Below are 230686 nucleotides of genomic sequence, written 5' to 3' on the forward strand. Positions count from 1 at the left end.
TGCTGTACCAGAAGCTTTTTCCCTACTTTCGCATCCTGCGCATCTTCCGGTACCTCACCTTCCGGACGGTCTTCGCCTCGCTGACCGCGCTTCTGATCGGCCTGCTGATCGGCCCCTTCGTCATCCAACGCCTGCGCGAGTTCCAGATCGGCCAGTACATCCGCGAAGAGGGTCCCGAGTCTCACCAGAAGAAGGGTGGCACGCCGACCATGGGTGGCGTCCTCATCTGCATCTCGATCATCATTCCGACCCTGCTCTGGTCCGATCTCTCGAATCCCATGGTCTGGATCGTCGTTCTCTCCACCCTCGCCTTTGCCGCGATCGGCTTCATCGACGATTACACCAAGGTCGTCCACAAACATAACCAGGGCCTTACCGGGCGACAGAAGCTCGCGCTGCAGTTCACGACGAGCGGCCTGGTCGCCGTCACCCTGTCGATCATGCAATCGAAGGGGATGTATTCGACGCGACTCGTCGTTCCGTTCCTCAAGAACTTCCGCCCAAACCTTATCATCGACAGCCTGAGGCACGTCCCTCATCTTGGCTGGCTGGCATTTGTGCCATTTGTGATCTTCGTGATGCTGGTTCTTACAGGGGCGAGCAACGCCGTCAACCTCACTGACGGCCTGGATGGCCTCGCCATCGGCTGCACCATCATCGCCGCTGGAGCCCTGACGGTCCTCACCTACGTGAGCGGGCACGCCGTCTTTTCCGACTATCTCGAGATCCCCCGCATGCCGATGGTGAGCGAACTGACCGTCTTCTGCGGAGCGATGGTTGGTGGAAGCATCGGCTTCCTCTGGTACAACGCTCATCCGGCCGAAATCTTCATGGGCGACGTTGGCAGCCTGGCGCTCGGCGGCGCGATCGGAACGGTGGCCGTCATCATCAAGCAGGAACTTCTTCTGCCGTTCATTGGCGGCGTCTTCATCCTGGAGGCGTTGAGCGTCATCCTGCAGGTGGGAAGCTACAAGCTGCGGAACGGTAAACGCATCTTCCGCATGGCTCCGCTGCACCACCACTTCGAGCTCATGGGCTGGTCGGAGTCGAAAGTGATTGCGCGCTTCTGGATCATGGCGCTCGTCTTCGCGCTCTTTGCTCTGACAACACTGAAGCTCCGCTAGAACTCCGGTGGGGAACCTGCGCCTGCTTCTCCCGTAACTCACCACATGCGTATCCTCGGCCTCGCCCTCTTCGCCGTCCTGGCTCTGCCAGCCTCCGCTCAGGATTTCCCGCCTCTCAAGGTCGAAACGCACCTGATCGACAGCACGGTGAGCATCCGCGATGCTGGTGGCGGCCTTGTTCACGACGTCACGATGACCGACCTTTCGGTCGTCGAGGACGGCATCCCGCAGACCATCCGCTACTTCGCCCCCGCCGAGCATCTCCCCCTCAGCATCGGGCTCATCATCGACGCCAGCGGAAGCCAGGAGAAGTTCATCAAGGATCATGAACGCGACATCGCTGAGTTTCTCCGGCAGGTTCTCACGCCCGAGGACCGTGCGTTCGCGCTCTGCTTCGGCAATCATCTCCGTCTCGTCAGCGACTGGACCAGTGACGGTCCCGCGATCACCTCCGCACTGCGCCGCTACGACAAGAGCAAGGGAGACTTCCCCGAACTCGGACCGAAGGAGGACCGCGAACAGGGGACGGCTCTCAACGACGCCGTTTACTTCTCGACGACCGAGCGCATGGCAGGCATTCACCAGCGCCGCAAGGTCCTGCTTGTCTTCTCGGACGGCCAGGAGAATTCGAGTGAGCACGACCTGATCGACACGATCGAAGCTGCCCAGAATGCCGACGTGCTCGTGTATGCCATCCGCTACACAGAGCTCGAGCATGGGAAGATGAACGCCCGCGACCTCTACGGCATGCGCGAACTCGACCACCTTACCGCCCAGAGCGGCGGCAAATCCTATGACTCGCACGCCATGAAGGTGAGTCAGGCGTTCGCTGAAATCTCCGGCGAGCTCCGCTCCCTGTACGCTGTTGGGTACTACTCCACCAACCGCGAGCACGATGGCTCCTTCCGCAAGGTCGTCCTTCAGTCCAAACGGCCGGGCCTTGTTCTCAGAGCGCGAGCCGGCTACTACGCCCGGTAGCAAAACCGTCCATCTCCTTGAGGTACCCTTGATGTGCCGTACAGCAGAACACCAGGGAAAAGGAAAAAGATGGACCTGAAGAACAAGAAGGTACTGGTCGTAGGCCTGGGCCGCTCCGGCCTCTCAGCAGCGCGTTTTCTCCGCGAGCAGGGCGCACGCGTCACGGTGAGCGATTCGCGCAGCGCGGCAGCCCTCGCCAAGGACATCCCCGCTCTCCTCGACTCTGGCATCATGGTCGAAGCGGGCGGCCACGGTTTGCTGACGTTCCGCCGACAGGACCTGATCGTCGTTTCGCCGGGGGTGCCGCTCGACACGCCGGAGGTCAAGCAGGTTCGCGCGCTGAGCTTGCCCGTCATCGGCGAGCTTGAACTTGCCAGCCGCTTTCTTTCGGGCCACGTGATCGCCATCACCGGCTCGAACGGCAAGACCACCACAACCACGCTCGTCGGCCAGATCGTCGAAGCTGCCGGCCTTCCGACGCAGGTCGGCGGAAACATCGGCCTGCCTGTCATCGAGCTCATCAAGTTCGATACGCCAGAGACGTGGGATGTCCTCGAAGTATCGAGCTTCCAGCTTGAGACGGTGGACACCTTCCGGCCGCATATCGCCGCCGTGTTGAACCTCACGCCGGACCATCTCGACCGCCACCACACGTTCGCCGCGTATGCCGCCGCCAAGAAACGCATCACCGAGAACCAGACCTCCGAAGACTTCCTCGTCCTGAACGCAGAGGACAAGGAGACGCAGATGTTCGCCGCCAGGACAAAGGCGCAGATCTTCTGGTTCAGCAGCCGCCGGCCAGTCAAGCAAGGCGCTTTCGCCCACGGCGAGTCGATCGTCTGGCTGCCACAGGAAGGCGGCAAGGCGGAGCCGGTGCTGCCGATCTCCGAGATTCCGCTGAAGGGACTGCATAACCTGGAAAACGTTCTTGCCGCGGTGACGATCGCGAAGCTAGCGGGCGTCTCGTCCGAGGTGATCCGGGCGACCGTTGCGACGTTCAAAGCAGTCGAGCATCGGCTTGAGCATGTGGCTACGCTATCGGGCGTCGAATATTACAACGACTCCAAGGCCACCAACGTTGACGCCACCATGAAAGCCCTCGCTTCGTTCCCGAAGGGGATCCACCTTATCCTTGGCGGCAAGGACAAGGAGTCCGACTACAGCCAGCTCGCGCCGCTCCTGCTGGAACGAGTCAAAGTTGTTTACACCATTGGTTCCGCCGCCGAAAAGATTGAGCATCAACTCGCCGAATCCGCGAAAACAGTGATGATAGAGTCATCCGGAACAATGGACGTCGCCGTTGCAAGTGCTCGCGAACACGCCGTCTCTGGGGATGTTGTGCTTCTTGCACCAGCCTGCTCCAGCTTCGACCAGTTTGAGAACTATGAGCATAGGGGCCGCGTCTTCCGGCAGCTCGTGTTGAAGACTTAGATCATCCGGGTATAGACCAAGGGAGCAGGGAACAGCGATGGCGAAGAGGGTCGGAGTCGATAAGTGGCTCTTCGGAGTCATCCTTCTGCTGGTTCTCTTCGGCCTCGTGATGGTCTTTTCGACCTCTGCCGTCATGGCGAAGGCGACCGTTGGCTCACCGTATGCGTTCGTCTCGCACCAGGCGCTCTGGGCTCTGCTCGGAATGATCGCGCTGACGATCCTGATGCGGGTCGACTACCGCCTTTACAACAACCCCAAGGTCGTCTTCCCGGCTGTAACGATCACCATGCTGATGCTTGTCGTCGTGTTCGCCTTCCACGACTCGCATCACACGCATCGCTGGTTCCGCCTTGGCGCGCTTTCACTGCAGCCGTCGGAGCTTGCGAAGCCGGTGCTCGTGCTATTTCTCGCCTACTTTCTCCAGACGCGCATGCACCAGATGGACGACTGGAAGGGAACCATTCTTCGGGCTGCTATTCCTCCGCTACTCTTCATCGGGCTTATTTTGAAGGAGCCGGACCTTGGCACCGCACTCGTCTGTGCTGGCGTGACGATGTTGATCCTGTATCTCGCGGGCATGCAGATCAAGTATCTTGCTCTCGCTGTGCTGGCGGCTTCGCCAGTTCTTTATTACATGCTGTTTCACGTGGCCTGGCGTCGCGCCCGCATGCTCGCTTTTGTGAATCCCGAACTCGATCCCAGGGGTTCCGGTTTCCACATTCTGCAGTCGCTGATCGCCGTTGGTACCGGTGGCATACGAGGCCTCGGCCTCATGGAAGGCCGCCAGAAGCTTTTCTACCTGCCCGAGCCGCACACGGACTTTATCTTTGCCACGGTCTGCGAAGAGCTTGGCTGGATCGGTGCGATTGCGATCATTGGGCTCTTCTGTGTGCTCGGCTATCGTGGTCTCCGCGCGGCGATCCTCTCGACCGACCCGTTCGCCCGGTTCCTTGCCTTCGGCATCACGACGGCGATCCTTATTCAGGCGTTTTTCAACATCTCCGTGGTTCTCGCGCTGGTGCCCACCAAGGGGATTACCCTGCCCCTGATCTCGAACGGTGGAACTTCCGTCTTCATCACGTTGGCAGGGCTTGGCGTGCTGTTAAATATCACCCGTGAAATCGACTGACGCGAGGCCGATGCGTGCCCTGATGGCCGGCGGCGGTTCGGGCGGCCATGTCATCCCGGCTCTGGCCATCGCCCGCGAACTCCTCGACGCACGCCATGCCGAAGTCCGCTTCGTCGGGACGGCGCGGGGGCTCGAGACCCGTCTTGTTCCGGAAGCGGGATTCCCGCTCGACCTCATCCATGTCGGTCAGCTCAAAGGCGTCAGTCTGGCCACTCGGCTCCGGACCATGGCAGACCTCCCGCTTGGCGTCCTCCGCTGTATTTCGCTCCTTCGCAGCTTCAGGCCGAACGTCGTCATCGGTGTAGGAGGATATGCCAGCGGCCCTGCGATGATGGCAGCCATCCTCCTTCGGATTCCGACCCTGGCCTTTGAGCCGAATGCCGTTCCCGGCCTCGCGAACCGCCTCGTCGGCAAACGCGTCTCCGCCGCTGCCGTCAACTTTGAGCAGACTAAAGCCTATTTTCGCAACGCCGAGGTCGCCGGGATCCCCGTGCGGGCCGAGTTCTTCGCGATCCCGCAAAGGCTCCCGACGGACCGCCAACATCTCCTGATCTTCGGCGGAAGCCAGGGCGCCCGTATCCTGAACAACGCAGTCCCGGCGGTTGTCGCCCGCCTTCTTGCTCGCCTGCCGAATCTGACTGTTCTCCATCAAACCGGACCGGCTGCGGAGGCGAGGACACGCGAGCTTTACCAGCAGGCCAACGCTGACCCCGCCCGCTATCAGGTCAGCGCCTATCTGGACGACATGCCTGCCCGGTTCGCGGAAGCCGACCTCATCCTCTGCCGCAGCGGTGCGAGCACGATGGCCGAGCTTGGCGCGGCAGGGAAGGCGTCTGTGCTTATCCCGCTGCCTACGGCAGCGGACGACCACCAGCGTAAGAATGCCGAAGTCTTTTCTTCCGTCGGAGCCGCGACGCTTCTACTCGAAGCCGACCTGACACCTAATGTTCTCCAGAACACGCTCGTGGATCTGCTCGAAAATCCCGAACAGATCCAGGCCATGGGAGCACAGGCTCGCACCTTCGCCCGACCCGAGGCGGTTCGCGCCATCGCCGCGATGGCCGTCCAGCTCACCAAAGAATGAGCTTCACCTCCTCGCGGGAGCGTTATACGATGGGCTCGTCGTCGGGCTCTATAACCCCCTGTATCGAGGTCGTTCGCTTGCTGAAACCGGTCCTGCTCAAGTTCTTGCCACTGATTCTTCTCTGTGCTTCCGGCACGTTTGGCTTTACGCAGTCTCTTAAGATCGACGAACCTGCCCCCATGCGCGCGGGCTCAAACTCCGCTACGATCGACAGCTTCGGCGGCAACCAGTATTGGGTCCTCACGGTCGGCCCCGGCGCGTTCAAGGTCACCTTCAATTACGGCAACCGGCAGGAAGGCTTCAACACCGGCGGCCGCCCGCAGATGTTCGTCGGGTTCAAACCCAAGGTTCCCGACACGACCGTCACTCACGCCGACTTCCCTGGAGGCACTACCTGGAGCGGCACCGCTGCCAAGCCCTCCCGTCTTGAAGTAGCCGTCGTCCCCGCCCCCGGTGCCCTCGTCCGCCAGACCACCGCTTACACGCTTGAAGCTACCGGGAGCGTCTCTTTCGCCCCCGGAGCCGAAGCGGGCCCATCCGTCGCCGGAATCTATCAGATCTCGATCGGGGGCCACGAGGGCACCGCAAAGTTCGCTTCTAACGGCGAGATCACCACCACGAATAACGAAACCGGCACATGGAAGCTCTTCGACGCCGACTCCAAGACCTACGTCGTCACCTTCGCCGGCCAGCGTTATTCCGTCACCTACCAGCCCGGTCGCGGCATGGTTGATAACCATGGGTTCCTTATCTTCGTTCAAAAGCACTAGCATGACCGCCTGATGACTCCTGAAGACCTCCGCCGCGTGGCCCTTACCCTCGCTGGAGCCGAGGAGAGCTCTCACATGGGTTCCGCTGACTTCCGCGTTGGCGGCCACATCTTTGCCACGCTCGCCCACGAGAAGCAGGGCTACGGTAACCTCATGCTTGCGCCCGAGCAGCAAGCCCTCTTTCTCGCCGACCGACCGGATCTTTTCCTTCCGATCGCCGGAGGCTGGGGCCGGATGGGCGCCACCCACATCCGTCTCGCCGCCGCGACCGAAGACGAACTTCTCGGAGCCCTTGCGACCGCCTACAACCTGCGCCTCGCCAAGAACGCCAAGGCCAAGCCGAAGGCAAAGAAGCACTGAGCGAATCGCCTGCGTCTTCGAGGCCCGTCCCGGCATCCGACAGAGGAGCCAACCCTCTACTATGGAGAAGCAGGGAGTACCCCGAACGAAATGATCGCTGAAATTATCGCCGCCGGTTCCGAGATGCTCACGCCCTACCGGCAGGACACCAACTCCCTCTACCTCACCGAGGGCCTCAACGACCTCGGCGTCACCGTCGCCTTCAAGACCATCGTTGGCGATAACCTCGAGCACCTCACCAACGCCGCCCGCATCGCCATTGCCCGCGCTGACATCGTTCTCTTCTCCGGCGGGCTCGGCCCAACAGAAGACGACCTCACGCGCGAAGCCGCCGCCGCCGCTCTCGGCCGGAGCCTGCGCCGGGACAACGCGCTCCTCGTCGACCTCGCCAAACGCTTCGCCGCCCGCCGCATGACGATGCCGTCCAACAACCTGCGGCAGACCGACATCATCGACGGCGCCACTATCCTGAACAACGCTAACGGCAGCGCCCCCGGCCAGTATCTCGACGTCACCATCGACGGCGAGCGCAAGATCGTCATCCTTCTCCCCGGGCCGCCAAAAGAGCTGAAGCCGCTCTTTACCGACGTCGTCGTTCCGATGCTGGCGAAATCACTTCCACCGCGATACCTGGCGAAGCGTATGCTGCGCATGGCCCTCATCCCGGAGTCGCAGGTCGACGCGCGCACCGCGCCCATCTACCAGCAGTATCCCGATGTCGAAACGACCATCCTCGCTGGCAGCGCCGAGATCCAGCTCCACTTCTTCTGCGCCAAGCCTACAGCCGAAGAGGCCCAGGACCGCATCGACGAGCTCTCCGGACGCATCGAGCAGGAGATGGGCGACTCCATCTTTTCGTCCAACGGCGAATCGTTGGAGGAGATTGTCCTCCTGCATCTCGGCATGCGCCATCTTTCACTGGCTGTCGCTGAAAGCTGCACGGGTGGCTTGCTCTCGGAGCGTCTTACTTCCGTCCCGAACAGCTCCACTGCCTTTTCCGGAGGCGTCGTTGTCTATAACGAGCAGATGAAGAGTGCCTTCGCCGATGTCCCACCGGAGCTATTCGAGCGCCACGGAGCAGTCAGTCCGCAAGTTGCCCGCGCCCTCGCCGAAGGCATTCGCGCACGTGCCAACACCTCGCTCGGCATCGGCATTACCGGTCTCGCCGGACCTGCGGGAGGCACAGGAGCCGATGCTTTAAAGCCCATCGGCCTCGTCTACATCGCACTCTCCGAAGGGGAGGACACTCAGGTGAAGGAGTTCCAGATCAACGGAGACCGCGACCGCGTACGATTCTGGGCCACCCAGCATGCTCTTGAATTTATTCGGCAGACGCTGCTCTAAGCAGGCTCGCTTGCCGGACTGTCCGCGTCATGCCAAACTGCAGGCACATCTCATCCTCCCCAACCCCACCCGCCGCATCCGCAACTGGCACAACTTGGTAAACTCTAGGGCAACTGCATGAACCCGTGGCTCCTCTCCATTCCGATTGCCTACCTGCTCGGCTCCATTCCTTTCGGATATCTCCTGGTACGCGTCTTCCGCAACGAAGACATCCGGACCACCGGCAGCGGCAATATTGGAGCCACGAACGTCGCACGTTCGGGAGCCAAGGGGCTAGGTTTCGCCACTCTGCTCCTCGACCTTCTCAAAGCCTTTGCCGCCGTCGCCCTTGCCCAATATCTCGCACCGGATAACCATGACCTCGCCGTCGCCGCAGCCGTTGCCGCCATCGTGGGCCACGTGTACCCGGTATGGCTTGGCTTTCGCGGAGGCAAAGGCGTCGCCAGCGCTCTGGGCGTCATGCTTGCGCTCGATTGGCGCGCAGCGCTCTGCGTCCTGGGCGTCTTCCTCGTCGTCGTCGCCTTCACCCGCTACGTCTCCCTTGGTTCGATCCTGGGCGCGGCGTCCTACCCCTTCTTCAGCCTCTACTTCCTCCCGATCCGAACGCCCATCTTCGTCGGAGGCATTGTCTTCATCGCCCTCCTCGTCATCGTCAAGCACCACGCCAACGTCGGCCGTCTCATCGCCGGAACCGAAAGCCGCTTCGGGTCGAAAAAGGTGACCGCATGAGCCGTATCGCCATACTTGGAGCCGGGGCCTACGGAACCGCCCTCGCCATCTCGCTCGCCCGCCGTGGAGGCCACGATCTCTGCCTCTGGGCGCACTCCCCGACTCTCGCCGCGACCCTTAGAGAAAGCGGCGAAAACCTGCCCTATCTCCCCGGCTTCACTCTCCCCTTCGATATCGACATCACCGACAACCTCGAGTCCGCCATCGACGAGATGGATGTCCTCCTCTGCGTCATGCCTTCGCAGTTCCTCCGCGAGACCATCGCCAGGATCGCCCCGAAGCTCACCCGCGACCAGGTTATTCTCAGCGCTGCCAAGGGTATCGAGGACATCAGCTTTCTCCGCATGTCGCAGGTCGTCGCCTCGCTTGTCGATAACCAGTTCGCTGTGCTCAGCGGTCCGTCGTTTGCCCAGGAGGTAGCCTCGGGGGCCCCGTCCGCCGTCGTCATCGCGACCGCCGAGTCGAGCCTTGCCCACTCCCTCCAGCGCGACTTTACCTCGCCCACCTTCCGCATCTACACCAACGACGACGTCGCCGGAGTAGAACTCGGTGGCTCACTCAAGAATGTTATTGCCTTGGCTGCCGGCGTCGTCCACGGTCTCAACCTTGGCAGCAACTCCGCAGCCGCCCTCATGACGCGTGGCATCGCCGAAATTACGCGTCTCGCGGTGGCCTGCGGGGGCCGTCGCCAGACTCTTGCCGGCCTCGCGGGGATTGGCGACCTGATCCTCACCTGTACCGGAAGCCTCTCGCGTAACCGCACCGTGGGGGTCGAACTCGGCAAGGGACGGCAGCTTCCTGAGATCATCGCCGGTCTCAACGGCAAAGTCGCCGAAGGTGTTCGCAGCACCACCGCCGCGCTGGGTCTCGCGAAACGGTATGGCGTGGAAATGCCAATCACCGAGCAGATGCACGCGATTCTTTATGAGAACAAGCCCGCGAAAGACGCTATACGGGATCTGATGAGCCGACCTGGGCGGGACGAGTAGTCAGGCGAGACCTACCAGCTTGTTGAGCTGTTTGAAAAGCGTTTCTGCGTCCAGACGAATCGGTGTACCCGCAATCTCCAACGCGTGCTGAACCGACGAAACCGAGCCCGCAACATCTGTGGCATAAAGCTGGCGAAGGCGAGGATCGATGACCCATATGTTCTCCACACCCATGGCCAGGTAGTCGTCGATCCGCTCCTGCATGTCGTTCATGCGATCGTCCCGCGAAAGGATCTCGATGCACAGCAGAGGAGGCGTCGTAACGATCGCTTCAAACGGCTCACTGCCTTGGGTCACGCAAACGTCAGGAATGCGGAACTGTGTCGTCGAGGTTTGCACCCTCTGCTCGGTTCGGACGAGGATATCCCATTCCTCTTCGTGCGAGCCGAGATACATCGCAAGGAACTTCTGAATGACAGCGTGCGGTCCCTCACCGACGTTCCTCTCCTTCGTCTCGCCGTCAATCCAATCCCGATCAGGCCGATACGTCGTCCGGAGATAAACCTCAAGCGGAACCAGCGCAGCATTCACCGTCGCCACAGCCAACACCTCGCTCACCGCTATCCTAAACCTCTCGCCGCGCCAACTCCGCTAAACTAAATCCAGCATGGCCTTCAACCTCTTCGGCAAACGCGACAAGACTCCCGAACCAGAACCCGAAAAAACTCCCGAGCAGCCCACGCCGTCCGAGAAGCGCTCTCCCTTTGGCGGCCTCGGTCTGGGACTGAATTTCGGTCAGCGCGACACGGCCCCCTCCGAGCCGACCGACGAGGCTCCAGAAAGACGCGGCCTCTTCGACCGCATGCGTCAGGCGGTCGCCCGCACCCGGACCACGCTCAACGACCGTATGGGCGCTGTCCTCGCCCTCACCCGCGCTGTCGACGAGTCGTCGCTCGAAGACCTTGAAGCCATTCTGCTCGCTTCTGACATCGGCAGCACGACGACCGCCGAGATCCTTGAGAACCTGCGCCAGCGCGGCATGCGCCAGGGCATCGAAGGCGGAGCCGAACTCAAGCGGCTCCTGCGCATCGAACTCAAGCAAGTCCTCGACCGTGTCGCCGTTCCGGTTCGCCATCCGGCTTCGCCGCCGGAAGTGATCATGATGGTTGGCGTCAACGGCACCGGCAAGACCACGACCACGGGCAAATTGGCTGCTCACTATCGCGCCCAGGGCCGCACGGTACTCCTCTGCGCCGCCGACACCTTCCGCGCAGCCGCCATCGAACAACTCGAAGTCTGGGCTCAGCGCTCCGACGTCCCCCTCATCAAGACCCGCCAGGGCGGCGACCCATCCGCGGCGCTCTACGACGCCTGCGCCGCCGCCAAAGCGCGTGGCTCGCAGGTTCTCATCGTCGACACCGCCGGTCGCCTCCACACCAAGACCGACCTGATGAAGGAGCTCGACAAGATGCGCCGCACCGCCGAGAAGCTCATCCCCGGCGCGCCGCACCAGACCCTGCTCGTTATGGATGCGACCACAGGTCAGAACGGTCTCACCCAGGCCCGCCTCTTCACCGAAGCGGCCCGCGTTACCGGCATCGTGCTGACGAAACTGGACGGCACCGCCAAGGGTGGCATCGTGCTGGCCATCGCCACCGAACTGAAGCTCCCGGTCGTCTTCGCCGGGGTCGGCGAAAAGATGGAAGATCTGCTGCCGTTCGACAGCGAAGCCTTCGTCGACTCCCTCCTCGACTAAACAGCTAAGGTAAAACTTTCCCTGCCTCAGTCGGCGTTCGCAGGTATTCTTTCTGCAAATGCCAACGCAAGCATTGCTTCAGCTCCGACCGAAGGCCTTCACCGCGTTTCTCCTTGCCTGTGCCGCAGCCCTGTTTTGCGTATTGCCTATCTCTGCCGCATCGGATCTCCCATCGGAATCCGCAAAGCCCGCTCTCCTCGTCGTCCAGGGTATCGGCAAAGCCTCAGCTCCCCTCGACGGGCAGTGGCAATTTCACCTTGGCGACAACCCCGCCTGGGCATCCCCGACTCTTGATGACACCGCCGGACGCGACGGCTGGGAGCAGATCGCGGTCGACAAGCCCTGGGGATCTCAAGGCCACTTCGCCTACTATGGTTACGCCTGGTATCGCCTTAGGATCGACGTCACTCCCGTCCCCGGCGCCGCTCCCGACTTCAGCCTCCTCTTGCGCAATGTCACCGACGTCTACGAGGTGTACTGGAACGGCGTCGCCGTCGGCCACCTCGGGAGCTTCCCGCCTCATCTCGATGGAGGAAGCACTTTCAATGTACGCATCTTCGACATGGGGCCTGTCCGCTCCGGCGTGCTCGCGGTGCGAGTATGGAGAAGTCCACCTGCATCCAATGAAGCCGGCCTCACCGGCGGCTTTGAACAGCCCCCACTCGTCGGCAGCCATGACGCGCTTACAGCGGCACGGGACGCTGGAGGCTACCGCTTTCTTGCCGCGCAAAGGGTCCGCGACGCTCTGATCTGGCTCTATGGTCTTGCTGGTTTTTTGAGCATGATCGGTTGGATTCGCGACCGAAGTCAGCGGACGCTTCTCTGGATCGCGATCTACACGGCAATGCTCGTCATCGAGTCGGCGGTCGGTAGCCTCACGACCCCCCTTCCGATCGTATGGCTGATGTTCTTCGTCCAGATCGTTATCCAGCTCCGCGAGGCTTCACAGTGGTTCGTACTGCTCTGGCTTTTACAACTTGTTGATGTGCCGCGCCTCTCCCGCACGCTCCGCGTGGCAGCGGCGATCACGATCATCGCCGGCAGCCTCGACGGCTTTTTATTTTTTCTTTATCCCAATATTCTGACGGGCAGACAGTTTCAGATGGCGGATGCTTTCTTCACGTCCATCATCGTGCCGCTCGAAGTGATTCCCGTTTTCCTGGTCGGTCTTGCTCTGGTCCGGCGACAGCAACTCGACTCAGCGCGCTGGTTCGTCGCCATCTGCGCCCTGCTGAACGCGGTCAGCTATGGCATCTCGAATGCAACTGCTCAAGGAGCTCGGTACACGCACTGGACGATTGCCGCGCGGCTCAGTACTGTCGGGCTGACGATTTTTGGCGCGTGGTTCCCGTTCTTGTTGGTTCTTCGCATCCTTCTGTTCGTTTCCATCATCTACGCCGCGGTTCGGTACTCCCTCGAAAACAGCCGCCGCCAGGCCGTGCTCGAGCGGGAGTTCCAGAGCGCGCGCGAGATCCAGCAGATCCTCGTGCCTGAGGCGCTGCCCACCGTTCCCGGCTTCTCTCTCACCAGCGCCTACAAGCCTGCGCAGGAGGTCGGCGGCGACTTCTTCCAGGTGATCCCGCTCTCTGACCAGTCCACGGTGATCGTGCTCGGAGATGTCAGCGGAAAAGGCCTGAAGGCAGCAATGACGGTTTCTCTTATCGTCGGAGCCATTCGTACCCTCGTCGAGATCAACACCAGTCCAGCCGAGATCCTTGCCGGTCTCAACCGCCGCCTTTACGGCCGTCTTCAGGGAGGGTTTACCACTTGCATCGCCCTGCATATCAATCCGCAAGGCGTCTGCACCCTATCAAGCGCAGGCCATCCTTCGCCTATCCTCAACAGGAACGAGGTAGATCTTCCGGGTGCTCTCCCCCTCGGGCTCGACTTGGCCACGACTTACGAAGAGGTCGAACTCCGCTTGCGCGAGGGCGACCATCTCGCTCTCTACACCGACGGTCTTCTCGAAGCACGCAACGCTGAAGGAGAACTCTACGGCTTCGAGCGGCTGAACCTGCTCTTCGGCGAGTCGCCCACCGCCTCCCGAGCCTCAGATGAGGCCGTAGCCTTCGGCCAGGATGACGACATCACCGTGCTCACGCTCACTCGACTCCTGCCTGGAGACCAGGCCACCACGCTCATGTCCCCGGATTTAGTGTTGGCCTAAGGATGTAGGGTGGAAGAGATGGACGACGAACACTTCATGCAGCGGGCACTCGCGCTCGCCTCCGAGACGATCGGCCTGGCCTCACCAAACCCCTACGTTGGCTGCGTTCTCGTTCGCGACGGAGAGATTTTCGCCGAAGGCGCGCACCTCTACGATCAGTACGACCACGCTGAAATTGTCGCCCTCAAACAGGCTGCCGCGCACGGCATCGATCCCACTGGAAGTACAGCCTACGTCACCCTCGAGCCCTGCTCCCACCACGGGCGCACCGGCCCCTGCGCTGACGCTCTGATTACCGCAAAGGTCTCCCGCATCGTTGTCGCGACGCAGGATCCAAATCCGCAGGTCAGTGGCCAGGGCATAGCCCGCCTCCGTGCCGCCGGCATCGACGCGACTGTGGGCGTCCTTCAGCAGGCCGCCCGTGATCTCAACGACGCCTTCGCCCATTTCATCTTAAGGCGGCGTCCCCTCGTGACGCTCAAAGCCGCCCTCTCCGTCGACGGCAAACTCGCCCCGCCACCAAGGCACCGCGCCGTCACCGCGCCCCACTGGTTGACCGGCCCAGCGGCCCGAGCGAACGTGCAGCGACTCCGCCATGCCTCGGACGCGATCCTCACCGGCATCGGAACGATCCTCGCGGACAATCCAAGCCTTGGCGACCGCGCCCACCTTCCTCGGCGGCGTCCTTTGCTTCGCGTCATCCTCGACTCCGCGCTTCGTATCCCGATGTCTTCTGAAATCGTCCGGTCAACCGCCAACGACGTTCTCCTCCTTTGCAGTGAAGAGGCCCCGGGAGAACGGATAGAAGCGCTGCAATCCATGGGTGTCGAAGTCGAAACCATTCCGTCCCACTCCGGCCATCTCAGTCTTGAAGCCGTCCTGGACGCCCTCGCCCGTCGCACTATTCTCAGCCTTCTCGTCGAAGCAGGCTCCGCACTGAATGGCAGTTTTATCTCGCAAAATCTTGTCGATAAAGCTGTGCTTTTCTACTCCGAGACCGAGCTTGGCGCGGATGCCATTCCGTTCGCTGCAGGCGTTGGCTCACCCTACCTGTTCGAGCAAAGATTCAAGCGGATCACCCGTACCACATTCGAACACGGTTCAGGAGAGGACGCCCGCGTCACCGGTTACCTGCGGGATTCTTGGAATCCTTCCCCCGCATAGACCCGCCGACTACCTCTCTTGTCGGAGTGCATTCGCTCCGACTGTCTGCTACCCTTCCGGGATGCGCCAGCGTGACATCACGAAGGGGGTTATCGAGCGTTTTACCATCATTGCCCTCCTTAGCCTGGCGGTCGCCGCGGCCGTTCTTTATCTTGGGGACTGGGCCGTATGGCGGGCGAAGTTCAGGCATGGGGAAGGGATGAGCACCGTCCAGGTCACACGGACCGTAGTCGCTCCACTCAAGGGAAACAAGGAAGAGTATTACGCCGACGGCACAGCCGACGTGCGCTGCAGCCGCTCCCTCTTTCCCCAGGACGGATCCGACGCCTGCTGGTGGCTGCGTCGCCATCGAGAGGTCGTCGAACGCTAGCATCCGAGCAGCCCTGCGGCTAAGTGCGCTAGGCTTGATTCATGTTCACCGGACTCGTCGAAGCCACAGGATCGCTCCTCGCCGTCACGCCCACCCAGGGTGCAACTCGCATCACCATCGCCGCGCCTGAGCTGGCATCGAGGCTCCGCACCGGCGATTCCATCTCGGTCAGCGGCGTGTGCCTCACTGCGCTCGACATAACGCCGACGGCCTTCTCCGCCGACCTCGCCGCGGAGACCATCGCCCGCACCACGCTCTCGTTACTTCAGCAGGGATCCACGGTCAATCTCGAGCTGCCCACGCCTGCTGGATCGCCCCTCGGTGGCCATGTCGTTCAGGGCCATGTCGATGGCACCGCAACCCTTCTCGCGCTCGACCCCATCACCCCCGCCGCTCCGGCCACGGACTGGCGCCTGCGCCTCCAACTCCCCCCGGAACTCACGCGCTACGTCGTGCCGCAGGGCTCCATCACCGTCGAGGGGATCTCCCTTACGGTAGCTTCGCTCAAGGGGCACGAGGTCGAGATCGCCATCATTCCCCACACCTACGCCGCTACCAGTTTGCGCACCCTCGCCCCCGGATCTCTCCTCAACATCGAGGTCGACGTCCTGTCGAAGTATGCCGAGCGCGCCGAGAAGCCCGCGCAGGTTGAACTGACCGAAGCCTTTCTGCTCGCAAACGGCTACTAGCGGCAACCGGTGTGGGGCCGGGGAGGTGCTTCACTCCTTTGCCTGGCCCCGGACACGTCCAGCCAATCCTCACTTCTTATTCCACGGTCAGCGTAAGCGTCACCGCATGCGTGACGCCGCCCGAAGTCGCCGTCACCGTGAGGGTCTGTGTGCCCGCAGGTGTTCCGCCGGTACTGACGGGTGTTCCCGAACTGCATCCCGTCACGAAGCCAGCAACCGCGATGACACCGAGTAGCGCCAGCATCCGTCCATACCGTCGCACCGATCCGAGCCGGAGCAGCCCACCGAACCCGAGCAGACCCAGCCCACCGAGCAGGAACCCGGCAACCTGTACTCCTCCGTCCGTCCGTCGGCCCATGGGCGACGACATCTTCGACGCCACCTGCGATGTCGTCTTCACCACGACGCTTGCGGTCGCTGACCCGTCGGCGTCCAACGTCACCGGGGCCGCCGTGCATGTCTCCCCGGCAGCCGATGCACCCGAGCAGGCCAATGTGATGGTCCCGCTGAAGCCGCTGACAGAGGTGAACGTCAGCGGGAAAGTCGCCGTGCCTCCGCTTGCGACGCCTACGCTGGTCGTCGTTGCGGCAAACGTGAAGTCCGCCCCGGTTCCCGAAAGCGAGACCGTCGCGGGGCTTCCCGGAGCATTCGTCGCGATGCTGACGGCTCCCGTCACCGTGCCGCCCACGGCTGGGGCGAAGAGGACGCTGATCTGGCAAGTTCCGCCAACAGCCACACTCGTTCCGCACGTATTCGTCTGCGTAAAACCAGCCCCGGAGATTGTGATCCCCGAAACCGTCAGCACTGCCTGCCCGCTGTTCGTCAGCGTTACGGTCATCGGCGAGGACATCGTCGTCACCATCTGCGTGCTGAACGCGAGGGAAGGCGTCGACAGCGTCACCGCCGGCTGTAGTGCCGGAATCACAAAGTAGGCCACCGCCGGATCGTGATCGCTCACCCGCTCTGGCCGCGTCGCATCGTTCTGGTACACCAGCGGATAGTCCGAGTCCAGGTGCGCGTAGACGAGCCGCGTCTCGGTCGGCACCAGGTCAGCCGTCACGACGACATGGTCAAGCACCTGGGCGCTTCCGCTCTCGACGTAGCTCTGCCTCTGCTCGGCAGGAAGCAGCGTCACCAGGTCCACCAGTGTCGGGCTAGCGAGCCCTGCCTTTGGAGCCGTCAATACCTGTGCCGCCGGAACGGGATCGCCCTTCGTCACGCCAAGCGAATCCACGAACCCATCTGAGAACTCGAACGCATTGTAGTCACCAACAGTGATCACATGCTCGCCCGCGGCCTGGTAGGTCTGGATTAGGGAAGCCAGGTACTCCGCCTGCGCCTCGCGCTTCAGCCGGACCGTCTGTCCGGTCGACGTAGGATCGTCGACATTGATCAGCGACCTCTGATGCACCACGATCACCGTGACCGGATAGTCCGTCCCTCCGGCCCGCTTGATCCCCGCATGGAGAACAAGCGGAGTCCGGTCGTTCAACACCGCCTGTGCGCCGGTCGAGTTCGTGAACGTCGTCGCCAGCCCGAACTGCTCTACATTGAGAGTATTCACACGGGTGCTCTTCACCAGGACAGCGGTGTTGATCGCCGTGCCATCCGTTGCGAGGAATGTGTACGGCTTGTAGACCGGATCGGTCTGCCCTGCGGCCACCGCATCCGCGCTGATCTTGTTCGCGAGATCGGTCAGCACATTGATGTTCTCGATCTCCTGCGCGCCGACGATATCCGGGAAGTTCAATACGTTCCGGATCGCCATGGAAGCCTTTGCCAGTCGTCTCTGGTAGGCCGCTGTCGTTACCGTCACGGCCGTGCTTCCGGGGTTATCGGCGTCTACGACATCGTTGTAGAAGCGCTCCATGTTGAAGCTCGCAACCGTGAACTCGGTAGCCGCCTGCGCTGGAACCGGCGTCGCCGTCATCAAGCCGGTCACCGTTGGGCGGTTCGCCTGGTCAAGAATCAACTCCGGCGAGCCGAACGAGAAGTCCATCACGCCCGAGAGTCCGGTCACCGTCGCGTTGCTCGTCAGGTCGATCGCCGGTCCGCCCGTCGCGAGGCTATCCACGTAGATCAACTCCGGATTCGAGTCCCACACCGGAATGGTTGATGGAACCGTCCCGATCGCCGTATCTGTCACCGCGATCCCAGGCTCCCGGAAGGGCCGCGCCACTCCTGTCACGACCCCGTAGAAGCGTCCGTTGGACGTGTTCGTCTCGGTCGTCTCGTTCAGCGATGCATCCGTTCCCGAAGTCGTTGTCATCGAGGCGATCGCAACCCGCATGCCTTCATACTTGGCGAACTGCCTGATCCCGCCGCTCGGCGAATCCAGTGCCGCAGTAATCGTCACCGCAGCGGGAAGGGCATTTCCGGTCGAAAGCAGAGAGAACGTCTGCGGCCCATCGATCTCCGTTCCCGGTGTCAGGCTCGTGGTGGGATAGGTGTTGACGGTCCCGGCGACCTGTACCTCGGCCCCGAGCGCGACATAAGAAGGCAGGGTCGTCGAACCGGTGTAGACCAGGATTCCCTCTGGAGTCACCGGAGTCGTGTCGGCGTCCTTTGCCTCGATGTAGAAGCCATTCGACTTCACCCCGACGACGATGCCGCTCGTCGTCACCTTCTGGGTTGCATAAGTTGAGGGCTTGTTCGCCTGAATAGTCCGGATCGTTACGAACGCAGGAGGAGTCGTTGCCGTCAGCGCGATTGTCGTGCTCGCGGTGCGCGCCTGGGTATCGGTTACGGTTACCGGCAGGCTGAAGGTTCCGGCGGTCGTCGCTGTCGTGCTGTAGCTGAAGATGTTATCGCCCGCTGTGGCGTCGCCGTTCGTGCCGTCATCGAAGAAGGGCTGTGTCGTCGATCCACCGATGGTGCTGAGGTTCGCCGAGACGGTGATGCCCGTGCTCGTCGGTATCGATCCGGGTGTCACTTGAACCGTCAGCAGCGTCGAGCCTCCAGTGTTGATTGCGGCAGGAGTCGCAAGTCCCGTAGCCACCGGCGGCGTCGGGCCCGTAGCGGAGCAAGCGAGCGGCGTCGAGGCCGAATTATGCGGAGCGGGCGTTCCCGCCACAAATTCCACGCTTGAGTTACCAAGAACCACGCATGGGTTTGTGCGGATATCCGCAAGCGTCGTGCTGATCAGCGGAGCAGCCGTGCCGTAGGCGCAATTTGTTCCCGTACCGTATGCAACGAAGTCCACAATCGTCGGATCTGTAGCCGGGCAAACTGATGCCAGCTTCGTCGTCGTCGAGACGAGCGCGATTTTTCCCGATCCCGCCGCCAGGGCAAGATTGCTCGTCGCCGTTCCCGTCGGATAGTCCGGAGTCACCGGGAGCGCCGCGCCGTTCGTGCCCGCGTTCGCGGAGACGAGATAGTACTGTCCCGGTGAAAGTGTAATCGCCGCGGGAAGCGTCGTGACGGTCGAGATCGTCGTGCCACCCGCACTCGAGTACTGCAGCGAGTAGTTATTCAACGTCAGCGTCGTCGCCGTCGGGTTGAATAACTCGACATAGTCCGCGTTCAGCAAGGCGCCGCTGTTCCCTCCCGCTCCGTATATCTGCGAGATCACGACATTCGTCGGCGTGGCAGCCCGGCTCACACCGGTGAGGATCAGGAGGGTAACAAACAGGGTGGCGAGAGCTCGGCGGAAACGGGAGGTCGTTTGCATTCGGCCATGCTAGCGCAATGCTTCGAGATGCAAACTTAAAAAATCGTCAATCCTTTGAACAGACTCCTTCACCCGCCCGGGTTACTCCTCGTCGCGTGGGAGTACAATTCCCGCCATCTTTCGAGGCAGGTTCGAAGGCGCTATGAAGCGAACTAAGGAGGCCGTTATGAACATTGCCGTAAAGCCAATCATCGCAGCGTGTTTGGGGATTGCATGTCTGAGTGTGAGCGGCTGTATGTACCACTCCAAGCACGACACCTATTACCTCATTTCCAATAACCTCAAGCTTCCTTACTGGAAGACCATGTACACCGGCTTCACCAAGGCTGCGACCGACTACGGCGTAACCGCCCAGTTAGCCGGTCCGAACGACTTCGATCCCGCCGCTGAACTTACCGCGTTCAAACAAACAGTAGCTGCCAAGCCAGCCGGAATCCTTATCTCCATCGCCGACGCCAACCTGCTGCGCGAGGAGATAGGCACAGCTATCGACGCCAACATACCCGTCATCACCGTCGACTCGGATGCACCTCTCAGCGCACGACTATTCTTCATCGGTACGAATAACCTCGCCGCCGGTCACCTCGGAGGCCAAAGGCTCGTCGAGAAGCTCAAGGACAAAGGCAACGTCGTCTTCTACACGATCGCCGGTCAGCCAAATCTGCAGGAGCGCTTGAAGGGTTACCAGGATATCCTCGCCACGCATCCCCAGATCACCATCGTCGACGTCTTCGACACCAAGGGCGACCCTGGCGCAGCTTTTGACCAGACGGAGAAGTATCTCGGGAAAACCGGCGCCGACAAAATAGACGCCTTCGTCTCACTTGAATCCAGCGCAGGTAAGTCCATCGCGGACGTGCTGAAGAACAAGTCGGTCACCGACCGTGAGGTGATTGCGATGGACGTCAATCCCGACACACTGAATCTCATCAAGGATGGCAGCATTGACTGCACCGTCTCCCAGAAGCCCTTCACCATGGGATATTACGGACTGAAGATGCTCGACGAGGTGCATCACAATCTCCCGAAGCCCTTCCAGACAAACTACGGCGTCGATTCCTTCGCCCGCTATCCCATGTTCGTTGATACCGGCACCGCGATCGTGGATAAGAAAAACGTAAGCGTCTATCTCGAAGGAGCAACCGCAGCCGAGGCGCAGCAATAAGCCGGCTTGGTTAGAACAAAGGCCGCCCGTGAATCCCTAACTCGAGGTGATAGACCGCTTCCCGCGTAGCCAGCGCGCACGCGCCATGCTCCAGAAAGCAGAGCCCGACAAGGTTGTTCCCCGCCACGGCAAGGGAAGCCTCGCCGTCAGGAGTTATCCGAACGATGCCCCGATACCCGTGAAGCGAAGCCGCGACGTACAGGTTGTCCTCGATATCGAAGGCCATCCCCTGCGCGCGCCCTAGGCCGCTATAGAACACCGTGGCATTTCCGTCGCGGTCGATCGCATGCACCACCTGGTTCGACGAGGTCGTCGGTCCGGTCACAAACAGCGTCCCCGCATCGTTGAACGCCAGGTGGTAAGCCGCCATCGATGGCTCGAGCGTAGCAAAGACGAAGATCTCCCGTTCGGAGCTCTCCCCCGGTCCTGTGCCTCTCGCGATCTTGAAGATCGTCCCCGATCGGTCGCCGACAAATAAATTCCCATCCCGATCGAACGCAATCCCCGTCGCGATCCCCATGCCTTCTGCGTACGTCGTAACGGCCCCATTCGGTGAGATACGGTAGATGGTTCCATCCGCCCGTGAGCTTGCATAGAGAAAGCCGTCGGCGTCGATGGCAAGTCCTGTCGGATTGATCAGGTCGCGGGTAAAGGGGCGCATCGTGAAGTCTCCCGAAGCCGACCGTGTCTCGATCCGGAAGATCGAAACCGGAACCTCCTGCCCCCGTGAGCCCGATAGCGTCACAAACAAATTGCCCTTGGCATCGACCGCCGGATTGGCTACGGGGTGCAGGTTCTCAGCCATGATCGTCGCTACGCGAACCGGATGCCCATTTGAGGAAGAGGCCGCGCGATGCACGATCAGATCGCCAGGAAACGCTCCGTCGGGAATTCGCACGATCGCCCGGCTCTCCCGCGCCAGCGTCAGCGGCGTGGTCACATCGTTCAGTGTGATGTGGGGCATCTCCCCTAGCGAACCATAGGGTCCGAGATGGGTTCCATAGACTTCGATCTCCCCGCCCGGCATCGCCGCCGAAGGATGAATGTGGGTGATATGCGGCGTATTGGGGTCAATCAGGGGTCTTCCGAAGGTAAAGAGCGGTGTCATAGGCCTGCTTCAGGGTATGACGCTGTAAGTTTTGGCGCAAATCAAGGGATCTGCTCTTTGTACGTAGGCCAGTGCGCGAGCAGGTCCGTCACCACGACGTTCCCGACTTTGTAGTTAGCCTCGAGCGACGGCAGGTATCCTGGCGACCCCGCCAGGTCGTCAAAAAGGCTCTTCTCCGGAGCCATCCCCGGCGGTGGCACCGTGAAGTTGCTCGCCGTCCGCAGCACAAGCAGACGTCCCATATCCACACGACGAAGCTGTCCGAGCTTCGTCATCGCCAGCAGGATCCCCTGGTCTTCGCAGTCCGCGATTGCCAACGATCCCGCCCCACGGGTATACAGCCGCACCCAGTCCTCGGCCCACTTATTCAGGATCGCCCCATGCCAGAAGTGGTCCGTCACCAGGCTATCCCCAATGATCACCGAAGGAGCTTTGAGCGCATTCGGGAACGCCGTAAACCGCGCCCGGCTTGCCGCCATCTCCGCGGTGTCGCCAAGCGCCGTTGCTTTGGTCAGCCCATAAGCCCAGTCGACGAGCTTCGGGTTCAGGTTGTAGACGATCTTTCCCACGCCACCCGACCCGTTATCCGACACCCCCGCCGCCGGGGCGGAGTCGACATTCTCAGGAACCTTACCCGCCTCCGTCGCTCCAAGCGCGATCGTCCCATAGGGCCAAGCAGCAGGAATCTCGCGGCTATCGATCTCGAACGCAGGGTCACCGTCCAATACCTGGCGCACCCATACCGCGCCGCCCACCGTCATCTGCGCCGGGTCCGCCCCCCCGATGCCGCTCAGCAGAAGATAGGTATGCGTGAGGTCGAAGCGAGGATCCATCGCCAGCGTCATCATTTGCACCGCCGACCGCGACGTCGTCCCGCTCACCATCGCATACAGCCCATGCCCATCCGTCAGCAGGGGGTGATCGAGCCCCGGAACCGCGATCGCCTGATCGAGCTTCCGTCGTTCCACCCAGAACTGCAGCTCTCCCGGCGTATCGCCGTGATCCTTCCCCGTCTCATACGTCGCGATGATCAGCACATGCGGCTCGATATGATCCTGCGCATACGCTCGCGAAGAGCCCGTCCAAAGCAGAAAAGCCGCAAGCGAGAGCCGGCACAGCGGAACGCGAAGACGAAGCCGTTGGGTCAACAGGGGACTCGCTTTCACACAGAAGATGAAGGGGACAACAGAAGTCTAACAAGCCTCTGCGCGCAGCGGTCAGAAGCGGAGGAGAACAAGCTGCGTACATGCCAGCGCCAACAGGCCGGCCGCAACATCGTCAAGCATGATGCCTGTACCTTCCGGAAGCCGCTCGAGCTGCCGCACCGGCGGCGGCTTCAGAATGTCGAACAGCCGAAACAACAAGAGCGACAGGATCGCATGCGGCCAGTCCGCCGGAACCGCGATCAGCGCGATCAACTGCCCTGCAACCTCGTCGATCACCACGTGCCCTGGATCTTCCCGCCCCGACTCGCGCGCCACGATTGTCGCCGCCGGGATGCCGATCAGCGTCGCCAGGATCGCCGCAACTGTAGTGCCGATCGCCAGGTGAGCCGGATGGAATACATGTGCCGCCGCATACCAGAGCGCTACCGCCGCAGCTGACCCGTACGTGCCGGGTCCCGGCTTCAGCAGGCCCGCCCCGAAGAACGTGCCGACCAGCCACGCCCAGGTAGTTCGCTGCGCGGGAAAAGTTGTAAGAGCTTCCTGCTTCTGGTGGGCCATGGACCTCAATACATGACAGGCGTGGCCTGACCGGATGGTTAGTCTTCGTCGTCGCTATGCCGCCGATGCGGCATGTTCTCGCCGAGTCCTTCCAGGACCTCGGGATCGAGAATCGGCGAACTGATCTTGTAGTCGCCCGAAGCCCACTTCCCAAGATCGAGAATGCGGCAGCGGTCCGAACAGAACGGGAAGTCCCCATCGGTCGCGAGAACAACCTTCCGGCAGGTGGGGCAGAACAGCGCTTTGGGTACGGATGCCATAACCTCTCCATTCTAGAAGATTCGCGCGGCAAGCATCTGCCTGCTTCGCCGATCCCTGCAAAGCCCTCACATCCACACAATCAAACAATCCGAGACGAAAGAAAGCGGTTCTTGCTCATTTACTCGAAGTAAACGCTTTGCAACACGCCGAATGTATGATGGATAACAATGTCCGACGGATAAATCCGGTCGGCGATCGTGTCCTGACGCAGCTCGCCCACGATCAACAACACAAGATGCTCTGTGAACCTACCGTACTCGTACGTTGGAAGGATTCGATGAGCGTTCATCTTGTGAACCCCAGCGATAATTCGTTTGGAACTGCCGTTATTACTCCCCGTTGGTTGTTCGTCCTCGCCGCAGCCACACCCGCTATCGCCGGCGACCCCATCCTGATCGACGAGTCCCTCGAGCAGATCGTCCCCGAAAGCATCACCCCCGGCGATATTGTCGGCATCAGCGTCCACACCGGCAACGCCCTTCGCGGCTACGAGGTTGGTCGCATGGCCCGCAAGCGCGGAGCCTGGGTCGTCTACGGCGGCATCCACGCCACGCTCTTCCCCGAAGAATGCTTCAAGCTCGGCAACGCCCACTCCGTCGTCACCGGCGACGGGGACATCGCCTGGGGCAAGGCCGTCGTCGACTGCATGAATGGAGCCCCTGAACACATCTACGACGGCGGACGCATCGGCGGAACCGACTTCCTCGCCGCCCGCTGGGACCTCATGCCGAAGGACAAGTACATGTGGGCCTCCGTCCAGACCATCCGGGGCTGCCCAAAGCACTGCTCCTTCTGCAGCGTCTGGCGCACCGATGGCCAGAAGCCCCGCCAGCGCCAGTTCCAGTCCGTCATCGACGAGATCATCGACCTCCGCCGCATCGGCTTCCGCTTCATCGCCCTCGCCGACGACAACTTCTACCCTGTCACCCTCACCGACCTCCGCCTCGCCCGCGAGCAGGGAAACACCGCCAAGGTCGAAGAACTCACCGCCATCCGCGACGAGCGCTTCGCGCTCATGGCCGAGCTCGCCAAGCTCCCCAAGGACATGGTCTTCTTCACCCAGATCACCATGGAAGCCGGAGAAGACGGCGAGTACCTCGACGCCATGCGCAAGGCCAACATCAAGGGAGCCCTCGTCGGCGTCGAAGCCGTCACCCCCGAAGGCCTCAAGGCCGTCTTCAAGGACTTCAACTACTCCGGCGAAGCCCTCGCCCGCCAGCTCCAGACGTTCAAGAAGCACGGCGTCCACGTCCTCGGCTCCTTCATCTTCGGCCTGCCCACCGACAAGCCCGCCACCTTCGACGCCACCGTCGACATGGCCCTCAAGGCCGGCGTCACCTTCGCCCAGTTCGTCATGATGACCCCTTTTCCCGGCACCGTCGACTTCGCCCGCTGGGAAAAAGAGCAGGCCCTAGCCCCCGAGATGGTCGGCGACACGCCCATCACACGCTACTGGCTGATCCCCACCGCCATCCGTCCCAAGATGTTTACCCCGCACCCGTCGATGAGTTCGTCCGAGATTAGCCAGCGCACCCAGAAAGTCTGGGACCGCTTCTACGACTGGCCCTCCATCTGGGAGCGCTCCGCCTGTACCCCGAACCTGAAGGCCCGCATCGCCTTCATGTTCCTCTCCAAGCTCTACCGACAGATGTACGCCGGAACCGGCATCTCGACCGACAGCGCCCGCCGCAAGAAGTCGAAAACCTGGGCCCGCTGGACCGCGAAGCAATGCCGTAAGCTCTTCAGCTCCCCCCCGATGCCCGAACTCCAGTCGCCGGTCTGGGATCTTTCGTTCGTCAGGAAAGCCCCCGTCTTCCTCCAGCCCGCGCTCCCTGTCGCCAATGGGCCATTCACCGTCCTCTCCGGGGATTAGCGGAAGCGAAGACAAACCTCTTGCAACAGGTCTAAAATCCGGGGCGTGCGGGAGCGGCATCCAGCCTCTCCCGCAAGCCCGGAATCTCTGGGCGGAAAGCGAGCATCTCCGTGGCGACATTGACCGCAGTGCATCCGGGAGTCTTCGGCTACCCCGTCTCCATCCGCAAGCAGTATCAGAACTTCATCGGCGGCGAGTGGGTCGCCCCCGCCTCCGGCCAGTACTTCGAGAACGTCACCCCCGTTACCGGCGAAGTCCTCTGCGAGATCCCCCGCTCGAACGCCGCCGACGTCGACCGCGCCCTCGATGCCGCCCACAAGTCCAAGACCGCCTGGGGTAAAACATCCCCCGCCCAGCGCGCCCGCATGCTCGAGCAGATCGCCCAGCGCATGGAAGACAACCTCGAGATGCTCGCCACCGTCGAGACCTGGGACAACGGCAAAGCCATCCGCGAGACCATGGCCGCCGACCTTCCCCTCGCCATCGACCACTTCCGCTACTTCGCCGGCTGCATCCGCGCCCAGGAAGGCGGCATCTCCGAGATCGACCACAACACCGTCGCCTACCACTACCACGAGCCTCTCGGCGTCATCGGCCTCATCATCCCGTGGAACTTCCCCATCCTCATGGCCGTCTGGAAGCTCGCCCCCGCCCTCGCCGCCGGCAACGCCGTCGTCCTCAAGCCCGCCGAACAGACTCCGCTCTCCATCCTTGTCCTCGCCGAACTCATCGCCGACATCCTGCCCCCCGGCGTCCTCAACATCGTCAACGGCTTCGGCCTCGAAGCAGGGAAGCCCCTCGCCTCGAGCCCCCGCATCCAGAAGGTAGCCTTCACCGGCGAGACCACCACCGGCCGCCTCATCATGCAGTACGCCTCGCAGAACATCATCCCGGTCACCCTCGAACTCGGAGGCAAGTCCCCCAACATCTTCTTCGCCGACGTCGCCCAGTCAGACGACGCCTTCTTCAACAAGGCCCTCGAAGGCTTCACCATGTTCGCCCTCAATCAGGGCGAGGTCTGCACCTGTCCCTCCCGTGCTCTCATCCAGGACACCCTCTATGACCAGTTCATGGAGAAGGCCATCAAGCGCGTTCAGGCCATCAAGCAGGCCAACCCGCTCGACAAGACCACCATGATGGGAGCCCAGGCCTCGAACGAGCAACTCGAGAAGATCCTCTCCTACATCGACATCGGCAAGCAGGAAGGAGCTGAAGTCCTCACCGGAGGCAAGCGCGCCGCCCTCGAAGGCGACCTCGCCAACGGCTTCTACGTCGAACCGACCATCTTCAAGGGACACAACAAGATGCGCATCTTCCAGGAGGAGATCTTCGGCCCCGTCGTCTCCGTCACGACGTTCCACGATCAGGACGAAGCCCTGGCCCTCGCCAACGACACCCTCTACGGTCTCGGCGCCGGCGTCTGGACCCGCGACATGAACCGCGCCTACGCCATGGGCCGAGGCATCCAGGCCGGACGCGTCTGGACCAACTGCTACCATCTCTATCCCGCCCACGCCGCCTTCGGAGGGTACAAGCAGTCCGGCATCGGCCGCGAAAACCACAAGATGATGCTCGACCACTACCAGCAGACCAAGAACGTCCTCGTCAGCTACAGTCCCGACGCAATGGGCTTCTTCTAAATGACCATCACAACCACCGCACCCGCTCAAGTCCTCCGAACCGAAGCAGCAGCGGCTCTCATGCAATCGCTCGAAGCGAAGCATGGGCCGCTGATGTTTCACCAGTCCGGCGGCTGCTGCGACGGAAGCTCCCCCATGTGCTTCCCCTTGGGAGACTTCTTAGTAGGCGACAACGACATACTCCTCGCCACCCTCGACGGAGCCCCTTTTTACATGAGCCGCCCCCAGTTCGAATACTGGAAGCACACCCAACTCATCCTCGACGTAGTCCCAGGCCGCGGAGGCATGTTCTCACTGGAAGGCAGCGAAGGCGTCCGCTTTCTCATTCGCTCAAGGGTCTTCACCGGCGAAGAGATCGCTGCTCTCCGCTCTGGAGGCCGTATCTAGGGAATCCTTGGAGCTCTTTTGAAGACTCCGCAGTCGACCGCCGTAAAAGATCCAACCTCCGCGTGATCGACGGCCGCTCGAATCAAGTCAAGGTTTGGCTCGAGCAGCGGCCAACTGATCGCCGAAAGCGATACGATGGCAATCTTCCGAGCCGTCACATTCTGCTCGTAGTGCAGCGTCCTGTCGCCAGTCAGCAGCACGTCAAAGCCGGCCTTTTCAGCCGCCTCAAGAAGCTGTCCGTTCTTCATGCCAGCGAACCAGCGAACGCCGCAGTGACAGCCTCGTGATTCGGCAAATGATGCCGGAGAGTGTGCGGCAGATTTTCATCGAGCAGAACGCGGAGCTTCAAGGAACTAATTGCTGCTGCTTTGCCGCAAACGCCTGAATCGCACGGATCGTCTCGATCTGCAAAGTCGGAAAATCAGCCAGCGTTTCTTCCGGTGTCCGGCCATACTCCGCCTCAACAACCAGAACTTCCGGCTCAATCCGAGTCCCCTTGATCACAGGGCGGCCACCAACCTTGCCCGGCACCGCTTCAATCTGATCGCAGTCCAGCCAGTTCATAGCCACGCCTCCTCGTCCTTAGACCCTACTCCAGAATCCGCGCCACCACATCATAATCGTGCGACTCCGTAATCTCCGCCCGATAGAACGTCCCCGGCACCAGAACTTCATGCGGCCCGAAGTCGTTGATGAATACCTTCCCATCGATCTCCGGAGCGTGGAGCGAAGTCCGTCCCTCCCAAAGAAGATCCGTCTCCTCGCTAGGCCCTTCCACGAGCAGATCGATCTCCCGCCCAACCCATTCCGCCTTGGCCTTCGTGCTGATTTTCTGCTGCAACTTCATCAGCTTCCGCCGCCGAGCCTCAATCGTCCGCGTCGGAACCTTCAGCGAATCATGCAGCTCGAACGCCTTCGCCCCCTCTTCATCCGAATAGGTGAACACCCCAAGCCAATCGATCTTGGCGGCGGCCACAAACGCCTCAAGCTCCTTGTAATCCGCCTCCGTCTCCCCCGGAAACCCAACGATAAACGAAGTCCGAATCACCACTCCCGGCACGATCAACCGAGCCTTCGCAATCAAATCCAGAAAGATCCCGGCGTTCCCCCCACGTTTCATCGTCTTCAAAACAGACGCGCTCGCATGCTGCAGCGGCACATCGAGATACTTCGAGATCGTGTCATGCTTCGCCATCGTCTCGAGCAGCCGCGTAGTGACCTTGTTCGGATACGTATAAAGAAACCGCAGCCACCGCAACCCCGGCAGAACCGCCAGCGCATCCAGCAACTGTGCCAGCCCTTCCTTCAAACCAAGATCCTCGCCGTAGCAGGTCGTATCCTGCCCAATCAGCGTGATCTCCCGAACTCCCTGCGCGATCAGATTCTGAGCCTCGGCAATGATCGACCCCATCCGCCGCGACCGGAACTTCCCCCGAAGCTGCGGAATGATGCAGAAGCTGCATGGGTGATCGCAACCCTCGGCAATCTTGATATACGCCGAAGCCCGTGGCGTCGTCAGGATCCTGGGTGTAGCGTCCGAGTAAAGATAATCCGGAAGCGCCGCCGTAGCCCCATCCCACGCCTCCCGGGAAAACCGCCCCGTCTGCTCCCGCGCATCTCCCTCAGGCCGGCTCGTTGTTGATACAGGAGCATTTGCCCCCGTATTTCCCGAAGGCTTATCTGCATGGGAAACATGCCCAACATGCTGCCCCGGATGATTCAGCGCCCCGTTTCCGGCGGTAGTACCCGTCTCTGCCAGCGATTGCGCAATCTGCGTCTGCGCCGTAATCCGAAGCTGCGGAGCCGTCTCCACATCGTTCTCCGGATCAGCCAGCGGCCTCGAATGCTGCGAAACCGCACTGGGAGCCCGATCAATCAACCCCTGATGCACCGTCGTATCGTCCACGAGCGCAGGCGAAGCCACACTCAAATGCGGCTCAATCGCCGCAGCAATACTCGGCTGCTGGAACCCCTGCGGCAGAATCTGAAACGGTGAATGGTTCGGCGCAGGCATAGCCGAAAGCCCCGCAGCCGTCAGAATCGCCTCCAACTCCCCCGTCCCCACAACCGCATCGACCTCGGGAATATTCTTCCGAATCTCATCCCGGTACCGCTCCACCAGGCACCCAGCTACAACAATCCGCTTAGCCCGCCCGCCGTTCTCCTGCTTGTGCTGCACCATCTCCAGGATCGTATTCACCGACTCCTGCTTGGCCGAATCAATAAACGAGCAAGTGTTGATCACAATGATCTCGGCGTCTTCGGCGTTTGGAGTCAGTTCCGCCCCATTGTGATGGAGCAGGCCCATCATCACTTCCGAATCAACAAGGTTCTTGGGACAGCCGAGAGAGACGAAGCCTACCTTCGGTCGGGCTGGGACAGAGGTGGCGTTTTCGTCGAGGAGCGCTGGAGAAGTCATCACCCTCCATTCTACCAAGATAACCCGAACTACCCCGCCGAAACCGCGCTAGGAAGCGTGTTCCAGCACCGTCCGCCAGACTCCCGGGTGACTCGCCGACGTCTCGATCCAACCGCTCCGCATCGCCTCGGCCGGATCGTCATGGATTGCCCGCACCGACACTGCAGGCTCCTTATGCGTCCCCCAGACTCCCGCCCAAGCATTGCGCCCGGCGTCCTTGACCGAGTAAAGCGCCCGGTCCGCAAGGTAGAACGCATCTCGCCAGCTCTCATCCTGCGCGGACGGGAAGAACGGATACATCGCGAAACCAACCGACACCGTCACCGTGAGATCCACCCCACCCGGCAACCGTATCGGACGCGATTCCATCGTCGCCCGAAGCCGTTCCGCGAGCGCAGTCGCCTCGACCGGCGTCACGTTCCAAGCCGCGATCAGAAACTCCTCGCCACCCCAACGCGCCGCAAGATCGTCCGGCCGGCACACGGCCCGGAGCCTCGAAGAAAGCTCCACCAGCACCCGATCTCCCGCATCATGCCCGTACCGGTCGTTCACCGATTTGAAGAAGTCGGCATCCACGAGAAACACTCCTGTCCGCTTCCCCGTGGCGAGGTCGAAGGTCTGGTGCCTCTCCCCAAGCTGCCTCACGGCCTCGCGGCGGTTCAACAGCCCCGAGAGCGGATCCGTGGTGCTCAGGCGCTCAAACCGGCGGCTGATCCTCCGCTGATAGAAAAAAAACGCCCCCGCCAGACACACCACGGCGACGAGCACCGAAATCAGCGCATTCCTTAGCATCGCGGCTCGCCGGATGCTCAGCGCCTGGATTCCCATCTGCTCCTGCAGATACTGGTTCTGGTACTGGATCGCCTGGTCCTTCAACTGCGCGTCCAGATCCGACGGACTTCGCGTCAGCCCCGGCTTCTGTACCTTCGCCTCCAGTGCCTTCGCGTCCCGCGAAAGCGCGAGTGCGGTCCCGGCATCGCCTTGGCTTGCGTAAATCGCAGCCTGCAGCCGCATCGCGTCAATCTGGATCGCAGGCGAATCGATATCCTTCCCCATGTTCATGGCGCGTTCTGCGTCGTTGACTGCTGCCTGCTCTTCGCCCTCCGCACGCCGCAGGGAACTGCGCGTCAAAAGCGATTGTGCTTCCGACTGCTTATCTCCGAGCCGCTGTTGCCCAGCGATCGCATGGTCCAGCAGCTCGCGGGCCTTCGAAAGATTCTTCTGCGCTACGAAGATCTGCGCCTCGGTAGCCTCCGCCCGAAATCTCGCTCTCGCGTAGTTCTCCTGGCTACCGGCGAGACTCACCACATGGTCCAATATTTGCAACGCCTCGTCGTAGCGCTCCAGTTTCACAAGATTGTTCCCAAAGTTGAAGTACGCGTAGATATAAACCTGGTCGCGGCCCATTGACTTGCTCAAGTCGAGTGCTTGGCGAAAATAGGGATTCGCGGCGAGCGGATCCTCCAGGCCATCGGCGTACAGATCCGCGATGGCAATCAGCGCCGCGATCCGCTGATCCGGAAGATCCTTGCTTGTCGCCAGCCTCAGGGACTGCGCCAGCAGCTTGCCCGCCTGCTTCGCATCTCCCGCCATCTGGAAGACGCCACCCGCATTCGAAAGGACGTTAGCCCTCTCGGCGTCGGGCATCACCGTCTTCTCCAAAAGGTTGAGTGCTCGGGTCTCCGCATCGATTGCGCCTGCGGAATCCCCGGCGATCGCTTGCGCGTGGCCAAGGCAGTCCAGCGCTCCAATCATGGTGACCGCCCCAAGGTGGTCGGCGTGGATCAAGGCCTGAGCCATGGAAACGGCCTTCGCCGGATCCTCCATCGCAACCGCCCGGCACTCCTGCACGACTGTTTTCTGAGGGACTGAAGAAGCTCCGCCTGCTCCACCCTGAGCAAAACCGGGAACGGTACCAAGGAACACAAACGGGCACACAAGCGGAGCGAGCACTCCCGCGAGGCATAAAACGGCTCTGATCTGCTCTCTGGAACGGCGGAAGAACATACCTCAACGCCCCTGTCCCCGTTGTGACTGGTTGGCCGCAGGTTACCACATGGCTCTGCGGGAGAAAGGAGCACAAAAGGCCTTCCAGCCGGACGGGATTCTGATTTGGTCGCGCACCTGCGAATAAAGAGTGTGGAGTCGAACGCTGCGTACATTTTTTGGGAGTGCGGTGGGTCGGTCGGAGCTACCTCGGAACGGCTCGACCCTGGAGGGAGCTTTCTACGGCTGGGGCTTTGCTGCCTTCTCTGCTGCGCTGTTCGCCTTATCCTGATCTTTATCGGCCTTCTTCTGCTTGCTTGTGTTCAAAGCCTTTTGCTCGGACTTGTCGGCTTTTGCCTGCGCCTTGTCGGCCTTCTTCTGCTGCTTCAACTGCTTCTGGGTCTGCTTGTTGTCCGCGGTATTGGACTGGGCAGTGCCTGCTCCCGTGAGCACGAGCGCAAGAACTGCGAACGCGGTGGCTTTCATCGACAATCTCCTCGTCATGCCTTATTTTGATGAGAAAACGTCTGGGACGGTGGCTTACGCTTGCACATCTATCCTGTCGGCAAAGCACTCTTCTGACGCCGGAGCGAATCCACGTGGAACGCCAGCGCGATCAGGCCTCCGGCGATCGTGCAGGCCGCCCTCCGGTGCGCGATCACCGGTCCAGGAAGCTGGTTCAGGGAGAGCAAAAACACGATATACGTCGTAAGAAAAACGCTGAAAATCCCGTAATTGACGTTTACCGTGCAGAAGCCGACCGTGGCGAAGAACGTAGCGCCGATCGCGAGGTAAAGCGGCTGTGGATGCATATGCGCCAAGGCAAAGGTGGCAAGTCCTGCTCCCGCAAGCGTCCCTGCAATGCGCATCAGCGCCCGATTGAACGTCTCGGCGAAGGCTGGTTTCTGCACTAGGAGCGCGGTCATCGGGACCCAATAGCCGGACTGCATCCCAAGACGGCGATACGTCTCCGCCGCCGCCAGTACGGTCAGCGCAAGCCGAACCGCGTAGGTAAATGTGGGTATGCCACGCAGGTGAGGAAGGCGATGGTGCCAAAGATGGTAGCGAGCTCGAATCCCACGGAAGGTCGGGAATTGCATGGGATCCGGCGGTGGTTGAGGATGGGGAGCCGCGCGGTACAGATAGGCGATGCTTTCCTGCGTGGCTTTCGGCAGCCCGAGAAGGTCGGTCTGTAGCTCCGGCAGCAGATGGAGAAAGACGCTTGTGACCAGGATTTGCACAGCTCCGCCCAACAACGTAAGCAGCGATCGGAGCAGCGCGTCGTGCGGATTGGCCGGGAATGCGGAGCACACGAACAAAGTCACAGCCGCCTGCTGCCCGACCCACGAGATTCCGGGAGCGAGCGAGGTCAGAAGACCGTAGTTGAGCCCCCAGAGCGTCGCCGTAAACAGCAGGGCATAGCCATTGTGGCCGGCAATCATGCCCACGAAGGTCGACACGCACATGACAAGCGTCGCCCCAATCATCGGCCACAGGCGCGAGTCGCCAATGCGCTGGTTCACCCCGAACCCGACCGTCATCGCGCCACCACCCGCGATGAGACCAGCCGATGGGTGGCCGATCAGAACCCCGCCAATCAGGAAGAACGCGACGGACGCTACGCTGATGAGCGGTTCCCGCAGCGACAGCTTCGACCAGTCGAACGTATACAGATCGGCGAAGTACGCGTGCGGCGGCGGGGGTGAGGTGGTTGCCATTGCTGATGGGTTTGGATGCTCGAGCGAGGTCAATCGCCCGGGACGTGAGCGTACGTGGTGTCCCAGTGGGAGAGGATATCGCGAAGCACCGTGCTCCCGCACAGCCACGCCGACTCCAGCGCCAGCTTCGAGCCGATGTAAGGTGCCGTGACCGACTCAACCGCCGTATGCCCCGGACGAGGCATCGAGTAGTTGCTCCCCGTCCGCAGAACCATTACCCGGGCCGGATCGACCTTATGCATCGGCGCTAGGCGTCCAATTGCATTCATAAAGCCCGAGTCTTCCATCTCCGTCATCACGAAGTTGCCCTTCTTCTCCGTGTACAGCGACACCCAGTCGTTGGCGTACTCCGTCATGATCTTGCCGTGCCAGTAGTAGTCCGAGGCGAACGTATCTCCAAGCAGAACGAACGGCGGCTTCTGCGCGTTCGGAAACCCCGTAAAGCCCTCACGAAACTTGGCGACGACCGGATCATCCCCCAGCTTCAGGCTCTTTGTCTTCGCGTAGGCCCACTCAGCGAGCTTCGCGTTTAGCGGATACGAGTTCCCCTGGAACCACTGCGCACGCTTGATGCTCTCCGGTCGCGGTTCATGGGCCTCCACCGGGAAGATCCCGTATGGCCAGGTCGCCGGAGCCTCACGCGGATCGATCTCCCGCGCCACGTCACCCACAACGTATCTCGCCCACGCAGCCGATCCAATCGAAGCATCGTTCGGATCCACACCCGCAATTCCGTTGATCAGGATGTAGGCGTGCGTGAGATCGAACCGGGGATCGAGCCCAAGCGCCATCATCGACGCCGTCGAGTTCACCAGCGTCGTCCCGGAGACCATCCCCAGAATGGTGTGATCGGCATTGGTGCGAAGCGGGTGGATTCCGCCGGGAAACTCGATCACCTCGTCCAGATGCTCGCGCTCCGCCCAAAGCTGAAACTCTCCGGGTATATCACCGGTATCGGCGCCAATCTCGAACGTTGCGATGATCACCGCGCGAATGGGCCACGGCTTCTGCTGGGCGAGCGTGAACGGTGCAAGAAGGAGCAAAAGCAGGGTGGCGAGGACTGCAGAGGGACGACGGGTCATGCCTGGCTCCGGGCGCTGTAGGTTTTCGGTAGATCTTTTCGGTAGATTTCAGGGTAACGCATGAACATGCGATGACTAAAACCAGGCCCCAGTCGGCAAACCGCCGCGCTACACTCCAATTTGTGCGTTATACGGCGAAACAGAGGGTCATGCTTGCGGCAGTGCCACCCTTGGCGGCTCTCCTCATCCGCCTGCTCGGAATGACCCTTCGCTACCGCGACATCATCAAACCCGGCGCCGTTCTCGGGCATATCGAGCCGGGACCATGCGTCTTCGCCTTCTGGCACCGCTGCCTTATTACCTGTGCCTACCGCTTTCGCAATAAGGACATCGCCATCCTCATCAGCTCCTCGTTTGACGGCGAATTGATCGCCCGTACGGTCGAATGGCTCGGCTTCTACCCGGTCCGAGGCTCATCGTCCCGCGGCGGTGTCGCCGGTCTGCGCAACATGGAGAAGGCCTACCGCGACGGACACCGCTGCGCCATCACAGCCGACGGCCCACGTGGCCCCAACATGGTCGCCAAACCAGGCACCGCCCAGCTAGCCCAACTCGTCGACGCCCCTATCGGCACGTTCTACGCGATCCCCGAGCGCGCCTGGATACTGAAAACCTGGGACGGCTTCCTCATCCCTAAACCTTTCTCCCGCGTGGTCTTCACCTGGCCCGTCGAGATTCATAAAGACACTCCCGACCCGCAAGCCGCAACCCAGCGGGCCCTCGACGAGGCCGTAGCCATGGCGAAACCGTTCTAATGCTGACCTCTGACTTCCAATTCCAGCTGCCCGAGCGCCTCATCGCCCAGACGCCCCCCGCAATCCGCGGAACGAGCCGGATGCTCGCCCTCGACCGCCGCTCCGGCGCATACGAGGACACCTCCTTCTCCGATCTCCCGAATCGCCTGCAACCCGGCGACCTTCTCGTCCTCAACGACTCCCGCGTTCTTCCTGCCCGGCTCTTCGCCACCCGCGCCCGCAGCCGTATGACCCAGGCAACCTCCCCCGATCCAAGCGGCCGAATTGAAGTTCTGCTTACTCAGAAAGTAGCCGACGATCAGGTCTGGATGGCCCTCGTAAAACCCGCCCGAAAGGTCGTGCCCGGTGAAACCCTCCACTTCGCCGATCCCGATGGGGCGACCGCCCTGGAGGCCGAAGTCATCGCCGCCGGCGAGTACGGCGAACGCACCCTTCGGTTCTCCGCGAAGGAAGACTTCCTCGAAACCATCATGCGCATCGGCCACATGCCCCTGCCGCCCTACATCCACCGCGACCGGGACACCCCCGACACCGCCGAAGACAAGGACCGCTACCAGACCGTCTACTCCCACGAAATAGGCTCCGCCGCCGCCCCCACCGCCGGCCTACACTTCACCCCAGAGGTCCTTGAAGCCCTTCGCGCCAAGGGTGTCGAAATCGCCTACCTCACCCTCCACGTAGGCCTCGGAACCTTCCAGCCCGTCCGCGCCGAAAAGGTCGAAGACATCCGCCTCCACGCCGAGCGCTACACCCTGTCGGAAGCCACTGCTGAAGCCGTCAACCGCGCGCGCCGCGGGGGCCGCCGCATCATCGCCGCCGGAACCACCACCACCCGCACCCTCGAGCACTGCGCAACCCTCGCCCCCGAACTCTTCCCTCACACCGGCGAGACCAGCATCTTTATCTCCCCCGGCCACACCTTCCAGATCATTCAGGGCCTCCTGACCAACTTCCACCTTCCCCAGTCCACTCTCCTCATGCTCGTCAGCGCCTTTGCCGGCAGGAAAGCGGTCCTCGCCGCCTACGCCCACGCCGTCGAGGCGCAGTACCGCTTCTTCAGCTACGGCGACTGCATGCTGATCCTCTAGCGAATCCGATACCATCAAAGGCCTATGGCCAAGACCCAAGAATCAACCAGCAAGCCCCCGATTTACCTGCTCGACAGCATGGCCTTCATCTTCCGCGCCTACCACGCTATGCAGCGCCAGAGGCCCATGAGCACGCGCACCGGCATCCCCACCGCCGCGACCTACGTCTTCGTCAACATGATCAACAAGCTTCGCAAGGACTTCCAGCCCCAGTACCTCGCCGCCGTCTACGACCTTGCCGGGCCCGTCTTCCGCGACGCCCAGGCCAAGGGCATGAAAGATGTCAAGAAGTTCAACATCAAGACTCAGCAGTTCGACACCATCGAATACGCCGGCTACAAAGCCACCCGCACCGAAACGCCACCCGACCTCATCCAGCAGCAGCCCTACATCCGCCGAGCCCTCGAAGCCTTCCGCATCCCCATCCTCTCGTTTGAGGGCTTCGAGGCTGACGACGTCATCGGGACACTCTCCTGCCAGCTCTCCGCCCTCGGCCACAAGGTCTTCGTCGTCTCCTCCGACAAGGACATGATGCAACTCGTCAATGCCGACGTAAGCATTCTCAACCCCACGAAAGACAACCTCATCCTCGACTCCAGGGGCGTCGAAGAGATCCTCGGTGTCCCCCCCGAGCGCGTGATCGATGTCATGGCCCTCCGCGGGGACTCAGTCGACAACATCCCCGGAGCCCCCGGCATCGGCGACAAGGGCTCCATCGAACTCATCCAGCAGTTTGGCACCGTGGAAGCCGCCCTCGACCGCGCCGAAGAGGTCAAAAAGAAAACGTATCGGGAGTCGTTACAAAATAATCGCGACAACATCCTCCTCTCGAAAGAGCTCGTCACCATTCACACCGGCGTCCCCATCGAGTTCTCCCTCGACGACATGAAGACCCAGGCACCCGACAACGCCGCCTGCCGCGAACTCTTCGCCGAACTCGAATTCACGACGTTGTTGAAAGAACTAGCCCCGTCGGTCGACAACACCGAGATCGTCTATAACACCAAACCCACCGACGCCGAACTATCCTCCCTCCTGGCCGAAGCCCGCAAAACTGGCGGCCTCGCTATCTCCATCCCACCCGACGCCCGCGCCCTTTCGGAAGAAGTAGCCGACACCACCACCGACCCCGAATCCCCAGAAGTGGAACCCGAACCCGCCGCTCCGCAGACGATGTCCCTCTTCGGCATTCCCGACGCCCCTACGACAGCCGTGGCCGCACCCATCCAGGACCTTGCCTGCAAGCTGGGTCTCTCCGCCTCGCCCTTCCTCGCCCTCGAAGCCGCACTAGACCGCGAAGGAGTCCGTGAAGCCCTCGAAGACGAAACGCTACCAAAGCAGTTACATGATCTGAAAGCCGTCCTGAGAGCCCTCGAACCGCATAACGTCACCCTCCGTGGACCCGTCACCGACGTCATGCTCGAGAGCTATCTCGTCAACCCGACCCATGGCTCCCACACCCTCATCGACATCGCCGCGCGGACCACATCCCGAGCCCTCACCCACCAGATCACGAAGGCCAACCCCTCCGACCCAAATCGCCTCCCTGAAGCCGCCGCCGCCGTCCAGCGCCTCGCTACGGCCCTGACGTCTCAACTCACGGAAGCAAACCCCGAACCAGCCGAACCTATCGCCCCGCCCCCGGGCAAGACGCCCCTCAATCCCGCGTCCACCCTGCACGACGTCTACCGCCACATGGATCTCCCCCTCGTCCCAGTCCTTCTCCACATGGAGCAGGCCGGCGTCCGCATCGACCCCGCAGTCCTCCGCGACATGAGCGCCCGCCTCGCCGTCGACATCGATACCCTCGCCGAAAAGATCTATACCGACTCCGGCCACCGCTTCAACATCAACTCACCCAAGCAGCTCGGCGAGGTCCTCTTTAACCAGATGGGCCTCCCCAAGCCCATGAAGTACGGCAAGGGCAAAGTAGTCTCCACCGCCCAGGATGTCTTGGAGGAGTTAGCCCAGAACCACCCCATCGCCGCCCTGGTTATAGAACATCGCCAGTTACAAAAACTCAAGTCCACCTATCTCGACTCACTCCCAACCCTGGTCGATGCAGAGGGCCGCATCCACACCACCTTCAACCAGGTAGGCACCGCAACCGGCCGTCTCTCCAGCACCAACCCCAACCTGCAGAACATCCCCACCCGCACCGCGCTGGGCCGCGAGATCCGCGCCGCCTTCATCGCGGCTCCCGGCAACGTCCTCATGTCCGCCGACTACAGCCAGATCGAGCTTCGTCTCATGGCCCACTTCTCGCAGGACCCGCTCCTCCTCAACGCCTACCGCACCAACCAGGACATCCACACCCTCACCGCCGCCGAGGTCTTCGGAGTGGACGCCGGAACCATGGATAAAGAAACCCGCGCCCGCGCCAAGGCCGTCAACTTCGGCATCGTCTACGGCATCAGCCCCTTCGGCCTTGCCGCCCAACTCAACATCGATCAGAAGATAGCCAAGACCTACATCGAAACCTACTTCGATCGCTATAAAGGCGTCCGCACCTTCATTGATAAGACCCTCGAGACCGTCCGCACCGACCAGGCCGTACGAACCGCCTTCGGCCGAGTAAGACCCATCCCCGACATAGGCTCCCGCAACCCCAACATGCGTGGCTTCGCCGAGCGAACCGCCGTCAACACGCCCCTGCAGGGCACAGCCGCCGACCTTATCAAGCTGGCCATGATCGCCCTCGACCGCGAGATCACCCGCCGTGAGTTGAAATCGAAGATGACCTTGCAGGTCCACGACGAGCTCCTCTTCGACGTAGTCCCCGAAGAGGTCGAAGAGATGCAAGCCCTCGTGAAGGACGAGATGGAGAACGTAGCCGAGTTCTCTATCCCAATCGTGGCTGATGTAGGCGTCGGCGATAATTGGCGCGACATCAAGGGCTAAGTCAAAGCAAGTAGTTCGAAAAGGAGAAGCCGCCCAGCTGGGGCGGCTTCTCCTCTTTATAACTTCTGTAACTAACTCTGTTGCAAGGCATTCTTTACTGAGGAGCCTGTTCCTGCACGCCAATCGCATCGCCCGAAACAACAAGCTGCACGCGGCGATTCTGAGCGCGCCCGGAAGCAGTCCCATTATCAGCAACCGGCTTGGCCTCGCCATAACCAGCAGCGGTGATGTTGTTGATCTGCACACCCTGCGTCACGAGAAAGTCCTTCACAGCGCCCGCACGATTCTCCGAGAGCTTCTGGTTGAACTCAGGCGAACCGGTGCTATCGGTGTAGCCTTCTACCTGCAACTTCAACCCGGGATAGGCCTGGAGAATTCCCGCAACCTTCGCCAGTGAAACCTGCGTCGGCGTCTTCAGCGTGTACTTACCCGTGTCGAACAGCACATCCGACATGTTGACGATCAAACCACGGGCTGACTCGCTCGTCTGCAGCACGCTGTTCAGCTGTTCCTTCAGCTTCTCACGCACGGCATTCGCGCTTTCTACGCTCTTGTTGGCTTCAGCGGCCTGAGCGCGTGCATTGGCCGCATCGGCCTCGGCGCGAGCGCGTTCCGCATCAGCCTGCGCCTTCGCGGCTGCCGACTTCTCGGCCTCCGCTTGTGCCTTCTGCGCGTCAAGCTGAGACTGCATCGCCTGTTCCTGCGCCTGGTTCTTCGCGATCTCCGTATTACGCTGACGCTCCGCGGCCTGCTTCCTCAGGGTTGCGATGCGCGCATCCTCGGCGCGCTGCACGGCTTGCCGAGCATACGTGATCTCCATCTTGCGATCACCCTTCTTGTTCGCATCGATGTCATCCGCGTTGCGCAGGTCCTGCATCGCCTGCTGGATTATGTCCGCCGCGTACTTATCCGCGCCCGTGTTCATCGCGATGCGAATAGCGTTATGCGCCTCGTAGAGTTCAAGAGGCGAACGCTCATTGCGCGTGATCGGGTCGGCGATGCTCTTCGATCCTTCAGTATCCGCATAAGCACCACGCGGTAACAACGAGAAGTGCGCGTTCACCTTCTCAAGCACGCCCTGCGTTTTATCCTGAAGGACGACGTTCTGCAATACAACAACATCGCTCGGCTGGCTCACCGAGAAGTAGGGCTCAGCCGTCACAATCAGTCCGAAGGACTGTAGCGCCGTCGTTACATTGATATTGTTCTTCGTGCCTGCTGGCAGCACCTCACCAAGGTTCTGCGGACGCCCATCCGGCGAGATCGCCCAGAGAACATAGGTGAGATACTCGCGGCCGAATCCGTTCGCCGGGGTCAAGCCCTCGAACCGCGCGTCGATTGTAATGCCGCCACGCTCACTCTGCACCTTAGCTTCGCCCTTGGCGCCGGGAAGAAGCGTGGTCCCCTGGAAGCCGATCTTCGTCGAACCGCTGCGATGGAAATAGTTGACCGCGTCGAGGTCGCGCTGCACCACCTGCACGCGATAGAGATAGATACCGTTGGGGCCTTCCTCGACAGCGCCTGCGGGACGCGAGGTCGGGTTTGGTTCCTGGGCTTTCAGGGTGAGCGGTGCCGTGGCAAACATGCCGCAAAGCAAAAGGGTCGAGACCGTACGTCCCGGGGTGATTCGCTGGATGTTCATCGTTCTCCTCTGACCGGCAACGCGGCGCATAGGCGCCCTCGCTCGGCTTTCAAAGGATCGGATGCCTTGGTTGTGGCAAAGGTAGTCCGCGCAAGCACCAGACTGACAGCACTTTGGTGCAATACGTCACCCCTGACAGGAACCAAAAGGTAGGTGTCAGGGGTAGATGCACGAGGGCTGCAATCGATGCTTTTTAAGCGCTTTGCTGAACGCTATGACTCGTGCGATGCACGAAGTGATACGGGGGCCAGGGGCCCGAGAGTTGCATGCTGCATTCCTTCATCTGCTGCGTCGCGGAAGAGTACTTGTTCTGGTACCGCTCGATCGTCTTGTTATCGATCAGGTGAGCGATATCGAGAAGCATCTTGCCCGATTCCATGCGCTTGCAGGTTATCTCTTCGGCAAGGGGAAGAAACATCCGGTGCATCTGCACCGAAAGCGCACGTGCCCGGGACTGCCGTTCCCGCTGCCGGCTCGCGCTCTCACGCAGGCTGGTCAGGTACTGCTGCCCGACGGTCATATCGCGGGCTGAGTTGCCGGGACAGGTGTCGTCGACGAGCACCTTCAGGTGCATCTCGGCCTTGCCGCGAAGCCGTTCCACGTTAGCGGTGAAGTGCCTTTGGTTCGAGCGGACGGAGCGGCGAAGCGAATCGTCATCCGCGAAGGTCGTGCCGAAGCGGAAGGGAAGTACAGTCGAGTGTTTGAAGCAGTCTGCAACGACGCGTGCGTGATCTCGTGCGAACTTGCTATCCATCGCGGCAATCTCTTCGTCATTATGTTCAGACACGATGACGGCGAGGTCGCTTGCTGGGAAGAGAAAGGTCTGGTTGCCAAACAGACCGGAAACCCCGGTGAGGGGCATTGGACGACGGTGCCGGGCAAGTTCTGGAAATGCCTGACGTTCCGCAATGCAATACGCGTACCATGCCATGATTCACTCCAACGAAATGGCGAGGGTTGAGGCTCGCGGGTAAGTGTTAACTACAATCGAACCCAGGGAAAGAGGGGCAGGTGCCCTGGCATGTTCGCCATCAAAAAAGTTGAACTTTGCCGAGCGCGAAACGGATACTATGCCACGCGAATAACAATTGGCAACATAATCTTGCACATAAAACCGGAATTCGCCTCGCACCCCCGTTTACCAAGCAAAACCCCATAGGTGACAGGCAGATAGCGTCTCGATTGGTCCTTCGTAAGAGGTCAGTGAGAGGACATTTTATGTCGCGGGGCGACATGTTTCAGGGTCAAAGCGGGTCGCCGGAGTCTGCCGTTCGAACTTCGATTCAACCAAAATGCTGTCTCGCAAAGGTGGTCCTACCGCTCCCGCTGCGGTACTTTAAGAGCATGAAGAGACCCTGGACGAAAGCACTTCTCGCCGCCGCGTCATGCCTTGCCACGATGATCGGTCACGCGCAGGATAAGCCCGCCAAGCCCGAGCCGGATGTCATCGTCTTTACCAACGGCGACCAACTCAAAGGAACGTTCGTGCGCGGCGTTGGCCAGAGCATCACCTTCCACAGCGATATGGCCGGGGACATCAGCGTCACGCTCGATAAGGTGAAGGAGCTCCACGTCCACGGCCAGTTCGCTGTCCTGCGTAAGGACGCCCCCATCACCAAGCAGCCCGTGCAGCCCAGCAGCATCGACGTCGAAGCAGGCAAGCTGACGGTCGCCGCCGCTCCGCCCGCCCCCGAGAAGACCATGCCGGTCGCCGACATCGGCTTTGTCGTCGATAAGGCCACCTACCAGCACGACGTCACCGCCAAGGCGAAGATCTACCAGGGCTGGAACGGCTCCATCGGCGCAGGCGCGACCATCATCCGTTCCACTCAGAACGGTTCGACGTACAACGCCGCCGTCGCGCTCGTCCGCACAATCCCGCAGGCCGCCTTCCTGCCGCCGAACAACCGCACCACCCTTGACTTTACCGAGAGCTACGGCAAGATCACCCAGCCGAACATCCCGCAGACCGATCCCCCCAGCTCCGTCGAAACGAAGACCAGCATCATGCACGCCGATCTCGAGCGCGACCGCTACTTCTCCCCACGCTTTTACGCCCTCGGAGAACTCGCTTTCGACCACAACTATTCTTCCGGCCTCGACCTCCAGCAGATTTACGGCGGCGGCTTTGGCTGGACGCCCATTCAGAAGCCCAACCAGCAACTCGATCTAAAGGCCGACGTCCACTACGAAAAGCAGCAGTTCCAAACTCCCGACAGCAACCAGAACCTCATCGGTTCCACCTTCGCCGAGAACTACCGCCGTAACCTCCCGCGTAAGCTCGTCCTCACCGAAACCGCAAGCATCATCCCTGCCTGGAATAACACAAACGCCTACTCGGCCAACGCTCAGGTCGTCCTCGCCGCTCCCGTCTTCAACCGCTTCAACCTGACCGTCACCACCTCCGACAACTTCATCAACAACCCCGCCTTCGGTTTCAAGAAAAACACCTACCAGTTCATCACCGGCATCAGCTATACCCTGCACTAGAGCGCGTGGGGCGGCGGGGTAACCTGTCGCCTCGCCGCACGTCGAACACACGGCCCCGGCTAGGTCCTCCAGAACAAGCGTTCTCCCACGTGGTACGGGATGTTCTAATAGGAGATGGCCCTCTACGGCCTGGTTCAGGCACCCCGTCTTCCCGAGCGGATGCCGCACGACCAAAGAAGGATGAAGCAGAGGAAACGCTTGATGTCTGGTTTAGGACGAAGGATGCAGTGGTTGACGGCGGGCGTGCTCGCCGTACTGATTGGCGCCGGCGCAATGCCGGCTGAGGCGCAGAAGCGCAGATCCAAGCGCGAGTCGAGCGCGAACCGGAAGGCTCGCATCCTCCGGCAGACCGAAGAGACCTACATGCACCGCTACGAGGTCTTCGGCGGTGGCGGCTACCTCCGCTTCCGCAGCGGGGAATTCCTTCAGAAGAACAACGAGATTACCTGGGCCACCAGCGCCACGTATTTCCTCAACCCGAAGCTCGGCATCATCGCCGACGTGCGCGGCGGCTACGGAAACGCCAAGGTTGGCAACAACATCTACAGCGTCTACAACCCGCTCATCACCGAGTACACCTTCATGGGCGGCCCGACCTATCGCATCTACGCCCGGCAGAAGACTGCCCTCAGCGTCCACGCCATGGGAGGCTACTCTCTCGGAAACTTCGACGGCGGCTCCAAGGCCATCCCCGCCACGCTCCTCGGCATGTGGCCCACATCCAACCGGCCCGTCTTCTCCGTAGGCGTCAACTACGACGTCAACTTCTACCCGAACCTCGCTTTACGCTTCACCCCCACCTACGTTGGAACCACCTTCGGCGATCACCTCCAGAACAATCTCGGCATCAACGCCGGCATCGTCTACCGGTTCGGGCACATAAAATAAGCCGATCGAAACCAGAGCCTTCCCTCCGGGCCCGCGCACAAAGCGTGGGCCCGAACTCTTTGCATTAAACTCGATCCAGAGGCCCAAGATGGCGACCATCCAGCAGGACGACCTGATCCAAAGCGTAGCCGACGCGCTCCAGTACATCAGCTTCTACCACCCGGTCGACTACATCAACAACCTCGCCCGCGCCTACGATCTCGAGCAGTCCCACGCCGCCAAGGACGCCATCGCCCAGATCCTCATCAACTCCCGCATGTGCGCCGAGGGCCACCGCCCCATCTGCCAGGACACCGGCATCGTCACCGCCTTCGTCAAGGTCGGCATGGAAGTCCAGTGGGAAGCCTCGAAGGTCTTCGGCATGATGACCATGCAGCAGATGGTCGACGAAGGCGTCCGCGAAGCCTGGCGCAACGCCGACAACGTCCTCCGCCCCAGCCTCCTCGCCGACCCTGCCTTCACCCGCCGCAACACCGGCGACAACACCCCCGCCATGGTCGTCGTCGAACTAGTTCAAGGCACTGCGGTAGACATAACGGTAGCCTCGAAGGGCGGCGGCAGCGAGGCCAAGAGCAAGTTCGCCATGCTCAACCCCTCCGACTCCATCGTCGACTGGGTCCTGAAAACCGTTCCCACCATGGGAGCCGGCTGGTGCCCCCCGGGCATGCTCGGCATCGGCATCGGAGGCACCGCCGAAAAGGCCATGGTCATGGCGAAAGAGTCCCTCATGGACCCTATCGATATGCAGGAACTCATCGCCCGGGGCCCCAAAACCTCCATCGAATCCCTCCGCATCGAGCTCTACGAAAAAGTGAACCGCCTCGGCATCGGAGCCCAGGGACTCGGCGGCCTTACCACCGTCCTCGACATCAAGATCATGGATTACCCCACCCACGCCGCCAACCTCCCCGTGGCCATGATCCCCAACTGCGCCGCCACCCGCCACCTCCACATTCGCCTCGATGGCTCCGGCCCCGTCATGACCGCCCCCCCCTCCCTCGAGTCCTGGCCAAAACTCACCTACGACGTCCACACCGCCCGCCGCGTCAACCTCGACACCGTCACCCGCGAAGACGTCAAAACCTGGAACCCCGGCGAAGTCATCCTCCTCTCCGGCAAACTCCTCACCGGCCGCGACGCCGCCCACAAGCGCCTCACCGATATGCTCAACCGGGGCGAAAAGCTCCCCGTCGACTTCACCGGCCGCTTCATCTACTACGTCGGCCCCGTCGAAGCCGTCCGCGACGAAGCTGTCGGCCCCGCCGGCCCCACCACCGCCACCCGCATGGACAAGTTCACCCGCCAGATGCTCGAAGAGACCGGCCTCCTCGGCATGATCGGCAAAGCCGAACGAGGCCCCGCCGCCATCGAAGCCATCCGCGACAACGAAGCCGTGTACCTCATGGCCGTCGGAGGCGCAGCCTACCTCGTCTCGAAAGCCATCAAGAGCTCCAAAGTCCTGGCCTTCGCTGACTTGGGCATGGAAGCCATCTACGAGTTCGAAGTCCAGGACATGCCCGTAACGGTAGCCGTAGACGCCAAGGGCACCAGCGTCCACATCACCGGCCCCGCCGAGTGGTCCGCCAAAATAGCCCAGGGCATCGGAGGCCTACCCATCTTGGGCCAGTAAATCGGGTCCCGCATTACCGTTTCCATTGTCATAGGAACGAGAGCCCAAATGGCCTTCCAACGGCTGCACTTCGAATTCGACCCGGGGAAGGCAGCCCGCAATCTGAAGAAACACGGCGTATCGTTCCGCGAGGCAATGACCGTCTTCGACGATCCCCTCGCCGCAACATTTCCGGATGATCTGCATTCTGAAGAAGAAAGCCGCTTCATCACGATTGGTCTATCATCGAGCCAGCGAATTCTCTTCATCTCGCACCGCGATCTCGATGACACCATACGGATCATCGGAGCCCGAACCGCGACTGCAACGGAAAAGAAGACCTATGAAGAAGTCTAGCGACGCACTCACACCCCGCCCGCTCGATGCCGCTAAAGCCGTGCGCGGCAAGTATTACGACCGCATGCAGCAGGGAACGAACATCATCCTGCTCGCACCCGACCTCGTTGAGACCTTCCCGGACTCCGAGTCGGTCAACGAAGCGCTGCGTGGGCTTAAGAAGATCGCGGTTCGCTCGACAAAGCCCGTTCCAGCAACGCGGTAGCACCCTGCCGTTGCTTTTTGGTTGTCATTCCCGAGGGAATCTGCGTTTGCCTTCGCCCTGTCCCACCCAGCGCCAGCCATTAACAATCAAACGCATCTCACCGCCGAGGAGAACGAATGACGACCCTTCACCTCAAGCACGGCTGGTTCCTCGCCATCTTCCTCTTCTGCACCGCCATCGTCCTTGCCAACGTCGCCCACTACATCCTCTTCCGCCTCATCAAGCGGAAAGAAGCCGAAGGCACCTCCCAGTTCGCCCCCGGCTGGGGAGTCCAGCGCCACCTCGCGCATCCTGCACGCGCCATCTTTCTCATCACCTGCCTTCTCCTCATCCTCCCCAGCATCCCCCTCCTCTCCGATCGCTGGGAGGATATCGTCCAACAGGGCCTGCTCATGGCCCTCATCATCTCTCTCGGCTGGATGGCCATCGGCGGCGTCTACGTCGCCCAGACCCTCCTCCTCCGCAAGTACGATCTATCCGCCGAAAACAACATCCGTGCCCGCCGCGTTCACACCCAGTTCCAGCTCTTCCGCCGGATGCTCATCAGCTTCCTCATCATCATCACCATCGGAGCCCTCCTCTGGAGCTTCCACGACCCCCGCATCTGGCACTACGGCACCGGCCTCCTCGCCTCCGCCGGCGTCGCCTCCCTCGTCCTCGCCACCGCCGCCAAGTCGACAGCCTCGAACATCCTCGCCGGCCTCCAGATCGCCCTCACCGAACCCATCCGCCTCGACGACGTCGTCATCGTCCAGGGCGAGTGGGGACGCATCGAGGAGATCACCTCCGCCTACGTCGTCATCCGCATCTGGGATCTCCGCCGCCTCATCGTCCCCCTCAGCTACTTCATCGAGAACTCCTTCCAGAACTGGACCCGCGAGTCCTCCGACATCCTCGGCACCGCCTTCCTCTACGTCGACTACTCCATCCCCGTCGAATCCCTCCGCGCCCGCCTCAACGAAATCGTCCACCCCTCCAAACTCTGGGACGGCAAGGTCTGCGGTCTCCAGGTCACGAACCTGAGTGAAAAGACCATGGAACTCCGCTGCCTCATGAGCTCCCGCAACGCCAGCGAAAGCTTCGACCTACGCTGCCTCGTTCGCGAAGAGATGACCGCCTGGATCCAGCAGAACTACCCCAACGCTTTTCCCACTGTCCGGCTCTCAAGCCACTCTGACGCTGTTTCTACCGCGTCATAGTCTCCTGGCGCCTGCAGTATCTCGCGTTTGACCGTCGAGACTCATGACATTGCTCTACAAGCGATTCTGAGTGTGGGGAATTCGGCTTGGCGGCCAGGTCAGGCCGTGGCGGCCAGCATGGCTCCGGCGGTGCGGAGCAGTTCGCGGGGGTTGCAGGGCTTGGTGAGGACGCGGGCGGGATGGGGCATCTTACGGACGTGGTCGTGGACCGGGCTCAGGTTCGAGTAGTAGCCGGTGAGGACGAGAATCTGGCAGGCGGGGAATGCCTTGCCGATTTCGACCATGAGTTCTATACCGTCTTTGCCGGGCATGGTGATATCGCAGAGTAGAAGCTCGGGTTGGAAGTCGCGGGCGCAGGCGATCGCTTCTTCGCTGGAATAAGCGGTTCTGACTTCAAAGCCGTTCTTGTGAAAGATGAGGCCGAGAGTGTCTGCAGTGAGGTGTTCGTCGTCAACGACAAGGATGCGTTGCACTGGGAACCTCCGTTCTGGGAGCCTGGGGCGAAAGGCAAGCTAGGATGCGGTTGGGGAGGACTGCGTTGGTCGTGTTCCGTACATTGATGATGCACTCGAGGGAAGGATTTGTATGTTCGCTGTAAAACATAGGCCGCTCAGAATCGGTACGAAAGTGTGCTGTGCGGATCCTAAGGGGCTGGTAGTGTTGGAGAATGCTCCGGGTGGCCTGCTTCCGGACAGGAGTTGACTTCTGCGTATCATCGCTTTTTTACTGGGTTTTCTTTGTTGTTCGGGTGTGTTTCTGGATGCGTTCCAGACGATCATCCTGCCGCGTCGTCCGGCGGGGCGATGGCGGATCACTTCGCTGTTTTATGTTCTGACGTGGACTCCTTGGTCGATGGTGGGGAAGCGGATCCAGGCCAAGAGCTTTCGGGAGCAGTTTTACAGCATTTATGGGCCATTATCGCTGCTGATGCTGCTCGCGGTATGGGCGGTTCTGCTCGTTGTTGGCTTTGCGGGCTTCTTCTATTCGATGGCGACGCCGTTTACGGACGCGATGGCGCTGGGAACGGATCTGGCTCATTTCCGGACGGATCTCTATGTGAGTGGGACGACGCTGTTCACGCTTGGGCTTGGGGATGTGGTGCCGCGGTCACTGACGGCGAGGGCACTGGTGATCTCGGAGGCTGGGACTGGGCTCGGGCTGGTGGCTCTGGTGATTGGATACGTGCCGGTGCTGTACCAGGCGTTTTCGCGGCGTGAGGTAGATGTGGCCCTGCTGGATGCGCGGGCGGGGTCGCCACCGACTGCGGCGGAGCTGCTCCGACGGCACCGGTTCGAGGGTGGGGATGAGGCGTTGATTCAGCTTCTGGCGCAGTGGGAGCGGTGGTCGGCGGAGATTCTGGAATCGCACATCTCGTACCCGATTCTTTGCTATTACCGGTCGCAGCATGACAACCAGAGCTGGCTGTCGGCGATGACGGCGGTGCTGGATGCGTGCGCGCTGCTGATTGCTGTGGTGGAGGGTCCGGCTTCGCGGCAGGCACAGTTGACGTTTGCGATGTGCCGGCATGCGCTGATCGATCTTGGGCACGTGTTTCACCTGGAGGAGAAGGAGAAGCAGTGGCCGCTGAACGAGGATGCGGAGAGGCTTCCGCCGCATGGGTTCGATCGGCTGTGCGATTCGCTGGGGGATGTGGGAATACGGTTCTGCGGGGACCAGAATTCGGTTGTGCGGCTGCATGCGATGCGCGGCTTGTATGAGCCGCATGCGCGGGCGATCGGGGATTACCTGGGGATGTCGCTTCCGGGATGGGTGGCGGCTCCGAATGCGAAGGACCAATGGGTGATCATCAATCGGCTACGGGAGCAGGCGGAGGCGGTGTTGACGGGGAGGGCGGTGCCGATTGATCGGAGGCCGCCGGGGTTATTGCCGGGGCGGGATTTGCACGATCACTAGTCGTTGCGTGGGAAGGCGGCGCGCCGGGCGGTATGGGTCTCCCACCGTAGGCTGCGCCGAAGGTGGGGCACCCGGGAACATTGATCATCAAAAGGAAGCCCCTCCAGGAGAAGCCATGGAGGGGCTCTTCGGGACTTGATTTTACTGCTGAGGTTGGGCAGCGGTGGGGTTGAGCTTCTGGGCGGCGATGGTGCCGGCGGGGCCCTTGGCGTCCTTGTCCTTGAGGGTGGCGTAGATCTTGCGGGCCTGGTCGGGCTTGTTCTCGTTGGTGTAGAGCTCGGCGAGCTGGAGCTGGGCGATGCCGCCGGGGACAGTCGTCGTGGGCTTGGCGGTGAGCTCGTTGTAGAGATCGACTGCCTGAGCGTCGCGGTTGGTCTGGCGGTAGAGCTGGGCGAGCGAAAGCTTGGCGAGGGCGGCGAGATCCTTGTTCCAGCCGCTGGCGACCTTCTTAAGCGTGTCTTCGGCAGACTGGTTCTGGCCCTCTTCGAGGTAGGTAAGGCCGGCGAAGTAGCGGGCGACCTTGCCGTCGGGGGTCATGCTGTACTTGTCGGCGACCTGATTAAAGAGGTCGTTGGCGGCCTTGGCGCGTTCGTTGACGCTGGCGTAGGTCTTGGTGCCGGGGGGCACCTGCTGGCCGGGAGCGGCGAGGGGCGTCTGGTAGGCCTGCATGGCGGCCCCGAAGGCGGTGGAAGCGGACTCGGAACGGCTGTGGTAGATGGCGCCGCAGGCGATCACGATGAGGATGGCGGCGAGAATGGCGGAGCCGGTAATGATGACTTGGCGGCGGTTCTGGTTCGCCCACTCGATGCCGTGCTCGGTGGTGTTGATGAACTGGTCGTTCTTGAGGGCTGCTTTGGTCTGCTGATCCACTTTGAGTTGAGTCCTTTAGGGTGCGCTTCGAGTGCGGTTGGACCGCAGGTCTATCAGTTTATCAGGGTGCGCGTGGATGGGTGGGGGAAAGGGCGCGGCATTTCGGTTGAGTTGGCGGAGGGCGGTATAGTGAAAGCCTCGGCTTAGCTTGAGACCACTTTGGAAAAGGACAGGGCGACGATGGCTTCTTTGCGGGATCGGATTGTGTTTGTGACGGGGGCGAGTTCCGGGATCGGCAAGGCGACGGCTACGGCGTTTGCGGCCGAGGGTGCGAAGATGCTGCTCTGCGCGCGGCGAGCGGATCGGTTGGTCGACCTGGCCAAGGAGCTGACGGCGGCGCACGGAGTCGCGGTGCATACGTTTTCGCTCGACGTGCAGGACAGGGCGGCTGTAGACACGACGCTTGCGGGGCTGCCGCAGGAGTGGAAGGCCGTGGATGTGCTCGTGAACAATGCGGGTTTGAGCCGTGGGCTGGATAAGGTGTATCTCGATGATCCGAAGAACTGGGACGAGATGATCGATACGAATATCCGGGGGCTGCTCGCCGTCACGAAGGCGATTGTGCCGGGAATGATCGAGCGCGGGCGCGGGCATGTAATCAACCTGGGGTCGACTGCCGGGCATGTGACGTATGCGAACGGGACGGTTTATTGCGCGACCAAGGCGGCGGAGCGGGTGCTGAGCCAGGGGTTGAAGCTGGATCTGATGGGGACGCCGGTGAGGGTGACTTCTGTCGATCCGGGGATGGTAGAGACGGAGTTCAGCGAGGTTCGGTTTCGCGGGGACAAGGACAAGGCGAAGAAGGTGTATGAGAACATCACGCCGCTGGAGCCCGAGGATGTGGCGGATGCGATCGTCTGGGCGGCTTCACGGCCGCCGCGGGTGAATATCCACGAGATCCTGATGACGACGATTGATCAGGCCAATTCGCTTGTGCTGCATCGGCGCGGGTAACGGCTGGGCTGGTTTTAGAACCACTACAGACGCAGATTCCCTTTGGGAATGACAACCAGAAGGGCAACGGCGGCTGTCGGGCCGACCCGGTTATAAGTGGACGGTCCAGCCTAGCTCGGCCAGTTTTTCTTCGACGTCGGCAAGGGCATTGGTGAGGGCAGAGCGGCGATGCGGGCTGGAGGTTCGCTCCGACAGAATGCGCTCGCGCTGGAGTTCCAGGGCCTGGCGTTTGCGTTTTTGTTCCGCTTCGAGGAGTGCGGCGTTGGCTTTCGTGGTGGCTGCGCTGACCGGCTTTGCTTCACCGGCCAAGGACTGCTGTTCCTCTACGGCCTTACTTTCCCATCCACGCGACATACCTCCATGGTACGCCCACCTGGCTTTTGCCGGGTACGAGACTTTCTGGATGCAAGCTACGTCCACGGTAACGTAACCGCAATGTTCCGATCCTGGGAATGCTTAAGCTGGTAAGCTACTCTCGCGAATTGGTCCTGCCTCTCGGCGTGCTGAACTCTTCGCGACTGATGTCGAATTTGATTTTGCTTCTTGCTGTTACGTCCGCGTGTCGTGCGGGAGGAGACATAGGCCATGTGGATTGTCAGTCTTGCGCTTCGCCGGCCCTACACGTTCGTGGTGATGAGCCTGCTCATTTTCATTCTGGGCGTCATCAGCATCGAGACGATGAGCACGGATATCTTCCCGACGATCGATATTCCCGTGGTGAGCGTGATCTGGACTTACCCGGGGACGAGTCCGGATGAGATGGAGAAGCGGTTCACGACGATCAGCGAACGCGCGATGACGACGGCGGTGAACGATATCGAGCACATCGAGTCGCAGTCGATCAACGGAATCTCGGTCATCAAGGTGTTCTTCCAGCCGGGAGCGAAGATCGAGGCGGCGGTGGCGCAGGTGACGGCGGTGAGCCAGACGATTCTGCGTACAATGCCGCCGGGGACGACTCCGCCGTTTGTGCTGCAGTTCAGCGCTTCGAATGTGCCGATTCTGCAGGCGGTTTTGTCGAGCGATACGTTGTCGGAGTCGGACCTGTATGACCTTGGGGTGAACTTCGTCCGGACGCAGTTGGCGACAGTGCAGGGAGCCCAGGTGCCTTCGCCGTATGGAGGCAAGCTGCGGCAGGTGATCGTCGATCTTGACCTTGGACAGCTTTATGGCAAGGGGCTTTCGCCGGCGGACGTGGTGAATGCGTTGACGGCGCAGAACCTGATTTTGCCGGCGGGCGATGCCAAGGTGGGGACGACGGACTATATCGTGCGGACGAATGCTAGTCCGACGGTGCTGGCACAGTTGAACGATCTGCCGATCAAGAGTTCTTCGGGCGCCGTCGTGTACATGCGGGATATCGGGCAGGTGCATGAAGGCTTCCAGGTGCAGCAGAATATCGTACGCATCAACGGGAAGCGGGCTGCGCTGCTGACGATCTTGAAAGCCGCTTCGGCATCAACGCTGGACATTGTGAAGAGGGTGCGGATTGCGCTGCCAAAGATCGCGGCGGGTCTGCCTTCGGCGCTGAAGATTACCCTGCTGTTCGACCAATCGGTGTTTGTGAAGGCGGCGTTGCAGGGAGTGGTGAAGGAGGCGGCGATCGCGGCGGGGCTCACTGCGCTGATGATCCTGCTGTTCCTGGGAAGTTGGCGGAGTACGGTCATCGTCGCCATTTCGATTCCGCTTTCGATCCTGGCCTCCATCATCATTTTGAAGCTGTTGGGGCAGACGCTCAACACGATGACGCTTGGCGGGCTGGGGCTGGCGGTTGGAATTCTGGTCGATGACGCTACCGTTGAGATTGAGAATATCCATCGGAACCTGGCGCAGGGGAAGGAGATAGAACCGGCGATTCTGGATGGGGCGCAGCAGATCGCGGTTCCGGCGTTCGTGTCTACGCTGGCGATTTGTATCGTCTTCGTGCCGGTTGTATTTCTGTCGGGCGCGGCGAAGAGTCTGTTTACACCTCTTGGGATGTCAGTCGTGTTCGCGATGCTTGCGTCGTACCTGCTCTCTCGGACGCTGGTGCCGACGATGGTGAAGTTCCTGCTGGCGAGCGAAGTCGCGATGTACCAGGAGCACGCGCCGTTCGAAGACGGAATGCCGGACGAGGGGCATGGGGCGAGCGCGCAGAAGGCGAGCATCATCTGGCGGGTTCACTTCCGGTTCAATGCAGGGTTTGAGCGGATGCGGGCGGCATACCAGAGGGTGCTGTTCTGGGTGCTGCGGCATGCCGGGTTCGCGCTCGGATGCTTTGCGCTGTTCGCGGCGATCTCGGTTTGCTTGATTCCGTTTATCGGGCAGGACTTCTTTCCGCAGGTGGATGCGGGAACGTTTCGTCTGCATGTGAGGACGCCACCGGGGACGAGGATCGAGGAGGTCGAACAGATCTTCGTGCGGGTTGAAGCGGTGATCCGGCAGGAGATTCCGGCGAACGAGATGGCGATGATGCTGGATGACATCGGGATCCCGAGCGGAAGCTTCAACCTGGCATTTGGCGACGGAAGTTTGACCGACGTGCAGGATGGAGAGATTTTGCTGTCGCTGAATGAGAAGCATCGCCCGACGGAGGAGTATCGGCAGAGACTGCGAAAGGTGTTGCACGAGAAGTTTCCGGACATGGTGTTCTACTTCCAGTCTTCGGACATCGTGAACCAGATTCTGAACTTTGGGCTACCCGCTCCGATCGATATCCAGATCAGCGGGCGGCAGTTCGACAAGAACTATGCGCTGGCGCAGCAGATCAAGCGGGACGCGACGGCGGTCCCGGGAGCGGTCGATGTGCATATCAACCAGGTAGTGTATGCGCCGGAGCTGCATGTGAATGTGGATCGGTCGCGGGCGCAGATTGCGGGGCTGACGGAGGGCAATGTCGCGAACAGCATGCTGTATGCGCTTTCCGGTAGCGGGCAGGCTACGCCGAACTATTGGCTGAACCCGCAGAATGGCGTGAGTTACAGCGTGGTGGTGCAGGCTCCGCAGTACACCATGAACTCGGTGGCGGCGCTCAGGGGAATTCCGATTACGGCGAGTGGTGGCGGGGCCGCGAATACGGGAGATACCACCACGGTGAGGGCTCCACAGGTGATCGGGGATGTGGCCGAGGTGCAGCATACGACCAGCCCGGGGATTACGAACCACTACAACGTGCAGCCGGTGTTCGACGTGTTCGTGAATACGCAGGGGAGGGATCTTGGCGGAGTCGGCACGGATATCGACAGGATTGTCGAGCACTACAAGCAGCATCTGACGCCAGGGACTTCGCTAACAGTGAGGGGGCAGGTAACCAGCATGCATGACTCGTTTACCGGGTTAGGCCTGGGGATGATCTTTGCGGTGTTGCTTGTGTATCTGCTGATGGTGGTGAACTTCCAGAGCTGGCTGGATCCCTTCATTATTCTGACGGCGCTGCCGGGTGCGGCTTGCGGGATCCTGTGGATGCTGTTTTTGTCAGGGACTACGTTCAGCGTGCCTTCGTTGATGGGCGCGATCATGACGGTTGGCGTGGCTACGGCGAACTCGATCCTGATGGTGACGTTTGCCAACGACCAGAGGGAGGCCGGGATGAACTCCCTGGACGCGGCGCTTTCGGCAGGGGCGACGCGTCTGCGACCGGTGACGATGACGGCGCTGGCGATGATCATCGGTATGCTGCCAATGTCGCTCGGGATGGGCGAGGGCGGTGAGCAGAATGCTCCGCTTGGACGAGCTGTGATTGGTGGGCTGTTGGTGGCTACGGTGTCGACGCTGTTGATTGTGCCGGTGATTTATAGCCGGTTGCGGAAGGCTGACCGTGGGACTGCGGCGATGGCTCCGCAGGATGGCGTTGAGGCCGGCAAAGCGGCAGCGGTTTAAGTTTTAGTACTTGATTGGGAGAGACATGACGCAGAGTGCATCGACCGTTGTCGCAGGACCGGATCGTCCGAACCGCTCGCCGTATGTGGCCGCGGCTGGTTTCTTTCTTCTTCTCGTAGTGGTTGGTGGGGTGGCGCTGGTTCCGAAGTTGCGGCATCGGGATACGTTGAAGGATGAGGCGGTGGTAGCGGCGGGGCCGCCGATCGTGCTGGCGACGAAGCTTGTGGGTGGGGATAAGAGCTCGCGGATCGAGATGCCCGCGAATATCCAGGCGTTCGAGGAGACGACGATCTTCGCGAGGACTTCCGGATACATCAAGGAACGGTATGTCGATATCGGCGACCATGTGAGGAAGGGGCAACTGCTCGCAGTGATCGAAGACCCGCAGACGGCACAGAGCCTGTTGCAGGCGGAGGCTACGCTGGCGCAGACGAAGGCGCAGTTGCTGCAGGCGGAGGCCAATGCGGAGTTATCGGCTACGACGAATAAGCGATGGCAGGCGCTGGTGGGAGCGGGAGTCGTCGCACAGCAGGATGCGGATCAGAAGAGGGCGCAGGCGGGGGCGGACGCGGCGCTGGTGACGGCGGATAAGGCGAACATCACGGCCAGCCAGGCGAATGTGAACAGCCTGTCGGAGCAGGCTTCGTTCTCGAAGGTGACGGCTCCGTTCGATGGGATTATTTTGACCCGTTCGATCGATCGCGGCTCTTTGATTACGGTGGGGAGTCAGACGGGCGTGCCGCAGATGTTTACGATTGCGCAGTCGGGCGTGGTGAGGGTGTTTGCGAATGTGCCGCAGGCGAATGCCGTGGGGTTGAAGGCAGGACAGCCGGCGCAGGTGGTGGTGCGGGAGCTGGGTGGCGAGGTGTTTCCAGGCACGATCACGCGGACGAGCCAGAGTCTCGATCCGGGGACGAGGACGCTGCTGGTCGAGGTGGATCTGAAGAACGACGGGCGGATTCTGCCGGGGATGTACGCGACGGTGCGGTACGACCTTGCGCCGACGGCCACGGCTCCGGTGATGCTGCCGGCGAATGCGCTTGTGATCCGGACGGCTGGGCCGCAGGCGGTTGTGGTGGATAGCGATAACGTGGCGCACTTCAAGAGCGTGGTGCTTGGGCGGGATGTGGGGTCGGGGACCGAGATTATTTCCGGGGTGAAGGCGGGGGATACGGTGATTCTGAGCCCGGATGACCAGGTTGTTGATGGGGGAAAGGTGAAGCCGCAGATGCAGGCGCTCGCGAAACCTTAGGGGAGGGGTGGCGTCCCTATAATCGATTGCGGGGGCTAGTGTCTTGATCGTTGCGTTGTCGGGCCTGCGGAAGGTTTATGAAGGGAAGCAGACGGTCACGGCGGTTGACGGGATCGATCTGGACGTCGAAGAGGGAGCGCTGTTCGGGCTGCTTGGCCCGAACGGGGCGGGGAAGACGACGACGATCAGTATCTGCACGACGCGCGCCTTGCCCACGGCGGGGCGCGTGCTGATCGCGGGGATTGATGTGGTGGCGCAGCCGGCGGTGGCGCGGCGGTCGATTGGAGTGGTGCCGCAGTACAACACGCTCGACCGGGCGTGCACGATCTTCGAGAATATTCACTTTCATTGCGTTTATTTCGGATTCTCCCGGGCGGCGGCCAAGGCTCGGACTGAGCAGTTGCTGGAACAGTTTCATCTGACGGAGCGGGCGGGAGCTTATCCGCAGCAGCTTTCGGGTGGGCTGGCGCAGAGGGTGCAAATTGCGCGGGCGATTGCGCACCGGCCAAAGGTGCTGTTTCTGGATGAACCTTCGGCAGGCTTGGATCCGCAGAGCCGGATTGCGATGTGGGAGGCGGTAAAGGGGCTGCGGCAGGAGGGAATTACCGTCGTCCTGACGACGCACTACATGGAAGAGGCGGATGAGCTTTGCGACCGGGTCGCGATCATCGACCACGGGAAGATCCTGGTGCAGGATACTCCGGCTGCGCTGAAGGCTTCGGTTGGGGTGCAGAAGATCTATCAGTTGGATCTACATGACCGGGAGCAGAAAGAAAAGCTGATCGGCGAGTTGTCTAGCCTGGACGGTGTGGCTTCGGCTGAGAAGACCTCCAGCGGTGTGCGCGTCATGGCACATGGGGTGGATGGGCTGCTGTCGGAGGTGGTGCGGGTGGCGAATCCGTATGGGTTGAGGGATCTTTCGATCACAGAGACTTCGCTGGAGACGGTTTTTATCCGGCTGACTGGCCGTGAGTTGCGGGAGTAAGTGATGACGACGAGTGCGGTGGTGAAGGTGGAGGCGGCTCCGGTGGGAGGACAGATGACGCAGTATGCGCGGGCGTTCGCGGGGCTGTTTCTGCGCGATGCGTATGTGCTGCGGCGAGAGCTTTTTCCGTTTGTGATCCGGGTGGGGATGAATCCGCTGCTGTTTCTGTTTGTGTTCACGTACGTCATGCCGCACATGACGGGTGGGGCTTCGATGAATCCTACGGCGGCTATGTCGGGCGCGGGTGGTGGGTTCTCGACGGTGCTGCTGCCTGGGTTGATGGCGGTTGGTATCATGTTTTCGGGGATCGCGGCTGTGGCCCTGCCGCTGGCGCAGGAGTTCGGGATTACGCGCGAGATCGATGACCGGGTGATGTGTCCGTTGCCGGTTGCGGCTGTGGCAATTGAGAAGATTTGCTTCTCGGCTGTGCAGTCGATGATTGCGGCGTGCGTGGTCTTTCCGCTTGCGATCTGGGTGCCTACAGTCAAGCCTGTCGTGCATGTGGAGAGTTGGCCGTTTTTGATTCTTGTTGTGGCGCTGGCCAGTCTGGTGGCGGGGGCTCTGGGGTTGGTGATTGGGACGAGCGTAAAGCCGCAGCAGATCGGGTTGATCTTTGGCGTGGTGGTGATCCCGATTACGTTTCTGGGGTGTGTTTATTATCCGTGGGCGGCGCTTCGGCCGATTCCGGTGCTCCAGATCGGGGTGCTGGCGAACCCGATCGTCTATATGAGTGAGGGCCTCAGAGCGGCACTCACGCCGACTCTGCCGCATATGCATCCAGTGGCGATTCTCGGGATGCTGGTGGTATTTCTGTGCCTTCTGACTGTGGTGGGAATCAAGGGTTTCTTGCGGCGCGTGATCGGGTAGGAGTTCGGGCTGGGCAGGACGTGGGTCGCGCATGTCCCGCACCCGGCCCTCCGCCGCCCGTATTACGGGGTCGTTGCAACCGCAGCATCCTGCATGGCCTTCACATAGTTTCCATAGCCGATGATCAGCGTGGAAGCAATCAGGAGGGCGAGACCGCTGGCTACCAGGATTCGTGTCCGCCGGCTGGTTCCGCGCCACTCCTTGAGCGCCAACCCCCAGAGCGTGGCGAAGATGATGATGCTGGCCATGTGGAGAGCCCAGCTCGAAAAGTCATATTTGCCCATCTTGGTCTGGCCCATCGAGTAGAAGAAAAACTGGAAGTACCAGATGACCCCGGCCATGGCGGCGAAGATGTAGTTGAAGACAAGGGTCTTGGGAGCGAGACGCTCGAATGCGGAATCCCGGGGATCGTAGTCCGCCAGCGTGTCGCCCGACGTTCCCGAAGCGCGCAGGGGATTTTGTCCCGGCGTGCCAGTGAACTGATGGGCCGAATGGTTCTTGAGGATGAGGATGGCGGACCAGACGAAGTTGGTGAGGAAGCCTCCCCAGAGGACGACGACGAGAACGGGGAGATTCTGCCAGAGGTCGAGCCTGTGGTTCGCGATCAACTCCGCTTTCGCGAGCTTCGCGATGGGAGCTCCTGCATCGAGTCCGTAGGCGAAGAAGCTGCTCATGAACCCGGCGAAGATCGCGACGGCGATGCCTTTGCCGAAGGAGAAGTCGCGCTCTCCGGCCTCGGCCTTTTCCTCTTCGGTGACTTCTTTTTCTTTCGAATACCCCGCAGCGCCGTTGACCGCGACGGCGATGACGCAGACGAAGACGCCAACAAGGATGATCTGACCGGAAGACTCACGCGCGATCGCCCCGATCTGTCCGTGAAAGATGGGAGGGACGAGCGTTCCGAAGGCGGTGCACAGGCCGAGGGCGATGGCGTATCCGAGGGCGATCCCGAGATAGCGGATGGCGAGTCCGAAGGTGAGGCCGCCCACTCCCCAAAGCACGCCGAACAGAAGTGCATATTCCAGGCTCTCGTGGGGAGCCGCGCGCAGAATGCCAAACAGGTTCGGAACCAGGAGCGACGCGAAGAACATCGGAGCAATCAGCCATGCCGCTACCCCTTGGATCAGCCAGTACACCTCCCACGACCACCGCTTGATGCCGCGAAACGGGATGAAGTTGGTGGCCGACGCGAAGCCGCCGATCCAGTGGTAGATGACGCCGATAAACGGATTTGCTCCCAAGAGACGTGCCTCGATGACCAACTGGAATTCGCTAAGAACGCGTCCCATCGTAACCGATGGCGTATACCACTTGGAAATAAACTCCCTATTGGACTATTGTGAATGGGTGATCTGGACCGGAGCGTGTCTCCGTCAGCCAGCCAAGGGGATCATCCTGCAAGTTGCACTCTTCATCACCTGCTATAACGACACGCTCTTCCCGGAGACGGGAAAGGCAGTCGTTCGCGTCCTCGAGCGGCTTGGCCACACGGTGGTGTTTCCCGCAGGCCAGACGTGCTGCGGGCAGATGCACTACAACACCGGCTATCAAGCGGAGGCGATGCCCCTGCTGGAACGCTTTGTAGCGCAGTTCAAAGGTTCGGAGGCGGTCGTTGTTCCATCTTCTTCGTGCGTGGCGATGATGCGGGATCACTATCCGAAGATGGCGGCGCACATCGGCAATGCTGACCTGACGCGCGAGGTTGAAGCGCTGTTGCCGAACGTTTACGAGTTTTCGGAGTTTCTGACGAAGCGGCTTGGGCTCGAGGACGTTGGAGCCTTCTACCCGCACCGGGTGACGTACCACGCAAGCTGCCATGGTCTGCGCAACCTCGGGCTTGGCGACGGGCCTCTGAAGCTGTTGAAGGCGGTGCGGGGAATCGACCTCGTCGAGTTGCAGGGACTGGAAGAGTGCTGCGGCTTTGGCGGAACGTTCGCCGTGAAGAACGCAGAAGTCTCGAGCGCGATGCTTGCGGACAAGACGCGGGCTGTTCTGAACACACGGGCCGAGGCCTGCACGGCGTGCGATAACAGTTGCCTGATGCATATCCAGGGGTCGCTGCACCGGCAGAGGACTGGCGTGCATACGGTTCACCTGGCGGAGATCCTGGCGAGCGAAGCGGGAGGCGCGGCATGAGCGGCGTCGCGCTCGATCCGAAGACGGCTCCGACTTTCCCGATGGCGGCGAAGGTGCTCGTCGGGGACACGCAGATGCGGAAGAACGTGCGTCACGCGACGGACATCATCCAGGCGAAGCGGGCTCGCGTTGTGGGCGAAATGCCGGACTGGCAGGAGCTTCGGGAGACCGGGCGCAGGGTTCGCGAGCACACGATGAAGTTCCTGGATGTGTATCTCGAGGAGTTCGAACGGAAATGCACGGCCGCGGGTGGCGTGGTGCACTGGGCGAAGGACGCGGACGAGGCGCGGCAGATCGTCATCGGGCTCGTGAAGGCTTCGGGGTCGCACGAGGTCATCAAGATCAAGTCGATGACGACGGAGGAGATTCAGCTCAACAAGGCTCTGGAAGGCGCGGGGATTACACCGTACGAGACGGACCTGGCCGAGCTGATCATTCAGCTTGGGGGCGACCAGCCGTCGCACATCGTCGTTCCGGCGCTGCATAAGAACAGGCAGCAGATTCGCGAGATCTTCAAGCGGGAGATGAATCTGCCGAACCTTGGCGATACGCCGCAGGATCTTGCGGACGCAGCGCGTCTGTTTCTGCGGAAGAAGTTTCTGACGGTGAAGACAGGCGTGAGCGGGGCGAACTTCCTGATCGCGGAGACGGGTGGGGTGTGCGTCGTCGAGAGCGAAGGGAACGGGCGGATGTGCCTGACGCTGCCGGAGACGCTGATTACAATTGCCGGCATCGATAAGGTCGTGCCGCGGTTGGCGGATCTCGAGGTGCTGCTGCAGTTGCTTCCACGGTCGGCTACGGGGGAGCGGATGAACCCGTATAACTCGATCTGGAATGGGGTGGATCCGCGCGGGGTGGATGGTCCGAAGGCGTTCCATATAGTGCTGATGGACAATGCGCGGACGAAGGTTCTCGAGGATAGCGAGGGACGGCAGACGCTGAACTGCATACGCTGCGGTGCCTGCCAGAACGCGTGCCCAGTGTATCGGCAGACGGGTGGCCATGCGTATGGGTCGGTGTATGCGGGGCCGATTGGGGCGATCCTGACGCCGCAGTTGCAGGAGATGCACTATGCGCAGACGCTGCCGTATGCGTCGTCGCTGTGTGGGGCGTGCTACGAGGTGTGCCCGGTGAAGATCAATATTCCGGAGGTACTGGTGCATCTGCGGAACAGGGTCGTCGAGCAGAAGGGGTTCTTCGATCCCGAAGCTGCGGCGATGAAGACGGTGGGGATGATCTTTCGCAGCGAGAGGCGGTTTCGCGCGGCGCAGCGGTTCGGGCGGATGGCAGAGACGCCGCTGGTGGACAAGGATGGATGGATTGGCTGGCTGCCCGGGCTGCTCGGCGGATGGACGCAGGTGAGGGATCTGCGGGAGATGCCGAAGGAGACGTTTCGCGACTGGTGGGAGAAGCGTGGGGGTGCGTCGTGAATGCTTCGACCGCAAGTAGAGAGTTGATGCTTGGGCGGATTCGCACGGCGAATGCTGCTGCGGGGGCGGGCGCGGGGAATGCTGCGGAGGAGTGGGCAGCCATTCCGCGGGAGTATCGGCGGACTTCGACCCTGGGGCGGGAAGCGGTGCTGGAGTTGCTGGAGGATCGGCTGCGGGACTATGACGCGCATGTTTTGCGCGTGGCTTCGGAGGGCGTGGCAGCTGCGGTGCTGGGGATGCTCGGGGAACGGGGGCGGACGCGGATGCTGGCGGCGCCGGGCGTTACCGCGGCATGGCTGCCGGAGGGGTTTGCATTTGCGGTGGACGATGGGCTATCGGTTGAGTCGATCGATCGGTTTGAAGGGGTGATGACGGAGTCGACTTTGGCGATCGCGGAGACGGGGACGATTGTGTTGCAGACGGTGCCCGGGCAGGGCCGGCGGGCGGTGTCGCTTGTGCCGGACTATCACCTTTGCCTGGTGAGGGCATCGGCGGTGGTTGCGACTGTGCCGGAGGCGATGGATGTGTTGGCAACGCGGCCGGCGTTTGCGACGACGTTTATCTCGGGGCCGTCGGCGACGGCGGACATCGAAATGACACGCATCAAGGGTGTGCATGGGCCACGGTTTCTGGATGTGCTGCTTGTGATGGATGACGTTGCGCGTTCGGCGTAGGACGTTTTGCGGTTGACGGATTTCTGATGGATGACGGTTCAGGAGAGGGTGCGATGAGTACAAATAATGGAGTGCGGTCGGCGGGGACGGAACGGGTGTGGGCGGCGCTGGATAGCTTCAAGATCGAGGTGCCGTCCTGGGGATTCGCGAACACGGGAACGCGGTTCGGGAAGTTCATGCAGCCGGCGGCGGCGAGCACGATCGCGCAGAAGTTTGCCGACGCGGCCGAGGTAAATCGGTTGACGGGAGCGGTGCCGACGGTTGCGCTGCATGTCCTGTGGGATTTGCCGAAGGGGCTTGGCAGCGTGGACGAGATCAAGGGGCTTGAGGCCAAGCATGGGATCAAGTCGGGGTCGATCAACCCGAACCTCTTCCAGGAGCAGGAGTATAAGTACGGGTCGATCTGTAACCCGAACCCGGAGGTGCGGGCGAAGGCACTGGCGCACCTGATCGAATCGGTGGAGATTGGCAAGGCGCTTGGCTCGAAGGACGTTTCGATGTGGGTGTCGGATGGGTCGAACTACCCGGGGACGCAGAGCATGCGGCGTCGGGTGGAGTGGATGGAGGAGATCCTGGGCAAGACGCATGCCGCGCTTGGTGACGAGCAAAGGATGCTCGTGGAGTACAAGCCGTTCGAGCCGGCTTTCTATCACACGGATATCGCGGACTGGGGGATGGCGCTCGAACTGGCTCGGCGGGCAGGGCCGAAGGCTAAGGTGCTCGTCGACACGGGGCATCATTACCAGGGGACGAACATCGAGCAGATCGTTGCGTGGCTTCTGCACCTGAATGCTTTGGGTGGGTTTCACTTCAACGATCGGAAGTATGCGGATGACGATCTGACGCTTGGGTCCATCGATCCGTACCAGGTGTTTCGGATCTTCCACGAGATGCTTTCGGCGAAGAAGGACGAGACGGCCGGGGTGGCGTTCATGATCGACCAGAGCCACAATATGAAAGGGAAGATGGAGGCGATGGTGCAGACGGTGGTCGCGGCGCAGGAGATGTATGCGAAGGCTGCGCTTGTCGACCAGGAGATGCTCGCCGGGCTTCAGGACGAGTGCCGTCTGGTGGAAGCGGAAGAGTGCTTCCGGTCAGCGTTCTGGACGGATGTTCGGCCGCTGGTGCGGGAGTGGAGAACGGCGCGTGGGCTTCCGGCTGATCCACTGGACAGTCTGCGAACGGGCCGGTATCTCGAGTCGATTACCCGCGAGCGGGAGGCTGCGAATGCGGGGGCGGGATCGAGCTACGCCTGAGGAAATTCAATCGGGAATCACAGCGGAACAGTTTCGTGATTGAATGAGGGGCGTAAGCGCTGTAGTTGCGGCATTCCCAGTTCATTGCGGAGCAAGAACGTTGCAGAAGACGACGAAACGACTTTACCTGATTCCCGTGCTGTCGAAGGCGCTCGATATTCTCGAGCTTCTCCAGGCTGAGAACCAGCCGATGACGCTCGAGGCGGTTCACCGGCAGACGCGTATCTCGAAGACGACGGTCTATCGCGTGCTGAAGACTTTCGTTCATCGCGGGTACATCGCGCAGGCCCAGGATGGAACATACCGGCAGGTGACGCGGCCGACCAAGATGCGGTTCGGCTTCGGCAGCCAGAGCGCGGACATGCCGTTCTCGGTCGAGGTGACGGAGAGCCTGAAAGAGGCGGCGGCGAACGTCGGAGTCGATCTCGTGATCCTGGATAACTGCTACGACGCCGCTACCGCGATCCGGAACGCCGAGGAGTTCGTGCGGAGCCGCGTGGACCTCGTGATCGAGTTCCAGGTCGAGCAGGAGGTCGCGCCGGTGATCGCGGACAAGATTGCGGCGGCGAAGATTCCCATGATCGCGATCGATATTCCGCATCCGCACGCGACGTACTTTGGCGTGGACAACTACCGCGTAGGGTTTGAGGCGGGCGAGGCGCTGGCGGCGCACTCGGTGAAGAACTGGGGCGGGAAGGTCGATTGGGTGATTGGCCTCGATCTTCCGGAGGCTGGTCAGTTGGTGCAGAGCCGCATCACGGGCGCGTTTGAGGGGGTGCGGGGAACGATCCCGGATATCCCGGTGGAGTGCTTCGTGCGCATCGATTGCAGGGGGATGCGGGACAAGAGCAAGAAGCTAGTCTCGGACTTTCTGCAGAGGCATCCAAAGGACCGGCACATCCTGATCGCGGCGAGCAACGATACGAGCGCTCTTGGGGCGGTGGACGCAGTGCGGCAGGCAGGACGCGAGAAGCACGTGGCGATTCTCGGGCAGGATTGTATCGCCGAGGCGGTTGCCGAGATGCACAGCGAGCGCTCTCCGCTCATCGGTTCCGTATCGCATGAGACGAGTTCGTACGGGCCGAGTCTGATTCATCTTGGCTTGTCGCTTTTGCGCGGGCAGCACGTTCCGCCGTACAACTACGTCGACCACAAGATGGTCCTGCGGGATACGGCGAAGGTCTAAATTCTTGATCGTTGCGCACGGCAAAGTTCGCGAGATATTCTCATTCGGAATAGTTGCTGTATTGGTCTTTGCTGTGGAATGATGGACGGGCTGGAATTGGCTTTATCAGGAGTGATTCATGTCGGACGTAAGCAAGCAGGGTAAGCTTCAGTTTCTCGAAGATCGTTGGGATGATGCGGTAGCCGCAAAGCTGGATGAGCCGGAGTTGCTGCGGTACCGGTCGAACCTCCTCGGCTCGGACCTGAGGATTACAAACTTCGGCGGGGGCAATACGAGCTCGAAGCTGGTGCAGGCCGACCCGATTACGGGCGACCCGGTGAAGGTGCTGTGGGTAAAGGGAAGCGGTGGGGACCTCGGAAGTATCAAGCGCGCCGGTTTTGCGACGCTGTATCTCGATCGCTTGCTCTCGCTCGAGAAAGCTTACAAGGGCGTCGAACTCGAAGATGAGATGGTCGACCTGTACCCGATGTGTACGTTTAACAACAACCCCGTCGCCGCGTCGATCGATACCCCGCTGCATGGTTTTTTGCCCTTTCCGCACGTCGACCACCTTCATCCCGACTGGGGCATCGCGCTTGCGGCTTCCGCGAATGGCAAGCTGAAGATGGAGGAGTTCAATAAGGAATTCGGCCACACGCTGGCCTGGCTGCCTTGGCAGCGCCCGGGGTTCGAGCTTGGCATGATGCTGCGGAAGATCGTTGAAGAGACGCCGGGGTGCGATGGCGTCGTGCTCGGCGGGCACGGTCTGTTTACGTGGGGTGAGACGCAGCGCGAGAGCTACCTGAACACCATCACGATCATCGACCAGCTTGGCCAGTTCATCCAGCGGCACGGCGCGACGGCGGGTCATGTGCATTTCGGCGGCGGCAAGGTGAAGACGCGCGAGGATCGTTCGGAGATCGCGCTTGAGATCTTCCCGTACCTGCGCGGGCTCGTGTCGCGGAAGCAGAGGTGGATCGGCAGCTTTTCGGATATCCCGCAGGTGCTGGACTTCGTGAACTCCACTCATGCGAAGGACCTGGCGCACCTGGGTACGAGCTGCCCGGATCACTTTATCCGTACCAAGATCCGCCCGATGTACATCGACTGGAGTCCGGAGAGCGATCCGGGCGAGCTGAAGGGGATCATCGAGACCGCGCTTGAGACCTATCGGGCGGAGTACGCGCAGTATTACAAGAACCACGCCGTGGCGGATTCTCCGGCGCTGCGCGATGCGAGCCCCACGGTGGTTCTGATTCCGGGTGTCGGGATGTTTACCTTCGGCAAGAACAAGACCGAGGCCCGGCTTACCGGCGAGTTCTACATCAACGCCATCGGCGTGATGCAGGGGGCGGGCGCGCTCGGTGCGGGCGTGACGTGCACGGACATTCCGCAGGCTGGTCCGGCAGCGACAGCCGATCAGTTCAAGATGTTCTCGAACTATGTCGCGCTGCCCGCGAGCGAGGCGTTCCGTATCGAGTACTGGAAGCTTGAAGAGGCGAAGATCCGCCGGCAGCCGCCTGAGAAGGAACTGAGCCGCAGGGTGGCGCTTATCGTCGGCGGAGGAAGCGGCATTGGCCGCGAAGTCGCGCTGCTGGCTTCGGCGCGCGGGGCGCATGTGGTTGTTGCGGACCGCGATACCGCTGGTGCGGAGGCGGTCGCGGCTGAGGTTGCGGCGCTCTCGGGCAAGGAGACGGTCTCCTGGACGAGCATCGATATCCGTGACCGCAAGACGATCAAGGCTGCCCTCAATGCGACGCTGCAGCAGTTTGGCGGGATCGACATCCTGATCAATACGGCGGCGCTGTTTCCTTCGTCGCCGGACGGCATCATCAACGATGCGATGTGGGCTTTGACGCTCGAGGTCAACGTCACGGCGAACTACCTGCTCACCGATGAATCCACCTCGATCTTCAAGGACCAGGGAATCGATGGAAGCATCGTCCTGACCAGTTCGGCCAACGCGGTTGTCGCGAAGAAGGGCAGCGAGGCATACGACGTCAGCAAGGCGGCCTTGAGCCACCTTGTGCGCGAGTTGGCTGTCAGCATGTCTCCGCTTGTGAGGGTGAACGGCATCAGCCCGGCGACGGTGGTGAAGGGCTCGACGATGTTCCCGCGCGACCGTGTGATCGCTTCCCTCAAGAAGTACAACCTGCCGTTCGTCGAGACGGATACCGATGACGGGCTGCGGAATGTGCTCGCAGGCTTCTATGCGAAGAGGACGCTGACGCATCAGCCGATCGATCCGAAGGACTGCGCGGCGGCCATTATGTTCCTCGCGGGCCCTGCCGCGCGTTGCACGACGGGCCACCTGATTCCCGTGGATGGAGGCCTCGTCGAGGCCTACCTGCGGTGAAGCCGGATTGGGCAGCTCTCGCCCCAAGAGACCGGCGGGCGCTCATCGCCGTCGATCTCGGAGCTGAGAGCTGCCGCGTCTCGATGCTGCGCTGGACGGACGGCAAGGCGCGCGTTGAGCTTGTGCATCGGTTTGCCAATAACCCGCGTGAGAGCGATGGCGGACTGCGCTGGGATCTGAACATGATCGCGGCAGGGCTTGAGGATGGCCTCCGGAAGTGTGCGCGGATCGCCACGGAGGGGATTCGCTCCATCGCGGTCGATGGGTGGGCGGTGGACTATGTCCGGATCGACGCGGATGGGGCTCCGCTCGAAGATCCTTTCTGCTATCGCGATGAGAGGACGTTGGCCGCCGAAGTCTCGGCGCACAAGAAGATCTCTCCGGAACGGCTGCGCGAGATTACCGGGATTCAGCTCCTGCGGATCAACACGCTCTACCAGCTTCATGCGGATACGCTCGCGGAGCGGCCATCGGGCGTGCAGTGGATGAACCTGCCGGAGTACTTCCTGGCCCGCTGGGGCGGGTCGCGTGTGGCGGAGTATACGAATGCGACGCACACGCAGATGGTGGACCTGTACCGGAAGGTCTGGTCGGAGGAGATCTTCGACGCGATGGGCTTCGCGCCGGGACGGGCGCTGACCATCGTTCCGCCGGGAACTGTGGTTGGGAGGCTTTCAGGGCCGCTCGCCGGACTGGAGGCGTTTCGGGATACGGTGCTGATCGCGCCGGGATGCCACGATACGGCTTCGGCGATTGCGGGGATTCCGGCGGTGGGGAACGATTGGGCCTATATCAGCTCGGGGACCTGGTCGCTGGTGGGGACGCTGCTGGAACAGCCTCGGAGCGGGGATGCGGTGAAGGCGGAGAACTTTACGAATCTCGGGGCGGTTGGGGATCGGGTTTGCTTCCACAAGAATGTGAATGGCATGTGGCTGGTGCGGCAGTGCATGGATGCGTGGGCGGCTGAGGGGAAGGCGTGGAAGATTGAAGATCTGGTGAAGGCGGCTGAAGCGGTGGAAAAACCGACGGGGATGCTGGATGTGGATGATCCGGATCTGCTTCTGGCAGGGGATATGCCGCAGAGGATCAATCGGCAGAGGCAGGCGAAGGGGCGGAGGCCGATGGACGAGTCGTCAGCTGGGGCTCCGGCGATGGCTTCGTTGATCTTTCACAGCCTGGCGGCCCGATATGCACAGGTGCTCAAGCGGATCGCTCTTCATTCAGGTAAGGAGCTGGAGCGGCTGTTTGTTGTGGGTGGGGCCAGCCAGAACGAGTTTTTGAACCGGCTTACGGCTGAGGCTACGGGGTTGAAGGTCTTCCGTGGTTCGGCGGAGAGTTCGACTGTCGGAAACTTTGCGGTGCAGTTGGCGGTGCTCGATGGAGACCGTGACCGGGTGACGGGGGTGTTCGCCGAGAACGTGTCGCACTGGGCCGAACTACTGGTCGGGGTTATGGCTTAGGCGTGACGGGCTCGCGGTCGCCGAAGGCGGTTGCTTCTTTCGGTGGGGTGGCTCCGGGTGGGAGGACGGCCAGCTTCGAGCCGTCGGCGGTCTGGATGTTGACGTCGGTGAGAGTCCAGTCTTTGGAGTCGGCGATGGTTCCGGCGGTCTGGGCGGCGATGTCGATGTGGTCGAGGCGGAAGCTATCGAGGGTGGCGTTGGGGTAGGCGGCGACCTGGACGGCGGTTTTGGCGCCGGTGGCCTTGATGTTCCAGATGTGGACGTTGCGGAAGTGCGGGAGGCCCTGGGCTTCGGGGACCTTGGTGGTGAGGACCTTCCAGTAGGGGGGAACGTCCTTTGCGCCCTCGGGGAGGGTGGCGTAGCTGTAGCTTGGGTTCCAGTTCATGGTGACGTGGATGGGGATGGGGACACCGGTGAAGGTCATGTCGTGGAAGCGGATATCGTCAGCCCAGCCGCCGCGAGTGTGCGCCGACTTGATGAGGACGCCGGAACCAACGCCTGCAAGCGCGGTGAGGTTGTAGGCCTCGATGTTGCGGAAGCCCCCGGAGGTCTCGCTGCCGATGGTGACGGCGGCTGCGCCGTGGCGGATGATGGAGTCGCGGAGAACCACGTTCTCGGTGGGCCGGTTGACGCGGAGTCCGTCGGAGTCGCGGCCGTCCTTGAGGCAGAGTGCGTCGTCGTTGACGTCGATGTCAGCGTGGGCGACAAGGATGTTCTTCGAGGAGTCGATGTCGATCCCGTCGGTGGAGGGGCCTTTACCGCCTTCGTTGTTGCGGATGGTGACGTCTTCGATGGCGATGTCGTGGGAGTAGAGGACCTGGATGGTCCAGAAGCCGGAGCGCCGGAGGGTGATGCCGCCGCCGAGGTGGACGTTCGAGGCGTTTTGCAGGAGGACGAGGCGGGGGCGGCGGGCATCGTAGTCGGACGCCCAGCGGAGGCCGCGGGGCTCGTAGGTCTTGCGGAGGTCCCAGTAGGACTTCCACCAGATGGGGCCGTCTCCGTCGATGGTGCCGTGGCCGGTGAGGGTGACGTTCTGCTGGTCGCGGACGTTGATAAGGGCGGCGGGCCAGGTCATCTCGATTCCGGCGATGCGGGTGGGAAGCTGCGGGTAGTCTTCGAGGTGTTCGGAGCCGATGAGGGTGACGCCTGCCGGGACGTCCAAGGTGATGCCCGATTTTAGGAAGAGGGATCCAGTGAGGTAGGTTCCAGGGGCGAAGGTGACCGTGCCGTGAGTTTTGGCGGCTTCGTCGATGGCGCGCTGGATGGCGGCGGTGTCGAGGATGGTGCCGTCGCCCCTGGCGCCGAAGTCGTTGGCTTTGACCGTGGCTCCTTTCGCCTGGTGAAGGCTGGCTGCGAGAAGAGCGAGAGCGAGGAAGCGGGTCATTGTTCTTCTCCGGTGACGAGGTAGATCTTGCCCAGGATGCCGGAGGGGATGGGCTGGACCTTGTCGAGATCCTGCATCTGGAAGCGGTCGCCGTACTTCTGGATCAGCGGCTTATAGTCGTGGGGTGGCAGGGCCGACCAGGCGTTGAGGGCGGTGTTGTAGACGTGGAGTTCGATTTTGTTTTCGCCGGATTTGAGGAACTTCGAGATGTCGAGGCGGTAGGGCGGGTGCCAGAGGGCTCCGGCGGGTTGGCCATTCACGGTGACGAGGGCGGCTTCGCGAATGGGCGGGTCGTAGTAGGCGTGCATGCCTGGGCCAGTACGGGTGACTTTTGGATCGGGAAGCCCGTTCGGGAGCAGGGCCGGATGCTCGGATGTGGAGGAGGGTGAGCCGGGGAGGGCGGTGCCGCCATCGATCTTTAGATAGACCGTGGCTAGGGTGGCGGGCAGGCGGAAGGTGCGGGCGTAGACCGCTTCGCCGGAGTAGTTCCTCGTGGCGGGATCGGAGGTCCAGTCGGTTAGAGCCGGTTCGGGGGTGGACTTGCCCAAGGCGGAAAAGCTGACGTTCCAGCCGGAGGAGAGGTCAGAGAGCTGATGGGATGGGGTGAAAGGTGGCGCGGGGGCCGGCGCGCTCTGGCTGAAGACGAAGATGCGTGACTCATAAGGGGCGAGCGTAACGCGGGTTCCAGCTGGCGTGGCGGGTCGGGCTGCTCCGGTGTCGGTATCCCATTGTTCGCCGCCCGTGAAGTGGGTTCCGAAGGCGGCTGTAGCGGAAACCGGAAGGTTGGATGTATTCGTGACGAAGTAGAGATCTGCATCAGGTAACTTCCTACGAATGAACCCAATAGCTCCCGTCACAGACGCTTCGCTTTCAGAAAATTTAAGGTCAGGCGATGCAAGATCACCGAGGGCTTTGCCGAGTCGAGCGTCGTCAGGGATGACTGGGATGGTGTTCGCGAGAGCCGTAAGCTCCGGCGATGATCTGCCATCGGGGTCGAGTGTGGGAAGGTGGCCAACGGCGACGACCTTGCCTCCAGCCTTGGCGAAGGCGTTGATTTTGGCGAGGGTGTCGAGGGGGATGCGGGTTGTGGGGGGGAGGACGAGGATCTGGTGATGGATCCCGAGTCGGTTGATGGCTTCGGCATCGGCAAAGTCGAAGTTGTAACCGGAGGACAGGATGGCCGACAGGAGCGATGGCTGGATGAAGTCCTTCATCGCCCCCGTCACGGTCACCTTCGGGGGCGCGAAGCTCGCCCAGGCGTCATCGGTGGGGACGAGAACGGCGACCTGGTTCGCTGGCTCGCCTTCGCGGAGGAGGGCGCTGATGCGGGCGATGTACTGGTCGACGGCTGGTAGAACAGGGTGCCAGGGGTTGTGGTGGTTGAAGCTGGCGGCCGCATAGAGGCTCCAGCCGGGTTCGGGGACGCCCGGGGCGGAGTAGGGCCAGCCGTGGAAGATGAGCTGGTTCTCGCCCATGATGAAATCGATGTCGGCTTCGGCCTTCATGTCGAGTGGAGTGGCGCGGAAGACCGGAGAGTGGAGCCAGGTGAAGGTCTCGCCAGAGGTGATGTTATTGCCGAAGACGTGGTTCGCGGAGGAAGCCCAGCGCAGGGTGGAGAAGGCGCGCCACTGCGGGCCCTCTCCCTCGGGAAGTCCGGCTAAGTTCTGACTGGAGAAGCTAACTGCTGGTTCGCCATAGGTTTGCGAGCGGAACTTCGTGTTGCGAGCGATGGCCCACTTGTTGATCTGGGTCAGGTAATTCTCGTTGACGAGTTCAGTGAGAGTGCGCCCGTAGTCGTGACGGACCTTCTCGGCGGCTGGGGTGCCACCGGCGACGAGTTCCGGAAGGTGGGGGATCAGGTTATAGCCTCGGCGGCGGTTGAACTCCCAGGGGAGGGTTGGGGTCCAATCGGCACCGTAGGCTTCGAGCGAGTCGGAGAAAATGGCGTAGGGCGGGGTGTCACCGAAGGCTTTGACGAGAGGCTCGCCTACCTTCTCGAGGTGCGTGGCGACGGCCTGGTGGCTGAAGGGGTCGAGGACGAAGCCTTCGGCGCCCACGGCGGCGCGCTTGACCTGCTGGCGGGTGTGTCCGGCGATGAAGAAGAGGGCGACGCGGGGGGAAGTGGACGGGGGGATGGGCTCGATGAGCGGGCGGGCGGTGGAGGCGTCCCAGTGCTTTGGTGATCCGTCGACAATGACCTCGGAGACGATCTCGTCCGCGTCGAGGAGTTTCGGCAGGGGAGCCCTGGTCGCGCTAGCCGGCAGGGGGATTTCCAAGGTACGGAGGGTTCCGGCGGCCTCCCCGATTGGGGTGTCGGCACCACCGTAGGGCCAGCCGCTGCAGAGGGTGACGTCGATGCGCAGGCCAAGTTTGCGGGCCTCCTGCTGCGCGTAGGTGACGGCGTCTAGCATCTCGGGCGAGAGGAACGGGAGGTTTTTGAGGCCGTGGGCAGGGTCGTCGAGTACCTCCGGGTAGACGAAGGCGAGCTCGGCTCCGCCGATTCCGTCGGCTTTCATCTGCTGGAGTTCGAGGAGGATCTCTGGCTTTTCCACCGCTGTGCCAAACCACCACCAGCGGACCATTGGTTTGGCGGAGTCCGGTGGAGACTGAAATGTTTTTCTCAGGTTATCGATCGATGTTGCTGCATATAAGGGACTTGCCGATGATGGAAATGATGTCGCGACGCACGCGGCTGCGAGTGGCAGGACGGTTCTTTTCCACAAGGATACGGTTCGGCTGCGCGGCGAATTCACGGGCTACTCCTGCTTGCTGTGCGTGTTCGCGGCTGTCGGGCCGTCGAGGATGGGATGGTCTAGGCCGGTCACGGACGGATGAGGCTGCGGAAGCAGATCGACCGCGACGATAGTGTTCGTTCCTGCTTTGAGCCAGGGGGCGGGGACATAGAGGGTCTGCTGCGGGCCTGCATTCCAGAAGCGGCCGAGCGGATGGCCGTTGAGCCATATGGCTCCCTTGCCGAGGAAGTGGATGTCGAGAAAGGTGTCCCCAGGGTGCTGCAACTCGAAGGTGGCTGTCAGAATCTGGGGGGCGTCCGGATCTTTGCCGGGCGCATGGCGGGCAGGGGCTTCCGGCATGGGAAGGGGAAAGACCTGCCAGTCTGTCAGCGGAGCGCCGGCGAGGGTGACGGATTTGGTGATGCCCTTTAGCTCCGTGCGCATAGTGTGGGTGGAGTTTACCCGGCCGTCGTTGGCGACGAGGATGTCGAGCCGGGCGGGGGCGGTGGTGGTGATGGGCAGGCTGGTCTGCTTGTCGCGGCGGTCGAGGGTGCCGGCCAGCTTGCCTTCGAGGTAGATCCTGGCGTAGTCGTGAACCTCGTTCAGGACGAGGTCGCCGGAGACGGGTGCGGTGAGCTGATGGCGATAGAGGATGTAGCCGTAGGACTGGCCGAAGTGCTCCATCGACTGCGGCTGTTCGCTTTGGATGGGATTGGGCAGATGGTCCCAGAGGGTTCCGGCGCTGGCCAGGATCACGGTGGGGATGGCGATGGGCTCGAGGGGCGTTGGAACGGCGGGAAGGCAGGACTCGGTCTGGTCAGGGCAGGCGAACTTGGCGAAGACTTTGCGGTAGGCGAAGTACTTGGGGGTGGGGCGGCCGGATTCGTCGAGGGGCGCGTCGTAGTCGTAGCTTGTGACGTCAGGGAGGAAGTTTCCGCCGATGTACGAGGATCCGGCCATGAAGCCGAAGCTCGTGCCGCCGTGAAACATGTAGAGGTTGATCCCGGAGCCGTGGGTGAGGATGTAGTCGATGTCTTCGAGCTGGGGTGCGGTGGGGCGGGTCTCGTGAGGGTGGCCCCAGTGATCGAACCAGCCGGGCCAGTATTCGGAGACGAAGATGGGGTCGTTGGGGCGGAGCTTGTGGATGGCGTCGGTGCCGCCCTGGGCGTTGGAGATGCCGAAGTTGGTGGCTGCGAAGAGCCCATCGAGGTAGCCCTTGGGGATGTTGCGCCAGTTGTCGCCGGAGAAGAGCAGGGAATCGGTGAAGCCGGCGGAGAGGAAGATTTCCTTCAGGTGCGCCATGTAGGCGTGCGGGTCATCGGTGGGGACGGGGCCGAAGTTGCCATACTCGTTTTCGATCTGCGTCATCAGGATGGGGCCACCACGGCCTACCTGTAGTGGCGTGAGCTCCTGGGCTAGGCGGCGGAGCCAGCGTTCGGCAGGGACCATGAAGGCGGGGTCGTTGGATCGGATGGCGGCAGCGGATTGAGGGTCGGCGAGGAGCCACGGCGGAAGTCCGCCAAGATCCCACTCGGCGCAGGAGTAGGGGCCGGTGCGGAGGATGACGTGGAGGCCTTCCTCCTGGGCGGTGCGGATGAAGGCGGCGACGTCATTCTGGCCGGAGAAGTCGTAGTGGCCGGGAGTGGGCTCGTGGACGTTCCAGAAGACGTAGGTGGCGACGGTGTTGAGGCCCATGGCGCGAGCCATCTTGAGGCGGGCATGCCAGTACTCGCGGGGGATGCGGGCGTAGTGGAGTTCGCCGGAGAGGACTTTGTAGGGTTTGCCGTCGAGGGTGAAGTGGTCGGCTTCGATGGCGAAGCGATGCGTCTGGGCTGGCGCGTGGAGGGCCAGGGCTGCGGCGCAGAGGAGAAGGAGTCTCTTCATGGTTCGATAGGGGAACTATTTCCAGACACGGTGACGATAGCCTACCGCGGATTGGGCAGTCAAGGTGGTCTGTTGGCACATAGGCTGAGATACTGTTGCGAATGAGTTCTGGGCACGACACTGGATTGGGATGGGTTCCGCGGCATAATCCGTGGGCGGTGGCACTGACGGTCACCCTGGCGACGTTCATGGAGGTGCTGGACACCTCGATCGCGAACGTCGCGCTGCCGCATATCGCCGGGTCGCTGGGCGCGAGCCAGGAGGAGGCGACGTGGGTGCTCACGAGCTACCTGGTTTCGAGCGCGGTGGTGCTGCCGATCTCTGGGTGGCTCTCGAACCGGTTTGGCCGGAAGAAGTTCTACATGACCTGCGTGGCGGTGTTCACCGTCTGCTCGCTGCTGTGCGGGATAGCGCCTTCGCTTCCGATCCTGATCCTCGCTCGGATCCTGCAAGGCGCGGGCGGCGGTGGCCTTGCGCCGAGCGAGCAGGCGATTCTGGCGGACACGTTTTCGGTTGAGAAGCGTGGTCAGGCGTTCGCCGTCTACGGGATGGCGGTGGTCGTGGCCCCGGCGATCGGGCCGACGCTCGGCGGATGGATCACGGACAATTTCAACTGGCACTGGATCTTCTTTATCAACCTGCCCATCGGTCTGCTTTCTCTCTGGTTGAGCAACAGGATGGTTGAGGACCCACCGCATCTCAAGGTTCGCAAGGAGCAGGCGAAGAAGGCGAAGATTGACTTTCTTGGGCTTGGCCTGGTGGCTGTTGGCGTCGGATGCCTGGAGTACACGCTCGATAAGGGGCAGGAAAAAGACTGGTTCAGCGATCCGTGGATCCGTTTCTTCGCGATTTCGGCGACGGTGCTGCTCGTGTTCTTTGCCTGGTGGGAGTGGCATCATCCCGAGCCGATCGTCGATCTCAAACTTCTGAAAAACCGGAATTTTGGCACGGCGGTCTTCCTGCAATTGATTCTTGGGATGGTGTTGTTCGGGAGTACGGTGCTGATCCCTCAGTATCTGCAGAGCCTGCTTGGGTACACGGCCGAGAGGGCCGGGCTTGTGCTTTCGCCCGCCGGCTTCGTCATGATGGTGATGATGATGGTGGCGGGGCGCTCGCTTGGCAAGATCGACCCGAGGCTCATGGTGGCGCTCGGATATCTAGCGACAGCGGCGGGCATCTATAACCTGACGCGGCTCGACCTCTACACGGCCTATGGAACGGTGACGTGGTGGCGCATGCTCCAGGTTGTGGGGCTGCCGTTCATCTTCATACCAATTTCGACGCTGAACTATGTGGGTGTGCCGCCGAGCAAGTCCAACCAGATCTCGTCGCTTTCGAACTTTGCCCGCAACCTGGGTGGCAGCGCGGGAACGGCCTTGTTGACGACCTTCCTGGCTCGCACGGCGCAGACGCACCAGGTGGCGCTGGCGGCGAACGTGATCCCGGGCAGCCCGTCGTATCGAATCTATATGGATAAGGTGACGTCGATCCTGCAGGCAGGTGGGATGGGAGCGGCGCAGGCTTCGTCTACGGCCGTTGGACAGGCTTACCAGCAGATGCTGCGACAGGCCTCGATGCTGAGCTATCAGAATGCGTTTCTGATTCTGTCGCTGGTGATTGTCTGCCTGGTGCCGCTGCCGTTCATCATGCGACTTCCGCCCAGGCGGGCGAAGGTCGACCCGGAGGCCCTGGGAGGGCACTAGTGGGTCGTGGGAACGGACGCAAGTGTTGCCAGGTTCGCCTGAACCTGTGCCCACTGGTTCTTGTTCCGGCGCGTTGAGATGGGGGCGTTCGGGTCGGCGTAGTAGGCGATAAGGTCGTGCTTCAAAATGGGCGGGACAGGACGCGTGGGGTCCGCGGTCACGTCCCTGAGAAGAGTGGCGTAGGTCTGGTCCGTGAGGCGGTACGAGCCGGGCCGGACATCGAGGCCGGTGTCGAGGTCGCGGTTCGGCACATCGTGGGAGAGTGCATCGAAATCCTGGAGGTGGCCCCGAAGCTTCGTGACGGTATCGTTGACGCTCGCCACGTAGAGCTCTTCGGTGGAAGGCACCGGACCACGGATGGCGAGAAGGTTGAGCGGGCCTACCTTGGGAAGAAGGAAGATCAACCCGGCGAGTGAGTAGGTGCCGATCCCAGGCCTGTGGCGATACTCCTCCCAATGGTTGTCGATGGAGGCTTGAGCGAGGTCAGCCGCGAGCGTGGAGTATTGCGGGTTTGGGTCGTCGGGAGGGAAGCTGTGCCTGTGGAGGATGGACTCGGCATAAGCGATGCGCGGAAGGAACGATCGGACGGCGAACCGATAACTGCGCAGGACAGGGCGGCGATGCCCGACGACGCTCACGGCGTCGAGGCCATAGGTTTCAAAGAAGGCACGGTTCAGCAGGCGAGTTGGAATCTCGAGGCCGACGTGGCGCAGGTAGGCTAACGGCGCGAAGTGCCGTTTCGAGATCTCATTGATGTCGAAGGCGAACTCCGTCCGTACGTGCGCGTGTTCATTCTCCTCGTACGTCACCATCGGACCGTATTTCTTTGCGAGGCTCGGAAAGACGGTGGCGACCGATGGGTTGACGCATTCGGAGTGGCCATATGTGTCGCCAAGGTAGTGGGAGAGCGCGCCGACGGCGAAGGCGAGTTCGTTCGCGTTGCGCGCATCGCGGATCAGCGCGAGGACAAAATCACCGGAGCGGACATAGTGCGTCAGGTTGGAAAAGAAGGCGTTGCCGAAGGGGTAGTAGCCGAGGTCCTGAATGGCCGACCCACCGTACGCGTAGGCGTGCGCCTCCTGTAACTGCTTTGGAGTGAGGCCAGGGTACTGGGAGAGAAGAAGAGGCTGAATCGACTGCAGCCAGACGAGATCAATGATCTGTTGGTGGGTCTGAACAGAGTAAGGTCGCGCCGGAATCGCCAGGACGGCGAACGCAATCACGGACGCCAGGAATGCGCGGAGGGGCATGTTTCATCTTAACGGTTCGGTGTCTTGACATACAGGCGAGGTGCCGGAGTACGTCAGGCCCGCCGCCATCCTGCACCAGCGCGGATCTCTGGGCAGCAATGGCGTTGGGCCCTGACGAGATAGAAGAGAGTGCGTGCGCGTTCAGCCCTTCGGAGGCGCGTCACTCAATAGGACGAGCGATCGGCCTCCGATAATGATCTTTTCCGTCACGGGCTGATCGGCAAATGGATCGTCCACATTCTGCGTGTCCAGAAGGACGTGCCACTTGTTTCCGTTCGGCGGCGGAGGAAAGGTGAAGTCGACGCCTTCCGCGGCCGCGTTCACGAGAATCAGGAAGCTGTCGTCGGTCATTTCGGAGCCGTCATCGTTCGCGGCGTAGAGCGTCTTGCCGTTGAGCATGAGGCCGAGCGTTCGCGCGTATGGCTGGTCCCACGCTTCGCCCGGGATCTCGTTGCCGTCCGGGTTGTACCAGGCGATGTCGCGAACGGTTGAACCCTTCACCTGGCGATCCTGGAAGAACTTGCGGCGGTGCAGATTCGGGTGCTTGAGCCGAAACTGGATCAGCTTGGACGTGTAGTCCATGAGTCTGCGGCGCGGCGCGTCGAGGTTCCAGTCGTACCAGCTCAGCTCGTTATCCTGGCAAAAGGTGTTGTTGTTGCCGCGCTGTGACCGGGCGACCTCGTCTCCGCCCGTGAGCATCGGGACACCCTGCGACAGCATGAGCGTGGCGAGAAAGTTTCGGGTCTGACGCTCTCGCATGAGATTGATCTCTTCGTCGTCGGTCGGACCCTCGGCTCCCATGTTCCAGGAGTCGTTGTCGGTGGTGCCGTCCTTGTTGTCTTCGCCGTTCGCTTCGTTGTGTTTTTCGTTGTAGCTGACGAGGTCGCAGAGCGTAAAGCCGTCATGTGCGGTGACGAAGTTGATGCTCGCGTATGGCTTGCGTCCGTCGTACTGATAGAGGTCGGAGGAGCCGGTGAGCCGGTAGGCGAAGTCCGAGAGCTGGCCTTCGTCTCCCTTCCAGAAGCGGCGAACGGTGTCGCGATACTTGCCGTTCCACTCCGCCCACAGGATAGGGAACTGGCCGACCTGGTAGCCGCCCTCGCCCACGTCCCAGGGCTCGGCGATCAGCTTGACGTCCGCCAGGACAGGATCCTGGTGAATGGTGTCGAAGAAGCTGGAGAGCTTATTCACATCATGCAGCTCGCGGGCCAGGGTAGCGGCAAGATCGAAGCGGAAGCCATCCACGTGGAACTCGGTGACCCAGTGCCGGAGAGAATCCATGAGGAGCTTGAGCACCTGGGGGTTGTAAACGTTGAGCGTGTTGCCGGTTCCGGTGTAGTCCATGTAGAAGCGCGGATTACCGTCTACCGTGCGGTAGTAGGTGGTGTTGTCGACGCCCTTCATCGAGAGTGTAGGACCAAGTTGGTTGCCCTCGCAGGTGTGGTTGTAGACCACATCGAGGATGACCTCGATACCTGCCTTGTGGAGCGCCTTCACCATCTCCTTGAACTCATACACCTGGCCGCCTCGGTCTCCGCATGCGCTGTAGCGGGAAGCAGGAGAGAAGTAGGCCAGGGTGTTGTAGCCCCAATAGTTGGAAAGACCGATATCGACGAGGTGGCCGTCGTCGATGAAGTGGTGGATGGGAAGAAGCTCGACCGCTGTAATCCCGAGAAGCTTGAGGTAGTTGATGCTGGACTCGTGGGCGAGCCCTGCGTAGGTCCCGCGAAGGTTCTCGGGAACCATCGGGTTCTTGATGGAGTAGCCCTTGACGTGGACCTCGTAGATGACCGAGTCAGCAAGCGGGATGTCAGGCGGACAGTCGTCCTCCCACGGAAAGGTGTGATCGACCACAACGCCCTTGGGCATGCCGTCCGCCGAGTCCTTGTCGCATTTCTGGAGATCATCGCCGGTCTCGACCTTGTAGGCGAAGACCGGGGCCTTCCAGTCCACGTCGCCAGTCACGGCCTCGGCGTAGGGATCGAGGAGAAGCTTCGAAGAGTTGAAGCGAAAGCCCTTCTCCGGCTCCCACGGGCCGTCTACCCGATAGCCATAAAGCTGTCCGGGCTTAACACCGAGGAGCATTCCATGCCAGACGAAGGCCGTGCGTTCCTTGAGAGGAATGCAATCGGTCTGCTTGCCTTGCTCGTCGAAGAGGCAGAGCGAGACTGAGGTGGCATGCTCGGAGTAGAGGGCGAAGTTTGTCCCTCTGGACGACGATTTCGCGCCGAGCGGGTACGGGCGGCCGGGTAGCAACGTGGGGGGCATGGGTCCTCGTGATCGTGCGGAAGTCAAAATGTGGCGACTTCAACGTAGATGCGCGGGACAGCCGGGATGGTGTCTGGAATGGTCAAGCCAATTGCGGCGAAATGTCGGAGCTCAGCCGCTAGGCGAGCGCCTGGTTGAGGTTCTGGATGGCTTCGTCAACCTCGGCAGGGCTCTTGTAGCCAACCGTTACGGCGTCGACGCCCGCATTGCGGAAGGCGAACTTCATCGCCAGTTGGCGATCCTCATGGTTGAAGACACCCTCGCCCACCAGCTTCATGCTGATGACGCCCATGCCTTCCTTCCGGACCTGGTGGACGTGCTTGACGACCTCGCCGACGTTGCCGAGGCCTTCCGTGTTGTAGTCCTCGGCGTCCATGCGCGTGCCCTTGTGGTTCACGCGGATCATCGCGACCTGCAGCCACGGATCGGACGGCATCTGGCGCAGGGCGGGGAGGCCGTGGACCGACGCGCCGCGTCCGATGACGATCTTCTTCTGCTGGGCTTCGGCAATGCCGTCGGCGTAGCGGCTGCTCTCGGCCGGCCAGTTGCCGGTGTGCTGCCAATGGAGGAGCATGACGTCGAAGTACTCCGTCTTCGCGAGGGTGCGGAGTTCGTCGATCTTGGCCTGCGGATTCCCGTTCGCATGGGTCGTGATCTTCGACATCAACTGGTAGTTCTCACGCGGAATCCCTTGAAGCGCGATGCCGAGCATCTTGTGCATCTCGCCGTAGGATTCGGCCGTCTCGAAGAATCGGATACCGCGGTCGTAGGCATAACGGACGAGCTTCGTGAACTGCTCCTGGCCGAGATCGCGCTGCACCTGCCCGCCGAAACTCCCGGTGCCGAAGGCGAGGCGCGTCACTTTTACGCCGGAGTTGCCGAGCGGGACCATGTCGGTCGCGGTCATCGGTTGAGCGAAGAGAGGAAGGTGGGCGCTTGCCAGGGCACCGGCGGCGATGCCGGTTTTCAGGAAATTCCGTCGCGACGTGAGAGTCATGGCGTCCCTCCGATGTTGCACAGAATGCTACCACGCTCAGGGGTGCTCTAGTTTCCGTTAGCCGGGCCCGGCGAGGCTTTGTCGACCTCGACGCCAAAGACATAGCTCGGACCGAACATGTTGCTCGTGAAGATAACAAGCTTGTGGTCCGGGGAGAATCGTACGTTCGGCTCCAGGCGATAGTTGTGTTTGGACATGGTCACCAGGTGTTCCGCATGAAACACTCCGGGCTGGATAAAGCCCGGCTGGTTGATGCCGTCGACCTTCTTCATCTCTGGATGGAAGAGCTCGATGAACTCTCCGTCGGGAGCCTTGGCGACCTGACCCGGATCGCCGCCATCGCCCGTGAACAAGCCTTCGTCGGCGGTGACGTTGAAATGAATCGACCACTCATTCCGATCCATGTGGAAGGCTCGGCGGCGATGCGTCGCGACATCGTATCCGGCGAGATAGAAGTCCTCGCCTTTGATCGGCTGCCAGTCGTACCAGATGGTTTTGCCGTCGATCCCCCAGAACTCATGTCCGGCGATCTCCTGGGCGAAGGTGCGTTTGTGGATGAGCGTGTTCTGGCTTCCGTCGGTGCGAATCGTCCAGATACGATCGACCTTCTGCCACGGACCTTCGTGGCAGTACATCAGAAGCGTTGGGTCGGCGGGCGAGAAGAGCAGGTGGTTGACCCAGTCAGTCGAGTGGAGCAGCGTCGTGAGCTTGCCGGTCTTGAGGTTGATCGTGAAGAGAATCAAGGGCTGCCGCGAAGCGAGGCGGCGCTCCATCATCTCGCCCTTGCCGTCAGGTTGGACGAGCGTGCCCGATTGCGCCCCGGTTACCTGGCGAACGGCCGGGGTTCCCGTGGGCGACGTGAGGTTCGCTCCGTACTCCGGCGCGACGGGAGATCCGTCATTCATCGTGCCGGCAGCGAGCGTCTCGTCCGCGTTGATCGTGGCGACGCTGTTCGCCCCCTCCGGAAGCGTGACGAGTTCTGTCACGACGCCTGTGTCGACGTCGGCCTTGTACAGCGTGCTGAGCTTGGTGGTGAGGTCCATCTTCGAAAAGAAGATGCTCGGCGTCTGATGCCCGGCGACGATGGCGTGGACGCCGCCCCGGTAGCGGGCAACAGGATCTTCGGTCTCCGGACGCGGAGGGTTCGGCACCAGCAAGCGGGTCTTGCGCGTGGCGAGATCGAGGACGTGAATGCCGTCCGGCGCGGTGTAGATCATCTTCCGCCCGTCCGGCGTGTAGGCGTTGTTATTGAAGTAGAAGCCGGTGGAGTTCGGCTCGTTGGTCAGGCGGATCACGCGATGGCCCGTGGTCTTATCGACCCAGCTTTGCGGTGGCGGGCTCGCAGGAGCAACCGCCTGGGAGACGGCAAGCGCGGGGAAACACGAGAAGGTCAGGGCAGCGAGAAGAAACCGGGGAGTAGTGCTCGTCATACGTGTGCTCCAGATGCGGTAGCGCGAATCATTCGTCGCCGGACCACGGAAAGATGGCGCGTTGGGTTATACAGATTTACGAGAATCATTGAGAAATAGTTTCCGTAGGGAACAGCTAAGGCCCGATGCGAGCCGATGTAGCCCCTGCAGGTAGATGGGTACGGGTTTGACTGTCTCCGCTCCAGTGCGTGTGCGACGGGCGAAAGTTCAAGAAATCAGGGCGATTCCCTCTCCGCGACAGCCGGTTTCGCGTCCGATCGGCAGAGCTCCACATGCTATCCTGACGTTGATTTCACAGGGAAATCAGGACTGCGCGGGGATCGGGTGAATGGCTGTATCGACACAGCGGCAGCAGTTCACGTTGGGCGAACGGCTCCGGGCGCATGTGCAGATTGCCAGGCTCGACCACTCCATCAAGAACCTCTTTGTCCTCCCCGGGATCATCGTCCCGCTAAGCGTCGATCCGTCGCTTTTGACCGGTGCGCTCGTCGTCAAGGTCGCGATCGCATTCCTTGCCATCACCCTGGTTGCCTGCAGCAATTACGTCATTAACGAAGTGCTCGATGCGCCATTCGATCGGCTCCACCCGACGAAATTCATGCGTCCCGCGGCGCGCGGCGTCGTCCATACTGGGGCGGCGTATGTGCAGTGGCTTGTGATGATGATCGCCGGTGTTGGGATCGGGTTCATCTTCCTTGGGAAGATGTTCGCGCTGGCGGCTATCGCGCTGTGGGTGATGGGGTGCTTCTATAACTTCCCCCCCATCCGCACAAAAGACGTGCCGTACCTCGATGTGTTGACGGAGTCGATCAATAATCCGTTGCGCATGCTTCTCGGCTGGTACACGGTCACGTCAGTGATCGTCCCTCCGGTCTCTCTCCTCTTCTCGTATTGGATGATCGGGTGTTATTTCATGGCGTTGAAGCGGTTCAGCGAGTTGTCGGAGATCGGGGACAAGGCGGTGGCGGGTGCCTATCGTGCTTCGTTCAAGCACTACACGCCGGAGTCGCTCCTGGTGTCGGTGGTCTTCTACGCTTCGGCTGCGATGCTGTTCTTTGGGGCATTTTCAGTGCGATACCGGCTCGAGTTGATTCTTGGCTTTCCGCTGGTCGCGCTGACCATGGCGATCTACTTCAGGCTTTCGTTCCAGAAGGGCAGCTCGGTACAGAACCCGGAGAAACTTTACCGCGAGCCGATGTTGATGGCCGCCTTCGTCGCGACGGCGCTCACGATCGGTATCCTCCTCTTCGTCCATATGCCAAGGCTCGAGCAGTTCTTCACGCCGACCCTTCCGGTGACCCCTGTGACGGCAATCCCAGTGAGGCCCTCCTAGTGGACCTGGCGCACGAGGGTCGCGACGGAAAGCTGGTAGAACGGCTCGTTCTTCTGGTGAGCCTTATTGTGTTGCTGATGCAGTCCTCTGTCCGGCCCATGGAGGCGGACGAGATGTACGGCTACTTCACGGCAGCGGAACCGTCGGCGTGGGCCGTGTTGCGCACGCAGATGAGTGCGCCTATCTCGCTCGACCCACCGACGTATCAGTTGCTCTCGCACGGGACGATGGACGTGGTCGGCGCGAATTCCCTCGGTGCGCGGCTTCCGTCGATCCTTGGCTTTCTCCTCATGCAGTGGTGCCTGTTCGTCTTCGTGCGTCGACTCGCGGGCGTGTGGGCCGGGTGGTTCGCCATGATCTTCCCGCTTGCGACCTATACCCTGCACTACGCCGCGCAGGGACGTCCCTATGGATGGCTGCTCGGTATGTACGGAGCGGCTCTGGTCTGCTGGCAGGCTGCCGCACGCCGGGAAGACGAAGGCATAGACGAAGACCGGTTCTGGATCCTCGTCGGCCTGGGAGCCGCTCTCGTCGGAGCCATTACCAGCCACTTCTTCGGCCTGCTCATTCTCATCCCCATATGCGCTGCGGAACTGGCTCGCACATTCACACGGAGAAAGCTCGACCCAGGTGTCCTCACCGCGATAGCCGTGGGCATCGCTTCGGTCGCGACGCTTCTTCCGTTCAAGGCTGCCGTCACGATTTATCGCGAGCACTATTACACGAAGATGCCGGGAGTCCGCACCGTCTCGCTGGCCTACCGGAGGCTCTTTCTGGAGTATCCTTCGAGTTGGGGGCTTGGAGCGCAGAGGAATGCACTCATCGTTCTGACGGCGTTCGTCCTCGGAGTCTTCGCCTTAGCCTGGCTGCGCTTCAGAAAGAGACCTGCAGGCGAGCCCATGGCGGACTGGGTTGCCGTCGCCGTGCTCGCCGCGCTCCCCTTCTTCGGTTATGCCTTCGCGCTCGTCGTGACGAAGACAATCGAGGTGCGCTACGTCATGCCCGCGCTGCTTGGCTTGACGATTCTGCTTGCGCTTGGCCTTCAGCCCATCTTCCAAAAACCTGCAGGCGCAAAGATCGCGCTCGGAACCGTCGTGGTGGCGGCTATGGTTTCCATCGGGGGCATCGGCCTCATGGACCTCGCGGCCCGGACGGCTCTCCGCCAGGAAATGGCCCACATCTCGGACTCTGGCAATGGCGAAACCCTCTACACCGTTGACATGGGCAAGTTCGTCACCCACTGGTTCTACGCCGACGACGCTCTCCGTGGCCGCCTGACCTACGTCTACTCGCAGGAGCGCGAGATCGCTCTCATGGACCATGACGTCAACTACCTTACGGCGATCTTCATGTCGAAGATGGCCCCGACGGTACGGGTCGCCTCGTATGAGCAGTTCCTCGAGGATTCAAGTGACGGAACCGCCTCGCTCGTCGTCGTCTACCCCGACTCCGGTTGGGACTGGATGCCGCGCGAACTCCGCGAAAGCAGCGCCAGCGTCACGCCGCTGGGAACAGCGCTCGGCGGCTCGCTGGAGCGTGTCGTCGTCCGCTGAAAGCGCCCGATTCAGCACGCAGGAAGTCGGCCGTTTCCTAATCCCTTTCGCGTTCCGTATCATAGGGTTCACGTATGCCTAGCTTTCAGGACAGCGCAGTCATCTTTATCATCGCCCTCCTGCTCTTCGGGCCGCGCAAGCTCCCCGAGCTTGCACGGCAGTTGGGCAAGCTGATGGGTGAGTTTCGCCGGGCCTCGAACGATTTTCGGATGCAGATGGAAGACGAGCTGCGCATGACCGAGCAGGCCGAGCGCCAGAAAGAGATCGCCGCCATCGAAGCCGCCGCACCCAGGCCCGCCATCGCCGCTCCCGCGCAGGAGGAACCCGTCGCGGAGAGTTCGTACACTTCGTCGCCGGTCGCTGAGGAAGCCACGACATCCGAGCCGCTGCCTATCGCCAGCTCGGGGGAATTGAAGATGATGCCACCGAGCACGGGGCTGCCCACCGCCCGCGGAGCGGTGAGCGATGAGAGCGAGTCGGCGTTGACGCCTTTGCTGGAGTCGATTCCGGAAGCGCCGCCGAACCGGACAGAGTTCGCCGACCACACCATCCACACGCCGGACGCGGCAGGCAGCGACGCACATCAGGCGGACCATCATGGATGATCCGATCGACCCGATTGACCGCGCACGAGCAGCCGTAAAGGACCGGGCAGACCTTCCAGGCATGAGCCTGATGGAGCACCTCGAAGAGCTCCGCAAGCGGCTCATCCATGCGGTCGCCTACCTCCTGATCGGCTTCGCGGTCGCTTACGCCTTCCACGAGAAGCTGTACGGCTACATTCAGAAGCCGCTCGACGATCAGGGCATCCTGCTGAACTACACGCACCCGACCGACCCGCTGAATCTCTACCTCAAGACGGCGTTCGTGGGCGGCTTCATCCTCGCGAGCCCGTTCATCCTCTACCAGGTATGGCTCTTCATCTCGCCCGGCATGTACGCGAACGAGAAGAAGTACGTCTTCCCGTTCATGGGCGCGACGGTCGCGCTGTTTCTCAGCGGAGCATGGTTCGGCTATCACTGGGTACTGCCTGGAGCTCTCAAATTCCTCATCGGGGACTTCGGCAAGAAGTTCCACCCCATCATCACGATCGAGGACTATACCGGCTTCTTCCTCGCCGTAATCCTTGGTCTCGGCATTACGTTTGAGCTGCCCATCCTCATCTTCTTCCTCGCGCTCTTCGGCATTGTCGACGGCAAGTTCCTGATCAAGCACATCCGCTACGCCATCCTCGCGATCTTCATCATCGCGGCGATCATCTGCCCCACGCCCGACCCGGTAGGCATGTGCATCTTCGCCTCGCCGATGCTCGTGCTGTACCTCATCGGCGTTGGAGTCGCGTTTCTTGTCCATCCGGACCGGCGCCGGGCGCGGGAGAATAAAGCTGGATGATCTTCTCTAGGTTGAAAAAGCTGGCAGCCTGCCTGGCTCTGGTCTCCTGTGCCGCACTCACCAACGCCCAGCCCTCTGCAAAGGCCACGGCCGGTGCGGGGCATGTGAGTGGCGCTGCTGTGTTTGCGCTCACCCAGCAGCTTCTCGCCGTGGCTCCGAAGCGCTTCAATGCGTCACCCGGCCACGCCAGGGCGGAGGAGTTCATCCAGCAGCACTTCGCACCCGAGCGGGCCAAGGGGAACTTCGAGCAGGACAGCTTCTCCGCGAACACCCCTGCCGGACGCCAGTCGATGAACAACTACATCGTGCGCTTTCCGGGCAAGAAGGATGGCATCATCGTCCTCGCCACGCACTATGAGACCAACTGGCCGCTCCGCGACATCAACTTCTACGGCGCGAACGACGGAGCCGCGACCACCGCGCTCCTGATCGGCATCGGCGAGTACCTCCGCGCACACCCGCCGCAGGGCTACTCCGTGTGGCTCGTCTTCTTCGACGGGGAAGAGGCCGTGAAGGAGTGGTCCGACTCGGACTCCCTCTACGGCTCGCGCCACCTCGCCGCCAAGTGGAGCCAGAACGGCACGCTCGCAAAGATCAAGGCCTACTTGCTCGCCGACATGTGCGGCGACAAGGACCTGAACATCGATCGCGACTCAAACTCCACCCCGTGGCTCCTCTCGATGCTGAGCGTGGCCGCCAAAAACACCGGGCACTCCGCTTCGATCTTCAAGAACGATACCGAGGTGCTGGACGACCACCTTCCCTTCAAGCAGCGCGGCGTGCCCGTCCTCGACATCATCGATCTCGACTACGGCCCTCACACCCGCGAGCACCCCGAGGGATACCACCATACCGATATGGACACCATCGACAAGATCAGCGCCCACTCGCTCCAGATCTCGGCTGACCTGTTCCTCGAAATGATCAAGCTGCTGGATCAGAAGTAAAGAAAAATAAGCAAAGAGCCTGGTCTTACAGCCCCGGCGGCGGGTGCCCCGGTCCCCCCGGTCCACCGAATCCACCCACCGGTTTCGGCGTCGCCGTCGGGTCGACCATGATCGTGATCTCCGCGATCCACGGCACATTCGGAATCGGGTTCGTGTTGATCAGGTGCGCCACGGTCGTCCGCCCACCCTGCGACTGAAAGATCCCATCCTCCGCTGCAGTCGTTCGATGAATCTTGTGGCTGCTATAAGGCTCCGTCGCCATTACCGGGAGAAGCAAATCCTCTGGAAAGAAGATCTGCCCCACGTGAGCGGTGTGCCCGGCCTTGTAGGTGTCGTCGGCAGGATGTCCACCGAACCTCACCTTCATATGAATGTGGTTCGTCCGCCCTTCGTAGAAGCCCGGCACGATCGTTTCGAACCGTGCCGTCCCGTCAGCTGCGGTCATCTGCAACCCGCGGCAGAAGGTGAGCTTATCGGTCGGCTGCATCGCCGGTGGCGGCCCTCCCGGTCCTCCCGGCCCATGATCCGGATCCCCCGGCATACGGTCCGGCGGCGGTCCCGGCGGACGACCACCCGGCCCACCCTCCGGCGGTCCCATGTGCTGCGACGCTTTCGTATAGCCCGAGTAGATCCCCGAAGCATCGCAGTGCCACAGGTCGATCGCGGCTGACGGGATCGGCTTGCAGGTTCGCGTGTCCAGAAACTTCAGGTGAAGATGCAGCGGCGTGCCCGGACGTCCCTCGTGAATAGCCGGCCGGATGAGTTCATCGGCGACATAGAACGGCCCAACCTCCTGCTCCGGCGTCAGGACACAAGGCACCGCGTCATAGGAGAACCCGGCAAAGGCGAAGCGGCTGAGCGGAAGTGCAGCGGCGGTGGTCGCGAGAAATCTGCGGCGTGTAAGTTGGGGCATGTTGCTGAATCTCCTGGCCCGGCGAGGGAACTTCACCCTGTAGGACGGGGATTTCCCGGGGGAGTTTCAGTCGCCCAGGCCTCTAAGTGCGACAGAGTTCGGCCGAGATCACCTCGCGCCGGTCCAGTGCGATCTGCGCGATGTGATTCAGGTTCATCCGGTAGAAAGCTAAGGCGCCAACGGTCAGCACGGCGAACACCGGCACAGGGACCCACGGCTCGTCGACATGATGCGCCAGATAAACGGTCGCGGCCCCAAGCGCAAGGCTCAGCAGCAGAAGCAGCAGCCCGATCAGCGCATTGAGCTGCCCCGGTCGCCCTTGCCGAAATTTGCCCAGGTCAACCAGCCGCGGCGCGTAGACCGACCGGATATTTCCCGCGGTCGTATTGAGGGTAAGCGTGAACGCAAGCCAAAGATAGATAGCAAGCAGCGTTGGTAGAGGAGGCATGGGCGCTGTCGACAGGACAATAGCCGACGCAAGCACCACTTCAACCAGGATGATGCTGACACTGACGATGTTTTTCGCGATCACCACGTCGCGAAGCTGGATAGGCGCAAGGAAGTAGAGATTCACCCCCGGCCCCTCGGTGCCAAGGATGTTGTACATACTCACCGTAAACCCAAGCAGGATGTAAGCGAGCGCCGAGGGAAGAAGCCAGTCCTGCGAGCGGTGCATGATGCCCGACCGCGTCACCAGGATAAAGACCATGAAGATCGGGCTGATCATCGAGAGCAGCAGAGGCCCCGACCGCATCAGGTAGCGAAGATCCTTCACAACACAGGCGGCCACAATCGGCGAGAGCCAGCCAGCCTCGATCGATCGAGGCGTACCGACGAGCGCGGGAGCCTCAAACATCTCCGCCGTCGGCGCCGTCGTGGGCTCCGCGAAAGTTGCCATCGCCGGCGCCTCGCTGAAGCTCTCTCCCCGGAACTCCCCGCGAAGCCGCCTCGCGTACATGCCAAGGAAGCCAAGCCCGTATGCCAGGAGAGCGATAACCGGCGCGGCAGCCTGAGCCGCTGCGCCACGGCTGAACTGCGTGATTGCGGTAGCCGCAAGTCCAGGCGGAAGAGCATTGAGCATCGGTTCAGCCACATGCCCGTAGTGCTTCATCGCCGCAACCTGCTGCGCATGCTTCGCCCGTGCAACCGCGTCATGCCGCTCACTGAACCCGGGGTTGAACGTGACGTTCAATACCTGGAAGCCAAGCATCGCGATCACGAAGATCCCGATCAGCACCTCGCGCGTCTTCCGCTCCGCAAAGAAGCGATCGAACCATAGGAAGATCATCCGGAAGAAGAAGAGGATGGTGAGGTCGAGCAGAAGAAAGATCAACGCCGCAGGCAGAAAGAGCGACGGCCGCGCGATCCCCGCACCGATCGAGGCCGAAAGTAGCGCAAGCGTGCAGATCACCGTCGGCGTATCGAGCAGGCTGAACACCAAGCGGATCAGCAGGTACGTCGAAAACCTCAGCGGGAACCGCAGAAGCATCGTCAGATCGAAGGTCGGAGCCGCTGCCTTCGCGCTGATGGTGAATGTCTGCCACACGCCATAGACGATCCACAGAAGCAGGGCGAAGTACTTGTAGTCGTTCTGGCTGACGATGTAGAAAGCCCCCGCCCCAGCCCCTACGATCGGTCCAATCGCGAGAACCGCCATGAATGGCAGCAGGAATAACCGGGCGACAAGCTCGCCCTTTCCGCCCTTGGTCCGGAACGAGCTGAGAAACAGGCGTCCCCGAAGCCACGCAATGGCAATAAGCTGCTCGCGCTGCGTTGGGAGGCGGGGAGCGCCTTCGCTTAGCCCAGCCACGTCAACTCCCGCGCCGGCGCGTCGGCTGCATGGCGCGAGCCGACGACGCGGATAAAGATCTCCTCCAGCGTCAGGTGCTCGGGAGCCTCACCCGGTGCAGCCGCCGTCTGCACGCCCGCTCGAAGCTCTTCGAGCGACCCATGCGTGATCAGCCGGCCATGATCGATGATCGCAATATGCGAGCACAGCCGCTCGACGATCTCGAGCACATGCGAGGTCAGAAAGATCGTCGCACCCCGAGCGATCATGCCTTGCAGCATGGCCTTGAGCGTTCCCGAAGCAATCGCGTCGACCCCTTCAAATGGCTCGTCGAGGAAGAGGATTCTGGGCCCATGAATCACGGCGGCGGCCAAAGCGATCTTCTTCTGCATTCCATGCGAGTAGTCGGTGATGAGCTTCTTCGGCTCGTTCGCCAGCCCCATGAACTCGAGCAACTCGGTCGTCCTGCGAACGGTCAGCGCCCGGTCCAGCCCATACATCTGCCCGACAAACCGGAGATACTCCGCCCCGGTAAGTCGGCCAAAGAGCGCAAGCCCCTCAGGAACCACGCCAATCTGGCGTTTTACCTCTAACGGATGCGCGGTCGCATCAAGCCCAAGGATCTCGATCGTCCCGGAGGTAGGGGCGAGAAGCCCGGTCAGCATCTTGATGGTGGTGGACTTCCCCGCGCCATTCGGTCCGAGGAAGCCGAAGAACTGCCCCGCGGCCACGGTCAGATTCACATCCTGAACGGCGGTGAAGTCTCCGAAACGGCGGGTCAAGCCGACGGTGCTGACGGCTGGTGTCATGGATGAGACTAAGAATACGTCAGCTGGCAGGTTTCGTGGACTGCCCGCCAGCTACGCCTTACATCGGTGGAGGATGATGCGGGTCTACGGAACCGGAGACTGAACCGGCACCATTGGACCTCGTCTTCGCTTCGATGTTCACCATGTCCCGCAGTTCCTTCGCTGGTTTGAAGAAGGGAACGCGCTTTGCGGGAACATCCACCCGCGCCCCGGTCTTTGGGTTGCGTCCGATGCGCGGATTTCGTTTGCGCGTACGGAAACTTCCGAAGCCCCGGATCTCAACCTTGTCGTCAGCCTTGAGAGCGCCGATGACAGCTTCAAACATGGTGTCGACGATCACTTCTCCGTCTCGCCGGGTGAGATCGCCGAGTGAGGTTACCTTGTCGACGAGGTCAGCTTTAGTCATAAGCGGCTCCAGTTTCTGTGGCGCATGAGTGTCTCTCAGATCTTAGGCGTAAACCCATGATCAGGATGGAAGTTGCGGTATGTAAAGGAGTTGGCAAAATAAAAATGCGCACGGCGGGATCCCGCCGATTCGCTCAAAGGGGGTAGACGCACCGCCCGCGGATTTTGTCGCAGGCGCGGCCGTCGCCAATCGAAATTAGTTGTGGACGTGGAGATTCTGACCGGCTGGACGCGTTCCGGGAGGCGTTTGCGCCTCTACTTCCACATGAAGTAGAAGCCGGGAGCCTGGTTCAGGATCTTCCCCGGAGTCGGGAACAGATCATCGGCGTCGCCATTCAGAAAGGCCGAGAGCCCCTTCTTGGTCGATGGCTTCACGATATCCGGCTCGCCCGAGATGCCGACATCCTTCGCCGTATCCATCAGCGCGATCCGATACCCGCCGACCTTATCGATCAGCCCGAGTGGCAGCGACTGCTGCCCCGTCCAGACCTGCCCGGTCGCAAGCGGACGAATCTTGTCATCGGTCGTGTGACGCCCCTCTGCGACGTCGTGGATGAACTGGCCATACATATTGTCGACGAGCGATTGGAAGTAAGCCTGCTCCTTCGGCGTCAGATCGCGGCTCGGATCGCCCGCATCCTTCAACTCGCCCGCATGGATGATCACGTTCTTCAGCTTGGCCCAGCGCATCAGGTCGCCGTAGTTGGTCCACTCCATGATGACGCCGATCGACCCGACCACCGATGCGTCGTTCGCATAGATCTTGTCGCAGGCACTGGCGATGTAATAAGCGCCCGACGCTCCCACCGACTCGACCGACGCAACGATCTTCTTATGCTTCTCCTGCCGTATGCGAAGAACCTCGTGATAGATCTCCTGCGAAGCAGCCGCCCCGCCACCAGGCGAATTGATGTGCAGCAGAATCGCCTTCACCGAGCTATCGTCGCCGAACTTACGAAGCTGCGTGTCTACCTTGTCGGCATCGAGAATCACGCCATCGACATCGATGACAGCGATCGAGCTACCGGTATTGAAGGTCGTGGTGGAGGTTCCAGTGAACGCACGGACGGTCGACCAGAGCATCGCGGTAATCAGCAGGGCGATCACAGCCAGCGATCCACCAATCACCGCAACCCAGAACCATCCCGAACGCCGAGGGGCCAGCGCCGCCGGATAACCCGGATAAGCCGGCCGTCCATACGCACCCGGGTAGCCGCCGCCGTACACCGGGCCGTAATTCGGAGGAAAAGTCGAGCCGGAAGGCGCATTGCCCTGGGGATTCGCGGGAGGCGGAGGCGGCGGTGGTGGAGGCGAAGCGAAGTCTTCCGGCATGATGGGTAAGTTTATCAGTACCGGAGGAGTGTCCTTTGCGGTCCTCGGAAGTCCGTACCCATGGCGCAGTGGTGAGTCATGGCTTATTTACAGTATGATCAACCACTGTGCTTGCGCCCGATCGATCCTTCGGTCAGGCGCCGCGTTTCCCGACAAACGAAGAAGGCCCGACGTGACGCATCCCCATCTCAGCATCGTAATCCCGGCGTATAACGAATGTGCCCGCATTGAGGCGACGCTGGAACGCGTGCTGGAGTGCGTTCAGCAGCGCGGATGGGACGCCGAAGTCCTCGTGATCGACGACGGTTCGACCGACGAGACCCCGCAGATCGTTGAGCGCTGGATGAAGCTTCACCCGCGCCTTCACCTTCTCAAGAATCCCGGAAACCGTGGCAAAGGCTATAGCGTCCGCAGCGGCCTCCTTCAGGCGGCCGGTGACATCGTCATGTTCACCGACGCCGATCTCTCCGCGCCCATGGAAGAAGCGGAACTCCTCTTCGCCGCCCTCGATCGCGGCGCGGACGTCGCGATCGGCTCGCGCTGGCTCGATAAGGCCCGTCAGACCGCCCACCAGCCGCTCTACCGCCGCTTTTTTGGCCGCTGTTTCAACGGCGTCGTGCGCCTCGCCATGGGTCTCCCGTTCAAGGACACCCAGTGTGGCTTCAAGGCGTTCAAGCGCCCCGTTGCCCAGATGATCTTCCGTCTCCAGCGTATTGAGCGCTGGGGCTTCGATCCCGAGATCCTGTACCTCGCCCGCAAACTGAAGTTCCGCGTCGAAGAGGTTCCCGTCACCTGGGGCCACGACGAGCGCAGCCGCATCAGCTACCTCAAAGACGGCATGAAGATGCTCGAAGAGGTCGGCGTCATCCGCTGGAACAGCCTCGCCGGACGCTACGACGCGGCCATCGCTCTCAAGGACCTCCAGCGAGCCGGAGAAGCCGCTCCCCAGGGCCGTGCCCAGGTGGATGCGCGTGGTAAGGTCGGCTGAAAGCGGCTTTGCCGTCAGCTTCCACTTCCAGCCCCGGGGGATCGTTGACCATTCAGGATGCGCCGCGCACGCATGACAGGCGTCTGCTGATCTTCGTTCTGTGCAGCCTGCTCTCGGTGAACGTCGGCATCTGGGCCGTCTACCACCTGCTCCACCACGGCAGTCCCGAAAACATCAAGGGCGACCTCATCTCTTTCGCCCACATCGGCCAGTGGACCGACTCCTGGGAGCCGATGCTCCGCTCCCTCGACTACTTCAAGGCTCACCCCAACGAGCCGCTTTACTTCGCCAGGCTCTACGACACCCTCATCTACCCGCTCCCATCGCTCTTCCCCCTCGTCTTCCTCCGCAGGCTAGGCCTCGGCGAGACCGCCGTCCTCCGCGTCCTCGCCATCTGCTCCTGGGCCGCCGTCTGGCTCGTCGGGATGGTCTCGCTCGCCCTGGCGAAGATGCTCCTCGCCCGCAAAGGCGCAAAGCTTTCCGCCAGCTCCATAGCCGCCGTCATGCTGGCCTGCCTCGGCTTTTACCCTTTGCTAAAGGGATACGCCGTCGGCAACGCCCAGACCTTCCTCACCTTAGGCTTCGCGGCCCTTATCTTCGCCTGGTCCGCCGGCTGGGAGAAGACCTCCGGAGTCCTCGTCGCCGGCCTCACAATGGTGAAGCCCCAGTACGTCCTCCTCCTAGTTTGGCTGGCCCTCCGCCGTAAGTGGAGCGCCCTGGCAAGCGGCCTCCTCTTCGCCGCGATCATGTTCACCATCTCCATCGCCGTCTTCGGCCTGCAGAACAACCTCGACTACATCAACGTCCTCGCCAGTCTCAGCCACAAGGCCCAATCGCACTTCGGCAACCAGTCCATGTTCGGCACGCTCAACCGCATGGTCTTCAACGGCGAAAACCTCGAGTACCACCCCTTCGTCTACTCCCCCTACATCCCCTGGATCTATTACACGACGGTCGCCACCTCCCTCATCCTCGTCGCCTCCGCCCTGTTCTTCCCCTGGGGCGGCCTCAAGGGCTCCACCGCCGACCTAGCCGCCATGGGCATCATCTCCGTCGCAGCCTCGCCCATGGCGTGGGAGCACCACTACGGCATCGTCTTCCCGATCTTCGCCTGGGTCTGGTTCTCTTACGGCTGTTGGCAGGACCGCAAGCCCTGGCTGCTCGCCCTCTCCTTCTTCCTCTGCGGAAACTTCCTCAGCCCCTTCAACCTCCTCTGGGACACACCCGTCCTCAACATCCTGCAGTCGTACATGTACATGGGAGCCCTTCTTCTCGTCTTTCTGCTCATGCGCCTGAGCCGCACCCATCCCGGCACACCATCGCCCGTCATTTAGTCATCTGAAACCCTGAGGTCTTTCATGCTGCGTTCCTTCTTCATCGCGCTTTCGACCAACAAATCCATGCGCGCCTTCTCCGAGCGCTCCACCATCGGCCGAACCATGTCGAGCCGCTTCGTCGCCGGCATGTCCGTCGAAGAAGCCTTGAGCGCCTGCGAGCAGCTCAACCGCGAAGGCATCGCCGCCTCCCTCGATTCGCTCGGCGAGAGCGTAGCCACCGAGGCCGAAGCCCAGAAGAGCGCCGCCATCTACTTCCAGCTACTCGACGCCATCGAGTCCCGCAAGCTCAACGCCAACGTCAGCGTGAAGCTCACCCAGATGGGCATGGACTTCGACCCCGCCCTCGCCGAACGCATCGTCGCCGGTATGGTCGAGCGCGCCGACCGCGCCAACTCCTTCGTCCGCATCGACATGGAAGGCTCCGGCTTCACCGAGGCCACCGTCGCCATGACCGAGCGCCTCAATGCCCGCTGGCCCGGCCGCGTCGGCACCGTCCTCCAGGCCTATCTCTTCCGCACCGAGTCCGACGCCGAACGCCTCATCGCAAAGGGCATTCGCATCCGCCTCTGCAAAGGCGCCTACAAGGAGCCGCCCGAGATCGCCTTTCCCGAAAAGTCCGACGTCGACAAGAACTACGTCAAGCTCATGGAGCGGATGGTCACCTCGCCCGTCTTCTGCGGCATCGCCACCCACGACGAGGCCATCATCAACGCTCTCCGCCGCTTCGTCTCCGCCCACAACGTGCCGAAGTCAGCCTTCGAGTTCCAGATGCTCTACGGCATTCGTCGCGACCTGCAGCGGAAACTCGTCGCCGAGGGCTTCGGTGTCCGCGTCTACATTCCGTTCGGCACCGAGTGGTACCCCTACTTCATGCGCCGTCTTGCCGAGCGCCCCGCGAACGTCCTCTTCCTCGCCAAAAACTTCTTCAAGAGCTAGGGCACGTCTGATCTAGGCATAAAAAATCCCACCCAGGCTCTGGAGACGCCCGGGTGGGGAAGTGGATTCGAGATCGTTATCGCGCGACCAGCTTCGTCAGATCGTTGAAGATCACAAACGCCGCGAAGCAAAGCAGCCCAACGAAAGCCACTTGGTAGATCCTCTCCTTGGCCACCTGGTTGATGTCACGCCGGAACAGGCTCTCAATGGCAAGGAAAAGAATCATGCCGCCGTCGAGGATCGGGATTGGCAGCAGATTGAAAATGCCAAGGTTGATCGAGATCCCCGCCATCAGTTCAATCAGGCGGCTCCAGCCCGGCGTCTGAAATGCCTCGTGAACCTGCTGCCCAATGCCGATCGGCCCGCTAAGCTGCTTCACCGACACGTGGTGCGTAAACATGCCCTTCAGCACATCGCGGATCAGCAGGGAGTTTTTGGTGAAGAAGTTCCATGACTCGCCAAGTGCGCGCCCGAACGGAAGCTTCTCGATCACCACCGGAGGCTGCGTAATGCTGATGCCGATCCGATAGGCCTTCAGCCCCTGGACCTCGGTCATCTCGGGCGTAAGCGTCTTCTGGATCGTCTGCCCATCGCGCACGATGCTCAACTCGGCCGGTTTTCCTGCCTGGTCCTGCAGGTAGTCCAGCAGCGAAGCGAGCGAGTGAAGACTCACCCCATCGACCGCCGCGATAATATCCTTCGACTGCAGCCCGGCACGCTGTGCGGGCGTACCCGCCGTTACCTCGTTGATCTGAACCGGCGCATTCTGAATCCGTGGATCCAGCCCAAGCGTATCGAGCGTAAAGCGCTCGGCGGGTTCCTTCGAGTCGATGGTGATCGTCTTGTCGAGGCGCTGCCCGTCATGCAGGTACGAGAAGGGAACCGTCTGGTTCAGGTTCAGCAGCGAACGCAGCCCGATGTCTTCCCAGGTCGGCTTCTCGACGGTATCGAACCGGACAATCGTGTCTCCGGCCTGGATCCCCGTCTTCGCCGCAGGTGTGCTCGCCGAGATGTAATCGACGATCGCCGGTCCTTCCAGATAAAGCGGCCGCTCGTAGTGAGCCATGTACAGCCCCGTCATAATGACGAGCGCGAGGATGAAGTTGGCGAACGGACCGGCCAGCGCGACCAGGATTCTCTGCCAGCGCGGATGCGCATTGAACTCGCCCGGATCGCCCGAAGGCTCCTCACCCGGGGTGTCGCCCGACATCTTCACATAGCCGCCCAGCGGAAGAAGCGAGAGACGGTAGTCCGTATCGCCCCGGCGAAAGCCGAAAAGGCGCTTGCCAAAGCCGATTGAAAACGTCTCGACCCGGATGCCGCACAGCTTCGCGACCGCGAAGTGGCCGAACTCGTGGACCAGAACCATGATGCCGAGGACGATGAGCAACTCGACGACGGCGGATGCGGAGAGATGGGAGAGCAGGGACAAAAGCTTACCTCGTTGACCTAGGAGACGATAGCACCGCCCGCGACGACCTGGCGGGCGGTGGCTCGGGCCCGCTGATCGGCCTCGAGCACCTGTTGGATAGACGATGGAGCTACGGCAACGGTTTTCGCCAGCACAGCTTCAATCGTACGGGGAATCCCAAGAAATGGAATGCGACCTTCGAGGAACGCAGCCACCGCGATCTCGTCGGCGGCATTCAGCGCAATGCAGGCACTTGGACCCGCCTCGGCAGCCTCGTACGCCAGTCGCAGGCAGGGGAATCGGTCAAAGTCCGGCGGAGAGAAGTCTAGCTGATTCAAGGACTTGAGGTCAAACGTAAGATCAGAAACCGGCCGCTCCGGATAAGCCAGCGCGTAGAGAATCGGCAGCCGCATATCCGTTACCGAAATCTGGGCCAGGATCGACCCGTCCACGAACTCGACCAGAGAATGCACCGTCGACTGCGGATGAACCGTAACCCGCACCTTCGCCGGAGGCAGATCGAACAGGCGGCAGGCCTCGATCACCTCGAAGCCCTTGTTCATCATCGTGGCCGAGTCGATCGTGATCCTCTGCCCCATCGTCCACGTCGGATGCTTGAGCGCCTGCGCCGGCGTAATCCGCGCGAAGTCTGCCGCCGGGGTATTGCGAAACGGTCCGCCGGACGCCGTGAGCCAGATCTGCTTCACCTCTGCAGGCGTTCCACCGCGCATCGCCTGGTGAATGGCGTTGTGCTCGGAGTCGATCGGCAGAAGCGCCACCCGGTTCGCCCGCGCTGCGGCAATGATCAGGTCGCCCGCGGCAACGAGGCATTCTTTGTTGGCCAGCCCGATCGTCTTTCCTGCGCAGATCGCCGCGTACGTCGCCTCCAGCCCCGCCACGCCGACAATGGCCGACACAACGAAGTTCACGTCCGGATGCGTCGCGACCCTCGTCGCCCCCGCCGACCCGTGCAGCACCTCGATATCGTAGATATCCGCCTGGTGCAGAAGCTTCAGCAGGGCATTGGCGCACTTCTCCGTCGCCATCGAAATGATCTTCGGACACCACTGGATGCACTGCTCGAGCGCGACATCGACGTTGGTTCCAGCCGCCAGCGTGACGACCTTATAGCGATCCGGATAGCTCTCGCAGATCGAGAGCGTGCTGTGGCCGATCGAGCCGGTTGAGCCGAGGATCGCGAGCTTCTTGATGGGAACGTGAATGGACAAAACTAAAAGCCGCCTAACTTGAAGGTGTCTTTGATGAGCAGAGCGTACCAGAGCACGGGTGCGCCCAGCAGCAGGGCATCGATACGGTCGAGAATGCCTCCGTGACCCGGAAGCATGGTGCCGGAATCCTTGACCTTGGCCCCACGCTTGATCGCCGATTCCAGCAGATCGCCGACCTGTGCAGCAATATTGATCACGATGGCCAGGACAAGCGACTGCCACACCGGTTCGCTGATGTGAAGAAATGTGCTCCCCCGCGCCGCCAGCCGATCGCTCACCAGAACGACCGCCATCCCGGCAAGCACGGACCCAACCACCGACGCAATCGAACCCTCCCACGTCTTGCCCGGGCTGAGCCGCGGCGCGAGCTTGCGCTTTCCGAAGTTCCGCCCGATATAAAGTGCGGCGATGTCGCCAGCCCACACGCAGACCATCAGGAACAGAAGAAGTGCCGGACCATCCTCCTGCTTCCACAGCAGGGGAATCAAGGTCAACGGAAATCCTACGTAAAGCAGTCCAAAGAGCCCCTGCGCCGTATCCGGAAGCACATGGTCGAGCGGCGCGCGGAACCCATTCCAGGCCAGCAGGCTCAGCGCGAGCGCACTCAACAGGGGAAGCTGCGCGTCCAATGGCCAGTTCGGAACAATGGGAAGAAAAAGGCAAGCCGTCCCAACGATCATCCACACGAGAGGGATATCCGCCCCGCCCGCTTTGGCAAGCTGAATGTACTCATACGCGGCAAGCTCGGCAACGAGAGCGGCGAACAGGGTAATCATCCAAAGCTGACCGAAGAAGATGAGTCCAAAGACGGCAGCGATGAGGACGACGGCGGTTAGAATTCGTTGCATAGGCCGTCTCTAAGGATACAGGCTCAGCCCGTTCGCCGTGCGCTATGCCGCAGCTTCACGAGGGCGTTACCGGCGAGTCAGTACAGGAGAAGCCTGCCCCGAAAGCTCGGTCGAAATCTCCTCGGCAACCTCGCTGGCAGGCTCAAGTCCGGCAAGATGCTCGTCCGTTCCCTCGCCCAGCCCGCCAAACCGCCGTTCGCGTTGCTGGTACGCCGCGATCGCCTCAAGCAGGTGCAGCCCGCGAAAGTCCGGCCACAGCCTGTCCGTGACGAAGATCTCGGCATACGCAATCTGCCACAGCAGGAAATTCGAAATCCTCTGCTCGCCCGACGTCCGGATCACCAGGTCCGGGTCAGGCATATTCGCCGTATAGAGATGCCCCGTAATATGCTGCTCATCGAGATGCGTCTCCAGCCCATCCACCTGCAGCAGATCCTCGAGCGAGCATCCCCGCTTGTGCGCTTCCGCGATCAGGTTCGTCAGGATCGACCGTGTCGCATCCACGATCTCCGACCGCGCTCCATAGTTCAGCGCCAGCGTCAGCGTCGTACCCGTGTTCCGCGCCGTCTCTTCCGACGCCCACTGCATCGTGTCCCGCACCTCGGCTGGAAGCTCATGCGTCCGCCCGATGTACGCCATCCGGACGTTGTTGTCGTTCATTCGCTTCACGTTGCCGACGAGGTAATTCTTCAGCAGCGTCATCAGGAAACTGACTTCGGACTTCGGCCGGCGCAGGTTGTTCTCAAGCGAAAACGCGTATAGCGTGAGCCACGGCAGGTTGATCCGCGAGGCGGTCTCGACCACAAACTGCACGCTCTCCGCGCCCTGTTTATGTCCCAGAAATCTCTTCAGAAGCCGTTTCCCGGCCCATCGGCCGTTGCCGTCCATGATGATCGCAACGTGCTGCGGCACACGTTCCGGGTCGAGCGTCGCATAGACGCTCTGCTCCTCGGGGGAAAGCTCATGGATCCGGGGCGGCGGCAGGGGAGAACGGTTCGCTGGTGTGGATGCGCGCACAACGACCTCGCAGGCTTAGACGCTAGCACACGGCCTTGCGGTGTGCAATGCAATGGCTTTGGTGTATCGGGGAGGCCATGCAAGGACGCCCCCGGGCAATAGAGTTAGTGTACCGCTCGCCACGGAGAATGACGAGAAGCACATGCCCTATTGGCCCGGGGGGCTCGGTACGTTAAGCGCTGCGGCGATGCCCGGCCGCCAACTCGCGGACGTGGTTCAGGAAGATCGAACGCTGCAGCGTATCGAGCTTCGAGGTGAAGGCCGCGATCTCCGCCAGGAATGGATCGTTCATGAGCACAGCCGCCTCGTCGCGGTGCCGCGTCTTGGCATCGCGGAGAAGCGCGCTCATATCCACCTCGAGAGCCCGCGCCAGGCGGTCGAGCGAGGACAGCGTCGGCATCGCCTTGCCGTTCTCGATCTTCGAGATGTACGTGCGCGGCACGTTCATGCGTGCAGCAAGCTGACGCTGCGAAAGATTACGGACGTGCCGGAGGTCGCGAACTGCGGCGGCGACCTGCAGGCCGTTGTCCGGAACCGGCTGAGCTGGAACAAGAGCGATAGGAGCGGGGGCCGGTTCAGGGGTTTGAACGACGACGCTCTTGTGGCACCGGCGGCACAAGGCATTCGCGGTGCGGAATTGCACCAGGCTGCAGTGGTCACAACGGAGCACCTCCCGCTGTTCGACAGACGCCATCATGGTTGCCATAAGTTGTGTAGTGCGGGTGGACCCAGAGCAAGGAACCACAGCACACGTCCGATAACGGAGCCGTGCGATGTGCCTAGACTGACACTGGGTAACGGAAGAGTCAAGAGGAAACGGGTTGATCTTCCGGCAAAAACCTGAAATAACCGAAAAGGGAATCAAGGTAGTAACTTGTGCCGGAGGGCTTTCATGACAAATGCATTCACCCGCGAACACGCTCGAGACCTTCTCGAGGAGTGGACCGCCTCACCCTCGCTCGTGAAGCACGGCCTCAGTGTGAGCTTTTCGACCGAAGCCTACGGCGTCCGCGAAGCCGCCCGCCTCGGCCTCACCGGCCCCGAAGCCGAAGCCTTCGTCGAAACCTACGCCTGTGCCGGCCTCCTCCACGACTTCGACTACGACCGTCATCCCTCGCTCACCGAGCATCCCTTCGTCGGCGTCGCCTACCTCCGCGAGCACGGCTGGCCCGAGCCCATCCTCCACGCCATCCTCGCCCACGCCGACTACTCCGGAACCCCCCGCGAATCGCACCTCGACAAGGCCCTCTTCGCCTGCGACGAGCTCTCCGGCTTCCTCACCGCCTGCGCCCTCGTCAAGCCGTCGAAGTCCATCCACGACGTCGAGGTCGCCGGCGTCCGAAAGAAAATGAAGGACAAGGCCTTCGCCCGCGCCGTCCTCCGCGAAGACATCACCGCCGGGGCCGAGCTCCTCGCCATCCCCGTCGAAGAGCACATCGGCAACTGTTTAGCCGCGATGCAGGCCCACGCCGAAGAACTGGGCCTCGCCGGAACCCCGTCCACCTAGCCACGCACGCAAAGGCTCTATCATCGACCCAGGAGATTCGCCTTTGCGTGCTCGTCTGTTCCTGCTCGTCTGCCTCTGCCTGACCGTCGCCGGCTGCCACCCATCCACGCCCAGCGCCCCGGCCCTCTCCGCCCAGAAGTCCTTCCCCGTCCGTGGCCGCGTCGTCTCCTCCGACACCGCCACGGGAAAGATCATGCTCGACCATGAAGCCATTCCCGGCTACATGGAAGCCATGACCATGCAGTACAAGCTCGCCGCCCCTAACACCGCCTCCGAGCTCCACCCCAACGACCGCATCACCGCCCAGCTCATCGTCGACGCCACCCGCGGCGACGACCCCTCCGGCTACCGCAACCCGCGCCTCGACCAGGTTGTCGTCGTGGGCCAGGCCCGCCCCGACTACAAGCCCATTGTCCAGTACCACGTCCCCGAGGCCGGCCAGGATATCCCCGACTTCAAGCTCCTCAACCAGAGCGCCAGGACAATCCACCTCGCGCAGTTCAAGGGCAAGGTCGTCCTCATGACCTTTATCTACACCCGCTGCCCACTCGCCGACTTCTGCCCGCGCATGTCCCGCAACTTCGCCGACATCGACCACGCCCTCCAAGCCGACCCCAGGCTCTACGCTGCCACCCATCTCCTCAGCGTCAGCTTCGACCCCACCTACGACACCCCGGCAGTCCTCAGGAGCTACGGCGGAGCCTACACCGGTCGCTACACGAAAGAAGACTTCAACCACTGGGACTTCGCCGCCCCACCAGTCAAGGAACTCCCCGACATGACCCAGTTCTTCGATGTCGGCCTCGCCCCCGGCGACGACCCCAAGGTCCTCACCCACTCCCTCTCCACCATCCTCATCGGCAAGGATGGCAAGGTCCTCGGCTGGTATCCCTCCAACGACTGGAAGGTCGAAGACATGATGACGCAGATCCGCCAGGCCGCCGCCTGAGCCGTGCATTATCCTGATCCAAACAGCGAACGATCGAATTTGTAACCGAGAGAGGCTCTCCCCATGCACAAGCTGACCATCGCCTTTGGCGTTCTGCTCATCATCCTTGGCGTCGGCTGCTATGTCGCGACCGGCAGCGCGCACCCAACCTCGCTCATCCCCGCCAGCTTCGGCATCGTTCTCGCTATCCTTGGCTTCCTGGCCAACAGTGACGAGCCGAAAAAGCGCATGCTCTGGATGCACATTGCCGTTACCGTCGCCCTTCTCGGCTTCCTCGGCACCATCCCAGCCGTCTTCCAGACCATCCAGATCTCCCGCGGCGTCACCTACCCGCACCCCGTCGCTGTTGAAGAGAAAGCAGCCATGTCCCTCCTGTGCCTGCTCTTCGTCGCCTTCTGCGTCCGTTCATTTATCAACGCCCGTCGCGCCCGCCTCGTCTGACCGCCCGCTCATTTCGTCCGTAACAAGTGTCCAAAGGCGTACACTTTGAGTCATATGTCCTTTGGCCCATCGAGCTTCGGTACGGGTATGAAGGCGGTCGACCGGCCGTCACGTGGAGCAGGACGAGCGGCCACGGCGAAACTCACCGCCGAACGCCCCAAGCCCAGCATCAAGAAGATGCTTCCCGAGGTCTGGAAGCTCATCCGGCCGCGCCGCTACCTCCTCGCCGGCAGCTTCCTCCTCATGATCGTCAACCGCGCCAGCGGTCTCGTCCTCCCCGCGTCGACCAAGTACCTCATCGATCGCGTCATGGGCAAGCACGATCTCGGCGTCCTGCCCATCATCGTTGGAGTCGTCGTCGCCGCGACCATCACCCAGGGCATTACCAGCTTCGTCCTCACCCAGCTTCTTTCCAAGGCCGGCCAGCGCCTCATCGCCGAGCTCCGCACCCAGGTCCAGGCCCACATCGGCCGCCTCCCCGTCGCCTTCTACGACGAGAATCGCACCGGAACCCTCGTCGCCCGCATCATGACCGACGTCGAAGGCGTCCGCAACCTCATGGGCACAGGCGTCATCGATTTCTGCGGCGGCGTGCTCACCGCCATCTTTGCCTTCGGCTATCTCGTCCATCTCAGCGTCAAGATGACCGGCCTCACCTTCGTCATCCTCCTCGCCTTCGGCATCATCCTGCAGCGCGCCTTCTCGACCATCCGCCCCATCTTCCGCGAGCGCGCCAAGATCAACGCCGAGGTCACCGGCCGCCTCACCGAGTCGCTCGGCGGCGTCCGCGTCGTCAAGGGCTATCACGCCGAAGAGGCCGAGTCGCGCGTCTTCGCCGCCGGAGCCAACCGCCTCCTCGCCAACGTCATCTCGTCCCTCACCGCGCAGTCCATGATGTCGCTCGCCTCGACCGCCGTACTCGGCGTCGTCGGCGCGCTCATCATGTACCTCGGCGCGCACCAGGTCGTCGCAGGCCAGCTCACCACCGGCGGCTATGTCACCTACGTCATGTTCCTCGCGTTCATGATCGCGCCCATCGCCCAGCTCGTCTCCATCGGCACCCAACTCACCGAGGCCCTCGCCGGCCTCGACCGCACCACCGAGATCCTCAGCGAGCGCGAAGAGGACTCCGAGCCCACCCGCAGCAAGGTCCTCGACACCATCGTCGGCGACATCGAGTTCCAGGACGTCCGCTTCGCCTACGAAGAGGATAAGGAAGTCCTCCACGGCATCAGCTTCGCCTCCCGCCCCGGCACCGTCACTGCCCTCGTCGGCTCCTCCGGCTCCGGCAAATCGACCATTATTTCCCTCATCTGCGGCTTCCACGTCGCCACTGGCGGACGCATCCTCGTCGACGGGGATGACCTCGCCTCCATCCGCCTCTCCAGCTACCGCGAGCAGCTAGGCGTCGTCCTCCAGGAGACATTCCTCTTCGACGGCACCGTCCGCGAGAACGTCCAGTTCAGCCGTCCGAACGCGACAGAAGAGCAGGTGATGGAAGCCTGCCGCATCGCCCGCGTCGACGAGTTCGCCGCCCGCTTCCCCGAGGGCTACGACACCATCGTCGGCGAACGCGGCGTCAAGCTCTCCGGAGGCCAGCGCCAGCGCATCTCGATCGCCCGCGCCATCCTCGCCGACCCGCGCATCCTCATCCTCGACGAAGCCACAAGCTCCCTCGATTCAGAGTCGGAGGCCATGATCCAGTCTGGCCTACAGCACCTCATGGCGGGCCGAACCACCTTCGTCATCGCCCACCGCCTCTCGACGATTCGCCGCGCCAACCAGATCCTGGTCATCGAGCAGGGCGTTATCCTCGAACGCGGAACCCACGAAGAGCTCTACGCCCTCCACGGCCGCTACTACGACCTCTACACCCGCCAGCACGGCCTCGAAGCCAACCTATTCCTGGCCCCCGGCGAAGGCGACAAGATCGCAGAGCTGGAACCCTCCAAGGCCTGACCGCCTTTCCGCCGTCTTCGCATTTGCTGTCGTCGCCGTTGCCGTTGCCGTTGCAGTTGCAGTTGCAGTTGCCATTGCTCTTGCCGTTGCGTTTGCAGTTGCCCCTCTGGTTGTCATTCCCGAAGGGAATCTGCGTTTGCAGTTGCAGTTGCAGTTGCAGTTGCAGTTGCAGTTGCAGTTGCCGTTGCGTTTGCCGTTGCCGTTGCACTTGCCGTTGTCGTTCTGGTTGTCATTCCCGAAGGGAATCTGCGTCTTCCTTTGCCGTTGTTCGTTCCAGTCCTCAACCCAAACCAAATCGCCCCTTAGAAAATCCTGTCAAGCCCCCAACCCCCTAACTCCCACATAGCAAAGAGAAAAATCGGTGTCCTTTTAGTTTCGGTCGATGCTCTACAATGAATGGAGAAGGAAAAACAAAGTGCCGCCCAGATCTCGGGCGGCACTTTTCGTTCCTGAGTTCTTTGATATCTGATATTTAGCCGTAACCCTTTTGTTTAGAGGAATTTGCAAGGATCATCGTGCCGTATCTCGCTCAATCCAAAAGACTTGGACGCGGGCAATGGGGAGGGGGGTACCCCGGCTTTGCCCATAAATTGGGCTCAAGTCCGTCTTTTTTGTGCAGATCCGGTTTATGCCCAAAAAGAACAATAGGGGGTACCTTGATACGGAGAGAAACTTTCAGTCAGTCATCGACTGTGGTCCATTGTGGACACAGTAACAGGGCAGTGCTGTTTCTGGCTGTGACGATTGGATGTCTAGGGATTCAGGGGTGTTCGCCTACTGCAATGATGATGACGTCGGATGGAGGGGCAAATGCATACTTTCGTCTTCTTGGAAGTTCGAGCGCTCTGTCCTCGTATTCGGGAAGGACGTGGGCAACTTTTAGACCTTCGATCAAAGCTCGCGCCGCTCTCTTTGTGCGGTCGTTAGCATCGGACATGACATACACTCCGGTCCTAATACCTTTAGGAACCGGTGGCCCAGGGGATGCGCTACTCCCCGGATCGTCGATGCAACTTTCGATCCATTTGGGGTCCGTGAGGACTAAAGCAGCAGATATTGATAACGCCATGAAACCGACTGCATGTGTTGGATCTTCTTCTTGGTCAAGAGCCCGAAGACAGAATCGTTGGTTTGGAAACTCCGCCGCTACTGCCTTCAACTTGTCTATGCCAACCCTATTTGCCATAAGGGATTTTGATCCCATCTCAAGCATCGCTACTTCTAGCTCAGTGGGCCTTCGGGAATCCTTTTCGGCCAAATTCAGTGCATTCTTGGCGCGCGCGGCGACCTTATCGACTGTTTCCCCTAAGGTCTTGGCCTTTGCGATTGCATCGGTCGATAACGACGTCGCTTGCCCGGCTTGTGCAAGGGCGGTTCCGGAATCAGTAACAGCTTTAGTTGCTTTGGTTTCTGCATCTTTGGTCAATTCGTTTAGTGATACGATCTTTCTCTCAGAAAGGGTATCGTTTCTTTCGCCATACGGATATGCCGCCAACTCGCAGAGTACAGCGATGACGAAACATGCGATTCCAATTTCAGCCCATTTCCTCTCTTTGTTTTTGTCTTTAGACCAATGGGACAAGGCATCAAAGAACGCAAGCAACACAAAAAAGATAACCGAAGCCAAAGATAGGCCACTATGGATACGCCGAACGTCGTCAAGCGAGTTCCAGAATGGCATCCAACTTGCGAAATACGCGATGATAATCATCGGGCTCCCAGCCGCGTGCGTGATGCGGATTCTTAGACACAGGAAAAAATGGGCAAAGGTGTAGGCTTCAAAGTATAGGGGCTTTATGGCGAAATCATCTAAGCTAACGGACGAAGAAAAGCAAAACGGTAAAAGAAAAGTCCTGATCCCCTCTCGGGAGATTCAGGACTTGATGGACCCTATCATGTATCAGATTCACGGTTTTTTTGAAGTGGCATCTCCGGCTTCGGCCCACAATCAAGCCGCCAAAGAGCCACCTGTTCTCAAGCCGCCCAGAAAATGGGCTCTAACTCTAGTTCGTAAATGGAATGAACAAGGCAGCAGAGGTTGTGGCAGAGCACTTTGCACAACACCTCGTTCATCTGGGCGGTGGGTGTCTTTGACCGGACAGATGCCCCAAACTTCGCTTTAATCATTGAGAACGTGGATTCGACGTTCGAGCGCTTGTGGTACTTGGCTAGAAATTCAGGGCGGCTGAATTCGTAGTAGTGCCACATCTTCCTCCAGAGTTCGGATCCCTTTCCGGTCGCATTGCTCTTGAACGGAATGTACGGAACGGCCCCGACCGAGACGATCTTCTCAAGATTGGTTCTGCCGATGTACCCCTTATCAGCGGACACCTCTTGAACACTGAAGTTCTTAATGGTCGCGTCGAGGAGAGGAGCAAGAACTGGGTAGTCGTTGGCTTCAGGGCCGGTGACCTCAACGCTGGAGACGATGTTGGTCTTCACGCCGATGATTAGGTGGGCTTTTACCCAGTAGCGGTCAACATGGAGCCTGCCGTACTTCGCGTCGAACCAGCGGGCGTATGTGGACGTCGAAAAGCCAGAACTGTCGACGGCGAAGTCAGTCTCAACAGCCTTGAGCGGTGTGGCGCTCTCTTCAATCAGCGCTTTCAGGATCGGAGTAATCGCGGCGTTGTCGAGGGCGTTGAAGACGGAGTTGTAATGCGGGGCATTTGCGACGAGTCCCCTTGCTTCGCAGTCGCGGAGATCGCTGCTGGTACGACGCCCGGACATCGTGCAGTAGACCTTGGTCACCGCGCAGAAGATCATGTCTGAAAGCGGTAGGCGAGGACGACCGCGACCCTGAGGCGGCTGAGAAATCCCGTCGCAGAGGCCGCGGAGCAACTCGAATACGCGATCTTTCTCGTTGGATTGAGCTGCGTTGTACGCTGGCCAGTTCTGTTTATACGTTGGTTTTGCCGTCTTGCCTTCAGCGACGATCCCTTCAGGGAGGGTCTCGCGCTGCTTGATGAACTCGGCTGCAAAGATGTGCTTGCACTTCACTTTCTGCATCTCGTGGTCGGCGCAGGTGCAGGTCGAGCCATCTTTGTTCAGTTCAACGTTGTAGGAATGTCCCTTGCCGCTTTGACTTGGGATAATCCAGACTTTGCCCTTTCGGCGAATCTTAGTAGTAGCGGCGAGTTCCAGCCCGCGCTGTCTTCTGGGATCCATGGGGATTCTCCGATTGCGGTAGGACGGAGTACCCAGTAACATAAGGATAGGGTTCAATGTGTGGGTCACTCCGCTCGTTGAATTAGGCCCCGCCGACGGTTCCAGCCGAGAGCGGGGCGCTGTTTTGGTAAGTGTAGGGGGGACGCCCCTATGGCGGTTCGACGGTAATCTTCACCGTCAAACTCTTGCGGCTGTAGCTGATCTCAATCGTTATGCGCATGCAAGTAGTCCTCCTTCTGCTCTAAGCCGGGTGTTCCTAAGGCACCCGGTAATGAGCGTACTTAACCCCAAACTTACTTCTTTTTTGCGCCGGCTGGCGGCGGCAAAACTCTCGAAACTGACCGTTCGAAAGACTGATTTGCAGCGTGTTCTGCCGATGTATCTGAAGGACGAATCCGTCGCGTCTGTGGGAATATCTCTTTCGCGTGTAGCCGTTCAAAACTGCTTTCGGCACCAGGCGAAAGGGCCACCTCCTTATCAGTCGCTGGAGGCGGTGTCATCCGGAAAATCCATTGGTATACAGAATCATCTTTGTCATCAACCGCTTTCCTCGCCTCTCCCCCAGCAACTAGCCTCCGCAGCACCGAATGTATAGAGGCTAGGGGATTAACCCTCTCCTGGAGGGGTAATCCGCGACGCACTAATTCATCTCGGACCTCCGTGGCCTGAAGGCCTTTCATTCCCGCCTCACGCAGAACACTCCGGATGGTGTCGGTGAAGCCTTCTCTTCCGAGCGCAGCGGAAGCACTTTCCAGCAATTCTCCGGTCTCTCCCGGGTCAACCATGTTCATTAGGGCACGCATTCCGGTTTTTAGGTGTTCGATCCGCTGATCAAGTAACCGTCTCTGCGCTTCAAGTTCAACAAGTTCCTTCTGAGAATCGAGGAGTGCCCTCACGTAAGAATTCATACATCAACCTCTACAATGATTTATACATTATGTCTAAAAATAAGGCAAGAAAATCGACAAAGGATAATTAGAAATCCCCTGCAGGCGACGAGTGGCCTGGAAACAAAGAGGGGCTGACAATGATCACTTCTGAGTCTCGACGAAATATTTCGGTACTATCCCTTTGGCAAACCCAGAGCGAATTGAGTTGAGCGTTCGCGCGCACGGAACAAGGGCGAACGCTTGTTCGCGCAATGCAATTTGAATGACAGCGCAGTTGGCGTGGAATACACTTTCGCACGTAAATGGTTATGAACGTTTGTTCGTGCTGTCTGCGGCGTAGAAAAGTTGCATCTTTAGTAGTACGCCGTTAGCATTGCGCTTAACGGCGCGTAATGATAGGCCAATCGTTGTTCGGGCTTGATCGTGAGTCCTGAGACTCTCTATTGCGTCTAATAATTAGCTTCTGGAATGGCAACAAACGTGCTTTGGTCGCTTGGTAGGGTGCCAAAGATGAGTGACAACCACAGCCTAGGCAAGCTAGCCAAAGGCGAACATCGTTTTGGAAGAGAGAAATTCGTCATGGAGAACATCGCAGCATCGCTTGTCGGAACCGACATGTGGAATGCGGAGGTATACGGAGGACTCTCCGTCGCATCGCGAATGTCAGCAACGATCAGGCAGGGGCGGAACACGCTCAAAATCAGGTGGGCTTTCATGCGCCTGAATGGCATCATGACTGGATTCCTTGAGCACTTTTATTTGGTGTTAGAGGGGAAAGTCCCAGCCAGTGACACTTCGGCAGCCACCGAAATGCCCTCCGCAGACAGGGTTGAGCGGGCGATGGAGGGACTATGGAACCTTCATCATGCCATTGAGGGGCTGTACGATACCGGCGTCCGAAAGGGTTTCCGGCAGAGGACGTTGCTGCGGGATCAGATGGCCACACTGGAGAAAAACAAGGAACTTTTGGTGGATATGATTCAGTGGCTCAGCCAAATGACGGACTCAGAAGAAATGACCAGAATTAACGAGCTGTTTGATCTGGCCGAGGCAGAGATTGAGCGAGGGGAGACAGTCGCTCTTCCCTAACAGATGCCTCTTCAGGTCGAGTATCACAAATCCGCTGAGAAATACCTCGAAAAGTTGGATCAGCCGCTTCAGAACCGCATCAAAAAGAAAATAGAAGAAATTGCCGCTGAACCAGATAATCCGCGTCTGTCGCTTCCGCTAGCCGCAACGACGAAAAGGGGTTCTCGGGTCGGCAAATACCGTATCTTGCTTCTGGTGAAAGAGCCCCTCCTTTACGTTGTAGAGGTTGACTCGCGTGGGCAAATCTACAGGACCCTTTGAGTAAGGCATCAAGCTAAATATCCCTCAGCAAGGCGGATATGGTCATCTCAAAGCAAGTCGCCAGCGCTTCTAGCGTTCCCAGTCGAGCCTCAACGGCACCGTTTTCCAGTTGCGAGATGTGCGCTCTCCCGATCCCCGACAACTCCGCAAGAAACGCCTGATTCCATCCGCGAGCCTCCCTGAGTTCTTTCAGGCGGCGGCCCAACCGGACGGAAATGGAGATTGCCATCTCCCCAGATTCGTTCTACCGTGGGTTGACGATGTTCGGTAAACCGAACAATCCATCGAGTTCGCGGGAGAGTCAACATGCTGTGCAGAGTGGTGGGGTTTGCGGGTTTGATTTGTCTTACGGGATGCCAAAACCCGGGGATACCGCCGAAAGTATCCGCAGTCCCGAGAGCAGAAAAGAACACCCTTGACATCCGCGAGGCCAACACGCCCAGCCCGGCAGGAAGATTCCAAGCCTTGACGCCGACGTGGGGATTGGCGTTAGACACAAAGACGGGCATTCTTTGCGCTACGTTCGATTCCTATGAAGGAAAACAGCGGAAGCCTAGTGATCGCCTGCAGAATCTACCTGCATGCCTTGACCTCTTCATGGATGAGAGCCGCGCCACATCTGAAGAGCAGGAGACATTACAGATGAATCGGGCCACCGAAGGCGGTGACCGATACTAGGGGCGTGAGCAAAAATAAATATCTTGACAGCTTTCACCCAGTTGATATACTGCCTTAGTCTTTAGTTCCATCCGGGGCCGCCCAGCCAGCGGGGCGAGAGTTCAACCACAGCCCCCTTATTTTCGCCCCGCTGGCTGGGCGGCCCCGGATGGAACAGCGAGCGGTGATAAAGTGGTAGGAGAGACCTAGAAGGAGGAGCAATGGGAAATAAAGACCTTAAGGAATCGCTCGAATCAATGGCTAGCCTAAGGAAGGAACTATCGTCCTCCCCTGAAAAGACTTTGGCCTTCTTAGTTGAAGCCGGGATTGTCACTCCAGAAGGTCAGTTGACTGAGCAATATACCCAGACCGCGTAGTGCATAGCCTCACCGCATCCTTCGTCCTCGGATACCATGGCTGCGACGAAGAGACCGCTGAAAAGCTCCTAAATAGACAGCCTTTTATCGAAAGCAAGAATGCATACGACTGGCTTGGGGCAGGCATATACTTTTGGGAAGCAAATCCTGATCGTGCATTGGTTTGGGCAGAGGGTTTAGCTGCAAAAAAAGCTAAAAATGGACTGATCGTAGCCCCGGCGGTTGTCGGTGCTGCAATCGATCTTGGATTTTGCCTTGATCTGATTACGGCTAACGGTATAACCGCTCTGAAGAAGTCGTATGAAGACCTTGTCTTGGCATTTGCAGATATCGGAGCAGTACCGCCAGTAAATTCGGGCGGAAATGACCTTGGCGCGCGCAATCTGGATTGTGCGGTGATTAACTATCACCACGCAACGCGTAGACGTGAAGGACTCTCCGAGTTCGATTCAGTTCGGGGAGTCTTCACTGAAGGTGACCCGATCTACCCAGGTGCCGGATTCAGGCAGAAGACCCATATCCAAATATGCATCAAAAATCATGCAATGATTAAGGGCGTCTTCAGAGTTCCGAAGGGACACTTTTCGAATCTCTAAAGAGGCTACGTGAGAGCATCGCCCCGATGTTGTGGAAATCCTGCACCCCTACTACTCCGCCGCATGATGCACCCGCAGGCTCAACCTTCCGAACTCAAAGTCGGGGTGTTGCATCGGATGCATGTCGAATAAGCCACTCGTCAACTCGGTCGAACTCTATTCGCTGAAGGCCATATCTTTTTTTGTGCACCGGCGGCATTATTTGGGCATAGGGCAATTCTTGGGCAAAGCCGGGGTACCCCTATCCCTCCACCCCAAGCTCACGCAGCAGAAAGGCATAATCGAACGCGATCTCCTTGAGGTAGTCATACCGCCCCGAAGCCCCGCCGTGACCAGCATCCATGTTGATGTGCAGCAGAAGCGGAGTCTCGTTGCTCTTGAGCGTGCGAAGTTTGGCGACATACTTCGCCGGCTCCCAGTACATCACCTGCGAGTCGTTCAAACTCGTCTTCACCAGCATCGCAGGATATTTGCCGGCAACAAGGTTGTCGTAAGGAGAGTAAGACCGCATATATCCAAACGCCTCAGCCTCGTTCGGATTGCCCCATTCTTCATACTCGGCAACCGTCAGAGGCAGAGAAGCGTCGAGCATCGTGTTCATCACGTCGACGAACGGAACATGGGATAAAACCACGGAAAAGAGCTCTGGCCGAAGGTTTACGACAGCACCCATGAGCAAACCACCCGCGCTCCCGCCTTCAATGGCAACGCGGTCTTTCGCTCCATAACCCTCGCGAACGAGATGTTCGGTCGCCGCGATGAAGTCCGTAAACGTAGTCCTCTTCACCATCATCTTGCCCGCATCGTGCCACGCATCGCCCATCTCGCCGCCACCGCGAATGTGCGCATAGGCCAGCACGATTCCACGGTCGAGCAGAGACAAGCGCGACCCGCTGAAGCCAACCGGAAGCGCATAGCCGTAAGAGCCGTAGCCGTAGACATACAGCGGATTCGTCCCATCCCGCTGAAACGTCTCCCGCTTGTACACAACCGAGATCGGAATCCGAACCCCGTCTTCAGCCGTAACCCAGACTCGCTCGGAAGCATAAAGCTCCCGATCGAATCCGCCCGGAACCTCCTGCTGCTTCAAGAGCAGCGAGGCGCCGGTAGCAACCGTGTACTCATACACAGAAGCAGGTGCCACCAGCGATTGATAGCTGTAACGAAACACGCTGGTAGCAAACTCCGGATTCGCATGCGCTCCAGCCGTGTACGTCGGCTCCGGAAATGCGATCGGCTGAGGAACACCTTTGCTCCCATCCGCGAGAAACGGATAGACCTCGAGCACCGGCAGCCCTTGACGCCGAGTCGAAGTCACAAAGAAGTCCTTGAAAAGATCGAAGTCTTCAAGAGGAACTTCCTTGTCCTCCGGAAGAAATTCAGTCCAGTGTTCCCGATCGGGCGTGGCAACAGGAGCAGTCACAATCCGGAAGTTCTCTCCCGCATCGTTCACGTGGATATAGAACAAACCATCGCGATGATCGACCGAGTACTCCTGGTCATCGACGCGCGGCGCAATCAGCGTGAACTCGCCAAACGGCTCGCTCGCAGGCAGAAAACGCGCCTCGCTGGTCGTGTGGCTTCCCGCTTCCATCAGCAGATAGCGCTCATCCCTCGTCCGCCCAACGCCGAGGTTGAAGCGCTCATCCGGCTCGTGATGCACCTGAACGTCAGTAGCAGTATCCGTAGCAACGATGTGCCGAAACAGCCGATCATGCCGCTTCGTCACCTCGTCCTCCGTCGTATAGAACAGAGTGGCTGAATCCGCCGCCCAGGCAAAAGATCCAACCCGAACCGCCTGGTCCGCCAGATCCTCACCCGTCCGCAGATCGCGGATATGCAGCGTGTATTGCCGAAAGCCCGTGTTGTCCGTCGAGTAAGCCAGCAGGTTGCCATCAGGACTCACCGAGAGCCCACCAAGCGACATGAACGCCTGACCTTCCGCCAGCTTGTTCACATCCAGAAACGTAATCTCAGCCCCGGCGCCATCAAGCGTCCCATCCGGTCCGGCAGCCCGGCGGCAGTGTAGCGAATACTGCAAACCTTCCACAGTCCGCGTGAGGTAAAACCATCCTCCTCGCCGGTAGGGAACCGACTCGTCGGTCTCCTTGATGTGCGAGAGCATCTCGGCATAGAGCTTCGCCTGCATCTCTTTCGTCGAGCCCATCTCCTGTTCGGTGAAAGCATTCTCGAGGTTCAAATACTCAATCGTCTCGGGAGAAGTCTTCTCCCGCAGCCAGCCGTAATCGTCCGGCAGAGTAGTTCCGTGAATCTCAAGTGTCTTCGGCTCGCGGCGCGCGGTCGGCGCCTTCAGGACAGTCTGCATTGCGTCTATCTCCAATGGACAGAATACGCCGCGGCAGGGCGAAGCGCAGGCAACCTCGGTCATGTGCGAGACACCAAACGAACGTGATAGTCTTGCCGCCTGTTCGGCGCACGACAAGGAGTTCCCATGCAGTCGATGTGCGTACCTCGAATACTTTTCGGTGCAGTCCTTGTTCTGAGTCCTGGGCTTGCGCTCGCCCAGAATGACCCGAGCGAAGCCCCGATCCAGCAGTCCCAGCGCGAACAGCAGCAACCCGGAGCCCACGCCAACGCACAGCCGCAACTGCTTCCACAGGACTCCTCCGGAGTTCCCGGAATGACCGGTCAGCAGATGAAGGACAAGATCTTCCTGCGCAAATCGGCCGAGGGCGGAATCGCCGAGGTGAAGTTCGGACAGCTTGCAGCGGAGAAGGCCGGCAGCGAGGATGTCAAGACATTTGGCAGCAGGATGGTGACGGATCACACGCTCCTGAACGACGAGATGAAGCCGATCGCCGACTCGATCGGAGTTCGCCTGCCGAAGACGATGAACAAGATGGATCAGGCGGAATACGAGAAGCTAAGCGCGCTGACCGGGGATGATTTCGACAAGGAATACCTTGCCGACATGGTGAAGGACCACCGCAAAGATCTTCGCGAGTTCCACGAAGAGGCCACTTCGACCAACGATCCGACCCTGAAAGCGGCCGTGGAGAAGGGCGAAGGCATCATTCGGGAGCACACCCACATGGTCATGAAGATTGCCCGTGAGAAGGGCATCGCGGTTCCGCCGCCTGGCAAACCGAACGCGCCAACTCCTTAGAAAAAACTCGAACAGCCTGTGCAAATCGGGACGCGGGCAGGATTGAGGTCCTCTGGGCGGCTTACCCACATCGGCGCTTGAGATAATGGGTGGTATGAAGCGCCGAGTCATTGGGCACTACGAGTTCATCCGCAAAATCGGAGCCGGCGGAAGCGGGGTCGTTTACCTCGCGAACGACATGCTCCTCCAGCGGCCCGTCGTGCTGAAGCTGTTGAAGCGCGGCGCTCTGACGCCGGAGCAGATGCGGACAACGCAGCTTCGCGAGGCGCGACTGGCTTCTGCGATCGACCACCTCAATGTCTGCGCCATCTACGACGTAGGGGAAGAAGACGACGAAGCGTACATCGTCATGCAGTACATTCCGGGCAAGAGCCTGGATAAGGTGATCGCTGCGGGACCCGCAAGCCTTCAGGTGCTTCTTTCGATCGGCATTCAAGTCTCCGATGGCCTTTCGGCCGCGCACCAGATCGGCATCTTTCACCGGGATCTCAAGCCGGCGAACGTGATGCTGACCGAGGGCGGACTGGTTAAGATCCTTGACTTCGGCCTCGCTCGCCGGCTGAACAACGTTGAGGAAGCAGAATTCGATCCCTCCGCTCCGGCGACGCCTGCTCCGCTGACGCCAAGCGCGACCTACACGGCTCGCGGCGGGACTGTCGCGTACATGGCTCCGGAGCAATTCGTGACCGGGCAGTCGAGCGTCCAGTCCGATATCTTTGCGCTTGGTTTAATTTTGTACGAGCTTGCGAGCGGGCGGCATCCGTTTCACCGGCCCGACGCGCCTGAATTTCAGAGCATCCGCGCGGTGCAATTCGCCGATCCACCGTCGCTGCGGCAGATCGTTCCGACGCTCCCGGTGGAGTTGGAGTCCGTTATCCTGCGGTGTCTGGAGAAGCAGCCTTCGGCGCGGTATTCCTCCGCCGCCGACGTTCGTGAGGCCTTGCGGACCCTGATGAAGACGCTGCAGTTGGACTCGGTGGTGATGCCCGGCGATACCGTCGCGCATCACGGCTCTCCGCAAGGGCGCTTGCAGCTTGAAAGCCCGGAAGAGGAGAAGAGGACGACAGGCATTCTGTCGATGCTCGCGGAGCGATTCCGCGAGTCGAGCGCGGCGGCAGTGGGGAAGCAGAACACGATCGTCGTGCTCCCGTTCGTCAACTTCGGGACGCCCGGCGCTCCGGGAGATGTGGCGCCGTTGTACGGCTATGCGCTGGCGGATGCGATCGCGGCGCGGCTGGCGAGGATGCCCTCGCTTGTGGTGAGACCGTCAAGCTCGCTGATGACGGTGCCGACGCAGCAGCTTGATCCGTTGAGTATCGGGAAGAAGCTGCTTGTCCACTTTGTGCTTGCAGGGAACTTCCTCCGGTCGAACGATGGCTTCGATCTTAACTGGCAGTTGCTCGATGTTCCGGGGCAGAGCGTTCGTGCGGGTGGCTCGATCAATGTGGCCTCGTTCGACCTGATCTCAGTGCAGACGGAAATCTGTAACGAGGTATTCGCCACGCTGCAGGGCTTTGGCGATCTGCAGAACGATGGATCGAGAGTCTCGACGACTTCGCTGAGCGAGGATCTTTCCGAGGAGTATCTGCAGGCCCGAGCGGTGCTTTCTTCGTTCATGTCGCGAACCGGGAGCCGCGATGATCTCAATCGCGCGCGAGAGCTGTTCGAGTCCGTCGTGAAGCAGGATGATGACTATGCTCCAGGATGGTCCGGGCTCGGCATTACGCATCTGCAGTATGCGCGGCATGGGCTTGGCGGGCAGATGCATGTGCTCGAGGCGCGGAGGGCGTTCGAGAAAGCGCTGAAGCTTGATCCGGGGTCTGTCGAGGCGAATCTTTACCGGGTTTACATGCTGCTGTCGCGCGGCGAGAAGGAGTCGGCGAGGCATGGCATCGAGAACCTTCTGCAGACGGCAGGGAACGACTGGAACGTCCACATGGTCGCCGGAATGACGCTGCGGATCGATGGAATGTACGAGGAGGCTCTCGATCAGTTCAATACATCGCTGCATATGAATCCATCGAATGCGGCTTTGATCTATAACCATCGCGCACGGGTGTATCAGTATCAGAATCAGCTTGAGCTTGCCGGCGATGAGATCGACAAAGGGCTGACGCTGGAACCGCGGCAGCCGCTCTTGCGGATATCCAAGGGGTATCAGGAGATGCGGCTCGGCGATCTCTCGAAGGCGGTCGCGACGCTTGAAGCCGTGGTGCGCGAAGATGACACGATGCGCATCGTGTATCCGACGATTGCGCTCTGCTATGTGCAGCTCGGCGAACGGAATAAGGCCGCGAGTTTCATCGTGGATGAGACGCTATCGGCTGCCGAGGCCGATAGTGAGATGGCTTATCGGCTCGCGACCTACTTTGCTGTCGATGGAGATGAGTCGGAGGCGTTGCATTGGCTGCGTCGGGCGATTTATCTAGGCAACGAAAACTATCCGTGGTTCTCCATCAATCCCGCCTGGAAGAAGCTCTCGGGGCACGGTGATTTCGAGAGGATTCTCGAGGATTTGAAGAAGAGCTACCGGCGCAACCAGAAGAACTGGCGGCGTCTTCTGGCTCAGATTCGGAAGTAAGGCATCCGCGCAACCTCTACGTTCGCGATTGCCGTTCATGACATGTGTCACCCGCCATACGTGATACCGCGCACTATCTCTTTCACCTCATCGGTCTGAAGATAATCCTGTCATCCGCGTGAAGTGCGGCATGAAGGAGAATCATGGCCAAACCCATTACCCGCCCCGATTATGGCATCGACGCCCCCGCCGTCATGCGCAACCTCTTCCTCGCCGGAGTAGTCTTCCTTCTCCTCGCGATCTTCCTGCCACGCACCGTGCATCTCGCGCCAAACGTAGCGCTGAACTCCCCATCCCTCTTCTGGCCCGCAGGCTTCCTCATCGGCGAGGGCCTGTTGTTCCTCCTCTACGTCAAGGTAGGCAAGTTCCGCCACCGCGACTTCATGCTCTCGCTCCATAACTGGCGCGGCGACGAGCAGGTCCTCGACGTAGGCTGTGGCCGTGGCCTTCTTCTCGCCGGAGCCGCCAAACGTATCCCCGACGGCCACGCCACCGGCATCGACGTCTGGTCGAACGTCGACATGGGCGGCAACTCCCCCGAAGCCACCACCCACAATCTGCAACTCGAAGGCGTCACCTCTCGAGCCACGCTCATCAGCATCCCGGCCCAACAGATGCCGTTCCCCGATGCCACCTTCGACGTCGTCGTCTCGAACCTCTGCCTTCACAACATCTACGATCGGGCTACCCGCACCGTGGCTCTCCGGCAAATCGTCCGCGTCCTCAAACCCGGCGGAACGGCCCTCATCTCCGACTACAAACGCACCGGCGAGTACGCCGAGGCATTCCGCCTGCTTGGTCTCGAAGTAACGACAAAACACGGCAGCCTCGTCACCACATTCCCACCCCTCACGGTAGTCATAGCCCGCAAACCCCGCTGATGTTTGTTTTTGCCGTTGATTCTCTGGTTGTCATTCCCGAAGGGAATCTGCGTGTGTCCTTGTGTCCTCCCTTGAACCCAAATAGCACTCCAAAGAACCCAAGCCCCTCCACCCGCATCCAAAGCCAAGGAAGGGAACACATGCCAACCGAACCGCACAACGAAGAAATCCGCAAGCAGCTCAAAGCCCTCCTCGATGGCGGCCAGGCTCACGCCACCTTCGACGCCGCCGTCAAAGACTTCCCCGTCGAACTCCGCGCCACCGTCCCCGAAAACCTCCCCTACTCCGCCTGGCAGTTGCTCGAGCACATGCGCATCACCCTCCGCGACATCCTCGACTTCTCCGCGCCACCCACCGGCGGCTACCAGCCCATCGAGTGGCCCAAGGCCTACTGGCCTGAGTCTCCCGAGCCCCCATACCCCGGCTCCTGGGATAACGCCGCCATCGCCGCGATCCACAACGACCTCGAGAAGTTCCAGTCCCTCGTCGCATCCGGCGACCTCTACAAGCCCTTCCGCTGGGGCGAAGGCCAGAACCTCCTGCGTGAAGCCCTCCTCGTTGCCGATCACAACGCCTACCATCTAGGCGAACTCGTCCTCCTGCGCCGTCTCCTCGGCATCTGGAAAAAATAATGAACGAGCCGGAAGCCATCCGCGCAATGCTCGGCACCCCGCCCCGTAGCATCGCCGTCATCGGCCTCTCCGCCGACCCGCAGAAGCCGAGCCACTACGTCTCCGCCTACATGCAGCAGCACGGCTACACGATCTACCCCATCAACCCATCCATCGACGAGGTGTTGGGCGAAAAATCCTGGCCCTCGCTGACGGAACTCGTCTCCTCCGGCATCAGGCCCGCCATCGTCGACGTCTTCCGCCTTCCCAAAGCCATCCCCGCCATCGTGGACGAGATGCTCACCCTCGGCCTCCCCAACATCTGGATCCAGCAGGGCATCGTCAACCACGAAGCCGCCGCCCACGCCGAAGCCGGAGGCATCCGCGTCGTCATGGACCACTGCATCATGGTCGAGCACCGCCACCTGTAACTAACCGGGTTCTCGCGCATCTACAATCAGGTGTGATGACGTGCGCCCGTTCCAACTCGATCCTGCTGGCACTCCTGATCCTCCTCAGCGGCACTCTCCCCGCTCCCGCTCAGCTCAACGTGGTGGGCGACGGCGGCCCCGGCCCCGTCAAGGCGCAGCACCTCACGGCTGAGCTCACAACCCTCTCGCCGAGCATCAACCCCGGCGGAACCCTCCAGGCGGGCCTCGTCCTCACGCTCGAAGAGCACTGGCACGTCTACTGGCGCAACGCCGGCGACTCCGGCCAGCCGCCCCACATCACCTGGACCCTCCCCCCCGGCATCACCGCCAGCCCCCTGCAATTCCCCGCGCCCTCGCGCCTCCCGCTCGGCCCGCTCATGGACTTCGGCTACGAAGATACCGCCGCATTCCCCATCACCCTCACCGCTGATAAGACCGTCAAGCCCGGTCCCATCCATCTCGATGCCAAGGTCGACTGGCTCGTCTGCTCCCAGACCTGCATCCCCGGCCGCGCGCATCTCGGCCTGAACCTCACCGCCGTCACCACCCCCATCCCCACGCCAGCCCCCGTAGGAGCCCTCGGCACCGCACTGACGCTCCTGCCCTCCGTCCTCCCGCCGACCATGCAGTACTCCATCCTCGGCGGCAAGAAAGACTTCGTCCTCACCCTCATCACCAACAAGAAGGTCGACGACGCCGAGTTCTACCCCTACGAGGCCGACCAGATCGACAACGCCGCCGACCAGGACCTCACCCTGATCCCCGGTGGCTTCCAGCTCCGCATCCCCCGCTCCACCGACACCCAGACCCACCAGCTAACAACCCCCGCCCTGCCCAAAGAGATGCGCGGCGTCATCAAGCTCTCCGACAAGGAGTCCTACGACGTCACCGCTCCCGTAGTCCCCGGCGAAGTGCCCATCGCCCCCGGCAAAGGAACCCAGGCCAGCGGCGTCACCATCCCCGTAGCCATCGGCCTCGCCTTCCTCGGCGGCATCATCCTCAACCTGATGCCCTGTGTCTTCCCGGTCCTGTTCTTGAAGGGGCTCGCCTTAGTCCAGTCCTCGAGCGAAGAGCGCTCCCGCCTCCGCGCCCACGGCCTCGTCTACACCCTCGGCATCCTCGTCTCCTTCTGGATCATCGTCGCCGCCCTCCTCATCCTGCGCGCCGGCGGCAGCCAGGCCGGATGGGGCTTCCAGCTCCAGTCCCCGACCTTCATCGCCATCCTCGCGCTCGGCCTCTTCTTCTTCGCCTTATCGCTCGCCGGCCAGTTCGACCTCGGCCTGTCCCTCACCAGCGTCGGCGGCGACCTCGCCAAAAAGCAGGGCTACACCGGCAGCTTCTTCACCGGAGTCCTCGCCACCATCGTCGCCACCCCATGCACCGCGCCGCTCATGGGAGCAGCCATCGGCTTCGCCCTCGCCCAACCGGCCGGAATCACCTTCGCCGTCTTCACCGCGTTAGGCCTCGGCCTCGCCGTCCCCTATCTCGCCCTGAGCTTCCAACCCGCCTGGATCAAGATCCTCCCCAAGCCCGGCGCCTGGATGGAGACCCTCAAGCAACTCACCTCCGTCCCCCTCTTCGCGACCGTCGCCTGGCTCCTCTGGGTCTACGGCAACCTCTACGCCTCGCCCACCAACCCCAGCCTCGGCGTCAACCGCGAGTCGGATCTTCTCCTGAGCCTCCTGCTCCTGGCCATCGCCGGCTGGGCTCTCGCCCGCTGGCCCGCCCAGCTCAAGAGCACCATCACCGCCGTCGTCCTCGGTGCTCTGGCGATCGCCTTCCCGCTGTATCAACCCAAGGACACAAGCCTCACCTGGCTCCCCTACACCACGCAGACCGTCGCCGACGCTCGCGCCGCCGGCAAGCCCGTGTTCATCGACTTCACCGCCGCCTGGTGCCTCTCCTGCCAGGTCAACGAGCGCGTCGTCCTCCGCTCCGCCGAGGTCCAGAAGCAACTAGCCGACCGCAAGGTCACCCTCATCCGCGCCGACTGGACCCAGTACGACCCCGCCATCACCAAAGAGCTCGCCGCACTCAACCGCTCCGGCGTCCCCACGTACGTGATCTACCCCACGGCCAATGAAGCCGCCGCCGACGTCCTCCCCGAGGTCCTCACCAAGGGTGTTGTACTCGATGCCATCGACAAGGACACGAAGTAAGCGTCCGCTCGCGGAGAATCAGGCAAGCTTCCGGAACGTACCCGTGTTCTTCAGCACGATAAAGAAATAAACCGCCACGCCCACCAGCGCCAGCCCAAACCCCGACACCGCTTTCGACACGCCCCACCAGGGAATCATCTTCCCCATCACCAGCGCCCCCAGCGGAATCCCCGCCCGGAACGCAAGGTTGTACACGCTCATCACGCGCCCGCGCATCGAGTCCGCGACGATCAACTGCACCAGCGAAATCATCAGCGAAGCCGAAGCCATCACCATCATCCCGCTCAGAAAGATCAGCACGCACGAGAGCGGCAGCCACCGCGAGAACGCGAACCCGGCCGTCGCCAGCCCAAGCCCCGACAACGTCATCAGCGCGATCCGCCCCTGTCCCTTAAGCCGTTCCATAGCTGCCACAATCAGCGCCCCACAGATCGATCCAGCTCCCGAGCACACCAGCAGAAGCTCATACGTCTCCGGCCCCTTGTGAAAGATCGTCCGCACGATCACCGGCAGAAACCCCGACAGCGAAAACCCAAACAGAGTCGTGCAGAACGCCAGAACCACCAGCGCAGTCAGTCCCTCGCGCTCCCGGATGAACCGTATCCCTTCATGCATGCTCTTCATCACGGAGTTCTGCGTCTTCGCCGGAACGAACTTCACCTTGATCACGACCAGCGACACAATCACCGCAAGATAAGAGATCCCGTTCAGCGTAAAGCACCACGTCGCCCCGAGCGCCGTATACGCCAGCCCGCCAATCGTCGGCCCGATAATCCGCGCCAGGTTGAACTGGATCGAGTTCATCGAGATCGCGTTCGCCAGATCCTCAGGCCCAACCAGCGTAGGCAACAGCGCCGAGTAAGCCGGTCCGCCAAACGACTGCCCCACCCCAACCAGGAACGAAAGCGTGAGGATGTGCCACACCTTCACCACGTGCAGGAAGAAGAGCAGCGCCAGCGCGAACGCGCAGACCATCTGGATGACCTGCGAACAGAGCAGCATCTTCTTCCTGTCGAGGCGGTCGGCAAACACGCCCCCGACAAGCGAAAACAACATAAAGGGAAGCTGTCCGAGAAAGAGATCGAGCCCGAGGTAAAACGGGTCTTTCGTCAGGTCATAGACCAGCCAGCTCTGCGCGAACTGCTGCACAAAGGTGCCGATCGTGGAGACACACGCTCCCAGCCACATGATGCGGAAGTCACGATACTGGAATGCACGAAAGATCCGGCGTAAGAAAACCACGGTCTTAGCCACTATATCCCATCGATCCGTCCATTCCAGTCAATCCGAATCACTGCCCATACCCATCCGTAAGCGTCTGCAGAAACGCCATCACATCATCGATATTCCGCTCAGACCACACCGGCGTCTCGCCCCGATGCTTCGTCAGCGGAAGATCGACAATATCCACATTCGCCCGATACTTCGCCGGCAGATCGTCGAACCTGTCGACCGCCCCGCCCTTCCCGCGTGGGTAAAACTTCTCCGGATTCGTATCCCGCTCCACATAAAACTCCAACGCCTCCCGCAGCGTATGGAACCGGCCATTGTGAAAGAAGGCCCCCCGCGTAGCCACGTTGCGAAGCGTAGGCGTCTTGAACATCCCGCAGTACGCCTCGGTCGCCGACTGATCCTTGCGCAGTGGCCCACAAAGTCCCAAATCATAAAAGGTGGAGTCCTTATTCGCCCCAAGCGTCCCATTCCGAGGCACGCCAAGCGCCTCGAACTGAAAGTTGGTGAAGAGCGGATGCGACCCGTCCGCGCCTCTTGCGCTCGTGTGGCACGAAGCGCAGTTCCCCCGCGCCGGATCGTTGAACAGCCGCTCCCCACGCGCCTCCGCCTCCGAGAACGCCGCTTTCCCATCGAGCACCGCATCGAACTTGCTCGAGTAGGGATGAAAGCTCGCATCTGTCAGCTCGAAGCGCTCCAAAGCCTTCCCAACCGCTGCCATCGCCGCATCCGGATCGCGCAACGCCTCATCCCCAAACGTCTTCCGAATCCGCGCAGCGTAGTCCGTGCCTTTCAGCTTTTCCAGAACGGCCGAAGCCCCCGCGTTCGCCATCTCCTCCGGCGAAAGCAGCGGAAACGCCGCCTGCTCTCCCAGGGTCTTGAACCGCCCATCCCACCCAAACCCGCCGAAAGGCGGATTATCGTTCTCCTCCAGCCGTTCCACGAACGAACTCGCCCGCTCCTGGTGCCAGTTCGGCGTGCGCCCAAGCACATAGCTCAACGAAGGAACCGCACGAAAGATGGCGCTCTTCATCTCGGCTCCACCACGCTGCACCGACAGCGTGTTAGCCGGAGCATAAGCATGTCCCGGATCATGGCACGAAGCGCATGAGAGCTTTCCCGAAGCCGACAGAGAAGGGTCGAAGAAAAGAGAACGCCCAAGCAAAGCAACAGGATCAGCCGTCGCAGCCGACACCGCCGACACTGGAACAGCCGCGCCCCGCTCGCGCCCAGGCCCGTTGCAGCCGACAGCCACAAGAGAAAACGTAAGAATCGCCGAGAGAAATGTAATTCGAGACATCGAAACCATGGCTGGAGAAAAAGCGAAAGTCCCCTGACCGCAAAGCGATCAAGGGACCACAAAACGTTCGTTGGTTCTTACTGCACGTTGTTGAAGATATCCGTTCCCATGCTCACCAGCCCGGTCTGTCCCGCGTAGCCAAGGTGCGTCGTGATCCCGAAGATATCCTCGATCGAACGCAGCAGCGAATAGTGGTTATACGGCGTATTCGATACCGTTCCACCCTTGATGAACGGAGATAGAAGCACCGCGCCGGTCACATCGCCGCCATAGTTCTGGTAGGTCAGGTTGTAACCCGCGCCCTTGTACGGAAAGGTCTGGCTCATCGGGTAAGCGGCAAGGTTCGGACCGGGCTGCTGGTTGCAGCACACCGCACCCGTCTCCACCACGTTGATATTGCCCGAAGCGTCCACGCTTGTACTCGCCGCGCCGCTCTCATCGAAGTTGATGATGATCAGCCCATCGGCATACGCCGGCGAAGCCTGGATAATCGGAATCCACTTCTGCAGGAAGGCATCCGCCGACGTCAACCCGCCCGGCCGCCCATCGACGCAAGGCGCATCGTGGCCGTCGTCGCACAGGCTCGGCGTGATGAACGTAAAGTTCGCCGTGGTAGACAGCGACCCCAGGTCCGTCTGCAGGTTGTTGTTCAGGTTCACAACGTGCGTCGCGCAGTCGCTCGAATCGATGATCGAGTGGAAGTACATGAACGGATTATGCCGCGTCGCATACTGGTCGCCCGCGGGCACCGTGGCGCTCGGAGCCTCGGCAATCTGGGTCAGATCGGTCGCGTTCAGTGCCGGGTGACCGCACGTCGCGCTCTCACGCGATGGATCGTTGCCCATATCGCCCATGTATCCCTTCCAGGTAAACCCGGCAGCCTTCACCTGGTCGGCCAGCGTCAGCACGGTCGCCGGATAAACGCAGCCCGTGCCCATCGACTGTCCATCCGCCGTCGTCCCGGTGAGCTTATAGTCCGCGAACGTATTGCAGTCCGAGATCGTCTGAGGAGTTCCCGCCTGCCCGCTCATCATCGAAATATAGTTATCCAGGCTCACATGCCCCGTGCCGAAGTACTGCGTCAGCAGCGCACCCTTCGCCGTCAGCGTCGTAGCCAGGTAGGGCGACTTCGTAGTCGCACCGAAGGTGGTGGAGTAGTTCTCATTCTCAAGCGTGATCACGAATACATGCTTGATCTTCCCGCCGGCAATCGCGGTGCTCGAAGCCGTCGTCGTTGTCGCGACCGGCGTAATGCTACCCGCGCATGCCACCATGGCCACCACAAGCGCGACAGCGCCCCCAAGCGAAAGCATCAGCTTTAGCTTCTTCTGTTTCCCAAGTTGTCCAGGCATCGAGTTCTCCTCGAGTAGAGTCGCGCAGGCGACGTTCCACAATTTGAAGGAGATTTGAATCTTCGTTGAATTCTCGGGCGGCTTGTAACCTGACAACTCTGTGGCCCCCAGGCCGATGAAGCGAAGGGCGCTAGCAGGCAAAAACCTGTCAAGGGGTAGGAAACGATAAGTCGCTCATTTAAAAGGAAATATAAATAATAAATCGTGTCCTTTTAGTTATGGTCGTCTCGGTACAATTAAAGCAGAGGAAGAAACAATCAGGACCGCCCCAGGGTAGCGTCCTTTCCTAATGTCACTTCCCCCGCCGCAGGTGCTTCGCTCACTTCGAAGCCAGGAGCTCGGGGGCATCAGCGGGAAACTAGCGCTAAGTCCTTTATCTACTAATATTTAGGGCGTAAGTCCTTTGAAATCTGATATTTGCAGCGGATGTGCAACCGTAAGCCCTTGATAACAAAATACTTGCGCCCCGACAGTGGGGAGGGGGGTACACCCCCCAGCGCGGCTAAACGTTGAACTTGAAGAAGAGAATATCGCCATCCTTCACGATGTATTCCTTGCCTTCCGACCGAAGGAGACCCTTCTCTTTCACTGCCTGCTCGCTCCCAAGCCGGAACAGATCCTCGCAGTGATAGCAGTCGGCCTTGATGAACCCCTTCTCGAAGTCCGAGTGAATCACGCCCGCAGCGCCAGGAGCCTTCGTCCCACGACGAATCGTCCACGCCCGAACCTCCTGAACGCCAGCCGTGAAGTAGGTGATCAGGTCGAGCAGTTTGTACGACTGGTGAATCAGCCGGTTCAATCCTGGCTCCTCGAGTCCCATGCCTTCAAGAAACTCGGCCCGCTCGCTCACTTCAAGCTGCGCGATCTCCGATTCCATCGAACCGCAGATGCGAACGATCTCGCTTCCATCTTCCTTTGCGCGGCCTTCAACTGCGGCAACCCACGGATTCTCGCCAAGAAGCCCGTCCTCATCCACATTGGCGACATAGAGCATAGGCTTCGCGGTGATCAAATGCAGATCGCGCGTCCAGGGCTTCTCTTCCTCGGAAAGCTCGACAGTCCTCGCCGCCCGCCCATCCCGAAGCGCTTCCAGCAGCTTCTCGAGCGCCGCGCCTTCGGTCTTGATCTTGTTGTCCGAAGTGGACTTCAGCACCCGCTCGATCTTTCCATAGCGCTTCTCAACCGTATCTAAATCCGCGAGCAGCAACTCGGTATTGATGATGTCGATGTCATGCAGCGGATTCACGCCACCCGCAACGTGAATCACCTCCGGATCGGCAAAGCACCGCACGACATGCAGCACAGCATCGGTCGAACGGATATGCCCCAGAAACTGGTTGCCAAGTCCTTCACCCTTGCTCGCGCCCTCGACCAGACCAGCAATGTCGATGAACTCCATCGTCGTCGGAACCGTCCGATCCGGCTTCACCATCGACGAGATCTTATCCAGCCGCGCATCCGGCACCGTCACAACGCCAGTATTCGGATCGATCGTGCAAAACGGGTAATTCGCCGCCTGCGCTTTGGCTGATGTCAGCGCATTGAAAATAGTGCTCTTCCCAACGTTGGGAAGCCCAACGATTCCGCAATTCAAAGGCATTCTGTTCTTTTCCTATCCTGAAGCTTCCGCAAACGGTCCTCTTCCATTATGCCCGCTATCATCACACCCATGGAGAACCTCCGCTTCGACCTCACCCAGATCGCCGCTTCCTTCCCCGACCAAGCCGACACGATGCTCCTCGACACCTACCTGACCGATTCGCCCTCAGCCAGCGCCCGCGTCTTCCGCGTCTATCGCGGAGCTCCAGCGCATTACCACCAGAACTGCGACGAGCATCTCTACGTCCTCTCCGGCCGAGGAACCTTCTGGATGGGCGATCCGGCGAACGAAGCACCCTTCGCTCCCGGTCATCTCCTGGTCTTCCAGCGCAACACCATCCACGCGATGCCGCAGATCCTCGAGCAGCCCGTAGTCTTCCTGGCCCTCGACACGCCGAGACGCGACCCGAAGGACGTCATCTTCGTCAACCCGGACGAAGGCTCACCCGAGACCTTCATCCGGAAGAAGACCTGAACTTAAAGGTGATGGTAGTGATCCGCGGCCAGCACAAGCACAAGCGTGATCGCGGCAATCGCAATCTCACCAATCGCTCCCACTACAAACGGCTTGAAGCCCTGCTTCTTCAGATCGGCAAAGCTCGTCCTCAGACCAACGCCAGCGAAGGTCAGTAGAAACGCCCATCGGCTCAGGTTCCCAAGCGCCACGATCTGAGCCTTGGTAAACCCATACGGAATCAGTCCAGCGAGTGATGGAAACACCTTCGGATCAAGTGTGCCGATTGTAGCCACGAACGAGATGAACAGGAATCCAAGCACGAACTTCGGGAACTTCTTCCAGAGGAACGCACCTTTGTTCTCGATCTCCTTCGCCTGCCCCTTGCGCGCCCAGTAGAGCGCATAGCCAAGCACCACAAAGCCGATGCACGCATTCCTGCAAGTCTTCGCGAGCACCGCGAACTTGCCCGCCGCATCCGAGTACAGCGCACCCGCGGCCGTAGCCTCAGCCGTATTATCGACCGCAAGCCCCGTCCAAAGTCCATACGCATGATCCGACATATGCAGCGTGTGGCCGACAAGAGGGAAGAACACCAGTGAGATCGCTCCAAGCGCAAGGATCGCCGCAATCGCCACAGACGAATCCTCTTCATCCGCCTCGATCGCACCCTGCGTCGCGATGATTGCCGAGACGCCGCAGACGCTCGATCCAACCGCAAGCAGCGAGATTAGCTTCGGCGACAGCTTAAATCCACGTCCAAGGAAGGTCATGAACGTCAGCGCCATCGCAAGCTCAAGGAAGATCAGCACAAACGAGATCCCGCTCAGGTGCAGGATGTCGCCGAGGATGAACCGAGCCCCAAGCAGGATGATCCCAGCCTTCAGCCAGAACTCGTACGTGGCGACGCCCGCGCGAAAGATCTTCGGCAGCCCAACCGTATTCGCAATGACGACGCCAATCAGGATCGCCCAAAGCACGTACTCGACATTCGGCAGCACAAGGTGATGTGCCTTGCCATACTGTGCAATCGACTGCTCGATGAACTTGCCCGCGTAGCCGACAACGGCGAGAAGCGCGATACCGGGAATCAACCCGAGAATGCCGTTTTCGTTGACGTCATCGCGGTCTTTCCTAACCGGAAGCGGAAGCGCGGAACTTGTAGCCATAACGATCTCCAGGGAATCCGAACTACCAACTCACGAACTTGATCACGCCCACACGCACAAGCAGAGCAAGCGCAAGCGAGAACACAACAGCCCAGACGTCGGACGATAGAGCGAACCTCTTGGCGACAGAAGACGAGGGAGACGACGTGGCAGGCATAAGTCACTCCGGAACATGCAATGTGAAGGTAGACCAGACCCAAGTTGGGCCGCAGGTCAGAGAGAAGGAAGAAGGAGGGAAGTAATCAGAGGGATTTAACAACAACAGAAGAGGAACATGCGGCGACAGGAGACGAGTTCGCGGGCGCTCTGCATGTATCCGTTAGGTGTACCACGAGCTGGCAAAGTCGCACGTTAAATTACGGGGGGCGGACAAGCCATCGGTCTTGCCCGCCCAGCGTATGCGGCCACCCCCTGGCTCTACGCTTCGGGCTCCCCCGCGTGCAGCACCATCTCCGCGATCTCGACCACGCGTTCCATCGTGATCCCGTCCCTCTGTTCGATAGCCAGCGGATGCTGTTCATTCGCAATGGCAAAGTGCGGTCGATGCCCAACGATCTGCGTCTGCACCCAGACCTCGAGGTTCATCGTATTCCCGAACAGGAAGACATTCGTATCGAGGTATCCCCGAAACGGCGCCTCCGATTCGCGCCCAGGCGTATTCCAAAGCTCGTTCGCCCGCAGGAAATCCTTCGGTCCGACCTCAGCCCAAACGCCCCAGATAAACGGCTCCTCGAGCCCGATCACTGGCACCGGAATCCTCCCCCGCAGGTAGAACGTATTCCCATCAATCACGCATTGATCCGGCGTCATCATCACCCGTTCGTTCCAGTCCGTGTCCGGAATTGCCAGCATCGCTGCAGGAGCCTTCACACTGTAGCTCAGAGGCAATACCTCATGATGCTGTCCGCACACGTCACAATCGAATCCCGTCGCTAACTCACTGCCCATCATCTCTCCCTGCGTTCTCTGCTTTGATCCTGCGAATCTCATCCATACGTGCGCCGAGCGCCTTCTCCCGCCCCTGGTCAGTCGGCACGAAGTATCTCCGGCCGGCGAGCGAGGCCGGAAGACACTCCATCGCCGCTACTTTCCCTTCGACATCATGCGCGTACTGGTAGTCACGCCCATAGTCGAGTTCCTTCATCAGCTTCGTCGGCGCATTCCGCAGATGCAGTGGTACCGGGTCTGCCGCCGTCTTCTCGATATCCGCCTGCACCGCCCCGTATGCCGTGTAAACCGCATTCGATTTCGGAGCCAGCGCGAGATAGACCACAGCCTGTGCCAACGCCAACCCGCCCTCGGGCTGCCCGAGAAAGTGCATCGCATCCCGCGCGCTCAGGCACAGGTTCAACGCCTCCGGAGCGGCCAGTCCAATATCCTCGACCGCCATCCGCACGACCCGCCGCGCCACATACATCGGATCTTCGCCAGCCTCGAGCATTCTTCCAAGCCAGTACAGCGCCGCATCCGCATCCGAGTTACGCACGCTCTTATGCAGCGCCGAGATGACATCGTAGTGCTGCTCGCCCTTCTTATCGTAGAGCAGAACCCGCCGCTGCATCGCCTCGCTGGCAAGCGCCTTCGTCAGCACACGCTCCCCTCGTCCCGTGGCAAGCGACGCCGCCACGTCCAGCGCATTCAGCGCGTTTCGCGCATCGCCGCTCGCATACGAGGCGATAGTCGCCAAGGCTTCGTCGTCAGCCTCGATCCCCATGTCCCCAAGTCCGCGTTCGGAGTCCGCCAAAGCCCGTTCGAGCAGGGCAATCACCTGGGCCTCACTCAACCCACGAAGCGTATACACACGGCACCGCGACAGAAGCGCAGCATTGATCTCGAATGAGGGATTTTCCGTCGTCGCGCCGATCAGCCGGATCGTTCCCCGTTCGACGTACGGCAGAAACGCATCCTGCTGGGCTTTATTGAACCGGTGAATCTCATCGACGAAGAGGATCGTCCGCGATCCAAACCCCGCGGCCTTCTCCGCCTCGACCATCACTTGCTTGATCTCTTTGATCCCGCTCAGCACTGCGGAAAACTCGATAAAGCTGGCCTCGGTCCGCTGCGCGATGATCTCCGCAAGCGTCGTCTTCCCCGTTCCCGGTGGACCCCAGAAGATCATCGAAGAGGGATCATCCCGCTCGATAGCCAGACGCAGAGGCTTGCCCGGCCCAAGCAGATGCTCCTGCCCGACGTACTCCTCGAGGGTCCGCGGACGCATCCTCTCGGCCAGGGGAGCCCGACGCGAGGCTGGCCCCCTACCAGACGAAGCCACAGGCGATACATCGAAGAGGCTCATGCCGCACTCCGTTGACGGCTCGCCTCATAGAGCAACACCGATCCGGCCACCGCAGCATTCAGGCTCTCGACGGCTCCGGGGCAGGGAATCGTCACCAGTGCATCCGCCATTGCCACCCAACTCGCCCCGAGTCCGGCTCCTTCGTTTCCAATCATCACCCCGCAGGTGCCTTTGAACGACGCCGTCGCAGCCGGAAGCGCTCCAATTCCCGACGCGACCGCCGCCAGAAGCTTCACGCCGCGTTCCCGGAGGCCGACAACCTCAGCCTCCGTCACCTGTACCACGGGCACGCGAAAAACCGACCCGGCCGAAGCTCGCAGAACCTTCTGGTTCCACGCCCCTACGGTCCCAGTCGCCACCAGCACTCCCGCAGCACCAAACGCTTCTGCCGACCGGATCAGAGTCCCCAGGTTTCCCGGATCCTGCAAACCGACGGCGATCAGCAGCAGCGGCTCTGTCACCTTGAACACATCCGCCATCTCCCACACCTTCGGCAGCACAAGTGCCGCTATCCCCTGCGGCGATTGCGTCTCGACCGCGCTCTGAAGCACTTCGTTCGAGCACCGCAGCACCTCGACCCCCGCCGGAAGCCCTCGCGGAACCTCCCGTCGTTCGCTCACGAATACGGTCTTCAGCATCAACCCGCTGCGCAGTGCCTCGCCGACCAGCGTCTCTCCCTCAATCGCAACCAGTCCCCCGCTCAATCGCGTATTTCCCGCCGTGGCCGCGCGCAACTGCTTCACTCGCGCGTTCGCCCGGCTCGTCACGACGAACCCCGGCATCTCGGCCATTCCGTTCCGCTCACCCATCTCAAAAGTTTACGCTTCGGCTGCCCTGCGTTGAGCCACACCCCCCGCGATGCTATTCTGCGAACTTGCGGATCTCCCCGCGGCAGGCACTACCGAATCACCCGGAACCAGCACCCAGGAGCAGGATTTGACGGCCGAGACTCTCCGTATACACCCCGACGAGCCCGAACCAGAGCACATAGACGCCGTCGTCCGCGCCCTCAACGCCGGGCATCTGGTTGCACTGCCCACGGACACCTTCTACGGGCTCGCTGTCGATCCAGTCAATCTCCGCGCCGTCGACCGCATCTACGATCTCAAGTCCCGCGCCCGCAACAAGCCTCTCTCTCTCCTCATCGCCGAAGTCGCCCAGGCCTACGAACTCGCCCGCGAGATCGACTTCGCCTTCGATCGGCTCGCCGAGAAATTCTGGCCTGGTCCGCTCACGCTCATCGTCAGGGCAGGCGGGAAGCTCCCCCTTCGCGTCACGGCCCATACCGGCAACGTCGCCCTTCGCGTCCCGGAAGCCCCGATCTGCCGCGCTGTTGTCGCCCGCTTCGGCCTGCCCATCACCGCCACATCCGCCAATCTCTCGGGTCACCCCGAATGCACCCACGCCGCCTCCGTTCGCGACCAGATCGGGGAGCATCTTGACCTCATCGTTGATGGAGGGCCGACAGCGCGCGCCGTCCCCACAACGATCGTCGACCTCTCAGGCGGAGGTAATTCGTGGATGATCCTTCGTGAGGGCGCTATTCCTACACACGAGATCGCTCTCGCCCTCCAGCGTTGATCAGGCGGATCACTTTCAGAACAGGCGTCGACGTTCAGGCGCCGAACATCAGAAATACAGATCAAGAACGCTCATGAGACCCGTTCCCTACCGCCAGAGCCGTCCCCAGCCTGAGTCCACTGCTCGCTTCTTCTTGCGGCGTGTTCTTGGATTGTGTCTCCTGGCGGCTCTTGCCTGGAGCCAATGGCTTTTCTACGAGATCCGCGCCACGTCGCGGACAGATCACGCCCAGCCCGCAGACGCCATCGTCGTCTTCGGAGCTGCCGAGTACGCCGGACGACCGTCACCCGTCCTGCACGCCCGACTCGACCACGCCGTCAGTCTCTATAACAAGCAGATTGCCCCACTCCTCATCACTCTCGGCGGGGGCGGCGACAAAGACTCCGGCCTCTCGGAAGGTGGAGTCGCTCGGGACTTCCTCCTCGCCAACGGCGTTCCGTTCGACAAGATCATCGCCGAGACCCGCTCCATCGATACCGAGCAGCAGGTTGATCGTCTCGCCGACATCGCCCGCGCCAATCATCTCCAACGCCTGGTTGTTGTTTCGGACGGAACCCACCTCTTCCGCATCCAGTATCTCTGCCGGCAGCAGGGCCTCGAGGTTTACACCTCACCCCGCCCTCCCTATGGCAACATCTCCGACCTCGATCTCACGGAGCGCTACCTTCACGAGATGCTCAGCTACACGAGCGCTCGCTTCCACCTGAACGCAAGCTGGATGCATCGCCGGATCGAAGATCAGTCGAGCCTCTAAGCCCTACCAGGCCGGAACAGGAGGCGCCAGGACTTTTGCCGCCTCGAAGGCCAGCCACGCCGCGAGTGCAGTCGAGGCGAAGTTCACGAGATCATTCCCCAGCCAACCGCGGCGTTCCAGCGTCGCTCCAAGCAGGCTGTCGAACAGAAGGCCTGCGGATCCTGCAAGAAATACGATCAGGCCGCTCGAGACATCGACCGCGCCAAGCGCAATCGCAACAAGCGCAATCACCCCGGCGGCCACTGCTCCAAGCAACGTTCCCTGTACGCTCATCCCGCCATCCGTCCCAGCCTCGACTCGTTCGCCAGTCGTGATCAGGAATGTCCGGCCCCCAAGTACCTGCCCGAGTTCCGATGACACCGTGTCCGCCGTTGCTTCCGCGAGCGCAGCCAACGAGGTTACAAGGTACGGATGTCCCCGATACGCAGCCCAAATGCCAGCCACACCAAGATTCGCCGCGACCTGTGCCGCTCGTCTGCCCCGCTTCTCTTCTGCCGTCCCCATCGCCTCTTTACGTTTTCGCCCGAACCGCGTCGCCAGGAACGTCAGTACAAACAGCGTAATCAGCTCCGGCAGGGCAGTCATCGTCCAGGGTTCGCCGATCTGTAACCGGATCAGCAGGCTCAGGCAGAGCACGCCACCCAGCGCCGCCGCTCCCGCCGTACCGGCCCTCATCGCCCAGACCAGCAGTGCGAAGCCGACGCTGAAACCGCTCGACCACAAAAACCACGGCGGCGGCCCCTGCATGCCAACGACGTCAAATATCCGGAGTCCAAGAGTCATCGAAAGACCAGCGATCACCCCGATGACCAGCCATTCCGACTGCAACCCGTCTTGCGTCTCAGAAATCGACTTTCGCCAAATCCTCGGCGCGTCCTGCAAGCCCGCCGATTCCTCAACCATCCCCCGGCCCCCATCCCCATGCTGATTTACAATCGAGCTTTGAGCATACCGAAGCGCAGACCGAAGAGCATCTCGCACGCCGTACGGAACCAGAACCCCAAAACAAGCAGCATCGTGGGAGCAGTTTTGCAGCCAGCCGAAAGATCGAACGTCCCGACCCCTGTCAGCATCCAGGCAGACCCCTCCGCACCGACACCGGCCATCGCGTCCCGCCGTAAGCACTCGGGTTACTTCCGCGACGCCGCCTCCGCCCTTGTTCTCGCCGCCCTCATCGGGTGCGGCAACACCTACCGGCCCGTCGTCACGGCGATCAACCCCGTAGGACCGGCCTCCCAGCCGCAAAAGTACGCGGTCGCCATCTCCTCGACAGGGGCTACGACCCCCGGCCTGGTGACGATCGTCGACTTCTCTGGCGATACCGTCCTCGTCACCGCCAACATCGGCCCTGATCCTAAGTATTTCGTCATGGACTCCGCCGGAAGCAACGGCTATACCCTTAACGGTGACGGTACGCTGACCTCCTTCGACGTCTCCAATCAACTTATATCGAGTGCTGTTCTGCAAAGCACGCTGCTCGCAGGCTCGAATCCGATCAGCGTCTTCCCGCAGGGGACCTACGTGTACGTCAGCGAACCCGGTCGCGGCGTCGTCGGCCAGTTCAGTGGAACGCCTCCCGCTCTGCGCCAGGAGCTCACAGTCGGCGATAACGTTGTGTACGTCGTCGGAGCAAACGCCGCCCAGCGCCTCTACGCCCTTGTGCAGGGCTCCGGTACAGCCATAGGCCAGGCCGCAGCCATCGACGTCGCTTCGAATGCCGTCACCACGACCGTCCCGGTCGGCATCACCCCCGTTTACGGCGTCATGACCGCTGATTTCAAGCGCGCCTACATCATGAACAAGGGCAGCAACACGGTCTCGGTCATCAACGCCCAGACGAACGCCCTCGACTCCTTCACCGGAAGTAGCGCGCCAGGAACTATTTCCGTCGGCACCGCGCCCGTCTGGGCCGATTTCGCGACCACGCGATCCGAACTCGTCGTCGCCAACGCCGGCACTGGATCGAACCAAGGATCGCTTTCCGTTGTCAGCATCCCTCTCTGCAACGCCGCAGCCGCTGTCACCAATCCGAACTGCGACCCCACCAACCCGGTCGATGCCGCGGGATTCGGCACCGTGCTCGCCAGCGTGCCGGTCGGCGTCAACCCTGTTAATGTCGCGGTCCTAGCTGACGGAACGCGCGCCTACGTAGCTAACGGTGGTGATCCAAGCCTTCCTTGCGCAACCGTTCCCGTCGCAGGCGTCTCCACTGGATGCAGCGTCTCGGTCGTTAATCTGACCAGCAACGTCGTCACCGCGACCATCCCCGTCAGCGGCCATCCCAACTTCCTGGCCGTCTCGAACGCTACCCCCACCGGCAAGGTTTACGTTACCTCTGCGGACAACAGCACTATGACCATCATCCGCACCGATACCGACACCCTCCAAACCACGGTCGATCTGCAGGGCAAAGGTGTCATGGTCCGCGTCACCGCCCCCTAAGTAACCAGCTCCATCCAGAAGCCCTGTCCATGCTCAGTCGTCGACAGGGCCTTCGTCTTTTGCGAACGCCAAGTCTCCTCCGAGCCGTTACGTCCTCCGTGGCATCAAAAGGTCGGGAGTCACAAGCATGGCTGAAAAGAGAACCGCACTCGTCGTCGGCTCAACCGGTATCACCGGAGGCAATCTCGCGACACACCTCGCAGCAAACGCCTGGAAGGTCTACGGCCTTGCCCGTAATCCGAAGCCATCACCTGGAGTAGATCCAGTGGCGGCCGACCTGCTCGACCCCACCGCGCTCAAAGCTGCCCTCGCCCCGCTGAGTATCACTGACGTCTTCTACACCACGTGGCTCCGCCAGCCCACCGAGGCCGAAAACATTCGCGTCAACGGCACGATGATGGAGAACCTCTTCGCCGCGCTTACTGATCACAAGATCCGCCACGCTGCCCTGACTACCGGCACCAAGCACTACCTCGGACCTTTCGAGTCCTACGGCCAGAGCGCCGCCGAAACTCCCTTCCGCGAAGACAACCCACGTCTCCCCGGCGAGAATTTTTACTACACCCAGGAAGATATCCTCTACGCCGCCTCCGCCCGCCAGGGCTTCACCTGGAGCGTCCACCGTCCGCACACCATCATCGGCTACGCTCACGGCAATGCGATGAACATGGGCGTTACGCTCGCTGTGTACGCGAGCATCTGCCGCGAGACAGGCCAGCCCTTCGTCTTCCCCGGCTCTGACTTCCAGTGGAACGCCCTCACGGACGTGGTCGATGCCCGTCTTCTCGCCACCCATCTTGAATGGGCTGCCATCACGCCCGCCGCCCATAACGTGGCCTTCAACGTGGTCAACGGAGACGTCTTCCGCTGGCGTTGGCTCTGGCCCCAACTCGCCGCAAGGTTCGGCGTTGAAGCCGCAGGGCCGCCTAACCCCATCGCTCCCCTAGAGACGCGCATGCAGAACGCCGCACTCGTATGGGCGGACATCGCCGCCAAATATGACCTCGCCGAGCCCGATATCGATCGCCTCGTATCCTGGTGGCACACCGACGCCGATCTTGGCCGCGAACTCGCCTGCATCAACGACATGAGCAACAGCCGCAGCCTCGGCTTCACCGCCTACCAGGAGACCCCTGCAAGCTTCTTCGACCTCTTCACGCTCCTGCGCAAACTCCGCCTGATTCCATAGCCTTTCCGGCGCCCACAACCAAAAGCAGACCTCGAACGCTCACAGTCGTGTAACCATGTCCGTAGCGTTGCTCAGACTCTTCCAGCCTTCGAGGTTTGCTTGTTCCAGCCGTTGCAAAACAGGCTCCGCGCCTATGAGCGATACTCCGGCATCACCTTCTTCCGATCGCAGCTTCTACTGCTCGCGGTTGCCCTCAGCGTCTCTGCCATCCAGTGGTTCCTGATCGACCGTGCCAGTCTTCCCAGCACGCTCATCTACAGCTTCGTTGCGGGAAATGTCCTCAACGTCCTCCTCTCCCTCGCTGTGCCGTTCTTCAGTTTCGCCTTCCCGCAGGACTGGATCGCCTTCCTCGCGATCCTGCTCCCGGTCTCCTTCATCGCCAGCGCGGCCGGAGGTGTAATCGACCGGCTCATCCTGCGGATTCCGATGGCGCCTCTGGCCGACCTGCGAAAGGGCGACATCCCCTACGGAGCGCTCATCTGCTTTGTCATCGGCGTCAGCATGCGGGTGTTCGCCTCCGTTCGCGCCCGCCTGCAGGCCGCAAACAACCAGCTCGCGCAACAGGTCCAGTACGGACGCCAGGAGCTCGAAACCCAGGCCTCTGATCTCCGCGACGCCTTTGAGATCCAGTCCAGCCTCCTTCCCCGCACCATCCCGCAGATCGCCGGTGTCGAGATCAGTTGCGCCTGGCAGCCCGCCCGAACCGTCAGCGGGGACTACTTCGACGTACTCGTCCTCAGCGACTCCCGCATTGCCTTCTGCCTCGCCGACGTCTCCGGCAAGGGCATGAGCGCCGCTCTCATCACAGCCAACCTCCAGGCCACCCTCCGCGCCTTCGCACCTGACGAGTCCAGCCCCGCCCGCCTCTGCCATCGCCTCAACCAGGCCCTCTGCGCCAGCCTCCCGACGGGCCGTTTCGTCACCCTCGTCTACGGCATCCTCGACCGCAAGCGCATGACCCTCACCTACGAACTCGCCGGCCACAACGCACCCCTTCTCCTGCGTGGTTCGGAAGTCATCCCGCTCCCCGGCTCTGGACCCGTCCTCGGCATCCTTCCGGGCGCCGTCTTCTCCGATCAGGCGTTCGCGCTGCGGCCCGGCGACCGCATCCTCATCTCAACCGACGGTGTTACCGAAGCATTCAACCCCACCGGTGAGGAGTTCGGTGACGACCGCCTCGTAGCCGCGGCGCTCAATGGTGGCGACACCGCGCACAGCATCCGCGCCGAGGTGATGCGCGCTGTTAGCCTCTTCGCCGAGGATCACTTCCACGATGACGCGTCGCTACTTGTCGTCCGTCTCGATCAGTAAGGTCAGCGCCGAAACGTTACCGTCGCGCATCGTCTTCCACAGCCTCCGCTGAACACGTCCTGCCGCATCGCCGATAGGGGAGAAAGTTCCCGCAATCATTCCAGAGGCGATAGGCAAGCTCATGCGCGCGTTCACGTCGAAGACCCTGCACCTTCTCGCAGCAGTAAAGCGGACGAGCCTCACCCTTGTGTTTCTCGGAGCAGGATTCACCAGCCACCTCACTCCGTTGTACGCGCAGGATGACACCGTCAAGGCACTCGAACCCGCCAACTTCTACAAGGTCTTTAACTACGAAACCCCCGAGCGCGGCTCTTTTGAACCGTCTTTCTGGTCGACCTACGTCCCGCGCAGCAGCGCACTCTACGACCACTTCAACGCCAATCCAGCCGGTTCCGACACCCAGCGTTCCGGACTCACGGCGCGTTCCGCCGAACTCGAATACGGCGTCACTAACAAGCTGAGTTCCTCCGTCTACTTCGACGTCATGAGCACGGACCGCACCGGCACCCAGTTCACGCAGGGGGCGCCTCGAAGCGAAGTATCGTTTCGCCAGCGAAAACGAGCACAGCGCAAAGTTCGCGATGCTTCTCGAATACACGATTCCGCGCAAGAGTTACGCCGCCGCGCAGGAGGTCGAGGTTCGCGGCATCGTCGAGAAGGAGATGGGCAACTTTCTTGTCGACTTCAATCCCAAGGTCAACATCCCCACCACCGGCGAAGAGCGCGGAACGCCTCCGACGCCCGGTGTCGACATCAGCGCACTGTACAAGAAATACCGCTTCCAGCCCGGCATCGAATATTACTCGCAGTACCGCCAACTCTCGCAACCGATCTCGATCCTGCAGAAGCAGCAGGTCCTCTTCGCAACCTTCGAGGCGCATCCCATCCATGCCATCAACTGGCAGCTTGGCGTCGGTTTCGGGCTCGCCAACGGATCGGACTCCATCGTTCTCCGCAGCCTGACCACCTTCGACTTCAAGACACACCACGGGGAAGAAGAAGCAGCAGCAGTCCAGGAGAAGCAAGTCCAGGAGAAGCAGGAACGCTAACGCGCAGGGCAATCCGTGTGGCTGTTGTAGGCTATCGTCGCAATCTGCCAAGTTCCGTTCGTGCGGACGAGGTTGAAGAGATCCGTTCCACAGTGATCGACTTTGCCCTCCAGCAGAAAGTCGAACGGTGCCCATACCACCGCAAGATCGCCATCGATGTGTACGACGGGGCCGTGAATCCGCTCCTCGATCTTTGGCCCCGGTCTCCCGACACGTTCGGCGAAGGCGGAGAAGGTCACCTGCGTCGTCTTGCCGTCCCGAATAACGAAGATCATCCCACCGGGTAGCAGAGGTTGTTGAATCGCGCCCGCGTCGCGTTTCGCCATGCCGTCGAAGACCGCCTGCACCGGTGCAAGCACCGCTTGTTCTTCCGGAGTAGCAGCCTTGAGCGGCGCGGCGAAGCTGCCGGCTAGAAGCATCGCAGGAAGAGCGCAAAGGAAGAATCGCATGGCAGTGATTCTAGCGCGATACCTCGCAAGGTACGCCCAGCTAAAGCGGAAGAGTCATCCGCGAGGATGACTCTCTTCCAACATAAAAAGATACATCGGACTAGACCGCTAAGCTCCGCTCATCAAGATTGGCAGCGTAGGCGTCTTCGAGCCACCACTATCCTCCACCGTGATCCCGAACGCCTTCGCTTCGACGCCCTTCGCCAGCTTCGTCGAGATCAGGTTCGCGTACCCCTTCGCATCCGGCTGGAACGTCCCCACCGGAACCGGCGCCTTGCCGTCCGCCGGGATCAGCCACAACTCGTAGACTTTGTAGGTGTTTAGAGGAGCCATATTCGTCGCGGCGAAGATCAGCACGCCCTTTTCCGCCGAGTACGTCGTTCGTCCGACCGGAACAACCGGTGCTCCAGTCTTCGCCAGCGTGACGCGCTTCGCAGTCTGATCGGTCATCGCACTCAGCACATCACGCGCTGTGCCCACTTCCGAAGCCTCGGCGGTCGCCGTAGCCAGATCGCCCGCTTGGCTTGTCAGGGTGGCTTTCATCGCGTTGCGCTGCTGGTAAAGATCGATCGTCGTCACGGCGAGTCCGGCGGCAACAGCCCAGCCAACCCACGGAAGCGCGCGTTCGCGGAACGGTTTCGCCGCTGGGAACTGAAGCACTTGCGGAGCCACTACAGATGCCGCCTTGGCGCTCGTATCCTCTGCAGCTTCAGGCGCCTTCCCGGACGAGTTGTACGTATCCGTTCCCAAGGCCTGTTCCTTGCCAAGCTGCACGCTCTGCAACGCAGCGGTTGCCGCCGCTACCGCCGCGAACGAGGGCGCGGGAGGCTTTAGCAGATCAACGGGCTTTTCTTTACGCTCCTGCTCGACTGCCTTTAAGAAGCGCGCACGTGCCTTCGCTGGTGGAGCCTGCATCTCGGTCGACATCGCGAGCCCCGCGAGGTCTCCCTGGATCCTGGCAAGTTCTTTCTGGGCCGCGAAGTTATTTTCAAGAAACCGTGCCACTGCCTGGGTCTCTTCGGGAGACAACAACTGCATTGCAAAGAGGGTGAGGTCTTCCGCATCGATTTGTTCTGGCGTGTTCATGATTGGAAGGCCTTTCTCAGTGTCAACAGCGCACTGCGTATTCTGGTTTTTACTGTTCCAAGGGGATCGCCGGTCATTTCAGCGATCTCCGAATGCGTCAACCCATCAAAGAATGCCATTTCCAACATCTTTCTCTGTTCTTTTGGCAGAAGCTGTATCGCTCCTCGTGCCTTTTCCATCATGTTGTTCCGCTCCGCCTCGTCCGCAAGGTTGTACGGGGAGGCAAGCGCTATATCGTCCACATTGTCCGTCGGTTTCTTTCGACGCAATTGATCGATCGATCGATTGCGCGAAACCACCGCAAGCCACCCGCCAAGGCTCCCTCGAGTTGCCATGAAGCTGTCCGGATTGCGCCAGACCTGCATGAAAATTTCCTGCAATACATCCTCGGCGGATGCGGGATCTCGCAGGACCCGCAGCGCGACCGAGTAAACCACTTTCGAATAGCGATCAAACAAGGCAGCCATCGCCTGTTCATCGCCGAGTTGAACCAAGGCCAAGAGGGAAGTGTCGTCCTGCGTACTTCCCGCCGGTATGCCTTGCAATCCCGTTTCTCTATACATGGAGACGCACCCGAACCCGTTACAGATTGCGAATCAAACAAATCTTTTCACACCAGGCACACCGAACGCCGGGCAAAAGTAGAGGATCGCGTAGACAACGCGGCGTTCGCGACCGTCGAGGAGAACGCCAGTGTACGTTATCCTGCCGACCAACGCCTCCTGTAACCTGATACTGAGCGCCACTCGTCCAACATTCTTTTGAGGCTGTGAAGAAATCAAGACCATGAAAATCCGCCTCGACAAGCTACTCGTCGACCAGTCGTTGGCCGCCTCTCGCGAGCGGGCCCAGGCCCTCATCCTCGCTGGACGCGTCCTCGTCGATGAGCAGAAAGTCGAGAAGCCTGGCACCCCGGTCGACCCAGCCGCAACCCTTCGCCTCCTCGGCTCCGACCTCCGTTACGTCAGCCGCGGCGGCCTCAAGCTCGAAGCGGCCCTGAAGCACTGGAAGATCGACCTAACCGGCCAGCCGTGCCTCGACATCGGAGCCTCTACCGGAGGCTTCACCGACTGCATGCTGCAGCACGGAGCTTCGCACGTCCTTGCAGTCGACACCGGATACGGCCAGATCGCCGCAACGCTCCGCGACGATCCCCGCGTCAGCCTGCGCGAACGCTGCAACGCCCGACTCCTGAACCCCGGCGAACTCCTCCCCGATGGCCCCGTCCCCATCTTCCTCGCCATGGACGTCTCTTTCATCTCCGCAACCCTCGTTCTCGGTCCTGTCCTTGCCGCCATCGCCCCACTAGGCGAGTCCTGGAAGGGAAGCGCCGTCCTCCTCGTCAAGCCCCAGTTCGAGGCCGGCCGCGAAGCCATCGGCAAAGGGGGCATCGTGCGCGATCCCGCCGCCCGCCAGTTCGCTATCGACCGGGTCCACGATGCCGTCCTCGCCCTTCATGGGCATCACACCGACATCATCGACTCCCCCATCCACGGCATGGAAGGCAATCACGAGTATCTCCTGCGCGCTGTTTTTGGCTGAGAGAACCGCAAAAACACGTCCCTATGACATCGCACCCCACGTAAGCCGTTACACTGGAGCCAAATGCACCTGGCAGCGATCATCTCGAAGCCCCAGAAGCCCGAACTGGCCACGATCATCCCGGAGCTCGTCGCATGGCTCAAAACCCACGACTACGACGCCATTCTGGATTCAGAAAGTGCCCCATACGCAGGGCAGAAATTCAAGAGCTGCCCCCGTACCGAACTGCCGAAGCACAAGCCTACGCTGGTCATCGTCCTCGGGGGCGACGGCACCCTCCTCTCTGCCGCCCGCGCGTTCGCCAAAGAAGAGCCGCCCATTCTCTCCATCAACCTGGGCTCTCTCGGCTTCCTAACCGAGATTCCCTTGGCCGATCTCTACTCCGCTCTCGAATCCTGGATGGCCGGCACCGCACCGATCGACGTCCGCAACATGATGTGCGGACGCCTCGTGCGCAACGGAGAGATCATCCGCCAGTGGGAGATCCTCAACGACGTCGTGGTTTCCAAGGGAACTATCGCCCGCATGGCTGATTTCACCGTCGAGATCGACGGCCAACTCGTCGCCACCTTCCGCGCAGACGGCGTCATTGTTTCCACCCCGACCGGTTCCACCGCCTACAATCTCGCGGCCAACGGCCCCATCATGATGCCCATGGTGAACGCGATGGTGATCAACCCCATCTGCCCTCACCTTCTCACCCTTCGTCCGATCGTCGTCTCCGGTGACGTCAACGTGACCATCCACATCGAGGGCGTCCCAAACCAGACGATACTCACCGCCGACGGCCAGGAGGCCGTGGAGCTGGCCCTGGGTGACGAGGTTCATTGTTGCCGCTCCAAGTACAGCGTTCGCCTGCTCCGCCTCCACCAGAACGGCCTCTTCAACGTCCTCCGCTCCAAACTAAAGTGGGGGGAGCGCTAAGACGCCTCAGCAGGCGACCCATCGCCGATCAGCTTCGGACGCGCTCTCTCGATGAGGAACTCCGGAAACGACGGCGGCGCCTTCTGAAAATACACGTGATACCTCCGAACAAAGGCCGGGGGCGGTGTTTCCGAGGAATCTCCGATGAGTTTTGTTAGTACTCCGTTGGCGAAGTACATGTCATATTCTCTCTTCTCTTTCGTAAGGACCTTTCCTCTATAACTGCAATCGAAGAAGTCCTTCACTCGCGAGTACGTCCGCTCCGAGATATTGATGCGATTCGCCTGACCTGACGACTCCATGCGGGAGCTGAAGTTCACTGTGTCGCCCCAGATATCGAAGGCGAACTTATTGATTCCTACCACGCCTGCCACCACCGGCCCCGTGTGAATCCCGATCCGAATCTTCCACTCGATCCCGTGTTTAGACTTCGCCCGCTCCTCTACGACGCGCAGCATTTCGAACGCCGCCATCACCATGTCCACGGGATGAGCCGGGTTGCGCACTGGAAGCCCACTGATGCACATGTAGCTGTCGCCGATCGTCTTCATCTTTTCCAGCCGGTAGCGAGTCACGATCTGGTCGAAGGCCGTAAAGTAGTCGTCCAACACCGCCACTAGTTCCTCCGCCGCCATCGACTCGGTCGAAACCGTGAATCCCACGAAGTCTGTAAACAGGATCGTCACATCTTCAAAATACTTAGGAGAGACCATCCCTTTCGTACGCAACTCATCGGCGACCTCGCCCGGAAGAATGTTCAGTAGCAGCGATTCCGACATCCTTTGTTGCACGACTAGCTTGTCGCTCACCAGCACACGAGATAGCACAACCGAAAGTAAGTTTCCGATGGAATTTAACACCGTTCTTGAAAGGCACGAGCCGCACAGACCGAAAGCTCCCGTGGTATCTTCGCCCATGTCGATGGGGACGATCGACACTCCGCTGCTTCCGTTGTCGTAAACTGCTTTGCTCTTACTCGTTGCGAGTAAAAGGTCCTCGGTGATCGCGGCGGATTCGCCTCCCCGATAGGTCATCTGTCCCGGGACGTAAAATGCGGAACCTGTCATCCCGAAGATCGGCATGCTTCGATTCGTCGCAATCCACACTGTTGCCTGAAGATTGTCAGTCACGAGCATGGCTTCTCCAAGCTCATTGAGCTGCTCGGTCTGACGTTTTCGCTCCAGCGCTATCTCTGTCTGCTGCCTTGCTCTTAACTCCGTCGCGCTGACTACAAGCGCCGTTATCAGGAACGAGATGACCGCCACAAAAGCTTCCGGATCACGTACCTTGAAGCTTCGCCTCGGCTGCTCGAAGTAATACAGAAACATCACTGCTCCCACAACCGAAGCCGTCACGGCGGGCATGCGATCCCATCGCGTAGCGAAGAAGAGAATCAGGAGAAGCACGGAGTACGTAACGGTCGTGTTTCGGAGGTGAGGAAAGTGGGACTCAACCCTAAGCGTGAGTGCCACCGCACCAACCGCCACGACTGTCCGAGCGATACGCGTCCACCACGGTCCCGTCAAATTCATGACAACAGCGTATACGCACTGGGCTCTATCAGGTAGACACGTACCCATGTCTCGGCGGTCGAAGACATCACGTCTTTCGTTTCACTTTGCCCTTCTTCGGAAGGGCACCAGCTGGACAATCCCTCCCAAGCTCTTCGCCGGGACACCGCGTATTCATCGAGAACAGCGAAACTCTCCGCGCCAACGTGTCTTCCTCCAGTGCCGTTGGCATTATTGGAGCGATCCCTTTCCAGGCGTTCGCTTCGGCATCTCCGCTCGTTCGTCCCGATGCTATGACTGTCTCCGGAACCAACACGTTCCCCAGGTTATCGATTGCACTGATATGCGCTTCATCCAGCCTGTAGTTCAGCCACTCCGAACCAAGATTCGCTTCCTGCATGAGGCTGCTCAACTCCGCGGAAATTTGCGTGTTCCCACCTGCTCCCCCCTGACTTACCGACGGAGCCGAACCCCAGGGATCGCGGCAGCCGACCACCCGGCAACGCATGGGATTGCTCGCCATATCCTGAACTTCAAAGGTTGCCGAGATCCAGCGGTTGAAAAGTGCCGAGACCACATGGATCCCGCCAAGTTCGTAACATGCCGGGCCAATCCGTTCGACATGTGCGCCTTGAGGTAAGTCCGCGCAGCTTGCCAGCCTGATCCAGTCCGCCTTGAACTCGACCAGTGGCGGCAGCATCTCGCTACCGGGATAAATTGTAAGATTTGCCGCAGACGATGAAGTCTTCGTGGCTGAAAGCCAATCCTTCATCGCAGGATTGACCCGAACCTCCTCGCAGATGGTTCTGCCGGAATATCGTGTCCTGCAATCCCACGAAGCCTCTCGAGAAGCAGACGTTGACCCCGCTTGTGCGGGAGCTGGATGGACGGCATCGCTGCCCAAGTCTTCCCGTATGACTCTCGCGCCAGTAGGGCGAGCATCCGGTTGCTCAGTCCACTCCTCCCACGTAATTGCAGGAGTGCCGCTTACATTATCGGAACATGTCGCTGCGACAAAGATCTGCCATGCCATTTGTTCGCCCGAAATCTCCGGATCCACAGGGAACCGACACGGGGCGGACAGCGGAACCCTGTTGGAATCCGCATAGACGATATGTTCTTGCACAACGGGTTGAAAACCCGCCACGCTCTTCGAGAGCAGCACGGCGGCAAACGCAATAAGGACAACGACGGCGTACATGGGGCAAAGCCGCATAGGACAAAAGATCTCCGCGTGTTGATTTGTCCAAACGTGACCTGACCGATCGGGATTCATTCGGATGCAGCGTGCGAATTCTCGGAAGGGCTTGTTACCAGAACAGGAAATGCATGCTGAATCGGGAAGCCAGCGAACTTTTCAAAGAACCTGTATCCCGGCCAAAACCTGGTAAGCCTACTGTGCCGGATGCCTCTGTGTACTCCGCGAGGTGGGGGCTGTCAAAAGAATTCGACCGGAGCGACACTAGAAGCGGCCGAACTTTCCCACGCGTTCTGCCGGAATCTAACGCAGCGTCACGATGCCTCGAGCAGGGTGGCAGAAGACCTTGCCATGACTCAACGCGATCCGTCGTCCAGCCAACCCGGCCATCTCCGGATCATGCGTCACCATTACGATCGTGTGCCCGTTCCGATGCAGATCCCCAAGCAATCCCGCCACGATCTTCTGATTCGCTGCATCGAGATTTCCCGTCGGCTCGTCCGCCAGCAGAATTGGCGGATGGTTGATCAGCGCCCGCGCGATGCACACTCTTTGCTGCTCCCCGCCTGACAACTCACTCGGCAGATGCTCCGCCCGCTTGCCTAGTCCCACCCGCTCCAGAGCCTCGCGTGCCTGCCCTTCATCCGTCATCGAGTGAAAGTACTGCGCCAGCATGACGTTCTCAAGGGCCGACAAATAGGGAATCAGATGAAACTGCTGAAAGATAAAACCGATCTTGTCCGCGCGAAAGCGATCCAGTTCCCCCGCCGTCATGGAGGCCACGTTCGTTCCGTCGATCGACAACTGCCCTGCCGTTGGTCGGTCCAGGCACCCAAGCATATTTACCAGCGTGCTCTTGCCCGAGCCGGAAGGCCCCGTGATCGCAACCCACTCCCCAGCCACAATCGAGAAGGTCGCGTCGTCGAGCGCCCGCACGGTTCCGCTCCGCCCCGCGTAGTCCCGCGTCACACTTTCGAGTGCAATCACCGCGCACTCAGGACGCGTGGTCTCCGTCACAAAATCCCGCTTCTGCGTCGCCATCATCAATCCCTCGCCTATTCGCCCTTCAATAGTGCCGCCGGCTCCAAACCGCGCAGCACCCTCGCAGGAAACAAAGCTGCAACCACAGCAATGAACCCGTTCAGCAGAATCACCGCCGGAAGTACCTGCAGTCGGGGCAGCGTGGCCGTATGAAAGTTCAGTTCGCTGATCAGCAGAGCCATCCCTGACCCAATCACGAACCCCACTACGACTCCCGCAAGCGCGATTACCAACGCCTCCAGCAGAAACATCCCGACGAGCTGCCCCTGTGACCCTCCGAGCGCCTTCATCAGTGCGAAGTCTCTCCGCCTCTCCAGCACGCTCGCGGACATCGTCGCCAAAACCGACACCCCAACCGTCATCGCGATCAGAAGCACCGCCCCATACATCAGCGCATGCGTCCTCTCAACGATCCGCGATTCTCCCTCCACCAACTGCCGCACTGGCTGGACCTGCATGCCCTTCAGCTCGCTGCGCATTCGATCGATCGACGCCTGCACCTTCGCTGCACCCCCAGGGACCTGCACTTCGATAACGCCCGCCCCCGCACCCGTCCATTTCGTAAACGCCGCCATCGGCATGTAGATCCGGCTGTCCTCATCCCCGCCAGTCTTAACCGTTCCGACTCCGCGCAGCACGATCTCTTTCCCTGCAAACATCAGCTTAACGTCTTGCGTATCCGCGACGAAGTTAGCCGCCCTCACCCCTAGTAGCGCATCCTCCGTACCGATCGGCCAAGCGCTCACCTGCCACCACGCATCCAGCTTCCGCGCGTCATTGAAATCCGTCCCCACAACGACCACCGGCGATCCCCGATCCGTCGTCGCCACCGCGTACCCGAACTCGGCCCCAATCGCGTCCGGCCCCGCCTCCTGCAACACCCTCGTCGTCGCATTTGCGGGCAAACTCTCCGAGGTAACCGTATCGATCGGCGCCGGCGCACCCGCAGCGCCATCGACCTCGCCCGTAGGAGCCGCCGTCACTACGACGTTCGCTCCGAAGCTCCGGAACTCGTGATGCAGCTTCGCATCCAGATCCGCATACAAGGTCAGCAGAGCCGTAGCCACCGCCGCCGATACCGTAAGCGCCACCAGCGCGCTCATCGTTCGCGCCTTCCGGTGAATCAACGAACGCCGCAACATCCGCGACAGGCTCAACTCAAGCCCACGCCTCTGAAGAGGTCGCTCGCCGGGAGGAGCCGAAGCAGCCGAACCCTCCGTCGCCACCGCCATCACCCCTCCTCCCGCAGAATCGCCGAAGGACTCCGCGAAAGGGCGGCACGGATCGAAGGCGTACTCCCCGCCATCGCCACAATCAGCCCAAGCCCAACCACAACCGGAAGCAGCACAGGAATAAACACTGCGGAAAAGCCAGGCCAGTGCGCCCCGCCACTGTCCTCAAAGATTCTCGCCCCAAGCCACGCCGCCAGCCCGCACCCCGCCATGTACCCCACCGTGCCCGCCGCCACCGCCAGCAACCCCGTCTCGGCATAGAACAGCAGCGCAATCGCACCCTTACCCGCGCCCAGCGACCGCATCAACCCAATCTCCCGCCGCCGTTCGAGCACCGCCGTTGCCATAGCCGCGCTCACAGCAAACCCAGCCGCCAGCAGCGCCGCCCCGCTCACCAGCCACATCAAGCCGCCAATCTTATCCAGCACCGAGCCTTCGCTCTGCTCCACCTGCCGCACCTGCTCCGCCCGGGCCCCCGGAATCGCCTCGCGAATCTGGTACGCAATCGAGTTCGCATACGGACGGCAGTACCAGATCTCCTTCATCTTCGGCGTCAGCGTATCCGGATCCTTCCGCGCAAAGCTATCCTCCGGCTTCGTCCGCGCACTGATCTCCACCCGCGAGACCGCACCCGGCAGACCTGCCATCGCCTGCGCCTCAAGCAGCGGCATCAGGATCTCGTCATCGGTAGCATCCCCCGCCGAAACAATCCCGCTCACCACAACCGAAAGAGCGCCTGTCGCGCCAGGGGAGGGAAGCGAAGCCTCGAAAGCATCCCCGACCTTCAGGCCCATCCGCGAAGCCAGCCCCTGCCCCACCACAACCTCGGTCTTACCCGAACCGTCTTCAGCAGGCCAAGCTCCCTGCATCTTCCACACCGGGTGAAGGCCCACAGCCCCCGTCTTCAACGAAGACGCTCCATTCGTCAGCGTATGCGCGAACCAAAGTCCAACAGCCGGAGCGTTGAACGCCACCCCACCCGCCGTCGTCCCACGGACCTTGAACGCAAGCTCCGGGCTCACCCCGGTGATGTTGTTCCCCCAGAAGATCCCCTCCAGCTTCGGCAGGTCCGATTCCTTCAGATAGGACCCGCCACTCGCCGGCTTCAGGCTCACCCCACCCACCTTCACCTCGAGCTGATCCGCCGAAGGAGTCACGACGATGTTTGCCCCATACACCGCCAGCTCTTTGTGAATCCTGTCCCCAATGGTCGTAGCCAACGCCAGCATCGCCGTCACCGCCGTCGTCCCAAGCAGAATCGCCACCCCGGCAAGCGCCTTCCTCCGCCGCTGACGGACGAAGCTCTCCATCAGCAGCCGGAAGAACATCACTTCTCGAACACTCCCGCCATCGCCCGCAACTCAGAAGCCGCGATCGTCACCATTCCACCCGCAACCGTCGACTTCAACGGAATGGGATTACACCCACCGGCCTGTCCCATCGAAGCCGCGTTCAAAGGCGAGGCGCACATCTTGCACGTAATCCCCTGGCTCCCGATATAGAACCCCACCGGACCGCAGATCGAACAGGCATCGGCGACGGAAACGATGTTCCCATCCGGCTTCTTGAATAGCAGGAACCTCACCTCAGGTGAACCACCCTTGCCGTCGTCCACATGCACGCCAAACCGGTGCAGCTTGTCGTCGTTGATCTCACTCGCCGGAACCGTCACCTGCTCGCCCACCAGCGTCACCGAAGCCGTCGGCGAAAGTGCTGTCGAGCTCTTCGCATAGATAAACTCCGCCGTCGACAGGAAGATGAACACGAAGCTCGTCCCCACCACTGCGTTCATCCACATCTTCTCGCGCCTCTGGCTCCAGAGCGCCCGTCGCCGGTCTGCATCGGTAGCCGTAGCCGCAAGCACCACCGGGGCTCGCCGCTTGTACTCGAGTAGCATCATCAGCCCGGCCAGCGCCAGCATCGTCACAAAGAAGAAAAGATCATTCCGCACGATCGGCCCAATCAGCTTCATCTCCGCCTGGCTCGAAGGCAGCACGCCGTTCTCGCTCAACTCATGCAGTCCGCTCACCACAAGCTGGAACGTGACGAAGTAGAGGATTACAGTCGTCACCCGGAAGAATCGCTGCAGGTTGATCTTCACGCTGCCGCGAATGAACAAAACTCCAAACACGACCGACACCGCGATCCCAAGCAGCGTCCCCGTAAAGCTCAGCAATTCGGTCGAGTTGAGGCTGACAGCCGAGAGGATGGCGACCGTCTCCACCCCCTCACGCAGCACGAGCAAAAAAACAAAAAAGAAAAGCCCAACCCGCGAAGTCCCCTCCGGTCCACCGGTCAGTTTCGCGATCTTGCCTTCAATCTCACCCTTCAGCGACTTCGCCGTAGCATGCATGAACCAGATCATGCTCACGACGAACCCCGCCGCCACCAACATCACCCAGCCTTCGAAGATGTCCTGGTTGAATTGCAGGTGGTTCAACACGACCGCCACGCCGACGCTCGCCGCAACCGCCGCGCCCAGCGCCCAGAAGACGGTCTTCTTCAGTTCATTGCGCCCGATCTTCGTCAGGTACGCGAACACAATCCCAACGATCAGCGAAGCTTCCACACCCTCGCGGAGCGTGATGATAAACGCCTGCAGCATAAGTCCGTCTTCCCGCCCCGGCCCTCCCTCGGACAAACCGAAAGACGCTCCCGCGAACTTGCGCCGGATGCTGGGAGAGCAACACGGACGCCAGTCACTAGTCTATTGCGGACCAAATTGGTCGTCAATCAAACGAGTGAAAACAAACACGCGGAAGCGCATCTGCTCAAAATCAGGAATTGTAAGGGGTAGGAATGGTGCGCCCGGAAGGATTCGAACCTCCGGCCTACTGGTTCGTAGCCAGCCGCTCTATCCAACTGAGCTACGGGCGCACGTCGCAACAGCAACTTCCTTAAGATACTTGATTCAATCGCATAAAACAACCTCGACTAGCTCGCCGCAGCGGCCTCAACCACAGGCTCAGCCGCGCGATTGATCAGGACCTTCTCGATAATGTCCAGCCCGGCCCGGCGCAGAAACTGATGCACTAGCGGCTCCGTAAGGCGCGTCGCGTCATACTCCACCCGAACGGTCTTCTCGGCCTCGCGTAGATCGAGCTTACGAATCCCGTACACATCCCTTACCTTCGCCATCGCCAGCACTGCCGCGTGCGTCGGAGGCACGCCATACCGGTACACCACATCAAGCTGCGTCATACGCTCATCCTATCAGCCGTCAAATCGACCGCAAAAACTTCTCAATCTCGGGGCTAGTCCAGTTCTGTGCCGAAACAAACTTCCTCCGCAGCACGCCATCCCGATCGATCACATACGTCTCCGGAATCTGTGCCGTCCCATAAAGCGCGTTGATCCGCCCACTTTCATCCCGCACCGTCTCCAGGTCCACATGCCGCTGCACCAGAAACTTCCGGTAGATGTCCTCATCCTGATCCAGGCTGACCGCGACAATCACCACATCCGGCAGATCATGATGCATCTCAAGCAGACTCGGAAGCTCCTGAATGCACGGCGCGCACCAGGTGGCCCAAAGGTTGAGCACAACCACCTTCCCCCGCAGCTTGCTCAGATCGACCGACCGCGTCCCGTCGCTGACGACGAACTGCGGCGCAGCCTTCCCGATGTTTGACGGATGATCCCCCCGCTCGCATCCTGTCACTGCCGCCACCATGAGCACACCCAACATCCAAAGTCGCCGCACGCCGCACCCCTTGCTTCCTATAATACGAACTCAATGCCCGACACCACGCAGCCCGCACCCGAACTTGTAGTCATCCTCCCCGCCCGCAACGAACAGGAGTCCCTCCCCTCCTGCCTTGCCTCTCTCGTCTCGCAGTCCGAGCCCGGCTTCGAGCTAGGCGTCCACTGGCATCTCCTCGTCATCGACGACGCCTCCACCGACAACACCCGCGCCCTCGCCTCCCAACACCCCGGCGTCCTCGTCCTCGAAGCTCCCGCCGTCGACTATACCCGCCCTCACAGCGGCTTCAACGGCAAAACCAACGCCTGCTGGTTCGGAGCCCAGTACGCCTTCGAGCACTTCCCCCCGAAGTGGCTTCTCTTCACCGACGCTGACACCGTCCACGCCGCCAACAGCCTCTCCCGCTCCATGCGCGAGGCCGAAAAGCACCACGCCGCCATGCTCTCCTACTCTCCCCGCCAAATCGTCACCGGCTTCGCCCAGCGCACGGTCATGCCGCTCATCTTCTCGGAACTCGCCAGCGTCTACCCACCGCACAAAGTCTCCAGCCCGACGGACAAACTCGCCGCCGCAAACGGCCAGTTTATCCTCATCGACCGCGAAGCCTACACCGCCATCGGCGGGCACCGCGCCGTAGGCTCCGAGATCCTCGAAGACGTGGCCCTCGCCCGCACCCTCAAGCGCTCCGACCGCACCCTCCGCTTCCGCTATGCCCCTGAGATGGTCTCGACACGCATGTACCGCGACACGCCAAGCCTCATTGAAGGTTGGAGCAAAAACCTCACTCTTCTTTTTCCGTCACCTCTGGCACTGATCTTCTGGCGCATCCTCGACCTGCTTCTCTTCTTCGGCCTTCCTGCGATCGCTCTTGGCCTCCCGTTCCTGATCCTCTGGCAGAGAGAGGTCATTGGAGTCCTCTGGATCCGCACCGTCTTTCGCTTCTACAACCGGATCGCCCGCGCCCACGCCGCGTTCCCCGACTCCGTCCTATCGATCCTCGGCATCCCGCTCTTCGTCTACCTGCTGCTCCGCAGCTACACCCTGCACAAGCACCGCAAGCAAGTCCCCTGGAAGGGCCGCACCTACCCCATGCGCTAAGCTCCTGCCTACTCCTCCCGCAAGACCTCGAGCGGCTTCTGCCCCAGAATCCGGTGGCTAGCCACCCACCCCGTAGCCACCGTCAGACACCCAATCAGCAGCACCGCTGAAAGGGAAGTCCCGATCAACGGCCGGTAAATAATGTTCAAGCTATGCAACACCCGATTTGCGATTAGGTTGGCAAACGTAACCCCGACCAACCCAGCCACCAGCCCCAACACTGCGAACTCGATCGAAAAGATAGCCGCGATCCGCCCCCGAGTAGCTCCGAGCGTCTTCAGCACCACGACCTCACGAATTCGCCGATAGCGCGTCCCCGCAATCGAACTTGCCAGAATAATGATCCCCGCAAAGATCGAGAATGCCGCCAGAAACTGAATCACGTACGTGATCTGGATCACCACCGCCCTTACCGTTTCGAGTGCCGCCGCCACATTGATCACGGTCACTGTCGGATAAGCCGTATACAACGTTCTCTGCAACTGCCCCACCAGCGCCGGGTCCACATGCACCCCGCCGTACCAGACCGTCGGCAGCGCAGCCAAGGAAGCTTGCGGCAACAAGAACTCCGCGCGCCCGAAGGCATGCTGACCATCCGACCGGACCACCGCTGCCACCTTCGCCGTGAACTTGCTATCCTGCGCGGCGAACGTGATCGTCGATCCGACCTTCAGCCCAAGCCTCTGCGCCTGCCTTTCCCCGATCGCCACCAGCGGAGCTTTATCCGCCCCCTTCGCTTGCTCCTCGGTCCACCAGGCCCCGCTCACCACCTTCGTCCCCTCAGGCAGCGCGCCGGTGACCGACCAGCTCAGCGACACGCTCTGCAGCATTCTCTTCGGAAAGTTCGTCAGCTTCGCCTCGGCCGCCGGTCTCCCATCCAGTTCCACCACCCGCGACGACACCACCGGCAGTAACTCCGGCTCCCGCGTTACCCCCGGCTGCGCCTTCAGGATCCCTCGAATCCCCCCAATCTCCTCGTTCGTCATGTCCACGAGAAACACATTCGGCAGGTTCGGCGCCGAAGCAACATGCAACTCCGTCACGACCGCTTGCTGCACAAGGTAGACGGTCGTAATCTGCATCACGCCCATCCCAAGTGCCGCAAGCAGTGCTGCGGAAGGATTACCCGGCCGGTACAGATTCGCGAGCCCATGCCGCAGCGATGACGGCAGATTGAGCCGCGTCCGGTTCAAGAACCACCGCAGCCCCGCCAACACACCAGCCGACGCAGCCAGCAGAACCACAAGCACAACCACAAGCCCAATGGTGAACCATTTGCCGACCGTCGCCGAATCCGAAAGCGTAGCCGCGATTGCCGCCAGCCCGCCAAGGATCAAAACCGCCGCGCCGATCTGCGCGTAGTTTGTCGTAATCTTCTTCAGGATCGCCGTCACAAACGGATCATCCGACCCCTCATCCATCGCCCGCCGCAGAATCAGAATCGGCCGCACATTCCGAATATCCAGCAGAGGTGGCAGCGTAAACAGAAGCGTGGTCAGCACTCCCGCCCCAAGCCCCGTCAACACCGACCGCGCATCGATATGCAGATCCGGCACCACATTGATCAGCTTCGCCAGCAGCAGAGGCAGAACAAGCTGCACTGCCACCCCTAACGCCACGCCCAGCAGCCCGCCCAGCACTCCAAGCAGAAGCGTCTGCATCAGGTAGATCTTGATCACCTGCCCCGACCGCGCCCCCAGCGACTTCATGATCGCGATCGTATCCAGCCTCTGCTGCAGGTGTGCCCGCATCGCCATCGCCACGCCGATTGCCCCGAGCACAAGCGCTACCAGGCTCATCAGCGAAAGCAGACTCGTCGCCCGGTCCAGGCCCTCCGTCAGCGCCGGATTCGTTTCCCGGTAGTCCGTTACCTGTGCCTCGGGCAGAAGCTTCTCGAGCTTCTCCTTCAGATCCGCCACCCCCGCATCGTTCACCGTCCCCCGCAGCCCTGTCTGCGGCATCCGAAACAAGAACCGCTGCCCCGCATGCGACCCTGGTGCCAGCAGACCTGAGGCATCCAGCGCCTCCCGCGACATCAGCACCCGCGGCCCAGCCGAAAAGTTCGACGACAACCGGTCCGGCTCGTTCAGCACCGTGCCGGCAATCTTGTAAACGGCGTTTCCAACCTTTAGTCCATCCCCCCGCTTTAGGTGAAGCCGGAGCAGAAGATCCTCGCCCACCACCACCGTATCCGGCTTCAGTACATCCGACAGAGAGTCTGCCGGATCCAGATCCACCGTCCCATAAAAAGGGAACCGCGCCGGATCGACCGCCTTCAGAGACACCAGTAGCGGATCCATCGCCGCCGGAGACGAAGCCATCGACATCATCTCCGTGACGGGCGTCACCTGGACGCCCGATGCCTCAATCTGCGCCAATCCCGCCAACTCCCCTGGCGTAGGTTGCCGTGTTGCCCGCGCCGAAAGGTCTGCGGCCAAAATCGACCTTGCCCGCGTCAGCAGAGTCGCTCGAAACGAACTTGAGAACCCACGCACACCCGTCAGCGCCGCTACTCCAATTGCGACCGACATGATGACGAAGAAAAACTTCCCCCGCGAGGCATGCATCTCGCGCCAGGCGATCTTGGCTGCGGATTGATAGGAAAGACTAGCCATAGAAGAGAAGTCCTCGTTTCGAACTACGTTCCATAGCTGATGTGCTTCTTCAGCTTCAGGAAGTGAACCTCGTAAAGGTGATAACTAAGCAGTGCGACAAGCACCGAAGCAACACCGGCAATTAAAGCCCCGGCAAGTACTCCAAGCGCCTTGCTGTGAAACTCGGCGTCCACAAACGCCCGCACAGGAACGGTCAGATAACGCGCGATCGTTGGATGAAAGACATAGAGTCCATAGCTGTACTTCCCAAAGAACCGCAACGCCGGATTGCGAAACACTGCCTGCGTAGGAGAACCCTTCCGGAGCGTCATCGCGATGAGTGCCGCGCTCAGCACCCCAAGCAGCGAGAAGCCAAACGTAGGAATGGAAAAGCTTTTCTGCCATCGCAGTCCATCGTTTCCTAAAGCCATCCCAAGCAGCACGGCTACACACGACCCTGCCACCCAGGGTGAAATCCGAAGCACTTTCTCTCTCAGCCCAGTCCGCAGAACCGCACACAAGCAGCACCCGAACAGCAGGTTATCCGCGCACGCGTAGGTCGGCGAGTACATAACGTACGGGTCTACGAGATGGGGCCTCGCCAGCACCAGCCCGATTCTCAGCGCCAACACACCCGCGCACGCCATCAGCGATAACCGGATCAGCCACGTCAGGCTTCGAACCCGGTACACGACAAACGGCCAGATCAGGTAAAACTGCTCCTCCACCTGGAGCGACCAGAAGTGGTTGATGTTGATCGCACCAAGGCCAAGCCCACCATGCCAGAGCCCAAGGTTCGCAGTGTAGGTCAAATAGAAGTACTGCCAGCCGTTCCATTCGAAGTGCATTGGCCGTGTCAGGGCCAGAAGCAAAATCAGCACGCCGTAGTACAGCGGAAAGATCCTCAGCGAACGCCGTGCATAAAACGTTCGAAGGAAGTGAGGCGTCGCCAGCGTATCGAGGAGGATGCCGGTAATGAGAAATCCCGATAGAGCAAAGAACAAATTGACGCCGATGTACGACGACTCCCGCACATCGCTCATTACATCGAGCAGCCGATTCCCCGTGACGTTGTTAGCCCAGAACAGGTGGTCGAACAGCACAAGTAGAATCGCCAGTCCACGCACTCCATCCAAGGCCGGAACGTGCGCAAATCCACCCGGATTCTCCGCATCCTCAGGCACCGCCACCGCTGGAGCCGGAGGCAAAAAGTCGGTGGCGGAAGACATCGTCTGCATCTCCGGCAGCTCCTAAACTCGCGAAGCCAGATTCATCTCGTCTGAGAGAATCAGCCCATCCCGCAGCGTAATCCGCCGATCTGCATACGTCGCCAGCACCGGATCATGCGTCACCAGCACAAGCGTCGTCCCCTCCGTCTTGTTCAGGTCGAGCAGAAGATTCAGCACTGCCGTACCGTTCACCGTGTCTAGGTTACCTGTAGGCTCATCCGCCAGCACGATCGGCGGACGCAGCACGAACGCCCTCGCCAGCGCCACCCTCTGTTGCTCCCCACCTGAAAGCTGCACCGGGTAGTGATCCATCCGGTCCTCAAGCCCAACGCTTGTCAGCAGCTGCCGCGCCCGCGCCAGCCCATCCTTCTGCGACCCACCCGAAGCTTTCGCATCCGCGTTCAGCTCATGCGGCAGAAGAACGTTCTCCAGAGCCGTCAGCGTAGGAATCAATTGATACGACTGAAAGACGAACCCAATGGTCCGACCCCGCACCTGCGCCAGATGATCCTCCGGCAGGTATGAGATCGCCGTCCCATTCAGGTTCACCACGCCCGCCGTAGGCGTATCCAGCCCCGCCAGCAGCCCAAGCAGCGTCGACTTCCCGCTCCCGGACGATCCCATGATCGCGGCAAACTGCCCACGCGGAATCTTGAAGTTCAGCCCCTTTAGAATGTCGACAGTGCGCGTCCCGTTGCGAATCGACTTGCGTATGCCTTCAACCGAGATCATTGGAGCTTCATTCACCAGCGGCCATCTCCTCGTCCGATCCGTCCAGGACCCGGTCCATCACATCCATTTGATAACGTGGATCACATGCGCGTCTTCGGTGTTTTGATTCTAGCGGGTGCTTTTGTTGGAGTGGTCGGATGCAAAACGAATAAGCCCGTCCCCGAAGCCACACCCACGACCGCAACTACTGCTCCCGCGCCCGAAGCCTCTCAGGACACCCGGCCTCTCCTCGTCTGCTTCGGTGACAGCCTCACTGCCGGCTACGGAGCCGATCCCGGCTCCAGCTACCCCGACTTTCTCCAGAAAGACCTCGACACCGCCGGCTATCTCTACCGCGTCGTCAACGAGGGCGTCAGCGGCAACACAACCAAGGACGGCGTTGAGCGCCTCCCTGGCGTCATCGCCATGCATCCCGCCGCCGTCATCGTTGAGTTCGGCGGCAACGATGGCCTCCGCGGCCTCAAGGTCCAGATCACCCGCGAAAATCTCGCCACCATCATTAGCGGCATCAAGGCGTCAGGAGCCAAGGTCCTCATCGCCGGCATCTCCCTCCCGCCCGACTTTGGCCCCGACTACGTCAGCACCTTCACGGCCAACTACGCCTCGCTCGCCAAACAGTTCAACGTCCCGCTCTACCCCTTCATGTTGAAAGATGTTTACGGCATCGACGGCATGATGCAGGCCGACCGCACCCACGCCACCAACGCCGGCAACGAAATCGTCGCGCGCAACGTCATGGCCGCCGTCACTCCTCTTCTGCACAAGTAGCTTTGGCCGCCCAGCGGGTGCCCAACATCTCGCTTATGAAACGTTGGGTTTACCTCACCCCATGACCACATTCGGCTGCATCAGCGTCCCGGCAATGCGTCTCGCGACGCAAAGCATCTCCGTAGGCGTTGTAAACACCTTCACCAGCGGAGCTTGCGAAAAGTCAGGCAGATTCACTTGCATTCCATTCCGCAGCCGACCCGCAAGCTGTTCGTCCACCGTCACCGATGGCATTTCCGGAAGCAGCGTCCTCGGATGCGGGAGCCTCGCCTCGATCTCCATCGGCGACAGCGTCTTCAGTTGCTCCACCGTCAAAGCATGCGCCAGCGTAAACACTCCCGCCTGCGTCCTGCGCAGCGAAGAAAGATGCGCTCCCGTCCCTGCCATCTGCCCAAGTTCATGCGCGACCGACCTCACATACCCGCCGGCTGAAATACTCATCGCGAACGTCGCCGTATCTTCTGCGAGCCCAGTCAGCACAAACTCATGGATTGTAATTCGCGCCGCCTTCACCGGGGCTTCGAGCCCAGCCCGCGCGAGCTTGTGTGCCGGAACCCCGTTGATCTTCTTCGCCGAGTACACTGGGGGAACCTGGTCCATCGTTCCATGAAAATGCGCCCCAAGGCTCTTGAGCTCGTCGAGCGTCTTGGTCAATACGACCGGCTCCCCGACAGCTTCTCCGTCTGCGTCAAACGTGTCCGTAGCAAACCCGAAGCGGATCGCTCCCGTATACGTCTTCTCCGCCTGCCCAAAGAACTGCGCCAGTCGCGTGTACTTCCCAAGCAGCAGGGGCAGAACTCCCGTAGCCATCGGATCGAGCGTCCCAAGATGCCCGATCGACTTTTCGCCCGTCGCCCGCCGCACGATCGCGACCACGTCATGCGACGTCATGCCCGAAGGCTTGTCCAACACCAGAAGACCATTCATCAGAGGTTGCTGCCCCGTCCCGTCCGTACCAGCGACAAAAACTCGTTCCGCGTCTGCATCTGCGTCTTGAACACACCAAGCATCGCGCTCGTTACCGTATTCGACTGCTGTTTTTCGACCCCACGCATCATCATGCAAAGATGCTCGGCCTCCAGAATCACCGCCACACCCTGCGGATGAATCGCGTCCGTGATGGCCTCCGCGATCTGCCGCGTCAACCTCTCCTGCACCTGTAGCCTGCGCGCAAACACATCGATGATCCGCGGAATCTTCGACAGCCCGATCACCTTGCCGTTCGGCACATACGCCACATGCGCCTTGCCGAAGAAGGGAAGCAGGTGATGCTCGCACTGCGAGTAGAACTCAACATCCCGCACGATCACCATCTCGTCGTAGTCCACGTCGAACAGCGCGTTATGCAGCACCTCATCGACGCTCTGCGTATACCCCTTCGTCAGGAACGCGGTCGACTTCTCCACCCGCTCCGGCGTCCGCAGCAGCCCGTCACGGTCGGGGTCTTCCCCCATCCGGCGCAGCAGTTCACGATAAATCTCCTGCGTACTCGCATCGGCGAGGGCAGGGGACGCAGTCTTCTGGTCTTTGGTCAGGGTGGCAAGCATTTGGATTCGTACCTTTCAGGACGAGAGAGTGTTACCCGGCGTACTCGAAGGAGTTGTTCGCCGTCTCCTCAATCCGCACACCCTCGAGTCGAGCATGCGAAAAGCTCTCGAAGATGCGATGAACCTCGATCGAGAGATTCTCGGTCGAGGGGACAAGCGTTCGAAACGCCGGAAGCATGTTGAGGTTCTGATGATCGAAGACATCCAGCAGGTGCGCCTTCGCAAACCCATCCAGCTCACCCAGGTCGCACACCATGCCCGTTACGGGGTCGACCGGCCCGCTCACGGTAATCTGCACCACGTAGTTATGCCCATGCCCGTGGGGGTTATTGCACTTCCCGAACACGGCACGGTTCTTCTCGTCCGAGTACGCCTCCGCATGCAGCCGATGGCTCGCGGAGAAGTGATACCGCCGGTTGAGATGAGCGATCAAGCCCCTTCTCCATAGAAGTCCGCGAACAGGTCCGCCATCTCGTACACCCGCACCCGGTGCAGACGCGAGTTCGGAATCTTCCCTTCCAGCCGCCGCCAGATCGCAATCGCGATGTTCTCCGTCGTCGGCACTTTCGTCGCGAACTCCGGAACCTCGAGGTTGAGGTGGCGATGGTCATACACATGCACCACCTCCCGCTCGAGAATCTCCTTCAACTCCTTCAGATCGACCACAAACCCGCTCACCGGATCGACCTCACCCGCGACCGTCACCTCGAGCGTGTAGTTGTGCCCATGACCGTTCCGGTTGGCGCACTTCCCAAACACCCGCCGGTTCTCCTCCTCGGTCCAACCCTCCACCCAGTAGAAGTGCGCGGACGAAAACTCGGCTTTGCGTGTCAGAAAAGTCATGCTCTTCCCAGTCTACTTGGATGTCCCTCCAGCCACAGCGGATGCAGCCTCACCCTTCGCCGCGCTCGCCGCGATCTTCTTCACTTTGGGAAGAATCTCCCCAAGCGAAACCGCCTCCGCCCCCGGCGTCCCGAACGCAAAGTAAACCTTCCGGTAGAGCTGATAAAGCTCCTCGTACACCGCCACCGCACCCGGATCCGGATACACCGTCCGATGCCCAAGGCAAAGCGCCGACTGCGCCGCCTCCACGCTCGGATAAGCCCCAATCGCCAGCATCGCGAAGATCCCCGACCCGATACTCGTCGGCACCCCATCCGGCACCAGCACCGGCTTGTTCAGTACATTCGCATACACCTGGTTCAGCACCGGGCTGTTCTGCGGAATTCCACCGGCGTTGATCACCCGCTCGATCGGCACCCCATTCTCCGCCAGTCGTTCCAAAATGATCCTCGTATGAAAAGCCGTCCCCTCGATCGCCGCGAACAGCTCATCCTTCGCCGTATGAATGAGGTTCCACCCCAGCGTGATCCCCCCCAGCTCCGCATTCACCAGCACGGTCCGGTCGCCGTTATCCCAGCTCAACCGCAGCAAACCCGTCTGTCCCGGCCTGTAAGCCTCGAGCCCAGCCGCCAACTCCCGAACCGTAGTCCCCGCACGCTTCGCAATCGCCTCAAAGATATCCCCGGTCGCCGAAAGCCCCGCCTCCACTCCCGCATACGAAGGATGCACACTCCCCGGCACTACCCCGCACACCCCCGGAATCAGCGAAGCCTCCTTCTGCATGGCGATAATGCACGTCGACGTCCCCACGACATTGACGACGTCCCCCTCCCGGCATCCCGCCCCGATCGCATCCCAGTGCGCATCGAACGCCCCCACCGGAATCGGAATCCCCGCCCGCAAGCCCATCTCCCCCGCCCAATGCGCCGAAAGATGTCCCGCCAGGTGGTCCGACGTCAGATACTCCCCATCGAACTTCGCCCGGATCCCGTCAAACAGCGGATCCAGCATCGACAGAAACCCTTGCCCCGGCAACCCGCCCCACTTCGGGTTCCACATCCACTTATGCCCCATCGCGCAAGCACTTCTCTTGACGAGCTTCGGATCCGTAATCCCGCAAAGCGTAGCCGCCACCATGTCGCAGTGCTCGAACGCCGAAGCAAACCTCTCGCGCTTCTCCGGGTTGTGCCGCAGCCAGTGCAGCAGCTTCGCGAACCCCCACTCATGCGAATACACCCCCCCGCACCAGTCGATCGCCTCGAGTTTCGTTGCATGCGCCATCGCCGTAATCTGCTGCGCCTCGAGCTTCGCCCTGTGATCGCACCACAGGTAGTAGTCGTCGATCGGCTTCATCGCCCCATCGACCATCACCACGCTCGACCCAGTCGTATCGAGCGCCATCGCATCGATCGCTGACCCCTCCACCCCACACTCCGCCACAACCTTCTTCGTCGCCTCCACCAGCGCCGCCATCTGCGCGTCATGCGATTGCGTCGCCTGGTCCGGATCCTCGCGCGACCGCATCAGCGGATACCCGGCCACCGCCGTCCCCATCCTGCCCTTCTCCCCCACCAGCGTCACCCGAACACTCAACGTCCCAAAATCCACGCCCGCCACAATGGCCATCTGTTTTCTCTCCCGGACGAAAGCATACGGTCTACACGCCCCGCTCACAAGCGGATAACGTTTACCGAGCGCTCACCATCATCACATTGACGGTCCCTCCAGCACACTCGTACAGTGCAGGAAACATGACATTTTGTTTTCCCTTCCGTCTCGCCTGCCTGGCGCTCACCACGTCCATGTCCTTCCCCGCGCAAGCCCCCATTCAGGTCAGCTACCAGCACGCCACTCCCGCTCAGCTCGCCATCATTGCCAAGGACAATGCCCGCCACTTTGGTGACGACCCCGAGATCGCCGGACACCCAGCCGCCGATCTAACCCCTGCCATTAACCCCGCCGCCACCGAGCGTGCCATGCGCCTTGTCGCTGACTGGGAACTGGCCCGTTCCGAACCATACTTCGATCGCACCTGGGCTTGGGGTGTTTTCTACAGCGGCCTCATTGCCGCCTCCGACGAACTGAACGAGCCCAAATACCGCGCCGACATGGAAAAAATGGGCCAGAAGTTCGACTGGGATCTCCGTGCCGATTCTCCCACCGCAGGCGACCAGGGCATCGCCCAGACCTATGCGGAGATCTACCTCCGCAAGAAGAACCCGGACTTCATCCAGCCCACCCGTGACGATCTTGACGACGCGCTCGACACCCCCTACGTCGCGAAAGAACCCACCCACAGCATCCCCTGGTGGTGGTGCGAAGCCCTCTTCATGGCCCCACCGGCCTGGGCTCGCCTCTACGCATCTACTGGCGACCACAAGTACATCACCTACCTTGATCAGGAGTGGGCCAAGACCTCCGCCCTGCTCTACGACCGGCAGGAGCATCTTTACTTCCGCGACGCGACCTACCTCAACAAGACCGAGGCCAACGGAAAGAAGCTCTTCTGGTCGCGCGCCAATGGCATGGTCATGGCCGGTATCGTCCGCACCCTCCAGTTCCTCCCGCCAGACGACCCCGCGAAGCAGGTCTACCTTGCCGAACTCCGCGACATGGCCACCCGCATAGCCCAACTCCAGGGCGCAGACGGCCTCTGGCGCGCCGGTCTCCTCGATCAGGACCACTACGACCTCCCCGAGATCTCCGGCTCCGCTCTCTTCACCTACGCTCTCGCCTGGGGGATCAACGAGGGCATCCTCGACAGCCGCACCTACCGCCCCGTCGTCGAACGTGCATGGCACGGCATGCTCCAGCGCATCTACGCCGACGGCCGCCTCGGTTGCATCCAGCAGACTGGAGCCGAACCCGCCCCGTTCCGCCCAACCGCCAGCTACAACTACGGCGTCGGCGCTTTTCTGCTGGCCGGCAGCGAAGTTCACCGCATAGCCCGCCTCGAGGCCTCCGGGGCCACCCACCGTCGCCACTAGCCTTCCGCCTCCGCAAAATCACCATATGTAACCGTTTGCCTCGAGTGCGTTACGATATCTGGGGATCGAGGATAGCTACGGATGGCGGACACAACGAACAAAGCGGGAGCACGCGAATACGCGGCCCCGGCACGGGTCAATCTCATCGGGGAACACACGGACTACACCGGCGGCCTTGTCATGCCCATGGCGATCGGCTTCCACACCGTAGGCACCATCGAGCCGCGCCCCGACGGCATCGCCTCCTTCTACTCCGCGAACTTCAACGAAACCATCGAAGTTCCCATCGTCACTCTCGGGCGAAACCCGCGCGGCCATTGGAGCGACTACCCCGTAGGCGTCCTCTGGAGCCTGATGCAGGCTGGTTACACCTTCTCCGGCTTCAATCTCCGTCTCCACGGCGACGTTCCTGTCGGAGCCGGTCTCAGTTCTTCCGCCTCGATCGAGGTAGCCACCGCAATCGCGCTCCTCGGCTTCGCGGGCCAGACCATGCCCCTCAAGGAGATCGCGGTCGCCGCGCGTCGCGCCGAAAACGAGTTCGTCGGAGCCAAGAGCGGAATCATGGACCAGTTCGTCGTCGCGGGAGGCGTAGCCGATCGCGCCATGCTGCTCGACTGCCGTTCGCTCGAGTACGAACTTCTCCCGCTGCCGCAAGGCGTTCGCGTCGTCATCTGCAACTCCATGGTCAAGCATCAGGTCGCTACTGGCGAGTACGGAGGACGACGGGACGAGGTCGAGGCTGGTCAGGCAATTCTCCGCAAACTTCGTGGTATCGACAGCCTTCGCGACGCCACCGTCGAAGATCTCGATGCCTGCGCCACCGAGATGGGTCAGGCGGTCTTCAAGCGATGTCGTCACGTCGTCACCGAAAACGCCCGCGTCCTCGCCGCGCGCAAGGCTCTCAACGACGGTGACATCAAGGGCTTCGGCAATCTCATGATCGAGGCCCACAAGAGCTTCCGCGACGACTTCGAGGCAAGCTGCTCCGAGGTCGACACTCTCGTCGAAATCGCGATCAAGCAAGCTGGTTGTTTCGGAGCCCGCATCACCGGCGGAGGCTTCGGCGGATGCACCGTCAATGTCGTCGAGATCGAACATGCCGACACATTCGTCGAAACCCTCAAGCGCGAGTACAAGCTTGCGACCGGGATCGAAGCTGACTGTTTCGTCTGCGAAGCCTCCGACGGCGCCCTCGCGCTGGAAGCCAAGGCGGTGGCCAAGTGAATCCGATCTTCGCTACCACTCCGCATCGCCGTTACAATCCGCTCAAGCGCGAGTGGGTCCTCGTCTCCCCCCAGCGCACCCAGCGACCATGGCAGGGGCAGACCGAGACCACCGCCGCCCCCGCCACTCTCCAGTACGACCCCGCCTGCTACCTCTGCCCAGGAAACCCACGCGCCGGAGGCGAGCACACCCCCGTCTACACCAGCACCTACGTCTTCACCAACGACTACGCCGCACTCAAGCCCGACGTCCCCTCCACGCTCCACGACGAGGACGGCAAAGGCCTCCTCGTCATGCAGGGCGAGAGCGGCATCTGCCGCGTCATCTGCTTCTCTCCGCGTCATGACCTTACGCTCGCGAAGATGGAGCTTGCTGACATCCGCGCTGTCGTCGATGTCTGGAATGAGCAGACTCTTGAGCTTGGGGCTCGCGAAGACATCAGCTATGTGCAGGTCTTCGAGAACCGAGGAGCCATGATGGGTGCCAGCAATCCCCATCCGCACGGCCAGATCTGGGCAACCCGCTCGATCCCGAACGAGATCGTCGCCGAACTCGGAGCCCAAAAGGCCTATCTCGCCGAGCACGGCGTCTCCCTCCTCGACGCCTACCGCGACATGGAACTGGCCGTCGACGAGCGCATCATCGCAAAGAACGCCTCCTTCGTAGCCCTCGTGCCTTTCTGGGCCGTTTGGCCGTTCGAGACGATGATTCTTCCGATGCGGCACGCTGCCTCGCTCGAGGAGCTCACGCCCGCCGAGCGCGACGACCTCGCCGAGATGCTCAAGATCGTCACCGCGACCTACGACCAGGTCTTCGACACATCGTTCCCTTACTCCATGGGCCTCCACCCCAAGCCTACCGACGGAGAAGAGCACCCTGAGTGGCTCTTCCACATGCACTTCTATCCGCCACTTCTACGCTCCGCCACGATCCGCAAGTTCATGGTGGGCTACGAACTCTTGGGATCTCCGCAGCGCGACATCACCCCGGAATCCGCGGCAAACGCACTCCGCGATGCGCGATCCAAAGCAGGGATATGATGCCCGGCGTGTGCCGGACTTCTGATCTGGCTATTGCACCCCGTTTCTGCCTAATCGTGAGTGGTTCCGAAGCTCGATCCGCTGCAGTTCATTCAGAGAGTCTGGGTGGAGTAGCTTGCGGGGGCGGTAGGCTAGGTTGTGACGGGCTCGCGTAGCTTGGCGGACAGGTCATCGGCGATTTGTTTGCCGTGGAAGCGGCCGTTTTCGATGAAGATCTCGTTGGTGCGCTCGCCGGCTACGATGACGCCTGCTAAATAGATACCGGGGACGTTGCTTTCTAAACTGACGGGGTCGCAGACGGGGCAGCGGTCATTGGTGGCGTCGAGTTGGACGCCGAGGCGCTCGATGAAGGTGAAGTCGGGGTGATAGCCGGTGAGGGCGAAGACGAAGTCGTTGGGGATGGTGACGGGGCCTTCGGGGGTGTCCAGGGAGACGGCATCTTCACTGATCTCAGCTACTGTGCTCCGGTAGTAGGCTTTGACTTCGCCATTCTTGACGCGGTTGTTGATGTCGGGGAGGATCCAGTACTTGACGTGGCGGTGCATGGCTTCGCCGCGATGCACGAGGGTTACTTTCGCGCCGTGGCGCCAGAGGTCCAGGGCGGCGATAGCGGCGGAGTTCTTGCCTCCGATCACTAATACATTGAGGCCGTAGTAGGGGTGAGGCTCGTTGTAGTAGTGGTGTACCTTGTTGAGGTCTTCGCCGGGGATGTCGAGGTAGTTCGGCAGATCGTAGTAGCCGGTGGCGATCACTAACTTGCGGGCGCGATGGTGGACGGAGCGTCCGAAGCGGTCGGTGGTGTGGGCGGTGAAGTCGCCGTCGGAGCCAGTGACCTTGTCGACGGTTTCGTACTGGCGGATGTCGAGGGCGTAGTGCTCGGCTACCTTGCGGTAGTACTCGAGGGCTTCGGAGCGGGTGGGCTTCTGGTTCGGGCTCGAGAAAGGCATGTCGCCGATCTCGAGGAGCTCCGGGGTGGTGAAGAAGGTCATGTGGGCGGGGTAATGGAAGAGGGAGTTGCAGAGACATCCCTTGTCGACGAGGACCGCCTTGAGACCGGCGCGCTGGGCCTCGATGGCGCAGGCGAGGCCGGTGGGGCCAGCGCCGATTACGAGGACGTCAAAGACCTGTGGTTCAGAGACACGGGAACGCGCAAAATCCGTCATACCCCAATGATAACGCCGCTGCCGGATGAGTCTGCGGCAGCGGCGTTATCGAGGGAAGCGAGGTTACGCGTCGGGATCGACGAGTTTGTGGGAGATGGCGAAGAGCGCGAGTTCGAGACGGGTGGAGACGCCAGTCTTATCAAAGACGTTCGAGAGATGGCGCTTCACGGTCTCTTCCGAGATGGTGTACTGCTTTGCGATGTCCTTATTGCTGCAGCCTTCGACGATGCAGGTAACGACCTCGAGCTCGCGCGGGGTGAGGCCGTAGGTCTTGCGCTCGGGGACGGCGGCTGCCTTCTTCATAAGCTCGTGCAGGGCTGTGAGAAGGTTGGCGACGCGCTCGCCACCGATCCAATAATCACCTTGGAGGACGGCGCGAAGAGCCTGTGAGAGATCTCCGGCCACGGAGTCCTTGAGGACGATGCCGCGGGCTCCGATCTGGAGCGCCTCGATGATCTGCTGGGTGGTAATGGTACTGGTGAGCAGGATGATCTTGACACGCGGCGAGCGGTTCATGATGGCGCGCATGGCTTCGAGGCCGGGGAGGCGCGGCATCTGGAGGTCGAGCAGGAGGATGTCCGGCTCGAGATCGAGAACTTGAGTGATGGCTACGTCGCCGTCCTCGGCTTCACCAACGACTTCGAAGCCGGGTTCGTTGAGGAGCATGTTTTTGACGCCGAAGCGGACGACAGGGTGATCGTCCGCGACGACGATGCGAATGGTGCCGGCTGTCGCGACCGGCGCGGTGGACCTCTTGATGACTTCTCTCATGGCCTTCCGTCTCCAAAGGTTCCCGAACTATACACTACGCAATCGAGGGGCTGCCTGCACGAGCCTTCAGGATACGCTCAAGGCGTTCGCTCGCGGCTAGAAATTGCTCTCGAAGGGAGTTCTTTTCGGTGGTACCATCTGCGATACCCAGGGTTTCCATTGTGCCGGCGATCTCTCGCAACTCGGTTGCGCCAAGCATGCCGCAACCTCCTTTGATGTTGTGAGCTTCGCGCCGGTAGAGGGTCTCATTGTGATCGCGCTCGTATGTCCTCATGCGTTCGAGGCGGCTGTACGCGTCCTGCAGACAGAAGGTGTACATCTGCAGAACCTCGGATGTTGACATGAAGTCGTGAAGTTTGGAGAAGATCTCCTCGTTGAGTGCAGGAGAAGAACTCTCTTCGTTGGTGTTTGCGGAGGAAGGGTCACTCTTCAACTTGCCGGACTGCAGCGTTTCCTCCAATTCTTCGGGCGAGAAGGGCTTGAGGATAAAGCCGTCGTAGGCGTCGATCTCCGCAGGGGATGGGCGGGTGGCGCTCATGGCATACAAACGCGGAGTTACTCCATATGCTCCGCGGAGGCGCGCGGCGAGCGGATTGCCAGCAAGTCCGGGCATCTGGAAGTCGGTGAGGATGAGGTCAGGAGCCGGGAGGACCGCGTGCTCGATGGCATGATCGCCGCTGATGGCAGAGTCGACGAGGTATCCCTGCGCTTCAAGCAGAAGGGTGAGCACGTCGCGGCTCAGTTCATCGTCGTCGATGATGAGAATGCGCTTTGGGGTCTCTGGTGCGCTCATCTCTGTTCCCATCTGTAACTCCCAGATTACCAGCAGGCGGCGATTGTGCCGGCGGGGTAGCAAAGACGGTAAAGTAGTCGGCATGAGGACCGGTGGCGAGCGATGAGGGAGCGGGAATGACGGCTGGCTCTTTGCTGCTCGCGCTGGTACTCCTGCAGACAGGCAGCGTGTCGGGCGCGGGTGGCGTATCGGATTCGAGGTTCATGCGTTGGGAGCGGGCTGTGGCGGTGACTGGCGCGGGGCCGGTGTGTGCCGAGCTGGATGCTGCTGTGTTCGCGCATGCCGCGCCCTCCTTGAAAGATCTTCGTGTGTATATCGGCAGGCAGGAACTTCCGTACACAATCACCCTGAGCCAAGCTGCGCAGCCAGAGGGGGATGAAGCGAAAGTCTTTGATGAGATCGAACGGCCCGGGGAGGTCTCATTCGACCTTGAGATGCGGGACAGGGCCTATACGGATGTCGTACTCAACCTCGACGGAAAAGACTTTCGAGCGACCGCTTCCGTTTCGGGAATGGATGATCCTAAGTCACTGGAGCGAACAGCGCTGGGGAGTTTCGTCCTTTTCGATATGTCGTCCAAGAGACTCTCGAGAGATACGACGCTTGCGCTGCAGGAGAGCCGGTTTCGATATCTGCGCGTGGTGTTGCGTGGGCAGGGAGAGATGCCAAAAGTTCGGGGGGCGGAGGTTCCACCGAGTAGAGAGGCACAGACGGTATATGCGCCGGTGGCGACGGAGTCGGCGGCGCGGGGGACGGAGTCTGTGGCGGTGTTTCGAGTGCCGGCGCGGGTTCCGGTGGAGAGAGTGGTGGTGCGAGTCAAGGATGCTTTCAAGGAGAACTTCAGCCGGAGAATCAAGGTCACGGCGCGGGGAGATGATTCGGGGGGGCTGGCGGAGACGATTGAGGGCACCGTGATGCGGGTGAGGCTGGGGGCGATGCGGAAGGAGGAGATGGGGATTCCGGCGAGCCTGGGGGCGAATCTGCAGGGGGACGCGACCGTCGAGGTGGCGATTGATAACGCAGATCAAGCGCCGCTGCCGGTTTCGTCGGTGGCGCTGGAGATGCGGGAGAGACGAGTTTGTTTCGAGGTTCCCCCAGGAGCGAACGAGGCGATCCTGATGTACGGCGATGAGGGACTGTCGGCCCCTGTGTATGGCATGGGGCCTTCATTATCCGGGACCAGGGTGGCGACGCTCGGCCCGGAGAAGCTGAATTCCGGATTTAGAGCCAGGATAGACAGCAGAGGATTCCTGGAGCGACATCCGGAGGTGATCTGGGTGGTTTTGCTCGTGGGTCTCGGGGTATTTGGAACAGTTGGTCTGCGAAGCTGGCGGCGTGTGGGCACTTAGACAGCTGACCGTTTCGAGGGATTCACGAAACGTTCAATTCGTGTTCACAGACGCGGCGTAGGAATAGCGAGGTCCGACCATCTATTCCCTGAGGCTTCGAAGATGCGCAAGTACATCGCCCTGTCCCTGTCAGCGGCACTCGTATTGAGTGGTTGCAGTTCCGGAACATCCACGACCACCACCACAACGACGACGCCACCGGCCGCTACACTTACCCCGGTGACGAGCAGCCAGGTGATCAAGCATGTTGTGGTGATCTTCGGCGAAAACATCTCGTTCGATCACTACTTCGCGACTTACCCGACGGCGACGAATCCGGCTGGCGAGAATGCGTTCACAGCGGCTTCGGGCACACCGACCCCGGCGGGACTCAGCGGGACTCTGCTGACGGCAAACCCGAACAGCACGCAGACGGCAAATGGGGCGGCGGCAACCAACCCATTCCGGCTCGATGTGAGCCAGGCAGCTACGGCCGATCAGGATCACAACTACGGTCCGGAGCAGGCGGCGTTCAACAACGGCGCGATGGATAAGTTTCCGCTTTCCGTTGGAACGCCAGATAGCGCGGCGCTTGCCAAGGCCACGGGCGCTTCGGCGATCGCGGCGACCAACGGGCTGACGATGGGCTACTACGACGGCAACACGGTAACGGGGCTCTGGAACTATGCACAGCACTATGCGTTGAACGATCATTCGTTCTCGACGACCTTCGGGCCTTCGACGCCTGGCGCGATCAACCTAGTTTCGGGGCAGACGAACGGCGTGATCAATGACATAGGGTCGGCTGCTGACGTGGTTTCAGACGGTACGGCGACCGGGCTCACGCTGGTCAGCGACTCGGATCCTACAGGTGACGTCTGCTCGAGCGCGAGTGCGAGCGTGCACATGACGGGGCGGAACGTCGGCGACCTGCTGAGCGCGGCCAATGTCTCGTGGGGCTTCTTTGAGGGTGGGTTTGACCTGACGGTGACCAATGCGGATGGTTCGACAGGATGTGGTCGGACCACCACTTCTGCCGTGACTACCACGAAGAAAGCGGATTACATTCCGCACCATGAGCCTTTCCAGTACTACGCGAGCACGGCGAATCTAACTCATGTTCGGCCGACTTCGGCTGCGGCGATTGGCACGAACGCGGATGCTGCGAACCACCAGTACGATACGCATGACTTCACGGACGCGCTCGCGGCGGGTAACCTTCCAGCGGTGAGCTTCCTGAAGGCTCCTGGATTCCAGGATGCGCATGCGGGCTACTCGGATCCGATCGATGAGCAGGCGTTCGTTGTGACTATGGTGAACGCGATCGAGAAGTCGTCGTTCTGGCCTAATACCGCGATTATTCTTGCGTACGACGATTCTGACGGGTGGTATGACCACATGATCAACATTGTCAACGGTTCGCAGTCGGCGCAGGACGCGCTGGTGAGCGCTGGAGTCTGCAGCAGCGCGACGGCGAGTTCGACGACGGCTCTGCCGGGCGTCGACGGCGTGGTGCTGCATGCGCAGGGACGCTGCGGCTACGGAACGAGAATGCCGCTGATGGTGCTCTCGCCGTGGGCGAAGAAGAACTCGGTTGACTCGACGGTGACGGATCAGAGTTCGATCACGCGGTTTATCGAGGACACGTTCGTATCCAGCCAGAGGCTTGGCGGCGGGTCGTTCGATAGCATCGCCGGGCCGCTGACGGGGATGTTCGACTTCACCAACAATGTGGCGCCGAACCCGAATGTCGTTGTGCTCGATCCAAAGACGGGACTTGTGACGAGCGGCAACTAGCTCTTTACAGGATAGTCACATCACCGCTTTACCCTTGATGCACGCACCCTTCGCGGGGTGCGTGCTTTGTTTTATGGAGGTTTCCGGTTGTCCAAGTCACGACGTGCGTTTCTTCAGCAGGCTTCGGCCTTTGGGTTGATGGCAAGGCCGGGAGCGGCTCTTTTTGGAGAGAGGCCGCATGCCATGCAGGAGCCGATGATGAAGCCGGTGTGGGCTACTCCCGCGAAGCCGATGCTGCATGTGCTGGAGTTGCCACCGTTTGTGGACGCGCTGCCTCTACCGGAAAAGGCGCCGCTGGTGCACTCGGCGAAGGGGACGAAGAAGCTCCAGATACGGATGCGGGAGATCCACGTGCCGGTGCATCGGGACCTGCCGCCGACGCGGATGTGGAGCTATGGGGATACGGCGCTGGCTCCGCTGATCGAGGCGCGGGCGCATCAGCCGATCGAGATTGAGTGGGTGAACGATCTGCCGGCGACGCATTTTCTACCGGTAGACCACTCGCTGCATGGGTGCGGGCGGGAGTTGCCGGAGGTGAGGGCGATTGCGCATGTGCATGGGGCGCGGGTTCCGAGGAAGGATGACGGGTATCCCGACGACTGGTTTGCGCCGGGGAAGAGTTTGACGTGTCACTATCCGCTGAAGCAGGATGCGACGGCGCTTTGGTATCACGATCATGCGATGGGGTTGAGCCGGTTGAATGTGTATGCGGGCTTGTTTGGGATGTTTCTGATCCGGGATGAGGCGGAGGATCGGCTTGGGCTGCCTTCGGGGAAGTATGAGGTTCCGCTGATTTTCTATGATCGGGACTTCTCGAACGATGGGCAATTCTTTTATCCGACTTCGGGGGATCCGGAGCATCCGTGGGTGTCGGAGTTCGCCGGGGACGCGATCCTGATCAATGGGAAGATCCGACCCTACTTCGAGATTGAGCCGCGGCTGTACCGGTTTCGGATGGTGAATGTGGCGAACAGCCGGTTTTTTCGGTTGTCGGTGGCGGAGACGGGCCGGGGAACGGTGGCGATGCCGCTAAGAGTGATTGGCGGGGACCAAGGCATGCTCGAGGCTCCGGCGGAGATGAAGGTGGTGACGTTTGCGCCGGGGGAACGAGTGGATGTGCTGGTGGACTTCTCCGGGGCGGCGGGGAAAAAGGTCTACCTGCGGAATGGGGCGCTGGAGGTGATGGAGTTTCGGGTGGGTGGTCCGACCACGGAGGCGGGGAGTGTTCCGGCGGTGCTGCGGAAGATGGATCGGCTGCAGGAGTCGTCGGCGGTGAAGACGCGGACGGTGACGCTGAACGAGTATCGCGACAAGGTGGGGAACTCGATGGTGATGCTGCTGAATCGGATGCACTGGCATGAGCCTGTGACGGAGACGCCGCGGCTGAATACGACGGAGATCTGGGAGTTCGTGAACCTGACGGAGGATGTGCACCCGATGCATCTGCACCTTGTCCGCTTCCAGATCCTCGATCGGCGGACGTTCGATACGTTCGAGTACATCATGCACAAGGAGCTGAAGTTTACCGCGCCTGCGGTGAAGCCGGAGGCCTGGGAAGCGGGGTGGAAAGATGTCGTGCAGTGCAGCGCGGGGGTGATTACGCGAGTGCTGATCCGATTCGAGGGGTATACGGGGAAGTACCTTTACCACTGCCACATTCTGGAGCATGAGGCGAACGACATGATGCGGCCGTTTGAGGTGGTGAGCTAAGGGACTGCCCTACTTCTCAGCTCATTGCGCGGCAGGTGCACTGGATGCAGGCGTGCCTTGCACAGGCGCCGCAAGTCTTGATGAGTTGGCGGCGGAGGGCGGCGCGGGCGCGGTGGGCGCGGACGGCGGCGTTCGAGGCGGAGATGTTCTGGGTGTGGGCGAAGGCCTGGAGCGGCTGGCCGGCGAGGTCTACGGCGCGGAGAAGTTCGGCGTAGGCTGGGCGGATCAGGTCCAGGACGATGGTGAGGCAGGCGCAGAGTTCGTTCTCGGCCTCTGGTGTGGGGGTGACGGAGGTTTCGAGATCGCGTCCCCAGGCCTGGAGGGCCTTGTTTTCGGTGGAGCGGCGGCGGTAGAAGTCGATGACGGCGTTGCGCAGGACGCGGTAGAACCAGGCTACGACGGACTCGTTGCGGTCTAGGTCGGCTTCGTGACGGAGGGCGCGGAGGTAGGCGGCCTGGAGGATGTCCTCGGCGATGGCGGGGTCGGGGACACGGCGCTGGACGAAGGCCAGGAACTGGCGGCGGTGGTCGAGGATGGTGGTGAGGGAGGTTTCGGGCATGAGGGTGGGTCCGGGGGATTGGCTCCCCCGGGTTTTGAATTTAACTGGTGGTTTTGCAGGTGCAGAGGAGGCAGGTGCAGAGGGGGCCGCAGGGACAGTCACAGCACTTGGTCATTTTGATTCTCCTTTTCGTGGCCGCGTTGTAGCGCGGTTGTAGCCTTATAGACGCAGCAGGTTGGGGAGCATTACACCTTTCGTGTTGTTCGTTCTTGCCGTTGTCGCCGCGCGGCCTGACGTCTTGTGGTTGGACCAATTTTGGTGCCTAAAAAGGCGGCTCGGCTTTTACCTGCGATTTTAGGGGTTTGTGGTGAGTTTTGGCGGTTTTCTCGGGTGAGGCTGGTTTTGTGGGGGCTGGCTTAGGGCGAAAACGTAATTTTGCGCGGGATTTTTGGGCGAAAAGTGTGGATAGGATGTGGGGCGTTGTGTGGATAAGCTGGTTAGCGGTACGGTGTTCAGGAGTTGTGACGATGAGATGTCCGGTTTGTGGGGAAGCGGATCTGGTGCGGAAGACTCGGGAGATGCCTTACACCTACAGGGGTGAGAGCACGGTGATTTCGGGTGTGGTGGGGGTGTGGTGGGGGAGTTCTGTCCGGCTTGTGGGGAGGCGGTGCTGGATGCGGGGGACTCGGCGCGGGTGAGTGGGTTGATGATGGAGTTCAACGGGGACCGTCGTATAGGAGTGGGAGGTATTGTGTCCGCTCGCACGCGGTCGGCGCTCCAACCCACCTTAGACACGATGAAGCTGTGTCGAAGGTGGGCACCCAGTTCTTTGGGTTTGGATTGGGTTATGGGTGGGTGATTTGCACTGGGGTGGGTTCGTGCAGGTGATAGTGGCGGTGGGTGGACCAGGGCCATTGCTCGGCGCTTTCGACTAGGCCTCGGACTACTGGGTTTTGGTGCATGTAATGGAGCTTCTCGACTCTTGTTGCGGGTGCGGATGTTGTGGTCGTAGTAGCGGATTTGCCAGAAGGGTCTTTGGTGGGAAAGTTTGGAGACGGAGAGTTTCAGGGCTTGGAGCGCTTTGGCGAGGGGCTCGTGTTCAGGTTCACTTAGGAGTAAGTGGACGTGCTCGGGCATGACGAGGTAGCCGAGGACTTCGAGCTTTTAGCGCTTGCGGATGGTGCGGCCCACCTTAGGCACGATGATGATGTGCCGAAGGTGGGGCAGCCCGGCCTTAGATGTAGGGCTACTTTGTCTGGTGAGCATCTGTCTCTCGTATGCCAGGATTGAAATGGCGTTTGCCTTTAGGACGTGCGTTTGGCTAGAGCGACTCCAACTACTGTGCATATCTGGCCAACTAGCGGTATGGGACCCATGGTGCTGATATCAATAAGCAGGAGTAGGACGACGATGGCGATCAAGCTAAATTTGATAGCAGCCAAAGATGCAGAGGGATTTACTTTCGCGCCGATCGCCGTCGCCCCGTAACCGGAGGCAAGTCCTAACGCGACGATGAGAAGCAGCGAGAGAGTGCTCGAGCCAAAAAGGGTGATAATCGATCTGGTGATAAAGCTGAACACGAAGAGTAAGGCGATCGCGATACAGATGCTTATGAGTGTTGGGCCGGTGCTGTCGGTCTTCCCTTCTTCAGGCATGTAAAGACCTTCCTTGATTGCGGTCGGTAAGAACTTCGGGTGCATGATGGTACTTTGTCACTTACATCTGGCCGATTGATGAGAGAACAAGACTTCGCGCGGCGATCATAGGGTCAATGTCCACGAGTCAGCACCTGCCAGAAATCTGCCGAAGTCCGGTTTGATCGACACAGACACACAAAAGCGAATGAGTGAAATGAAAACGCCTTCTCGCCAGCGGTCAGATGGCTATTCGGGCGTTCTTTAGGCTGTCAAAATATTACGGCAGAAGTGTGCCATACCCTGAACCCACGGTCAATCACTTTGTTTGGCCAATGGCTTAGCACTAAGGGTTCTACGCGGACTCAAAGATGTCAGAAGACTCAAACTTCTCTCTTGAACTGTCTAACAACCGAGGCGCAGAGATGACGCCGCATCGTTAATAAGTAGATGCGGTGTGTGCTTTTTAAAAATGAAATGCTAGACGGTTGTTGGCTCGAGTTGATGGATATCAACGGGAGATTGGTTCCACTTCGCTGATCCAGTTTGCGGTCTTCAAAATTTCTCTCGGCTTGCTGCCGTCGGGGGGGCCTACCAGGCCGTCGCGGTGCATGAGGTCGATGAGGTGGGCGGCGCGGCCGTAGCCTATTCGTAGGCGGCGTTGTAAGAGGCTGGTGCTGGCCTTTTGGAACTCGAAGACTAGGCGGACTGCGTCGTCGTACATGGGGTCGTTGTCGTCGGCGGACGGGTCGCTGCCTTCGGCTCCGTCCTTCTCGTCTTTGGGGCCTTCGAGGAAGCCTTCGACGTACTCGGCTTCGCCCTGGGCGCGCCAGAATTCTGTAACTGCGGCGATTTCTTTTTCAGTTACAAAGGGGGCGTGGACGCGCTGGAGGCGGCTGGTGCCGGGGGGGAGGAAGAGCATGTCGCCGCGGCCGAGGAGGGATTCGGCTCCGTTCGAGTCGATGATGGTGCGGGAGTCGGTCTTGGTGGCGAGGCGGAAGCTCATGCGGGTGGGGACGTTGGCCTTGATGAGGCCGGTGATGACGTCGACGGAGGGGCGCTGGGTGGCGAGGACGAGATGGATGCCGACGGCGCGGGCCATCTGGGCGAGGCGGGTGATGGACTCTTCGACGTTGGAGCGGTCGAGCATCATGAGGTCGGCGAGCTCGTCGATGATGATCATGATGTAGGGCAGGGGCTCCTGGTTGACGTCCTCGAAGAGGTACTCGGAGCCGTTGTCGAAGAGCTTGTTGAACTGGTCGATGTTGCGGACGTGGTTGGCGGCGAGTAGCTTGAGGCGGCGTTCCATCTCCCTGACCGCGTTTCGCAACGCGTTCGCTGCGAGCTTGGCCTCGGTGATGATGGGGGTGAAGAGGTGGGGGATGCCCTCGTACATGCCGAGCTCGACGCGCTTGGGGTCGACGAGGATCATGCGGACCTGCTCGGGGGTGGACTTGTAGAGGACGGACATGATCATGGCGTTGATGGCCACGGATTTTCCGGAGCCGGTGGATCCGGCGATGAGGACGTGAGGCATGGCGGCGAGGTCCGCCGTGACGATGGCTCCGTTGATGTCCTTTCCTAGAGCAATGGCTAATTTGCTTTTGCTCTTTACGAACGACTCGCACTCGACTACGTCGCGGAGCCAGATGGTTTCGCGGTCGTGGTTGGGGACCTGGATGCCTACGGTGGATTTGCCGGCCATGCGCTCGATGAGGATGGACTCGGCGGCCATGGCGAGGCAGAGGTCGTCGGCGAGGCCGGTGACGCGGGAGTACTTGACGCCGGCGTCGGGGCGGAACTCGAAGGTGGTGACGACGGGGCCGGGGTTGATCTGGGTGACGGTGCCGTCGACGCCGAACTCGGCACACTTTTCGACGAGGGTGCGGGCCTCTTCGCGGAGGGCTTCTTCGCGGACCTGGGACTGCTCTTCGGAGTGGAAGAGGAGGGAGGATGGGGGGAGTTTGTAGCCTCGGATGGACTTGGGGGTGATGGCTACGGCCTTGACGTCGGCGTCGGCGCGGCGGCCGAAGGAGATGGGCTCGGGGGCCTGGGGGAGGGGCGGAGGTATGGGTTGGGGGGTCTCGGTGCGTGCGGCGGCAGGGGCGGCTTTGGGGACTAGCGTGGGGCGGGGGCGGGACTGTGATGGGATCTCGTTGACGTTGGGGATGGGGAGGGGGCGGGCGTTGGCGAAGAAGTCGTCTTCGTCGTCCTCGTGGGTGCGGCGGGAGATGGGGGTGGCGAAGACGTCGCGTCCGCCCTCGTGGAAGGTGTCGGGGAAGGCGGCGGGTTCGATCGGGCGAGAGGCGGCGGCGAGGGCGTCGGCGTAGGGGGCGGCGGCCGCGGCGGCGGTGGAGAGGGGAGTGACGGGTGGGGCGTCGACGTTGGTGCGGGGCTGGTTGCTGAAGAGGCTGGGGGAGATGCGTTCGAAGGCGGGTTCCGGATCCGCTGAGGGGGGGGCGACGCCGAGGTCGTTCTTGTGTTTGCGGCGTGACGTTAGCCAGCCGAAGAGACCGCCGAGGAGGGTGGTGGGCTCGGGGACGATGGGCAGGCCTTCGGGGGTGACGGCGACGGGTGCGGGGTAGTCGCGCTCGTTTTCGCGGCGGAGCTTGCGGGCGGCGAGTTCGCGCTTGCTCTCGAAGCCGCTGGCGGCGTCGTCTAGGGCTTCGCGGCTGGCGCGTCGCTGGCGGCGGGCTTCGAGGCGCTCGCGCATGGTGGCGAGGAAGCCGAAGCGGGTGGTGGCCCACTCGCGGGCGGTGGAGAAGGTGAAGGTAGTCGCGAGGTAGAGGGAGACGGCGACCATGAGAGCGAGGACGATGGTGGCGCCGGGAAGGTTGAGGAAGTGGATCATGGCGTCGGAGACGATGCGGCCGAATGCGCCTTCGATGGGGAGCGCGCTGCGCCAGAGGAGGTGACTGGGCAGGAGGGCGATGGCGGCGGGGGCGGCGATGAGCCAGAGGACTAGACCGAGGTTCTTCGCGGCGGGGGAGCCGGCGGGCTTGGACCGAAGCCAGCAGATGCCGAGGCGGATCATGACGAGAGGGAGGAAGAAGACGGCGATGCCGATGGTCTGGAGGAGGGCGTCGGAGGCAAAGGCTCCGACCATGCCGGTCCAGTTGCGGGCGGGGCGACCGGTGGCGTATCCGCCGGCGGTGTTGAAGGAGGGGTCGGATGGGGTGTAGCTGATGAGGGCGAGCAGGAGGAGGCCGGCGGAGACGAGGACGATCATGCCGAGGATCTCGTTGAGGCGACGATTGCGGGTTGGCGTCGAATCGAGTCGGAGTGGCTTCATGGTCGTATGGGTCCCTTGCCGGTGTTGCTTGTTTTCGGGCGGAAAGATGCCTGAGTATCCTCGATTATGACGCGGGACGGGGAAGGAAAGGCAAAAGAGTAAAACGTGGAATCAGGATGCAAACCCGGGCGAGAACGGGGCATCTAGTAGTGCATACTCGCCGCTCGGCAGTCGCGAGCGGACCTTGGCACCGATTGGCAGGGGAACGGGATTTTAGCCCTTTCTCCCGCTTGTCTCCGGTAATGGCGAAGGGCCAGCAACCGGGGGACCCTGCTCCAATCGCACGTTGCTGAGGACGATGAGTTCAGTTCGAGTTTCGTAATCTAACCAGGAAAACGGGGTACTGCACATGGCAAACGCATCGGATACGCTGAAGGAAGTGGAAAGTGTTTTGAAGGAAGTTATCGACAATCTCTCCGACGGGCAGAAGGGTTTTGCGCAGATCGGCGAGCACATCAAGGATGAGCAGCTCAAGCGGTACTTCCTCGCCGAGAGCCTGAAGCGCGCGCAGTTCCGCGGCGAGCTCGAGAGCGAGTTGCACCGGGATGGCGTTCATGACATCAAGAATGAAGGTACGGCCTCCGGCTCGCTGCACCGCGTTTGGGGCGACCTGAAGGCCAAGGTTGGGGTTAGCGATCACGAACTTCTGGCTACGGCGGAGCAGGGTGAGGATGTCGCCAAGAAGACCTACCAGGATGCGCTCGAGCAGGAGCTTCCGGCCACCGTGCGTACGCTTCTTACCGAGCAGCAGAGGCACATCATCGCTTCGCATGATTTCGTGAGGAATCACAGGGATGCGACCAAGTAGTTTGCGGTAGAGTGTTGTAACGATCGGCGGTGGGCTCTGGCCTGCCGCCGATTTTCTTTTGAGGTGGTGATGGGGCGGTATTTGTTCGGAGTGCTGTTCGTGGTGGCGGGGGTGATGCACTTTGTGCTGCCGAAGGTCTATGCGAGCATCATGCCTCCGATGCTCCCGGGGCCGGTTTTGCTGGTGTATGTGAGCGGGGTGGCGGAGATTCTAGGTGGAGTCGGGGTGATGGTGCCGACGACGCGGAAGATGGCTGCGTGGGGGTTGGTGGCTCTGCTGATTGCTGTCTGGCCGGCGAATCTGGAGATGGCGATGCATCCGGAGAGGTTTGCTTCGGTTCCGGGGTGGGCGCTCTGGGTCAGGCTGCCGCTGCAATTGCCGTTGATCTGGTGGGCTTGGGTTTATACGCGCTGATTGGCGGGACGAACGAGGGCACTGCCGGGCTTCTTGCGTTCCCACCTTAGGCGCGGTGTTGCTGCGCCGAAGATGGGGCTCCCTCTGGTGTGGAGAGGGAAGGAAGACAAGACAGACGCAGATTCCCTTCGGGAATGACAGCCAAAAAGACAAATGCTTCGGGATCAGCGGGGGACGGGTGGTGGTGGGGGAGTCGTGGTGTTGAAGAGGTCCTGGATGAGGCTTTGGGGAGACTGGGTCATGCGGCTACAGGTGGATTGGGGGGCGGTGCCGTCGAGGAAGGCCACGGTGTAGTCCTTGGGGCAGCTTGAGTCGGCGAGGAGATTGGTTTCGCGGTCGAGGCGGTAGTTGGTTACACCCGTGGGCGGTGTGAAGGGCTTGGTGTCGGAGTACTGGGGGAGCTTGATGGCGCGGGTCATGAACTCGGCCCAGAGAGGGGCGGCGGCTTTGGCTCCCTCTAGGTTGACGTTGGTGTAGTCGTCGTTGCCGACCCAGATGATGCAGAGGAGGCTGGAGGTGTAGCCGGCGAACCAGGCGTCGTGGGAGGTTCCGGTTTTGCCAGCGGCGGGGACGTTGAAGCCCTGGGCTCGGACGGCGGAGGCGGTGCCGCGGTTGATGACGCCTTCGAGAAGGGACTGGGTGAGGAAGGAGACGCGGGGGTCGAGGACCTGTTTGGCTTCGGGGGCGAAGTCGGCGACGATGTCTCCGTTGTTGTTGCGGACGCTGGCGAGTGCCCATGGCTTGAGGTGGACGCCGTTGTTGGCGAAGACGGTGTAGGCACCGGCCATGTCGATGGGGCTGGCGGAGTAGGTGCCGATGGCAACCGATGGGGTGCCTTTGGCGTCGGTGATTCCGGCGGTGCGGGCGAGGGCGGCGACGTTGCCGTAGCCGACCTTTTGCGCGAGGGCGATGGTGGCGATGTTGAGCGAGTGGGCGAGGGCGTCGGCGGCGGTGACCATGCCGGGGAACTCGCCGTGCTTGAAGTTATCCGGGGTGTAGGACTTGCCGTCGTAGACGAAGTCCTGGGAATCGTCGTTGATCTTGGTGACGGCGGTGAAGACGCCGGACTCGTCGAGCGAGGTGCCGTTCAGGGAGGTGTTGAAGGCGGTGGCGTAGACGAAGGGCTTGAAGATGGAGCCGGTGGGGCGCATGGCGTTGCCGTGATTGAGCTGCGAGACGCCGTAGTTGCGGCCGCCGATGAGGGCCAGGATCTGGCCGGTGTGGGGATTGAGGGCGATGAGGGAGACCTGCGGGTAGTTGACGGGGCCGGAGTGTCTTTTTGCCTCGGCGCGGACGAGGTCGTCGACGTGGCGCATGCCGATCTCGACGGCTTCGGAGGCTACGCGCTGGAGTTCGGGGTCGAGCGAGGTGTAGATACGGAGGCTCTGGTGGGAGAGATCCTGATCGCCGATACGCTGGACGAGCTGGTCGTGGACGAGGTCGACGAAGTAGGGTGCTTCAGAGGCGTCGACGTTGGGCGGCGCGAGGCGGAGAGGCTCGGCCTTGGCGCGGGAGGCTTCGTCGGCGGTGATGGAGCCGGTTTCAACCATGGAATCGAGGACGACGTTGCGGCGTTCGAGGGCGCGGTCCGGGTGGCGGTAGGGGTTGCGGCGGTTGGGGTTCTGGATGAGGCCGGCGAGGGTGGCGCACTGAGCGAGATCGAGCTGGCCAATGGGCTTGCCGAAGAAGGCCTGCGAGGCCTCTCCAAAGCCGTTGATAGCGAAAGAGCCGCGCTGACCGATGTTGATCTCGTTGGCGTACATCTCGAAGATCTGCTGTTTGGTGAAGTGGGCTTCGAGCTGCAGGGTGATGAAGAGTTCCTTGATCTTGCGGGTGAAGACCTTGTCGCGGGAGAGGAAGAAGTTCTTGGCGAGCTGCTGCGTGAGGGTCGAGCCGCCGCAGGTCATGTGGTGCTGGACGAGATCTTCGAAGCCACACTTGGCGATGCGGACGAAGTTGATGCCGGAGTGCTCGAAGAAGCGGCGGTCTTCGATGGAGGTGACGGCCTGGACGAGGTGGGGGGGGATCTCTTTGTAGGTGACGAGGCGGCGCTTGCCGCGGCCCTTGTCTTCGGAGAGAGCGGTGATGAGGAGGGGTTCGAGCTCGTAAGAGCGGAGGGCTACGCCATTTTCGGCGGTGATGGTCTGGACGGTGTCGCCAGAGGTGTTGATGGTGGCGCCGTCGGTGGAGTGGAAGGACTCGGGGCCGGGCTTGATGAGGATGTTGTCGCCGTTGACTTCAAAGGAGCCGAGCTGGGCGTTGGAGTTGTAGCCTGCGGTGCGGAGGCTGCGGGCGATGTAGTCGACGGTGAGCTTCTGGCCGATGCGGATCTCGCGGGGAGCGGCGTAGATCTGCGCGACGGAGGCGAAGATGGGGCCGGAGGCGAAGCGGTCGTCGACGACCTTCTGGTACTTGGAGTAGTAGAAGGCGAAGAGGCCGACGCAGATGAGGAGGCAGGCGAGGATGATGAGGAGGACGCCGCGTCCGAGGCCGCGAAAGAAGCCGCGGCGGTTCGCCCTGGCGGTTGGACCGTACTTGAGTTTGACTGCCAAGGGCGTACCTCAGGGGCTAAGGCCCCGCGTTTGAATCTGGGAGCTTATGGCACGGCCGAGGCCGTGCCTCTAAGCAGAACATACCGGTGGTACGGCGACGCGTGATTCGAGCTTTCTGGGTAACCCGCCTTAGGCGCGATGAGGCGGCGCCGAAGGTGGGGCACCGGGATGTCCGCTTACGTCTTCATGGCGGCGGCGAGATGTTTGGCTGCCTCCTCTAGCGGGAGGTCGAGGTTGCGGTTGAGAAGGCGGTCGAGCAGCTCGATTTTGCCTTCGGCGACTCCGCGGCCGATGTTGATACGGTATGGGATGCCGATAAGGTCCGCGTCTTTGAATTTGACTCCGGCTCGTTCGTCACGGTCATCAAGAAGCACATCAAAACCGGCGGCGGTGAGCTCAGCGGCTACCTTTTCTCCAGCTTCGAGGAGGGTTGGGTCGGTGATGTTGGTGACGGTGACGACGACTTCGAAGGGCGCGATGGAGGCTGGGAGCGCGTAGGAGTCGCCTCCGTTCTTCGCGGCGCTGGTTTCGATGGCGGCGGTGAGGATGCGCTCGACGCCGATGCCGTAGCAGCCCATGATGGGGACGACCTCTTTACCCTCCTTGTTGAGGACGGTGGAACCCATGATCTTGGTGTAGCGGTTGCCGAGCTTGAAGATGTGTCCGATTTCGACTGCCTTGCCGAGACGCAGGGGCTGGTGGCCGATGGGGTCGCCCTCGCCTTCGAGGATGTTGCGGATGTCGGCGATGAGGGTGGGCTTGAAGTCGCGCATGGGGGTCACGTTGCGGAGATGGTACTCGGCCTGGTTGGCTCCGGCGATGAGGTTCTGGCGGCCTTCGAGGGCTTTGTCGAGGAGGATCAGGGTGCCGGGCTTTTTGGGGTGGGGAGCGGCTTCGAGGCCGATGGGCCCGAGATAGCCGGCGGGGGCCTTGAAGGTGGCCTCGAGCTCTTCAGGAGTCATGGGGCGGAGTTCGCCACCGGCGAGGGCGGCTAGCTTGGCCTCATTGACGGAGTGGTCTCCACGGAGGAAGACGACGACCGGACGCGTTTTGCCGACGACCTTGATCTGCTTCTCGTCGGAGGCGGGATGCTCGACGATGTAGGCCATGGTCTTGATCTGGTGCTGGGGTTTGGTGTCGAGGAAGGCGCCGACTTCGTCAATGGTCTTGTGGCCGGGCGTGTGAATGAGCTCGGGGGCGTCGGCGGTGGGGGTGAGATCTTCGACGGGCTCGAGGACGCTGGTGGCTTTTTCGAGGTTGGCGGCGTAGCCGGAGGCGGAAGAGGCGATGAGGTCTTCACCGGCTTCGGTGTAGACCATGAACTCCTGGGACTGCGAGCCACCCATGGCTCCGGAGTCGGCTTCGACGGCGACGAACTCGAGGCCGCAGCGGGTGAAGATGGCGCGGTAAGCCTGGTCGTGCTTGTTGTAGCTGACGTCGAGGCCGGGCTCGTCCATGTCGAAGGAGTAGGAGTCCTTCATGATGAACTGGCGGACGCGGAGGAGACCGGCCTTGGGGCGCGGCTCGTCGCGGAACTTGGTCTGGATCTGGTACCAGATCTGCGGGAGCTGCTTGTAGCTGCGGAGCTCCTTGCGGGCGATGTCGGTCATGACCTCTTCGTGGGTCATGGCGAGGGAAAATTCGGCGCCTTTGCGGTCCTTGAGGTGGAACATGTTCTCGCCCATGCCCTCCCAGCGTCCGCTGGCTTCCCAGAGCTCGCGAGGGTTGAGGGTGGGAAGGAGGAACTCCTGGCCGATGCGGTCCATCTCCTGGCGGATGATGCCGACGATCTTATGGATGGACCGGTGGCCGAGGAAGAGGTAGGAGTAGATGCCTGCTCCGAGCTGGCGGACATAGCCGGCGCGCAGCAGGAGCTTGTGGCTGGCGACTTCGGCGTCGGCGGGTGCTTCGCGGAGAGTGGGGATGAAGAGCTGGGACCAACGGTGCATGCGTTCGGGAGACCTTCCGGCTCTTGAGCAAGAGCGTGTACTGGCAACCTATTCTAAACTTTGGCCCTTCGAACTGCACGGAGTGGGTAAGACGGGAGATTCATGGCGGGTCCGGGAGACAGCGATTAAAAAACATGCGGGTTCATCAAAATGCCCTGACAAGTTCCGATGTGTGTGATACGCGACAGACTCAGCCCACTGCAAACGCGTAGGGTTAGGTTCATCAGAAATGAACGCAGAGAGAGACCGGCTTCGCGACGGGCTTCTCCTGATATGAGCAGAACGATCTTCCGGTAGGTAGGACATTTCCAGTAAGGGATGAGTAAGTTTGACAACCGACGTTGCACCTACCGCGCGAAGCATTCGCCCCAGAAACCTGATCCTGTCGAAACTGCCCGATGAGCAGTTTCAGGCGCTCTCTCGCTTTTTCGTTCCGGTGGATCTTCCGATCAATATGCAGCTCTCGCTGCCGCACCAGCCGATCGAGTTTCTCTACTTTCCGGTGAGTGGGCTTATCTCAACGGATGCACTGACCGAGAAGGGTGAGTCGGTTGAGGTGGGGCTGATTGGGCGGGAGGGATTTGCCGGGCTGCCAGCGTTGTTTGGGCAGCCGCAGATGTCGCATTCGGTAGTGATCCAAGGGGCAGGAGCGGGGTTTCGGATTCGGGCTTCGATCATGCGGGAAGAGTTGATCAAGGGTGGGGTGCTTGCCCAGTTGGTGCATGAGTTCACCTATATGCAAATGGTGCAGATGACGCAGTCCGTGCTTTGCAACCGGCTGCACGCGGTGGAGGCGAGGCTGGCGCGGTGGCTGCTGACTTCGGCGGACCGGACGGAGTCGGAGGAGTTGCAGCTGACGCAGGAGTTCCTGGCGCAGATGCTCGGTTCGCGGCGTTCGACGGTGACGGTGGCGGCGGGTGAGCTGCAGCGGCTGGGCGCGATCGACTATAGCAGGGGACGGATTCGTTTGACCGATCGGCCGCTGCTGACCTCGAAGACGTGTGAGTGCTACGGGATCGTTCGGTCGACGTATGACCGGATGCTGCCGAAGAAGTTCTGACATTTCGCGGGCCGCGGCAGAGTAGACTTGGATGGATAGGTTTGCGGGGGCTTTTCAGGGTCCGGCAGCCGTGGGAGTCTCTCGGATGAAGCGCAGTGTTCTGGTGTTGACGGCAATCGTGTTGGGTGTGAGTCTTCTGCTTTGGGCGGGGTGGCATAACCTGCGCGAGCGCCGGCTTGCGATGCAGGCGGCGAACGCGAATCACATCGTTTTGACGAAAGATGCGCCGGGACAGACGGCTGCCGTGGGAGCCGCGGGAGGTGGGGAGAACCCGACGACGATCCTACGCGGGAAGATGGCGCCTGGGTTCACGCTGGTAGACACTTCGGGCAAGAAGGTTTCGCTGAGCGACTATAAGGGGCGGCCGGTGCTGGTGAACTTCTGGGCTACGTGGTGCGCGCCGTGCAAGCTTGAAATGCCGTGGTTTGAAGAGTATCGGGCGAAGTACAAGGACCAGGGGTTTGAGGTGCTTGGGATCGCGGAAGATGATGCTCCGAAAGATGAGATTGTGAAGACCGCCAAGCGGACGGGAGTGTCTTACCCAGTGCTGATGACGGACAACAAGGTTGCCAATCTCTATGGCGGGGTGGACTCGCTGCCGACCTCGTTCTATGTCGATAAGACGGGGACGGTGGTGGAGGAGACGGTTGGACTGGCTCCTAAGGACGAGGTTGAGGCGCATATCAAGAAAATCATCGGAGCCGGGCTGTGATCGTTCGCTTTGGTGTGCTGGCTTTGGCTGGATTGCTGCAGATGGGGCAGTTGGATGCCCCGGGGCCAGCGAAGCCGAAGAGCTATGTCGTCTATGGCGCGGAGCAGCAGACCGTGGCCGCCGGCAAGAAGGGCGTGCTGGAGTTGAAGTTCACGGTGAACGATGGGTTCCACGTCAACTCGCATACGCCGAAGTCGGAACTGCTGATTCCGACGAACCTGACGTTGAAGCCGGCGGATGGGGTGAAGGCTCTGCCCGCCGAGTATCCGAAGGGGCAGGAGTATAGCTTCAGCTTCGAGCCGGGTGAGAAGCTGGATGTGTATTCGGGGGCGTTCACGGTAAAGGTTCCGGTGGAGGCTGCGAAGGGCGACCATACCGTCGATGGAGTGCTGCGATACCAGGCTTGCGATCATGCGGCGTGTTACCCGCCGAAGTCGCTGCCAGTAAGCGTGGTGTTTACGGCGAAGTAGCTTTTAGCTCCTGCGGTGCCGGGTGTTCGCTGTAGATGTGCAGCCCGTTGCCACCGGATTTTTTGACCGAGTACATGGCCAGGTCAGCGTTTCGGAGAAGCTGGTCGGGATCGAGGCCGCAGTCGGGATAAACACATACTCCGGCGCTAATCGTGGTGGAGATGTCGTGGTCGCCGAGGAGCAACGGCCGGGCGGCGTTGCGGACGATTTCAAGGCCGCAGCGGGTGACGTCTTCCAGATCGTGGAAGTCCTGCATAAGAACAACAAACTCATCTCCGCCCATGCGGGCGATGGTGTCGCACTTGCGCATGGTGGCGAACAGACTTTTGCCGAGAGCCGCGAGGAGCGCGTCGCCCTCGGCGTGGCCGTAGGTGTCGTTGATGGACTTGAAGCGGTCGATATCGAAGAGAAAGATGGCGATCTTCTGCTTATAGCGGCTGGCGCGCAGGATGGCCTGGCGAAGGCGGTCCTGGAGGAGGGTGCGGTTGGGCAGGCCGGTGAGCTGATCGTAGTGGGCGAGATAGGTGACCTGGTCGTCGAGGCGCTTGCGTTCGGTGACGTCGCGGCTGGTAATGGCGATGCCGTCGCCGAGCTTGACGACCTGGACGTTGAGCCAGGTGGCCTGGATCATCTCGTCGTCGATAAAGACTTCTGTGATGTAGGAGGCGCCGGTGCGGACGACTTCGCGGTACTTCTCGATGAGGCCCGAGGTGATCATGAAGGGGCGGACCTCGGTGAGGACCTTTCCGAGGAGTTCGCCGCGCTGGACTTTGAGGCGGCGCTCGGCGTTGGGATTGATGTGGGAGAAGCGGAAGTCGACGATCTCGCCTGCGGCGCTGGGGATGCCGTCGAAGATGTAAAAGTCATCAAGGCTGCTTTCCGCGGCGGCGAGGAAGCGCTCATGCTCGATGCGGGTGGCGGCGGAGCTTTCTGAAGGCTGGACGCGATGGAGGATGGCGGCTGCGATCAGGGCTGTGACCGTGGCCGCGATCAGGGCGAAGGCGGCCTGAAGGATCTCTTCGTGGAAGATGGTGGTGACGGCGAGAACGCGCTGGGCCGCGAAAAAGAAGAGAGAGACGAGCAGGACGCACACGGACCAAGCGAGGGCGCGTTGGACGCGGGATGGGTGGGCGAGCCTGGCGATCATGGCGTTCTGGGCCCCGTTCATGGGGCTAGTTTACCCGGTGTTTGTCGTGAAAGCAGGGTAACGGATGGGGTTACGGGAGAGGTGGTAGGCTGTCTTGCCTGGAAATCAGGCTGAGCCCGGAGCTTGAGGAAGTGGTGAAAGAAGACGTCGCGAGCGGCCGGTATGCCAGCGTGGATGAGTACATTGCCGAGGTGGTTGAGCTGCTGCATGAGCGGGAGCAGTGGCGGGGGGAGAGCCTGCAGGAGCAGAGAGACGGGCTCGAGACGGCCTGACAGGAGGCGGAGCGCGGGGAGTTGACGCCTATCGAGGACTTTCGCGACGAGATGCGCGATATGGAGAGGGTTTGAGCTGAGCGTCAACGTCGCGCGTGAGCAGTCTGCCCCGTGAAGATTTTGCGAGTGCTTCACGGGGCACAGGATGTTCGGAGACTCTTCGTGCGCTGATCTATTTTCTTGTGTTTGCCAGCTTCTTCTGGGTTTCGAGAAAGCGGCGAACGCGGTCGAGGCTGCGGGCTTTGCCGAAGACGATGAGGCTTTCGAGCAGCGGTGGCGACGCGGTCTTACCGGTGATGATGGCTCGCAGGAGCATGAAGTTTTCCTTCACCGACCACTCCTTTTCTGCGCCCAAAGCTTTCATTGCGGGCTCGATGGCTTCGACCGTCCAGGGGGTGGCTTCGAGGGTTGTGAGGAGGTCGGCGGTAAAGGTTAGGGTCTCTTCGAGCGTTCGTTTCCTGGGGACGAAGAGGTCTTGCGGGGGCATCACTGAGTCGGAGAAGAGGAAGTCGGTGAGGTCGCCGGTCTGACCGAGAATTTCTACGCGGGTCTGGATCAGCGGGACGAGCTGGCGGAGGAAGTCGTCCGAGAAGACCGTGGCGCGGAGGGTCTGGAAGAAGGCTTCCGGGGTGAGGGCGCGGAGGTACTCGCCGTTGAGCCATTTGAGCTTGACGAGGTCGAAGACGGGTCCGCCGAGGGAGATTTTCGCGAACGAGAAGCGCTCGATCATGTCGGGGATGGTGAAGAGGTCGGCGGTGGCGGCGTGGGTCTTGTCTTCGATGGTGCCGCTGGTCTGCGGCATCCCTCCGCCCATGAGGCCGAGGAAGTTGATGACCGCCTCGGGGAGGAAGCCGGCCTGGCGGTAGAAGATGAGCGAGACGGGATTCTTGCGCTTAGAGATCTTGCTCTTGTCGATGTTGCGCAGCAGCGGCATGTGCCAGAACTTGGGGAGATCCCAGCCGAAGGCGTTGTAGAGGAGGACGTGCTTGGGTGTGGAGGAGATCCACTCCTCGGCGCGGATGACGTCGGTGATGCGCATGAGGTGGTCGTCGACGACGTTGGCGAGGTGGTAGGTGGGGAAGCCGTCGGACTTCATGAGGATCTGGTCGTCGACGTTGGTGTGGTCGAAGGTGATGTCGCCGCGGAGTTCGTCGCGGAAGGTCGTCGAGCCTTCGGTCGGGACCTTGAGGCGGATGACGGATGGGCGGCCTTCAGCTTCGTAGGCAGCGATCTGGTCTGGGGTCAGTTCGCGGTGGGCTCCGTTGTAGCGGGGGGGGAGCTTGGCGGCGATCTGGGACTTGCGGAGAGCCTCGAGCTCTTCGGGAGTTTCAAAAGACCGGTAGGCGGTGTTGTTGTCGAGGAGCTTCTGGACGTATTCGCGGTAGATCCCGGTGCGCTCGGACTGGCGGTAGGGACCGTGAGGACCGCCGACGTCGGGGCCTTCGTCCCAGGTGAGGCCTAGCCAGTGGAGGGAGTCGAAGATCTCCTGCTCGGAGGTGGCGACGAAGCGGGCGCGGTCGGTGTCCTCGATGCGGAGGATGAACTGGCCGCCGCGCTGGCGGGCGTAGAGGAAGTTGAGGAGGCCGATGTAGGCGGTGCCGACGTGGGGGTCGCCGGTGGGGGAAGGGGCGATGCGGACGCGGGTGGTGGGCTGGGTGGCGTAGGTCTGGGTCGGGTTCGTCGTCATTTTCTTCAGTAACGATGCTAGCAGGAAGGGGCTCGTGCACACCCCGAGGTGGCGTCGCGACATCCAATGAAGTGGAGGTAGGACACGTGAGATACGGATTGTTGTTGGCGGGAGTGCTTGGATTTGGGGTTTGTGCGTATGGGCAGAATCAGACGACGACGCCAGCCCAGACGACGCAACCGGCTGCGCAAGTGCCTGCTGGGCGGAGTCCGGGTGGGGATATCGGGAGCGGGAGTGGCGATATTGGCAAGGGGGCAGGTAAAGGTGCGGGGAATCTCGCGGAGGGAGCTGGCAAGGGCGCGGGTGACCTGGTGACGCTGCATCCAGTTGGCGCGGCGGAGAATGTCGGGAAGGGTGCGGGATCGGCGGGGAAGAACGTTGCGGTGGGAACGGGGAAGGGAACGGGCAAGATTGTGAAGGGGACGGGCAGGCTCCTTAAGAAGCCTTTTTAGCTGCTAAGGATCTGGACGGGGTTTGCCGAGGCTGATAATCTCGATGCTGCACTGAAGGGTGCGCCCCGTCCGCGGAAAGGGATGATCCCGCCTTCTGCTTCACCTGCACGATACAACCCACTCTCTTCTCGTCCGGCGAAGCGGATCGCGGATACATAAAGAAGGAGTGAGTCATGCCTATTCGCGAACTTCCCGCGCGTCCCGACCTCGAACATCTCAAAAAACAAGCCCGCGATCTGTTGCGCGGCGTTCATGCGTCCGAGCCTGAAGCTTTGGGGCGTTTTGCTGCGTTCTCTGTTGGCTCGACGCTGAAGCTTGCTGACGCGCTGCACGTTGTCGCGCGGGAGTATGGCTTCCATACCTGGGCCGCGCTCAAACTGCACGTGGAGATGGCTTCAGCGGAGCCTTTCCAGGCGCTTGGGGCTGCGGTCAAGGCTGGAGATGCTGTGGCCGTGCGAGAGGTGCTGACGCGGCATGCTTCTCTGCGGGCACGGATCAATGAGCCTTTGCCGAACTATGGGTTCGGCGAGCAGGCTATCGTTGCGGCCGCGAATAAGCAGAACCGCGCGGTGATCGAGGTGCTGGTGGAGTTCGGCGCTGACGTCCATGTGCGGACGCAGTGGTGGGCGGGTGGGTTCGGCGTGCTAGATTACGCGAATCCGGAGCTTTCGGCATATCTCATCGAGCGGGGAGCGACCGTTGATCTCCACGCGGCGGCCCGGCTTGGCATGGTGGATCGTGTGCGGGAGTTGCTTACGGCTGATCCGGCCTTGGTACGGGCGCGGGGTGGGGATGGGCAGTTTCCGCTGCACTATGCGGCTACCGTGGAGATTGCGGCGATGCTGCTCGATGCTGGAGCGGAGATCGATGGGCGGGACATCGATCATGAGTCAACGGCGGTGCAGTACATGGTGTCGGCGAAGCCTTACCGGCATGAGGTTGCGCGCTTTCTGATTGCGCGGGGAGCGAAGGCCGACATCTTCGTGGCGGCGGCGATTGGGGACCTTGGGCTGGCGGAGCAGATCCTCGACGACGATCCGGATACGTCGCGCATGACGGTCTCGGACCGGTACTTTCCGAAGGAAAATCCGGAGTCTGGTGGGGCGATTTATATCTTTGGCTTTGGGTGGACGCGAACTCCGCATATGATCGCGAACCAGTTTGGACACGCGGATGTGTTTGCCCTGCTTATGCAACGCAGCCCGGTGTGGCTGCGGCTGATCAACGCGGCGGAGGTGGGGGACGAGAGTGCCTTTCAGCGGATTTTTGCGGGGCATCCGGAGGTGATGAAGAAGCTTTCGCTCAATGCACGGAGGATCATCGGCGTGGCGACGCGGAACAGTACGGGAGCGATGCATCTTCTGCTTGGAGCGGGGTGGCCTGCTACTCCTGCGATGGAGACGGGGCAGACTGCCCTTCACTTCGCTGCGTTTCATGGCAATGCCGAGATGGTTCGGAACCTGCTTGAGCATGGGGCCGAAGTGAATGTGTTTGAGTCGGAACATGGCGGGAGTCCGCTGGCTTGGACACTGTATGGATCGGTCCATGGCTGGTATCGCGATGGCGGGGACTATCCGGCGGTGGTGAAGATGCTGCTCGCGGCGGGAGCGAAGGTTCCCGAGTCGGAGCAGCCGCTGACTGGGACCGAGGAGGTGCTTGAGATTGTGCGGGAGCATGCTGCGCGGGCTGGCGGGTAGGTTCGGGGTCGCGAGTTTTTAATTGACGGGGCGGGCATTCAGGGGAAAGATCGGAAGAAACACTGAGCTGGTACTTTTCACTACTCTCCCGAACCCTATGGCTACCCTTGTTGCTCGTCCTGTCAGGACTCGTACTGCGGATGACATCTTCTTCACGACGATGTCCGTGCTGATGCTGGTGATGGTGGTCGTCGGCTTTGCGCAGACTTACTTTCTGCGTGGGGCGATGTTTGCGAAGCTGCCTAGTTTGCTGGTTCACCTGCATGGGGCGGTGTTTTCTTCGTGGATCATCTTGTTTGTAGTCCAGTCGAGTCTGGTGGCGGCTGGAAATGTCCGGCTGCACCGGAAGCTTGGAGTGCTGGGGGCGGTGATCGCGGGGTTGATGGTGGTGCTCGGGGTGCTGGCTCCGTTCGGGACGCTGAGGCGTGGGGCGGTGCTGCCTTCGTTCTTTACGCCTACTTCGTTTCTGATCGATAACGTGATTGGGATCCTGGTGTTTGGGGCTTTCGTTGCGGTGGCGATCTGGAAGAGGAATGACCGGAAGGTGCATAAGCGGATTCTGCTGATCGCGAATTGCATGCTTCTGCCTCCAGCGCTCTCGCGGATCCCAATCGTGATCGGCCACTATCCGTTCCTGATCCCTGGGATTCCGCTTGGGATTATTGCGGCTCTATTTGTGTTCGACCTGTTTACGTGGCGGAAGCCGCTGCTGGTGACGGTGGTTGGGGCGGTTTTGTTTTTGGTGACACCGCCGATATCGAGTGCGGTGGATAGGACGGAGTTCGCGCATGGACTTACGGTCTGGGCGCAGCATCATCCGTGAGACGAACGTTACCGTCTTGGATTTTTGCGATCAGGCATGACGCGCGAATAAGAGTTTGCTTTGCCAGCGGTGAGCCGTATTCTCTTGCGGGGGCTCAACCGTTGAAGCGTTCCTTGGAGTTTGTTCTTTTCCTGCTTGCTGCCCTGGCGTGTCATGGGCAGACGGGTAATGCTGTGAAGATCAGTGCGAGCGATCTTCGGGCGGATGCCGCGATTCTCCGGAGCGCGTATGAGACGCTGCATCCGGGGCTCTATCGGTACAGCACGAAGGCGGAGATGGATGGGAAGTTCGTTGCGTTAGACCACCGCCTCGATCATAACCAGACGCTCCAGGATGCCTTTCTGGCGTTTTCGGAGTTCGCTGCGAGTGTGAAGTGCGGGCATACGCAGGCGAATCCTTTCAACCAGTCGAAGGCTGTCGTGGAGGCGCTGTTCAAGAGCCCGACGCGGCTTCCGTTCTACTTTGAGTGGATCGACCGGCGCATGATTGTGACGCGGGATTTTACGGTTGGCCGTGTGCTTCCTCGCGGGACGGAGGTGACGTGGATCAATGGGGTGGCGGCTTCGGCGGTTCTTGCCCGGCTGCTGTCGGTTGCGCGTGCCGATGGAGCGAACGATAGCAAGCGGGTCGCGCAGCTTGGGGTGAATGGCGATAGCGAGTACGAGACGTTCGATCTTTACTTCCCGATGTTCTTTCCGTCGGCGGGAGGTAGCGTGGCTCTGGTGACTAAGAAGCCGAATGCGAGGCGAGAGGAACGGGTGTCGGTGAAGACGCTGACGTTCGAGGAGCGGATTGCGCCGATCAAGGAGCGGGAGGCGCAGCGCAAAGGTGGTGATCAGGCGCTCTTTGAATGGAGGTATCTGCCGGATGGAAGCGCTTATCTGCGGATGCCGACCTGGGCTCTCTATAACAGCAAGTGGGATTGGAAGACGTGGCTTCACGGGCATCTGGATGAGTTAGCCGAGCGTGGGTCGCCTGGGCTCGTTCTCGATCTTCGGGGCAACGAAGGGGGAGACGATGTCGGGAATGAAATTATTCCGTATCTCATCGATGCGCCGGTTACGCTCTCGTCGATGCGGCGGCTGGTGCGGTATCGGAAGGTGCCGGATGATCTGGTTCCTTATCTCGATACCTGGGATAAGAGCTTTCGGGACTGGGGTGGCTCGGCGATGGATATGTCCGAACCGTGGCCTACGGCTCCGGTGGGCGTGTCGTATCTGAGGTTGAAGCGCTATGACGATGGGGAGTCGGGGGATGTGATCAAGCCGGCGGGGAAGCGGTTCAAGGGCAAGGTCTTTGTCTGATCGATGCGGTGAATAGCTCGGCTACGTTTCAGTTTGCGCAGAGTGTGCAGAGGCTTCATCTTGGGACGCTGGTTGGGCAGCCGACGGGTGGAAGCCAGCGCGGGATCAATGGTGGGGCTTTCTTCTTTTTGCGGCTGCCTCACTCTGGGATTGAGATGGATCTGCCGTTGATTGGGACGTTTCCGCTGACGGCGGCGGCGGATGCGGGGGTTACTCCGGATGTGCTGGTTAAGGCGACGGTGGGGGATGTTGCGAGTGATCGGGATGCGGATATGGAGGCCGTGATGAAGGCTATGTTTCACTAGTTGGCAGCTAAAGCTCTCTCGTGAGCTGGACTGCTTCGTAGGAGCTTGGCGTGGGTACGCTGGCCGGAGCGGCTCATCGCTGAAGCTTCCGGCGCGATCGTGAGGGGAGTCCGCTCTTGACTTCTGACTGAGTCTCGGATGTGCTGGTGATGACGAGACGAATACAGAGATTAGGAGCGAATCATGAAAGTCTTGCCGCAAATCAACGAGGAGGGGCTACCCTTTACGGATTCTCGGTTATGCAGCATCCTGTTGCGGACGATCGTCCTCTTGAACCTAATGCTTGTTGTTTTCACCTGGTCGATTTGGTACGAAGGTGATGGGCGCCACTCTGGCGCGGCTGATCAACTCTTTGGAAACCTTCGTTTGGGCGGTTTCCGCGCCGACTTGATCTACCTCTTCTCATCCAGTTTTCTTCTTACCTTTCCGCTTCTTTACTTCTTTGAGCGTGCGAGGGACAGCAGGCGCGCGAAGGTGAATGCAACGTTCTGCATTTTCGGGTTGGTGGCCTTTGCAGCCTATTTATATCGGCTCAAGCTGATGCTCTTTGGCTGATGCTTTACATCCTTTCTCGCGTTGCGTTTGTCTTGGAGAAGAGATCACAGATGGCGAATCGTGGGCAATCCCTTGAATTGTTCTTCATCGACGGAACACCCGACGGCATGCTCACCGCGGAAATCTTTAACTGGACGGGACACGTGCTGGTCGCACCGAGAATCCGTTTAGCGGAGGCGCTCAAGCGGGCGGAAGCTAGCTTCACCGGTATCTATCTCTTACTTGGAGATAGCGATGACAGTAATTTAGTGCGCGTCTACATTGGCGAGAGTGACGACGTGGCAGCACGTATCCGAAATCACGACGCGAATCGTGATTGGTGGACACAGGCTATCTTGATTACTAGTGCGGCAAACAGCCTTAATAAAGCGCATGTAAAGTATCTCGAGTCGCGACTGGTAGAAGAAGCGCGTCGGGCGGGGCGGATGAAGCTTGAGAACGCAAATACACCCCCTAAGCCAACGCTGTCGGAGGCGGCGCAGGCAAACATGGAGCAGTTCGTCGATTATGTTCTAACTATACTTCCAGCTATCCGCGTAGATGGCTTTCTCGTCAAGACTCGAACCCAAGCTCCGAAGTCTGCTACTCCTAGCCCAGTGGAAAGCAAGGTGTCTGCAGTGTTTTCGTTGAGATTGGCCAATGGGGAAGTGAACGCAACCGCGCGGCTGGAGAATGGTGAGTTCGTGGTTCAAGCCGGTTCCATAGGCCGAGCGAAGTGGATCGGGGTGGAACATAATTACCAAAAGCTATTCGATGAACTGGTTGAAAGTGGGGTCTATCTCGAAGACGGTGTGCAACGCCGCTTTAGCAAGTCGTACGCTTTTAGCAGCCCGAGTGCGGCTGGCGCTGTTCTGAACGGGCGCGCGACAGCAGGCCCCATCGCCTGGGTGCTTGCGAATAACCCAAAGCGAACATACAAGGACTGGGAGGCGGAAGAGCTTTCCGCTAACTACCCAGCTGTACGAGTTTGAAACCTAGAGTTCCATGGCGAATTGGGTGGCTTCGTAGGGGCTTGGGGTGGGGTCGGTGGCTAGGGCCAGGATGAGGCGCTCTAGGACTAGGAGCTTGTTGGCGGGGGAGCTGCGGAGCTCCAGGTCGGCGCGGGCTATCAGGCGCAGGGCGCGGGTGAGGGGGGCTCGGGATTTGTAGCGGCGGGCTTGTCTTATGAGGTCTTCGGCGGCGAAGGGGGGCATGCGGAAGCCCTGCCAGAGGACGCCCCAGATTGCGCGGGAGTCGCGGACGTTCTTCTCGTGGATGATGAGCATCTGGCGGAAGGTGCGGGCGAGCATGTAGAGGTGGCCGATGCTCGAGTCTTCGCCGCCGTCCGACGCGTTGAGGAGGCCGTGGAGGAGGAGGAGGGCCCGGGGGCGGTCGCGGAGGGAGATGGCGTCGGTGAGCTCGTAGAGGCTGCGCTGCTTGGCGGCCAGGACCATGGTTTCGACATCGCCGAGGGTGATGCGGGGGCGGGCCTCGGGGCCGAGCGACTTCAAGATTTCGGGGGCGGTGACGTAGAGGGCCAGCTTTTCGAACTCGCTGGCGATGAGCATCATGTCGGCACCGAGGGCGTCGACGAGCTCGCGGGCGGCGTCGGGGTCGAAGGCGACGGAGCGGGTGAGGGCGGCTTCGGTGAGCCAGCGGACGGCGTCGGGCTCGTCGACGCGGGCGAGTTCGACGAGGGAGCACCAGTCGCCGAGGGTCTCGCGGATGCGGTCGTAGCGCTCCTTGTCCTGCATGTCCATGCGGCGGAGGTCGGTGGGGATGTGGAGATGGTCTGCGACGAAGAGGATGACGGCCTGGGGGTTGGGCGAGCGGAAGTAGGCGTCGATGGCGGCGAACTCTTCCTTCTTGCTGCCGCGTCCGTAGAGGGTCTTGAGGTTGCGTACGAAGAAGACCTGGAAGGGGGCCATGAGGCTGGGGGTCTGGGCGAGATCGAGGACGTCGAAGATGCTGGTTTCGGCGAGGTCGAGGTCGTGGAGGCAGAAATCGCGGGTGTCGGCGGGGGCCAATGTGGCGAGGACGCCGGTGCGGCAGCGCTGGTAGAGGAAGACCTCGTCGCCGAGGAGGACGTAGCCGGGGCGCAGGGCGGGGGTGGCGATCTCGGCGAGGAAGCGGTCCGTACTTGCGAAGGAGCGGAGGGAGGGCTTGCTCATTTGAAGCTCTCCAGCATGTCGCTGACGAGGGCCTGGGAGAAGTCGCGGGCGATGCGGCGGACGGCGGAGCTGTCCTCCTGAACGAAGAGGGTGAGGTCCTGGGTGGACTGGTACTGCTCGCGGTAGGCGAGGGAGTCGTTGCGGTAGAGGACGGTGCCGTCGCGAGCGGTGAGGAGGATGCGGGCGGTGACGGTGATGAGATAGCTGGAGGTCTGGCCGGAGGTGGAGTCGTAGGTGAGGGGCGCGACGGACTGGGCGAGGATGGTGCCGGTGAGGGTGGCGTCGGCGTCGGCTGCGTCTTTGGACTCGATGACGTACTTGGTGCGGGTGTTGAGCTCGCGGATAGTGGCCTGGGTGAAGGCGACTTCCGTGTGGTACGCCTGGCTGTGCGTGGTGAAGATGGGGACGGCGAGGGTGTGGACCGAGGTGGGGATGTGGGTGGCGGAGCCGGCGGCGTGGTAGCCGCAGCTCGTCAGGAGAAGCAGGATCGGCAGGAGGAGCAGGGTTTTGATTTGGGGAAGGCGCATGCGTCTGCCTCTATTGTTGCACTCAGGCGAGGCGCTGGAGGTGTGTGTCTTTGAACCCTGTTGGATATTTCAAGCCGTAGCCGAGAAGGCGGTCGAAGGCGATGTGCGCGGCCCAGATGACGGCGATGGGCTCCGTGAGGAGACGGTGCCTCCAGGAGGCGGCGAGGAAGAGGAGGATGGGCAGTGTGAGCGTGTGGGCGAGGTTGTAGATCGTGGCTCCGATGCGCGAATCGAGCAGGAAGCCGAGCATGAAGAGGTCGGGGATGAAGAAGAAGAGGGCGAAGTGGAGCCAGCTTCCGTGGAGGTACTGGTAGAGGATGAGCGTGGCTAAGAAGAGGGTGGTGTCTTCGAGGCGGAGGAGCTGGGAGGGGCGGTCGAGCATCTGGCCTCGCGGGTGGGCTTAAGAAGAAGAGGCGACCCGTGTGGGCCGCCTCACTTGTGTTTCAGGGTGATGGTTGATTATGCGGGGGTGGGGTGGCCTTCGCCGAAGCCGGGCTTGCGTCCGCTTCCGGGCTTGAGAACTTCCTGCGTGTCGCCGGGTCCGGGATCGGCCGCCGAGAGAGGCGAGCGGGCTGCGGGCAGCTCCTTGCCCTCAATGAGCAGGCTGATCTCGACGGCGTCAAGGGTCTCGCGCTCGAGAAGGGCGGTTGCCATCCGGTGCATGACGTCGTGGTGGGTGTCGAGGATCTCGTACGCGGAGCGATATCCCTCGTCGACGAAGGCGCGAACGGCGGCATCGATCTTGTTTGCCGTGTCGTCCGAGTAGTCGCGGGCCTGGGCGATCTCGCGGCCGAGGAAGATCTGCTCTTCCTTCTTGCCGTAGGTCAGGGGGCCGAGGTTGCTCATACCGTACTCGCAGACCATCTTGCGGGCGAGTTCCGTGGCGCGGACGATGTCGTTGCCGGCACCTGTCGTCTTGCGTCCCATGAAGATCTCTTCGGCGCAGCGTCCACCCATGAGGATGGCGAGCTGAGTCTCGAGATAGTCGCTGGTGACGGTGTGCTTGTCCTCTTCGGGAAGGTGCATCGTCACGCCGAGGGCCATGCCTCGGGGGATGATGGTGACCTTGTGAAGGGGGTCGGAGTGGTTGCGCTTAGCGGCGACGAGAACGTGACCGGCCTCGTGATAGGCGGTGTCCTTCTTGTCGTCTTCGGAGAGGAGCATGGACTTGCGCTCGGCTCCCATGAGGACCTTATCCTTCGCCACTTCGAAGTCGTACATGTGGACCGACTTGCGATTGAAGCGGGCAGCGGTAAGGGCAGCCTCGTTGACCATGTTCGCGAGGTCCGCGCCGGAGAAACCCGGTGTCCCACGAGCCAGCACGTTGAGGTTGACGTCTTCCGCCATCGGAACCTTCTTGGCGTGGACGCGGAGAACCTCTTCGCGGCCCTTGATGTCGGGGCGGTCGACGATGACGCGGCGATCAAAGCGGCCGGGACGGAGAAGGGCCGGATCAAGGACGTCAGGGCGGTTGGTGGCGGCGATGAGGATGACGCCGTCGTTCGATTCGAAGCCGTCCATCTCGACCAGGAGCTGGTTGAGGGTTTGCTCACGCTCGTCGTGTCCGCCGCCGAGGCCTGCGCCACGGTGACGGCCGACTGCGTCGATTTCGTCGATGAAGATGATGCAGGGGGCGTTCTTCTTGCCCTGCTCGAAGAGGTCGCGGACGCGGCTTGCTCCGACGCCGACGAACATCTCGACGAAGTCAGAACCGGAGATGGAGAAGAAGGGAACATTCGCTTCGCCGGCAACCGCGCGGGCGAGCAGGGTCTTACCGGTTCCCGGAGGTCCGACGAGCAGGACACCCTTGGGGATACGGCCACCGAGGCGCTGGAACTTCTGGGCTTCGCGGAGGAACTCAATGATCTCCTTGAGCTCTTCCTTGGCCTCGTCAACACCGGCGACATCCTTGAAGGTGATCTTCTTCTGCTGCATGGAGAGCAGGCGGGCGCGGCTCTTGCCGAAGCTGAGGGCCTTGTTTCCGCCGGACTGCATCTGGCGCATCATGAAGAAGAAGAGCGCGAGCAGAAGCAGGATGGGGGCGAACTGGAACAGCACGCCAACCCAGGCGTTCGCGTTCGGGTCCTTGACGTTGATGTTCACGCCATGGTCGCGCAGGGTTTTGTACATGTCGGGATAGTTGGCGGGGATCGTGGTGTGGAATTGATCCTTGCTTCCCTTCATGTGGCCGGTGAGCTCGGGTCCGTTAACTGTGACGTCGGCGACGTTACCCTCGTCGGCCTTGGTGAGAACGTCACTGAAGCTAAGCTGGTTATCCTTGCCCATGCCCGTGCTCTTGGCGACGAATTGCCAGGCAAAGACAAGACAGGCGACCATGCAGACCCAAATCAAAATTTGTTTGACAGTCGAATTCAAGGCGTTTCCTCTGTATGTTCCGGCTTGCTTCTCCGGTGTTACACGTAACGATGGAGCTGAACGGACAGCAGCCGGGGCGCGCGCTGAAACTTACGGCCCAACTAGTTAGACGAGGAAGTGTGTTGAAAGTCCCATGTGCTTGTGCGAGTTGGCGGCATGGGGGAGCTTGCCCCGTCAAGTACATCTGATTCTACTCTCAGGCAGGAAGATTCAACGGAAAAGTGCAGATTTGTTGATCCTTCTTCCGGGGTTGGCGCATTACTTTTGGGGGATTGCGGAGGGCTGGAGGTAGAGGCGAAGTTCGCGGGGGGATCGCTCGGCGCGGAGGTTCTGGGAGAGAGCGAGGATGGTGCCGGGGCGGGCGGCGACGGTGGGGTCATGGCGGAAGCCGCAGAGGGAGAGGAGGCGGGCGGTCTCGTCGAAGCTGAGTCGCGGGCCGTTGGGGCCCAGGGAGCGGGCGGCGGCGCGGAGGACACGGCGGCGGGTGGGTGCATCGAGGGCACGGAGGCGGTCGAGTTCGATGGCGACGGCGGCTGAACCGGGGGCGGTGCCGACGGAGCGTCCACCGCCGCGAACGGGTTTGCCGGGGAGGAGGATCTGGGGGAGCAGGCGGCTCAGTTCGGTCTGCCAGCGGGTTTCTTCCTCACGGGCTAGTTCGGCGAGGTTCGCCAGGGTGCGGTCGAGGGATGGGTTTTCAGCGCGGAGGATGGGAAGGATGTCGTGACGCAAGCGGTTGCGGGTGTGGGCGGGGCTGGCGTTCGAGGAGTCTTCGCGCCAGGGCTGCGCGGTTTCAGTGAGGAGGGCGACGATCTGGGCTCGGCTGGTGTCGAGGAGCGGGCGGAGGATTTTGCCTTTGGGGAGGGTGAGGACGGGGTGGATGGCGGAGAGGCCCTCGGTCCAGGCCCCGCGCAGGAGCTTCATGAGGACGGTTTCGGCCTGGTCGTCGAGGGTGTGGGCTGTGAGGAGGACGTCCGCATGGCCTTCGGCGAGTAGCTTGTGGAAGATCTCGTAGCGGAGGGTGCGGGCGGCTTCTTCTATTGTTTCCCCCGTTTGTTCGACGTGGGCGGGGACCGAGGTGTGGTGGGTTTGCAGGGGGATGTTGAGGCGGGTGCAGAGATCCTGGACGAAGGCGGCGTCGGCGTCGGCTTCTTCGGCGCGGAGGCCGTGGTGGACGTGGACGGCGGAGAGGCCGACGCCGAGTGACTCGCGGGGGAGGGTATTCGCGGTGTGGAGCGCGGTGAGGAGGGCTACGGAGTCGGCTCCGCCGGAGATGGCGACGCAGACGCGGGTGCCGGGGGTGAGGTGGGTGCGGTCGAAGGGGAGCAAAGGCATGCTTGCTTGATGGTAGCGGGTCTGCGCTATGTCTGAGGCGTGGGCAGAGGCTTGCCGATCAGGTTGGCGCGCATGGATTTATTCTGCGGGTGGATACGGTAGTTGCCGAAGAGGAGAAGACGGAGGATCGGGTTGGGGCGAAGGTACCAGCTTGCCCAGGAAAGAGGGCTGTCTCCGTTGGCGTCTCGGAGTTCTTTGCTGGCTCCGGCATCAAGGAGCATGGTGATGGTGTCTTCGGTGCCGAAGGCGGCGGCTCGGTGGAGGGGCGTTTCGCCCTTGGTGCGGACGTCCCGCATGAAACCGCCGGTGTCGGCTCCAGGCCTGGTGGCGGCGTTGGGATCGGCTCCGGCGGCGAGGAGGACGGCGAGGACCTGGTCATGGGCGGCGCGGTCGTTCGTGCAGAGCGCCGCGTGGAGGGGAGTTTCGCCATTCTCGGAATCGGTGTGGTTGGGGTTGGCACCTTGTTCGAGGAGAAAGTGGCAGAGGCGCCAGTGGCCGTGGAAGGCAGCGCCCGTGATGCCGAGGTCGAGGCCAAGCGTGGCGAGGCTCGCGCCCTGCGCCAGAAGGAGTTTTATGGCGGTGACGTCGCCGTAGTAGGCGCAGTGCTGGATCAGGGAGACGCCGTGCTGATCGACGAAGTTAGCGGAAAGGCCAGCGGCCAGAAGATCGGAGATGAGGTCGGTGCGGCCTTCGGAGAGTTCGGCGAGGCTGCGTGCGATGTCGGCATCAGGCATGGGAGTTCTCTCCGGAGGCGTCAGGATCGTCGGTCCATTTGGTGCCGCAGTTATGGCAGAGCCAGGTATCGCGCTCGATCGGACTCGGGAGCGGGATGCCGAGAATGAGCAGGGACGTGGCGGCTACCTTGCGGTCCAGGGTCTCATAGGTGATGTCGAGGGAATGGCATTTGGGGCATTGCGGCTGTTCGTAGTCGGGCTCTCCGGGCTGGAGGATGCGAGTTGGGATCGGCTGGGTGAGGATCGCTTCGGCTGCGGCGACATCTTCTTCGGCGACTTGAAGGCGGATGCCTCCCATGAGGTTCGACCAGAGCCAGTCGATGCGGACGGTGTTTTCGTCTCGCAGAAAGCAGGAGACTCCGGCTGATTCGAGGACGCTACGCGCGAGCATGGCCTCGCCCTGATCGCGATATTGGCGGATCGTGGCTACCCCTTGCAGGACTTCGTGGGCGGATTCTTCGATGAAAGGCGGCTCCATCGAGCGATGTGCGAACTCGGCGCGGAGCAGGAGCTGGGCTTCGTCGGTAAGGGAGTCGTACTGGGTGGCGAGACGGTGGAGTTCGCCGTCGCTCATGTGCTTCAGTTCTGTTTCGAGCTGATTCGACATAGGGGACGATGGTAGCGCGATGCGCCGTGGCACGGCAGAGTTGATATACTTCGTGGCTGATGCGAGTCTTTTGTATTCTTCCAGCAGCGGGTATCGGGACGCGGATGGCCGCGGGTGGCGCGACGCCGGTCGCTCCGAAACAGTTTCTTACTATCGCGGGTACGCCGATTCTTGTGCATTCGTTGCGGGCGTTTGCGGCGGTGCCGCGGGTGGAGAAGATCATCGTCGCGGTAAGAGCGACCGAGATGGAGCGCGTAGCGGCTCAGGTGGCAGAGTTTGGGCTGACCGAAAAGGTCGTCGTGGTGACGGGTGGGGATCATCGCCAAGAGTCGGTGAGCCACGCGCTGGCGGCGCTCGACTGCGCGGAGGACGATGTCGTGCTGGTGCACGACGCGGTTCGGCCGCTGATCGATTCGGCCACGATTGAGCGGACGATCGATGCAGTCGTGAAACATGGGGCGGCGATTGTTGGGCTCCCGGCAGTGGATACGATCAAGCAGGTAGAGCGGACGGCGGATGGGGCGATCATTACGTCGACCATTCCCCGGGAGCGCGTGGTGCAGGCGCAGACGCCGCAGGGAGCGCTGTGCGGGTTGATGCGGAAGGCGTTCGCGGAGGCCGAGGCGGATGGATTTGCCGGGACCGATGAGGCGAGTCTGCTGGAGCGTGCCGGTGTGCAGGTGGCGGTGGTGGCGGGGTCGGCGCGGAACTTCAAGGTGACGCAGCCGGGGGATCTGGAGTTGGCCGAGTTCTATTTTGATGTCATGTCAAAGACGCTGGCAGGTGCGAAATGAGCATGAGAATCGGATACGGCTTCGACTCGCACGCATTCAAGGCGGGTGTGCCGCTGGTGATTGGCGGTTTGAAGATCGAGCACAGCGAAGGTCTCGCCGGACATTCGGATGGGGATGTGCTTCTGCATGCCATCACCGACGCCTTGCTTGGCGCAGTTTCGGCTGGGGATATTGGCAGTTTCTTTCCGCCGAGCGATGCGCGGTGGAAGAACGCTGACTCGTCGATCTTCCTGCAGACGGCGCTGGAGGAGATTGCGGTGGCGGGGTACCGGATCGTGAATATAGATACAGTGCTCGTGCTTGCGGCCCCGAAGATTGGGCCGATTGCCGGGGAACTGCGGGAGCGGGTGGCAGAGTTGCTCGGCGTAAAGCCGGGCGAGGTGGGAATCAAGGCGAAGACGCCGGAGGGGCTGAACCAGGACCACGTGGCGGTGGCGCATGCGACGGTTCTGCTGGAGAGTGCTACCAGTCCAGAGCAGTTGACTGCGATGACGGCGGCGGCTGATACGGAGGACCAGATGAATGCTGTCGTGAAGACGCTCGTGGGCGACTCGCGGGATGTGTCGGCGCTTGGGCGTAAGGTTCCGGCGTTCGATACGGATGATCTGACATAACGCTTGAGGCTCCTCATCTGCGAAAAGCCGGACTCGCTTCCCAGAGTGTGTCTCGTGCCCGTACTATTTGCGTGCGCGTAGTTCTTGAAGCGCATCAAGGGGCGAGATGAAATCGATCGGGCGGAGAGAGTTTCTTAGCGGTGCGGCGAAGGTCGCGGGCGTTGTTGGTGTTGGCGCGGCATGGCCTGGGTTAGCGTGGGCCGATCCTCTTGGGCTGCCGATCGGGATTCAGTTGTATACCGTTGGCTCGGATATCCAGGCGGATGCTCCGGCGGCAATTAGGAAAATTTCTGCCATTGGGTACAAGGAGGTCGAGACGGCTGGTTTCGGCTCGCTCAAGACGGCTGCCGAGTTTCGCAAGGCTCTGGACGACAACGGGCTGAAGTGCCCGAGCGCGCACGTAGGGTTCGACCTGGCTAACCTCGGGAAGTCATTCGACGATGTGAATGCGCTTGGCTGCAAGTACGCTACCTCGTCGGTTCCGCGAATGATGATCATGCCTCCGATCGACCTTACGACCGCCAGTGAGGAGCAAAGGAAGACGTGGCTTGGGTCGGTGATGTCTCCGATGACGGAAGAGGACAGCAAGCGCCTTGCCGATGCTATGAACAAGGTGGGCGATGCGGCGAGCAAAGCCGGGCTGACGTTCGCCTCGCACAACCATACGGAGCAGTTTTCCCCAGTCGGCAACGGTACGGCGTTCGACTATCTTGTGGACCACACCGACCCAAAGAACGTGAAGTTCGAGATCGACTGCGGCTGGGCCACGGTTGCTGGATTCAAACCGGCAGACCTGGTGAAGAAGCATCCGGACCGGGTGAAGATGCTGCACATCAAGGATTTTCTGCCGTTTCCGAAGGGCGCGAGCACTGGCGGTCCGATTCGGCCGAAGGGCTCCGAGATCGGCCAGGGCGTCGTGAACTACAAGGAGATCTTCGCCGGGGTGAAGGGGCGGGGGATCGAGCACATCTTTGTCGAGCAGGAAGGGCCGTACGCCCGCATGCCGGCGATGCAGGCCGCGGAGGTCGATTACAAGTATCTTCATGGCTTGCCCGGTTAGGGATACAGGTTACCTTGGCATGCCGACGCGCTGCGTTGGATTTCCTCCGACCGCAGAATGTGTGGGTTGACGACGCAGAAACGTCCGTTGGATTGGGCGTCGGCAACGGCGTCCGATCCCTGCGACGTCTAAAGCCGAAAACGAAGGGGATTCCACTCCAGATTTTCAAAAGGATGGAGGCGCGGGTCGGGATCGAATTGACACATAAAGATTTTGCAGTTTTTGCAATCTTTACTAAGATTATGATAAATAAAGTACTTCCGTCGGACGTAGTGCTCGAAATCAATCGTTTTTGGCACCGTCTTACCCCGTTTTGGCAACCACTTGGCAACCACGATTCTGCCTTTTCAACGTTCTCCTCCCTGCTCGCGCTGGACGTTTAATTTCGCCCGGAAGCCATTGGCGGATGATTGTCCCAATCTCGACAGTCAAACCTTGGAGTTCTTGGCTGCCGCAGACGGAACAAGTCTCAATCGGCTCCGCGGACTATTGATGAGCATCGGAAAAAGCGGATAGTCGGGCATGGCTGTATTGACGTGGCGAATTCCCCATCTCCCTCTTGAACGCAAAGCAAAACGCACTCTCGGACTCATAGCCGAGGGATAAGGCTATCGAAGAAACAGGGTCGGTCGAGGTCACCAGCTTGTGTCCTGCGCGGCGCATCCGCCAACGAGTCAGGTACTCCATGGCCGAGGCTCCAACCCTTTCCTTGAAACGTCCAGCGAACGCAGACCGCGACATCCCGACACGTTCTGCCAGCGCCTGCAGGGTCCACCGATACCCGGGATTTTCATGCATGGCCGTGATGGCAGCACTGATCTGTTTGTCCGCCAGCGCGTAAAGCCATCCAACGCCGCCCGGTACCGTATCTCCCAAGTACAGTCCCAGCACTTCAACCAGCATCATCTGAGCCAGGTGCTCTCCGAGAAGCACTCCGCCTGGCTGGGGCTCGCGGGTCACCTTCATCATGCGCTCCAGATACCATCGCATCGCGGCACGGTCCGCATCCTTGCGGATGTGCACGAGAGGAGGAAGCACGCCGAGCAGGATGTCGGCATCGCCGTCGTTGAAGGTGAACAGCGCGCAGAGCGCGAGGCAGTCCCCGCCGCCCTGCCAGCAAAGAACGCGGCCGTTCAGAGGCGCGGTAATGATGGTCATGATGTCGACCGGAGGTGCCCATAGATCGCTGGCAAGGCGAAAGGCGCGTCCGTGCGGCAGCACAACAAACTCTCCCTCTTGAAGGCGAACAGGACTATCCATTCCTTCCGCGGAGAGCCAGCACGAACCTGAGACGATCGCGAAGCAGCGGAAGTATGCATCCTGTTCGAACTGGATCGACCAGTCTCCGCCCGCGTCGATCCCTCCTGCCATATAGCCACGAGGATTCAGTAGCGAGAGCACGTCTGAGACGTGGATCGGCAGCGCATAGATTGTCGTCTTGATTGGACGCCGATGCAGCCCGGCTTACTCGCCGATCTCGAGCAGGCGGACTACTTCAAAGAAATGAGCCCGGGATGCGGTGAACGTGACTCATCGGAAGTTCTATTTATGTAAATCCTCCGTGATCAGGCGAGCTTCGCGGCCACGAGGGAACGAAGTGTCTCCGGCTTGCGGCCGATGAGTTGCTCGAGTGTTGGATCGACCGTTGCGAATTCCAGGGCGCGTGCAGCCGGGTAGTAGCTGCCGGCCAGTTTCACGAGCTGAGGGGGGAGCCCGCGTGCGGCCATCTTGTTTTCAAATTCACTGTCCGAGATAACCTTGCGCAGGATTGGCCTACCCAGCAACTCGGTCAGCATCGCAGCGAGATCGGTATAGTCGAGTGCTTCGCCACCGGTCAGCGGAGGGGTGGGACCGTCGAAGCGTCCCTCATTCGCAAGTATCGTAGCCGCTGCCTCTGCGAGATCGGTATGCGACGTCCACGACACCTTGCCGTCTTCCGGTGTTGCGATAGCGCCCGATTTCATGGCCGTGTCGCTCTCCATGACGGCGCGCGTTGCATAGAAGCCGTTGCGCAATGCAGTCCATGCGAGGCCGGACTCCGACAGCATCTTTTCGGTCGCAGCATGGACCAACCCAGGTTCGAACAGGGAGGTATCGCTCGATGCGATTTGGCTTGTATACACAATTCTTCTCACGCCAGCCTGTTTTGCCGCTGCGATCGCATCCCTGTGCTGGGCCAGTGAATCGCCGCCTGACGCAGCCGCATTCGAGGACACCAGCAACAATTGCGAAGCTCCTGCGAAAGCGCCCTGCAGCGTGCTGGGTTCCGCGAAGTCCCCCCGGCGCACCCGAACGCCGCGCGCGGCCAGCTCCTCTGCCTTGGCAGGGTTCCGGACGCTAACGCCGATCTGCTCTGCGGCGACGCGCTCCAGCAGCTTCGATACGATGAGGCTTCCAAGTCCCCCTGTGGCTCCGGTCACGACAATCATGGATTCTCCTATGTGTTTCTTGTTGTTTTCCAATGGAAACACATAATGTTTCCATTGATATCACACAGGCAGTTATCCTGGAAAGGGTGATGCCGATATGAAAAAAAAGCAGAACAACCCTGAGGCAGAGACCGTCAGCGGGCGCGTACAAACGCGGGCTCGCGTCCTGTCTGCTGCCATGCAACTACTCCAGGAGGGTGGGAGGGATGCTGTCACTACGCGCGCCGTTGCAGAGCGCGCCGGTGTGCAGCCGCCGGTAATTTACCGGCACTTCAACGACAAAGAAGGGCTGCTGGACGCTCTGGCCGAGCACGGCTTTGCGCTTTATCTACCGCAGAAGCAGCAGGAGACGAAGCACGATCCGGTGCAGGCACTGCGGTCCGGCTGGGACCAGCACGTTCAGTTCGGGTTGAAGTATCCCGAGCTCTATCTGCTCATGTACGCGCGGATCGGGAGAGGGCCATCCCCTGCTGCAGAACTCTCCTTCAAGGCGTTGCATCGGCACATTGCGTCGGTGGCGGCGGCGGGCAGACTGCGCATCCCGGTTGACCGCGCCGTCGCACTGCTTCACTCCGCGGCGATGGGTATCGTCGTTAGTCTGCTTCAGTCCCAGCCGAGGGAACGCGATCTTACGCTGTCCAGCATGGCGCGCGACAATGCCCTCTCTATGATCGCGATCACGGAGCCCACACCGCTAAGAAAGTCGGCGCTCTCTGCTGCCGCGTCGGCGATCCAGGCAGCAGTCAGAGTGGAAGACGGGTTCTCCACGAGTGAGATCGCGCTGCTGAAAGAGTGGCTGAAGCGGCTCGCGGTGAAGTAACAGAGGAGATCCTACGCTGCTGTCGCGGGCCGTCCAACGAACTAGCTTCCGATATTTACTTATCTCAGGATCAATCCCGGCCAAGTTGCCGAAGGCGCCTGGCGGGGATCGACTCGTCCGGATTTCTTACTTGGTGTGACCCTGGGCAGACTCAGCCACAGTCTGCCACGTCTCCCAAGTCGCTATTCGATCTGCATAGGCTGCGCGTACCTGTGGCAGGTTGTGGCTGCCGAGAAACAAGCGCAGCGGTGGGTTTTCCGAATCGACCAGCTTCAACATGGCCTCGGGCGTGGCGGCGGGATCGCCTCGTTCCATCGTCTTCATGCTCTCGAACACGTGCGCTTTCAGTCCTGCGTAGATGTCGAGTCCGGTGGCAAACTTCCCAGAGGACGGGCCGCCGAACTCGGTGGCATAGGCGCCCGGTTCTACGATCGTCACCTTGATTCCGAAAGGTTTCACCTCCCCCTTGTGTGCCGCACTACCTATGATCCTTGTCGCGCTCAAAGAACCATTTCAGAAAGGCCCTCCATCCGGATGAAGTTATCTGCCAAAGGCTGCCAAGCACCGCCTCCCACCCCAAAAGCGCTTCTCCAGCCGCTCTCCGAGAAGATACAGGCTTGGCCCGGTATCGTTGCAGCAACCCACTGGCACCTTTCGCGTAATGGCCAGGTGGATGGTGCCGATTTTTATCGCGCTAACGACGAGATGGGCCATATCCATCTTGATGGCGATCTTCATCTTGCGTTGTCGCCAGTGCTTGCTAGCGCGCTCATCATCCTGCCGGCGATCAACCTGATGGCCTGTGGGCCGGAAAAGGTATTCGAGCAGTCTGGTCCGCTGATTATGACAGCGATTGATTCTCTGATGCGCAGAGCGGTGGAGAGCGGTGACCTGCGCGACGACGTAAGCGGAATGGACCTGCTACGAACCCCTGCGGGGCTTTGCGCGGTGGCCCCGACGGAAGATTGGCCGGTAGGTGCGAGGAAGGTGGTGGAGATCTTGCTGCTTGGGGCGCGGCCGGCCTAGTCAGCTCAAATCACATGCCCGTTTGAGTGCGCTCGATCCTTACGATAAGTGGATAGCTGGGCAGGCAGGTCCCCTTGCCAAGTCAGCATCAACCGCCTCAAAGAGCCTCCGCCTAACGACATAACCCCGGCCTTCAAGACCATGTTTGATGAATTCACCAGTGCTTGTCCCAACCACCCACTTGAACGCTTATCCGTCCACCGGCGCCAGTTGACTAATTGTGGGTCCAACCTTGCTTTACCTGATGCAGATTGAAGCGTCGATTTCGGCCGAAGTTGACACTCCAGGCTAGTGTCTTCATAATATGAAGTAACATGAAAGTCCCAGGTTATCCTCGATAGGGTTCGGCCACCTCTCACGAAAATCTTGGTTGGTGTTGAACGCACGAACGCGTTTGGGACTTGGTATCCAGGAGCGTGACATGTCGTTTCGGCTGCTTCGAAAATGCTCTCTCCAGATCCTCGCGAAGACCATCGTCTTCCTGTGCGTATTTCAAGAACGAAAGGCGGAAGCCGCCACTCAGGATCTATCGGTCGGTTCCCACTTTGTCGAGCTGCGAGACATCCGTCTTCACTTCGTTGTTGCCGGTCAAGGCCCGTATGTCTTCGTTATCTCGCCGGGGTGGGGACTTGGTTCGATTTATCTTCAAAGCGGCTTGGCACCTCTAGAGCGCCACTTCACTTTAATTTTCATGGATGAACGCGGGAATGGGGAGTCATCCCGGCCGAACGACTCCATGATGATGAGCACCGCGACCATGGCCAATGATCTTGAACATGTCAGGCAAGCTCTTGGGCTAGAGACCATAAATCTGTTAGGACACTCGCAAGGAGGCGAGATAGCGTTAGATTACGCTGAGCGGTATCCGGACCGCGTGGGCAAGCTGGCTCTGATTGATCCAGAGGTCATGGATGATAGGGCAGGAGAGAAAACCCGCGCGATGCTTGCGGCTTTGAAGGATGATTCTCAGTATAAAACGGCCGTTGACGCAGTCTTTCACGCTCCGTCCTTGGTCGACAACGATTCCTTCTCCGCTACGATGAATTCCATTCTTCCGCTTTACTTCTCGGATCCGCAACGACAGGTTCCCGTCTTCAAGACGACTTTAACGGGCACCCATCTATCAGCATTCGCTCAGAACGCGAGGCACCCAGCCGACTTGAAAGAGCCTCGGAAGCAGTCCGAAGAGTACGGACGGGTCCATGCAGACACCCTTATAGTCAACGGCGACCTAGATTGGTATTGCCCGATCGAGGTTGCTCGGCGAATGAAAAACGGCATCGCAAATTCTGCTCTGATCGAATATCAGGGGGTCGGGCACTTCCCTTGGATCGAAGAGCCAAAGAGGTTCTTTTCCGACATTGAAAAGTTCTTTCGACCCGCAATGGTGACCCATGAATAACCAAACCGTGGCGTCGCCTCAGTCGGCTCTGGCGACCGCTGTCGAGCCCGACAAGCTGATTGATTTGAGCCGTGTTCCACCTTGGCTCAAGCATGCCATTGCGCGGCGCAACACCTGGAAAGACTGTGTCCTCGAAGCATCGTGCTTTGGTCCCATACACGATGCGCTTCCGAGCGTTCCGTTCCATCATCTAGCGGTTCGGCTTGACGACGAGCCGATGAAGATGGGTTGGACGATAGACGGTAAACGTCGTACTACCGACATGCCCCATGACCACGTACACGTTATTTCTGCGGAGGCAAGCGTGAACGTGTGGTGGGATCGACCGGTGAATTTCGCCTGTCTCTATTTCACCCCTGAGGCTCTGCAGGCCGCAGCAGGGCAGGACTTGGTCCGGAGTTCGGTATTGGAGGTGCGTTCCGACTTGGCGGTCCAGGCTCCAACGCTCTCCCATTTAGTGCGTGCTCTGCACTCGGACACAATCTTAAATCGACCACACGGGGCCCTGCTCGGAGAATCCATTTTTGCGTCTATCGCTACTCTCTTGGCGAATGACGGCCGACTGGTAAATCTTGTACATCAGCGAAAGGACGTGGGTGACTGGAGGGTGCGACGAGCCTTGGAATTCATTCATGCAAATATTAAAGAAAATTTGGATTTGCAGTCCATTGCGAGAGCGGCTTCGACCAGTCCCTTTTACTTGAATCGTTCTTTCAAAAGCGTCACTGGGCAATCAATCTGGCAGTATGTCTCTCAAGAGCGAACACGATTGGCTGCGGAAATGATGAGGTCTCCCTCAATCAGCCTGTCACAAATTGCCACTGACGCTGGATTCGAAAGTTACTCTTCGTTCGCGGCAGCGTTCAAGTCTCAGTTTGACGTTTCGCCAGCACAATTCCGTAAAGAACATCTAGCCACCTAGAGTGCGAAACTGCTTCTGATTAGCTGGAAATGCAGCGCATACGAGTGATCCTCTCCGATCATCTCAACATAATGGCAGGATTCGGATAGAGTCCGCACGATTTGGGAAGTTCGAATCAGACGAAAGTCCTACCTTGAAGAAGTCAGGCATCACGACGTCTGACCCAGGAGGTACGGGTGATCTGCGCCAGCGAATTAGAGAAATACTCAGTCTTTGCGTGTTTACTTGCTTCCCAGCGCGAGAGGATAGCCTCTGTCGCTGCGGAGGTTATCGTGAACGAGAACGAATGGATCATCCGGCAAGGGGAGTCGCCCTCGTTCTTCGTCCTGCTAGAGGGAACAGTCCAGTGCGAGAAGGAATATGGCGGAACGGCCACACTATGCTTACAACACGTTCCGGGTGACTTCTTCGGAGAGGCCGAGATCCTTCTGGATTCAGTGGCAATTGCTTCACTTCAAGCACACTCGAGATGCCGCTTGTTACGTCTTGATCCCATTCAATTTAAAGATATGCTGTCGTCCTCGCGGAGATGCAACGACCTTGTGGTTGAAGTCATGACGGAACGCCTCAAGTTCATCCGGGAGCACATGCAGTCAAACGATCAATTTCGTGTTGAGGTGACAGGCTCTTCGGACGATCCTGGGTGTCGAGAGGTTCGCACCTTTCTTTCGCAGAATCATATCGGCTACAGGTGGAGGGATCACGGTCCCAAGTCTGCAACAGAAGATGGCTGCGGTGGAAGTTCTCTGATTGTGGATGGTGTCATCTCCGTGGGCTGCCCACTTACCGCGAGAAAGGCTGCCGACGCACTGGGAATTAAGACACGCCCTAGTGATAAGTGCTACGACCTCGTTATCGTAGGGGGCGGCCCCGCTGGGCTCGCAGCCGCGGTGTCAGGGGCTTCCGAAGGACTTCGGGTGCTCCTCGTCGAAAAAGATGGAATCGGTGGGCAAGCGGCCTGTTCTACTCGAATTGAAAACTATCCGGGATTTCCCAGCGGTATCTCTGGCAATGACCTGGGGTCTCGTGCTCTCAAGCAAGCGATCCAGTTCGGTGCGGACATCATCATGACACGACGTGTCTGCGACCTCTATCCTATGGCAAACGGCTACTGCCTGGAACTGGACGGTGCCGAACGGGTGGAAACCCAAGTCGTTTTGATTGCGACTGGCGTGCAATGGAGGCGCCTTGAGGCGGAGGGCGTAGAAAGTCTTATTGGTAGGGGCGTGCTCTATGGTGCGTCTCGTACGGAGGGTCGGGCAGCGCTGGGCAAGAACGTCTTCATCGTAGGTGGTGGCAATTCTGCGGGCCAGGCTGCGATGTTCTTCTCGGAATACGCGGCGACTGTCACGCTGCTTGTGCGGGGTGCAGCGATAGAGGAGACAATGTCGACCTATCTCATGGAACAGATTCAGCGAAGGAGCAACATCATCGTCGAACCGTCGACCGAGGTGGTTAAAGCCGAGGGTGGGGAACACTTGGAATCCATCTACACATGCAGCAATGGGGTTATCCGCAAGCGTCTAGCGGATGCGTTGTTTGTGATGATCGGAGCGGTGGCCCATAGCGATTGGCTTTCGAAGGATATTCAACGCGACCAGTCCGGCTTCATTCTCACGGGGGAAGACGTCCGCAAACCATTCGGAAAGAGGGCTCCGGTTGGTCTCGAAACAAGCATGGAAGGTGTTTTTTGTGCAGGCGATATCCGGTTCAGATCCGTCAAACGAGTATCCGCGAGCGTCGGAGAAGGAAGTATGGCGATTTCCTATATTCATCAGTACTTATCGCGAAAACAAGTCTATGAGAACCGCATGGCATCCTGATCGAGTCGATCGAGCAATGCTTAGCATTCTGCTTCAGATTGATTTAGATCTAACCGTCTAAGAAACCACGTTTCAAGGCGATCGTAACGGCGTGAGTGCGGTCATTTGCCTCGAGCTTTGAGAGGATATTTCTCATATGTCCTTTGACCGTCTCCTCTGTGATGCCGAGACCCACGCCGATCCGCTTGTTTGAACTTCCAGCAGCGGCGTGTCGAAGAACTTCGATTTCCCTTGGGGATAACGGTTCAGAACCAGCATAGTCAGCGAGCGTGGCCGCAACCTCGTATGGGATTCGCCGCTCGCCGGCATGGACCCTCCTGATCGTGTCGGTGAGTTCCTTTCTCATCGTTCCTTTTAGAAGATAGCCGGCTGCCCCAGCTCTCAGAGCGCGGGAAGCCTGAACATCGCCAGGAAAGGTTGTGATGATGATCACTCTGGCAGTCGGAGCGATACGGCGAATAGCGAGTAAGGCATCCAAGCCGCTCACGCCGGGCATCCGCAGGTCGAGCAAAGTGATGTCTGGCCGATGGAGCTCAAACATATCAATGGCCTCTTGCCCGTTTGAGGCCTCGGCTACCACGGTCATATCAGTTGTCCGACTGATGCCGAACAGGATGCCCTCCCGCACGAGGCTGTGGTCGTCTGCCATCAGTATGGTGATTAGTTTTCCGGAACTGGATTGGCAATCGGTCATCGTCAAATCTCCTCTATCGGCGTTCGTGATTTGGCCTTGCAATGTCTTCTCCCTCTAAAGAGGCGGACGATTTGGTCCGAAAGGTGTGAGGCCATGCGAAGAACCCGGGCTACGCTGAGGAGTGCAAAGACTATTCGCTATGTTTCCCGATGGACGCCCTGGTATAGGTCTGCTTTTCCTTCGTGTTTCACTTGCGGGAATCCTGATTGCTCACGGATCAACCCTATGGCCGATTCCAGGAAGTATGTTGTTTTGTTGCATCCTGGCATGTCTTCTGGTCCTCGGAGTCTACCTTCCATTCCTTGCCATCGGCGGACTCTGTGCGGGAACGGGGGCTTTTCTGATTTGCGGGAGTGGCATGGCTGCGGAGATCGCATTCGTGCTCTCCGTTCTCGCTTCGTCCGGCCTGTTGGGTGCTGGAGCATATTCCGTGGACGGATGGCTATTTGGGCGTCGGCGCGTCATCATCGCGAGTGCGAGAAGGCCGAAACAGTAAATTCATATGCCACCTCCAGTGATCAGCTCTATGATTCTTACACGACTGGCTTCATAATTGGAAGTGACTATGAATAAAAAGCGAGGCTTCCTCGGCAGTTTGGTTTACGGATTGAAGTGGGGCCTTTTGTGTGGACTTCTGAGCTCGCTTCCGGCAGGTGCCGTGGATCGGTCAGCAAAGATCAAAGATCTCCACCACAAATCCTGGGGAGCGTCTGATGGACTCCCTGGTGAAGTGATCGGTGTCGTACAGACCACGGACGGCTACATATGGGTCCACACAAAAGCTGGCCCTTATCGCTTTGACGGGATCCGTTTTGAATCCCTCGCTTCAGTTTGCCAGTGTGATCGAGATGATGCCACGGACGGCTGGATTTACGCATCCAAAGGCGGTCTCTGGATCGAGAGCTATTACGGGATCAGCCGCTTTGCGAATGATCAAATCACTGCCTATACGGTATCGAAGGCATGTGGTACCGCTACGAAGATGGAGGAAGATCTGGATGGAATCCCGTGGGCGCTCGGTCAATCAGGTGTTTGCGCTCTGAAAGGACAACGGGAGTTCGATGTCATTCCAACTCCCGGGATGCCAACTGTGACCCCAGCCGACATCTTCTCGGATTCAAAGGGGACCTTGTGGATCAAGAATACCGATGGCTCGCTATATTCTCGTGCACGAGGAGTGAGCAGCTTTCGCTTGAGCCAGAGCGGTTCTTCAGACGCCGAATCGCTAACGGGCCAGTCCTCGCACACGATGGCTCAAACGCCAGACGGGATCCTTTGGGATTCGGGCTACTTCGGCCTGCGCAGAATCTACGAAGGTGCCGAGGATGTCGATAAACATCCTGTTCACTTCTTCGGAGCCCACCTAAACACTCATAGATTCGATCGGCTCAAGCCGGTCAGTCTGCTAGGGACGACCGAGATGACCGGTGTCATCCTCGGGGACCGTGAGGGCTCCCTCTGGCTCTCGGTGAGGAGCGGATTGATTCGAGTAAACTCGCCGCTGACACTCGGGGAATCAAAACATGGGAATGGAAGCTTGAGCGTTTACACCCCTGAGGATGGTTTGAGTTGGGATGTTGTTTGGTGCATCTTCGAAGATCGAGAAGGCAACATATGGGTTGGAACCACTTCTGGACTCGACCGCTTCAGTCCCGAGACGTTTCATAAGGCACCTTTTCCGCAGAATCGGCAGACTCAATTCGCTATTGGCTTGAGTGAGCATGGAACGGTGTATGCAGGGAATCACGACACTCCTTTAGCTAAATTAAACGCGAGGGGCATTCACAAATTTCCGAGCCTCCGTGAGGCGGATACTGAACTCATACATGAGGCAGCGGATCATACGATCTGGGTAGCACGGTCTGACGAGGTTTGGAAGAAGAATGGCGATCGGTTCGACAAGGTGCCGCTGCCGGGAAAGTGGCTAGATGCGAGACCGCTTGCTATGGCGAATGCTGCCGATGGATCGCTGTGGGTATCTTTCCAAGCGCATGGTGTTTACCGGTTTTTCGAAGGTAAGTGGACAGACGAGACCTCCGTGCTTGGCCTTCGGGAGCTTTCGACCTCCCCCGCCTTCGGATCGGACTCCGCCGGCACAATATGGATCGCCGGGACAAAGACCTTATACGAATATCGAGACGGCCGGACCACCAAGTACCCGTTGCACGATAAGCCCATCGTCAGTTGGGATCTACAAGCTTACGGTGACCATATCTGGTTGGGCGGTTTACAGCAGCTTGGCCTTGTGATCGATCGAAAGCTCCACGTCATCAGGGGAGAAGGTGGCGAGAACTTTCAGCGGATCAGCGGGGTTGTGGAGCTTCCATCGGGAGATGTCTGGTTCAACTGGGATAAGGGAGCCGGGTTGGTTCGGGCAGATGAGATACAGCGTTCCTTGAAGGATACTAACTACCGCGTATCGTTCCAGACCTTTAGTACTTCTGATGGATTCGAAGGATACGGGGACATGAGTCGCGCACCGACCGCGCTCCTGAGCGACGATGGACTCGTCTGGATGGCCACCAATAAGGGAGTGTTTTGGATAGACCCAACTGAGTATTCTAAGAGAGCCGGGACCCCTCCTCCCGATGTCGCGATCGAGACGCTTATGACCTCATCCCAGCTGCTTTCAGTTCAAGGAAATAGAAAGCTTCGACCGAATCCTTCTAATCTCGAAATTCATTACACCGCGCTTAATTTTGCCGCGCCTGAGGAGGTCCAGTTTCAATATCGTTTGGCAGGTGTAGACCAGCACTGGCAGGTAGCCGGAACCCGCCACGAAGCCTTCTACAACAAGCTTTCGCCCGGCAGATACACCTTCAGCGTGATAGCAAGGAATCCGGGCGGGATGTGGAGTCCAAAGCCCAGTAATTTCAGTTTTCAGGTTCTTCCTGCGTACTACCAGACCTGGTGGTTTAGAAGCCTCCTACTCGTCCTCGCCATAGGCGTGATTTGGCTCCTGTTCCATGCACAAATGGAGAGGTCTCGATCCGAAGTTAGGGGGCGCCTGTCAGCACGACTCCAGGAACGTGAACGCATCGCACGGGAACTTCACGACACGCTCTTGCAAGGATTTCATGGCTTAATGTTTCGGTTTCAAGCGGTTTCAGAGATGCTCGAAACTCCGGATATAGCCGGTCCCGTCCTGAATGAAGCACTTGATAAGGCCGACGCTCTGATGATTGAAAGCCGTGAGCGGATCCGCGATCTGCGCTACGAATCCGAGCAGGTGCTCCCGCTTCCAGAAGCCTTAGGGGCCGCTGCTGAGCAAATGTCCCGCGAGTACTCGATCTCCTTCAAGGCGATTGTGGACGGAACGACGGTGAGCCTTACCCCCCCAAGTGCGAGAGGAGATCTATCTCATCGGCAGGGAAGCGTTGCTCAATGCTTTTCGGCACAGTAAGGGAACGGCAATCGAGATGGAGATTACGTTTCATCCGAAATGGATTCGGCTAAGGATTCGGGATGACGGCCAAGGAATTCCAGAGGTAACACTGACTTCCGGTGGGTGTGTTGGTCACTGGGGGCTATCCGGAATGATTGAACGGGCACAGAAGATGGGCTCGCAGTTCAAGGTTTGGAATAGAACCGGATCTGGTTGCGAAGTAGAACTCGTAGTGCCTTCACAAATCGCATATTCCGCAAGTGGCCCTCGCCGGGTAGCCCTGAAGCTCTTCGGCAAGACACGCTGGCATAAGTTTCCGTTCTTTGGTGCCGCAGGGGAGGCTGATCTGTAGCAATAGCGATCCATCCCCTTCGAAAGAAGTACTCCTTGCGTCTTGGAAGAGGTTTTTCTCGACCTCCCGCAAGCATTATTGTTCATGTTAATCCGCCCTTAGCGGTGGGAAAATGCCAATTGTCGCTGGGAGAAAGTTTCTAGCGAGCCCGTTGATTCACGTATTTGCACATTCTCGCGCACAAAGAATATTGACAGTTATCTCAAATTTGGACCGAACCTTTTCGGCGACCTACACATCCATTCTTTGTGTCTTCATATTGTGAATACACTATCACCCGGAGGATCTGATCACTATGTCATTTTATGCGAAGGATTCGACTGCTCTCCTCATTGTCGATCCATACAACGACTTCATGTCCGAGGGCGGAAAGCTCTACGACATCACCAAGCCTCAAGCTGACTCGGTTTCGTTCTACGAGAACATGCGCAAATTGATCCCTGCTGTCCGCGCTGCCGGGATCAAGGTATTCATCGTTCCTCACCATCGCACGCGCCCTACCGATTTCGCGGACTGGGCGGCGGTCAACCCAACTCAGCAGGATACATTCCGCAAGAAGTGCTTTGAAGAAGGCGCATGGGGTGGAGAATTTCACCCGGAGTTTGGTCCAAAGCCGGGTGACGTAATTGCACTGGAGCATTGGGCGCAGAATGGCTTCGCTGGCACAGACCTCGATGCGCAGTTGAAGCAGCACGGTAGGAACAAGTTGATCTTCGTCGGCTTTATCGCCAATTCCTGTGTGGAGTCTAGCGCGCGTATGGGCATGGAACTCGGCTACCACGTCACCCTGATCAAGGACGCCGTGGGAGCATTCAATCCGGAGGGCATGGTCGCCGCTCGTGTTAATGCGAAGCTCTTCGCTCACAGTGAACTGACGACTGATGAGTTGCTGGAAGCTTTGCAGGTTACAGCAAAGGCATAAGAAACGCAGGAAGCCGGGTCCAGATGGTTTCCATGTGGACCCGCCCTCTTACTTCCCACGGGAAACACAAACATGTGACAGACGCGACACCAGCGACGTGTCGACCGCCTGGAACCCTAACAGAAAGGGTCCGATACAAATGTCTATATCGCGAAACTTGCAAAGTGCAGCTCTCGCAGTTGGTCTAGCAGCGACAGGTACAGGATCTGTTGCTGCAGCTCAGACTGCAGCAGCTGTCTCGGTGAAGAATGTCGTCCTCGTTCATGGAGCATGGGTGGATGGATCGAGCTGGTCCAAGGTCATTCCGCTTCTCGAAGCAAAGGGGCTACATGTTGTCTCCGTCCAGATTCCTCTTAGCTCCCTTGCTGATGACGTCGCCGCCACTTCCCGGGCGCTGGCTCTGATTGATGGCCCAGCGATTCTGGTTGGTCACTCCTACGGCGGCGTTGTGATCACCCAGGCGGGAAACGACCCGAAGGTGAAGGGCCTTGTCTATATCGCGGCCTTTGCTCCGGACGCCGGTGAGTCCGTTCTCGGATTGACTAAGACTTCACCTGTCCCTTCGCCTGCCGTGGCGCAGATTCAGCCGGACAGCAACGGGTTCACCAAGATCACTAAGCAGGGAATTTACGAAGACTTCGCTGAGGAGCTTTCAGAGTCCGAGAAGGAGGTACTGCTTGCGACTCAGGGACCAACTTCGGGGCCGAATGCCCTTGGTGCTCCCGTAACTGAGGTCGCCTGGAAGACCAAGCCGTCGTGGACGCTCATCACTCTGAAAGATCGCGTTATCCCGTTCCAGGCACAACAGTTTATGGCACAGCGTAGCAACGCGCAAGTAAGCTCCGTGCCCGCCTCCCACCTCGTCATACTCGCTCATCCGAAGGAAGTGGCTGAAGTAATCGAACGAGCGGCGAACGGCGGCAAGTAAGAAAGCTTTGCCTCGATGCTGAATCGTATGCCTGATTCGTGCTGCCTAACCTTCACATTTCAAACACGCGCCTCAGAAGGAGTTCATCTTGAAAGAAACAATCATTACGGAATCCAGGTCCACCGCCGTCATTAACGCACCGATCGAGTTCGTGGATATCGCTGACTGGGTATTTACCTTGCCGGACGCCGAGTATGTGCGTTGTTCCCCGGCGCACATTGCGGCTGGCTTCACCACCAGCGACGACGGACGCCGGATGTCCTTGAACGTTGAGACTATCGGCGGCAATCTGATGGTTCAGCACTACGTCGAAGACATTGGTGAACCGCATCATGTCCGTCTTCTGTCAACGTCGGATGTGATTGGTCCCGGCGGTCGTACCAAGTCGGGCGTCGTGTGGGAGCTCAGCGTCAAGGCGATTGATGCAAATAGCTGCGAACTCACGAACCACGTCATCGGCAAAACGACCCCGGAATACTGGGATCATCTTGGTAAGAGCGGTGTTCCGTTCGAAGTTGCTCAGAAGGCACAGGACACTGCCTCATCCGCACACAACGCACAGGAGACGCCATTGTTCGCAAAGAGCATGGAAGCAAAGGCACTCAAGAAGAAGCAAGCTTCCAAATAGCACAGCCCTGCCTGCGACGTCTTTTCGCACTCAAGACGGCGCAGGCATTTCTTTTCCAGAATCCCGCGAAATCTCCCTACACGAGACGCTTCATGATGAAAGGACCGATGAGATGACGACAAGGACAGAGCTGATCGAACGCCAGAAGGCCCCGCTCGCTGTACCATCCGATCTCGACAAAGAATCGGTTGTTGAAATTACAGATGCACTGAACGTCCTCCTCGCGGACGTGTTTACTCTCTATCTAAAGACCAAGAATTTTCACTGGCATATGAGTGGACCCCACTTCCGCGATTACCATCTCTTGCTAGACGATCACGGCGACCAGTTGTTTGCCATCACAGATGATGTAGCGGAGCGCGTGCGGAAACTTGGTGGCACAACGATCCGGTCCATTGGTCAGATTGCTCGCCTTAGCCGGCTTTCTGATAATGACGTTGAGTACGTCACGCCAAAGAATATGCTGAGTGAGTTGCATGAAGATGAGAAGAATCTCGTTTTGGCGATGCGCGCGGTTCACGCATTGTGCGATGAGGCCGGGGATCTCGCTACAGCGAGTTTGCTAGAGAACTTCATCGACGACTCGCAGCGACGCGGTTGGTTCCTGTTCGAAGCGACCCGGAGCTAGGTGCTGATTCGGGGTGACGGGTCAGGTTCAGCTGCATCAAAGTTCGAGGTCGACCTTGGCCGGTTATCATCGAGTGTCGCACGATGAAATAGGATCTATTCGTGTCAAAGATCGTCCGGAAATCCGCCGGCGGCTTCGGCATATTGAACATATGCAGACGTAGCATCGTTACTTCACCCTTACTCGCCCGCCTTCTCGAGGAAAACATTTTTTATGCCGAAGTCCACAATCGCCAACATCATCGTCGAAACCCTTGCGAACATCGGTGTGCGTCGCGTCTACGGTGTCCCCGGCGATTCGCTCAACGCCATCACCGACTCGATCCGGACCCACCCATCGATTGACTGGGTTCACACTCGCAATGAGGAAGCTGCCGCCTTCGCCGCTGGTGCAGATGCACACCTTACCGGCACCCTCGCCGTCTGCGCGGGCTCCTGCGGCCCCGGCAACACCCATCTCATCAATGGTCTCTATGACTGCCAGCGCAGCCGTGTCCCCGTCCTAGCTATTGCCGCTCAGATCCCTACCAGGGAGATTGGCAGCGACTACTTCCAAGAGACGAAACCGGACCATATCTTCAAGGATTGCAGCTTTTATTGCGAGACCATCTCTCATCCGAGCCAAATGCCTCGCGTTCTTGAGATCGCCATTCGCACCGCCATTGCGAAGCAGGGTGTAGCGGTAATCATTCTCTCCGGGGACACGGCTCTCGAAGAAGCGGTCCTTGCTCGGATTCCACTTGCCCTCGAGGCCGTAAAGCCACTGCAGCCCATCGTCACTCCGGAGCCAGCTGTCCTGTCACTCGCAGCTCAGATGATCTCTGCCGCGTCCCGGATCACGATCCTCGGCGGTGCCGGTTGCGCTGAAGCACACAGCGAGTTGCTTGCCCTCGCAGAGGCCACGAAGGCCCCGATCGTTCATGCGCTCCGCGGCAAAGAATACATAGACTACGACAATCCGTACGATGTCGGAATGACGGGACTCATTGGCTTCACTTCTGGGCATTACGCCATGCAGCACTGTGATCTTTTGCTCATGGTCGGCACAGACTTCCCTTACACCCCTTTCTTCCCATCAGATGCCAAGGTTATTCAGATCGATCTTCGTGGTGAGCACATCGGTCGACGAACTTCGGTCGACCTCGGCCTCGTCGGCACAGTCCGCGACACTCTCCGTGCTCTGATTCCGCTGCTAGCGATCAAGACTGACGCGACTCATCTCGAGCATGCTCAATCTCACTTCAAGCAAGCGCGCAAAGGGCTCGACGAACTGGCGACCGGTGAGCCCGGAAAGCAGATCATCCATCCGCAACACCTGACGGCCATTCTCGACAAACTCGCCTCACCCGACGCCGTGTTCACCTGCGATGTTGGTACGCCAACCGTTTGGGCTGCTCGATATCTCCGCATGAATGGGCAGCGACGCCTTATCGGTTCGTTCAATCATGGCTCCATGGCCAATGCGTTGCCGCAGGCCATCGGTGCCCAGATGGCTTTCCCGAATCGCCAAGTCATTTCCATGTCAGGGGATGGAGGACTCGCTATGCTCATGGGCGAGATGCTCTCTCTCAAGCAGCTCAACGCTCCTGTCAAAATCATTGTTTTTCAGAACAACGCCCTCAGCTTCGTCGAACTTGAAATGAAAGCAGTGGGGATCATCAGCTTCGGCACCGATCTCGTCAATCCCGACTTTGCAAAATTAGCCGACGCCTGTGGCATTTTTGCCCGCAACGTCGACTCTCCCGACGAGCTCGAATCCGCCGTAGCGGCGGCTCTTGCGCATCCGGGTCCAGCGCTGGTTGCCGTCCAGGTGGCGAAGCAAGAACTCTCCATGCCTCCAACCATCTCTCTCGAGCAAGCCAAAGGCTTCGGGCTATATATGGTCAAGGCGATCCTAAATCACCGCGGCGATGAACTCGTGGATCTCGCGGAAACCAACCTCCGCGCCTTCATCTAGAGTCTTCTCGACCTATTCATCTTGATTCTCCGGTTCGCATCATTAAAAAGGTGTTTCCGGAGAATGGAAGGTCGAAGCAGGCTTGGTCAATCACTTTGTCCGATCGTGATATTTAGGTTGTGGTATCACCACAGCCTAAACTAGCGCCTTCATGGTGGAGGGCTTCGACAGATTTGGCAAAGGTCGGATCACTCTCCTCTTCGATTAGCTTTCAGATTATGAAGTGGCGTGATGCTTGAGTCAGCGATACTCGTTCGTGAGGTGGCATCTCTCTAGTAGTGCCAGTGATGAACGTCGGATGAGGCGATCGAAGATGGACGCGCCTATTCGGCGATGCCGTCTGAAGAAATATCGTTCTCAGCTGCCAGCTTCATGGCATCTGCCGCGCCTTGAAAGCGCTGGCTTATTCGCTGAACCTGGGCCGCTCTTTCGTTTTCCTGCAACTTCGTCTGATCGTAGACGATTGAGTAAGTAAGGCGACACGAATCGGTGCCGTCCGCCGCCAGCGACACACAGCCATGATAGGTGAGATGAGCCATGGGCCCAGAAATTTGCGCGTATGAGTAGGAATACTCGCTTTGTCCCACCATCACCTCGAGGATTGAGTTCGCGACCTTGCGAACACCGCCGAGTCCGTCGACGTCCGAGATGAGTTCACAGGCTATATTCAGGAACGTCCCGGCATCATCAAACCCACCGATCCTTTGCCAAGCGCCGGCGATGGGGCGACGTATATGGCAGTTGCAGGTGATGACTACGAAGTCTGATGGCGTCAGTTTTGTGTCGATATTTTCCATGAGAGAGTCTCCAACAACGGGTGTGATTGCCTCAGATGCGAGTGTGGAGCCATGACTGTGGGAAACTTCACGGCCGTGAGAGCGTAAACGCAAGATCCTGCTTCAGGCAGGCTCTTGCGCCCGGGCGGTTGAAAGTTGGGGTGCAAGAGGAATCGTTTGGGGTGCGCCCGAAGGCAACGCGGGCTTCAGGGAGGGAAGCAATGGGATCACTAACAGTGAGAGACCTGCGAGGACACCCATAACGTTGAAGATGTCGGCGAAAGACAGGACTAGACTCTGCTTTCTCACCAAGAGCTCCAGTCCCTTTAGCGCTTCTGGTGAGAAGTCCAAGCTCTGAGAGACAAGTGGAAGGCTACGACCAAAGAATCCCTCCAACAACCGGCCGGAGTGCAGTGCGGAACGTCGATCGATCATGACAATTGCCAGCGTCACCCCGACTGATGTTCCGAATTGTCGAAGGCCGTAAAAGATGGCTCGTGCACTCGAGGTCTCTTGCTCAATTACCAGGGCAAAGGCCGCACCCCCAAGGCTGCTCGTCGAGAAGGCGATAAAAACACCGTTTAGGAAGAGTGGTATCCAAAGAACGTAGTCGGGCGTATCCGGCGTCAGGAAGTGGCCGAACATAAACTCAGAGGTCATTGAGGTAAGAAATGCCGTGGCAATGATTGACCGGCTTCCCAGCCGTTTTATGAGGGGTTGGCCGTATCGAAACAGGAGCACAGCGATCGCCGCTCCGGCCGAACTAACACCGAGCAGTACTCCAGTTTGTAGCGCTGAATGAGACTCCACGGTTCGCAGGTACTGGGGAATCACATAGAGGCTACCGGAGAGCAGTATTCCTAGTACAAAACTGACGGTCCCACCTGCGTAGACAGTCCTCTCCTTCATGTAGTGGAGGTCGAGAAGAGGCGCTTTGTTCCAGGAAGAAAGCTGCCACAGCACGAACATCGTATTTCCGACGACGCCCAAGACAAAGGAGGTTCCTATAAAAGTTGATCCGAACCAGTCGTCAATGGCACCCCTGCTCAACGCGGTCTGGAGTGCTGCCGCGCCAACGGCCAAGAAGATGATGCCCTTGAAATCGATTGCCTCGCCAGTGTTGTCGGCCTGTCTCCAATAGTCGGGAGTGAATCCGAGGAACAAGCCGGCTGCGACGAATGAGAACAGGGCGGGAAAGACAAACTCCAGCCGCCAAGTGATGCTGTCGGCAAGCCAACCCGATACGATGTAGGAAACGATACGGCCAACGATCATGATCTCTATGAAAAAAGAGACTGCGACCGCGGCACGGTGTTCGAGTTCGATGCGTTGAGTGAAAAATACGAAGGTTCGCACAAGAAATGCACCGCCTGCGAAACCCTGTATCGCGCGGAATAGAAGAAAAACTGGCAGATTCGGGCTCAGGGCACATCCGATCGACGCGAGTCCATACAAAACCGAACAGGTCGCAAGATATTTCCGGTTGCCGAAGAACACGGACAGGCGGTGCGACAATGCCACACCCACGGCAAAGGCGGTCGTGTATATCGTAAGGGCCCAACTCGCCTCATCGCTTGACGCGCCAAGCGTGCCTCCGAGGTCCGTAAGCGTCAAGCTGACGCTCGCGGTTGTCCAGTATTCGGCACAGACGGCGAAGGTGAGTGCCAAGAGGGTCGCTGAGCGCTGCCAGCGCACGCTCTGGGCAGTTGTCTCCTGCGTGTCCATAGTTGTGTTCAATTGGATCCTCCAATCAGATCCTTTTCATCGGTCATCAGCGTCATTGTTCTGATGAACAACGCGAAAGCACGTCGGTGACCGCTGTAGGAGCGAGAATCTAGGGCTTCAGAAACTTATCTAGAAATCCCAGAAGTTCCAGCGGCTTTTCCTCAGCTATGAAATGGCCACTACCGGCCACACGAACCGTCAGAGATCCAGGAGCCTTCAAGTCGAGTAGCGCTTTGAGCCGAGTGTAAGACGGGCCGCCAACCCCCAGGACCGGCATGGACAGTGTTTGATACGAGGCGTAGTCCTTGATGTCTTGATCGAACGCCTGGTACCAGGCGTTACTCGCGCGAATCGAGTCTCGGCTCGAGTAGGCCGCCGCATACACCGCTCGGTCTTTGGGCGTAATAGAACTCTCGTCCTTCAGCATGTAATGAAAGAACCATTCTTGCTCCAGCCCAGCCCGGCCCTCAAGCAATTGCTCTGGCAATCCCTTCACCTGATGAAATGCAAACCACCAGAAATAGGGGTGATCGTCGTCAACCTTTTCCCCAAAAGTTCCGGGAGAGGGCAAGAGGGCGAGGGAGAGGTAAGCCGGAGATGGGTGTGAGCTGTCAAGCATGACCAACTTTTCCACTTGGTCAGGGTGATTCTCTGCCAGACTGAACGCGACCATGGCTCCAATGTCGTGGCCAACCACAATTGCCTTGTCGTACTGAAGCTTTACGAGCAATTGCGCGATGTCGTTGGCCATCGTCTTCTTGTCGTAACCATCGGCAGGCCGGCTTGAGCTGCCCATGCCTCTCAAGTCTATCGATAGCACCCGATGATCCTTTGCCAGCCTGGGCATGATCTTGCGGTACGCCCACCAGGTCTCGGGCCACCCCGGGAGTAGGAGGATGGGAGACCCGTGACCGCCTGCAACATAGTGGAGCCGGACGCCATTCACTTCGACGCTTTCATTCTGGAATCCGGGTAGCGTCTTCACGAGATCTGAGTCTGAAATAGCGTTACCGGGAGCGGATTTTTTCAATGTATGTTGAGCGACGCATTGACCGCCCAACGGGAACAGAAGAGTCGCGGCTAGTCCGGCGCGAACAGTTTTTGCAAGCAAGGGATCTTCTCCATAGATGTGAATCGTTGGCTGTTGGGACATCAGCCGGTAAAGGTGAGCCCAAGATGAGAGTTCGTGCTGTTACAGGCCAAAAATGATGAAGAAAAAACGACAATTGAACTCCTATGTACGAATGGGGGGCGAGTTCTCAGCTAGTGCTTCTGCAACTGCCCAGCAGCGTCGATAACCGCGGCTACCTCTTTAGGGTGACTGAGCATCACGACATGCGACGAGGGAACAGTACTCGTCGAGGCTCCGATTCTCACCGCCATCGATCGCTCGGATGTGGGAGCTATCGCGCGATCGTTGGCCGCGATGATGTACCAGGATGGCTTATTCTTCCAGGCCGGGTTGGTGATCAGAGCGCTGAGTGCATCAGCGGATGTAGGCGCTTGCGCCGCTGTCAGAAGGGCAACTTCTTCGAGCGATAGATCCGGGGCTAAATCTCCTTTGATCCCTCGGTCGGTCAACTTCAGAAAACCTTTCGAGTCAGGTCTTAGCTCGTCGCTGGTCGGAGCGGGAGCGGCTTGAGATAGCGAGAGAGCCGACTCCCCCTTATCGGGTGCGAAGGCCGCGACGTAAACCAGTGAGTCAACACGGGGATCGGAACCAGCCTCGGTAATAACCGCCCCTCCGTAGGAATGCCCGACCAAAATTACTGGACCACTTGTTCTGGCTATTTCCCGTCGAACCGTGGCCACATCTCCACAAAATGAAGTCAAGGGAAGTTGAACAGCAACCACGTTGTAGCCCTTTGATTGAAGGATCGGAATCAATTTTGCCCAGCTGCTCCCATCAGCAAAGGCGCCGTGAACCAGAACGACGTTGCTCTTCACGTTTTGGGTGTCGGTTTGCGATCGAACCGTTACAGTCCCAACCGCGAGCGCCAGAGTCAGAAATAGCCGAATAGCTGGGACGCTTAATAGTTTGTTCTTCATTTGTTTTCTCCATGTGTTCTCAACCTCGTTCTTTCCGGAGGAAGGGGAGCAGTTGGATCAGATTACGCTCAAACGCCAGCCGGTTCCTAGTGTCTTCATATAATGAAGATAAATGGCAAAGGACGTCGGATTTAGCAAACCAGCTGCAGATTTTCATAGGCATAATCGCTCAATGCGGACTGTGACCGGCCCGCGCAACGGCGCCCGATCTGACTCAAGGCACGTCGATCTATCAGAGATAGCCAAGGAAGGGAAGTGGTTCTATGAAAGCGGAAGCATATTCAAATTGGATCGGCACCTGGAAAGAGGGAAGCGGTAGCATCGCAACCAAGACCCCTACGGTGAAGCAACAGCCATTTAGTTATGCAAGCCGGTTCGAGGGAGCTCCAGGCGCCAATCCCGAAGAGTTGCTCGCCGCAGCGCATGCTGGTTGTTTCAATCAGGCATTGGCAAACAACTTCGGAATGATCGGTCTGACAGCCGACAGCATTATTACGCGGGTAGAGATCATTGTGGAGCAGGACGAACACAACCGACCTAGCATTGCGCGCTCGCATATTACTGTCGAGGCCAAAGTGGCAGGCGCTTCAGAACAACAGTTCGCTGACTGCTCAGAGCGGGCTCGGGCTCACTGCAGCATATCCCGAATTCTCACGTGTGAGATCACAATGGCTGCGACCTTGCACGGTTAAGTTTGCTGCTTAAGGCTTGACTCTGCTGCATCAGCAAGAGCGGGAGTCTTTTGAAGTTTGACATTTTGAAGGTATGCGCTTCAATATGTGAAGGCACGTGGTTCATGTATGGACTCATGGTGTTTACATTCGAGCGGATAGGGAGTTAGGGAATGGATCTCAGGAACAAAGCAATGCGGGGTACTGCAGTCGTCACTGGAGCCTCCGCAGGATTGGGACGAATTTACGCAGACCGCCTCGCGAGGCGGGGATATGACCTGCTCTTGGTGGCGAGGAGAGCGGATCGCCTTGCGGAGTTGGCCACCGAACTTGAGGCCCAATACCCAATCCGCGCGGAAGTGTTAGTTGCTGATCTTGGGGAGGCCCGCGATCTCGATCGTGTGGCAACACGACTCGGCGAGGACGAGGCCATCACGTGTCTGGTTAATAATGCTGGTACGTCTACTCTTGGGCCGCTATCCGGATCGAAGGCCTCTGATGAGTCTGCAATGATCAACGTGAACGTCACCGCCTTGACCAGGTTGACAGTCGCTGTCTTGGAAAGGTTTCGTAGACTTAGCTCCGGAACGATCGTAAATGTCGGATCAGTTCTCGGCTTTCACAGCCTTCCGATCAGCGCTATCTATAGCGGTACGAAGGGTTACGTGACGAACTTCACCCGCGGCCTACAGGAAGAGCTAGCTGGAACCGGAATCGTCGTTCAGCTTGTCGCTCCGGCAGCAACGGCC

The 230686-nt window shown here is 60.5% G+C and carries 208 protein-coding genes and 1 tRNA gene (2 of these 209 running past the window's edge); 112 read left to right on the top strand and 97 right to left on the bottom strand.

Annotated features, from left to right (window positions below):
• The 10 genes from mraY to GRAN_RS20325 all read left to right on the top strand — a co-directional run.
• Positions 1–1124, top strand: the 3' portion of a protein-coding gene (mraY, locus tag GRAN_RS20280) for a phospho-N-acetylmuramoyl-pentapeptide-transferase (protein ID WP_128914835.1). It extends 13 nt beyond the left edge of the window; 1124 of the gene's 1137 nt are visible here — the last part of the coding sequence; the start codon falls outside the window, past its left edge; it ends in the stop codon at positions 1122–1124.
• Positions 1125–1169: 45 nt separating this feature from the next.
• A complete protein-coding gene (locus tag GRAN_RS20285) occupies positions 1170–2102 on the top strand; it encodes a VWA domain-containing protein (protein ID WP_128914836.1) in 933 nt (310 codons plus the stop codon).
• A gap of 69 nt (positions 2103–2171) precedes the next feature.
• Complete coding sequence (murD, locus tag GRAN_RS20290) at positions 2172–3533, top strand: UDP-N-acetylmuramoyl-L-alanine--D-glutamate ligase (RefSeq protein ID WP_128914837.1); 1362 nt, start codon at positions 2172–2174, stop codon at positions 3531–3533.
• 37 nt (positions 3534–3570) lie between these two features.
• Positions 3571–4662, top strand: coding sequence for a putative lipid II flippase FtsW (gene ftsW / locus GRAN_RS20295; RefSeq protein WP_128914838.1), 1092 nt, complete (start codon positions 3571–3573; stop codon positions 4660–4662).
• 10 nt (positions 4663–4672) lie between these two features.
• Positions 4673–5746 carry an undecaprenyldiphospho-muramoylpentapeptide beta-N-acetylglucosaminyltransferase gene (gene murG, locus GRAN_RS20300; RefSeq protein WP_128915131.1) on the top strand — a complete coding sequence of 358 codons (1074 nt, stop codon included), beginning with the start codon at positions 4673–4675 and terminating at the stop codon, positions 5744–5746.
• Between the two features lie 77 nt (positions 5747–5823).
• Positions 5824–6516 carry a hypothetical protein gene (locus tag GRAN_RS20305; RefSeq protein ID WP_128914839.1) on the top strand — a complete coding sequence of 231 codons (693 nt, stop codon included), beginning with the start codon at positions 5824–5826 and terminating at the stop codon, positions 6514–6516.
• A 12-nt stretch (positions 6517–6528) separates the two neighbouring features.
• Positions 6529–6876 (top strand): MmcQ/YjbR family DNA-binding protein, encoded by a 348-nt coding sequence (locus GRAN_RS20310; protein WP_128914840.1) that lies wholly within the window; start codon positions 6529–6531, stop codon positions 6874–6876.
• Positions 6877–6966: 90 nt separating this feature from the next.
• On the top strand, positions 6967–8220 hold the full coding sequence (locus GRAN_RS20315; protein WP_128914841.1) for a competence/damage-inducible protein A: 1254 nt from the start codon (positions 6967–6969) through the stop codon (positions 8218–8220).
• Between the two features lie 117 nt (positions 8221–8337).
• Positions 8338–8949, top strand: coding sequence for a glycerol-3-phosphate 1-O-acyltransferase PlsY (gene plsY, locus GRAN_RS20320; protein ID WP_128914842.1), 612 nt, complete (start codon positions 8338–8340; stop codon positions 8947–8949).
• Entirely contained in the window at positions 8946–9938 is a 993-nt protein-coding gene (locus tag GRAN_RS20325; RefSeq protein WP_128914843.1) for an NAD(P)H-dependent glycerol-3-phosphate dehydrogenase, read from the top strand. Before plsY ends, GRAN_RS20325 begins: the two co-directional genes overlap by 4 nt.
• Here GRAN_RS20325 and GRAN_RS20330 read toward each other — a convergent pair whose 3' ends face one another.
• Positions 9939–10496, bottom strand: a complete 558-nt coding sequence (locus tag GRAN_RS20330; protein ID WP_161571074.1) for a Uma2 family endonuclease — start codon at positions 10494–10496, stop codon at positions 9939–9941.
• Between the two features lie 49 nt (positions 10497–10545).
• On the opposite strand from GRAN_RS20330, the gene ftsY reads away from it, so the two are divergent.
• The 5 genes from ftsY (at position 10546) to GRAN_RS20355 (ending at position 16024) form a co-directional block, all read left to right on the top strand.
• A complete protein-coding gene (ftsY, locus tag GRAN_RS20335) occupies positions 10546–11634 on the top strand; it encodes a signal recognition particle-docking protein FtsY (RefSeq protein ID WP_128914845.1) in 1089 nt (362 codons plus the stop codon).
• A 58-nt stretch (positions 11635–11692) separates the two neighbouring features.
• Positions 11693–13801, top strand: coding sequence for a PP2C family protein-serine/threonine phosphatase (locus tag GRAN_RS20340; protein WP_128914846.1), 2109 nt, complete (start codon positions 11693–11695; stop codon positions 13799–13801).
• 18 nt (positions 13802–13819) lie between these two features.
• Positions 13820–14965 (top strand): bifunctional diaminohydroxyphosphoribosylaminopyrimidine deaminase/5-amino-6-(5-phosphoribosylamino)uracil reductase RibD, encoded by a 1146-nt coding sequence (gene ribD / locus GRAN_RS20345; RefSeq protein ID WP_128915132.1) that lies wholly within the window; start codon positions 13820–13822, stop codon positions 14963–14965.
• Positions 14966–15026: 61 nt separating this feature from the next.
• Positions 15027–15335 (top strand): hypothetical protein, encoded by a 309-nt coding sequence (locus GRAN_RS20350; protein ID WP_128914847.1) that lies wholly within the window; start codon positions 15027–15029, stop codon positions 15333–15335.
• A 41-nt stretch (positions 15336–15376) separates the two neighbouring features.
• A complete protein-coding gene (locus tag GRAN_RS20355; RefSeq protein WP_128914848.1) occupies positions 15377–16024 on the top strand; it encodes a riboflavin synthase in 648 nt (215 codons plus the stop codon).
• A 76-nt stretch (positions 16025–16100) separates the two neighbouring features.
• Here GRAN_RS20355 and GRAN_RS20360 read toward each other — a convergent pair whose 3' ends face one another.
• On the bottom strand, positions 16101–19694 hold the full coding sequence (locus tag GRAN_RS20360; protein WP_128914849.1) for a choice-of-anchor D domain-containing protein: 3594 nt from the start codon (positions 19692–19694) through the stop codon (positions 16101–16103).
• A gap of 166 nt (positions 19695–19860) precedes the next feature.
• Here GRAN_RS20360 and GRAN_RS20365 point away from each other — a divergent pair, with 166 nt between their 5' ends.
• Complete coding sequence (locus tag GRAN_RS20365; RefSeq protein WP_128914850.1) at positions 19861–20859, top strand: substrate-binding domain-containing protein; 999 nt, start codon at positions 19861–19863, stop codon at positions 20857–20859.
• A gap of 10 nt (positions 20860–20869) precedes the next feature.
• Here GRAN_RS20365 and GRAN_RS20370 read toward each other — a convergent pair whose 3' ends face one another.
• The 4 genes from GRAN_RS20370 to GRAN_RS20385 all read right to left on the bottom strand — a co-directional run bounded on the left by GRAN_RS20370 (position 20870) and on the right by GRAN_RS20385 (position 23951).
• Positions 20870–21967, bottom strand: coding sequence for an SMP-30/gluconolactonase/LRE family protein (locus GRAN_RS20370; protein ID WP_128914851.1), 1098 nt, complete (start codon positions 21965–21967; stop codon positions 20870–20872).
• 41 nt (positions 21968–22008) lie between these two features.
• Complete coding sequence (locus GRAN_RS20375; RefSeq protein ID WP_161571075.1) at positions 22009–23115, bottom strand: purine-nucleoside phosphorylase; 1107 nt, start codon at positions 23113–23115, stop codon at positions 22009–22011.
• A 69-nt stretch (positions 23116–23184) separates the two neighbouring features.
• Positions 23185–23691 carry a phosphatidylglycerophosphatase A family protein gene (locus GRAN_RS20380; RefSeq protein ID WP_128914853.1) on the bottom strand — a complete coding sequence of 169 codons (507 nt, stop codon included), beginning with the start codon at positions 23689–23691 and terminating at the stop codon, positions 23185–23187.
• Positions 23692–23729: 38 nt separating this feature from the next.
• The gene (locus GRAN_RS20385; protein ID WP_128914854.1) at positions 23730–23951 is read right to left on the bottom strand and encodes a DNA gyrase inhibitor YacG; all 222 of its coding nucleotides are present in this window, start codon (positions 23949–23951) and stop codon (positions 23730–23732) included.
• A gap of 278 nt (positions 23952–24229) precedes the next feature.
• On the opposite strand from GRAN_RS20385, the gene GRAN_RS20390 reads away from it, so the two are divergent.
• From GRAN_RS20390 to GRAN_RS20400, 3 genes are all read left to right on the top strand, one after another.
• Entirely contained in the window at positions 24230–25825 is a 1596-nt protein-coding gene (locus GRAN_RS20390) for a B12-binding domain-containing radical SAM protein (protein WP_128914855.1), read from the top strand.
• Positions 25826–25935: 110 nt separating this feature from the next.
• Positions 25936–27465 (top strand): aldehyde dehydrogenase, encoded by a 1530-nt coding sequence (gene adh / locus GRAN_RS20395; RefSeq protein WP_206662808.1) that lies wholly within the window; start codon positions 25936–25938, stop codon positions 27463–27465.
• Positions 27466–27852: a DUF779 domain-containing protein gene (locus GRAN_RS20400; protein ID WP_128914856.1), complete on the top strand. Its 387-nt coding sequence runs from the start codon at positions 27466–27468 to the stop codon at positions 27850–27852. It abuts the gene before it with no gap.
• Here the strand turns inward: GRAN_RS20400 and GRAN_RS20405 are convergent.
• The 7 genes from GRAN_RS20405 to GRAN_RS20435 form a co-directional block, all read right to left on the bottom strand.
• Positions 27849–28100, bottom strand: a complete 252-nt coding sequence (locus tag GRAN_RS20405) for a hypothetical protein (RefSeq protein WP_128914857.1) — start codon at positions 28098–28100, stop codon at positions 27849–27851. The two genes, GRAN_RS20400 and GRAN_RS20405, sit on opposite strands and share 4 nt — an antisense overlap.
• A gap of 97 nt (positions 28101–28197) precedes the next feature.
• Positions 28198–28416 (bottom strand): DUF433 domain-containing protein, encoded by a 219-nt coding sequence (locus GRAN_RS20410; protein ID WP_128914858.1) that lies wholly within the window; start codon positions 28414–28416, stop codon positions 28198–28200.
• A 25-nt stretch (positions 28417–28441) separates the two neighbouring features.
• Positions 28442–30271: a 30S ribosomal protein S12 methylthiotransferase RimO gene (gene rimO / locus GRAN_RS20415; protein ID WP_128914859.1), complete on the bottom strand. Its 1830-nt coding sequence runs from the start codon at positions 30269–30271 to the stop codon at positions 28442–28444.
• A 48-nt stretch (positions 30272–30319) separates the two neighbouring features.
• Entirely contained in the window at positions 30320–32122 is a 1803-nt protein-coding gene (locus GRAN_RS20420) for a tetratricopeptide repeat-containing diguanylate cyclase (RefSeq protein ID WP_161571076.1), read from the bottom strand.
• Between the two features lie 375 nt (positions 32123–32497).
• Entirely contained in the window at positions 32498–32743 is a 246-nt protein-coding gene (locus GRAN_RS20425; protein ID WP_128914861.1) for a hypothetical protein, read from the bottom strand.
• Positions 32744–32811: 68 nt separating this feature from the next.
• Positions 32812–33975, bottom strand: a complete 1164-nt coding sequence (locus GRAN_RS20430; RefSeq protein WP_128914862.1) for an FUSC family protein — start codon at positions 33973–33975, stop codon at positions 32812–32814.
• Positions 33976–34004: 29 nt separating this feature from the next.
• Positions 34005–35057 (bottom strand): purine nucleoside permease, encoded by a 1053-nt coding sequence (locus GRAN_RS20435; RefSeq protein ID WP_128914863.1) that lies wholly within the window; start codon positions 35055–35057, stop codon positions 34005–34007.
• A 71-nt stretch (positions 35058–35128) separates the two neighbouring features.
• Between GRAN_RS20435 and GRAN_RS20440 the strand changes: the two genes are divergently transcribed.
• The 3 genes from GRAN_RS20440 to polA are packed head-to-tail and all read left to right on the top strand — an operon-like array spanning position 35129 to position 39801.
• A complete protein-coding gene (locus tag GRAN_RS20440) occupies positions 35129–35812 on the top strand; it encodes a lysophospholipid acyltransferase family protein (protein WP_128914864.1) in 684 nt (227 codons plus the stop codon).
• Positions 35812–36900: a tRNA preQ1(34) S-adenosylmethionine ribosyltransferase-isomerase QueA gene (gene queA, locus GRAN_RS20445; RefSeq protein WP_128914865.1), complete on the top strand. Its 1089-nt coding sequence runs from the start codon at positions 35812–35814 to the stop codon at positions 36898–36900. Before GRAN_RS20440 ends, queA begins: the two co-directional genes overlap by 1 nt.
• Positions 36901–36924: 24 nt before the next feature.
• Complete coding sequence (gene polA, locus GRAN_RS20450) at positions 36925–39801, top strand: DNA polymerase I (RefSeq protein WP_128914866.1); 2877 nt, start codon at positions 36925–36927, stop codon at positions 39799–39801.
• 94 nt (positions 39802–39895) lie between these two features.
• On the opposite strand, the gene GRAN_RS26775 is transcribed toward polA, so the two are convergent.
• Positions 39896–41443 (bottom strand): OmpA family protein, encoded by a 1548-nt coding sequence (locus GRAN_RS26775; protein WP_128914867.1) that lies wholly within the window; start codon positions 41441–41443, stop codon positions 39896–39898.
• 193 nt (positions 41444–41636) lie between these two features.
• A complete protein-coding gene (locus GRAN_RS20460) occupies positions 41637–42374 on the bottom strand; it encodes a GvpL/GvpF family gas vesicle protein (protein ID WP_128914868.1) in 738 nt (245 codons plus the stop codon).
• A gap of 413 nt (positions 42375–42787) precedes the next feature.
• On the opposite strand from GRAN_RS20460, the gene GRAN_RS20465 reads away from it, so the two are divergent.
• The 6 genes from GRAN_RS20465 (at position 42788) to GRAN_RS20490 (ending at position 48191) form a co-directional block, all read left to right on the top strand.
• Positions 42788–43933 carry a DUF481 domain-containing protein gene (locus GRAN_RS20465; RefSeq protein WP_161571077.1) on the top strand — a complete coding sequence of 382 codons (1146 nt, stop codon included), beginning with the start codon at positions 42788–42790 and terminating at the stop codon, positions 43931–43933.
• Positions 43934–44155: 222 nt separating this feature from the next.
• Positions 44156–44821, top strand: a complete 666-nt coding sequence (locus GRAN_RS20470) for a porin family protein (RefSeq protein ID WP_150133271.1) — start codon at positions 44156–44158, stop codon at positions 44819–44821.
• Positions 44822–44909: 88 nt separating this feature from the next.
• Entirely contained in the window at positions 44910–46451 is a 1542-nt protein-coding gene (locus tag GRAN_RS20475) for a fumarate hydratase (protein WP_128914871.1), read from the top strand.
• Between the two features lie 48 nt (positions 46452–46499).
• A complete protein-coding gene (locus tag GRAN_RS20480) occupies positions 46500–46787 on the top strand; it encodes a BrnT family toxin (RefSeq protein ID WP_206662809.1) in 288 nt (95 codons plus the stop codon).
• Entirely contained in the window at positions 46774–46992 is a 219-nt protein-coding gene (locus GRAN_RS20485) for a hypothetical protein (RefSeq protein ID WP_128914872.1), read from the top strand. Before GRAN_RS20480 ends, GRAN_RS20485 begins: the two co-directional genes overlap by 14 nt.
• Before the next feature lie 116 nt (positions 46993–47108).
• The gene (locus GRAN_RS20490; protein WP_128914873.1) at positions 47109–48191 is read left to right on the top strand and encodes a mechanosensitive ion channel family protein; all 1083 of its coding nucleotides are present in this window, start codon (positions 47109–47111) and stop codon (positions 48189–48191) included.
• A 98-nt stretch (positions 48192–48289) separates the two neighbouring features.
• On the opposite strand, the gene GRAN_RS20495 is transcribed toward GRAN_RS20490, so the two are convergent.
• Positions 48290–48664 (bottom strand): response regulator, encoded by a 375-nt coding sequence (locus tag GRAN_RS20495; RefSeq protein ID WP_128914874.1) that lies wholly within the window; start codon positions 48662–48664, stop codon positions 48290–48292.
• 277 nt (positions 48665–48941) lie between these two features.
• Between GRAN_RS20495 and GRAN_RS20500 the strand changes: the two genes are divergently transcribed.
• The gene (locus GRAN_RS20500) at positions 48942–50105 is read left to right on the top strand and encodes a potassium channel family protein (protein WP_241655040.1); all 1164 of its coding nucleotides are present in this window, start codon (positions 48942–48944) and stop codon (positions 50103–50105) included.
• Positions 50106–50246: 141 nt separating this feature from the next.
• On the opposite strand, the gene GRAN_RS20505 is transcribed toward GRAN_RS20500, so the two are convergent.
• The gene (locus tag GRAN_RS20505) at positions 50247–50975 is read right to left on the bottom strand and encodes a tetratricopeptide repeat protein (protein WP_128914876.1); all 729 of its coding nucleotides are present in this window, start codon (positions 50973–50975) and stop codon (positions 50247–50249) included.
• Positions 50976–51155: 180 nt separating this feature from the next.
• Here GRAN_RS20505 and GRAN_RS20510 point away from each other — a divergent pair, with 180 nt between their 5' ends.
• Positions 51156–51929, top strand: a complete 774-nt coding sequence (locus GRAN_RS20510; RefSeq protein ID WP_128914877.1) for an SDR family NAD(P)-dependent oxidoreductase — start codon at positions 51156–51158, stop codon at positions 51927–51929.
• A gap of 90 nt (positions 51930–52019) precedes the next feature.
• Here GRAN_RS20510 and GRAN_RS20515 read toward each other — a convergent pair whose 3' ends face one another.
• Positions 52020–52238: a hypothetical protein gene (locus tag GRAN_RS20515; protein WP_128914878.1), complete on the bottom strand. Its 219-nt coding sequence runs from the start codon at positions 52236–52238 to the stop codon at positions 52020–52022.
• 276 nt (positions 52239–52514) lie between these two features.
• Here GRAN_RS20515 and GRAN_RS20520 point away from each other — a divergent pair, with 276 nt between their 5' ends.
• Genes GRAN_RS20520 through GRAN_RS20535 form a run of 4 tightly spaced genes read left to right on the top strand, consistent with a single transcriptional unit; the run spans position 52515 to position 58891 of the window.
• A complete protein-coding gene (locus tag GRAN_RS20520; protein WP_128914879.1) occupies positions 52515–55787 on the top strand; it encodes an efflux RND transporter permease subunit in 3273 nt (1090 codons plus the stop codon).
• 25 nt (positions 55788–55812) lie between these two features.
• Complete coding sequence (locus GRAN_RS20525; protein ID WP_128914880.1) at positions 55813–57039, top strand: efflux RND transporter periplasmic adaptor subunit; 1227 nt, start codon at positions 55813–55815, stop codon at positions 57037–57039.
• A gap of 43 nt (positions 57040–57082) precedes the next feature.
• Complete coding sequence (locus GRAN_RS20530) at positions 57083–58024, top strand: ABC transporter ATP-binding protein (RefSeq protein ID WP_128914881.1); 942 nt, start codon at positions 57083–57085, stop codon at positions 58022–58024.
• A 3-nt stretch (positions 58025–58027) separates the two neighbouring features.
• The gene (locus GRAN_RS20535; protein WP_241655041.1) at positions 58028–58891 is read left to right on the top strand and encodes an ABC transporter permease; all 864 of its coding nucleotides are present in this window, start codon (positions 58028–58030) and stop codon (positions 58889–58891) included.
• 62 nt (positions 58892–58953) lie between these two features.
• On the opposite strand, the gene GRAN_RS20540 is transcribed toward GRAN_RS20535, so the two are convergent.
• Positions 58954–60180: an L-rhamnose/proton symporter RhaT gene (locus GRAN_RS20540; protein WP_338323460.1), complete on the bottom strand. Its 1227-nt coding sequence runs from the start codon at positions 60178–60180 to the stop codon at positions 58954–58956.
• Between the two features lie 106 nt (positions 60181–60286).
• On the opposite strand from GRAN_RS20540, the gene GRAN_RS20545 reads away from it, so the two are divergent.
• The 7 genes from GRAN_RS20545 (at position 60287) to GRAN_RS20575 (ending at position 69368) form a co-directional block, all read left to right on the top strand.
• Positions 60287–61027: a (Fe-S)-binding protein gene (locus GRAN_RS20545; protein WP_128915137.1), complete on the top strand. Its 741-nt coding sequence runs from the start codon at positions 60287–60289 to the stop codon at positions 61025–61027.
• Positions 61024–62457: a LutB/LldF family L-lactate oxidation iron-sulfur protein gene (locus GRAN_RS20550; protein ID WP_128914882.1), complete on the top strand. Its 1434-nt coding sequence runs from the start codon at positions 61024–61026 to the stop codon at positions 62455–62457. The genes GRAN_RS20545 and GRAN_RS20550 overlap by 4 nt, the downstream gene beginning before the upstream one ends.
• Positions 62430–63131: a LutC/YkgG family protein gene (locus tag GRAN_RS20555; protein ID WP_241655042.1), complete on the top strand. Its 702-nt coding sequence runs from the start codon at positions 62430–62432 to the stop codon at positions 63129–63131. The genes GRAN_RS20550 and GRAN_RS20555 overlap by 28 nt, the downstream gene beginning before the upstream one ends.
• A gap of 53 nt (positions 63132–63184) precedes the next feature.
• Entirely contained in the window at positions 63185–64387 is a 1203-nt protein-coding gene (locus GRAN_RS20560; protein WP_128914884.1) for a sugar isomerase, read from the top strand.
• A 100-nt stretch (positions 64388–64487) separates the two neighbouring features.
• Positions 64488–65573 (top strand): substrate-binding domain-containing protein, encoded by a 1086-nt coding sequence (locus tag GRAN_RS20565; RefSeq protein WP_241655043.1) that lies wholly within the window; start codon positions 64488–64490, stop codon positions 65571–65573.
• A gap of 118 nt (positions 65574–65691) precedes the next feature.
• A complete protein-coding gene (locus tag GRAN_RS20570; protein WP_128914886.1) occupies positions 65692–67908 on the top strand; it encodes a bifunctional rhamnulose-1-phosphate aldolase/short-chain dehydrogenase in 2217 nt (738 codons plus the stop codon).
• On the top strand, positions 67905–69368 hold the full coding sequence (locus tag GRAN_RS20575) for a rhamnulokinase (RefSeq protein WP_241655044.1): 1464 nt from the start codon (positions 67905–67907) through the stop codon (positions 69366–69368). The genes GRAN_RS20570 and GRAN_RS20575 overlap by 4 nt, the downstream gene beginning before the upstream one ends.
• Here the strand turns inward: GRAN_RS20575 and GRAN_RS20580 are convergent.
• The 3 genes from GRAN_RS20580 to GRAN_RS20590 are packed head-to-tail and all read right to left on the bottom strand — an operon-like array spanning position 69358 to position 75368.
• On the bottom strand, positions 69358–70752 hold the full coding sequence (locus GRAN_RS20580; RefSeq protein WP_128914887.1) for a glycoside hydrolase family 28 protein: 1395 nt from the start codon (positions 70750–70752) through the stop codon (positions 69358–69360). The genes GRAN_RS20575 and GRAN_RS20580 overlap by 11 nt on opposite strands.
• Positions 70749–73505, bottom strand: a complete 2757-nt coding sequence (locus GRAN_RS20585; RefSeq protein ID WP_421800865.1) for a glycosyl hydrolase — start codon at positions 73503–73505, stop codon at positions 70749–70751. Before GRAN_RS20585 ends, GRAN_RS20580 begins: the two co-directional genes overlap by 4 nt.
• A 3-nt stretch (positions 73506–73508) precedes the next feature.
• Positions 73509–75368 (bottom strand): glycoside hydrolase family 35 protein, encoded by a 1860-nt coding sequence (locus GRAN_RS20590; RefSeq protein WP_128914889.1) that lies wholly within the window; start codon positions 75366–75368, stop codon positions 73509–73511.
• A 101-nt stretch (positions 75369–75469) separates the two neighbouring features.
• Between GRAN_RS20590 and GRAN_RS20595 the strand changes: the two genes are divergently transcribed.
• Positions 75470–77071: a DHA2 family efflux MFS transporter permease subunit gene (locus GRAN_RS20595; RefSeq protein ID WP_128914890.1), complete on the top strand. Its 1602-nt coding sequence runs from the start codon at positions 75470–75472 to the stop codon at positions 77069–77071.
• Here GRAN_RS20595 and GRAN_RS20600 read toward each other — a convergent pair.
• The 4 genes from GRAN_RS20600 to GRAN_RS20615 all read right to left on the bottom strand — a co-directional run bounded on the left by GRAN_RS20600 (position 77068) and on the right by GRAN_RS20615 (position 83016).
• Positions 77068–78321, bottom strand: coding sequence for a zinc dependent phospholipase C family protein (locus tag GRAN_RS20600; protein WP_128914891.1), 1254 nt, complete (start codon positions 78319–78321; stop codon positions 77068–77070). The two genes, GRAN_RS20595 and GRAN_RS20600, sit on opposite strands and share 4 nt — an antisense overlap.
• Before the next feature lie 141 nt (positions 78322–78462).
• Positions 78463–80589: a glycogen debranching protein GlgX gene (glgX, locus tag GRAN_RS20605; protein ID WP_128914892.1), complete on the bottom strand. Its 2127-nt coding sequence runs from the start codon at positions 80587–80589 to the stop codon at positions 78463–78465.
• 118 nt (positions 80590–80707) lie between these two features.
• Positions 80708–81586, bottom strand: a complete 879-nt coding sequence (locus tag GRAN_RS20610) for an aldo/keto reductase (RefSeq protein ID WP_128914893.1) — start codon at positions 81584–81586, stop codon at positions 80708–80710.
• Between the two features lie 47 nt (positions 81587–81633).
• The gene (locus tag GRAN_RS20615; RefSeq protein WP_128914894.1) at positions 81634–83016 is read right to left on the bottom strand and encodes an oligogalacturonate lyase family protein; all 1383 of its coding nucleotides are present in this window, start codon (positions 83014–83016) and stop codon (positions 81634–81636) included.
• Positions 83017–83344: 328 nt separating this feature from the next.
• Here GRAN_RS20615 and GRAN_RS20620 point away from each other — a divergent pair, with 328 nt between their 5' ends.
• From GRAN_RS20620 to GRAN_RS20640, 5 genes are all read left to right on the top strand, one after another.
• Positions 83345–84349 carry a UbiA family prenyltransferase gene (locus GRAN_RS20620; protein ID WP_128914895.1) on the top strand — a complete coding sequence of 335 codons (1005 nt, stop codon included), beginning with the start codon at positions 83345–83347 and terminating at the stop codon, positions 84347–84349.
• A complete protein-coding gene (locus GRAN_RS20625) occupies positions 84349–85902 on the top strand; it encodes a glycosyltransferase family 39 protein (RefSeq protein ID WP_128914896.1) in 1554 nt (517 codons plus the stop codon). Before GRAN_RS20620 ends, GRAN_RS20625 begins: the two co-directional genes overlap by 1 nt.
• 74 nt (positions 85903–85976) lie before the next feature.
• The gene (locus tag GRAN_RS26780) at positions 85977–86507 is read left to right on the top strand and encodes a Sec-independent protein translocase subunit TatA/TatB (RefSeq protein ID WP_128914897.1); all 531 of its coding nucleotides are present in this window, start codon (positions 85977–85979) and stop codon (positions 86505–86507) included.
• Positions 86500–87294: a twin-arginine translocase subunit TatC gene (gene tatC / locus GRAN_RS20635; RefSeq protein ID WP_128914898.1), complete on the top strand. Its 795-nt coding sequence runs from the start codon at positions 86500–86502 to the stop codon at positions 87292–87294. Before GRAN_RS26780 ends, tatC begins: the two co-directional genes overlap by 8 nt.
• Positions 87291–88241 (top strand): M28 family peptidase, encoded by a 951-nt coding sequence (locus GRAN_RS20640; RefSeq protein ID WP_128914899.1) that lies wholly within the window; start codon positions 87291–87293, stop codon positions 88239–88241. The genes tatC and GRAN_RS20640 overlap by 4 nt, the downstream gene beginning before the upstream one ends.
• A 25-nt stretch (positions 88242–88266) precedes the next feature.
• Here GRAN_RS20640 and GRAN_RS20645 read toward each other — a convergent pair whose 3' ends face one another.
• The 5 genes from GRAN_RS20645 to sppA all read right to left on the bottom strand — a co-directional run bounded on the left by GRAN_RS20645 (position 88267) and on the right by sppA (position 93489).
• Positions 88267–89154: an intradiol ring-cleavage dioxygenase gene (locus GRAN_RS20645; protein WP_128914900.1), complete on the bottom strand. Its 888-nt coding sequence runs from the start codon at positions 89152–89154 to the stop codon at positions 88267–88269.
• Between the two features lie 82 nt (positions 89155–89236).
• Entirely contained in the window at positions 89237–90964 is a 1728-nt protein-coding gene (locus GRAN_RS20650) for a hypothetical protein (protein WP_128914901.1), read from the bottom strand.
• Positions 90952–91752: an ABC transporter ATP-binding protein gene (locus GRAN_RS20655; protein WP_128914902.1), complete on the bottom strand. Its 801-nt coding sequence runs from the start codon at positions 91750–91752 to the stop codon at positions 90952–90954. Before GRAN_RS20655 ends, GRAN_RS20650 begins: the two co-directional genes overlap by 13 nt.
• A 58-nt stretch (positions 91753–91810) precedes the next feature.
• The gene (locus GRAN_RS20660) at positions 91811–92158 is read right to left on the bottom strand and encodes an HU family DNA-binding protein (RefSeq protein ID WP_128914903.1); all 348 of its coding nucleotides are present in this window, start codon (positions 92156–92158) and stop codon (positions 91811–91813) included.
• Between the two features lie 254 nt (positions 92159–92412).
• Positions 92413–93489, bottom strand: a complete 1077-nt coding sequence (gene sppA / locus GRAN_RS20665; protein WP_128914904.1) for a signal peptide peptidase SppA — start codon at positions 93487–93489, stop codon at positions 92413–92415.
• Positions 93490–93661: 172 nt separating this feature from the next.
• Here sppA and GRAN_RS20670 point away from each other — a divergent pair, with 172 nt between their 5' ends.
• The 3 genes from GRAN_RS20670 to GRAN_RS20680 are packed head-to-tail and all read left to right on the top strand — an operon-like array spanning position 93662 to position 96750.
• The gene (locus GRAN_RS20670) at positions 93662–94477 is read left to right on the top strand and encodes a dolichyl-phosphate beta-glucosyltransferase (protein ID WP_128914905.1); all 816 of its coding nucleotides are present in this window, start codon (positions 93662–93664) and stop codon (positions 94475–94477) included.
• A gap of 44 nt (positions 94478–94521) precedes the next feature.
• On the top strand, positions 94522–95811 hold the full coding sequence (locus GRAN_RS20675; protein WP_128914906.1) for a glycosyltransferase family 87 protein: 1290 nt from the start codon (positions 94522–94524) through the stop codon (positions 95809–95811).
• 24 nt (positions 95812–95835) lie between these two features.
• Positions 95836–96750 carry a proline dehydrogenase family protein gene (locus GRAN_RS20680; protein WP_128914907.1) on the top strand — a complete coding sequence of 305 codons (915 nt, stop codon included), beginning with the start codon at positions 95836–95838 and terminating at the stop codon, positions 96748–96750.
• A gap of 76 nt (positions 96751–96826) precedes the next feature.
• On the opposite strand, the gene rseP is transcribed toward GRAN_RS20680, so the two are convergent.
• The 5 genes from rseP to GRAN_RS20705 form a co-directional block, all read right to left on the bottom strand.
• Positions 96827–98182: an RIP metalloprotease RseP gene (gene rseP / locus GRAN_RS20685; RefSeq protein WP_277751235.1), complete on the bottom strand. Its 1356-nt coding sequence runs from the start codon at positions 98180–98182 to the stop codon at positions 96827–96829.
• 17 nt (positions 98183–98199) lie between these two features.
• A complete protein-coding gene (gene dxr / locus GRAN_RS20690) occupies positions 98200–99372 on the bottom strand; it encodes a 1-deoxy-D-xylulose-5-phosphate reductoisomerase (protein WP_128915140.1) in 1173 nt (390 codons plus the stop codon).
• A 20-nt stretch (positions 99373–99392) separates the two neighbouring features.
• Complete coding sequence (locus tag GRAN_RS20695) at positions 99393–100238, bottom strand: phosphatidate cytidylyltransferase (RefSeq protein ID WP_128914908.1); 846 nt, start codon at positions 100236–100238, stop codon at positions 99393–99395.
• A 66-nt stretch (positions 100239–100304) separates the two neighbouring features.
• The gene (locus GRAN_RS20700) at positions 100305–101255 is read right to left on the bottom strand and encodes an isoprenyl transferase (RefSeq protein WP_128914909.1); all 951 of its coding nucleotides are present in this window, start codon (positions 101253–101255) and stop codon (positions 100305–100307) included.
• A gap of 172 nt (positions 101256–101427) precedes the next feature.
• On the bottom strand, positions 101428–101898 hold the full coding sequence (locus GRAN_RS20705) for a helix-turn-helix domain-containing protein (protein ID WP_241655046.1): 471 nt from the start codon (positions 101896–101898) through the stop codon (positions 101428–101430).
• A gap of 249 nt (positions 101899–102147) precedes the next feature.
• On the opposite strand from GRAN_RS20705, the gene GRAN_RS20710 reads away from it, so the two are divergent.
• The 4 genes from GRAN_RS20710 (at position 102148) to GRAN_RS20725 (ending at position 106111) form a co-directional block, all read left to right on the top strand.
• A complete protein-coding gene (locus GRAN_RS20710; protein ID WP_128914911.1) occupies positions 102148–102762 on the top strand; it encodes an HD domain-containing protein in 615 nt (204 codons plus the stop codon).
• Positions 102763–102805: 43 nt separating this feature from the next.
• Positions 102806–103711: an SCO family protein gene (locus tag GRAN_RS20715; protein ID WP_128914912.1), complete on the top strand. Its 906-nt coding sequence runs from the start codon at positions 102806–102808 to the stop codon at positions 103709–103711.
• A 63-nt stretch (positions 103712–103774) separates the two neighbouring features.
• The gene (locus GRAN_RS20720; RefSeq protein WP_128914913.1) at positions 103775–104152 is read left to right on the top strand and encodes a TMEM14 family protein; all 378 of its coding nucleotides are present in this window, start codon (positions 103775–103777) and stop codon (positions 104150–104152) included.
• Between the two features lie 54 nt (positions 104153–104206).
• Positions 104207–106111: an ABC transporter ATP-binding protein gene (locus GRAN_RS20725; protein ID WP_128914914.1), complete on the top strand. Its 1905-nt coding sequence runs from the start codon at positions 104207–104209 to the stop codon at positions 106109–106111.
• 760 nt (positions 106112–106871) lie between these two features.
• Here GRAN_RS20725 and GRAN_RS20735 read toward each other — a convergent pair.
• From GRAN_RS20735 to GRAN_RS20745, 3 genes are all read right to left on the bottom strand, one after another.
• Positions 106872–107822, bottom strand: coding sequence for a hypothetical protein (locus tag GRAN_RS20735; RefSeq protein WP_128914915.1), 951 nt, complete (start codon positions 107820–107822; stop codon positions 106872–106874).
• Positions 107823–108085: 263 nt separating this feature from the next.
• The gene (locus GRAN_RS20740) at positions 108086–109279 is read right to left on the bottom strand and encodes a transposase (RefSeq protein WP_161571078.1); all 1194 of its coding nucleotides are present in this window, start codon (positions 109277–109279) and stop codon (positions 108086–108088) included.
• Between the two features lie 293 nt (positions 109280–109572).
• Complete coding sequence (locus GRAN_RS20745; RefSeq protein WP_128914917.1) at positions 109573–110187, bottom strand: hypothetical protein; 615 nt, start codon at positions 110185–110187, stop codon at positions 109573–109575.
• A gap of 450 nt (positions 110188–110637) precedes the next feature.
• Here GRAN_RS20745 and GRAN_RS20750 point away from each other — a divergent pair, with 450 nt between their 5' ends.
• The gene (locus tag GRAN_RS20750; protein ID WP_128914918.1) at positions 110638–111258 is read left to right on the top strand and encodes a hypothetical protein; all 621 of its coding nucleotides are present in this window, start codon (positions 110638–110640) and stop codon (positions 111256–111258) included.
• A gap of 3 nt (positions 111259–111261) precedes the next feature.
• A complete protein-coding gene (locus GRAN_RS27105; RefSeq protein ID WP_128914919.1) occupies positions 111262–111519 on the top strand; it encodes a type II toxin-antitoxin system RelE family toxin in 258 nt (85 codons plus the stop codon).
• 13 nt (positions 111520–111532) lie between these two features.
• Here GRAN_RS27105 and GRAN_RS27110 read toward each other — a convergent pair whose 3' ends face one another.
• Entirely contained in the window at positions 111533–111748 is a 216-nt protein-coding gene (locus GRAN_RS27110; RefSeq protein ID WP_128914920.1) for a helix-turn-helix domain-containing protein, read from the bottom strand.
• Positions 111749–112397: 649 nt separating this feature from the next.
• Here GRAN_RS27110 and GRAN_RS25610 point away from each other — a divergent pair.
• Positions 112398–112553, top strand: coding sequence for a hypothetical protein (locus GRAN_RS25610; RefSeq protein WP_161571079.1), 156 nt, complete (start codon positions 112398–112400; stop codon positions 112551–112553).
• On the top strand, positions 112553–113149 hold the full coding sequence (locus tag GRAN_RS20765; RefSeq protein WP_128914921.1) for a hypothetical protein: 597 nt from the start codon (positions 112553–112555) through the stop codon (positions 113147–113149). Before GRAN_RS25610 ends, GRAN_RS20765 begins: the two co-directional genes overlap by 1 nt.
• 241 nt (positions 113150–113390) lie before the next feature.
• Here the strand turns inward: GRAN_RS20765 and GRAN_RS20770 are convergent, their stop codons facing one another.
• On the bottom strand, positions 113391–115475 hold the full coding sequence (locus GRAN_RS20770; protein ID WP_128914922.1) for a S9 family peptidase: 2085 nt from the start codon (positions 115473–115475) through the stop codon (positions 113391–113393).
• Between the two features lie 126 nt (positions 115476–115601).
• Between GRAN_RS20770 and GRAN_RS20775 the strand changes: the two genes are divergently transcribed.
• From GRAN_RS20775 to GRAN_RS20800, 6 genes are all read left to right on the top strand, one after another.
• Positions 115602–116276: a DUF4142 domain-containing protein gene (locus tag GRAN_RS20775; RefSeq protein ID WP_128914923.1), complete on the top strand. Its 675-nt coding sequence runs from the start codon at positions 115602–115604 to the stop codon at positions 116274–116276.
• Positions 116277–116370: 94 nt separating this feature from the next.
• Entirely contained in the window at positions 116371–118857 is a 2487-nt protein-coding gene (locus GRAN_RS20780; RefSeq protein ID WP_128914924.1) for a serine/threonine-protein kinase, read from the top strand.
• Positions 118858–119000: 143 nt separating this feature from the next.
• Positions 119001–119738 (top strand): class I SAM-dependent methyltransferase, encoded by a 738-nt coding sequence (locus GRAN_RS20785; protein WP_128914925.1) that lies wholly within the window; start codon positions 119001–119003, stop codon positions 119736–119738.
• A gap of 140 nt (positions 119739–119878) precedes the next feature.
• On the top strand, positions 119879–120370 hold the full coding sequence (locus tag GRAN_RS20790) for a DinB family protein (RefSeq protein WP_128914926.1): 492 nt from the start codon (positions 119879–119881) through the stop codon (positions 120368–120370).
• Positions 120370–120780: a CoA-binding protein gene (locus GRAN_RS20795; protein WP_128914927.1), complete on the top strand. Its 411-nt coding sequence runs from the start codon at positions 120370–120372 to the stop codon at positions 120778–120780. Before GRAN_RS20790 ends, GRAN_RS20795 begins: the two co-directional genes overlap by 1 nt.
• A gap of 35 nt (positions 120781–120815) precedes the next feature.
• The gene (locus GRAN_RS20800) at positions 120816–122939 is read left to right on the top strand and encodes a protein-disulfide reductase DsbD family protein (RefSeq protein ID WP_128914928.1); all 2124 of its coding nucleotides are present in this window, start codon (positions 120816–120818) and stop codon (positions 122937–122939) included.
• An 18-nt stretch (positions 122940–122957) separates the two neighbouring features.
• Here GRAN_RS20800 and GRAN_RS20805 read toward each other — a convergent pair whose 3' ends face one another.
• The 4 genes from GRAN_RS20805 to ychF all read right to left on the bottom strand — a co-directional run bounded on the left by GRAN_RS20805 (position 122958) and on the right by ychF (position 128421).
• The gene (locus GRAN_RS20805) at positions 122958–124193 is read right to left on the bottom strand and encodes an MFS transporter (RefSeq protein WP_241655047.1); all 1236 of its coding nucleotides are present in this window, start codon (positions 124191–124193) and stop codon (positions 122958–122960) included.
• Between the two features lie 37 nt (positions 124194–124230).
• Entirely contained in the window at positions 124231–125469 is a 1239-nt protein-coding gene (locus GRAN_RS20810) for a cytochrome-c peroxidase (RefSeq protein WP_206662810.1), read from the bottom strand.
• A gap of 77 nt (positions 125470–125546) precedes the next feature.
• Complete coding sequence (locus GRAN_RS20815; protein ID WP_128914930.1) at positions 125547–126821, bottom strand: alkaline phosphatase family protein; 1275 nt, start codon at positions 126819–126821, stop codon at positions 125547–125549.
• A gap of 502 nt (positions 126822–127323) precedes the next feature.
• On the bottom strand, positions 127324–128421 hold the full coding sequence (gene ychF / locus GRAN_RS20820) for a redox-regulated ATPase YchF (protein ID WP_128914931.1): 1098 nt from the start codon (positions 128419–128421) through the stop codon (positions 127324–127326).
• Positions 128422–128469: 48 nt separating this feature from the next.
• On the opposite strand from ychF, the gene GRAN_RS20825 reads away from it, so the two are divergent.
• Positions 128470–128895 (top strand): cupin domain-containing protein, encoded by a 426-nt coding sequence (locus GRAN_RS20825; protein WP_128914932.1) that lies wholly within the window; start codon positions 128470–128472, stop codon positions 128893–128895.
• A gap of 2 nt (positions 128896–128897) precedes the next feature.
• On the opposite strand, the gene GRAN_RS20830 is transcribed toward GRAN_RS20825, so the two are convergent.
• The 5 genes from GRAN_RS20830 to GRAN_RS20845 all read right to left on the bottom strand — a co-directional run bounded on the left by GRAN_RS20830 (position 128898) and on the right by GRAN_RS20845 (position 133148).
• Positions 128898–130043: a YeiH family protein gene (locus tag GRAN_RS20830; RefSeq protein ID WP_128914933.1), complete on the bottom strand. Its 1146-nt coding sequence runs from the start codon at positions 130041–130043 to the stop codon at positions 128898–128900.
• 22 nt (positions 130044–130065) lie between these two features.
• Positions 130066–130200, bottom strand: a complete 135-nt coding sequence (locus GRAN_RS26785; RefSeq protein ID WP_277751236.1) for a hypothetical protein — start codon at positions 130198–130200, stop codon at positions 130066–130068.
• Positions 130201–130460: 260 nt separating this feature from the next.
• Positions 130461–130991, bottom strand: a complete 531-nt coding sequence (locus tag GRAN_RS20835) for a DUF2199 domain-containing protein (RefSeq protein WP_161571080.1) — start codon at positions 130989–130991, stop codon at positions 130461–130463.
• Positions 130981–132339: a replication-associated recombination protein A gene (locus GRAN_RS20840; RefSeq protein WP_128914935.1), complete on the bottom strand. Its 1359-nt coding sequence runs from the start codon at positions 132337–132339 to the stop codon at positions 130981–130983. Before GRAN_RS20840 ends, GRAN_RS20835 begins: the two co-directional genes overlap by 11 nt.
• Entirely contained in the window at positions 132336–133148 is an 813-nt protein-coding gene (locus GRAN_RS20845) for a TrmH family RNA methyltransferase (protein WP_241655049.1), read from the bottom strand. Before GRAN_RS20845 ends, GRAN_RS20840 begins: the two co-directional genes overlap by 4 nt.
• A gap of 127 nt (positions 133149–133275) precedes the next feature.
• Here GRAN_RS20845 and GRAN_RS20850 point away from each other — a divergent pair, with 127 nt between their 5' ends.
• Entirely contained in the window at positions 133276–133920 is a 645-nt protein-coding gene (locus GRAN_RS20850) for an L-threonylcarbamoyladenylate synthase (RefSeq protein WP_128915143.1), read from the top strand.
• A 73-nt stretch (positions 133921–133993) separates the two neighbouring features.
• Positions 133994–134674, top strand: coding sequence for a YdcF family protein (locus GRAN_RS20855; protein WP_128914936.1), 681 nt, complete (start codon positions 133994–133996; stop codon positions 134672–134674).
• 3 nt (positions 134675–134677) lie between these two features.
• Here the strand turns inward: GRAN_RS20855 and GRAN_RS20860 are convergent, their stop codons facing one another.
• The gene (locus tag GRAN_RS20860; RefSeq protein ID WP_161571081.1) at positions 134678–135502 is read right to left on the bottom strand and encodes a DUF92 domain-containing protein; all 825 of its coding nucleotides are present in this window, start codon (positions 135500–135502) and stop codon (positions 134678–134680) included.
• Positions 135503–135616: 114 nt separating this feature from the next.
• On the opposite strand from GRAN_RS20860, the gene GRAN_RS20865 reads away from it, so the two are divergent.
• From GRAN_RS20865 to GRAN_RS20875, 3 genes are all read left to right on the top strand, one after another.
• Complete coding sequence (locus GRAN_RS20865) at positions 135617–137116, top strand: YncE family protein (protein ID WP_241655050.1); 1500 nt, start codon at positions 135617–135619, stop codon at positions 137114–137116.
• A gap of 127 nt (positions 137117–137243) precedes the next feature.
• Positions 137244–138305 carry an SDR family oxidoreductase gene (locus GRAN_RS20870; protein WP_128914938.1) on the top strand — a complete coding sequence of 354 codons (1062 nt, stop codon included), beginning with the start codon at positions 137244–137246 and terminating at the stop codon, positions 138303–138305.
• Positions 138306–138404: 99 nt separating this feature from the next.
• Positions 138405–139616 (top strand): PP2C family protein-serine/threonine phosphatase, encoded by a 1212-nt coding sequence (locus tag GRAN_RS20875; RefSeq protein ID WP_128914939.1) that lies wholly within the window; start codon positions 138405–138407, stop codon positions 139614–139616.
• Here the strand turns inward: GRAN_RS20875 and GRAN_RS25615 are convergent.
• The gene (locus GRAN_RS25615; protein WP_161571082.1) at positions 139590–139739 is read right to left on the bottom strand and encodes a hypothetical protein; all 150 of its coding nucleotides are present in this window, start codon (positions 139737–139739) and stop codon (positions 139590–139592) included. The two genes, GRAN_RS20875 and GRAN_RS25615, sit on opposite strands and share 27 nt — an antisense overlap.
• Before the next feature lie 458 nt (positions 139740–140197).
• On the opposite strand from GRAN_RS25615, the gene GRAN_RS20880 reads away from it, so the two are divergent.
• Positions 140198–140665, top strand: a complete 468-nt coding sequence (locus GRAN_RS20880; RefSeq protein WP_128914940.1) for a hypothetical protein — start codon at positions 140198–140200, stop codon at positions 140663–140665.
• Here the strand turns inward: GRAN_RS20880 and GRAN_RS20885 are convergent.
• The 3 genes from GRAN_RS20885 to GRAN_RS20895 all read right to left on the bottom strand — a co-directional run bounded on the left by GRAN_RS20885 (position 140662) and on the right by GRAN_RS20895 (position 142763).
• Positions 140662–141114, bottom strand: a complete 453-nt coding sequence (locus GRAN_RS20885; protein ID WP_128914941.1) for a nuclear transport factor 2 family protein — start codon at positions 141112–141114, stop codon at positions 140662–140664. The two genes, GRAN_RS20880 and GRAN_RS20885, sit on opposite strands and share 4 nt — an antisense overlap.
• 108 nt (positions 141115–141222) lie before the next feature.
• The gene (locus tag GRAN_RS20890; protein WP_128914942.1) at positions 141223–142200 is read right to left on the bottom strand and encodes an anti-sigma factor; all 978 of its coding nucleotides are present in this window, start codon (positions 142198–142200) and stop codon (positions 141223–141225) included.
• On the bottom strand, positions 142197–142763 hold the full coding sequence (locus GRAN_RS20895; RefSeq protein WP_128914943.1) for an RNA polymerase sigma factor: 567 nt from the start codon (positions 142761–142763) through the stop codon (positions 142197–142199). Before GRAN_RS20895 ends, GRAN_RS20890 begins: the two co-directional genes overlap by 4 nt.
• A gap of 223 nt (positions 142764–142986) precedes the next feature.
• Between GRAN_RS20895 and GRAN_RS20900 the strand changes: the two genes are divergently transcribed.
• Positions 142987–143742, top strand: coding sequence for a TlyA family RNA methyltransferase (locus GRAN_RS20900; protein ID WP_128914944.1), 756 nt, complete (start codon positions 142987–142989; stop codon positions 143740–143742).
• Positions 143743–143805: 63 nt separating this feature from the next.
• The gene (locus tag GRAN_RS20905; RefSeq protein WP_128914945.1) at positions 143806–144666 is read left to right on the top strand and encodes an NAD(+)/NADH kinase; all 861 of its coding nucleotides are present in this window, start codon (positions 143806–143808) and stop codon (positions 144664–144666) included.
• On the opposite strand, the gene GRAN_RS20910 is transcribed toward GRAN_RS20905, so the two are convergent.
• From GRAN_RS20910 to GRAN_RS20950, 9 genes are all read right to left on the bottom strand, one after another.
• A complete protein-coding gene (locus GRAN_RS20910; protein ID WP_161571083.1) occupies positions 144663–146198 on the bottom strand; it encodes an adenylate/guanylate cyclase domain-containing protein in 1536 nt (511 codons plus the stop codon). The two genes, GRAN_RS20905 and GRAN_RS20910, sit on opposite strands and share 4 nt — an antisense overlap.
• Positions 146199–146265: 67 nt before the next feature.
• A complete protein-coding gene (locus GRAN_RS20915) occupies positions 146266–146577 on the bottom strand; it encodes a hypothetical protein (protein ID WP_128914947.1) in 312 nt (103 codons plus the stop codon).
• A 1101-nt stretch (positions 146578–147678) separates the two neighbouring features.
• Complete coding sequence (locus tag GRAN_RS20920) at positions 147679–148419, bottom strand: ABC transporter ATP-binding protein (RefSeq protein WP_206662811.1); 741 nt, start codon at positions 148417–148419, stop codon at positions 147679–147681.
• Between the two features lie 11 nt (positions 148420–148430).
• Entirely contained in the window at positions 148431–149648 is a 1218-nt protein-coding gene (locus tag GRAN_RS20925; RefSeq protein WP_128914949.1) for an ABC transporter permease, read from the bottom strand.
• Positions 149648–150976: an ABC transporter permease gene (locus tag GRAN_RS20930; protein WP_128914950.1), complete on the bottom strand. Its 1329-nt coding sequence runs from the start codon at positions 150974–150976 to the stop codon at positions 149648–149650. Before GRAN_RS20930 ends, GRAN_RS20925 begins: the two co-directional genes overlap by 1 nt.
• Complete coding sequence (locus GRAN_RS20935) at positions 150976–152253, bottom strand: Fe-S-containing protein (RefSeq protein WP_128914951.1); 1278 nt, start codon at positions 152251–152253, stop codon at positions 150976–150978. Before GRAN_RS20935 ends, GRAN_RS20930 begins: the two co-directional genes overlap by 1 nt.
• A 195-nt stretch (positions 152254–152448) precedes the next feature.
• Positions 152449–152525 (bottom strand) — tRNA-Arg (locus tag GRAN_RS20940).
• A gap of 57 nt (positions 152526–152582) precedes the next feature.
• Entirely contained in the window at positions 152583–152849 is a 267-nt protein-coding gene (locus GRAN_RS20945) for a hypothetical protein (protein WP_128914952.1), read from the bottom strand.
• Positions 152850–152868: 19 nt separating this feature from the next.
• Entirely contained in the window at positions 152869–153336 is a 468-nt protein-coding gene (locus tag GRAN_RS20950; RefSeq protein WP_128914953.1) for a TlpA family protein disulfide reductase, read from the bottom strand.
• 48 nt (positions 153337–153384) lie between these two features.
• Between GRAN_RS20950 and GRAN_RS20955 the strand changes: the two genes are divergently transcribed.
• Positions 153385–154449 (top strand): glycosyltransferase family 2 protein, encoded by a 1065-nt coding sequence (locus GRAN_RS20955; protein ID WP_128914954.1) that lies wholly within the window; start codon positions 153385–153387, stop codon positions 154447–154449.
• Between the two features lie 8 nt (positions 154450–154457).
• Here GRAN_RS20955 and GRAN_RS20960 read toward each other — a convergent pair whose 3' ends face one another.
• Genes GRAN_RS20960 through GRAN_RS20970 form a run of 3 tightly spaced genes read right to left on the bottom strand, consistent with a single transcriptional unit; the run spans position 154458 to position 159004 of the window.
• Positions 154458–157064 (bottom strand): ABC transporter permease, encoded by a 2607-nt coding sequence (locus GRAN_RS20960; protein ID WP_128914955.1) that lies wholly within the window; start codon positions 157062–157064, stop codon positions 154458–154460.
• A 23-nt stretch (positions 157065–157087) separates the two neighbouring features.
• Positions 157088–158281: an acyltransferase family protein gene (locus tag GRAN_RS20965; RefSeq protein ID WP_128914956.1), complete on the bottom strand. Its 1194-nt coding sequence runs from the start codon at positions 158279–158281 to the stop codon at positions 157088–157090.
• Between the two features lie 12 nt (positions 158282–158293).
• The gene (locus tag GRAN_RS20970) at positions 158294–159004 is read right to left on the bottom strand and encodes an ABC transporter ATP-binding protein (RefSeq protein WP_128915145.1); all 711 of its coding nucleotides are present in this window, start codon (positions 159002–159004) and stop codon (positions 158294–158296) included.
• 84 nt (positions 159005–159088) lie between these two features.
• On the opposite strand from GRAN_RS20970, the gene GRAN_RS20975 reads away from it, so the two are divergent.
• Positions 159089–159772, top strand: a complete 684-nt coding sequence (locus GRAN_RS20975) for an arylesterase (protein ID WP_128914957.1) — start codon at positions 159089–159091, stop codon at positions 159770–159772.
• Positions 159773–159826: 54 nt separating this feature from the next.
• Here GRAN_RS20975 and truB read toward each other — a convergent pair whose 3' ends face one another.
• From truB to GRAN_RS21000, 5 genes are read right to left on the bottom strand one after another with little or no spacing between them, the layout of a single operon-like run.
• On the bottom strand, positions 159827–160699 hold the full coding sequence (gene truB / locus GRAN_RS20980; protein WP_128914958.1) for a tRNA pseudouridine(55) synthase TruB: 873 nt from the start codon (positions 160697–160699) through the stop codon (positions 159827–159829).
• Entirely contained in the window at positions 160699–161319 is a 621-nt protein-coding gene (gene folE / locus GRAN_RS20985; protein ID WP_128914959.1) for a GTP cyclohydrolase I FolE, read from the bottom strand. Before folE ends, truB begins: the two co-directional genes overlap by 1 nt.
• A 31-nt stretch (positions 161320–161350) precedes the next feature.
• Entirely contained in the window at positions 161351–161752 is a 402-nt protein-coding gene (locus tag GRAN_RS20990) for a 6-carboxytetrahydropterin synthase (RefSeq protein WP_128914960.1), read from the bottom strand.
• Positions 161749–162162 carry a 6-pyruvoyl trahydropterin synthase family protein gene (locus tag GRAN_RS20995; RefSeq protein ID WP_128914961.1) on the bottom strand — a complete coding sequence of 138 codons (414 nt, stop codon included), beginning with the start codon at positions 162160–162162 and terminating at the stop codon, positions 161749–161751. The genes GRAN_RS20990 and GRAN_RS20995 overlap by 4 nt, the downstream gene beginning before the upstream one ends.
• A 12-nt stretch (positions 162163–162174) precedes the next feature.
• Positions 162175–163788: a ribulokinase gene (locus GRAN_RS21000; protein ID WP_128914962.1), complete on the bottom strand. Its 1614-nt coding sequence runs from the start codon at positions 163786–163788 to the stop codon at positions 162175–162177.
• 125 nt (positions 163789–163913) lie between these two features.
• Between GRAN_RS21000 and GRAN_RS21005 the strand changes: the two genes are divergently transcribed.
• The 3 genes from GRAN_RS21005 to GRAN_RS21015 all read left to right on the top strand — a co-directional run bounded on the left by GRAN_RS21005 (position 163914) and on the right by GRAN_RS21015 (position 167413).
• Entirely contained in the window at positions 163914–165149 is a 1236-nt protein-coding gene (locus GRAN_RS21005) for a glycoside hydrolase family 88/105 protein (protein ID WP_241655051.1), read from the top strand.
• Positions 165150–165230: 81 nt separating this feature from the next.
• Positions 165231–166373: a galactokinase gene (gene galK, locus GRAN_RS21010; RefSeq protein WP_128914963.1), complete on the top strand. Its 1143-nt coding sequence runs from the start codon at positions 165231–165233 to the stop codon at positions 166371–166373.
• Positions 166370–167413, top strand: a complete 1044-nt coding sequence (locus GRAN_RS21015; protein WP_128914964.1) for a UDP-glucose--hexose-1-phosphate uridylyltransferase — start codon at positions 166370–166372, stop codon at positions 167411–167413. Before galK ends, GRAN_RS21015 begins: the two co-directional genes overlap by 4 nt.
• A 131-nt stretch (positions 167414–167544) precedes the next feature.
• On the opposite strand, the gene GRAN_RS21020 is transcribed toward GRAN_RS21015, so the two are convergent.
• From GRAN_RS21020 to GRAN_RS21030, 3 genes are all read right to left on the bottom strand, one after another.
• Positions 167545–168576: a YpdA family putative bacillithiol disulfide reductase gene (locus GRAN_RS21020; protein ID WP_128914965.1), complete on the bottom strand. Its 1032-nt coding sequence runs from the start codon at positions 168574–168576 to the stop codon at positions 167545–167547.
• Positions 168577–168639: 63 nt separating this feature from the next.
• Positions 168640–169347 (bottom strand): response regulator, encoded by a 708-nt coding sequence (locus GRAN_RS21025; RefSeq protein WP_128914966.1) that lies wholly within the window; start codon positions 169345–169347, stop codon positions 168640–168642.
• A 34-nt stretch (positions 169348–169381) separates the two neighbouring features.
• The gene (locus GRAN_RS21030) at positions 169382–170140 is read right to left on the bottom strand and encodes an Hpt domain-containing response regulator (protein WP_161571084.1); all 759 of its coding nucleotides are present in this window, start codon (positions 170138–170140) and stop codon (positions 169382–169384) included.
• Between the two features lie 92 nt (positions 170141–170232).
• Here GRAN_RS21030 and GRAN_RS21035 point away from each other — a divergent pair, with 92 nt between their 5' ends.
• From GRAN_RS21035 to GRAN_RS21045, 3 genes are all read left to right on the top strand, one after another.
• On the top strand, positions 170233–171489 hold the full coding sequence (locus GRAN_RS21035; protein ID WP_128914968.1) for a DUF3999 family protein: 1257 nt from the start codon (positions 170233–170235) through the stop codon (positions 171487–171489).
• Between the two features lie 102 nt (positions 171490–171591).
• Positions 171592–173265: a phospholipase C gene (locus GRAN_RS21040; protein WP_128914969.1), complete on the top strand. Its 1674-nt coding sequence runs from the start codon at positions 171592–171594 to the stop codon at positions 173263–173265.
• An 87-nt stretch (positions 173266–173352) separates the two neighbouring features.
• On the top strand, positions 173353–174975 hold the full coding sequence (locus GRAN_RS21045) for a multicopper oxidase family protein (RefSeq protein ID WP_241655052.1): 1623 nt from the start codon (positions 173353–173355) through the stop codon (positions 174973–174975).
• A gap of 16 nt (positions 174976–174991) precedes the next feature.
• Here GRAN_RS21045 and GRAN_RS21050 read toward each other — a convergent pair whose 3' ends face one another.
• Complete coding sequence (locus GRAN_RS21050; protein WP_128914970.1) at positions 174992–175534, bottom strand: sigma-70 family RNA polymerase sigma factor; 543 nt, start codon at positions 175532–175534, stop codon at positions 174992–174994.
• Between the two features lie 518 nt (positions 175535–176052).
• On the opposite strand from GRAN_RS21050, the gene GRAN_RS27115 reads away from it, so the two are divergent.
• The gene (locus GRAN_RS27115; protein WP_421800869.1) at positions 176053–176172 is read left to right on the top strand and encodes a hypothetical protein; all 120 of its coding nucleotides are present in this window, start codon (positions 176053–176055) and stop codon (positions 176170–176172) included.
• A 606-nt stretch (positions 176173–176778) separates the two neighbouring features.
• On the opposite strand, the gene GRAN_RS21065 is transcribed toward GRAN_RS27115, so the two are convergent.
• Entirely contained in the window at positions 176779–177174 is a 396-nt protein-coding gene (locus GRAN_RS21065) for a hypothetical protein (RefSeq protein WP_128914971.1), read from the bottom strand.
• Positions 177175–177619: 445 nt separating this feature from the next.
• Positions 177620–180400 (bottom strand): DNA translocase FtsK, encoded by a 2781-nt coding sequence (locus GRAN_RS21070; protein ID WP_128914972.1) that lies wholly within the window; start codon positions 180398–180400, stop codon positions 177620–177622.
• 349 nt (positions 180401–180749) lie between these two features.
• Between GRAN_RS21070 and GRAN_RS21075 the strand changes: the two genes are divergently transcribed.
• Together GRAN_RS21075 and GRAN_RS21080 are read left to right on the top strand one after the other, a co-directional pair.
• Complete coding sequence (locus GRAN_RS21075; RefSeq protein ID WP_128914973.1) at positions 180750–181208, top strand: PA2169 family four-helix-bundle protein; 459 nt, start codon at positions 180750–180752, stop codon at positions 181206–181208.
• A 69-nt stretch (positions 181209–181277) separates the two neighbouring features.
• Complete coding sequence (locus GRAN_RS21080) at positions 181278–181622, top strand: DoxX family protein (RefSeq protein ID WP_128914974.1); 345 nt, start codon at positions 181278–181280, stop codon at positions 181620–181622.
• Positions 181623–181786: 164 nt separating this feature from the next.
• On the opposite strand, the gene GRAN_RS21085 is transcribed toward GRAN_RS21080, so the two are convergent.
• Together GRAN_RS21085 and GRAN_RS21090 are read right to left on the bottom strand one after the other, a co-directional pair.
• Positions 181787–184174 (bottom strand): transglycosylase domain-containing protein, encoded by a 2388-nt coding sequence (locus GRAN_RS21085; protein ID WP_128914975.1) that lies wholly within the window; start codon positions 184172–184174, stop codon positions 181787–181789.
• 176 nt (positions 184175–184350) lie between these two features.
• Complete coding sequence (locus GRAN_RS21090) at positions 184351–186123, bottom strand: proline--tRNA ligase (protein WP_128914976.1); 1773 nt, start codon at positions 186121–186123, stop codon at positions 184351–184353.
• A gap of 328 nt (positions 186124–186451) precedes the next feature.
• Between GRAN_RS21090 and GRAN_RS21095 the strand changes: the two genes are divergently transcribed.
• The 3 genes from GRAN_RS21095 (at position 186452) to GRAN_RS21105 (ending at position 188365) form a co-directional block, all read left to right on the top strand.
• A complete protein-coding gene (locus tag GRAN_RS21095; protein WP_128914977.1) occupies positions 186452–187183 on the top strand; it encodes a Crp/Fnr family transcriptional regulator in 732 nt (243 codons plus the stop codon).
• A gap of 85 nt (positions 187184–187268) precedes the next feature.
• Positions 187269–187895 carry a peroxiredoxin family protein gene (locus tag GRAN_RS21100; RefSeq protein WP_128914978.1) on the top strand — a complete coding sequence of 209 codons (627 nt, stop codon included), beginning with the start codon at positions 187269–187271 and terminating at the stop codon, positions 187893–187895.
• Positions 187892–188365 (top strand): protein-disulfide reductase DsbD domain-containing protein, encoded by a 474-nt coding sequence (locus GRAN_RS21105; protein WP_241655053.1) that lies wholly within the window; start codon positions 187892–187894, stop codon positions 188363–188365. Before GRAN_RS21100 ends, GRAN_RS21105 begins: the two co-directional genes overlap by 4 nt.
• Here the strand turns inward: GRAN_RS21105 and GRAN_RS21110 are convergent.
• Positions 188352–189533 (bottom strand): sensor domain-containing diguanylate cyclase, encoded by a 1182-nt coding sequence (locus GRAN_RS21110; protein ID WP_128914979.1) that lies wholly within the window; start codon positions 189531–189533, stop codon positions 188352–188354. The two genes, GRAN_RS21105 and GRAN_RS21110, sit on opposite strands and share 14 nt — an antisense overlap.
• A gap of 113 nt (positions 189534–189646) precedes the next feature.
• Here GRAN_RS21110 and GRAN_RS25620 point away from each other — a divergent pair, with 113 nt between their 5' ends.
• A complete protein-coding gene (locus GRAN_RS25620) occupies positions 189647–189784 on the top strand; it encodes a hypothetical protein (protein ID WP_161571085.1) in 138 nt (45 codons plus the stop codon).
• A gap of 172 nt (positions 189785–189956) precedes the next feature.
• Here GRAN_RS25620 and gltX read toward each other — a convergent pair whose 3' ends face one another.
• Positions 189957–191471, bottom strand: coding sequence for a glutamate--tRNA ligase (gene gltX, locus GRAN_RS21115; RefSeq protein WP_128914980.1), 1515 nt, complete (start codon positions 191469–191471; stop codon positions 189957–189959).
• Positions 191472–191557: 86 nt separating this feature from the next.
• Between gltX and GRAN_RS21120 the strand changes: the two genes are divergently transcribed.
• The 7 genes from GRAN_RS21120 to GRAN_RS21150 all read left to right on the top strand — a co-directional run bounded on the left by GRAN_RS21120 (position 191558) and on the right by GRAN_RS21150 (position 197578).
• Entirely contained in the window at positions 191558–191923 is a 366-nt protein-coding gene (locus GRAN_RS21120) for a hypothetical protein (protein ID WP_128914981.1), read from the top strand.
• A gap of 173 nt (positions 191924–192096) precedes the next feature.
• Positions 192097–193620, top strand: coding sequence for an ankyrin repeat domain-containing protein (locus GRAN_RS21125; protein ID WP_128914982.1), 1524 nt, complete (start codon positions 192097–192099; stop codon positions 193618–193620).
• 97 nt (positions 193621–193717) lie between these two features.
• Entirely contained in the window at positions 193718–194443 is a 726-nt protein-coding gene (locus GRAN_RS21130; protein WP_128914983.1) for a hypothetical protein, read from the top strand.
• Positions 194444–194556: 113 nt separating this feature from the next.
• Positions 194557–195747 (top strand): S41 family peptidase, encoded by a 1191-nt coding sequence (locus GRAN_RS21135; RefSeq protein ID WP_128914984.1) that lies wholly within the window; start codon positions 194557–194559, stop codon positions 195745–195747.
• Between the two features lie 8 nt (positions 195748–195755).
• Positions 195756–196052: a S41 family peptidase gene (locus tag GRAN_RS21140; RefSeq protein WP_206662813.1), complete on the top strand. Its 297-nt coding sequence runs from the start codon at positions 195756–195758 to the stop codon at positions 196050–196052.
• A 183-nt stretch (positions 196053–196235) separates the two neighbouring features.
• A complete protein-coding gene (locus GRAN_RS21145; RefSeq protein ID WP_128914986.1) occupies positions 196236–196607 on the top strand; it encodes a hypothetical protein in 372 nt (123 codons plus the stop codon).
• Between the two features lie 50 nt (positions 196608–196657).
• The gene (locus GRAN_RS21150) at positions 196658–197578 is read left to right on the top strand and encodes a GIY-YIG nuclease family protein (RefSeq protein ID WP_206662814.1); all 921 of its coding nucleotides are present in this window, start codon (positions 196658–196660) and stop codon (positions 197576–197578) included.
• A 3-nt stretch (positions 197579–197581) separates the two neighbouring features.
• Here GRAN_RS21150 and holA read toward each other — a convergent pair whose 3' ends face one another.
• The 7 genes from holA to GRAN_RS21185 all read right to left on the bottom strand — a co-directional run bounded on the left by holA (position 197582) and on the right by GRAN_RS21185 (position 204300).
• Entirely contained in the window at positions 197582–198757 is a 1176-nt protein-coding gene (gene holA / locus GRAN_RS21155) for a DNA polymerase III subunit delta (protein WP_128914987.1), read from the bottom strand.
• Positions 198754–199284: an LPS assembly lipoprotein LptE gene (gene lptE, locus GRAN_RS21160; RefSeq protein WP_128914988.1), complete on the bottom strand. Its 531-nt coding sequence runs from the start codon at positions 199282–199284 to the stop codon at positions 198754–198756. Before lptE ends, holA begins: the two co-directional genes overlap by 4 nt.
• 22 nt (positions 199285–199306) lie before the next feature.
• Complete coding sequence (locus GRAN_RS21165; RefSeq protein WP_128914989.1) at positions 199307–199666, bottom strand: DUF4260 domain-containing protein; 360 nt, start codon at positions 199664–199666, stop codon at positions 199307–199309.
• Positions 199667–199743: 77 nt separating this feature from the next.
• The gene (gene ftsH / locus GRAN_RS21170; protein ID WP_128914990.1) at positions 199744–201660 is read right to left on the bottom strand and encodes an ATP-dependent zinc metalloprotease FtsH; all 1917 of its coding nucleotides are present in this window, start codon (positions 201658–201660) and stop codon (positions 199744–199746) included.
• Positions 201661–201918: 258 nt separating this feature from the next.
• Positions 201919–202992, bottom strand: a complete 1074-nt coding sequence (gene tilS, locus GRAN_RS21175) for a tRNA lysidine(34) synthetase TilS (RefSeq protein WP_128914991.1) — start codon at positions 202990–202992, stop codon at positions 201919–201921.
• A gap of 26 nt (positions 202993–203018) precedes the next feature.
• Positions 203019–203726, bottom strand: a complete 708-nt coding sequence (locus GRAN_RS21180) for an ankyrin repeat domain-containing protein (RefSeq protein ID WP_128914992.1) — start codon at positions 203724–203726, stop codon at positions 203019–203021.
• Positions 203719–204300 (bottom strand): putative signal transducing protein, encoded by a 582-nt coding sequence (locus tag GRAN_RS21185; RefSeq protein WP_161571086.1) that lies wholly within the window; start codon positions 204298–204300, stop codon positions 203719–203721. Before GRAN_RS21185 ends, GRAN_RS21180 begins: the two co-directional genes overlap by 8 nt.
• Before the next feature lie 92 nt (positions 204301–204392).
• Between GRAN_RS21185 and ispD the strand changes: the two genes are divergently transcribed.
• The 3 genes from ispD to GRAN_RS21200 all read left to right on the top strand — a co-directional run bounded on the left by ispD (position 204393) and on the right by GRAN_RS21200 (position 206801).
• The gene (gene ispD / locus GRAN_RS21190) at positions 204393–205127 is read left to right on the top strand and encodes a 2-C-methyl-D-erythritol 4-phosphate cytidylyltransferase (protein WP_128914994.1); all 735 of its coding nucleotides are present in this window, start codon (positions 204393–204395) and stop codon (positions 205125–205127) included.
• Positions 205124–205741, top strand: coding sequence for a 2-C-methyl-D-erythritol 2,4-cyclodiphosphate synthase (gene ispF, locus GRAN_RS21195; RefSeq protein WP_128914995.1), 618 nt, complete (start codon positions 205124–205126; stop codon positions 205739–205741). The genes ispD and ispF overlap by 4 nt, the downstream gene beginning before the upstream one ends.
• 106 nt (positions 205742–205847) lie before the next feature.
• Positions 205848–206801 carry a sugar phosphate isomerase/epimerase family protein gene (locus GRAN_RS21200; RefSeq protein WP_128915150.1) on the top strand — a complete coding sequence of 318 codons (954 nt, stop codon included), beginning with the start codon at positions 205848–205850 and terminating at the stop codon, positions 206799–206801.
• 486 nt (positions 206802–207287) lie between these two features.
• Here GRAN_RS21200 and GRAN_RS21205 read toward each other — a convergent pair whose 3' ends face one another.
• Together GRAN_RS21205 and GRAN_RS21210 are read right to left on the bottom strand one after the other, a co-directional pair.
• The gene (locus GRAN_RS21205) at positions 207288–208202 is read right to left on the bottom strand and encodes an AraC family transcriptional regulator (protein WP_277751237.1); all 915 of its coding nucleotides are present in this window, start codon (positions 208200–208202) and stop codon (positions 207288–207290) included.
• A gap of 164 nt (positions 208203–208366) precedes the next feature.
• A complete protein-coding gene (locus GRAN_RS21210; RefSeq protein ID WP_128914997.1) occupies positions 208367–209230 on the bottom strand; it encodes an SDR family oxidoreductase in 864 nt (287 codons plus the stop codon).
• A 97-nt stretch (positions 209231–209327) separates the two neighbouring features.
• Here GRAN_RS21210 and GRAN_RS21215 point away from each other — a divergent pair, with 97 nt between their 5' ends.
• On the top strand, positions 209328–210050 hold the full coding sequence (locus tag GRAN_RS21215; RefSeq protein ID WP_128914998.1) for a TetR/AcrR family transcriptional regulator: 723 nt from the start codon (positions 209328–209330) through the stop codon (positions 210048–210050).
• A 126-nt stretch (positions 210051–210176) separates the two neighbouring features.
• Here the strand turns inward: GRAN_RS21215 and GRAN_RS21220 are convergent, their stop codons facing one another.
• Positions 210177–210509 (bottom strand): SDR family oxidoreductase, encoded by a 333-nt coding sequence (locus GRAN_RS21220; protein WP_128914999.1) that lies wholly within the window; start codon positions 210507–210509, stop codon positions 210177–210179.
• Positions 210510–210584: 75 nt separating this feature from the next.
• Here GRAN_RS21220 and GRAN_RS21225 point away from each other — a divergent pair, with 75 nt between their 5' ends.
• The 4 genes from GRAN_RS21225 to GRAN_RS26790 all read left to right on the top strand — a co-directional run bounded on the left by GRAN_RS21225 (position 210585) and on the right by GRAN_RS26790 (position 215223).
• Positions 210585–211076: a luciferase family protein gene (locus tag GRAN_RS21225; RefSeq protein WP_128915000.1), complete on the top strand. Its 492-nt coding sequence runs from the start codon at positions 210585–210587 to the stop codon at positions 211074–211076.
• A 421-nt stretch (positions 211077–211497) separates the two neighbouring features.
• Positions 211498–212478, top strand: coding sequence for an alpha/beta fold hydrolase (locus tag GRAN_RS21230; RefSeq protein WP_128915001.1), 981 nt, complete (start codon positions 211498–211500; stop codon positions 212476–212478).
• The gene (locus GRAN_RS21235) at positions 212471–213400 is read left to right on the top strand and encodes a helix-turn-helix domain-containing protein (protein ID WP_128915002.1); all 930 of its coding nucleotides are present in this window, start codon (positions 212471–212473) and stop codon (positions 213398–213400) included. Before GRAN_RS21230 ends, GRAN_RS21235 begins: the two co-directional genes overlap by 8 nt.
• A gap of 272 nt (positions 213401–213672) precedes the next feature.
• Entirely contained in the window at positions 213673–215223 is a 1551-nt protein-coding gene (locus GRAN_RS26790) for an FAD-dependent oxidoreductase (protein WP_277751238.1), read from the top strand.
• A gap of 49 nt (positions 215224–215272) precedes the next feature.
• On the opposite strand, the gene GRAN_RS21245 is transcribed toward GRAN_RS26790, so the two are convergent.
• Complete coding sequence (locus GRAN_RS21245) at positions 215273–215917, bottom strand: response regulator (RefSeq protein ID WP_128915004.1); 645 nt, start codon at positions 215915–215917, stop codon at positions 215273–215275.
• Between the two features lie 565 nt (positions 215918–216482).
• Here GRAN_RS21245 and GRAN_RS21255 point away from each other — a divergent pair.
• The 7 genes from GRAN_RS21255 (at position 216483) to poxB (ending at position 224716) form a co-directional block, all read left to right on the top strand.
• Complete coding sequence (locus GRAN_RS21255) at positions 216483–219320, top strand: two-component regulator propeller domain-containing protein (RefSeq protein WP_128915006.1); 2838 nt, start codon at positions 216483–216485, stop codon at positions 219318–219320.
• On the top strand, positions 219259–219654 hold the full coding sequence (locus GRAN_RS27120; protein WP_128915007.1) for a sensor histidine kinase: 396 nt from the start codon (positions 219259–219261) through the stop codon (positions 219652–219654). Before GRAN_RS21255 ends, GRAN_RS27120 begins: the two co-directional genes overlap by 62 nt.
• Before the next feature lie 295 nt (positions 219655–219949).
• Positions 219950–220576, top strand: coding sequence for a cysteine hydrolase family protein (locus GRAN_RS21265; RefSeq protein ID WP_192898043.1), 627 nt, complete (start codon positions 219950–219952; stop codon positions 220574–220576).
• A gap of 241 nt (positions 220577–220817) precedes the next feature.
• Positions 220818–221504, top strand: coding sequence for an alpha/beta hydrolase (locus GRAN_RS21270; protein WP_241655054.1), 687 nt, complete (start codon positions 220818–220820; stop codon positions 221502–221504).
• Between the two features lie 88 nt (positions 221505–221592).
• Entirely contained in the window at positions 221593–222132 is a 540-nt protein-coding gene (locus GRAN_RS21275; RefSeq protein WP_128915010.1) for a hypothetical protein, read from the top strand.
• Between the two features lie 112 nt (positions 222133–222244).
• Positions 222245–222760, top strand: coding sequence for a Dps family protein (locus tag GRAN_RS21280; RefSeq protein WP_128915011.1), 516 nt, complete (start codon positions 222245–222247; stop codon positions 222758–222760).
• A gap of 213 nt (positions 222761–222973) precedes the next feature.
• Positions 222974–224716 carry a ubiquinone-dependent pyruvate dehydrogenase gene (gene poxB / locus GRAN_RS21285; RefSeq protein WP_128915012.1) on the top strand — a complete coding sequence of 581 codons (1743 nt, stop codon included), beginning with the start codon at positions 222974–222976 and terminating at the stop codon, positions 224714–224716.
• A gap of 323 nt (positions 224717–225039) precedes the next feature.
• Here the strand turns inward: poxB and GRAN_RS21290 are convergent, their stop codons facing one another.
• The 4 genes from GRAN_RS21290 to GRAN_RS21305 form a co-directional block, all read right to left on the bottom strand.
• Positions 225040–225513, bottom strand: coding sequence for an SRPBCC family protein (locus tag GRAN_RS21290; RefSeq protein ID WP_128915013.1), 474 nt, complete (start codon positions 225511–225513; stop codon positions 225040–225042).
• Positions 225514–225615: 102 nt separating this feature from the next.
• Positions 225616–227229, bottom strand: coding sequence for an MFS transporter (locus GRAN_RS21295; RefSeq protein ID WP_128915014.1), 1614 nt, complete (start codon positions 227227–227229; stop codon positions 225616–225618).
• 97 nt (positions 227230–227326) lie between these two features.
• Positions 227327–228328 (bottom strand): alpha/beta fold hydrolase, encoded by a 1002-nt coding sequence (locus tag GRAN_RS21300; protein WP_206662815.1) that lies wholly within the window; start codon positions 228326–228328, stop codon positions 227327–227329.
• 152 nt (positions 228329–228480) lie between these two features.
• The gene (locus GRAN_RS21305) at positions 228481–229266 is read right to left on the bottom strand and encodes an alpha/beta hydrolase (protein ID WP_128915016.1); all 786 of its coding nucleotides are present in this window, start codon (positions 229264–229266) and stop codon (positions 228481–228483) included.
• Positions 229267–229529: 263 nt separating this feature from the next.
• On the opposite strand from GRAN_RS21305, the gene GRAN_RS21310 reads away from it, so the two are divergent.
• Both GRAN_RS21310 and GRAN_RS21315 read left to right on the top strand, forming a co-directional pair.
• Positions 229530–229958 carry an OsmC family peroxiredoxin gene (locus GRAN_RS21310; RefSeq protein WP_128915017.1) on the top strand — a complete coding sequence of 143 codons (429 nt, stop codon included), beginning with the start codon at positions 229530–229532 and terminating at the stop codon, positions 229956–229958.
• A 173-nt stretch (positions 229959–230131) separates the two neighbouring features.
• Positions 230132–230686, top strand: the 5' portion of a protein-coding gene (locus GRAN_RS21315; protein ID WP_206662816.1) for an SDR family NAD(P)-dependent oxidoreductase. The gene runs 246 nt beyond the window's last position; 555 of the gene's 801 nt are visible here — the first part of the coding sequence; it begins with the start codon at positions 230132–230134; its stop codon lies off the right edge, out of view.

This window comes from Granulicella sibirica (assembly GCF_004115155.1).
In the GTDB taxonomy this organism is placed as follows: domain Bacteria; phylum Acidobacteriota; class Terriglobia; order Terriglobales; family Acidobacteriaceae; genus Edaphobacter; species Edaphobacter sibiricus.

Bases quoted from the DNA above. Each gene is read 5' to 3' on its own strand.
- GRAN_RS20285 (WP_128914836.1), top strand. From the start codon at position 1,170: ATGCGTATCCTCGGCCTCGCCCTCTTCGCCGTCCTGGCTCTGCCAGCC.
- murD (WP_128914837.1), top strand. From the start codon at position 2,172: ATGGACCTGAAGAACAAGAAGGTACTGGTCGTAGGCCTGGGCCGCTCC.
- ftsW (WP_128914838.1), top strand. From the start codon at position 3,571: ATGGCGAAGAGGGTCGGAGTCGATAAGTGGCTCTTCGGAGTCATCCTT.
- murG (WP_128915131.1), top strand. From the start codon at position 4,673: ATGCGTGCCCTGATGGCCGGCGGCGGTTCGGGCGGCCATGTCATCCCG.
- GRAN_RS20310 (WP_128914840.1), top strand. From the start codon at position 6,529: ATGACTCCTGAAGACCTCCGCCGCGTGGCCCTTACCCTCGCTGGAGCC.
- GRAN_RS20315 (WP_128914841.1), top strand. From the start codon at position 6,967: ATGATCGCTGAAATTATCGCCGCCGGTTCCGAGATGCTCACGCCCTAC.
- plsY (WP_128914842.1), top strand. From the start codon at position 8,338: ATGAACCCGTGGCTCCTCTCCATTCCGATTGCCTACCTGCTCGGCTCC.
- GRAN_RS20325 (WP_128914843.1), top strand. From the start codon at position 8,946: ATGAGCCGTATCGCCATACTTGGAGCCGGGGCCTACGGAACCGCCCTC.
- ftsY (WP_128914845.1), top strand. From the start codon at position 10,546: ATGGCCTTCAACCTCTTCGGCAAACGCGACAAGACTCCCGAACCAGAA.
- GRAN_RS20340 (WP_128914846.1), top strand. From the start codon at position 11,693: ATGCCAACGCAAGCATTGCTTCAGCTCCGACCGAAGGCCTTCACCGCG.
- ribD (WP_128915132.1), top strand. From the start codon at position 13,820: ATGGACGACGAACACTTCATGCAGCGGGCACTCGCGCTCGCCTCCGAG.
- GRAN_RS20350 (WP_128914847.1), top strand. From the start codon at position 15,027: ATGCGCCAGCGTGACATCACGAAGGGGGTTATCGAGCGTTTTACCATC.
- GRAN_RS20355 (WP_128914848.1), top strand. From the start codon at position 15,377: ATGTTCACCGGACTCGTCGAAGCCACAGGATCGCTCCTCGCCGTCACG.
- GRAN_RS20360 (WP_128914849.1), bottom strand. From the start codon at position 19,694: ATGCAAACGACCTCCCGTTTCCGCCGAGCTCTCGCCACCCTGTTTGTT.
- GRAN_RS20365 (WP_128914850.1), top strand. From the start codon at position 19,861: ATGAACATTGCCGTAAAGCCAATCATCGCAGCGTGTTTGGGGATTGCA.
- GRAN_RS20370 (WP_128914851.1), bottom strand. From the start codon at position 21,967: ATGACACCGCTCTTTACCTTCGGAAGACCCCTGATTGACCCCAATACG.
- GRAN_RS20380 (WP_128914853.1), bottom strand. From the start codon at position 23,691: ATGGCCCACCAGAAGCAGGAAGCTCTTACAACTTTTCCCGCGCAGCGA.
- GRAN_RS20385 (WP_128914854.1), bottom strand. From the start codon at position 23,951: ATGGCATCCGTACCCAAAGCGCTGTTCTGCCCCACCTGCCGGAAGGTT.
- GRAN_RS20390 (WP_128914855.1), top strand. From the start codon at position 24,230: ATGAGCGTTCATCTTGTGAACCCCAGCGATAATTCGTTTGGAACTGCC.
- GRAN_RS20400 (WP_128914856.1), top strand. From the start codon at position 27,466: ATGACCATCACAACCACCGCACCCGCTCAAGTCCTCCGAACCGAAGCA.
- GRAN_RS20405 (WP_128914857.1), bottom strand. From the start codon at position 28,100: ATGAAGAACGGACAGCTTCTTGAGGCGGCTGAAAAGGCCGGCTTTGAC.
- GRAN_RS20410 (WP_128914858.1), bottom strand. From the start codon at position 28,416: ATGAACTGGCTGGACTGCGATCAGATTGAAGCGGTGCCGGGCAAGGTT.
- rimO (WP_128914859.1), bottom strand. From the start codon at position 30,271: ATGACTTCTCCAGCGCTCCTCGACGAAAACGCCACCTCTGTCCCAGCC.
- GRAN_RS20425 (WP_128914861.1), bottom strand. From the start codon at position 32,743: ATGAAAGCCACCGCGTTCGCAGTTCTTGCGCTCGTGCTCACGGGAGCA.
- GRAN_RS20430 (WP_128914862.1), bottom strand. From the start codon at position 33,975: ATGGCAACCACCTCACCCCCGCCGCCGCACGCGTACTTCGCCGATCTG.
- GRAN_RS20435 (WP_128914863.1), bottom strand. From the start codon at position 35,057: ATGACCCGTCGTCCCTCTGCAGTCCTCGCCACCCTGCTTTTGCTCCTT.
- GRAN_RS20440 (WP_128914864.1), top strand. From the start codon at position 35,129: ATGACTAAAACCAGGCCCCAGTCGGCAAACCGCCGCGCTACACTCCAA.
- queA (WP_128914865.1), top strand. From the start codon at position 35,812: ATGCTGACCTCTGACTTCCAATTCCAGCTGCCCGAGCGCCTCATCGCC.
- polA (WP_128914866.1), top strand. From the start codon at position 36,925: ATGGCCAAGACCCAAGAATCAACCAGCAAGCCCCCGATTTACCTGCTC.
- GRAN_RS26775 (WP_128914867.1), bottom strand. From the start codon at position 41,443: ATGAACATCCAGCGAATCACCCCGGGACGTACGGTCTCGACCCTTTTG.
- GRAN_RS20460 (WP_128914868.1), bottom strand. From the start codon at position 42,374: ATGGCATGGTACGCGTATTGCATTGCGGAACGTCAGGCATTTCCAGAA.
- GRAN_RS20465 (WP_161571077.1), top strand. From the start codon at position 42,788: ATGAAGAGACCCTGGACGAAAGCACTTCTCGCCGCCGCGTCATGCCTT.
- GRAN_RS20470 (WP_150133271.1), top strand. From the start codon at position 44,156: ATGCAGTGGTTGACGGCGGGCGTGCTCGCCGTACTGATTGGCGCCGGC.
- GRAN_RS20475 (WP_128914871.1), top strand. From the start codon at position 44,910: ATGGCGACCATCCAGCAGGACGACCTGATCCAAAGCGTAGCCGACGCG.
- GRAN_RS20480 (WP_206662809.1), top strand. From the start codon at position 46,500: ATGGCCTTCCAACGGCTGCACTTCGAATTCGACCCGGGGAAGGCAGCC.
- GRAN_RS20485 (WP_128914872.1), top strand. From the start codon at position 46,774: ATGAAGAAGTCTAGCGACGCACTCACACCCCGCCCGCTCGATGCCGCT.
- GRAN_RS20490 (WP_128914873.1), top strand. From the start codon at position 47,109: ATGACGACCCTTCACCTCAAGCACGGCTGGTTCCTCGCCATCTTCCTC.
- GRAN_RS20510 (WP_128914877.1), top strand. From the start codon at position 51,156: ATGGCTTCTTTGCGGGATCGGATTGTGTTTGTGACGGGGGCGAGTTCC.
- GRAN_RS20520 (WP_128914879.1), top strand. From the start codon at position 52,515: ATGTGGATTGTCAGTCTTGCGCTTCGCCGGCCCTACACGTTCGTGGTG.
- GRAN_RS20525 (WP_128914880.1), top strand. From the start codon at position 55,813: ATGACGCAGAGTGCATCGACCGTTGTCGCAGGACCGGATCGTCCGAAC.
- GRAN_RS20535 (WP_241655041.1), top strand. From the start codon at position 58,028: ATGACGACGAGTGCGGTGGTGAAGGTGGAGGCGGCTCCGGTGGGAGGA.
- GRAN_RS20540 (WP_338323460.1), bottom strand. From the start codon at position 60,180: ATGGGACGCGTTCTTAGCGAATTCCAGTTGGTCATCGAGGCACGTCTC.
- GRAN_RS20550 (WP_128914882.1), top strand. From the start codon at position 61,024: ATGAGCGGCGTCGCGCTCGATCCGAAGACGGCTCCGACTTTCCCGATG.
- GRAN_RS20560 (WP_128914884.1), top strand. From the start codon at position 63,185: ATGAGTACAAATAATGGAGTGCGGTCGGCGGGGACGGAACGGGTGTGG.
- GRAN_RS20570 (WP_128914886.1), top strand. From the start codon at position 65,692: ATGTCGGACGTAAGCAAGCAGGGTAAGCTTCAGTTTCTCGAAGATCGT.
- GRAN_RS20580 (WP_128914887.1), bottom strand. From the start codon at position 70,752: ATGACCCGCTTCCTCGCTCTCGCTCTTCTCGCAGCCAGCCTTCACCAG.
- GRAN_RS20590 (WP_128914889.1), bottom strand. From the start codon at position 75,368: ATGAAGAGACTCCTTCTCCTCTGCGCCGCAGCCCTGGCCCTCCACGCG.
- GRAN_RS20595 (WP_128914890.1), top strand. From the start codon at position 75,470: ATGAGTTCTGGGCACGACACTGGATTGGGATGGGTTCCGCGGCATAAT.
- GRAN_RS20600 (WP_128914891.1), bottom strand. From the start codon at position 78,321: ATGCCCCTCCGCGCATTCCTGGCGTCCGTGATTGCGTTCGCCGTCCTG.
- glgX (WP_128914892.1), bottom strand. From the start codon at position 80,589: ATGCCCCCCACGTTGCTACCCGGCCGCCCGTACCCGCTCGGCGCGAAA.
- GRAN_RS20610 (WP_128914893.1), bottom strand. From the start codon at position 81,586: ATGACTCTCACGTCGCGACGGAATTTCCTGAAAACCGGCATCGCCGCC.
- GRAN_RS20615 (WP_128914894.1), bottom strand. From the start codon at position 83,016: ATGACGAGCACTACTCCCCGGTTTCTTCTCGCTGCCCTGACCTTCTCG.
- GRAN_RS20620 (WP_128914895.1), top strand. From the start codon at position 83,345: ATGGCTGTATCGACACAGCGGCAGCAGTTCACGTTGGGCGAACGGCTC.
- GRAN_RS26780 (WP_128914897.1), top strand. From the start codon at position 85,977: ATGCCTAGCTTTCAGGACAGCGCAGTCATCTTTATCATCGCCCTCCTG.
- tatC (WP_128914898.1), top strand. From the start codon at position 86,500: ATGGATGATCCGATCGACCCGATTGACCGCGCACGAGCAGCCGTAAAG.
- GRAN_RS20640 (WP_128914899.1), top strand. From the start codon at position 87,291: ATGATCTTCTCTAGGTTGAAAAAGCTGGCAGCCTGCCTGGCTCTGGTC.
- GRAN_RS20645 (WP_128914900.1), bottom strand. From the start codon at position 89,154: ATGCCCCAACTTACACGCCGCAGATTTCTCGCGACCACCGCCGCTGCA.
- GRAN_RS20655 (WP_128914902.1), bottom strand. From the start codon at position 91,752: ATGACACCAGCCGTCAGCACCGTCGGCTTGACCCGCCGTTTCGGAGAC.
- GRAN_RS20660 (WP_128914903.1), bottom strand. From the start codon at position 92,158: ATGACTAAAGCTGACCTCGTCGACAAGGTAACCTCACTCGGCGATCTC.
- sppA (WP_128914904.1), bottom strand. From the start codon at position 93,489: ATGCCGGAAGACTTCGCTTCGCCTCCACCACCGCCGCCTCCGCCTCCC.
- GRAN_RS20680 (WP_128914907.1), top strand. From the start codon at position 95,836: ATGCTGCGTTCCTTCTTCATCGCGCTTTCGACCAACAAATCCATGCGC.
- GRAN_RS20695 (WP_128914908.1), bottom strand. From the start codon at position 100,238: ATGCAACGAATTCTAACCGCCGTCGTCCTCATCGCTGCCGTCTTTGGA.
- GRAN_RS20710 (WP_128914911.1), top strand. From the start codon at position 102,148: ATGACAAATGCATTCACCCGCGAACACGCTCGAGACCTTCTCGAGGAG.
- GRAN_RS20720 (WP_128914913.1), top strand. From the start codon at position 103,775: ATGCACAAGCTGACCATCGCCTTTGGCGTTCTGCTCATCATCCTTGGC.
- GRAN_RS20725 (WP_128914914.1), top strand. From the start codon at position 104,207: ATGTCCTTTGGCCCATCGAGCTTCGGTACGGGTATGAAGGCGGTCGAC.
- GRAN_RS20735 (WP_128914915.1), bottom strand. From the start codon at position 107,822: ATGATTATCATCGCGTATTTCGCAAGTTGGATGCCATTCTGGAACTCG.
- GRAN_RS20740 (WP_161571078.1), bottom strand. From the start codon at position 109,279: ATGGATCCCAGAAGACAGCGCGGGCTGGAACTCGCCGCTACTACTAAG.
- GRAN_RS20745 (WP_128914917.1), bottom strand. From the start codon at position 110,187: ATGAATTCTTACGTGAGGGCACTCCTCGATTCTCAGAAGGAACTTGTT.
- GRAN_RS20750 (WP_128914918.1), top strand. From the start codon at position 110,638: ATGGCAACAAACGTGCTTTGGTCGCTTGGTAGGGTGCCAAAGATGAGT.
- GRAN_RS27105 (WP_128914919.1), top strand. From the start codon at position 111,262: ATGCCTCTTCAGGTCGAGTATCACAAATCCGCTGAGAAATACCTCGAA.
- GRAN_RS27110 (WP_128914920.1), bottom strand. From the start codon at position 111,748: ATGGCAATCTCCATTTCCGTCCGGTTGGGCCGCCGCCTGAAAGAACTC.
- GRAN_RS25610 (WP_161571079.1), top strand. From the start codon at position 112,398: ATGGGAAATAAAGACCTTAAGGAATCGCTCGAATCAATGGCTAGCCTA.
- GRAN_RS20770 (WP_128914922.1), bottom strand. From the start codon at position 115,475: ATGCAGACTGTCCTGAAGGCGCCGACCGCGCGCCGCGAGCCGAAGACA.
- GRAN_RS20775 (WP_128914923.1), top strand. From the start codon at position 115,602: ATGCAGTCGATGTGCGTACCTCGAATACTTTTCGGTGCAGTCCTTGTT.
- GRAN_RS20780 (WP_128914924.1), top strand. From the start codon at position 116,371: ATGAAGCGCCGAGTCATTGGGCACTACGAGTTCATCCGCAAAATCGGA.
- GRAN_RS20785 (WP_128914925.1), top strand. From the start codon at position 119,001: ATGGCCAAACCCATTACCCGCCCCGATTATGGCATCGACGCCCCCGCC.
- GRAN_RS20790 (WP_128914926.1), top strand. From the start codon at position 119,879: ATGCCAACCGAACCGCACAACGAAGAAATCCGCAAGCAGCTCAAAGCC.
- GRAN_RS20795 (WP_128914927.1), top strand. From the start codon at position 120,370: ATGAACGAGCCGGAAGCCATCCGCGCAATGCTCGGCACCCCGCCCCGT.
- GRAN_RS20800 (WP_128914928.1), top strand. From the start codon at position 120,816: ATGACGTGCGCCCGTTCCAACTCGATCCTGCTGGCACTCCTGATCCTC.
- GRAN_RS20810 (WP_206662810.1), bottom strand. From the start codon at position 125,469: ATGTCTCGAATTACATTTCTCTCGGCGATTCTTACGTTTTCTCTTGTG.
- GRAN_RS20815 (WP_128914930.1), bottom strand. From the start codon at position 126,821: ATGCCTGGACAACTTGGGAAACAGAAGAAGCTAAAGCTGATGCTTTCG.
- ychF (WP_128914931.1), bottom strand. From the start codon at position 128,421: ATGCCTTTGAATTGCGGAATCGTTGGGCTTCCCAACGTTGGGAAGAGC.
- GRAN_RS20825 (WP_128914932.1), top strand. From the start codon at position 128,470: ATGCCCGCTATCATCACACCCATGGAGAACCTCCGCTTCGACCTCACC.
- GRAN_RS20830 (WP_128914933.1), bottom strand. From the start codon at position 130,043: ATGGCTACAAGTTCCGCGCTTCCGCTTCCGGTTAGGAAAGACCGCGAT.
- GRAN_RS26785 (WP_277751236.1), bottom strand. From the start codon at position 130,200: ATGCCTGCCACGTCGTCTCCCTCGTCTTCTGTCGCCAAGAGGTTCGCT.
- GRAN_RS20835 (WP_161571080.1), bottom strand. From the start codon at position 130,991: ATGGGCAGTGAGTTAGCGACGGGATTCGATTGTGACGTGTGCGGACAG.
- GRAN_RS20840 (WP_128914935.1), bottom strand. From the start codon at position 132,339: ATGAGCCTCTTCGATGTATCGCCTGTGGCTTCGTCTGGTAGGGGGCCA.
- GRAN_RS20845 (WP_241655049.1), bottom strand. From the start codon at position 133,148: ATGGGTGAGCGGAACGGAATGGCCGAGATGCCGGGGTTCGTCGTGACG.
- GRAN_RS20855 (WP_128914936.1), top strand. From the start codon at position 133,994: ATGAGACCCGTTCCCTACCGCCAGAGCCGTCCCCAGCCTGAGTCCACT.
- GRAN_RS20870 (WP_128914938.1), top strand. From the start codon at position 137,244: ATGGCTGAAAAGAGAACCGCACTCGTCGTCGGCTCAACCGGTATCACC.
- GRAN_RS25615 (WP_161571082.1), bottom strand. From the start codon at position 139,739: ATGAGCTTGCCTATCGCCTCTGGAATGATTGCGGGAACTTTCTCCCCT.
- GRAN_RS20880 (WP_128914940.1), top strand. From the start codon at position 140,198: ATGCTTCTCGAATACACGATTCCGCGCAAGAGTTACGCCGCCGCGCAG.
- GRAN_RS20885 (WP_128914941.1), bottom strand. From the start codon at position 141,114: ATGCGATTCTTCCTTTGCGCTCTTCCTGCGATGCTTCTAGCCGGCAGC.
- GRAN_RS20890 (WP_128914942.1), bottom strand. From the start codon at position 142,200: ATGAACACGCCAGAACAAATCGATGCGGAAGACCTCACCCTCTTTGCA.
- GRAN_RS20895 (WP_128914943.1), bottom strand. From the start codon at position 142,763: ATGTATAGAGAAACGGGATTGCAAGGCATACCGGCGGGAAGTACGCAG.
- GRAN_RS20900 (WP_128914944.1), top strand. From the start codon at position 142,987: ATGAAAATCCGCCTCGACAAGCTACTCGTCGACCAGTCGTTGGCCGCC.
- GRAN_RS20905 (WP_128914945.1), top strand. From the start codon at position 143,806: ATGCACCTGGCAGCGATCATCTCGAAGCCCCAGAAGCCCGAACTGGCC.
- GRAN_RS20910 (WP_161571083.1), bottom strand. From the start codon at position 146,198: ATGAATTTGACGGGACCGTGGTGGACGCGTATCGCTCGGACAGTCGTG.
- GRAN_RS20915 (WP_128914947.1), bottom strand. From the start codon at position 146,577: ATGCAGGAAGCGAATCTTGGTTCGGAGTGGCTGAACTACAGGCTGGAT.
- GRAN_RS20920 (WP_206662811.1), bottom strand. From the start codon at position 148,419: ATGATGGCGACGCAGAAGCGGGATTTTGTGACGGAGACCACGCGTCCT.
- GRAN_RS20925 (WP_128914949.1), bottom strand. From the start codon at position 149,648: ATGGCGGTGGCGACGGAGGGTTCGGCTGCTTCGGCTCCTCCCGGCGAG.
- GRAN_RS20930 (WP_128914950.1), bottom strand. From the start codon at position 150,976: ATGTTCTTCCGGCTGCTGATGGAGAGCTTCGTCCGTCAGCGGCGGAGG.
- GRAN_RS20935 (WP_128914951.1), bottom strand. From the start codon at position 152,253: ATGCTGCAGGCGTTTATCATCACGCTCCGCGAGGGTGTGGAAGCTTCG.
- GRAN_RS20945 (WP_128914952.1), bottom strand. From the start codon at position 152,849: ATGACGCAGCTTGATGTGGTGTACCGGTATGGCGTGCCTCCGACGCAC.
- GRAN_RS20950 (WP_128914953.1), bottom strand. From the start codon at position 153,336: ATGTTGGGTGTGCTCATGGTGGCGGCAGTGACAGGATGCGAGCGGGGG.
- GRAN_RS20955 (WP_128914954.1), top strand. From the start codon at position 153,385: ATGCCCGACACCACGCAGCCCGCACCCGAACTTGTAGTCATCCTCCCC.
- GRAN_RS20960 (WP_128914955.1), bottom strand. From the start codon at position 157,064: ATGGCTAGTCTTTCCTATCAATCCGCAGCCAAGATCGCCTGGCGCGAG.
- GRAN_RS20965 (WP_128914956.1), bottom strand. From the start codon at position 158,281: ATGCAGACGATGTCTTCCGCCACCGACTTTTTGCCTCCGGCTCCAGCG.
- GRAN_RS20970 (WP_128915145.1), bottom strand. From the start codon at position 159,004: ATGATCTCGGTTGAAGGCATACGCAAGTCGATTCGCAACGGGACGCGC.
- GRAN_RS20975 (WP_128914957.1), top strand. From the start codon at position 159,089: ATGCGCGTCTTCGGTGTTTTGATTCTAGCGGGTGCTTTTGTTGGAGTG.
- truB (WP_128914958.1), bottom strand. From the start codon at position 160,699: ATGAATGGTCTTCTGGTGTTGGACAAGCCTTCGGGCATGACGTCGCAT.
- folE (WP_128914959.1), bottom strand. From the start codon at position 161,319: ATGCTTGCCACCCTGACCAAAGACCAGAAGACTGCGTCCCCTGCCCTC.
- GRAN_RS20995 (WP_128914961.1), bottom strand. From the start codon at position 162,162: ATGACTTTTCTGACACGCAAAGCCGAGTTTTCGTCCGCGCACTTCTAC.
- GRAN_RS21000 (WP_128914962.1), bottom strand. From the start codon at position 163,788: ATGGCCATTGTGGCGGGCGTGGATTTTGGGACGTTGAGTGTTCGGGTG.
- GRAN_RS21005 (WP_241655051.1), top strand. From the start codon at position 163,914: ATGACATTTTGTTTTCCCTTCCGTCTCGCCTGCCTGGCGCTCACCACG.
- galK (WP_128914963.1), top strand. From the start codon at position 165,231: ATGGCGGACACAACGAACAAAGCGGGAGCACGCGAATACGCGGCCCCG.
- GRAN_RS21020 (WP_128914965.1), bottom strand. From the start codon at position 168,576: ATGACGGATTTTGCGCGTTCCCGTGTCTCTGAACCACAGGTCTTTGAC.
- GRAN_RS21025 (WP_128914966.1), bottom strand. From the start codon at position 169,347: ATGAGAGAAGTCATCAAGAGGTCCACCGCGCCGGTCGCGACAGCCGGC.
- GRAN_RS21030 (WP_161571084.1), bottom strand. From the start codon at position 170,140: ATGAGCGCACCAGAGACCCCAAAGCGCATTCTCATCATCGACGACGAT.
- GRAN_RS21040 (WP_128914969.1), top strand. From the start codon at position 171,592: ATGCGCAAGTACATCGCCCTGTCCCTGTCAGCGGCACTCGTATTGAGT.
- GRAN_RS21050 (WP_128914970.1), bottom strand. From the start codon at position 175,534: ATGCCCGAAACCTCCCTCACCACCATCCTCGACCACCGCCGCCAGTTC.
- GRAN_RS27115 (WP_421800869.1), top strand. From the start codon at position 176,053: ATGCCTTACACCTACAGGGGTGAGAGCACGGTGATTTCGGGTGTGGTG.
- GRAN_RS21065 (WP_128914971.1), bottom strand. From the start codon at position 177,174: ATGCACCCGAAGTTCTTACCGACCGCAATCAAGGAAGGTCTTTACATG.
- GRAN_RS21070 (WP_128914972.1), bottom strand. From the start codon at position 180,400: ATGAAGCCACTCCGACTCGATTCGACGCCAACCCGCAATCGTCGCCTC.
- GRAN_RS21075 (WP_128914973.1), top strand. From the start codon at position 180,750: ATGGCAAACGCATCGGATACGCTGAAGGAAGTGGAAAGTGTTTTGAAG.
- GRAN_RS21080 (WP_128914974.1), top strand. From the start codon at position 181,278: ATGGGGCGGTATTTGTTCGGAGTGCTGTTCGTGGTGGCGGGGGTGATG.
- GRAN_RS21090 (WP_128914976.1), bottom strand. From the start codon at position 186,123: ATGCACCGTTGGTCCCAGCTCTTCATCCCCACTCTCCGCGAAGCACCC.
- GRAN_RS21100 (WP_128914978.1), top strand. From the start codon at position 187,269: ATGAAGCGCAGTGTTCTGGTGTTGACGGCAATCGTGTTGGGTGTGAGT.
- GRAN_RS21110 (WP_128914979.1), bottom strand. From the start codon at position 189,533: ATGAACGGGGCCCAGAACGCCATGATCGCCAGGCTCGCCCACCCATCC.
- gltX (WP_128914980.1), bottom strand. From the start codon at position 191,471: ATGACGACGAACCCGACCCAGACCTACGCCACCCAGCCCACCACCCGC.
- GRAN_RS21125 (WP_128914982.1), top strand. From the start codon at position 192,097: ATGCCTATTCGCGAACTTCCCGCGCGTCCCGACCTCGAACATCTCAAA.
- GRAN_RS21130 (WP_128914983.1), top strand. From the start codon at position 193,718: ATGGCTACCCTTGTTGCTCGTCCTGTCAGGACTCGTACTGCGGATGAC.
- GRAN_RS21145 (WP_128914986.1), top strand. From the start codon at position 196,236: ATGAAAGTCTTGCCGCAAATCAACGAGGAGGGGCTACCCTTTACGGAT.
- GRAN_RS21150 (WP_206662814.1), top strand. From the start codon at position 196,658: ATGGCGAATCGTGGGCAATCCCTTGAATTGTTCTTCATCGACGGAACA.
- holA (WP_128914987.1), bottom strand. From the start codon at position 198,757: ATGAGCAAGCCCTCCCTCCGCTCCTTCGCAAGTACGGACCGCTTCCTC.
- lptE (WP_128914988.1), bottom strand. From the start codon at position 199,284: ATGCGCCTTCCCCAAATCAAAACCCTGCTCCTCCTGCCGATCCTGCTT.
- GRAN_RS21165 (WP_128914989.1), bottom strand. From the start codon at position 199,666: ATGCTCGACCGCCCCTCCCAGCTCCTCCGCCTCGAAGACACCACCCTC.
- tilS (WP_128914991.1), bottom strand. From the start codon at position 202,992: ATGCCTTTGCTCCCCTTCGACCGCACCCACCTCACCCCCGGCACCCGC.
- GRAN_RS21180 (WP_128914992.1), bottom strand. From the start codon at position 203,726: ATGCCTGATGCCGACATCGCACGCAGCCTCGCCGAACTCTCCGAAGGC.
- GRAN_RS21185 (WP_161571086.1), bottom strand. From the start codon at position 204,300: ATGAGCGACGGCGAACTCCACCGTCTCGCCACCCAGTACGACTCCCTT.
- ispD (WP_128914994.1), top strand. From the start codon at position 204,393: ATGCGAGTCTTTTGTATTCTTCCAGCAGCGGGTATCGGGACGCGGATG.
- ispF (WP_128914995.1), top strand. From the start codon at position 205,124: ATGAGCATGAGAATCGGATACGGCTTCGACTCGCACGCATTCAAGGCG.
- GRAN_RS21200 (WP_128915150.1), top strand. From the start codon at position 205,848: ATGAAATCGATCGGGCGGAGAGAGTTTCTTAGCGGTGCGGCGAAGGTC.
- GRAN_RS21210 (WP_128914997.1), bottom strand. From the start codon at position 209,230: ATGATTGTCGTGACCGGAGCCACAGGGGGACTTGGAAGCCTCATCGTA.
- GRAN_RS21215 (WP_128914998.1), top strand. From the start codon at position 209,328: ATGAAAAAAAAGCAGAACAACCCTGAGGCAGAGACCGTCAGCGGGCGC.
- GRAN_RS21225 (WP_128915000.1), top strand. From the start codon at position 210,585: ATGAAGTTATCTGCCAAAGGCTGCCAAGCACCGCCTCCCACCCCAAAA.
- GRAN_RS21230 (WP_128915001.1), top strand. From the start codon at position 211,498: ATGTCGTTTCGGCTGCTTCGAAAATGCTCTCTCCAGATCCTCGCGAAG.
- GRAN_RS21235 (WP_128915002.1), top strand. From the start codon at position 212,471: ATGAATAACCAAACCGTGGCGTCGCCTCAGTCGGCTCTGGCGACCGCT.
- GRAN_RS21245 (WP_128915004.1), bottom strand. From the start codon at position 215,917: ATGACCGATTGCCAATCCAGTTCCGGAAAACTAATCACCATACTGATG.
- GRAN_RS21255 (WP_128915006.1), top strand. From the start codon at position 216,483: ATGAATAAAAAGCGAGGCTTCCTCGGCAGTTTGGTTTACGGATTGAAG.
- GRAN_RS21265 (WP_192898043.1), top strand. From the start codon at position 219,950: ATGTCATTTTATGCGAAGGATTCGACTGCTCTCCTCATTGTCGATCCA.
- GRAN_RS21280 (WP_128915011.1), top strand. From the start codon at position 222,245: ATGACGACAAGGACAGAGCTGATCGAACGCCAGAAGGCCCCGCTCGCT.
- poxB (WP_128915012.1), top strand. From the start codon at position 222,974: ATGCCGAAGTCCACAATCGCCAACATCATCGTCGAAACCCTTGCGAAC.
- GRAN_RS21290 (WP_128915013.1), bottom strand. From the start codon at position 225,513: ATGGAAAATATCGACACAAAACTGACGCCATCAGACTTCGTAGTCATC.
- GRAN_RS21305 (WP_128915016.1), bottom strand. From the start codon at position 229,266: ATGAAGAACAAACTATTAAGCGTCCCAGCTATTCGGCTATTTCTGACT.
- GRAN_RS21310 (WP_128915017.1), top strand. From the start codon at position 229,530: ATGAAAGCGGAAGCATATTCAAATTGGATCGGCACCTGGAAAGAGGGA.